The 223,384-nt window shown below is 68.2% G+C and carries 234 protein-coding genes and 1 riboswitch (2 of these 235 only partly in view); of the genes, 128 read left to right on the forward strand and 106 right to left on the reverse strand.

Translation table 11 applies throughout. The annotated features are described in order from the left end of the window. Window positions 1-967, reverse strand: partial view of a metallopeptidase gene (locus ACWEVR_RS01425; protein ID WP_452465375.1) — the 5' portion only. 479 nt of this gene lie to the left of the window's left edge; 967 of the gene's 1,446 nt are visible here — the first part of the coding sequence; its start codon is at window positions 965-967; its stop codon lies off the left edge, out of view. Between the two features lie 107 nt (window positions 968-1,074). On the opposite strand from ACWEVR_RS01425, the gene ACWEVR_RS01430 reads away from it, so the two are divergent. The 6 genes from ACWEVR_RS01430 to ACWEVR_RS01455 all read left to right on the forward strand — a co-directional run bounded on the left by ACWEVR_RS01430 (window position 1,075) and on the right by ACWEVR_RS01455 (window position 8,076). Further along, window positions 1,075-3,612 (forward strand): FHA domain-containing protein, encoded by a 2,538-nt coding sequence (locus ACWEVR_RS01430; RefSeq protein WP_452465376.1) that lies wholly within the window; start codon window positions 1,075-1,077, stop codon window positions 3,610-3,612. 70 nt (window positions 3,613-3,682) lie between these two features. Continuing rightward, window positions 3,683-4,984 (forward strand): hypothetical protein, encoded by a 1,302-nt coding sequence (locus ACWEVR_RS01435; protein WP_452465377.1) that lies wholly within the window; start codon window positions 3,683-3,685, stop codon window positions 4,982-4,984. Between the two features lie 180 nt (window positions 4,985-5,164). Then, window positions 5,165-5,608 carry a 50S ribosomal protein L13 gene (gene rplM, locus ACWEVR_RS01440; RefSeq protein WP_022567307.1) on the forward strand — a complete coding sequence of 148 codons (444 nt, stop codon included), beginning with the start codon at window positions 5,165-5,167 and terminating at the stop codon, window positions 5,606-5,608. Beyond that, the gene (rpsI, locus tag ACWEVR_RS01445; protein WP_357147180.1) at window positions 5,605-6,126 is read left to right on the forward strand and encodes a 30S ribosomal protein S9; all 522 of its coding nucleotides are present in this window, start codon (window positions 5,605-5,607) and stop codon (window positions 6,124-6,126) included. The genes rplM and rpsI overlap by 4 nt, the downstream gene beginning before the upstream one ends. A gap of 139 nt (window positions 6,127-6,265) precedes the next feature. Next, entirely contained in the window at window positions 6,266-7,603 is a 1,338-nt protein-coding gene (gene glmM, locus ACWEVR_RS01450) for a phosphoglucosamine mutase (RefSeq protein ID WP_452465378.1), read from the forward strand. Window positions 7,604-7,734: 131 nt separating this feature from the next. After that, on the forward strand, window positions 7,735-8,076 hold the full coding sequence (locus ACWEVR_RS01455; protein ID WP_067490926.1) for a hypothetical protein: 342 nt from the start codon (window positions 7,735-7,737) through the stop codon (window positions 8,074-8,076). Here the strand turns inward: ACWEVR_RS01455 and ACWEVR_RS01460 are convergent, their stop codons facing one another. Together ACWEVR_RS01460 and ACWEVR_RS01465 are read right to left on the reverse strand one after the other, a co-directional pair. Further along, window positions 8,077-8,496, reverse strand: coding sequence for a hypothetical protein (locus tag ACWEVR_RS01460; RefSeq protein WP_452465379.1), 420 nt, complete (start codon window positions 8,494-8,496; stop codon window positions 8,077-8,079). 8 nt (window positions 8,497-8,504) lie between these two features. Continuing rightward, the gene (locus tag ACWEVR_RS01465; protein ID WP_452465679.1) at window positions 8,505-10,091 is read right to left on the reverse strand and encodes an ABC-F family ATP-binding cassette domain-containing protein; all 1,587 of its coding nucleotides are present in this window, start codon (window positions 10,089-10,091) and stop codon (window positions 8,505-8,507) included. 200 nt (window positions 10,092-10,291) lie between these two features. Here ACWEVR_RS01465 and ACWEVR_RS01470 point away from each other — a divergent pair, with 200 nt between their 5' ends. The 5 genes from ACWEVR_RS01470 to ACWEVR_RS01490 all read left to right on the forward strand — a co-directional run bounded on the left by ACWEVR_RS01470 (window position 10,292) and on the right by ACWEVR_RS01490 (window position 13,509). Then, window positions 10,292-10,483, forward strand: coding sequence for a PspC domain-containing protein (locus ACWEVR_RS01470; protein ID WP_067490919.1), 192 nt, complete (start codon window positions 10,292-10,294; stop codon window positions 10,481-10,483). Between the two features lie 91 nt (window positions 10,484-10,574). Beyond that, entirely contained in the window at window positions 10,575-10,883 is a 309-nt protein-coding gene (locus tag ACWEVR_RS01475; protein WP_357399501.1) for a DUF6802 family protein, read from the forward strand. Between the two features lie 84 nt (window positions 10,884-10,967). Beyond that, window positions 10,968-11,300 (forward strand): hypothetical protein, encoded by a 333-nt coding sequence (locus tag ACWEVR_RS01480; RefSeq protein ID WP_357399500.1) that lies wholly within the window; start codon window positions 10,968-10,970, stop codon window positions 11,298-11,300. 8 nt (window positions 11,301-11,308) lie between these two features. Next, window positions 11,309-13,042 carry a hypothetical protein gene (locus ACWEVR_RS01485; protein ID WP_452465380.1) on the forward strand — a complete coding sequence of 578 codons (1,734 nt, stop codon included), beginning with the start codon at window positions 11,309-11,311 and terminating at the stop codon, window positions 13,040-13,042. 41 nt (window positions 13,043-13,083) lie between these two features. Beyond that, the gene (locus tag ACWEVR_RS01490) at window positions 13,084-13,509 is read left to right on the forward strand and encodes a hypothetical protein (RefSeq protein WP_452465381.1); all 426 of its coding nucleotides are present in this window, start codon (window positions 13,084-13,086) and stop codon (window positions 13,507-13,509) included. A gap of 123 nt (window positions 13,510-13,632) precedes the next feature. On the opposite strand, the gene ACWEVR_RS01495 is transcribed toward ACWEVR_RS01490, so the two are convergent. Further along, on the reverse strand, window positions 13,633-14,487 hold the full coding sequence (locus ACWEVR_RS01495) for a poly(ethylene terephthalate) hydrolase family protein (protein ID WP_452465382.1): 855 nt from the start codon (window positions 14,485-14,487) through the stop codon (window positions 13,633-13,635). Window positions 14,488-14,523: 36 nt separating this feature from the next. Here ACWEVR_RS01495 and glmS point away from each other — a divergent pair, with 36 nt between their 5' ends. Beyond that, the gene (gene glmS / locus ACWEVR_RS01500; RefSeq protein WP_452465383.1) at window positions 14,524-16,401 is read left to right on the forward strand and encodes a glutamine--fructose-6-phosphate transaminase (isomerizing); all 1,878 of its coding nucleotides are present in this window, start codon (window positions 14,524-14,526) and stop codon (window positions 16,399-16,401) included. 3 nt (window positions 16,402-16,404) lie between these two features. On the opposite strand, the gene ACWEVR_RS01505 is transcribed toward glmS, so the two are convergent. Continuing rightward, window positions 16,405-16,824, reverse strand: a complete 420-nt coding sequence (locus ACWEVR_RS01505; protein WP_378668163.1) for a cupredoxin domain-containing protein — start codon at window positions 16,822-16,824, stop codon at window positions 16,405-16,407. Between the two features lie 72 nt (window positions 16,825-16,896). Between ACWEVR_RS01505 and ACWEVR_RS01510 the strand changes: the two genes are divergently transcribed. The 7 genes from ACWEVR_RS01510 (at window position 16,897) to tsaD (ending at window position 23,496) form a co-directional block, all read left to right on the forward strand. Beyond that, window positions 16,897-18,339, forward strand: coding sequence for an NAD(P)H-hydrate dehydratase (locus ACWEVR_RS01510; RefSeq protein ID WP_452465384.1), 1,443 nt, complete (start codon window positions 16,897-16,899; stop codon window positions 18,337-18,339). A 48-nt stretch (window positions 18,340-18,387) separates the two neighbouring features. After that, the gene (gene alr / locus ACWEVR_RS01515; protein WP_452465680.1) at window positions 18,388-19,605 is read left to right on the forward strand and encodes an alanine racemase; all 1,218 of its coding nucleotides are present in this window, start codon (window positions 18,388-18,390) and stop codon (window positions 19,603-19,605) included. Continuing rightward, window positions 19,602-20,672: an alpha/beta fold hydrolase gene (locus ACWEVR_RS01520; RefSeq protein ID WP_452465385.1), complete on the forward strand. Its 1,071-nt coding sequence runs from the start codon at window positions 19,602-19,604 to the stop codon at window positions 20,670-20,672. The genes alr and ACWEVR_RS01520 overlap by 4 nt, the downstream gene beginning before the upstream one ends. Continuing rightward, on the forward strand, window positions 20,665-21,120 hold the full coding sequence (gene tsaE / locus ACWEVR_RS01525; protein WP_452465386.1) for a tRNA (adenosine(37)-N6)-threonylcarbamoyltransferase complex ATPase subunit type 1 TsaE: 456 nt from the start codon (window positions 20,665-20,667) through the stop codon (window positions 21,118-21,120). Before ACWEVR_RS01520 ends, tsaE begins: the two co-directional genes overlap by 8 nt. 66 nt (window positions 21,121-21,186) lie before the next feature. Continuing rightward, on the forward strand, window positions 21,187-21,876 hold the full coding sequence (gene tsaB / locus ACWEVR_RS01530; protein WP_067641277.1) for a tRNA (adenosine(37)-N6)-threonylcarbamoyltransferase complex dimerization subunit type 1 TsaB: 690 nt from the start codon (window positions 21,187-21,189) through the stop codon (window positions 21,874-21,876). Then, complete coding sequence (rimI, locus tag ACWEVR_RS01535; RefSeq protein WP_067490895.1) at window positions 21,873-22,388, forward strand: ribosomal protein S18-alanine N-acetyltransferase; 516 nt, start codon at window positions 21,873-21,875, stop codon at window positions 22,386-22,388. Before tsaB ends, rimI begins: the two co-directional genes overlap by 4 nt. A gap of 64 nt (window positions 22,389-22,452) precedes the next feature. Further along, window positions 22,453-23,496 carry a tRNA (adenosine(37)-N6)-threonylcarbamoyltransferase complex transferase subunit TsaD gene (gene tsaD, locus ACWEVR_RS01540; RefSeq protein ID WP_067490893.1) on the forward strand — a complete coding sequence of 348 codons (1,044 nt, stop codon included), beginning with the start codon at window positions 22,453-22,455 and terminating at the stop codon, window positions 23,494-23,496. Between the two features lie 11 nt (window positions 23,497-23,507). Here the strand turns inward: tsaD and ACWEVR_RS01545 are convergent, their stop codons facing one another. After that, window positions 23,508-25,004, reverse strand: coding sequence for an Hsp70 family protein (locus ACWEVR_RS01545; protein WP_452465387.1), 1,497 nt, complete (start codon window positions 25,002-25,004; stop codon window positions 23,508-23,510). 366 nt (window positions 25,005-25,370) lie between these two features. On the opposite strand from ACWEVR_RS01545, the gene groES reads away from it, so the two are divergent. Beyond that, window positions 25,371-25,670, forward strand: a complete 300-nt coding sequence (groES, locus tag ACWEVR_RS01550; RefSeq protein ID WP_067490891.1) for a co-chaperone GroES — start codon at window positions 25,371-25,373, stop codon at window positions 25,668-25,670. A gap of 78 nt (window positions 25,671-25,748) precedes the next feature. Next, complete coding sequence (gene groL, locus ACWEVR_RS01555) at window positions 25,749-27,359, forward strand: chaperonin GroEL (RefSeq protein WP_452465388.1); 1,611 nt, start codon at window positions 25,749-25,751, stop codon at window positions 27,357-27,359. A 56-nt stretch (window positions 27,360-27,415) separates the two neighbouring features. On the opposite strand, the gene ACWEVR_RS01560 is transcribed toward groL, so the two are convergent. From ACWEVR_RS01560 to ACWEVR_RS01570, 3 genes are all read right to left on the reverse strand, one after another. Continuing rightward, window positions 27,416-27,667, reverse strand: coding sequence for an RskA family anti-sigma factor (locus tag ACWEVR_RS01560; RefSeq protein WP_067490887.1), 252 nt, complete (start codon window positions 27,665-27,667; stop codon window positions 27,416-27,418). 1 nt (window position 27,668) lies between these two features. Next, the gene (locus ACWEVR_RS01565) at window positions 27,669-28,244 is read right to left on the reverse strand and encodes a sigma-70 family RNA polymerase sigma factor (RefSeq protein ID WP_067490885.1); all 576 of its coding nucleotides are present in this window, start codon (window positions 28,242-28,244) and stop codon (window positions 27,669-27,671) included. 179 nt (window positions 28,245-28,423) lie between these two features. After that, window positions 28,424-28,717 carry a WhiB family transcriptional regulator gene (locus tag ACWEVR_RS01570; RefSeq protein ID WP_022567299.1) on the reverse strand — a complete coding sequence of 98 codons (294 nt, stop codon included), beginning with the start codon at window positions 28,715-28,717 and terminating at the stop codon, window positions 28,424-28,426. A 622-nt stretch (window positions 28,718-29,339) separates the two neighbouring features. Here ACWEVR_RS01570 and ACWEVR_RS01575 point away from each other — a divergent pair. The 3 genes from ACWEVR_RS01575 (at window position 29,340) to ACWEVR_RS01585 (ending at window position 31,968) form a co-directional block, all read left to right on the forward strand. Continuing rightward, a complete protein-coding gene (locus ACWEVR_RS01575; RefSeq protein ID WP_452465389.1) occupies window positions 29,340-30,170 on the forward strand; it encodes a hypothetical protein in 831 nt (276 codons plus the stop codon). A gap of 156 nt (window positions 30,171-30,326) precedes the next feature. Further along, window positions 30,327-30,905 (forward strand): sigma-70 family RNA polymerase sigma factor, encoded by a 579-nt coding sequence (locus ACWEVR_RS01580; protein ID WP_067490881.1) that lies wholly within the window; start codon window positions 30,327-30,329, stop codon window positions 30,903-30,905. A 109-nt stretch (window positions 30,906-31,014) separates the two neighbouring features. Beyond that, on the forward strand, window positions 31,015-31,968 hold the full coding sequence (locus ACWEVR_RS01585) for an anti-sigma-D factor RsdA (RefSeq protein ID WP_452465390.1): 954 nt from the start codon (window positions 31,015-31,017) through the stop codon (window positions 31,966-31,968). 128 nt (window positions 31,969-32,096) lie between these two features. On the opposite strand, the gene ACWEVR_RS01590 is transcribed toward ACWEVR_RS01585, so the two are convergent. Next, window positions 32,097-32,510, reverse strand: coding sequence for a DUF5319 domain-containing protein (locus tag ACWEVR_RS01590; RefSeq protein ID WP_022567296.1), 414 nt, complete (start codon window positions 32,508-32,510; stop codon window positions 32,097-32,099). Between the two features lie 214 nt (window positions 32,511-32,724). On the opposite strand from ACWEVR_RS01590, the gene guaB reads away from it, so the two are divergent. After that, complete coding sequence (gene guaB, locus ACWEVR_RS01595) at window positions 32,725-34,269, forward strand: IMP dehydrogenase (RefSeq protein WP_067490877.1); 1,545 nt, start codon at window positions 32,725-32,727, stop codon at window positions 34,267-34,269. A 111-nt stretch (window positions 34,270-34,380) separates the two neighbouring features. Further along, window positions 34,381-35,535 (forward strand): GuaB3 family IMP dehydrogenase-related protein, encoded by a 1,155-nt coding sequence (locus tag ACWEVR_RS01600; protein WP_067490875.1) that lies wholly within the window; start codon window positions 34,381-34,383, stop codon window positions 35,533-35,535. Here the strand turns inward: ACWEVR_RS01600 and ACWEVR_RS01605 are convergent. Beyond that, window positions 35,532-36,332 (reverse strand): alpha/beta fold hydrolase, encoded by an 801-nt coding sequence (locus tag ACWEVR_RS01605; RefSeq protein WP_452465391.1) that lies wholly within the window; start codon window positions 36,330-36,332, stop codon window positions 35,532-35,534. The genes ACWEVR_RS01600 and ACWEVR_RS01605 overlap by 4 nt on opposite strands. A gap of 133 nt (window positions 36,333-36,465) precedes the next feature. On the opposite strand from ACWEVR_RS01605, the gene guaA reads away from it, so the two are divergent. After that, window positions 36,466-38,037: a glutamine-hydrolyzing GMP synthase gene (gene guaA, locus ACWEVR_RS01610; protein WP_452465392.1), complete on the forward strand. Its 1,572-nt coding sequence runs from the start codon at window positions 36,466-36,468 to the stop codon at window positions 38,035-38,037. 210 nt (window positions 38,038-38,247) lie between these two features. On the opposite strand, the gene ACWEVR_RS01615 is transcribed toward guaA, so the two are convergent. The 4 genes from ACWEVR_RS01615 to ACWEVR_RS01630 all read right to left on the reverse strand — a co-directional run bounded on the left by ACWEVR_RS01615 (window position 38,248) and on the right by ACWEVR_RS01630 (window position 44,831). Next, window positions 38,248-38,454 (reverse strand): hypothetical protein, encoded by a 207-nt coding sequence (locus ACWEVR_RS01615; protein WP_452465393.1) that lies wholly within the window; start codon window positions 38,452-38,454, stop codon window positions 38,248-38,250. Beyond that, entirely contained in the window at window positions 38,447-40,216 is a 1,770-nt protein-coding gene (locus ACWEVR_RS01620) for a PspC domain-containing protein (RefSeq protein WP_452465394.1), read from the reverse strand. The genes ACWEVR_RS01615 and ACWEVR_RS01620 overlap by 8 nt, the downstream gene beginning before the upstream one ends. 66 nt (window positions 40,217-40,282) lie before the next feature. After that, complete coding sequence (locus ACWEVR_RS01625; protein WP_452465395.1) at window positions 40,283-44,113, reverse strand: nSTAND1 domain-containing NTPase; 3,831 nt, start codon at window positions 44,111-44,113, stop codon at window positions 40,283-40,285. 88 nt (window positions 44,114-44,201) lie between these two features. After that, on the reverse strand, window positions 44,202-44,831 hold the full coding sequence (locus tag ACWEVR_RS01630) for an MspA family porin (RefSeq protein WP_452465396.1): 630 nt from the start codon (window positions 44,829-44,831) through the stop codon (window positions 44,202-44,204). Window positions 44,832-45,469: 638 nt separating this feature from the next. On the opposite strand from ACWEVR_RS01630, the gene ACWEVR_RS01635 reads away from it, so the two are divergent. After that, window positions 45,470-46,813, forward strand: a complete 1,344-nt coding sequence (locus ACWEVR_RS01635; RefSeq protein ID WP_378668391.1) for an ATP-binding protein — start codon at window positions 45,470-45,472, stop codon at window positions 46,811-46,813. 252 nt (window positions 46,814-47,065) lie between these two features. Continuing rightward, window positions 47,066-47,701, forward strand: coding sequence for a response regulator (locus tag ACWEVR_RS01640; protein WP_067491188.1), 636 nt, complete (start codon window positions 47,066-47,068; stop codon window positions 47,699-47,701). Window positions 47,702-47,724: 23 nt separating this feature from the next. Here the strand turns inward: ACWEVR_RS01640 and ACWEVR_RS01645 are convergent, their stop codons facing one another. After that, on the reverse strand, window positions 47,725-48,858 hold the full coding sequence (locus ACWEVR_RS01645; RefSeq protein WP_356984917.1) for a serine/threonine-protein kinase: 1,134 nt from the start codon (window positions 48,856-48,858) through the stop codon (window positions 47,725-47,727). 188 nt (window positions 48,859-49,046) lie between these two features. Between ACWEVR_RS01645 and ACWEVR_RS01650 the strand changes: the two genes are divergently transcribed. The 3 genes from ACWEVR_RS01650 to ACWEVR_RS01660 all read left to right on the forward strand — a co-directional run bounded on the left by ACWEVR_RS01650 (window position 49,047) and on the right by ACWEVR_RS01660 (window position 52,559). Continuing rightward, window positions 49,047-49,802, forward strand: coding sequence for a hypothetical protein (locus ACWEVR_RS01650; RefSeq protein WP_357147100.1), 756 nt, complete (start codon window positions 49,047-49,049; stop codon window positions 49,800-49,802). A gap of 207 nt (window positions 49,803-50,009) precedes the next feature. After that, window positions 50,010-51,512 (forward strand): DNA polymerase Y family protein, encoded by a 1,503-nt coding sequence (locus tag ACWEVR_RS01655; protein WP_452465681.1) that lies wholly within the window; start codon window positions 50,010-50,012, stop codon window positions 51,510-51,512. Window positions 51,513-51,647: 135 nt separating this feature from the next. Continuing rightward, window positions 51,648-52,559 (forward strand): sucrase ferredoxin, encoded by a 912-nt coding sequence (locus ACWEVR_RS01660; protein WP_452465397.1) that lies wholly within the window; start codon window positions 51,648-51,650, stop codon window positions 52,557-52,559. Between the two features lie 64 nt (window positions 52,560-52,623). Here the strand turns inward: ACWEVR_RS01660 and ACWEVR_RS01665 are convergent, their stop codons facing one another. Further along, complete coding sequence (locus ACWEVR_RS01665; RefSeq protein ID WP_452465398.1) at window positions 52,624-53,574, reverse strand: SDR family NAD(P)-dependent oxidoreductase; 951 nt, start codon at window positions 53,572-53,574, stop codon at window positions 52,624-52,626. A 131-nt stretch (window positions 53,575-53,705) separates the two neighbouring features. Here ACWEVR_RS01665 and ACWEVR_RS01670 point away from each other — a divergent pair, with 131 nt between their 5' ends. From ACWEVR_RS01670 to ACWEVR_RS01685, 4 genes are read left to right on the forward strand one after another with little or no spacing between them, the layout of a single operon-like run. Continuing rightward, complete coding sequence (locus tag ACWEVR_RS01670; protein WP_084457285.1) at window positions 53,706-54,161, forward strand: hypothetical protein; 456 nt, start codon at window positions 53,706-53,708, stop codon at window positions 54,159-54,161. Window positions 54,162-54,211: 50 nt separating this feature from the next. Beyond that, entirely contained in the window at window positions 54,212-57,739 is a 3,528-nt protein-coding gene (locus ACWEVR_RS01675) for an error-prone DNA polymerase (RefSeq protein WP_452465399.1), read from the forward strand. Window positions 57,740-57,783: 44 nt separating this feature from the next. After that, the gene (locus ACWEVR_RS01680) at window positions 57,784-58,698 is read left to right on the forward strand and encodes a DUF4349 domain-containing protein (RefSeq protein WP_452465400.1); all 915 of its coding nucleotides are present in this window, start codon (window positions 57,784-57,786) and stop codon (window positions 58,696-58,698) included. After that, a complete protein-coding gene (locus ACWEVR_RS01685; protein WP_452465401.1) occupies window positions 58,658-58,882 on the forward strand; it encodes a DUF167 domain-containing protein in 225 nt (74 codons plus the stop codon). Before ACWEVR_RS01680 ends, ACWEVR_RS01685 begins: the two co-directional genes overlap by 41 nt. Here the strand turns inward: ACWEVR_RS01685 and ACWEVR_RS01690 are convergent, their stop codons facing one another. Beyond that, window positions 58,883-59,347, reverse strand: coding sequence for a tRNA (cytidine(34)-2'-O)-methyltransferase (locus tag ACWEVR_RS01690; protein WP_067491179.1), 465 nt, complete (start codon window positions 59,345-59,347; stop codon window positions 58,883-58,885). Between the two features lie 61 nt (window positions 59,348-59,408). Here ACWEVR_RS01690 and ACWEVR_RS01695 point away from each other — a divergent pair, with 61 nt between their 5' ends. Continuing rightward, window positions 59,409-59,735: a DUF3017 domain-containing protein gene (locus ACWEVR_RS01695; protein WP_243749857.1), complete on the forward strand. Its 327-nt coding sequence runs from the start codon at window positions 59,409-59,411 to the stop codon at window positions 59,733-59,735. On the opposite strand, the gene ACWEVR_RS01700 is transcribed toward ACWEVR_RS01695, so the two are convergent. Beyond that, window positions 59,728-60,375: a nitroreductase family protein gene (locus ACWEVR_RS01700; protein ID WP_452465402.1), complete on the reverse strand. Its 648-nt coding sequence runs from the start codon at window positions 60,373-60,375 to the stop codon at window positions 59,728-59,730. The genes ACWEVR_RS01695 and ACWEVR_RS01700 overlap by 8 nt on opposite strands. 69 nt (window positions 60,376-60,444) lie before the next feature. Between ACWEVR_RS01700 and ACWEVR_RS01705 the strand changes: the two genes are divergently transcribed. Then, entirely contained in the window at window positions 60,445-60,819 is a 375-nt protein-coding gene (locus tag ACWEVR_RS01705) for a winged helix-turn-helix transcriptional regulator (protein WP_452465403.1), read from the forward strand. Between the two features lie 20 nt (window positions 60,820-60,839). On the opposite strand, the gene ACWEVR_RS01710 is transcribed toward ACWEVR_RS01705, so the two are convergent. Continuing rightward, window positions 60,840-61,799, reverse strand: coding sequence for an oxygenase MpaB family protein (locus tag ACWEVR_RS01710; protein ID WP_452465404.1), 960 nt, complete (start codon window positions 61,797-61,799; stop codon window positions 60,840-60,842). A gap of 151 nt (window positions 61,800-61,950) precedes the next feature. Here ACWEVR_RS01710 and ACWEVR_RS01715 point away from each other — a divergent pair, with 151 nt between their 5' ends. Then, on the forward strand, window positions 61,951-62,586 hold the full coding sequence (locus ACWEVR_RS01715; RefSeq protein ID WP_067641313.1) for a TetR/AcrR family transcriptional regulator: 636 nt from the start codon (window positions 61,951-61,953) through the stop codon (window positions 62,584-62,586). A 6-nt stretch (window positions 62,587-62,592) separates the two neighbouring features. Here the strand turns inward: ACWEVR_RS01715 and metX are convergent, their stop codons facing one another. From metX to ACWEVR_RS01730, 3 genes are all read right to left on the reverse strand, one after another. Further along, window positions 62,593-63,738, reverse strand: coding sequence for a homoserine O-acetyltransferase MetX (gene metX / locus ACWEVR_RS01720; RefSeq protein ID WP_067641315.1), 1,146 nt, complete (start codon window positions 63,736-63,738; stop codon window positions 62,593-62,595). Next, a complete protein-coding gene (locus ACWEVR_RS01725; protein ID WP_067641316.1) occupies window positions 63,735-65,051 on the reverse strand; it encodes a bifunctional o-acetylhomoserine/o-acetylserine sulfhydrylase in 1,317 nt (438 codons plus the stop codon). Before ACWEVR_RS01725 ends, metX begins: the two co-directional genes overlap by 4 nt. A 76-nt stretch (window positions 65,052-65,127) precedes the next feature. Then, a riboswitch (SAM riboswitch) is annotated at window positions 65,128-65,238 on the reverse strand. A gap of 65 nt (window positions 65,239-65,303) precedes the next feature. Then, complete coding sequence (locus ACWEVR_RS01730) at window positions 65,304-66,005, reverse strand: TetR family transcriptional regulator (protein WP_067490846.1); 702 nt, start codon at window positions 66,003-66,005, stop codon at window positions 65,304-65,306. Window positions 66,006-66,139: 134 nt separating this feature from the next. Between ACWEVR_RS01730 and ACWEVR_RS01735 the strand changes: the two genes are divergently transcribed. Then, complete coding sequence (locus ACWEVR_RS01735) at window positions 66,140-67,633, forward strand: MFS transporter (protein ID WP_452465405.1); 1,494 nt, start codon at window positions 66,140-66,142, stop codon at window positions 67,631-67,633. Window positions 67,634-67,919: 286 nt separating this feature from the next. After that, complete coding sequence (locus ACWEVR_RS01740; RefSeq protein ID WP_452465406.1) at window positions 67,920-69,137, forward strand: NADP-dependent isocitrate dehydrogenase; 1,218 nt, start codon at window positions 67,920-67,922, stop codon at window positions 69,135-69,137. A gap of 88 nt (window positions 69,138-69,225) precedes the next feature. On the opposite strand, the gene ACWEVR_RS01745 is transcribed toward ACWEVR_RS01740, so the two are convergent. Continuing rightward, on the reverse strand, window positions 69,226-69,507 hold the full coding sequence (locus tag ACWEVR_RS01745; protein ID WP_452465407.1) for an RICIN domain-containing protein: 282 nt from the start codon (window positions 69,505-69,507) through the stop codon (window positions 69,226-69,228). Window positions 69,508-69,727: 220 nt separating this feature from the next. On the opposite strand from ACWEVR_RS01745, the gene ACWEVR_RS01750 reads away from it, so the two are divergent. From ACWEVR_RS01750 to ACWEVR_RS01760, 3 genes are read left to right on the forward strand one after another with little or no spacing between them, the layout of a single operon-like run. Next, window positions 69,728-70,942 (forward strand): MFS transporter, encoded by a 1,215-nt coding sequence (locus tag ACWEVR_RS01750; RefSeq protein ID WP_452465408.1) that lies wholly within the window; start codon window positions 69,728-69,730, stop codon window positions 70,940-70,942. Between the two features lie 41 nt (window positions 70,943-70,983). Beyond that, window positions 70,984-71,829 (forward strand): hypothetical protein, encoded by an 846-nt coding sequence (locus ACWEVR_RS01755; RefSeq protein ID WP_452465409.1) that lies wholly within the window; start codon window positions 70,984-70,986, stop codon window positions 71,827-71,829. Further along, a complete protein-coding gene (locus ACWEVR_RS01760; protein ID WP_452465410.1) occupies window positions 71,813-72,052 on the forward strand; it encodes a hypothetical protein in 240 nt (79 codons plus the stop codon). The genes ACWEVR_RS01755 and ACWEVR_RS01760 overlap by 17 nt, the downstream gene beginning before the upstream one ends. A gap of 47 nt (window positions 72,053-72,099) precedes the next feature. Here the strand turns inward: ACWEVR_RS01760 and ACWEVR_RS01765 are convergent, their stop codons facing one another. Further along, the gene (locus ACWEVR_RS01765) at window positions 72,100-72,315 is read right to left on the reverse strand and encodes a hypothetical protein (RefSeq protein WP_452465412.1); all 216 of its coding nucleotides are present in this window, start codon (window positions 72,313-72,315) and stop codon (window positions 72,100-72,102) included. Between the two features lie 315 nt (window positions 72,316-72,630). On the opposite strand from ACWEVR_RS01765, the gene ACWEVR_RS01770 reads away from it, so the two are divergent. Together ACWEVR_RS01770 and ACWEVR_RS01775 are read left to right on the forward strand one after the other, a co-directional pair. Next, window positions 72,631-73,152, forward strand: coding sequence for a hypothetical protein (locus tag ACWEVR_RS01770; RefSeq protein ID WP_133733978.1), 522 nt, complete (start codon window positions 72,631-72,633; stop codon window positions 73,150-73,152). 111 nt (window positions 73,153-73,263) lie between these two features. Beyond that, window positions 73,264-74,007: an SDR family oxidoreductase gene (locus ACWEVR_RS01775; protein WP_452465413.1), complete on the forward strand. Its 744-nt coding sequence runs from the start codon at window positions 73,264-73,266 to the stop codon at window positions 74,005-74,007. A gap of 50 nt (window positions 74,008-74,057) precedes the next feature. Here ACWEVR_RS01775 and ACWEVR_RS01780 read toward each other — a convergent pair whose 3' ends face one another. Then, a complete protein-coding gene (locus tag ACWEVR_RS01780) occupies window positions 74,058-75,683 on the reverse strand; it encodes a purine-cytosine permease family protein (protein WP_067641332.1) in 1,626 nt (541 codons plus the stop codon). Window positions 75,684-75,876: 193 nt separating this feature from the next. On the opposite strand from ACWEVR_RS01780, the gene ACWEVR_RS01785 reads away from it, so the two are divergent. Continuing rightward, complete coding sequence (locus ACWEVR_RS01785; RefSeq protein ID WP_452465414.1) at window positions 75,877-77,100, forward strand: acyl-CoA dehydrogenase family protein; 1,224 nt, start codon at window positions 75,877-75,879, stop codon at window positions 77,098-77,100. On the opposite strand, the gene ACWEVR_RS01790 is transcribed toward ACWEVR_RS01785, so the two are convergent. Then, complete coding sequence (locus ACWEVR_RS01790) at window positions 77,101-77,961, reverse strand: alpha/beta fold hydrolase (RefSeq protein ID WP_243749858.1); 861 nt, start codon at window positions 77,959-77,961, stop codon at window positions 77,101-77,103. It abuts the gene before it with no gap. 152 nt (window positions 77,962-78,113) lie between these two features. Here ACWEVR_RS01790 and ACWEVR_RS01795 point away from each other — a divergent pair, with 152 nt between their 5' ends. The 4 genes from ACWEVR_RS01795 to ACWEVR_RS01810 all read left to right on the forward strand — a co-directional run bounded on the left by ACWEVR_RS01795 (window position 78,114) and on the right by ACWEVR_RS01810 (window position 80,325). Then, window positions 78,114-78,893, forward strand: a complete 780-nt coding sequence (locus ACWEVR_RS01795) for an exodeoxyribonuclease III (RefSeq protein ID WP_452465415.1) — start codon at window positions 78,114-78,116, stop codon at window positions 78,891-78,893. Next, entirely contained in the window at window positions 78,890-79,384 is a 495-nt protein-coding gene (locus ACWEVR_RS01800; protein WP_452465416.1) for a ribonuclease domain-containing protein, read from the forward strand. Before ACWEVR_RS01795 ends, ACWEVR_RS01800 begins: the two co-directional genes overlap by 4 nt. Then, window positions 79,384-79,857: a barstar family protein gene (locus ACWEVR_RS01805; protein WP_452465417.1), complete on the forward strand. Its 474-nt coding sequence runs from the start codon at window positions 79,384-79,386 to the stop codon at window positions 79,855-79,857. The genes ACWEVR_RS01800 and ACWEVR_RS01805 overlap by 1 nt, the downstream gene beginning before the upstream one ends. 93 nt (window positions 79,858-79,950) lie before the next feature. After that, the gene (locus tag ACWEVR_RS01810) at window positions 79,951-80,325 is read left to right on the forward strand and encodes a hypothetical protein (RefSeq protein WP_452465418.1); all 375 of its coding nucleotides are present in this window, start codon (window positions 79,951-79,953) and stop codon (window positions 80,323-80,325) included. A 30-nt stretch (window positions 80,326-80,355) separates the two neighbouring features. Here the strand turns inward: ACWEVR_RS01810 and ACWEVR_RS01815 are convergent, their stop codons facing one another. Further along, entirely contained in the window at window positions 80,356-80,994 is a 639-nt protein-coding gene (locus ACWEVR_RS01815) for a TetR/AcrR family transcriptional regulator (RefSeq protein WP_452465419.1), read from the reverse strand. A gap of 102 nt (window positions 80,995-81,096) precedes the next feature. On the opposite strand from ACWEVR_RS01815, the gene ACWEVR_RS01820 reads away from it, so the two are divergent. Genes ACWEVR_RS01820 through yhjD form a run of 3 tightly spaced genes read left to right on the forward strand, consistent with a single transcriptional unit; the run spans window position 81,097 to window position 84,157 of the window. After that, window positions 81,097-82,041, forward strand: a complete 945-nt coding sequence (locus tag ACWEVR_RS01820) for an oxygenase MpaB family protein (protein WP_452465420.1) — start codon at window positions 81,097-81,099, stop codon at window positions 82,039-82,041. A 21-nt stretch (window positions 82,042-82,062) separates the two neighbouring features. Next, the gene (gene trpS / locus ACWEVR_RS01825) at window positions 82,063-83,094 is read left to right on the forward strand and encodes a tryptophan--tRNA ligase (protein ID WP_181697589.1); all 1,032 of its coding nucleotides are present in this window, start codon (window positions 82,063-82,065) and stop codon (window positions 83,092-83,094) included. A 43-nt stretch (window positions 83,095-83,137) separates the two neighbouring features. Then, the gene (yhjD, locus tag ACWEVR_RS01830; RefSeq protein ID WP_452465421.1) at window positions 83,138-84,157 is read left to right on the forward strand and encodes an inner membrane protein YhjD; all 1,020 of its coding nucleotides are present in this window, start codon (window positions 83,138-83,140) and stop codon (window positions 84,155-84,157) included. A gap of 1 nt (window position 84,158) precedes the next feature. Here the strand turns inward: yhjD and ACWEVR_RS01835 are convergent, their stop codons facing one another. Beyond that, window positions 84,159-85,442: a D-alanyl-D-alanine carboxypeptidase family protein gene (locus ACWEVR_RS01835; RefSeq protein WP_452465422.1), complete on the reverse strand. Its 1,284-nt coding sequence runs from the start codon at window positions 85,440-85,442 to the stop codon at window positions 84,159-84,161. A gap of 119 nt (window positions 85,443-85,561) precedes the next feature. On the opposite strand from ACWEVR_RS01835, the gene ACWEVR_RS01840 reads away from it, so the two are divergent. Beyond that, window positions 85,562-87,064 (forward strand): MFS transporter, encoded by a 1,503-nt coding sequence (locus ACWEVR_RS01840; RefSeq protein WP_452465423.1) that lies wholly within the window; start codon window positions 85,562-85,564, stop codon window positions 87,062-87,064. Beyond that, window positions 87,054-87,650, forward strand: coding sequence for a TetR family transcriptional regulator (locus tag ACWEVR_RS01845; RefSeq protein WP_452465424.1), 597 nt, complete (start codon window positions 87,054-87,056; stop codon window positions 87,648-87,650). The genes ACWEVR_RS01840 and ACWEVR_RS01845 overlap by 11 nt, the downstream gene beginning before the upstream one ends. On the opposite strand, the gene ACWEVR_RS01850 is transcribed toward ACWEVR_RS01845, so the two are convergent. Further along, the gene (locus ACWEVR_RS01850) at window positions 87,647-88,330 is read right to left on the reverse strand and encodes an ester cyclase (protein ID WP_225282035.1); all 684 of its coding nucleotides are present in this window, start codon (window positions 88,328-88,330) and stop codon (window positions 87,647-87,649) included. The genes ACWEVR_RS01845 and ACWEVR_RS01850 overlap by 4 nt on opposite strands. 154 nt (window positions 88,331-88,484) lie before the next feature. After that, window positions 88,485-89,381 carry a phenylalanine 4-monooxygenase gene (locus ACWEVR_RS01855; RefSeq protein WP_452465425.1) on the reverse strand — a complete coding sequence of 299 codons (897 nt, stop codon included), beginning with the start codon at window positions 89,379-89,381 and terminating at the stop codon, window positions 88,485-88,487. A gap of 159 nt (window positions 89,382-89,540) precedes the next feature. Here ACWEVR_RS01855 and ACWEVR_RS01860 point away from each other — a divergent pair, with 159 nt between their 5' ends. Then, on the forward strand, window positions 89,541-89,759 hold the full coding sequence (locus ACWEVR_RS01860) for a type II toxin-antitoxin system VapB family antitoxin (protein WP_067641359.1): 219 nt from the start codon (window positions 89,541-89,543) through the stop codon (window positions 89,757-89,759). A 60-nt stretch (window positions 89,760-89,819) separates the two neighbouring features. Further along, window positions 89,820-90,488 (forward strand): JAB domain-containing protein, encoded by a 669-nt coding sequence (locus ACWEVR_RS01865; RefSeq protein WP_067641361.1) that lies wholly within the window; start codon window positions 89,820-89,822, stop codon window positions 90,486-90,488. Between the two features lie 15 nt (window positions 90,489-90,503). On the opposite strand, the gene sph is transcribed toward ACWEVR_RS01865, so the two are convergent. Together sph and ACWEVR_RS01875 are read right to left on the reverse strand one after the other, a co-directional pair. Continuing rightward, window positions 90,504-91,463 (reverse strand): sphingomyelin phosphodiesterase, encoded by a 960-nt coding sequence (sph, locus tag ACWEVR_RS01870; RefSeq protein WP_452465426.1) that lies wholly within the window; start codon window positions 91,461-91,463, stop codon window positions 90,504-90,506. Window positions 91,464-91,583: 120 nt separating this feature from the next. Beyond that, window positions 91,584-92,477, reverse strand: coding sequence for a fructosamine kinase family protein (locus tag ACWEVR_RS01875; RefSeq protein ID WP_452465427.1), 894 nt, complete (start codon window positions 92,475-92,477; stop codon window positions 91,584-91,586). 168 nt (window positions 92,478-92,645) lie between these two features. Between ACWEVR_RS01875 and ACWEVR_RS01880 the strand changes: the two genes are divergently transcribed. Both ACWEVR_RS01880 and ACWEVR_RS01885 read left to right on the forward strand, forming a co-directional pair. Beyond that, a complete protein-coding gene (locus ACWEVR_RS01880; RefSeq protein WP_452465428.1) occupies window positions 92,646-93,875 on the forward strand; it encodes a cytochrome P450 in 1,230 nt (409 codons plus the stop codon). A gap of 28 nt (window positions 93,876-93,903) precedes the next feature. After that, complete coding sequence (locus ACWEVR_RS01885) at window positions 93,904-94,617, forward strand: TetR/AcrR family transcriptional regulator (protein ID WP_452465429.1); 714 nt, start codon at window positions 93,904-93,906, stop codon at window positions 94,615-94,617. Here the strand turns inward: ACWEVR_RS01885 and ACWEVR_RS01890 are convergent, their stop codons facing one another. Then, entirely contained in the window at window positions 94,618-95,115 is a 498-nt protein-coding gene (locus tag ACWEVR_RS01890; RefSeq protein WP_452465431.1) for a DoxX family protein, read from the reverse strand. Between the two features lie 161 nt (window positions 95,116-95,276). Here ACWEVR_RS01890 and ACWEVR_RS01895 point away from each other — a divergent pair, with 161 nt between their 5' ends. Next, the gene (locus tag ACWEVR_RS01895; protein WP_439263147.1) at window positions 95,277-95,885 is read left to right on the forward strand and encodes a dihydrofolate reductase family protein; all 609 of its coding nucleotides are present in this window, start codon (window positions 95,277-95,279) and stop codon (window positions 95,883-95,885) included. A 56-nt stretch (window positions 95,886-95,941) separates the two neighbouring features. Here ACWEVR_RS01895 and ACWEVR_RS01900 read toward each other — a convergent pair whose 3' ends face one another. From ACWEVR_RS01900 to sdhC, 4 genes are read right to left on the reverse strand one after another with little or no spacing between them, the layout of a single operon-like run. Next, entirely contained in the window at window positions 95,942-96,712 is a 771-nt protein-coding gene (locus ACWEVR_RS01900) for a succinate dehydrogenase iron-sulfur subunit (protein WP_067490793.1), read from the reverse strand. Further along, window positions 96,712-98,481, reverse strand: coding sequence for a succinate dehydrogenase flavoprotein subunit (gene sdhA / locus ACWEVR_RS01905; RefSeq protein ID WP_133733979.1), 1,770 nt, complete (start codon window positions 98,479-98,481; stop codon window positions 96,712-96,714). Before sdhA ends, ACWEVR_RS01900 begins: the two co-directional genes overlap by 1 nt. A 16-nt stretch (window positions 98,482-98,497) precedes the next feature. Continuing rightward, entirely contained in the window at window positions 98,498-98,932 is a 435-nt protein-coding gene (locus ACWEVR_RS01910; RefSeq protein WP_452465432.1) for a succinate dehydrogenase hydrophobic membrane anchor subunit, read from the reverse strand. 1 nt (window position 98,933) lies between these two features. Continuing rightward, a complete protein-coding gene (gene sdhC / locus ACWEVR_RS01915) occupies window positions 98,934-99,338 on the reverse strand; it encodes a succinate dehydrogenase, cytochrome b556 subunit (protein ID WP_181697571.1) in 405 nt (134 codons plus the stop codon). Window positions 99,339-99,627: 289 nt separating this feature from the next. Between sdhC and ACWEVR_RS01920 the strand changes: the two genes are divergently transcribed. From ACWEVR_RS01920 to ACWEVR_RS01930, 3 genes are all read left to right on the forward strand, one after another. Beyond that, window positions 99,628-100,029 (forward strand): cytidine deaminase, encoded by a 402-nt coding sequence (locus ACWEVR_RS01920; protein WP_452465433.1) that lies wholly within the window; start codon window positions 99,628-99,630, stop codon window positions 100,027-100,029. A gap of 130 nt (window positions 100,030-100,159) precedes the next feature. Then, the gene (locus ACWEVR_RS01925; protein ID WP_452465434.1) at window positions 100,160-101,446 is read left to right on the forward strand and encodes a thymidine phosphorylase; all 1,287 of its coding nucleotides are present in this window, start codon (window positions 100,160-100,162) and stop codon (window positions 101,444-101,446) included. A gap of 177 nt (window positions 101,447-101,623) precedes the next feature. Next, on the forward strand, window positions 101,624-102,721 hold the full coding sequence (locus tag ACWEVR_RS01930) for an adenosine deaminase (protein ID WP_452465435.1): 1,098 nt from the start codon (window positions 101,624-101,626) through the stop codon (window positions 102,719-102,721). A gap of 43 nt (window positions 102,722-102,764) precedes the next feature. On the opposite strand, the gene ACWEVR_RS01935 is transcribed toward ACWEVR_RS01930, so the two are convergent. From ACWEVR_RS01935 to ACWEVR_RS01955, 5 genes are read right to left on the reverse strand one after another with little or no spacing between them, the layout of a single operon-like run. Continuing rightward, window positions 102,765-103,997, reverse strand: a complete 1,233-nt coding sequence (locus tag ACWEVR_RS01935; protein WP_452465436.1) for a primosomal protein — start codon at window positions 103,995-103,997, stop codon at window positions 102,765-102,767. Window positions 103,998-104,017: 20 nt separating this feature from the next. Further along, window positions 104,018-104,371, reverse strand: a complete 354-nt coding sequence (locus tag ACWEVR_RS01940; protein ID WP_166655760.1) for a YbaB/EbfC family nucleoid-associated protein — start codon at window positions 104,369-104,371, stop codon at window positions 104,018-104,020. After that, window positions 104,368-104,721 (reverse strand): hypothetical protein, encoded by a 354-nt coding sequence (locus tag ACWEVR_RS01945; RefSeq protein ID WP_067490779.1) that lies wholly within the window; start codon window positions 104,719-104,721, stop codon window positions 104,368-104,370. Before ACWEVR_RS01945 ends, ACWEVR_RS01940 begins: the two co-directional genes overlap by 4 nt. Then, on the reverse strand, window positions 104,718-105,845 hold the full coding sequence (locus tag ACWEVR_RS01950; protein ID WP_067490777.1) for a C40 family peptidase: 1,128 nt from the start codon (window positions 105,843-105,845) through the stop codon (window positions 104,718-104,720). The genes ACWEVR_RS01945 and ACWEVR_RS01950 overlap by 4 nt, the downstream gene beginning before the upstream one ends. Further along, window positions 105,842-106,162: a hypothetical protein gene (locus ACWEVR_RS01955; RefSeq protein WP_067490775.1), complete on the reverse strand. Its 321-nt coding sequence runs from the start codon at window positions 106,160-106,162 to the stop codon at window positions 105,842-105,844. Before ACWEVR_RS01955 ends, ACWEVR_RS01950 begins: the two co-directional genes overlap by 4 nt. A gap of 143 nt (window positions 106,163-106,305) precedes the next feature. Between ACWEVR_RS01955 and upp the strand changes: the two genes are divergently transcribed. Then, window positions 106,306-106,929 carry a uracil phosphoribosyltransferase gene (gene upp, locus ACWEVR_RS01960; protein ID WP_067641384.1) on the forward strand — a complete coding sequence of 208 codons (624 nt, stop codon included), beginning with the start codon at window positions 106,306-106,308 and terminating at the stop codon, window positions 106,927-106,929. Between the two features lie 89 nt (window positions 106,930-107,018). Here upp and ACWEVR_RS01965 read toward each other — a convergent pair whose 3' ends face one another. The 4 genes from ACWEVR_RS01965 to ACWEVR_RS01980 all read right to left on the reverse strand — a co-directional run bounded on the left by ACWEVR_RS01965 (window position 107,019) and on the right by ACWEVR_RS01980 (window position 110,749). Next, window positions 107,019-108,521, reverse strand: a complete 1,503-nt coding sequence (locus tag ACWEVR_RS01965) for a phospho-sugar mutase (protein WP_452465437.1) — start codon at window positions 108,519-108,521, stop codon at window positions 107,019-107,021. After that, window positions 108,522-109,301, reverse strand: a complete 780-nt coding sequence (locus tag ACWEVR_RS01970; RefSeq protein WP_357146987.1) for a purine-nucleoside phosphorylase — start codon at window positions 109,299-109,301, stop codon at window positions 108,522-108,524. Window positions 109,302-109,488: 187 nt separating this feature from the next. Further along, window positions 109,489-109,902 (reverse strand): VOC family protein, encoded by a 414-nt coding sequence (locus ACWEVR_RS01975; RefSeq protein ID WP_452465438.1) that lies wholly within the window; start codon window positions 109,900-109,902, stop codon window positions 109,489-109,491. Window positions 109,903-109,906: 4 nt separating this feature from the next. Further along, on the reverse strand, window positions 109,907-110,749 hold the full coding sequence (locus ACWEVR_RS01980; RefSeq protein WP_452465439.1) for a helix-turn-helix domain-containing protein: 843 nt from the start codon (window positions 110,747-110,749) through the stop codon (window positions 109,907-109,909). 431 nt (window positions 110,750-111,180) lie between these two features. Here ACWEVR_RS01980 and ACWEVR_RS01985 point away from each other — a divergent pair, with 431 nt between their 5' ends. The 5 genes from ACWEVR_RS01985 (at window position 111,181) to ACWEVR_RS02005 (ending at window position 115,379) form a co-directional block, all read left to right on the forward strand. Continuing rightward, window positions 111,181-112,092, forward strand: a complete 912-nt coding sequence (locus ACWEVR_RS01985) for a quinone oxidoreductase family protein (protein WP_452465440.1) — start codon at window positions 111,181-111,183, stop codon at window positions 112,090-112,092. A gap of 186 nt (window positions 112,093-112,278) precedes the next feature. Beyond that, window positions 112,279-113,358, forward strand: coding sequence for a redox-regulated ATPase YchF (ychF, locus tag ACWEVR_RS01990; RefSeq protein ID WP_452465441.1), 1,080 nt, complete (start codon window positions 112,279-112,281; stop codon window positions 113,356-113,358). Between the two features lie 330 nt (window positions 113,359-113,688). Further along, window positions 113,689-114,636, forward strand: coding sequence for an alpha/beta fold hydrolase (locus tag ACWEVR_RS01995; RefSeq protein ID WP_452465442.1), 948 nt, complete (start codon window positions 113,689-113,691; stop codon window positions 114,634-114,636). Between the two features lie 392 nt (window positions 114,637-115,028). After that, window positions 115,029-115,151 carry a hypothetical protein gene (locus ACWEVR_RS02000; RefSeq protein ID WP_452465443.1) on the forward strand — a complete coding sequence of 41 codons (123 nt, stop codon included), beginning with the start codon at window positions 115,029-115,031 and terminating at the stop codon, window positions 115,149-115,151. Between the two features lie 39 nt (window positions 115,152-115,190). Beyond that, entirely contained in the window at window positions 115,191-115,379 is a 189-nt protein-coding gene (locus ACWEVR_RS02005) for a DUF1737 domain-containing protein (protein WP_452465444.1), read from the forward strand. Between the two features lie 18 nt (window positions 115,380-115,397). Here ACWEVR_RS02005 and ACWEVR_RS02010 read toward each other — a convergent pair whose 3' ends face one another. Then, window positions 115,398-115,673 (reverse strand): hypothetical protein, encoded by a 276-nt coding sequence (locus ACWEVR_RS02010; RefSeq protein ID WP_452465445.1) that lies wholly within the window; start codon window positions 115,671-115,673, stop codon window positions 115,398-115,400. A 97-nt stretch (window positions 115,674-115,770) separates the two neighbouring features. Continuing rightward, window positions 115,771-116,373: a class I SAM-dependent methyltransferase gene (locus ACWEVR_RS02015; protein ID WP_452465446.1), complete on the reverse strand. Its 603-nt coding sequence runs from the start codon at window positions 116,371-116,373 to the stop codon at window positions 115,771-115,773. Between the two features lie 114 nt (window positions 116,374-116,487). On the opposite strand from ACWEVR_RS02015, the gene ACWEVR_RS02020 reads away from it, so the two are divergent. Both ACWEVR_RS02020 and ACWEVR_RS02025 read left to right on the forward strand, forming a co-directional pair. Next, complete coding sequence (locus ACWEVR_RS02020; protein WP_452465447.1) at window positions 116,488-117,621, forward strand: DoxX family membrane protein; 1,134 nt, start codon at window positions 116,488-116,490, stop codon at window positions 117,619-117,621. Between the two features lie 353 nt (window positions 117,622-117,974). Beyond that, window positions 117,975-118,280, forward strand: coding sequence for a hypothetical protein (locus ACWEVR_RS02025; protein WP_452465448.1), 306 nt, complete (start codon window positions 117,975-117,977; stop codon window positions 118,278-118,280). A 5-nt stretch (window positions 118,281-118,285) separates the two neighbouring features. Here the strand turns inward: ACWEVR_RS02025 and ACWEVR_RS02030 are convergent, their stop codons facing one another. Beyond that, window positions 118,286-118,609, reverse strand: coding sequence for a hypothetical protein (locus ACWEVR_RS02030; protein WP_452465449.1), 324 nt, complete (start codon window positions 118,607-118,609; stop codon window positions 118,286-118,288). Window positions 118,610-118,631: 22 nt separating this feature from the next. Next, on the reverse strand, window positions 118,632-119,393 hold the full coding sequence (locus tag ACWEVR_RS02035; protein WP_452465450.1) for a helix-turn-helix domain-containing protein: 762 nt from the start codon (window positions 119,391-119,393) through the stop codon (window positions 118,632-118,634). A 346-nt stretch (window positions 119,394-119,739) separates the two neighbouring features. Between ACWEVR_RS02035 and ACWEVR_RS02040 the strand changes: the two genes are divergently transcribed. The 3 genes from ACWEVR_RS02040 to ACWEVR_RS02050 all read left to right on the forward strand — a co-directional run bounded on the left by ACWEVR_RS02040 (window position 119,740) and on the right by ACWEVR_RS02050 (window position 122,527). Continuing rightward, window positions 119,740-120,324, forward strand: a complete 585-nt coding sequence (locus tag ACWEVR_RS02040; RefSeq protein WP_452465451.1) for a CHAP domain-containing protein — start codon at window positions 119,740-119,742, stop codon at window positions 120,322-120,324. Window positions 120,325-120,511: 187 nt separating this feature from the next. Beyond that, window positions 120,512-121,660, forward strand: a complete 1,149-nt coding sequence (locus tag ACWEVR_RS02045) for a hypothetical protein (RefSeq protein WP_245655276.1) — start codon at window positions 120,512-120,514, stop codon at window positions 121,658-121,660. 156 nt (window positions 121,661-121,816) lie between these two features. Beyond that, window positions 121,817-122,527 carry a DUF1906 domain-containing protein gene (locus ACWEVR_RS02050; protein ID WP_452465452.1) on the forward strand — a complete coding sequence of 237 codons (711 nt, stop codon included), beginning with the start codon at window positions 121,817-121,819 and terminating at the stop codon, window positions 122,525-122,527. Window positions 122,528-122,592: 65 nt separating this feature from the next. Here ACWEVR_RS02050 and ACWEVR_RS02055 read toward each other — a convergent pair whose 3' ends face one another. Then, window positions 122,593-123,366: an Rv1157c family protein gene (locus ACWEVR_RS02055; protein ID WP_067485726.1), complete on the reverse strand. Its 774-nt coding sequence runs from the start codon at window positions 123,364-123,366 to the stop codon at window positions 122,593-122,595. A 391-nt stretch (window positions 123,367-123,757) separates the two neighbouring features. Here ACWEVR_RS02055 and ACWEVR_RS02060 point away from each other — a divergent pair, with 391 nt between their 5' ends. After that, entirely contained in the window at window positions 123,758-124,975 is a 1,218-nt protein-coding gene (locus ACWEVR_RS02060; protein ID WP_452465453.1) for a mannosyltransferase, read from the forward strand. Window position 124,976: 1 nt separating this feature from the next. Here ACWEVR_RS02060 and ACWEVR_RS02065 read toward each other — a convergent pair whose 3' ends face one another. Both ACWEVR_RS02065 and ACWEVR_RS02070 read right to left on the reverse strand, forming a co-directional pair. After that, a complete protein-coding gene (locus ACWEVR_RS02065; protein ID WP_452465454.1) occupies window positions 124,977-125,267 on the reverse strand; it encodes a 4a-hydroxytetrahydrobiopterin dehydratase in 291 nt (96 codons plus the stop codon). 53 nt (window positions 125,268-125,320) lie between these two features. Next, the gene (locus ACWEVR_RS02070; RefSeq protein WP_166655726.1) at window positions 125,321-125,497 is read right to left on the reverse strand and encodes a hypothetical protein; all 177 of its coding nucleotides are present in this window, start codon (window positions 125,495-125,497) and stop codon (window positions 125,321-125,323) included. 124 nt (window positions 125,498-125,621) lie between these two features. Here ACWEVR_RS02070 and typA point away from each other — a divergent pair, with 124 nt between their 5' ends. The 4 genes from typA to ACWEVR_RS02090 all read left to right on the forward strand — a co-directional run bounded on the left by typA (window position 125,622) and on the right by ACWEVR_RS02090 (window position 130,840). Then, window positions 125,622-127,526, forward strand: a complete 1,905-nt coding sequence (gene typA / locus ACWEVR_RS02075) for a translational GTPase TypA (RefSeq protein WP_452465455.1) — start codon at window positions 125,622-125,624, stop codon at window positions 127,524-127,526. Window positions 127,527-127,778: 252 nt separating this feature from the next. Further along, complete coding sequence (locus tag ACWEVR_RS02080; protein ID WP_452465682.1) at window positions 127,779-129,500, forward strand: ABC transporter family substrate-binding protein; 1,722 nt, start codon at window positions 127,779-127,781, stop codon at window positions 129,498-129,500. Then, a complete protein-coding gene (gene mshB, locus ACWEVR_RS02085) occupies window positions 129,497-130,384 on the forward strand; it encodes an N-acetyl-1-D-myo-inositol-2-amino-2-deoxy-alpha-D-glucopyranoside deacetylase (protein WP_452465456.1) in 888 nt (295 codons plus the stop codon). The genes ACWEVR_RS02080 and mshB overlap by 4 nt, the downstream gene beginning before the upstream one ends. Before the next feature lie 27 nt (window positions 130,385-130,411). Then, window positions 130,412-130,840 (forward strand): hypothetical protein, encoded by a 429-nt coding sequence (locus ACWEVR_RS02090; RefSeq protein WP_439269082.1) that lies wholly within the window; start codon window positions 130,412-130,414, stop codon window positions 130,838-130,840. Here the strand turns inward: ACWEVR_RS02090 and ACWEVR_RS02095 are convergent, their stop codons facing one another. Continuing rightward, the gene (locus tag ACWEVR_RS02095) at window positions 130,841-131,575 is read right to left on the reverse strand and encodes a TetR/AcrR family transcriptional regulator C-terminal domain-containing protein (RefSeq protein WP_452465457.1); all 735 of its coding nucleotides are present in this window, start codon (window positions 131,573-131,575) and stop codon (window positions 130,841-130,843) included. A 160-nt stretch (window positions 131,576-131,735) separates the two neighbouring features. Here ACWEVR_RS02095 and ACWEVR_RS02100 point away from each other — a divergent pair, with 160 nt between their 5' ends. Continuing rightward, window positions 131,736-133,241 (forward strand): MFS transporter, encoded by a 1,506-nt coding sequence (locus ACWEVR_RS02100; protein WP_452465458.1) that lies wholly within the window; start codon window positions 131,736-131,738, stop codon window positions 133,239-133,241. Between the two features lie 214 nt (window positions 133,242-133,455). Here the strand turns inward: ACWEVR_RS02100 and ACWEVR_RS02105 are convergent, their stop codons facing one another. Together ACWEVR_RS02105 and ACWEVR_RS02110 are read right to left on the reverse strand one after the other, a co-directional pair. Beyond that, on the reverse strand, window positions 133,456-134,976 hold the full coding sequence (locus ACWEVR_RS02105) for a PH domain-containing protein (RefSeq protein WP_452465459.1): 1,521 nt from the start codon (window positions 134,974-134,976) through the stop codon (window positions 133,456-133,458). Further along, on the reverse strand, window positions 134,973-135,470 hold the full coding sequence (locus tag ACWEVR_RS02110) for a PH domain-containing protein (RefSeq protein ID WP_452465460.1): 498 nt from the start codon (window positions 135,468-135,470) through the stop codon (window positions 134,973-134,975). Before ACWEVR_RS02110 ends, ACWEVR_RS02105 begins: the two co-directional genes overlap by 4 nt. A gap of 150 nt (window positions 135,471-135,620) precedes the next feature. Between ACWEVR_RS02110 and ACWEVR_RS02115 the strand changes: the two genes are divergently transcribed. Continuing rightward, a complete protein-coding gene (locus ACWEVR_RS02115) occupies window positions 135,621-138,221 on the forward strand; it encodes a bifunctional FO biosynthesis protein CofGH (RefSeq protein ID WP_452465461.1) in 2,601 nt (866 codons plus the stop codon). 2 nt (window positions 138,222-138,223) lie between these two features. Further along, window positions 138,224-138,352, forward strand: coding sequence for a hypothetical protein (locus ACWEVR_RS02120; RefSeq protein WP_452465462.1), 129 nt, complete (start codon window positions 138,224-138,226; stop codon window positions 138,350-138,352). Window positions 138,353-138,365: 13 nt separating this feature from the next. Here the strand turns inward: ACWEVR_RS02120 and ACWEVR_RS02125 are convergent, their stop codons facing one another. Continuing rightward, on the reverse strand, window positions 138,366-138,680 hold the full coding sequence (locus ACWEVR_RS02125) for a ribbon-helix-helix domain-containing protein (protein WP_452465463.1): 315 nt from the start codon (window positions 138,678-138,680) through the stop codon (window positions 138,366-138,368). Between the two features lies 1 nt (window position 138,681). Further along, a complete protein-coding gene (locus ACWEVR_RS02130) occupies window positions 138,682-138,945 on the reverse strand; it encodes a hypothetical protein (protein WP_452465464.1) in 264 nt (87 codons plus the stop codon). A gap of 175 nt (window positions 138,946-139,120) precedes the next feature. Between ACWEVR_RS02130 and fdxA the strand changes: the two genes are divergently transcribed. The 4 genes from fdxA to ACWEVR_RS02150 all read left to right on the forward strand — a co-directional run bounded on the left by fdxA (window position 139,121) and on the right by ACWEVR_RS02150 (window position 144,135). After that, the gene (fdxA, locus tag ACWEVR_RS02135; protein ID WP_022566345.1) at window positions 139,121-139,444 is read left to right on the forward strand and encodes a ferredoxin; all 324 of its coding nucleotides are present in this window, start codon (window positions 139,121-139,123) and stop codon (window positions 139,442-139,444) included. Further along, the gene (dapC, locus tag ACWEVR_RS02140) at window positions 139,441-140,556 is read left to right on the forward strand and encodes a succinyldiaminopimelate transaminase (protein ID WP_452465465.1); all 1,116 of its coding nucleotides are present in this window, start codon (window positions 139,441-139,443) and stop codon (window positions 140,554-140,556) included. Before fdxA ends, dapC begins: the two co-directional genes overlap by 4 nt. A 100-nt stretch (window positions 140,557-140,656) precedes the next feature. Beyond that, the gene (locus ACWEVR_RS02145) at window positions 140,657-142,267 is read left to right on the forward strand and encodes a serine/threonine-protein kinase (protein WP_452465466.1); all 1,611 of its coding nucleotides are present in this window, start codon (window positions 140,657-140,659) and stop codon (window positions 142,265-142,267) included. Window positions 142,268-142,602: 335 nt separating this feature from the next. After that, window positions 142,603-144,135, forward strand: a complete 1,533-nt coding sequence (locus ACWEVR_RS02150; RefSeq protein WP_452465467.1) for a GMC oxidoreductase — start codon at window positions 142,603-142,605, stop codon at window positions 144,133-144,135. Between the two features lie 41 nt (window positions 144,136-144,176). Here the strand turns inward: ACWEVR_RS02150 and ACWEVR_RS02155 are convergent, their stop codons facing one another. After that, window positions 144,177-145,028: an oxygenase MpaB family protein gene (locus tag ACWEVR_RS02155; protein WP_452465468.1), complete on the reverse strand. Its 852-nt coding sequence runs from the start codon at window positions 145,026-145,028 to the stop codon at window positions 144,177-144,179. A gap of 114 nt (window positions 145,029-145,142) precedes the next feature. Here ACWEVR_RS02155 and ACWEVR_RS02160 point away from each other — a divergent pair, with 114 nt between their 5' ends. Beyond that, window positions 145,143-146,570: an acyl-CoA synthetase gene (locus tag ACWEVR_RS02160; RefSeq protein WP_452465469.1), complete on the forward strand. Its 1,428-nt coding sequence runs from the start codon at window positions 145,143-145,145 to the stop codon at window positions 146,568-146,570. Here the strand turns inward: ACWEVR_RS02160 and ACWEVR_RS02165 are convergent. The 3 genes from ACWEVR_RS02165 to dapD form a co-directional block, all read right to left on the reverse strand. Next, the gene (locus ACWEVR_RS02165; RefSeq protein ID WP_452465470.1) at window positions 146,567-147,235 is read right to left on the reverse strand and encodes a molybdopterin-dependent oxidoreductase; all 669 of its coding nucleotides are present in this window, start codon (window positions 147,233-147,235) and stop codon (window positions 146,567-146,569) included. The two genes, ACWEVR_RS02160 and ACWEVR_RS02165, sit on opposite strands and share 4 nt — an antisense overlap. Window positions 147,236-147,377: 142 nt before the next feature. Then, window positions 147,378-147,995, reverse strand: coding sequence for a hypothetical protein (locus ACWEVR_RS02170; RefSeq protein WP_452465471.1), 618 nt, complete (start codon window positions 147,993-147,995; stop codon window positions 147,378-147,380). Between the two features lie 135 nt (window positions 147,996-148,130). Further along, a complete protein-coding gene (dapD, locus tag ACWEVR_RS02175; RefSeq protein WP_067637725.1) occupies window positions 148,131-149,081 on the reverse strand; it encodes a 2,3,4,5-tetrahydropyridine-2,6-dicarboxylate N-succinyltransferase in 951 nt (316 codons plus the stop codon). 118 nt (window positions 149,082-149,199) lie between these two features. On the opposite strand from dapD, the gene dapE reads away from it, so the two are divergent. Genes dapE through ACWEVR_RS02205 form a run of 6 tightly spaced genes read left to right on the forward strand, consistent with a single transcriptional unit; the run spans window position 149,200 to window position 155,242 of the window. Next, a complete protein-coding gene (gene dapE, locus ACWEVR_RS02180) occupies window positions 149,200-150,300 on the forward strand; it encodes a succinyl-diaminopimelate desuccinylase (protein WP_452465472.1) in 1,101 nt (366 codons plus the stop codon). 10 nt (window positions 150,301-150,310) lie between these two features. Continuing rightward, window positions 150,311-151,114, forward strand: coding sequence for an LOG family protein (locus tag ACWEVR_RS02185; RefSeq protein ID WP_067637985.1), 804 nt, complete (start codon window positions 150,311-150,313; stop codon window positions 151,112-151,114). Beyond that, window positions 151,108-151,662, forward strand: coding sequence for an LOG family protein (locus ACWEVR_RS02190; RefSeq protein ID WP_225278779.1), 555 nt, complete (start codon window positions 151,108-151,110; stop codon window positions 151,660-151,662). The genes ACWEVR_RS02185 and ACWEVR_RS02190 overlap by 7 nt, the downstream gene beginning before the upstream one ends. 9 nt (window positions 151,663-151,671) lie before the next feature. Continuing rightward, window positions 151,672-153,438 carry a long-chain-acyl-CoA synthetase gene (locus tag ACWEVR_RS02195; protein WP_452465473.1) on the forward strand — a complete coding sequence of 589 codons (1,767 nt, stop codon included), beginning with the start codon at window positions 151,672-151,674 and terminating at the stop codon, window positions 153,436-153,438. Between the two features lie 2 nt (window positions 153,439-153,440). Next, complete coding sequence (gene folP / locus ACWEVR_RS02200) at window positions 153,441-154,307, forward strand: dihydropteroate synthase (RefSeq protein ID WP_452465474.1); 867 nt, start codon at window positions 153,441-153,443, stop codon at window positions 154,305-154,307. Then, a complete protein-coding gene (locus tag ACWEVR_RS02205; protein WP_067485770.1) occupies window positions 154,304-155,242 on the forward strand; it encodes a glucosyl-3-phosphoglycerate synthase in 939 nt (312 codons plus the stop codon). Before folP ends, ACWEVR_RS02205 begins: the two co-directional genes overlap by 4 nt. Before the next feature lie 271 nt (window positions 155,243-155,513). Here the strand turns inward: ACWEVR_RS02205 and ACWEVR_RS02210 are convergent, their stop codons facing one another. The 7 genes from ACWEVR_RS02210 to sigE form a co-directional block, all read right to left on the reverse strand. Beyond that, window positions 155,514-156,593, reverse strand: a complete 1,080-nt coding sequence (locus ACWEVR_RS02210) for an XdhC family protein (RefSeq protein ID WP_452465475.1) — start codon at window positions 156,591-156,593, stop codon at window positions 155,514-155,516. A gap of 77 nt (window positions 156,594-156,670) precedes the next feature. Further along, the gene (locus tag ACWEVR_RS02215; protein WP_452465476.1) at window positions 156,671-157,243 is read right to left on the reverse strand and encodes a hypothetical protein; all 573 of its coding nucleotides are present in this window, start codon (window positions 157,241-157,243) and stop codon (window positions 156,671-156,673) included. A 116-nt stretch (window positions 157,244-157,359) separates the two neighbouring features. After that, a complete protein-coding gene (locus tag ACWEVR_RS02220) occupies window positions 157,360-158,217 on the reverse strand; it encodes a hypothetical protein (RefSeq protein ID WP_452465477.1) in 858 nt (285 codons plus the stop codon). A gap of 182 nt (window positions 158,218-158,399) precedes the next feature. Next, window positions 158,400-158,822, reverse strand: coding sequence for a Sec-independent protein translocase protein TatB (gene tatB / locus ACWEVR_RS02225; protein WP_067485778.1), 423 nt, complete (start codon window positions 158,820-158,822; stop codon window positions 158,400-158,402). Window positions 158,823-158,855: 33 nt separating this feature from the next. Next, window positions 158,856-160,394: a S1C family serine protease gene (locus ACWEVR_RS02230; protein ID WP_452465478.1), complete on the reverse strand. Its 1,539-nt coding sequence runs from the start codon at window positions 160,392-160,394 to the stop codon at window positions 158,856-158,858. A 10-nt stretch (window positions 160,395-160,404) separates the two neighbouring features. Next, window positions 160,405-160,773, reverse strand: a complete 369-nt coding sequence (locus ACWEVR_RS02235; RefSeq protein WP_452465479.1) for a zf-HC2 domain-containing protein — start codon at window positions 160,771-160,773, stop codon at window positions 160,405-160,407. 62 nt (window positions 160,774-160,835) lie between these two features. Beyond that, window positions 160,836-161,504: an RNA polymerase sigma factor SigE gene (gene sigE / locus ACWEVR_RS02240; RefSeq protein WP_084456750.1), complete on the reverse strand. Its 669-nt coding sequence runs from the start codon at window positions 161,502-161,504 to the stop codon at window positions 160,836-160,838. Window positions 161,505-161,784: 280 nt separating this feature from the next. On the opposite strand from sigE, the gene ACWEVR_RS02245 reads away from it, so the two are divergent. Continuing rightward, window positions 161,785-162,417, forward strand: a complete 633-nt coding sequence (locus ACWEVR_RS02245) for an O-methyltransferase (protein ID WP_452465480.1) — start codon at window positions 161,785-161,787, stop codon at window positions 162,415-162,417. Here the strand turns inward: ACWEVR_RS02245 and glgC are convergent, their stop codons facing one another. Further along, window positions 162,418-163,635, reverse strand: coding sequence for a glucose-1-phosphate adenylyltransferase (gene glgC, locus ACWEVR_RS02250; RefSeq protein WP_067637704.1), 1,218 nt, complete (start codon window positions 163,633-163,635; stop codon window positions 162,418-162,420). A 110-nt stretch (window positions 163,636-163,745) separates the two neighbouring features. On the opposite strand from glgC, the gene glgA reads away from it, so the two are divergent. After that, complete coding sequence (gene glgA, locus ACWEVR_RS02255; RefSeq protein WP_452465683.1) at window positions 163,746-164,912, forward strand: glycogen synthase; 1,167 nt, start codon at window positions 163,746-163,748, stop codon at window positions 164,910-164,912. Between the two features lie 66 nt (window positions 164,913-164,978). Here glgA and ACWEVR_RS02260 read toward each other — a convergent pair whose 3' ends face one another. The 9 genes from ACWEVR_RS02260 to ACWEVR_RS02300 form a co-directional block, all read right to left on the reverse strand. Next, on the reverse strand, window positions 164,979-165,911 hold the full coding sequence (locus ACWEVR_RS02260) for a putative RNA methyltransferase (protein ID WP_452465684.1): 933 nt from the start codon (window positions 165,909-165,911) through the stop codon (window positions 164,979-164,981). Then, the gene (locus ACWEVR_RS02265) at window positions 165,908-166,075 is read right to left on the reverse strand and encodes a DUF3117 domain-containing protein (protein WP_011211259.1); all 168 of its coding nucleotides are present in this window, start codon (window positions 166,073-166,075) and stop codon (window positions 165,908-165,910) included. Before ACWEVR_RS02265 ends, ACWEVR_RS02260 begins: the two co-directional genes overlap by 4 nt. Window positions 166,076-166,157: 82 nt before the next feature. Further along, window positions 166,158-166,790 carry a DNA-3-methyladenine glycosylase I gene (locus ACWEVR_RS02270; RefSeq protein WP_452465481.1) on the reverse strand — a complete coding sequence of 211 codons (633 nt, stop codon included), beginning with the start codon at window positions 166,788-166,790 and terminating at the stop codon, window positions 166,158-166,160. Next, the gene (locus tag ACWEVR_RS02275; RefSeq protein WP_452465482.1) at window positions 166,787-167,107 is read right to left on the reverse strand and encodes a DivIVA domain-containing protein; all 321 of its coding nucleotides are present in this window, start codon (window positions 167,105-167,107) and stop codon (window positions 166,787-166,789) included. Before ACWEVR_RS02275 ends, ACWEVR_RS02270 begins: the two co-directional genes overlap by 4 nt. A 50-nt stretch (window positions 167,108-167,157) precedes the next feature. Beyond that, on the reverse strand, window positions 167,158-168,294 hold the full coding sequence (locus ACWEVR_RS02280; protein ID WP_452465483.1) for an Mrp/NBP35 family ATP-binding protein: 1,137 nt from the start codon (window positions 168,292-168,294) through the stop codon (window positions 167,158-167,160). Between the two features lie 51 nt (window positions 168,295-168,345). After that, on the reverse strand, window positions 168,346-169,206 hold the full coding sequence (locus tag ACWEVR_RS02285; protein ID WP_378669321.1) for a lytic transglycosylase domain-containing protein: 861 nt from the start codon (window positions 169,204-169,206) through the stop codon (window positions 168,346-168,348). Between the two features lie 66 nt (window positions 169,207-169,272). Next, window positions 169,273-170,655: a lytic transglycosylase domain-containing protein gene (locus tag ACWEVR_RS02290; protein WP_452465484.1), complete on the reverse strand. Its 1,383-nt coding sequence runs from the start codon at window positions 170,653-170,655 to the stop codon at window positions 169,273-169,275. A 118-nt stretch (window positions 170,656-170,773) separates the two neighbouring features. After that, window positions 170,774-171,337: a DUF1003 domain-containing protein gene (locus ACWEVR_RS02295; RefSeq protein WP_452465485.1), complete on the reverse strand. Its 564-nt coding sequence runs from the start codon at window positions 171,335-171,337 to the stop codon at window positions 170,774-170,776. A gap of 70 nt (window positions 171,338-171,407) precedes the next feature. Further along, window positions 171,408-172,736 (reverse strand): magnesium transporter MgtE N-terminal domain-containing protein, encoded by a 1,329-nt coding sequence (locus tag ACWEVR_RS02300; protein ID WP_452465486.1) that lies wholly within the window; start codon window positions 172,734-172,736, stop codon window positions 171,408-171,410. Window positions 172,737-172,768: 32 nt separating this feature from the next. Here ACWEVR_RS02300 and ACWEVR_RS02305 point away from each other — a divergent pair, with 32 nt between their 5' ends. From ACWEVR_RS02305 to ACWEVR_RS02315, 3 genes are read left to right on the forward strand one after another with little or no spacing between them, the layout of a single operon-like run. Further along, a complete protein-coding gene (locus tag ACWEVR_RS02305) occupies window positions 172,769-173,725 on the forward strand; it encodes an HpcH/HpaI aldolase/citrate lyase family protein (protein WP_067637676.1) in 957 nt (318 codons plus the stop codon). A 12-nt stretch (window positions 173,726-173,737) separates the two neighbouring features. Then, window positions 173,738-174,232 (forward strand): general stress protein, encoded by a 495-nt coding sequence (locus tag ACWEVR_RS02310; protein ID WP_067486041.1) that lies wholly within the window; start codon window positions 173,738-173,740, stop codon window positions 174,230-174,232. A 4-nt stretch (window positions 174,233-174,236) separates the two neighbouring features. Continuing rightward, window positions 174,237-174,818, forward strand: coding sequence for a suppressor of fused domain protein (locus tag ACWEVR_RS02315; RefSeq protein WP_452465487.1), 582 nt, complete (start codon window positions 174,237-174,239; stop codon window positions 174,816-174,818). On the opposite strand, the gene ACWEVR_RS02320 is transcribed toward ACWEVR_RS02315, so the two are convergent. Beyond that, complete coding sequence (locus ACWEVR_RS02320) at window positions 174,815-175,894, reverse strand: magnesium and cobalt transport protein CorA (protein WP_452465488.1); 1,080 nt, start codon at window positions 175,892-175,894, stop codon at window positions 174,815-174,817. The genes ACWEVR_RS02315 and ACWEVR_RS02320 overlap by 4 nt on opposite strands. A 65-nt stretch (window positions 175,895-175,959) precedes the next feature. Here ACWEVR_RS02320 and ACWEVR_RS02325 point away from each other — a divergent pair, with 65 nt between their 5' ends. The 5 genes from ACWEVR_RS02325 to ACWEVR_RS02345 all read left to right on the forward strand — a co-directional run bounded on the left by ACWEVR_RS02325 (window position 175,960) and on the right by ACWEVR_RS02345 (window position 180,610). Then, window positions 175,960-176,814 (forward strand): PHP domain-containing protein, encoded by an 855-nt coding sequence (locus ACWEVR_RS02325; RefSeq protein WP_452465489.1) that lies wholly within the window; start codon window positions 175,960-175,962, stop codon window positions 176,812-176,814. Continuing rightward, window positions 176,811-177,077, forward strand: a complete 267-nt coding sequence (locus ACWEVR_RS02330; RefSeq protein ID WP_067486049.1) for a hypothetical protein — start codon at window positions 176,811-176,813, stop codon at window positions 177,075-177,077. Before ACWEVR_RS02325 ends, ACWEVR_RS02330 begins: the two co-directional genes overlap by 4 nt. A 51-nt stretch (window positions 177,078-177,128) precedes the next feature. Continuing rightward, complete coding sequence (locus tag ACWEVR_RS02335; protein ID WP_452465490.1) at window positions 177,129-178,667, forward strand: FAD-binding protein; 1,539 nt, start codon at window positions 177,129-177,131, stop codon at window positions 178,665-178,667. Between the two features lie 427 nt (window positions 178,668-179,094). Next, window positions 179,095-180,315 carry an NAD(P)-dependent malic enzyme gene (locus tag ACWEVR_RS02340; protein ID WP_067637664.1) on the forward strand — a complete coding sequence of 407 codons (1,221 nt, stop codon included), beginning with the start codon at window positions 179,095-179,097 and terminating at the stop codon, window positions 180,313-180,315. A gap of 85 nt (window positions 180,316-180,400) precedes the next feature. Further along, window positions 180,401-180,610, forward strand: a complete 210-nt coding sequence (locus tag ACWEVR_RS02345) for a hypothetical protein (protein ID WP_452465491.1) — start codon at window positions 180,401-180,403, stop codon at window positions 180,608-180,610. A 5-nt stretch (window positions 180,611-180,615) separates the two neighbouring features. Here the strand turns inward: ACWEVR_RS02345 and ACWEVR_RS02350 are convergent, their stop codons facing one another. Next, the gene (locus ACWEVR_RS02350; protein WP_452465492.1) at window positions 180,616-181,536 is read right to left on the reverse strand and encodes an ABC transporter substrate-binding protein; all 921 of its coding nucleotides are present in this window, start codon (window positions 181,534-181,536) and stop codon (window positions 180,616-180,618) included. 193 nt (window positions 181,537-181,729) lie between these two features. On the opposite strand from ACWEVR_RS02350, the gene ACWEVR_RS02355 reads away from it, so the two are divergent. The 3 genes from ACWEVR_RS02355 (at window position 181,730) to ACWEVR_RS02365 (ending at window position 184,946) form a co-directional block, all read left to right on the forward strand. Continuing rightward, a complete protein-coding gene (locus ACWEVR_RS02355) occupies window positions 181,730-182,584 on the forward strand; it encodes a glycine betaine ABC transporter substrate-binding protein (RefSeq protein ID WP_452465493.1) in 855 nt (284 codons plus the stop codon). A gap of 87 nt (window positions 182,585-182,671) precedes the next feature. Beyond that, window positions 182,672-184,234, forward strand: a complete 1,563-nt coding sequence (locus tag ACWEVR_RS02360; protein ID WP_452465494.1) for an acyl-CoA carboxylase subunit beta — start codon at window positions 182,672-182,674, stop codon at window positions 184,232-184,234. A gap of 124 nt (window positions 184,235-184,358) precedes the next feature. Next, window positions 184,359-184,946: a hypothetical protein gene (locus ACWEVR_RS02365; RefSeq protein WP_452465495.1), complete on the forward strand. Its 588-nt coding sequence runs from the start codon at window positions 184,359-184,361 to the stop codon at window positions 184,944-184,946. A gap of 11 nt (window positions 184,947-184,957) precedes the next feature. Here the strand turns inward: ACWEVR_RS02365 and ACWEVR_RS02370 are convergent, their stop codons facing one another. Continuing rightward, window positions 184,958-185,644: a DUF4328 domain-containing protein gene (locus tag ACWEVR_RS02370; protein ID WP_452465496.1), complete on the reverse strand. Its 687-nt coding sequence runs from the start codon at window positions 185,642-185,644 to the stop codon at window positions 184,958-184,960. Between the two features lie 182 nt (window positions 185,645-185,826). Here ACWEVR_RS02370 and ACWEVR_RS02375 point away from each other — a divergent pair, with 182 nt between their 5' ends. Then, window positions 185,827-187,293, forward strand: coding sequence for a DHA2 family efflux MFS transporter permease subunit (locus ACWEVR_RS02375; protein ID WP_452465497.1), 1,467 nt, complete (start codon window positions 185,827-185,829; stop codon window positions 187,291-187,293). On the opposite strand, the gene ACWEVR_RS02380 is transcribed toward ACWEVR_RS02375, so the two are convergent. After that, a complete protein-coding gene (locus ACWEVR_RS02380; protein WP_225278805.1) occupies window positions 187,294-187,605 on the reverse strand; it encodes a hypothetical protein in 312 nt (103 codons plus the stop codon). Between the two features lie 469 nt (window positions 187,606-188,074). On the opposite strand from ACWEVR_RS02380, the gene ACWEVR_RS02385 reads away from it, so the two are divergent. Next, on the forward strand, window positions 188,075-188,680 hold the full coding sequence (locus tag ACWEVR_RS02385; RefSeq protein ID WP_133733922.1) for a cutinase family protein: 606 nt from the start codon (window positions 188,075-188,077) through the stop codon (window positions 188,678-188,680). 64 nt (window positions 188,681-188,744) lie between these two features. Here ACWEVR_RS02385 and ACWEVR_RS02390 read toward each other — a convergent pair whose 3' ends face one another. The 4 genes from ACWEVR_RS02390 to ACWEVR_RS02405 form a co-directional block, all read right to left on the reverse strand. Next, window positions 188,745-190,538 carry an AMP-dependent synthetase/ligase gene (locus ACWEVR_RS02390; RefSeq protein WP_452465498.1) on the reverse strand — a complete coding sequence of 598 codons (1,794 nt, stop codon included), beginning with the start codon at window positions 190,536-190,538 and terminating at the stop codon, window positions 188,745-188,747. Between the two features lie 92 nt (window positions 190,539-190,630). After that, the gene (locus tag ACWEVR_RS02395; RefSeq protein ID WP_452465499.1) at window positions 190,631-191,584 is read right to left on the reverse strand and encodes an alpha/beta hydrolase; all 954 of its coding nucleotides are present in this window, start codon (window positions 191,582-191,584) and stop codon (window positions 190,631-190,633) included. A gap of 25 nt (window positions 191,585-191,609) precedes the next feature. Beyond that, window positions 191,610-192,443 (reverse strand): SDR family NAD(P)-dependent oxidoreductase, encoded by an 834-nt coding sequence (locus ACWEVR_RS02400; protein WP_067637640.1) that lies wholly within the window; start codon window positions 192,441-192,443, stop codon window positions 191,610-191,612. Then, complete coding sequence (locus ACWEVR_RS02405) at window positions 192,440-193,993, reverse strand: flavin-containing monooxygenase (protein ID WP_452465500.1); 1,554 nt, start codon at window positions 193,991-193,993, stop codon at window positions 192,440-192,442. The genes ACWEVR_RS02400 and ACWEVR_RS02405 overlap by 4 nt, the downstream gene beginning before the upstream one ends. Window positions 193,994-194,061: 68 nt before the next feature. On the opposite strand from ACWEVR_RS02405, the gene ACWEVR_RS02410 reads away from it, so the two are divergent. Beyond that, window positions 194,062-194,697, forward strand: a complete 636-nt coding sequence (locus ACWEVR_RS02410) for a TetR/AcrR family transcriptional regulator (RefSeq protein WP_378669583.1) — start codon at window positions 194,062-194,064, stop codon at window positions 194,695-194,697. A 3-nt stretch (window positions 194,698-194,700) separates the two neighbouring features. On the opposite strand, the gene ACWEVR_RS02415 is transcribed toward ACWEVR_RS02410, so the two are convergent. Then, window positions 194,701-195,285, reverse strand: coding sequence for a helix-turn-helix domain-containing protein (locus ACWEVR_RS02415; protein WP_378669339.1), 585 nt, complete (start codon window positions 195,283-195,285; stop codon window positions 194,701-194,703). 81 nt (window positions 195,286-195,366) lie between these two features. On the opposite strand from ACWEVR_RS02415, the gene ACWEVR_RS02420 reads away from it, so the two are divergent. Continuing rightward, window positions 195,367-196,392, forward strand: a complete 1,026-nt coding sequence (locus tag ACWEVR_RS02420; RefSeq protein ID WP_452465501.1) for an NAD(P)/FAD-dependent oxidoreductase — start codon at window positions 195,367-195,369, stop codon at window positions 196,390-196,392. 74 nt (window positions 196,393-196,466) lie between these two features. Here ACWEVR_RS02420 and ACWEVR_RS02425 read toward each other — a convergent pair whose 3' ends face one another. From ACWEVR_RS02425 to ACWEVR_RS02435, 3 genes are all read right to left on the reverse strand, one after another. Then, window positions 196,467-196,730 carry a type II toxin-antitoxin system RelE family toxin gene (locus ACWEVR_RS02425; RefSeq protein WP_452465502.1) on the reverse strand — a complete coding sequence of 88 codons (264 nt, stop codon included), beginning with the start codon at window positions 196,728-196,730 and terminating at the stop codon, window positions 196,467-196,469. Next, window positions 196,727-197,005 carry a type II toxin-antitoxin system prevent-host-death family antitoxin gene (locus tag ACWEVR_RS02430; RefSeq protein ID WP_452465503.1) on the reverse strand — a complete coding sequence of 93 codons (279 nt, stop codon included), beginning with the start codon at window positions 197,003-197,005 and terminating at the stop codon, window positions 196,727-196,729. Before ACWEVR_RS02430 ends, ACWEVR_RS02425 begins: the two co-directional genes overlap by 4 nt. Window positions 197,006-197,066: 61 nt before the next feature. After that, complete coding sequence (locus tag ACWEVR_RS02435) at window positions 197,067-197,618, reverse strand: TetR/AcrR family transcriptional regulator (protein WP_452465504.1); 552 nt, start codon at window positions 197,616-197,618, stop codon at window positions 197,067-197,069. 79 nt (window positions 197,619-197,697) lie between these two features. On the opposite strand from ACWEVR_RS02435, the gene ACWEVR_RS02440 reads away from it, so the two are divergent. After that, a complete protein-coding gene (locus tag ACWEVR_RS02440) occupies window positions 197,698-198,309 on the forward strand; it encodes a hypothetical protein (RefSeq protein ID WP_452465505.1) in 612 nt (203 codons plus the stop codon). Here ACWEVR_RS02440 and ACWEVR_RS02445 read toward each other — a convergent pair whose 3' ends face one another. Continuing rightward, window positions 198,310-198,474, reverse strand: a complete 165-nt coding sequence (locus ACWEVR_RS02445) for a hypothetical protein (RefSeq protein ID WP_452465506.1) — start codon at window positions 198,472-198,474, stop codon at window positions 198,310-198,312. A 61-nt stretch (window positions 198,475-198,535) separates the two neighbouring features. On the opposite strand from ACWEVR_RS02445, the gene ACWEVR_RS02450 reads away from it, so the two are divergent. Next, window positions 198,536-198,883: a hypothetical protein gene (locus tag ACWEVR_RS02450; protein ID WP_452465507.1), complete on the forward strand. Its 348-nt coding sequence runs from the start codon at window positions 198,536-198,538 to the stop codon at window positions 198,881-198,883. Window position 198,884: 1 nt separating this feature from the next. Here the strand turns inward: ACWEVR_RS02450 and ACWEVR_RS02455 are convergent, their stop codons facing one another. Together ACWEVR_RS02455 and ACWEVR_RS02460 are read right to left on the reverse strand one after the other, a co-directional pair. Continuing rightward, entirely contained in the window at window positions 198,885-199,205 is a 321-nt protein-coding gene (locus ACWEVR_RS02455) for an ADP-ribosylation/crystallin J1 (RefSeq protein ID WP_452465508.1), read from the reverse strand. Window positions 199,206-199,355: 150 nt separating this feature from the next. After that, a complete protein-coding gene (locus ACWEVR_RS02460; RefSeq protein ID WP_452465509.1) occupies window positions 199,356-200,066 on the reverse strand; it encodes a helix-turn-helix transcriptional regulator in 711 nt (236 codons plus the stop codon). Between the two features lie 498 nt (window positions 200,067-200,564). Here ACWEVR_RS02460 and ACWEVR_RS02465 point away from each other — a divergent pair, with 498 nt between their 5' ends. Continuing rightward, a complete protein-coding gene (locus ACWEVR_RS02465) occupies window positions 200,565-200,906 on the forward strand; it encodes a hypothetical protein (RefSeq protein WP_143875999.1) in 342 nt (113 codons plus the stop codon). Window positions 200,907-201,009: 103 nt separating this feature from the next. Beyond that, window positions 201,010-201,408 (forward strand): hypothetical protein, encoded by a 399-nt coding sequence (locus ACWEVR_RS02470; RefSeq protein ID WP_101465603.1) that lies wholly within the window; start codon window positions 201,010-201,012, stop codon window positions 201,406-201,408. 99 nt (window positions 201,409-201,507) lie between these two features. Here the strand turns inward: ACWEVR_RS02470 and ACWEVR_RS02475 are convergent, their stop codons facing one another. From ACWEVR_RS02475 to ACWEVR_RS02500, 6 genes are all read right to left on the reverse strand, one after another. Beyond that, entirely contained in the window at window positions 201,508-202,362 is an 855-nt protein-coding gene (locus tag ACWEVR_RS02475; protein ID WP_452465510.1) for an SAM-dependent methyltransferase, read from the reverse strand. Window positions 202,363-203,191: 829 nt separating this feature from the next. Next, window positions 203,192-203,761: a Scr1 family TA system antitoxin-like transcriptional regulator gene (locus ACWEVR_RS02480; protein ID WP_101465605.1), complete on the reverse strand. Its 570-nt coding sequence runs from the start codon at window positions 203,759-203,761 to the stop codon at window positions 203,192-203,194. Between the two features lie 32 nt (window positions 203,762-203,793). Continuing rightward, complete coding sequence (locus ACWEVR_RS02485) at window positions 203,794-204,198, reverse strand: hypothetical protein (protein ID WP_211300387.1); 405 nt, start codon at window positions 204,196-204,198, stop codon at window positions 203,794-203,796. Window positions 204,199-204,291: 93 nt separating this feature from the next. Further along, window positions 204,292-205,020 carry a class I SAM-dependent methyltransferase gene (locus ACWEVR_RS02490; protein WP_452465511.1) on the reverse strand — a complete coding sequence of 243 codons (729 nt, stop codon included), beginning with the start codon at window positions 205,018-205,020 and terminating at the stop codon, window positions 204,292-204,294. Continuing rightward, the gene (locus ACWEVR_RS02495) at window positions 205,017-205,697 is read right to left on the reverse strand and encodes a B3/B4 domain-containing protein (protein WP_452465512.1); all 681 of its coding nucleotides are present in this window, start codon (window positions 205,695-205,697) and stop codon (window positions 205,017-205,019) included. The genes ACWEVR_RS02490 and ACWEVR_RS02495 overlap by 4 nt, the downstream gene beginning before the upstream one ends. A 199-nt stretch (window positions 205,698-205,896) precedes the next feature. After that, window positions 205,897-206,121 (reverse strand): hypothetical protein, encoded by a 225-nt coding sequence (locus tag ACWEVR_RS02500; RefSeq protein WP_452465513.1) that lies wholly within the window; start codon window positions 206,119-206,121, stop codon window positions 205,897-205,899. A gap of 235 nt (window positions 206,122-206,356) precedes the next feature. Between ACWEVR_RS02500 and ACWEVR_RS02505 the strand changes: the two genes are divergently transcribed. The 3 genes from ACWEVR_RS02505 to ACWEVR_RS02515 all read left to right on the forward strand — a co-directional run bounded on the left by ACWEVR_RS02505 (window position 206,357) and on the right by ACWEVR_RS02515 (window position 209,863). Next, window positions 206,357-207,592, forward strand: coding sequence for a helix-turn-helix domain-containing protein (locus ACWEVR_RS02505; protein WP_101465609.1), 1,236 nt, complete (start codon window positions 206,357-206,359; stop codon window positions 207,590-207,592). Between the two features lie 8 nt (window positions 207,593-207,600). After that, the gene (locus tag ACWEVR_RS02510) at window positions 207,601-209,109 is read left to right on the forward strand and encodes a bifunctional ADP-dependent NAD(P)H-hydrate dehydratase/NAD(P)H-hydrate epimerase (protein ID WP_211300388.1); all 1,509 of its coding nucleotides are present in this window, start codon (window positions 207,601-207,603) and stop codon (window positions 209,107-209,109) included. Between the two features lie 568 nt (window positions 209,110-209,677). Continuing rightward, the gene (locus ACWEVR_RS02515; protein ID WP_452465514.1) at window positions 209,678-209,863 is read left to right on the forward strand and encodes a hypothetical protein; all 186 of its coding nucleotides are present in this window, start codon (window positions 209,678-209,680) and stop codon (window positions 209,861-209,863) included. On the opposite strand, the gene ACWEVR_RS02520 is transcribed toward ACWEVR_RS02515, so the two are convergent. Then, the gene (locus ACWEVR_RS02520; protein ID WP_143876002.1) at window positions 209,860-210,063 is read right to left on the reverse strand and encodes a hypothetical protein; all 204 of its coding nucleotides are present in this window, start codon (window positions 210,061-210,063) and stop codon (window positions 209,860-209,862) included. The two genes, ACWEVR_RS02515 and ACWEVR_RS02520, sit on opposite strands and share 4 nt — an antisense overlap. An 809-nt stretch (window positions 210,064-210,872) precedes the next feature. Here ACWEVR_RS02520 and ACWEVR_RS02525 point away from each other — a divergent pair. From ACWEVR_RS02525 to ACWEVR_RS02540, 4 genes are all read left to right on the forward strand, one after another. Next, window positions 210,873-211,565 (forward strand): hypothetical protein, encoded by a 693-nt coding sequence (locus tag ACWEVR_RS02525; protein WP_452465515.1) that lies wholly within the window; start codon window positions 210,873-210,875, stop codon window positions 211,563-211,565. A gap of 88 nt (window positions 211,566-211,653) precedes the next feature. Further along, window positions 211,654-212,106 (forward strand): hypothetical protein, encoded by a 453-nt coding sequence (locus ACWEVR_RS02530; RefSeq protein WP_101465613.1) that lies wholly within the window; start codon window positions 211,654-211,656, stop codon window positions 212,104-212,106. 891 nt (window positions 212,107-212,997) lie between these two features. After that, window positions 212,998-214,047, forward strand: coding sequence for an AAA family ATPase (locus ACWEVR_RS02535; protein WP_452465516.1), 1,050 nt, complete (start codon window positions 212,998-213,000; stop codon window positions 214,045-214,047). Beyond that, the gene (locus tag ACWEVR_RS02540; RefSeq protein WP_452465517.1) at window positions 214,026-214,205 is read left to right on the forward strand and encodes a hypothetical protein; all 180 of its coding nucleotides are present in this window, start codon (window positions 214,026-214,028) and stop codon (window positions 214,203-214,205) included. Before ACWEVR_RS02535 ends, ACWEVR_RS02540 begins: the two co-directional genes overlap by 22 nt. Before the next feature lie 675 nt (window positions 214,206-214,880). Here ACWEVR_RS02540 and ACWEVR_RS02545 read toward each other — a convergent pair. Then, entirely contained in the window at window positions 214,881-215,867 is a 987-nt protein-coding gene (locus ACWEVR_RS02545; RefSeq protein WP_452465518.1) for a replication-relaxation family protein, read from the reverse strand. 707 nt (window positions 215,868-216,574) lie between these two features. On the opposite strand from ACWEVR_RS02545, the gene ACWEVR_RS02550 reads away from it, so the two are divergent. Then, window positions 216,575-216,805 (forward strand): hypothetical protein, encoded by a 231-nt coding sequence (locus ACWEVR_RS02550; RefSeq protein ID WP_101465615.1) that lies wholly within the window; start codon window positions 216,575-216,577, stop codon window positions 216,803-216,805. Window positions 216,806-216,814: 9 nt separating this feature from the next. Here the strand turns inward: ACWEVR_RS02550 and ACWEVR_RS02555 are convergent, their stop codons facing one another. Continuing rightward, on the reverse strand, window positions 216,815-218,467 hold the full coding sequence (locus tag ACWEVR_RS02555) for a recombinase family protein (protein WP_452465519.1): 1,653 nt from the start codon (window positions 218,465-218,467) through the stop codon (window positions 216,815-216,817). Window positions 218,468-218,500: 33 nt separating this feature from the next. Next, window positions 218,501-218,647, reverse strand: a complete 147-nt coding sequence (locus ACWEVR_RS02560) for a hypothetical protein (RefSeq protein ID WP_452465520.1) — start codon at window positions 218,645-218,647, stop codon at window positions 218,501-218,503. 100 nt (window positions 218,648-218,747) lie between these two features. On the opposite strand from ACWEVR_RS02560, the gene ACWEVR_RS02565 reads away from it, so the two are divergent. From ACWEVR_RS02565 to ACWEVR_RS02575, 3 genes are read left to right on the forward strand one after another with little or no spacing between them, the layout of a single operon-like run. Continuing rightward, window positions 218,748-219,257, forward strand: coding sequence for an SDR family NAD(P)-dependent oxidoreductase (locus ACWEVR_RS02565; RefSeq protein ID WP_452465521.1), 510 nt, complete (start codon window positions 218,748-218,750; stop codon window positions 219,255-219,257). Then, window positions 219,203-219,463, forward strand: coding sequence for a hypothetical protein (locus ACWEVR_RS02570; protein ID WP_452465522.1), 261 nt, complete (start codon window positions 219,203-219,205; stop codon window positions 219,461-219,463). Before ACWEVR_RS02565 ends, ACWEVR_RS02570 begins: the two co-directional genes overlap by 55 nt. After that, window positions 219,460-219,924: a hypothetical protein gene (locus ACWEVR_RS02575; RefSeq protein WP_452465523.1), complete on the forward strand. Its 465-nt coding sequence runs from the start codon at window positions 219,460-219,462 to the stop codon at window positions 219,922-219,924. Before ACWEVR_RS02570 ends, ACWEVR_RS02575 begins: the two co-directional genes overlap by 4 nt. 37 nt (window positions 219,925-219,961) lie before the next feature. Here ACWEVR_RS02575 and ACWEVR_RS02580 read toward each other — a convergent pair whose 3' ends face one another. After that, window positions 219,962-221,107 carry a hypothetical protein gene (locus tag ACWEVR_RS02580; RefSeq protein ID WP_452465524.1) on the reverse strand — a complete coding sequence of 382 codons (1,146 nt, stop codon included), beginning with the start codon at window positions 221,105-221,107 and terminating at the stop codon, window positions 219,962-219,964. Between the two features lie 165 nt (window positions 221,108-221,272). Between ACWEVR_RS02580 and ACWEVR_RS02585 the strand changes: the two genes are divergently transcribed. Then, window positions 221,273-221,770 carry a hypothetical protein gene (locus ACWEVR_RS02585; protein ID WP_452465525.1) on the forward strand — a complete coding sequence of 166 codons (498 nt, stop codon included), beginning with the start codon at window positions 221,273-221,275 and terminating at the stop codon, window positions 221,768-221,770. A gap of 154 nt (window positions 221,771-221,924) precedes the next feature. Beyond that, window positions 221,925-223,384 carry the 5' portion of a serine/threonine-protein kinase gene (locus ACWEVR_RS02590; protein WP_452465526.1) on the forward strand. 58 nt of this gene lie beyond the right edge of the window, so the window shows 1,460 of its 1,518 coding nt (coding positions 1-1,460); it begins with the start codon at window positions 221,925-221,927; its stop codon lies off the right edge, out of view.

Below are 223,384 nucleotides of genomic sequence, written 5' to 3' on the forward strand. Positions count from 1 at the left end.
CCTGCGATCCCGAATAGTCGTAGGAGGGTGACTGCCGCACCGGCAGGATCGCCTGCAGGGCCTTGCTCAACTCGACCAGATTGCTCTGGGTGATCGGGTACTCGCCGCGTCCCTGGTCGCCGGAGAAACTCTGCGGCAGATTGCCACGGCGCGATTCGATCTCGTCCTCGTCGATGCCCTTGCAACCGCGCGCACCATCGGTGAAACCGATCTGCACCGCCGTGACCCGCTCGAACGCCGAACCGTGCACGCTCTCCGGATCGTCGGGGTCGGAATCGCGAATCGAAACCGTGGCGGCCAGCACGGAATTGAGGCCGTCGGAGGTGTTGATGGTGAAGTGCTTCGACTTGCCCTCGGCGACATGACGCATGAACGCACCGGCGAAACAGTCCGCCTGCTGTTCCTTCACCAGTACCGGGGTCTTCTTGGTGACCATCTCGGCCATGGTCTGGATGGCGTGCCCGTATTCGTGGGCGAGCACCATCACCACCGACATCGGTCCGAAGGTCTCGCTCATCGTCGGCAGCAGCATCGCGCGGTCCCAGCCGATGGAGTTGTCGCTGCGGCAGTAGGCGGCGTTCACCAGGTGGTAGGTGGTTTCCTTGCAGAACTCGACCGCCGAGTTGCGTGGGGCGCGCGCGTCCCAGGAGATGAGGGTGGTGACCGGGTCGAACGTCTCACCACGGAACTCCGTGCCGAACACCGACTCCCAGTAGGTCTGGATGTCCTCGATGGCGTTGAGGGCGAGGGCGTCGACCTCGCCGCCGTCACCGTTGGACGCGGTGAGCGACGAATCCGCGACGCCGGGTCGTGGGCCGTTCGGGCCGCCGGTGGTCGGCAGACCGGCTACCCGGAAGGGGTCGTCGTAGATCGAGACCGCGCGGCCGTCGACCGCCCGTGTGCAGCCCACACTCAGCAGTGCGCATAGCACGGCGGTGATGGCAACGAGCACTTGGCCTTTCGGCATCGGTCCCCCTGGTCGGCCGGATACACGTGCAGGTCGGTCGCCGGATCGGGTGTGAAGCCGTCTCGGGGGCACCGCCGATGTCCGGGCGATGGCATAGTATCCGCTCCATGTCTTCACCGGGGGCGCAGACCATCACCGTGCGCCATGATGGAACCGAACGAGTCTTCGAAGCGAGCCAGCAGATCACCATGGGCCGTGCGCCCGAGGTCACCCTGTTCGTGGACAGTCCGCTGGTCTCGCGCGTGCACGCCACTCTGCGCTTCAGCAACGGCGCCTGGGTACTCGCCGACAACGGCAGTACCAACGGCGTTTTCGTCGACGCACGCAGGCTGAGTCAGCCGGTCTCGATCGACCGGCCGACCCAGGTGCGCCTGGGCGACGCGATCAGCGGGCCGCTGCTGCACCTCGTGCCCGCGGCGCCGGGGGCGGGATCGCGGCACGCGGCGACGATGGTCGCGCCGCCTTCGCAGCAGCAACCGCAGCACCGTCCGCCGCAACGCCCGTCCTTCCAGCCACCGTCACATCCGACTCCTCAACAGCAGCAACCACCTGCCCGGCCGCAGTACGTGCCGACCTCGCAGCTGCCGTCGCAGCCGGTCGCGCCGCAGGACAACATCAATATGACCCGCCGCGCCGACTCCTCGATGCTGCCGCCGGTGCGCAAGGCGGCCTCGACCGAACCGGTGGCGCGCGGTGACCGCATCCCGCCCGGCGGCCTGAGCATCGGCCGTACCTCCGACAACCAGATCGTGGTGAACGACCCGCTGGCCTCGCGCAAGCACGCGCGGCTGGTTTCCTCGCCGGAGGGGCTGGTCGTCGAGGACCTCGGGTCGGCCAACGGCACCTTCGTCAACGGTCACCGCCAGCAGCGCACGGTGCTGCACGAGCGGGACATCGTCACCATCGGCAACATCGACTTCGTCGTCGCGCAGGGTGCGCTGGTGCACCGGCAGAAGCCGGTCGCCGAGCTGGGACTCACGGTGCACGGGGTCGGGTTCACCGTCGAGGGCAACAAGCAGTTGCTCGTCGATGTGAACATGCAGGCCGGGCGCGGCACGCTCACTGCGCTGATCGGCCCCTCGGGCGCGGGCAAGTCGACGCTGTCGAAGCTGATCGCGGGCAATACCCAGCCCTCCGGCGGTGTGGTCACCTTCGAGGGCCGCAACCTGCACGCCGAATACGAGGCGCTGCGTTCGCGTATCGGCATGGTTCCCCAGGACGACGTGCTGCACCGGCAGCTCACCGTCCGCCAGGCCCTCGGTTTCGCCGCCGAGCTGCGGCTGCCGCCCGATACCACCAAGGCCGACCGTCAGCAGGTGATCGACGGTGTGCTGCAAGAGCTTTCGCTCACCCAGCACGCCGATACCCGGGTCGACCGGCTCTCCGGCGGTCAGCGTAAGCGCGCGTCGGTGGCGATGGAGCTGCTCACCGGTCCGTCGCTGCTGATCCTCGACGAGCCGACCTCGGGCCTCGATCCGGCGCTGGACCGCCAGGTCATGCAGATGCTGCGCGAACTGGCCGACGCCGGTCGCGTGGTCATCGTGGTCACCCACTCCGTGGCCTGCCTCGACATGTGTGACCAGGTGGTGCTGCTCGCGCCCGGCGGCAAGACCGCGTTCGCCGGCCACCCCGGTGGCGTCGGCGCGGCGATGGGTACCAGCGACTGGGCCGAGATCTTCGCCAATGTCGCGGCCAACCCGGACCAGGCCTTCGCGGCGTATCGGTCGAGGCAGGCCTATGTGCCGCCGCCACCGCCGCCGCAGCCGTTGCAGCGCGGCAATGCCGGTGCGCCGCCGCAGTCCAGTGGCATGCGGCAGTTCAGCACGTTGGCCCGCAGGCAGTTGCGGTTGATCTTCGCCGACCGCGGTTACCTGGTGTTCCTGGTGGTGCTGCCGTTCATCCTCGGCGCGTTGTCGCTGGTGGTGCCCGGTGAGAACGGCTTCGCCGCGGGGCCGCTCGTCGCCCAGCCCGACGGGTCGTTCGCCAAGTCCGGTGGTAGCGAGACCCAGCAGCTGCTGGTGGTGCTCATCCTCGGCGCGTGCTTCATGGGTGCGACGCTGAGTGTGCGCGACCTGGTCGGTGAGCGGACGATCTTCCACCGCGAACGGGCGGTCGGGCTGTTGCCCTCGGCGTACCTGCTGGCCAAGATCGCGGTGTTCAGCGTGGTCGCGTTCCTGCAGTCCGCGGTGCTGATCGGCATCACCCTGCTCGGTAAGAACCCGCCCGGTGCCGGATCGCTGATTCCGAACGGCAGTATCGAGCTCTACATCGACATCGCCATGACGGCGGTCTGCTGTGTGGTGTTCGGTCTGCTGATGTCGAGCCTGGCCAAGTCCAACGAGCAGGTCATGCCGATGCTCGTGGTGATGATCATGGTGCAGCTCGTGATGGCCGGTGGTCTGATCCCGGTGACCGACCGCGTCGGCCTCGAGCAGGTGTCGTACCTGTTCCCGGCCCGCTGGGGTTACGCCTCGGGGGCGTCGACCGTCGATCTGAAGAATCTGTTCTGGGGTGCGCAGGACGATTCGCTGTGGACGCACTCGGTCGGCATCTGGATCCTCGACATCGTGATGGTGCTCGTGATCACCGCCGCTCTGGCGTTCCTCACCTGGACCCGTCTGCGACTGAAGCGTTCACAGGCATGACCGGGCAGGTAGAAGCCGTTTCGGCGGACACACTGCGCGTGTCGAGCGCCGACCGGGCACACTTGAGCCTGTGACCGTTCGAGTTGGCGCCCTGCATCTGGGGTGGGATGTGGTGTCTGTCGCCGCGGGTGGCGGTGAGACCCCCATCCGCCCGGTTCAGGTGGAGGGCACCTACACCCCGCCCGCCTACCTGCTCGCCGACGCCGCTGGCAGGTTGCACACCGCCGGTGTCGACCGGCAGCGACCCGATCTGGGGATGGCGATCGCCGACGTGCGCGACATCCTCGGGCACCCGCAGATCGTGATCGCCGGCGCCACCTGGCCCGCCGAACTGGTATTTCGGGCCAGGCTCTACAACCCGCTGGCGGCCGTCGGCAAGTATCTGCGCGGTAAGCCGCAGCTGGTGGCGTTGCCGTATCCCGACAGCTGGCCGGAGGAGAAGGTCGAGGTCTACGCCGGGCTGGTCGAACAGCTCGACGTGGTCGTCGAACCGCTGCCGGAGAGCGTCGCGCTGTCGGGATACCTGCGCGCGCTCGGCCTGGTCTCGCCGCCGAGCGAGCGGCACCACACCGGCATCGGCGCCACCGGCATCTACTCCGACGGCCGCACGCTGCTGGTCGTCGCGGTGCACGGTGACGACGAGCAGCCGACCGAATCGGTGGAGATCTCGGTGAACCCGGAGGCGCTGCGCGACGCGCGCACCGCCGACAACGTGGTGATCGAGGCGATGGCCGCGGCCCGTTCCATCGGCGCCGACACCTCGACGGTGCTGCTCGCGGGCAACGTCTGCTTCAACGACGCGCTGCGCCTGGCCTTCCAGAACCACCTCGGACAGCGGCTGCAGGTGGCCGATCACCCGATGCACGCGCTGGTGCTCGGCGCTGCGCATCTGCTGGTCACCGAGCCGTTCGACGAGGACGACTACCCCGAACCGCAGCATCCCGGACAGGCTTATGCCGCCCAGGTCGGCTGGGGTGCGCCGCCCGCCGCGCCGCCCGCCGCCCAGCCGCCGGGGCCCGCCGGTTTCGTGGCCGGACCGCCCGCCCAGTCCGGTGGGCGGCACGCGCTCGACGACGAAGCCGACCAGCGCGGAAAGCTCCTCGGCAAGGTCAAGAAGGGGTTCTTCGGCGCACCCGCCGTGCTCGGTGCGCTCGCGCTCGCCGCCACCGGCTGGCAGACCGACACCACCCTCGCGGCCGACGCCTCGGACTGCGCGTTCACCCCGTACGTCAACACCACGCCGCCCGACGGCATCGCGACCGCGGACGGCAGCGTCGTCGACGGGTGCGCCACCCCCGGCATCGACAACCTGCGCTACCTGATCCCCGGCCCTGCGCGCACCACCGACCCGGGCCCACCGGTGGTCATCTAGTCCGATTGTGGGGGCGTCATACCCGGCTGGTATCGTTGGCCGCTGGCGTGTGGAACGTCGACCCGTTCGCGGTTCGGTGTCTCCGCGATGTCCCGGGTCTCCACCGGCCGCCGGGACAAATCTCGACTCCGGGATCCATGACAGTTGGCCGGCAACACCGACGACAGACAGGGAACGACTGTGCCTACGTACAGCCCCAAGGCAGGTGACGTCACCCGCAAGTGGTACGTCATCGACGCCACTGACGTAGTCCTCGGCCGTCTCGCCGTGCAGGCCGCTGGCCTGCTGCGCGGCAAGGGCAAGCCGACCTACGCACCCCACGTCGATGGTGGCGACTTCGTCATCATCATCAACGCGGACAAGGTTGCCATCTCCGGCAACAAGAAGCAGGACAAGCTGATCCACCACCACAGCGGACACCCGGGCGGCCTCAAGTCGCGCACTGTCGGCGAGGTGTTGGCGACCCGTCCCGATCGTCTCGTGGAGAAGGCCGTCAAGGGCATGATCCCGAAGAACAAGCTGGGTAACGCGATCGCGGGCAAGCTGAAGGTCTACGCAGGCCCGAACCACCCCCACGCCGCGCAGCAGCCGGTTCCGTTCGAGATCAAGCAGGTGGCCCAGTGACCGCTCCTGAAGAGTTCACCCCCGAAGAGTTCGACGCGGTCGACGAGACCGTGGTCGAGGTCGTCGAAGACGGCGAAGGCTACGACGAGGGCGAGACCGTCTACGAGGCGTCCTACGAGCCGATCGTCATCGATCGTCCCGTGCAGACCGTCGGCCGTCGTAAGGAAGCCGTCGTCCGCGTGCGACTGGTTCCGGGCTCCGGCAACTTCACCCTCAACGGCCGCACCATCGAGGATTACTTCCCGAACAAGGTGCACCAGCAGCTGGTGAAGTCCCCGCTGGTGACCGTCGAGCGGACCGAGTCCTTCGACATCGTCGCCCTGCTGCACGGCGGCGGCCCCTCGGGTCAGGCAGGCGCCCTGCGTCTGGCCATCGCCCGCGCGCTGATCGAGGTCACCCCCGAGGATCGTCCGGCGCTCAAGCGTGCCGGCTTCCTGACTCGTGACCCGCGTGCCACCGAGCGCAAGAAGTACGGCCTCAAGAAGGCCCGTAAGGCGCCTCAGTACTCGAAGCGCTGATTTCGGCACTGCCGACCACCGTCTTCGCCTACCTTGGCTGAGGCGGTACGGTCTGCGGAGCACGTGTGCGAGAGCAGGCTTCCAGCACGGCTGGTCGCCTGCTCTCGTGCTGTATATGGACCACCTACAAGGGGCAGGTATGGGACGGCTATTCGGTACGGACGGCGTTCGTGGGCTCGCCAACGAGTCTTTGAGCCCGGAGCTGGCGATGCGGGTCGCGGGTGCGGCGGCGCAGGTGCTCAGCCGGGGCAAGAAGCGTCCGGTCGCGGTTCTCGGCCGTGATCCGCGGGCCAGCGGCGAGATGCTCGAGGCCGCGGTGACCGCGGGCCTGACCGCCACCGGTGTCGACGTGCTGTCCGTCGGTGTGCTGCCCACCCCGGCCGTGGCCTACCTCACCGGCCTCTACGACGCGTGCTTCGGCGTGATGATCTCCGCCTCGCACAACCCCATGCCCGACAACGGCATCAAGATCTTCGCGGCGGGCGGGCACAAGCTCGACGACGCCGTGGAACAGCGGATCGAAGCCCTGATCACCGACGGCACGACCGTGCGCCCGACCGGCGCGGGCATCGGCCGCGTGCGCGGCGACTACACCGTCGAGGGCACCCACGAACGCTATGTCGAGCATCTGCTCGAATCGACCGGGGAGAACCTGTCCGGGCTCACCGTCGTGGTCGACTGCGCGCACGGCGCGGCCGCCGAGGTGGCGCCGCAGGTGTACCGGGAGGCCGGCGCGACGGTGATCGCGATCAACGCCGAACCCAACGGTCTCAACATCAACGACGGCTGCGGCTCCACCCACCTGGACGCGGTCCGCGCCGCGGTGCTCGCCAACCGCGCCGATCTCGGTGTCGCACTCGACGGCGACGCCGACCGGTGCCTCGCGGTCGACGCCGCGGGCGAGGTGGTCGACGGCGACAAGATCATGGCGGTACTCGCGCTGGCCATGCGGGAGTCGGGCGAACTGGTCGAGGACACCCTGGTCGCCACGGTGATGAGTAACCTCGGTCTGCATATCGCCATGCGCGAAGCCGGTATTCGCGTGCTCACCGCCGCTGTCGGTGACCGCTACGTGCTCGAGGAACTGCGTCGCGGCGGGTTCAGTCTCGGCGGCGAACAGTCGGGTCACGTGGTTTTCCCGCGCTACGGCACCACCGGTGACGGTGTGCTCACCGGGCTGCGGTTGATGGCCCGGATGGCCCAGACCGGTCGTGGGCTCGGGGACCTGGCGTCGGTGATGAGCACCGTGCCGCAGGTGCTGGTGAACGTGAAGGTGTCGGACAAGGCCGCGGTCGCCGCTGCCCCCGAGGTGCGCGACGCGGTGGCCGAGGCGGAGCGCATGCTCGGCGAGTCGGGCCGGGTGCTGTTGCGGCCCAGCGGCACCGAGCAGCTGGTTCGGGTGATGGTCGAGGCCACCGATCCGGCGCAGGCGCGTCAGCTGGCCGACGACCTGGCCAAGCAGGTCGCCGCCGTCTGATCCGCTGGCGCGGGGTCGCCGCTGCCTCTACTATCGGCGTACGCCGTAAGGACCTGTGTGCCCGTGGCGCGTGTGCTCGCTCGGCGCACCGGAAAGTTAGGCGCGCAGCATGATTCGAAGGGGGGCCGATCGTGGCGCCGCTGCCTGCCCGCAACTACCAGGATCAGTACTACGAGTACGGCGAGCCACACCGCTGCGGTGGGGCGTGCGGACGGCCTGGGTGTCGTGAAGTGCCGCAGGGGTATTCGCCGACGGTGCCGATCCGCGACGAAGGATACGGTCAGCGCATCGAGGCCGAGTCGTCGCGCAGCGGCGCGGTGGCGGTGCCACGGCCCTCGCCGCGCTCACGGTCGCTGATCGTGGTTGTCGCGATCCTGCTCGCCACGCTCGTCGCCGGGTTGGTCGGGATCAAGTTCGGGTCCGATATCGACCTGTTCGGTGCGGCGGAAACGGCTGTGGTCCAACCGATCTGATCAGAACTGGCCGGCGATGAAACCGGTGAACAACACTAGGAAACCGCCGACCTCACCCACGATCAGCCCGTACATCGACAATTTCAGCGCGCCGGAGATCTCCCCGGCGAACTGGTCGGTGGTGTCGCGGCGCAGGCCGTGCATCACGTAGCTGGCGATCGCCCCGGCGAAGAACGCGAGAACCACCAGGTCGGCGGCCAGGTTCACGAGCGTGGGCCAGGCGCTGAGCTCGGTGAACACGGCAAGCACCAGGCCCGCGAAGGAATACATCAGGGCCGCGCGGTGCGCGATGTCGACGTAGATGTGCGCGGCGCCGTCGATCCGGATGCCGCGATACTTCCAGATCCCGAGCAGCAGGGCGCTCAGGAAGATCAGACCGGTGACGAGCAGCGTGACGCGGGTGTCGATGCCTAATGCCATGGGGTGTCCTATTTCTCGGTGAGCAGCCCGGCGGCCATGTGCCAACGGCGGGTCGCTCGCACAGAATCCAGCATGCGTCGGTCGTGCGTCACCAGAATCAGGGTGCCCGTGAAGGATTCGACCGCCTGCTCGAGCTGTTCGATGGCGGGCAGGTCGAGGTGGTTGGTCGGTTCGTCCAGGACCAGCAGGTTCACCCCGCGCGCCTGGAGCAGGGCGAGGGCCGCGCGGGTGCGTTCACCCGGTGAGAGCGTGTCGCACGCCCGGATCACATGCGGACCGCGCAGCCCGAACTTGGCCAGCAGCGTGCGGACATCGGCGTCGGGCCAGTCCGGCATGGCCGCGCCGAAGGTGTCGACCAGCCGGTCGGTGCCGCGGAACAGGCCACGCGCCTGGTCGACCTCGCCGATGGCGACACCGGAACCCAAAGCGGCAGAACCGGAATCGGGAGCGATCTTGCCCAGCAGTAGCCCGAGCAGAGTGGACTTGCCCGAACCGTTGGCGCCGGTGAGCACGATCCGGTCCGCCCAGTCGATCTGGGTGGTGATCGGTCCGAGCGTGAACTCGCCGCGGGTGACCGTCGCATTGTTGGCGGTGGCAACCACCGCACCACTGCGCGGGGCGGTGGCGATCTCCATCCGCAGCTCCCACTCCTTGCGCGGTTCCTCGACCACCTCGAGCCGTTCGATGCGGCGCTGCGTCTGCCGGGCCTTCGCCGCCTGCTTCTCGGTCGACTCGGCGCGCGTTTTGCGGCCCATCTTGTCCGAGTCGTTCTTGCCTTTGCGCCGGGCATTGCGCACGCCGTGCTCGAGCCAGTTGCGCTGCATCTGGGCGCGCGCCTCCAAACCCGCTTTGGTGTCGGCGAATTCGTCGAACTGCTCGCGGGCGTGTTTGCGGGCGATCTCGCGCTCGGTGAGATACGCCTCGTAGCCACCGTCGTACATGCCGTACTGCTGCTGGGCCAGGTCCAGTTCCAGCACACGATTCACGGTGCGCGCCAAGAACTCCCGGTCGTGACTGATCACCATCAGCGGCACCCGCACGCCGGTGACGAAACGTTCCAGCCGTTCCAGGCCGTCGAGGTCGAGATCGTTGGTCGGTTCGTCGAGCAGCAGAATGTCGAAGCGCGACAACAACACCGATGCCAGCCCGGCACGTGCCGCCTGGCCACCCGACAGGCCCGTCATCGGGGTGTCGAGACCACCGGCCAGACCATCGATGAGGCCGAGTTCGGCCGCAACCTCCTCGGCCCGCTGCTCGAGGTCCGCGCCGCCGAGGGCCAGCCAATGTTCCAGCGCGGGGGAGTAGTCGTCGTCTCCGCCCTCGCCGAGTCGCTCGGCCGCAGCGTCCATCACCCGCTGCGCGTGCGCCACACCCGTTCGGCGGGAGAGGAATTCGAGCACGGTCTCGCCTTCGATGCGCTCGGGTTCCTGCGCCAGGTAGCCGACGGTGGCGTCCGGCGGGCTCAGGGTGATCGTTCCGTCGCCCGCGTCGCGCTCGGCCAGCATCCGCAGCAGCGTCGACTTGCCCGCGCCGTTCACGCCGACCAGCCCGATCACATCGCCCGGGGCGAGGGTGAAGTCGAGGTCGGCGAACAGGGTCCGTTCGGCGTGTCCCGCGGAAAGGCCGCTGGCGTGCAATGTCGTGCTCACCGCTCGAGTCTGCCCGATCTCAGGGTGTGACCCTTAGATGGGGTGGCCCGAAATCAGGGTGCGGATGGGTCCGTCGACCGATGCCGGGGAGTGGCACCCGACGGCACTGTGGAGTCATCACCGCTCGACCAGGAAGGCACACCATCATGACTGCCCCCACCCGCCGCTTCACCCGCTCGACCAGCGACAAATGGATCGCAGGCGTCTGCGGCGGCATCGCCGACTACTTCGGGTGGAGCCCGAGCGTCGTCCGCCTCGCCTTCGTCGCCTCCTGCCTGCTGCCAGGACCCCAGTTCCTGCTCTACCTGATCCTGTGGCTGATCATGCCCAAGAAATAACACCCGACGTGGCCGTGAGCCGCTCGCGGATGACAGGATGGTGGAGTTCCGCCGCGCCGTCATCCGCGAGTTTCCCGTTTGAGGAGGAGCCATGGTCACCTCGGGCGACATCCCCGGCTTCGGCCTACCCGACATCGACGCGCACACACCCCTCGACAGCCTCGGCCCCGTCGAACTCAACTCCCCCTCCCAAGACCTCGACACCGACGGCGTCGCCGACTCCCTCACCCACACCGACCCCAACTCCACCACCATCTGGTCCGACTACGACGAGGACGGTCTGGCCGACCACGTGACGGTGATCGAGGACGACGGTGACTACGCGGCGTGGGAGTACCACCGGCATCCGGACGGGACGTCGGAGTGGCGGCGGACCGATCAGGGGAATCTGGGAAAGTAGATTTCGTGGGAACCGATGGACGGGTTCGCCCGTCGAAGTAGGTAGGGCGTCATCCGGGCGCTGTGTGTTGGGGAGGTGGGGGAGATGGGCGACAAAGCTTCCGGCGGGGTCATCGTCGATCAGGTCGCGATGAAGCAGACCGCCGACACGGTGCGGGACACCGTGACAGCGACCCGTACCTCGGCGAAGGCGGTCGACACCCTGGAATGGGTCGCGGCCGACGCCGGGAGGGCTTACACCGGCAGCGGGCAGAAGATCGATCTGGCGTTGGGTCGGGTGGTCGGCTGGGCCAAGGTCTGGACGAGTGCCTCGGAGGGGCTCGCGGACGCGATCGGTAAGGCGGCCGTCGAGTACACCGATGTCGACGTGAGTACCGCGCGCGGGCTCGACGGCGCCGCCCCCGCTCCGGCGAAGTAGGTGCGGCCGTGACCAAGTCGATCGACAGCCTTCTCGATGACGGTGCTCCCGGCCTGCAGTATTTCGAGCAACTGGGTCCGCGGTATGTTGCCGCCTTCGGCGGAAGCTTCGACTTCTACGAATTGGTGCGACCGTACGACAACGAGCGCCAGATGAACATCACCAAGCTGGACGCCGCGGCCGTCGCGGTGCGCCAGCTGTTGACCACGGCTGACGCCGAAGTCGCTGCCCAACAGTCGGCCGCGCAATCGATGCAGTCCGGATGGCAGGGCGCGGCCGCCGAAGCTGCTGCCGCGCAGCTGGGTCGGGTCGCCACGATGGCAGGCGAGGATCGCGATGCGGTGCGGAATTTCGAAGTGGCGCTGACAGCGGCGGCGGCACAGATCCCAGAGCTGGTGAAAGCCAAGGCCGACACGGTGCTCAAGCTGACGGATGGCTCGGTGGAGAGGTACATCGAGGGGGCGAAGAAGGCGTTGCCGTCGGTCGGTGGATTGAGCCCACACGATATCGACTGCGTCATCTTCGGGTCGAAGAACGGCCGCGGCCTCATGGACGAACAGTTGTCCACGATAACGACCCATCGTAACGCGGCAGGCGTGATCGACGTCCCCGACACCAGAGCAGGACTCGACACGAGTTCGTCAGATTACACGGACGCGATCAAGCAGATCTGTACGCGCTGGCTGTCGATTGTTTTCATGCCGGACTACAACCAAAAGGTGCAGATCTTCAGAGACCAGTGCACCACGACCAGGATCGCCATCGAGGCTCTGTTCACGGCTGTGGAGACAGCGGCGGCCGGTGTTGTCGAGCGCGGCTATCCGTCGGTGTCGGGATCTGGAAACGCGCCTGTCGAGGACAAGAAGACTCAGGAAGACCCGTCGAAGACCGAAGACAAGTCGACGGCGAAGGGTAACGAAGACAACTCCGGTGGCGGCCAGTCGGCCGACGCCGGTGGTCAAACCTCCGCTGCCGCTACCCAGACCGGCGACACCTCTGCTGGATCGACCGCGAAAACAACGACCGAGACGAAAGAAACCACCGAAGACTCGACCACCGACGACTCCGACTCGAGTACGGCCTTGACCAGCATTGCCTCGACGATGAGCAGCCTCGCCACCACCGTGTCGGATGCGCTGACCGGCGACCTCGGGAGCACCCTCACCTCCAGCATCGAATCGGTCGGCACGTCGATCGGTGACGGCATCGAGCAATTGACCGAACAGGCGAGCAGCCTGCTCGCGGAGGGTGGGCAGGCTTCGTTCCAGCTCGGCGACACCGCGGTGAGTATCGAAGCGGGCGCGAACGGGCTGTCGTTGACGACGACCGACGCGAGCGGCGCTACGAGTCAGTACACGTTGTCTTTGAACGAGAACGGGATTCCGGTACTGACACAGGAATCCGATTCGTCGGCGGGCGCTCCCGAGGATGAGTCGAGCGGTGTTCTCGGCTCGGGCACACCGCAGTCCGGCACCGGCGAGGGCGAGGCGGGCGCGGACGCCGGCAGCGAAACGAGTGCCCCCGATGCGACGGGGCCGGACACTCCTGACCTCACCGATGCCCCGGTGACGAGCGAAATCGGTTCGGGTGAAGAATCTTCGGGTTCGGTGGCAGGCGGTGTTCCGGTCGCACCGCGCCCAGCCGGGCAGGAGACCGATGGGGAGCACGTCCCGAGCGTTGATCTACCCGTGAGCGATCCGGGTGACAGCGGAGCTGTCCTCGCCGAGGCGGGCCCACTGTGATGGTTGGCGAAACGTCCTCGATTTCGGGAGGATAGGCGACCGTGGACTACGCGGCAGAGATCGAGCAGATCGCGGCGGAGGCGCGGCGGCGGTCGGCGCTGCTGATGGGTGAGATCGATGAGGTCAACCGGCAGACCGCGATGCGCGCGGAACAACTGGCCGTCGACGCGGCCGCCCGCCTGCGAGAACTGGCCGAGGAGGAATCCGAGGCCGCCGAAACCGTTGAGCCGCAACCTGTTCAGCTGGAGCCGGTCTACGAGCCTCCCGTCCGCATGACTGCGGCCCCCGCACCCGCTCCCTTCGTTCCGGACCCGACCATGACCCCCGAAGAGCAGCGGCAGGCCGAGATTCGGGCGGCCGTCGCCCGGGCACGTGCCGCGCGGCAAGCCAGATCGACGGTCGCGCCCTCTGACGGTGATTACGACCCCGAATCGGAGTATTACCGTCGCTCCACTTGGTTGGACTGATCCGGTAAGACCTCACGCGGTTTCCCGGGCAGCGGTCGCTCCGAACCCGCGAAACAAGCGCGATGTCGAGGCTTGCCGCGCGGATCCGTACCGAGGTGGGCGGAGCTGACCGTGCGCGGCCGGTCAGCCTCGAATGAGTTTGGCGACCGTGCCGAGGGACAGTTTCGGGGCCTCCACCTCGACCTCGGCGTGGGGGTCGATGACGGTGGTATGGGGGATGGTGGCTTCGGGGTCGGCGAACGGCTTGCATTTCTTGTCGCCCTGGACCGTGGCCAACAGGTAGCCGGTGAGCAGGGCTCGGGTGGCCTTGTCGGTTTTGTATTCGTAGCGGCCCGCGCCGAGGGCGGCGAAGAGGCGGCGGCCTTCGATGATGCCGTTGTGGGTGGCGCCGTCGAGGCGGCGCAGGAGGCAGGGGCCCGACCAGGCGGTGGCGAGGGGGCGGGCGTTGGAGTTGATGGAGTCGAGGTCGTCGCCTGCCAGGATCAGGGCGGGGGTGTCGAGGTCGGTGGCGATGTTCTCCGCGGCGGGGGAAGTGGGCGCGGGGAAGAGGGCGGCGACGGTGGCGACGGGGCGCTGGGCGGCGGCGATCACGGCGGCACCCGCGCCCATGCCGTGACCGGCCAGGGCGAGGCGGTCGGGGTGGACGCTGATGGTGCCGTCACCGAGGCGGACCTTGCTCACGATGTCGAGGGTGGTGAGCAGATCGGCGGCGAGGTCGAGGTGTGACGGGATCGGTCCGCGTTCGGTGTCGGGGGCGGCGACCACGAAACCCCACGATGCGATGTGCTCGAGCAGGCCCTTGTAGTTCTCGGCGCTGGTCAGCCAGCTGTGCGCGAACGCGACGGCGGGCAGGTTCAGCCCGGACTCCGGGGTATAGACCACGCCGGGTTGACCGGCGATCCCGAGGTTGCCACGCAGCACCCGGTGAGGACCGCGCATGGACAGGGTGCTCAGGAGCGATTTCACGGAGTCCGACACGGCGTGAAGAGTATCCGATCAGTAGGGTGGTGGACCATGTGCGGAATCGTTGGCTACGTCGGATACCGGGATGCGCTCGGCGTTGTCGTCGACGCGCTGCGTCGCATGGAGTACCGGGGCTACGACTCCGCGGGGGTGGCGATTCTCGACGGAAACGGGGGAATCGCGGTCGAACGCAAGGCGGGGCGGCTGGCGAATCTGGAAGCCGAACTCGACGCCGCCGACGGCGCGAAATTCGCCGGGACCAGCGGAATGGGCCACACCAGGTGGGCCACGCACGGCGCGCCGACCGACCGCAACGCCCACCCGCACCGTGACCCCTCCGGCAAGCTGGCCGTGGTCCACAACGGCATCATCGAGAACTTCGCACCGCTGCGTCGCGAGCTGGAGGACGCCGGGATCGAGCTGCTCAGCGACACCGACACCGAGGTCGCGGTGCATCTGGTGGCGCGCGCGTACGCCGAGGGGCCGACCGCCGGTGACTTCACCGCGAGCGTGCTCGCCGTGCTTCGCCGCCTCGACGGCGCGTTCACGCTGGTGTTCACCCATGCCGACCATCCGGGCACGATCGTCGCGGCGCGGCAGTCGACGCCGCTGGTCGTCGGGGTCGGACAGGGTGAGATGTTCATCGCCTCCGATGTCACCGCGTTCATCGAGCACACCCGCGAAGCCGTGGAGCTCGGCCAGAACCAGGCCGTCGTGATCACCGCCGACAGCTACACCGTCACCGACTTCGACGGCGATTCCGACGTGACGAGCAGGCCGTTCACCATCGACTGGGACCTGGCCGCCGCCGAGAAGGGTGGCCACGACTACTTCATGCTCAAGGAGATCGAGGAGCAGCCGACCGCGGTCGCCGACACTCTGATCGGGCATTTCGTCGTCGACGAGAACGGCGGCCGGATCGTGCTCGACGAGCAGCGCCTCGCCGACCAGGAACTGCGCGAATTCGACAAGGTGTTCGTGGTGGCGTGCGGCAGCTCCTACCATGCGGGTCTGCTGGCCAAGTACGCCATCGAGCACTGGACGCGGGTGCCGGTGGAAGTGGAGCTGGCCAGCGAATTCCGTTACCGCGACCCGGTACTCGACCGGTCGACGCTGGTGGTCGCGATCTCGCAGTCGGGCGAGACCGCCGACACGCTGGAAGCGGTGCGCCACGCCAAGGAGCAGAAGGCGCGCGTGCTCGCGATCTGCAACACCAACGGCGCGCAGATCCCGCGCGAGTCCGACGCGGTGATCTACACCCGCACCGGGCCGGAGATCGGCGTGGCCTCGACCAAGGCGTTCCTGGCGCAGGTGGCCGCCAACTATCTGGTCGGCCTGGCGCTGGCGCAGGCGCGCGGCACGAAGTACCCCGACGAGGTGGCCCGCGAGTTCGCCGAGCTCGAGTCGATGCCGAAGCTGATCGCGCGGGTGCTCGACACCGCGCCGCAGGTGCGTGCCATCGCCCGCGAGCTGGCGCACGTGCCGACGGTGCTGTTCCTCGGCCGCCACGTGGGTTACCCGGTGGCGCTCGAGGGTGCGCTCAAGCTCAAGGAACTGGCCTACATGCACGCCGAGGGTTTCGCGGCGGGCGAGCTCAAGCACGGGCCGATCGCGCTGATCGAAGACGGTCTGCCGGTGATCGTGGTGATGCCGTCGCCGAAGGGCCGCGCGGTGCTGCATTCGAAGCTGCTCAGCAATATTCGCGAGATCCAGGCCCGTGGGGCGCGCACGATCGTGATCGCGGAGGAAGGCGACGACACGGTCCGCCCGTTCGCCGACGACCTCATCGAGATCCCGGTCGCCCCGACCCTGTTCCAGCCGTTGTTGTCGACGGTCCCGTTGCAGATCTTCGCCGCCGAGGTGGCGCAGGCGCGCGGCTACGACGTCGACAAGCCGCGCAACCTGGCGAAGTCCGTCACCGTCGAATAGGACTTATTCGACGGTGATCTGGCCGCGCATCTCGGGGTGCAGGGAGCACAGGTAGCGGTAGGTGCCGGGCTGGGTGAAGGTGTAGGACCATTCGCCCTTGTCGATGATGGGGCTGTTGATGCCCATCGCCTTGTCGCCGATGCCCTGCACGTTGTGTGGGGCCTTGTCGGAGAACTTCCAGGTGACGGTTTGACCGACCTTGACGGTCGCCTGGGCCGGGCTGTACTTCATGTCGCTGACCTCGACCGTGAGGGCGGCGTCCACCTCGACGCTCGGGGTGGTCGTGGTGCTGACCGGGCGGGGTTTGCGGGTTGTTGTGGTGGCGGCGTTGTCCGAATCGCCGGAGCAACCGGCGGCGAGCAGGGCGGCGACCACGGTGAATCCGGCGGCAACCCGTGCGGCGCGGTGACGAACCATCGACATGGTTGTGCAGCGTAGTCTGCGAACGATCGCGGGACGGTCGTGGCCCGCGCGGGCGCAGGTGGGAGGCGAACGATGGTTGCTCGGCGTGACTATTTCACCGTCGATCAGGTGCGGGCGGCCGAGGCGGAACTGTTCACCCGGGTACCCGACGGTGTGCCGATGCGGCGCGCGGCGTTCGGGTTGGCGCGGGTGGTCGCCGATGAATTGCGTTCGCGCACAGGGGGAGTGGTCGGACGTTGCGTTGGTCTGCTGGTCGGATCCGGTGACAACGGTGGTGACGGGCTGTGGGCCGGTGCGATGCTGCGGCGACGAGGGGTGGCGGTGCAGGCGGTGCTGCTGAACCCGGAGCGCGCGCATGCGCAGGGGCTCAGTGCTTTTCGGCAGGCCGGTGGTCGAGTGGTCGATCGACTGGGCGAGGTCGACGTGGTGGTCGACGCCATCGTCGGTATCTCCGGCAAGGGGCCGTTGCGACCTGCTGCTGCGGAAGCGGTTGCCGCCATTGATGTCCCGATCATTTCCGCCGATCTGCCCAGTGGTGTCGACCCGGACACCGGGGCCATCGACGGGCCCGCCGTGCGGGCGGACGTGACGGTGACGTTCGGGTCTTACAAGCCCGTACATGCCCTGGCGCCTGCGAGTTGCGGACGAATCATTCTGGTGCCCATAGGGTTACAGCTTCCATCTCGCACGCTGTCGCAACTCGATCCGGCCGAGATCGGCGCCGGGTGGCCGGTACCCGGGCCGTTCGACGACAAGTACACCCAGGGAGTGACGGGCGTGTGCGCGGGCAGCGCGGAATATCCGGGCGCCGGAGTGCTGTGTACCGGTGCGGCCGTGGCGGCGACCTCGGGAATGGTGCGGTACGCCGGCAGTGACACCGAGGTGGTGAAGCAACTCCCGGAAGTCGTTGCCGCACCGGGCATCCAGGAAACCGGCCGGGTACAGGCCTGGGTCTTCGGGCCTGGTGTCGGCACAGACAGGCGCGACGATCTCGCCCGGCTGCTCGCCACGGATCTCCCGGTGATCGTCGACGCCGACGGCCTCACCATCCTCTCCCACGAACCCGACCTGGTACGCGGTAGGCAAGCCCCGACCGTCCTCACACCGCACGCGGGCGAGTTCGCCCGGCTCACCGGTGCGAGCCCCGACCCGGACCGGGTGGCAGCGGTCCGCGCCCTGTCCGAGCGATGGGACGTGACAGTGCTACTGAAGGGCCGCGCCACCATCATCGCCACCCCCGGCGAAACGACCCTGGTCAACGATGCGGGCGGCTCCTGGGCCGCCACCGCAGGCTCCGGTGACGTCCTCGCCGGCATCATCGGTGCCCTCCTCGCGGCAGGCAAACCCCCCACCTGGGCAGCCGCAGCGGCAGCCCGAACCCACGCCCTGGCCGCCAACCTCGCCGCCCACGCGGGCGAAACCGCGGGCGCCCCCATCTCGGCCGCTCCCCTCCACACCCACATCCGATCCGCCATCCGCCTCCTGAGAGAACTGACCCCGACAGCAACCAACTGATCACGCACGAACATGGGTAACTCACCGGGAACGGGTTACCGCGACCCGATGCTCGGTCTGGCCGCCGACGCAGCTCCCGCCGGACCTAAGTCCGGCCCGAGTTTCGGAGAGGCGGACCAGCCAGGCAGGATCGGGAGGGTGAATGCGCAAGTGGAGACGGTCATCGACCTCGACGCCATTGCTCACAACGTGCGCGTGCTGCGTGGCTTCGCGCAGGGTGCCGCAGTGATGGTCGTGGTCAAGGCCGACGGGTACAACCACGGTGCCGTGCAGGTCGCGCGCGCCGCGCTGGGGGCGGGCGCGCGGGAACTCGGTGTCACCACGGTCGCCGAGGCGCTGGAATTGCGGGCGGCCGGTATCGACGCCCCGATTCTGTGCTGGCTCAACACCATCGACGCCGACTACGGTGCGGCGATCATGGCCGACGTGGAGATCGGGGTGTCCTCGCTCGAGCAGGTGCGGGTGGTCGAGCAGGCCGCGCGCAAGACCGGCCGCACCGCGACGATCTCGCTCAAGGTCGATACCGGACTGAACCGCAACGGCGTATCGGTGACCGAGTATCCGCAGGTCCTGGCCGCCGTGCGGGCCCTCGTCGACGACCGCGTGCTGCGTTTGCGCGGGATCTTCTCCCACCTCGCGCACGCCGACGAACCGGGCAATCCCGCCATCGACCGGCAGCGGGAACGGTTCCTCGAGGCCGTCGCGCTGGCCAAGGAACACGGCCTGGAGCCGGAGCTGATCCACCTGTCGAATTCGGCGGCCACCCTCACCCGCCCCGACCTGCACTTCGACCTGGTCCGGCCGGGTATCGCGGTCTACGGGCTCTCCCCGATCCCGGAGCTCGGCGACTTCGGATTGCGGCCCGCGATGACGCTGCAGGCCCAGGTCACCCTGGTCAAACGGGTGGCTGCCGGGGAAGGCGTGTCCTACGGGCACCGGTGGATCGCGCCACGCGACACCACCGTGGCCCTGGTTCCCGCCGGATACGCCGACGGTGTGTTCCGTTCGCTCAGTGGGCGTTTCGAGGTGTGGCTCGGCGGCGCGCTGCACCGTAATGTCGGAAGAGTGTGCATGGACCAGTTCATGGTCGACCTGGGCGACAACGTCGGCAATGTACGCGCGGGCGACCGGGCGGTGCTGTTCGGTGGCGGCGCGGGACACCCGCATGCCCTGGACTGGGCGCGGCTGCTCGACACCATCGACTACGAGATCGTGTGCTCGCCACGCGGTCGCGCGGTCCGCCGCTACGTGGGGACCGGTCGATGAGGCGCCGTCAGGTGGTGCGCGGCGGGTTCGCCACCGCGGGCGTGCTCGGGGCGCTCGCCCTCGCCCACACGCTGCGCCGCATCGGCGCGCGGGTGCGCTGGCCCGCCGAACGCGACGAGTACCGCGACGAGAACTTCGCCCTGATCGATGAGGACGAGCCAGGTGAGGTCCGCGCCGACGACGGTGTGTCGCTGGCCACCCGCACCTACGGCGACGACACCGCCGAGGTGACACTCGTCTTCGTCCACGGCTTCTGCAACAGCATGGACTCGTTCCACTTCCAGCGCCGCGACCTGGCCCAGCAGTGGGGCCCGCGGATCCGGATGGTGTTCTTCGACCAGCGCGGCCACGGCCGCTCCGGCACGCCGAGCACCGACAGCTGCACCATCTCCCAGCTCGGCCGCGACGTAGCCACCGTGATCCGCACCTGTGTGCCGAAGGGGCCGGTGGTGCTCGTCGGACATTCGCTAGGCGGGATGGCGGTGCTCGCGGCGGCCGCGCAGTTCCCCGAACTGTTCGCCACCAGGGTGGCCGGGGTCGCCCTGCTCAACACCGCCGCTGCCGAGGTCACCTCCACCGGCGTGCTGCAGCTGTTGCGGCATCCGGCGCTGGGCGTTTTCGGGCTGGCGGTGCGGTCGGCGCCCGCGCTGGTGCAGTTCGGGCGCTCGGCGAGCAAGCACGTGGTGACGCCGATCCTGCACGTCAGCTCGTTCCACGGGCCGGTGAGTCCCACGCTGTCGCGATTCACCACCATGATGATCGACCGCACACCCGTCGCCACCGTCGAGAAGTTCCTGAAAACGATTGAGTTGCATGATGAATCGGCCGCGCTGCCGACCCTGAACAAGCTGCCCGTGCTCGTCCTCGGCGGCGCGCACGACATGGTGATCCCGTTCGAGAACTCGCGCCTGCTCGCCGAGGCACTGCCCAACTGCGAGCTGGTGAAGATCGGTGAGGGAGCGCACATGCCGCACCTGCAGTTCCCCCAGGTGACCCTCGACGCACTCGACCGGCTGCTCGCCCGCGCGGGCGCCGAGAGCTTCGGCGGGGAGGCCGTCGGTGGCTGACCCACGCACCCGCGTCCTGCCGTCCGTCGACGACACCGAGGCGCTCGGCCGCGAACTCGCGCAGACACTTCGCCCCGGCGATCTGGTGGTGCTCGACGGCCCACTCGGCGCCGGTAAGACCGCCTTGACCAGGGGCATCGCCGCCGGCCTCGGTGTGCAGGGGCGGGTGAGCTCGCCGACGTTCATCATCGCGCGCGCCCACCGCGCCGGGCAGCGACCCGACGGCTCGCCCGGGGTGCCGATGGTCCACGTCGACGCCTACCGGCTCGCCGGTGACCTCGACGAGCTCGATTCCCTCGACCTCGACACCGACCTGAACCACGCGGTCGTCGTCGTGGAGTGGGGCAAGGGCGTGGTCGAACACCTCGCCGACCGGCACCTGCGCGTGCAATTGGTGAGGGAACCGGAATCCGATGTGCGCACGGCTGTCTGGGAATGGATCGGCTGACGCGCGCGGACCCGATCCACCAGTGCGCGCCGGTCGCGGATACCACCCGGTATTGTTGAGACAATCATGCTCGTACTAGCAGTCGACACCGCGACACCTGCCGTTACAGCGGGATTGGTGCATCTGTCACCGGCCGACGACGCGGACTCCCGACCCGCCGTGGCCACCCTCGCCACCCGGGTGAAGGTCGACGCACGCGCCCACGCCGAGGTCCTCACCCCGCAGATCCTCGAATGTCTCGCCGAAGCCGGGGTGGCCCGCGCCGACCTCGACGCCGTCGTCGTCGGGATCGGGCCAGGCCCGTTCACCGGCCTGCGCGTGGGCATGGCCACCGCGGCCGCCTTCGGTGACGCGCTCGGCCTGCCCGTGCACGGCGTGTGCAGCCTCGACGCCATCGCCGCCGACAGCGCGGACGAACAACGCGAGGCAGGCGAACTGCTGGTGGTCACCGACGCGCGCAGGCGTGAGGTGTACTGGGCGCGCTACCTCGACGGTGCGCGGGTGGCCGGGCCCGAGGTGTGCAAACCCGCCGACGTACCGATGGGCGACGCCGTCGCCATCGCGGGGTCGGCCGCCCACGTCGACGACTTCGACCTGCCGGTCCTGCCGAACGAGACGCCGTCGCCCGCGGGCCTGGTCGCCGTCGCCGCGCCCGCCCTGCTGGCCGGTGCGGTGCCCGAGGCGCTCGTGCCCCTGTACCTGCGTCGGCCCGACGCCGTGGAGAACAGCTTCCGCACCCTGGCGGGCGCCTCGTGACCTACCGCATCGCCCCGATGACCGTGCACGACATCGACCGCTGCGTCGAACTCGAACACCTGCTGTTCCCGGAGGACGATCCCTGGCAGGCGGTGTCGTTCCGGTCCGAGCTGGCCGGGGCGCACAACCGCTACATCACCGCCCGCGACGAGAACGACACCATGGTCGGCTACGCGGGCATCGCGCTGCTCGGCGACAACGCCCATCCCGAGGCCGAGGTGCACACCATCGGGGTCGACCCGGAGTGTCATCGCGGTGGCATCGGCACCCTGCTGCTCGAGGCCCTGCTGGCGACGGCGGCCGAGCGCGGTGGCCCGGTGTTCCTCGAGGTCCGCACCGACAACGCGCCCGCGATCGCGCTATACGCCAAGCACGGCTTCCACATCATCGGTTTGCGCAAGAACTACTACCACCCGAGTGGGGCCGACGCGTACACGATGCGGCGTCCGGAACTCACCGCCGCGGCCGACGAGTGGGCCGCGCGCGGTCGCCAGGACGAGGTGCTGTCGTGAACGGCGCGCGCTGTGCCGCCGTATTCGCCTACCGGATCGGATCGACTGTGAGCGGGGCCGCGGCGTGATCGTCATGGGGATCGAGAGTTCGTGCGACGAAACGGGAGTCGGCATCGTGCGCCGTCATCCCGACGGGTCGGTCGAACTGCTCGCCGACGAGGTGGCCTCGAGTGTCGACCAGCACGCCCGTTTCGGCGGTGTGGTGCCCGAGATCGCCTCGCGCGCACACCTCGAGGCGATCGTGCCCGCCATGCGCCGCGCGCTGGCGGCCGCCGGGATCAGCAAGCCGGACGCGCTCGCCGTCACCATCGGGCCCGGTCTCGCCGGTGCGCTGCTGGTCGGCGTCGCCGCCGCCAAGGCGTATGCGGCGGCCTGGGATGTGCCGTTCTACGCGCTCAATCACCTCGGTGGTCACGTGGCGGTGGATACGCTCGAACACGGCCCGCTGCCACCCGCTGTGGCGCTGCTCGTGTCGGGTGGGCACACGCATCTGCTGCAGGTGAGCGATCTCGGCTCGCCCATCACCGAAATGGGCAGCACCGTCGACGACGCCGCGGGCGAGGCTTTCGACAAGGTTGCCCGACTGCTGGGCCTCGGGTATCCCGGCGGCCCCGCACTGGACGCCATGGCACAGGACGGTGACCCGCGCGCCATCGCCTTCCCGCGCGGCATGACCGGCCCGCGCGACGCCCGCTACGACTTCTCCTTCTCCGGCCTCAAAACCGCCGTCGCCCGCTACGTGGAAGCCGCGCAGCGCCAGGGCATCACGCCCGAACAGCTGCCGATCCCGGATATCGCCGCGTCGTTCCAGGAGGCCGTGGCCGATGTGCTGACGATGAAGGCGGTGCGTGCGGCGACCGATGTGGGTGTCGACACGATCGTGCTCGGCGGCGGTGCCACGGCGAACTCGCGGATCCGCTCGCTGGCCGAGGAGCGCTGTGCCGCGGCCGGATTGACCCTTCGGGTGCCCAAGCCGCGTCTGTGCACGGACAACGGTGTGATGATCGCGGCCCTCGGTGCGCATGTGATCGCGGCGGGCGCCGAACCCGCCGAGCTGACGGTGGCGACGGACCCCGGGCTGCCGGTGTCGGTGAGCGCGCTGCGCTAGATCCGCTGGTTCTAGTCGGCCGGGACGAGCGGGGTTACGCCTGTTGTCGGCGGAACCACGAGGCTGCCGCTGGCCGGTGCCTGGGTGGGTGAGGTGTTCGGAGTCGACGGACGCTGCTGGCCGCGACCGGATCCGCTGTTGATGCCTCCCGGCGATTCGGGGTACGGGATCTGCGGGAGGTTCGGGTCGGGGCGCAGGGTCGGTGCCGTGGTCGTGGGCGACGGGGACGGCGCGGGGGTGGTCGACGGTGTGGACGTCGGCGGTGTCGTGGTGGTCGGCTCCTGGGTGGGAGCGGACGACTCGACGACCGGCGGGGCAACGGTGACCCCGGTGCGGTCGGTGCTCTCTCGATAGGTGGGTGTCGGTGCCTGCGGCACCACGGGTAACGGCGGCTGGCGCACGGTGCTGCTGGTGCCTGCGGGCGTCACATCGGGGGCATCCGGCGAGATGGTCCGCACGCCGTAACCGATCACCAGCCCGACCACGACCACCGCACCGGCCAGCGTGCCGATCACCTTGGCGAAGGTGCCGCTCGGCGCGTCACCGAGGGTGGCCACCTGCAAACCGGAGGGGGCCGCCGCGTCGGCGAGCAGGGCCGCGCCCTTGGCGATCACGGCCTCGGGATCCGGCACCGTGACCACGGGGACGTCCAGGCGCGCGTCGAGGGTGTCGAACACGCTTGGGATGTTCGCGCAGCCGCCGATCACCGCGACCGCCTCGGGATACTTCGGTGCTCTGGTGAACACCGAGGCCGTGAACACCGCGATATTGCGCAGCAGCCCGCCGATGAGCTCCTCGAAATCGGAGCGCGTCAGTTTCAGCGGCTGCCCGGCCACGTGGTCGATGGTGACCGCGGGCGCGACGGTGAGGTGTTCCTTGGCGGCGCGGCCGCGATTGGTGAGGGTCTGGCGGTTGGGCCTGGTCCCGCGCCGGGCGTAGTGCAGGTCGACGAGGTGGTGGTAGATCAGCTCGTCGATGGCGTTGCCGCTGAGGGTGGGGGTGCGTTCGGTGTGCAGGACCGTACCGTCGGCCTGGTCGGCGACGGTGACGGTGAGGCCGGTGGCGCCGAGGTCGACCACGGCCACGGTCGAATACCGGTCGAGCAGACCGGTATTGCGCAGATAGGCGAGTGCGGCGGTGCCTTCGGGGACCAGGCGCAGATCGCGGTGGTGCGAACACGCGGCCCGGATGGCCTGGGCCTGCTCGCGGTTGCGGTAGGCGACGGCCACACTGGTCGGTGGGCGCGAGCGCGTGGCGACGGCACGGCGGTGCGCGCCGGTGGAGTAGCGTCCGAGCGGTTCGCCATCCAGCTCCACGTGCTGCTGGGACACGGGTAACTGGTTGGTCATCAGTTCGATCGACGACGACACGAGGTCGCCGAGGTCGGAGTGGGCGGCGTCGGCGGAGACGACGCGGTAGTCGAAGTTCTGTTCGCCGGATGGAGCGGTGGCGACCAGAGCCGAGCACACCACCTCGTTCCCGGCGGAAATGCCGAGGGATGTTCGCATGTTCACCTCCCTTCGAGCGGATGGTTCCAACGGAGGCCGACCATCTCGAATGGAACGATATGCATACTCTGTCACAGCCTGTTATGCGAACGTTACAGATTCAGTCGGTCGATGTGAAGATCACCATTACGCGCGGGCGTGTCGATATTGCGACATTGGCAGAACCCGACCTTGAGCGCTGGCACTCTCGCGTATAGAGTGCTAGTCGGCACTGTGTAGCTGTGCTTGTGCCATCGACGACTACTGGGCTCGGAGTCCCGGCACCCGCGACGACGGGGCCTGCGCGCAGGGTCGCATGCTGAACCGAACCCGGTCCGGGGCAACAGTTCCGGACAACCGAATTCCCCTGAAAGTGGAGGGCTCAACGTGGCGAGCGTGAACATCAAGCCGCTCGAGGACAAGATCCTCGTCCAGGCCAACGAGGCCGAGACGACGACGGCCTCCGGCCTGGTCATCCCGGACACGGCCAAGGAGAAGCCGCAGGAGGGCACCGTCATCGCCGTCGGCGAGGGCCGGATCACCGAAAAGGGTGACCGCATCCCCGTCGATGTCAAGGAAGGCGACGTCGTCATCTACAGCAAGTACGGCGGCACCGAGATCAAGTACCAGGGCGAGGAATACCTCATCCTCTCGGCGCGCGACATCCTGGCCGTCGTCACCAAGTAAGGCCGACGCCGCACCAGCGTTCCGCCCCGGCGTCTTCATGACCCCGGGGCGGAATGCGTTATTACACAGGAGCTTTTAATGCCCAAGCAGATCCAGTTCGACGAGCAGGCTCGCCGGGCGCTGGAACGCGGTGTGGACAAGCTGGCCGACGCCGTCAAGGTGACCCTCGGCCCGCGCGGCCGCCACGTGGTCCTGGCCAAGGCCTTCGGTGGCCCCACCGTGACCAACGACGGTGTCACCATCGCGCGTGACATCGACCTCGAGGACCCCTTCGAGAACCTCGGCGCCCAGCTCGTCAAGAGCGTCGCCACCAAGACCAACGACGTCGCGGGCGACGGCACCACCACCGCCACCGTGCTGGCCCAGGCGTTCGTGCGCGCAGGCCTGAAGAACGTCGCCGCGGGCGCCAACCCCATCACGCTCGGCCAGGGCATCGCGCTCGCCGCCGAGAAGGTGTCCGAGGTGCTGCTCGCCGCGGCCACCCCGGTCGAGGGTGCCCAGGCCATCGCCCAGGTCGCCACCGTCTCCTCGCGTGACGAGGAGATCGGCGAGATGGTCGGCAAGGCGCTCACCACCGTCGGCAAGGACGGCGTGGTCACCGTCGAGGAGTCCTCGACCACGCAGACCGAACTCGTCGTCACCGAGGGTGTGCAGTTCGACAAGGGCTACCTCTCGCCCTACTTCCAGACCGACCCCGAGACCCAGCAGGCCGTGCTGGAGGACACCTACGTCCTGCTGCACCGCGACAAGATCAGCTCGCTGCCCGACCTGCTCCCGGTGCTCGAGAAGATCGCCGAGTCCGGCAAGGGCGTGCTGATCGTGGCCGAGGACGTCGACGGCGAAGCGCTGTCGACCCTGGTGGTCAACTCGATCCGCAAGACCATCAAGGCCGTCGCGGTGAAGGCGCCGTTCTTCGGTGACCGCCGCAAGGCGTTCCTCGACGACCTCGCCGTCGTCACCGGTGGCACCGTGATCAATCCCGATCTCGGCGTCACCCTGCGCGAGGCCACCCTCGAGCAGCTCGGCCAGGCGCGTCGCGTCGTCGTCACCAAGGACGAGACCGTCCTCATCGACGGTGCGGGCACCGAGGCCGACATCGCGGCCCGCAGCGCGCAGCTGCGCCGCGAGATCGAGGCCACCGACTCCGACTGGGACCGCGAGAAGCTCGAAGAGCGCCTCGCCAAGCTGGCCGGTGGTGTCGCGGTGATCAAGGTCGGCGCGGCCACCGAGACCGCGCTCAAGGAGCGCAAGTACCGTGTCGACGACGCGGTCGCCGCCGCCAAGGCCGCGGTCGAGGAGGGCATCGTCCCCGGTGGTGGTTCGGCGCTGGTCCAGGCCGCCGCCGCCCTCGTTGAGCTGCGTGACTCGCTGACCGGCGACAAGGCCGTCGGCGTCGAGGTGGTCCGTAAGGGCCTCGAGGCGCCGCTGTTCTGGATCGCCACCAACGCGGGCCTCGACGGTGCCGTGGTGGTCAGCAAGGTGGCCGAGGGCAAGGAGGGCTTCAACGCCGCCACCCTCACCTACGGCGACCTGCTCACCGACGGTGTCGTCGACCCGGTCAAGGTCACCCGTTCGGCCGTGGTGAACGCCGCGTCCGTCGCCCGGATGATCCTGACCACCGAGAGCGCCATCGTGGACAAGCCGGCCGAGGAGGCCGACGACCACGGGCACCACGGTCACGCACACTGACCTGACATGACGAAGGCCCCCTGACCTGTCGGGTCCGGGGGCCTTTCGTTGTGCGCCTAGCTGGCTACGGGTGGTTCTTCGGCCTCGATCGCGGCCAGTAGCCGAGCGCGCAGAGACGGGGGTGGTGGGGTGGCGGTGAGTTCCGAGAGTTCGGTGAGAGCCGCGCGGGTGGCGCGGATCTCGTGCAGAAACTCGGTACACAGGGTGGGGTCTTCGGTATCGATGATGGTCTGGATCGCGTGATGGTCTTCGTCGTCGATCAATCCGAGCGCGACGGTGTGCGCGAGATCGATCTGGGCGTCGTTCATCTCACGTCACCCCCAAACTTTTCTTCAGTCGTGTCAATCCGTCCCGAATACGGGACTTAACGGTCGGTAATCCGATGCCGAGGTGCTGAGCTACCTCCGCATAGGTCCGCCCGCCGTAGTAGGCGAGCGAGATCGCCTCGCGCTGGGTCTCGGTCAATGTCGAGAGCCCGCGCCGGACGGCCTGCTGTTCGAGTCTGCGTTCCACCTCCTCCGTGACCTCGTCGAATTCGTGACCGAGTACCCGGATCCCGTACGCGACCTCGCGCTGGGTGTGGGCTTGCTCGGCACGAACCCGGTCGACCGCGCGGCGGTGGGCCAGCGTCATCAGCCAGGTCACCGCCGACCCCTTGGCGGGGTCGAAACTCGTTGCGGTGCGCCAGATCTGAAGGTAGACCTCCTGCGTCGTCTCCTCGGCGTACCCGGGGTCGTGGAGCACCCGCAGGATCAGGCCGAAGACGCGGGCACAGGTCCGGTCGTACAGTTCGGCAAAGGCTTGCTGGTCGGCAAGGCCGCATCGTTCCAACAGTGCAGCTAGCTCGACTCCTTCGGCCGCGCGTGCGGTAACCGCAGAATCCACGCTCGGTGGGAAGGCTTCGCTTCGGAACCCATTCTGTGTCATCGGTCACGAATGTAGCCCGAGGCTATGACACCCCTGCGAGCGGGGTGCCTCGAATCGGGTGCCAGCTGTTTGCTAGGAATTCGGCGCCCCACGCAGGATGGATGGGAACGGATTTGCGGAGGGTTCCGCGAAGGGCTCTAGACCGCCATGCGCCGCCGGTTGCGGCGGGCGTGCATCTCGCGTTCGGTCTCGGACATGCCACCCCAGATGCCGTAGGGCTCGCTGACCTTCAGGGCGTGGGTGCGGCACTGCATGAGCACGGGGCAGGCCCGGCAGATCTCCTTGGCGCGCATCTCGCGGGCGGTGCGGGCGCGGCCACGTTCGCCGTCGGGGTGGAAGAAGACGGCCGAGTCCTGGCCGCGGCACGAGCCACGCATCTGCCAATCCCAGACGTCGGCGTTCGGACCGGGGAGGTGGGTGGGCATGGGCATGGTGAACTCCTTGTGGTGCGAGCTCGTCAGCGTTGTCGAGCGAGTGGTGCGGCAGGTCAACGCGGCCCCTCGGTTGAGTGGCCGGCTCGACGGTGCCTGACGGTGCCGAGTGGATGGTCGCTGCAATTTCGCGCGGCGCCGTTCCCGGCGATGAGCTACGTTAGGGCTCGGCGGGAAATTCCGTCAATAGTTCCGCGCATTGGTTCAGCAAATCATCAACGCTGAAATTTAACCTGCGAACTGTTTACATTTCACTCCCCGTCCGTCCATACTGTTCGGTTGGCTATGGATGGGTCGAGTTGGTCTGCGGAAGCACACGGCTATTTGCCCTGGTGGCAGCACTTTTCGGTGCATTTCGGGGGCTCGATGCCCCGCTCAGCGCGGTGTGCCGGGTCACAGTGGCTCCCTCGACCGTAACCTCGGACATGGCGCGAAGAGGGCCCTCAGGTTAATTGCGAGAAACGCATGTGAATTCGAGACTTTGCACCGGGGGCATCCGGGAGCGGAGATTTACCTGATGGCAACATCGGCCACGGAAAGAAAAGCTGAACGGTTGCTGCCCGGCCGCGGTCGTGACATATCACGAGAAACGACGAGGACCATCGGGAGCTAGAGTCACCGCGTGCATACTGCGGCCTCATCGGCGGATATCGGTTCCGAAATCCTCGCTTCGACAGCATTCGGTCCCACCCCCGGCCGGGCCGCTGCGCAGTTGCCGGAGCCTGCCGACCCGCGCTCGCGCTGGCACCGTGCGGTCGCCCTCGGTGGGCAGGGCCGCTACGCCGCCGCCCGCGCCGACCTGCGGGTACTCGCCCGCACCCGCCTCGATCCCGGCTTGGCCTCGTTGGTCGAGAGCACCACGGGCTCGCTGCTGCGTCAGCTCGGCTGGCACGGTGCCGCCGCCGCCAACGACGGGCGCGCGGCCCGCCTCGCCTGCGCCGCGACCGGAGCCGCCCGCGCCGAGGCCCTGGCCGACGCCTACACCGGTCTGGCCGCCGACGCGCTCGGCACCGGCCGCCTCGCCCTCGCCACCCGGCTGCTCGGCCGGGTGGAACCGCTGCTCGACGAGGCGCCTGCCCGGGCGCGGGTGCGCTGGCACTGGGTCCGCGCCGAAACCGCGCTGGCCCGCGGCGAATTCGCGCTGGACGACGCCACTCGTGCCGCCGCGCTGGCCGATGGCCTTCCCTCGGTGCGGCACCGGGTGAAATCGGCACTGCTCGTCGCGGCCGCCACCGCCGCGGCGGGAGAGCTCGCGGCGGCCGCGCGACTGGCCGAGAAAATCGACTCTGAGTGCCGTGCCAACGCCCTGCTGCCACTGCGCTGGGCGTGCGCGATGCTGCGCGCCGGAGTGGCTGCGGAGCCACCCGCCGCAGCGGCCGCCGCGAGCGAAGCCGCAGATCACGCGGCACGTATCCGTTCCCTCGGGGGAGACTTCCGTTCGCCCCATCGATGAGGCCGCCCGGCGATCTTCCTGAGAGCACCCTCAGAACAACCCGGGGCCGCTGGCGGGTGATCATCGGGTCGCTATTGTTAGTTCCGTTCCGCCACATCGGTGGAAGCTCGGTCACATGTGACCGCGCCACTCGTAACGCCAGGAAAATCTCTGACGATGACGCATATGGGCGAAGAGTTGGACCTCGCCGTCGCTGCGGCTGCGCAGGGCGACAGGACCGCTTTAGCTCAGGTACTGGAACTGGTCCGTCCCTTGGTGGTTCGCTACTGCAGGGCTCGGATCGGTGCCGCGGAGCGCGGGCAGCTCTCCGCGGACGATGTTGCGCAAGAGGTCTGTTTGGCTGTGATGACCGCCCTGCCCCGCTATCAGGATCAGGGTCGGCCCTTCATGGCCTTCGTGTACGGGATCGCCTCGCACAAGGTCGCCGACGCCCACCGCAATGCCGCCCGTAACAAGGCGGAGGCGATGGCCGAAGTACCAGATGTCATATCCACCGACCACGGACCGGAACAGCGAGCTCTCGACTCGGAGACCAGCAGGCAGATGAACACTCTGCTCGCCACGCTCCCCGAGAAACATCGGGAAATCCTGATCTTGCGACTGGTGATGGGTCTGTCAGCAGAGGAAACCGCAGTCGCCGTGGGCAGCACGGCGGGGGCGATACGGGTGGCCCAGCACAGGGCACTCGCAAAACTGAAGTCACAAGTGGCGAGGGCAGGTGAAATGTATGGCTAGGGATGGCGAGCGCGGTCGAGGCGACCGGAAGGTTTGGCGTGGGTCGCACGACAGCGGTCCCTACGCCGCCGAGGGTGCCGGCGATTCCGGTCCGGTCGACATTGCGGCGGTGCGCAGCGACGATGCGCTGATCGACGCGATCGCGAGCGACGGACCGGTGCATACCGACAGCACCGAGGAGTTCCAGCTGGCGTCACTGCTCGCGGATTGGCGGGCCGATCTGTTGGCCGAGCCGATGCCGGCGGGCCCCGATCTCGACACCGTCTTCGCGGCGGTCGATCAGGAGATCGGTGCCAGGCAGGTTCGAACCGGAGCCTCCTCGCGCGGACGTCTGCGTCTGGTCCGGCCCCTGTTGGGGTCCGCCGCGGCACTCGCCGTGGTGTTCGGCGGTATCACGGCGTTCTCCTACAGTGCGGCACCCGGTGATCCGCTGTGGCGGGTCAAGGAAGTCGTGTTCAGCGAACAGGCACAGACCACCGTCGTGGCTCGCGCCGACGACGACCTGGCCGCCGCGCAGAACATGATCGCCGCGGGCAATCCGGAACAGGCTCGCGCCAAGCTGGAGCAGGCCTCGGCGACCGCCGATCAGGTCAGCGACCCGAAGAAGCGCGAGGATCTGCTGGCTCGCTGGAACCTGCTGCGCGATCAGCTGGTGAAGCAGGCACCCGAACTCGGGTCGCTGCTGCCGCCCGCGCCGCTGCCGGGCACCACCGCGCCGTCCTCGTCGCCGTCCGCACCTTCTCCGTCGCCGGCCAAGCCGGGGACCACCGATCCCGCGGCGCCGATCGATCCGGGCAACTCGGGAACGACCGATCCGACCGTGCCGCCGGAGATCATGCTGACGCCTGCTCCGGAGACCGTCGACCCCCGCCCGACCGAGCCGTCCCCACCACCGGTGACCACGGTGCCACCGACTCCGCCGCCGGTCACCGTCGAACCGACCCAGCCCCCGACGACCATCGCAGAACCGCCGCCGACCGCTCCGACGGCGGTTCCGCCGACGCCGCAGGTCCCGACGGCCGTTCCGACCATGACGATTCTGCCGCTGCCCGGCACCCCCTGATCGACACGAAAGAGGCCCCGAACCACAGTGGTTCGGGGCCTCTTTCGTGTTGTCTGTATCGGTAGCCGTCCGGCGCGTGCGCGACTCACGCGGGACCGCACGTGCTCGGTCCGCCGATCAGTGAGCGCTCAGTTGTCGAACCCGTCGAACCCGTCGCCGTGGAAGGCCTCGTTCATCGAGGCGTCCGCGTAGCCGCGGCAGTAGTCCCAGGTGACGTACGCCTCGGGCGTCGGGTCGTAGGCGGGCTCGTGCGGCCGGACGGTGCCGTCGACGAGTAGCTGCAGCAGGTTCGCCCGCAGCATGTCCCAGTCGTGGTAGTGATCTTGCCGACAGTCCTCGCAGCTGACGACGAGCCCGCGGATGCCACGATGGGCGAGCAGGGCTTCGTAGACGGCGAGGTCGGCGAGATCTTCCTCGACCGCGAGGCGCTCATGTGGATCCAGCGGCTCACCGGGCTCGATGGCATCGAGCGCGGCAGACGGGTCGGAGGGGTCTCCGGCGAAGGGATCCGGCGGCAGGCCAGGTGGTAGATGGTCACGCACAACCCCACGGTACGCAGTACTTGGTGGTCTGCGCCAGCGATGCACCTGGCAAGTTTTGCGCGAGGGCTCACTGCACAGCGTGTCATGGCCGCCCGATACCATGGAATGCAGGCGTCGGCGAGCTTGTTCTCACCGACCATCAAGCTTTCCGCTCAGCACCGGCGCGCGTTGTCTCCAGCGTCGGTACTCCGACGACCAGGAGGGGTCGATCCGAATGAGTAATCCCGTGTCGGGCGAACGAATCGCGGTGCGCCCTCCTACGGGTGGCGACGATCCGAACAAGATCGCCATGCTCGGCCTCACGTTCGACGACGTGCTGTTGCTGCCTGCCGCCTCGGATCTCATCCCCAGCTCCGTCGAGACCTCCAGCAGGCTCACGCGTGACATCACGCTGCGCACCCCGCTGGTGAGTTCGGCCATGGACACCGTCACCGAGGCGCGCATGGCGATCGCCATGGCGCGTGCGGGCGGCATGGGTGTGCTGCACCGCAACCTGTCGGCCGCCGATCAGGCTGCCCAGGTGGAGACCGTGAAGCGGTCCGAGGCGGGCATGGTGACCGACCCGGTCACCTGTCGTCCCAACGACACTCTCGCCGACGTGGACGCCATGTGCGCCCGTTTCCGCATCTCGGGCCTGCCCGTGGTGGACGAGACCGGTTCGCTCGTCGGCATCATCACCAACCGCGACATGCGCTTCGAGGTCGATCAGGACCGCCGCGTCGACGAGGTGATGACCAAGGCGCCGCTGATCACCGCCCAGGAGGGTGTCACCGCCGAGGCCGCGCTCGGTCTGCTGCGCCGCCACAAGATCGAGAAGCTGCCCATCGTCGACGGCAACGGCCGCCTGCGCGGGCTCATCACGGTCAAGGACTTCGTCAAGACCGATCAGTACCCCAACGCCACCAAGGACCGCGACGGCCGCCTGCTCGTCGGTGCGGCGATCGGTGTGGGTGAGGACTCCTGGTCGCGCGCGATGACCCTGGCCGACGCGGGCGTCGACGTGCTGATCGTCGACACCGCGCACGGGCACCAGTCGCAGGTGCTGCAGATGGTCGCCAAGGTGAAGGCCGAAGTGGGCGACCGCATCCAGGTCGTCGGCGGCAACGTCGCCACCCGGGCCGGTGCCGCCGCGCTCGTCGAGGCGGGCGTCGACGCTGTCAAGGTGGGTGTCGGTCCCGGCTCCATCTGCACCACCCGCGTGGTGGCCGGTGTCGGTGCGCCGCAGATCACCGCGATCCTCGAGGCCGTCGCCGCGTGCAAGCCCGCCGGTGTCCCGGTGATCGCCGACGGTGGCGTGCAGTACTCCGGCGATGTGGCCAAGGCCATCGCCGCCGGTGCGTCGACGGTGATGCTCGGTTCGCTGCTCGCGGGCACCGCCGAGTCGCCCGGCGATCTGATCCTGGTGAACGGCAAGCAGTTCAAGAGCTACCGAGGCATGGGTTCGCTGGGCGCGATGCAGGGCCGCGGCCAGGCCAAGTCCTACTCCAAGGACCGCTACTTCCAGGACGACGTGCTCGCCGAGGACAAGCTGGTCCCCGAGGGCATCGAGGGCCGCGTCCCGTTCCGTGGCCCGGTGAACCAGGTGATCCACCAGCTCGTCGGCGGCCTGCGCGCCGCGATGGGCTACACCGGTTCGCAGAACATCGAGCACCTCCAGGGCGCCCAGTTCGTGCAGATCACCGCCGCGGGCCTCAAGGAGAGCCACCCGCACGACATCACCATGACCGTCGAGGCCCCGAACTACACCGGCCGCGGCTGAGTACAATAGATGCGTTTGTGCGCCGGGGGGTACGCTCCCGGCGCACAGCCATGCAAGCCGTCAGGTTTGTGAAAACGCGCGCACACGCGCGCCCGGACACAGGGAGCAACTGTGCGTGACATGGTGGAAATCGGGATGGGTCGGGTCGCTCGGCGGACCTACGAGCTGGACGACGTGGACATCGTGCCCTCGCGGCGGACGCGGTCGTCGAAGCAGGTCTCGCTGGCCTGGCAGCTCGACGCCTACCGCTTCGAGATCCCCGTGCTCGCGCACCCCACCGATGCGCTGGTCTCGCCGGAGTTCGCGATCGAGCTCGGGCGCCGTGGTGGCCTCGGTGTCATCAACGGTGAGGGTCTGTGGGCTCGGCACGCCGATGTGCAGGCCAAGATCGATCAGCTCATCGATCTGGTCGACAAGGGGGGTTACGAACGCGCGATCTCCTTACTCCAGGAACTGCACGCCGCCCCGATGCAGCCCGACCTGCTCGCCGCCGCCGTGGCCCAGGTGCGCGCCGCCGGGGTGACCACCGCCGTGCGGGTGAGCCCGCAGAACGCCCGCGCGCTCACCCCCGCGCTGGTGCAGGCCGGTGTCGAGCTGCTGGTCGTGCAGGGCACCATCATCTCCGCCGAGCACGTCGGTGACGGCGAACCGCTCAACCTCAAGACCTTCATCGCCGAACTCGATGTGCCGGTCGTGGCCGGTGGCGTGAGCGATCACCGCACCGCCCTGCACCTGATGCGCACGGGTGCGGCGGGCGTCATCGTCGGATACGGCTCCTTCCCGGGTGCGACCACCACCGGCGAGGTGCTCGGTATCGGTGTGCCGATGGCCACGGCCATCGCCGACGCCGCCGCCGCGCGCCGCGACTACCTCGACGAGACCGGCGGCCGGTACGTGCACGTGATCGCCGACGGTGACGTGGCCACCTCCGGCCAGCTGGCCAAGGCCATCGCCTGCGGCGCCGACGCCGTGATGCTCGGTGTGCCGCTGTCGGTGTCGGCCGAGGCTCCGGGGCACGGCTGGTACTGGCCCTCGGCCACCGCGCACCCCTCGGTGCCGCGCGGTTCGTTCCTGCCGGTCGACGAGTCGTGGCTCGACGGCCCCGACGGCGCCACCGACCGCCCCAGCCTCGAGCGCGTCCTCTACGGCCCCTCCGACGACCCGTTCGGTTCGCTGAACCTGGTCGGTGGTCTGCGCCGCTCGATGGCCAAGGCCGGTTACTCCGACCTCAAGGAATTCCAGAAGGTCGGGCTCAGCGTCCGCTAACGGACGTGGGCCAGTGACACTCGTTCGCGCAGGAACCGGCCGATGGCGGCATTGACCGGTTCCGCGTGGGTCATCGTGACACCGAGGCGGGCGCCGTCGATCTCCACGTAGGTGGAGGCGGTGAGGCCGTCGGCGAGCATGCGGGCCCTTTTCCCGGCGATACCGCTGTGGGTGGCGTGGATGACCAGCGCCGGGCAGGTGATCTCGGACAGCCGTTCGAGCACCGAGTCGCGCCCCAGCAGGCAGCCGACGGCGGCGTCGAGCCCGTTGTGCGCGTCGCCGACCCAGCGGCGGGTCCAGATCTCGCGGTAGTGGTTGTCGTCGCCGATGAGCCAGTCGGCGAGCTGGGTGGCGGCTTCCTCGCGGGAACCCCGGTCGTGCCATTCGTCGAGGAAACGCTGTGTGGCGGTGGACTGTTCACGGGTGGGCCCGTGGGCTTCGGTGCTGATGAGGATGAGCGCGGCCACCCGTTCGGGGGCGACGAGCGCGGTGCGTAACGCGGTGAACCCGCCCTGGGCGGTGCCGCCGACGATCGCGCGTTCGACGCCGAGCGCGTCGAGCACGGTCAGCGCGTCGCGGGCGGCGGTCCAGTAGGTGAACGGCAGTCGCTGGTCCCTGGTGCGGCCGTGGCCGCGCGCGTCCCACGCGACGACCCGGAATTCGGGGGCGAGTGCCGCCTGCTGTGCCTCGAACATGGTGCGGTCCATGAAGAATTCGTGGGCGAGCAACACCACCGGACCCGTGCCACCGCTGTCCTCGTAGTAGATGTCGGCATCGATCGCGCGGGCGAATGGCACGAGCACGAGGATAGCCAGCACCACCCGGCCCCGCGCAAGGAATCACGGTGCGTCGTGGTCTGTCACAGCGTGGCGCGACACGGGCATAGATGCCCCGTGCTCGGCCGTCTGTCACCCTCACTAAACTGGGCAGGTGGCAGAAACTCAGAGACCGGTCCTCGTCGTCGACTTCGGCGCACAGTACGCACAGCTGATCGCCCGCCGGGTGCGTGAGGCCAGGGTGTTCTCCGAGGTCATTCCGCACACCATGACGGTCGAGGAGATCGCCGAGAAGCAGCCGCTCGCGGTGATCCTGTCCGGCGGCCCGTCCAGCGTGTACGCCGAGGGCGCCCCGCAGCTCGACGCGCGGCTGTTCGACCTCGACGTGCCCGTGTTCGGCATCTGCTACGGCTTCCAGGCCATGGCCCAGGCCCTCGGCGGCACCGTCGCGCACACCGGCACCCGCGAATACGGCCGCACCGAGCTCAATATCGACGGTGGTGTGCTGCACGGCGGCCTGCCGACGATCCAGCCGGTGTGGATGAGCCACGGCGACGCCGTGACCGACGCGCCCGAGGGGTTCGAGGTCACCGGCACCACCGCGGGTGCGCCGGTCGCCGCGTTCGAGGACCGCGCGCGCAAGCTCGCCGGTGTGCAGTACCACCCCGAGGTGCTGCATTCCCCGCACGGCCAGCAGGTACTGAGCCGCTTCCTGCACGAGCTGGCGGGCATTCCCGCGGCGTGGACCCCGGCCAATATCGCCGAGGCCCTGATCGAGGACGTGCGCGCCCAGATCGGTGACGGCCACGCCATCTGCGGGCTGTCCGGCGGTGTCGACTCCGCCGTCGCCGCCGCGCTGGTGCAGCGTGCCATCGGCGACCGGCTCACCTGTGTGTTCGTCGACCACGGTCTGTTGCGCGCGGGCGAGCGCGAGCAGGTGCAGCACGATTTCGTCGCCGCGACCGGGGCCAAGCTGGTCACCGTCGACGCGGTCGACAAGTTCCTCGGTGAACTGAAGGGCGTCTCCGACCCGGAGGAGAAGCGCAAGATCATCGGCCGCGAGTTCATCCGGTCCTTCGAGGACGCGGTGGCAGGCATCGTCGCCGAACAGGGTGGCGACGGGACGGCACCGAAGGTCGAGTTCCTGGTGCAGGGCACGCTGTACCCGGATGTGGTCGAGTCCGGTGGGGGCGCCGGCACCGCCAACATCAAGAGCCACCACAATGTCGGCGGCTTGCCCGACGATCTCGAGTTCGAGCTGGTCGAGCCGCTGCGGTTGCTGTTCAAGGACGAGGTCCGCGCGGTGGGTCGTGAACTCGGCCTGCCCGAGGAAATCGTCGCGCGCCAGCCGTTCCCCGGCCCCGGCCTGGCCATCCGCATCGTCGGCGAGGTGACCGCCGACCGGCTCGACCTGCTGCGTCAGGCCGACGCCATCGCCCGCGAGGAGCTCACCGCCGCCGGCTTGGACAAGCAGATCTGGCAGTGCCCGGTGGTGCTGCTCGCCGATGTCCGCTCGGTGGGTGTGCAGGGTGACGGCCGCACCTACGGTCATCCGATCGTGTTGCGCCCGGTGTCGAGCGAGGACGCGATGACCGCGGACTGGACCCGCCTGCCCTACGACGTGCTCGAACGCATCTCCACCCGCATCACCAACGAGGTGGCCGAGGTGAACCGCGTAGTGCTCGACGTGACGAGCAAGCCGCCGGGCACCATCGAGTGGGAGTGAGTCAGGCCGGTCGCGGTCGCGGCACCGCCTGGGTGAGCAGCAGCCTGCCCAGGAGGTAGCCACCGTTCTGCGGTCGGTGGGTGATCGGTGGCAGTGCTTTCGCCACGGGAGTAGCCTGCCGGTCTGCGGAATTCGCCATAGCCGTTGCCCTTCAACAGAAATGGCCCGTCTGATGACGGGCCATTTCTCGTTCCGATGTCGTTGTTCTCGTCAGTGTCGTTTGCGGCGGGGGGAGAGGACGAGCAGCAGGCCGACGATGCTGGCCACGATCACCACGCCCCAGCCCATCGGTACGATGCCGCCGCCGTCGGGAGTCGGTGCGCCGAGCAGGGCCCACACGCTCACCGCCAGGGCGAGCAGACCGGTGACGAGCAGGGAAAAGGCCGGGCGGCGTTCGGTTTTCGTCGAGTCAGCCACGGGTCACCTCCACGTCGCCGAGGTGCATCGTGATGTGCAGGTCGAGGACCGGTGCGCCGGGGGTGTTGGGTCCGCTCAGGCCCTCGTCGCACGGGTTGTCGGCGACGCGGATGTCGCAGGTGGTGTTCACCGTCATCCCTTCTGGCAGCATGATTTTCGTATCGCCGATGTTCACCGCGACTTCGACGCTTCGTGATTCGGTGAGGGTGAGGCCGCGCAGATCCAATGTGCCCGAACCGATGTCGAGGGCGTAGCGGGGCTGCAGTTCCTGCACGGAGGTGGGTGCCCACACGCGGTCGCCCACATTGCCGCTGTTCTCGAAGTCGATCGGCCCGATCAGCGAGGCCAGCAGGACGAAGCCGGCCAGCGGTGCGGTGAGGACGAGCAGTCCGTAGCCGCGCCGCAGGAACGCGCCTGCGACGAGGCCGAGGCCGACGACGGCCAGGGCGAAGGCGGCGATGCGGGCGGGGGTCATCCATTCGACGCCCGACGCGGCGGCCGCACCCGCTGCCGCGGCGGCGAGGATGGCCAGGCCGATGGTGATCGGCGTCAGCCGGGAGCGCGGACGTTTCGGTGGTGGCGGGGCGACCGGGGCGAAGGTGGGGACGGCTTCGGGGAGTTCCCAGGCCAGCGGGGCCACGGCCAGGGGATCCCAGCCGGGTGGCACCTGGGCGCGTAGGTGGGGGCTGCCCGGGGTTTTGGGCAGGATCGCGGTGTCGCCGATCGTCGACAGGCCGGTCGGTTCAGCGTGTGCGGCCGGCTCGGGTTTCGCGAGATCGACGATTGATCGGTCGTCGCCGGACTCGTGCCCTGCGGTCGGTGTTGTGTCCGCCGTCGGCGCCGGTCGGAGGCGGGCGTCTGCTGCCTCTCGGTTGTCCACGACCGCTCCCGAGGCCTCCTGGAGGCCGGCGTCTGTTGTCGGCGTCGCCCCGAATTCGTCAGGTTTCGGTGCGTCCGCGAGTTCTGCGTCGATGGGCGCGGAAGGGCGAGCATCGGTGTGCTCGGAAGGGGCAGTGCTGCCGGTGGATTCGGCATCTTCCGTGGCGGGCACGGTTTCGCCGACGGTGGTCGACGACTGTGGTGGCACAGCGTCGCTGTGCTTGTGCAGTGCTACCGTCTCGGCCTCGTCGACCCGGAGCAACGGCATGGATTCCGCTGTCGCCGCGCGGTTTTCCGTGCGGGGGAGCACGGTCGTGGCCGGATCCGGGACGTAGGCGTCGGGGAGTTTGGTGTACGGCGTGTACATCCCCTCGGCGGTGTACGGGTACATCGCATTCGGGTAGCCTGCGCCCGGGTAACCGGTGGTGCCGAGCGGGGCGGGACGGCTGTCGAAGCCGGCGGGCAACTCGGGATGACGCAGATAGAGCATCCACCACCCGGCCAGCATCAGACCCATGCTGATCACGCCGCCACCGCCGAGCCCCAACCCCATCGGGCCCATGGTCGACACCGCGATGGCCAGCGCCACGATCAACACGATCGTCTTCGTCTGCGAATGCGACCCACGCCCGCTGAGCGACTCGGCCGCCGACGCTTCGTTGCCCGCGGAGCCGAGCACCAGCCACGCCAGCAGATACAGGATGATCCCCGCCCCGCCGAAAATGGTCGACACCACGAACGCCACCCGCAACAGCACCGGATCCACGCCGTAGCGCAACCCGAACCCGGCGGCCACACCGGCGATCGGCCCCTGCCGGGGCAGCCGGACGGGCCGCGTGTGCCACATCTGCTGAACCTGATCGCCGAAGCTCGTTCTGCTCATGGGTTCCATGGTGTGCTGCGCGACCCCTCGCCCGCATCGGGGGGAACCCTGAAAAATGCCCGGGGTTCAGGAACAGGGTGCGCGGTAGGGGCCGTTGGTGACATGCGTGCGCCAGACCGCGTGGGTGAGTATGCCGGTGCTCGCGCAGATGCGGGTGGCGACGGCTTCGGGGTCGAGGTCCCAAACGCCGAGCTGTCCGTCGTCGGTGAGGAGCACGAGCTGTTCGCCGCGTGGGTGCAGGACGACCACTCGGCGGCGGCCGTCGGCAGGACCGATCGGGCCGGTGCGGTGGCGTGGCGTGCGTGGGTCGGCGATGTCCCACAGGTTGGTGGTCCCGGTTCTGCTCGACACGGCCAGTCCGGTACCGCCCGCGGTACCGGAGATCCACGTGATCGGGGCGATCTCGGTACGCGCCGCGTCGACGAGCGGGGTGAACGATTCCAGGTGATCGGTATCCCACAGGCCGAACTGGTCACCTCGGGTAATGGTGAGGACTCGGCGACCGGGGACGAATTCGGACGGCCAGAAGGACTCGTTCAGGTCCACCTCGGTGTCGACGACGAGCTGTGGGTGTGCCGGATCATCCAGATTCCAGATTTGGCGGAAGACGCGGAATTTCTCCTGGCGTCCATCTCCTTGGAGTAGCCGCACCGTCAGCCGGCTGCCGTCGGTGCTGAAACTGGCGTCGGCGAGTTCTCTCTCCCCTGCGGTGATCGGTGGTCCGAGGGGTGTGGGCGCGGTGCGGTCGGCGACGTCCCACACCTGGCCCGTCGTGCGATCGTCGACCAGCATCCGGTTTCCCTCGACCACCGAGAATTCACCTTGGCCGAGCGGCCACGCGGGCAGCATGCGCGGGTGACGTGGGTCTTCGAGATCGAACACGACGCGCCGCCTGCCCTGCCGGTCGTGCGCTGTCAGGGTCCGACCGTCCGGGCTCAGCGCGGGTTCGGTCAGCCCCGGTATCGCGGGAATGGTCGCCGTTCTGACCGGCTGCCGGATGTCGGTGGTATCCCAGACGGTAATCTCGCCGCCCCGGGTGAGTACGGCCATGCGGTTGCCGGAGCGGTCGAAGACAGGGGCTGTCGGCTCCGGTGCCTTCGCCGGGATATCGATGGTCGAGCGGGGCAATGTCCAGACGCGCAGCAGACCGTCGTCACCGGCGCCGATCAGTATCGGTTCGCCGGGGAGGAAAAGCATGGTGCTGGGGCCTCCGCCGCACGGGGAGTACCACACTCGGGGGCACGCGGTCGGGCTCACGGCGAGCGGGCGCCCGGTTTGGGTGGGTTGGGTCGGATCGGCGATATTCCACAGCCGCGCGGCTTCCTCGGAGCCCGTGGCGAGAAGGTTTCCGCCGGGATGGAAGGCGAGGGAAGTCAGGTCGTCGTTCGCCACCCTGGTGGACGCACCGAAGGCGCGCGGACGGGCCGACTCGGTGGTATCGAAGAGCTGCAACTGGCTCGACGGCGCACTGTCTGTGCCGCCCACTCTGTGTGTGCCGACAGCCAGCCGGGTTCCGTCCGGGCTGAGTGCGACGGCCTTCAGATACTCCCCAGCCTGGGTGGATATCGGTTCACCGAGGGGCTGGGCGGTCGCGGTATCCCACATCTGCACGGTGTCCGGGACGGCGATGCCCATGGTTTGGGTGCCCAGCGCGAATGTTGTTCCACCGGCCCCGAATTCGACGGTGTGGTTGTCTCCGGACAGCGCTCTGGTCGCGGTGCGCACGGGATGTGACCGATCGCGCACGTCCCACAGACTCAACGTCGAGGCGGTGATCTGCGCGAGTCTGGTTCCGGTCGGGTCGACAGCGATCTGCTGGGCGCGGGCGGGGTCGAGCGTGTGGACAAGTCGGGGGGCTTCGGGGTCGGCGATATCCCACAGCTGGGTACCGGAGCCGCCGAGGGTGACCGCGTCCGTGCTGCCCGGAACGAAGACGAGCTCATCGAAGTCAGTGCCGAGTGCAGTGGGCAGGCGCCGAGGTCGCGCGGGATCGTTCAGGTTCCAGAAGGCCGCCTCGCCGCGGTAGTCGATCGAGACGAGCAGTGCGTCGGCCCGACGGAAGGCGAGCGTATCGACCAACTCGGTATGCGCGGGCACCGCGACAGCGAGCGGCGAGTCCTGGCTGTTCAGCAGCAGATTGCGGGTCATGTCGTCGGGTCGGAGCCGGTACGCGGCCAGCAGGAATTGGGACGAGAGAGACGGGTCGGTGGTTCCGGTGCGTTGGGCGGCGGCGACCAGCTCGGCATAGTCGCGGTCGAGTGCCCGTTGGTCGGCGAGCCGGGTGCGGTCGAAGGCGATCACACCGGTCGCGAGCAGAGCGAACACCACCATGATCGCCACGATCCGCCGTCGGTTGCCATTGCGCGCCGCCCGCCGTGAGGCTTGTAGAAAGGCGCGGACCTGTGGGTTGTCGCGCGTGCGCCCGACGTGTTCGCGCGCCCGGTCGAGCCTGGTACCCCGATACAGCAGCGCCGGATCCTGTCTGGCGACTGTCCATTCGGTCGCGTCGCGCTCGAGCCGTTGGCGGACCGCGTGCCCGACCCGGTCGGCATCGATCCAGCCGCGCAATCGTGGCCAGGCCGTGAGCACGATTTCGTGGGTGAGCTGTACGGAGCTGGCGTCGACGGTGACGATTCGGCTGGCGGCGAGCACGTCGAGCGCTTGTGCAGCCGCCTCGGAATTTCCACTGCGACCGAGCAATTCGACGCGGTCGACGGTGCGGCGGGTGTCGCGGGTGTCCTGCCCGACGGTCACCAGTGCCCCGAGCAGTTCCTGGGCGGCGAGCTGCTGTGCCCCGGTCAGTTCGCTCCACGCGAGTTCGGCGGTCTCGGCGACCGACCCCGCGACCCCACCGGCCTTGCGGTAACCGGCTACGGTGAGCTTGCGCCCCTCCCGCTGCTGCCAGGTCGCGGCCATCACGTGTGACAGCAGCGGCAGTGCGCCGGGGTCGTAGCCATCGGAATGCTCACCGAGCCCGCGCAATTCAGCCAGGACCAGTTCGGCCAATCCCGGTTCGAGGGTGAGTCCGGCGGCGTCGGCGGGGCCGGTGATCGCGCGCGACACCTCGTCCATCGACATGGCGCCGAGGAGATAACTGGTGTGCTGCAAGCTGTTCCGCAGCACCGGATAGTGCAGGCACTGTTCGTAGAAGTCGGCGCGCAGTGCCACGACGACGGTGCGTGGTCCGGTGCCGCCGAGTTCGGCGAGCGAGGTGAGGAACGCGGAGCGCTCGGCGTCGTCGGAGCAGAGGGTGAACAGCTCCTCGAACTGGTCGACGATCAGCACCGCCGGGTCTTCGCGCAGCGCCGTGGCGAGGGCGGTGGCCGGTGTCGCGCCCGGTGTCATGGTGACGGCTGCCAGGTCGATGGCCGGGCGCAGACCCGCGGCGAGCAGCGAGGACTTGCCCGCCCCCGACGCCCCGATCAGCACGACGATGCCCGTGGTGTCGCGGACCAGCGCGGCGAAATCGGCGGTGGCCTGCTCGCGTCCGAAGAACAAGGTGTGCTCCTCGGGTCGGTAGGCGCGCAGGCCGGGGTACGGGCAGGTGTGGTCGTCGCCCGCCGTCGCCGTCCAGGTGACCGATTCCTGCCACAGCCGTCGCCATTCGTGCGGGTCGGCCAGTGTTCTCGGCAGGTCGCGCTGTGCCTTCTCGGTCATCTCGACGAGCGTGAGGACCACGGGCAGCAGGGATTCGAAACGGGCGGGAACATTGCGACCGGCTTTCCAGTCGCTGATCCGCTGCGCCGACGGCGTGCCCGACTGGGCGCCGCGCATGCGCCGCTCGGTGGCCGCGGCGACCCGGCGCAGGGTCGGATTGCCCGCCGCGGCGTAGAGCTCGCCGAATCGCTGGGCGAAAAGCGCACGTGGCGACGAGATCTCGCTGTCGACGACAGTCAACGAACCCCCCGTTCGATGAAGAGTTGACCACCGCGATGATATTCGCCCGGCTCGGGAACCCGGCGCGGGTGCCGGGTTCCCGGTTCGGTTACAGGAACATGGTGTCGCCGAAGACCGAGTTCGTGGCCTCGACCTGACCGGTTCCGGCGGTGACCGTTGCCCAGGAGTAGACATTGAGCGGACCGCCGCAGTTGCCGACCATCAGGTGGAAGTCGCGGTTCACCAGGTAGGTGGTGCCCGAGCTCAACGGCATCGATCCCATGTCGATCTTCTTGATCTCGCCGGGGGCCATCGACAGGCTCAGGTCAAGACCCGCCGAGATCGACGGACCGATATCGACCGAGCCGTCGGGACCCGACGAGCCGAATCCGACGCTCGCCCCCGCATCCACCGAGATCCCGCCGTCGAGGCCGACCGACAATTCCAGGTCGACGGCACAGGCCACGAGGTAACCGGAGCTGAGGTCACCGGTCGCGCCGGGCGGTGCGGTGACGTAGGCGGTGTTGTTCAGGAACACCTCGCGGTTGGTCGGCATGGCGTTGAGCGGGGGGACCAGCCGGTAGGACTGGTCGGTGTGGCCGATGGTGAGCTGGAAGCCCTCGGGGCCGTGGTAGGTCGATTCGTGCGGTGCCATCGGCGTGGCCGAGGCGATCGGTGTCATCCCGAGAGTGCTCAGTCCGATGGTCGCGGCACCCAGCACGGTGGTGATGATGTTCACGTGTTCCTCCCCTGAAGCGGCGGCCGTGGTTCCGGCCTGCCATCAACGTAGGAAGATCATCTGTGTCCGGGCTTTCGAAATACCGGTGTGATCGCTGAAAGCCCTGCTGGGGGCGGCACTTTCGGTTTTCCGGTCCGGCATCCGCCGCCGGTTCTGCCCGGCCGCACCGGTTTGCGGATAGCCGCAGGCCATCGGTGATTTTTGTCCGGACCGGACAGGGTGCGCCGCAGGTCGGCACGGAATCGGGGACATCGGGGCACAGATCAGGGTCTTTCCTGATGTCGGCTACCGCTCGCGCGTGCCAGTATCGAAGTATGGATCCGTCTGTTCCCACCCGCACCGCCGCCCAGGGGCTACCCGGGCCCGGCTTCGCCCCCGGGATCAACGGCTCCGCGCGCATGCCGGGGCCCGTGGCGCCTCGGCCGAGTGGCAGGCGGTATCGCGAAGCTGTCCGGCAGTACCGCCGAGCGCAGCAGTTCGGTGCCGGCCCGGAGTACGGCGGGGCTCAGCAGTACGGTGTCGCCCCGCAGTACCGTCCTGGCGTGCAGTACCCCTCGCCACCGCCGTACCGTCCGGCCGTCGGCTACTCGCCGGTCCCTCCGCAGGGTTACGGCGTGCCGCGCGGGTATCTCCCCGGTGTGCTTCCGGTTCCCGCGTCCGAACCCGGCGACCCGGCGTCGCCGACGACTCCCCGGCTGGTCCGGCGGACCGGTGGCCGGGTGATCGGTGGCGTCGCGGGCGGCCTGGCCGATCACCTGGGCGTCGACGTGTTCAAGGTGCGGCTGGCGTTCGTGCTGCTGTCCGCGCTGGTCGGTGCGGGCCTGGTGGCCTACGGCCTGCTGTGGATCTTCACCCCGGCCGGTGGCGACGCGACCGCACCCACCGGCGACGAGCGCAGGCAGGCGATCGGGCTCGCGCTGCTCGGGATGGTGCTCGCGGTCACCGTCGGCTGGTTGTTCCAGGGCACGGCGGCGAAGGTGATCGTGCCGGTCGTCGTCGTCGCGGTCGGCGCCGCCCTGGTGTGGCGTGAATACGATGTGGCCGCACCGGGACCCCGGGCGCTGTTCGGGTTGCCCGCGCGACCATCGGTGGTCACCTGGTCGCGCATCGTAGCCGGGGCGACGCTGATCGTGTTCGGCCTCGGCGTCGTCGTGCTGGCCCGAATCGACCTGAGTTCGCTCGGTTCGGCCTTGATCGCGGTGGCGGTCACCCTGGTCGGCGCCGGCCTGCTCACGGTGCCGCTGTGGCTGCGCATGGTCCGCGCGCTCAATGCCGAACGCGGCGCCCGCATCCGCAACGAGGAGCGCGAGGAGATCGCCTCCCACCTGCACGACTCGGTGCTGCAAACCCTCGCGCTGATCCAGCGGCAAGCCGAAGATCCCCAGGAAGTGTTGCGCCTGGCCCGCAGCCAGGAACGCGAACTGCGCAAATGGCTCTTCGACGATGCCGCGCCCGCGCATTCGAGCCTGTCTGCCGCCCTGCGCACCATCGCAGGCGAGGTGGAGGACCAGCACGGCGTGAAGGTCACCCCCGTCACCGTCGGCGATGTCGCGATGGACCCCGGTGACACCGGCGCCGGGCTGCCCAAGGAGCACTTCACGGCCCTGCTCGGCGCTACCCGCGAGGCACTGGTCAACGCGGCCAAGCACGCCGACGTGCCCGAGATCGACCTGTTCGCCGAAACCGAACCGCACCAGGTGAGCATCTTCGTGCGCGACCGCGGTGCCGGTTTCGACGTGTCGTCGGTGCCCGCCGACCGGCGCGGGATCGCCAAGTCGATCTGCGCGCGCGTCGAGCGGCGCGGCGGTACCGCCGAGATCGACTCGACCGTCGGGCGCGGTACCGAGGTGCGGATCGTCATGCCGCGCACCGACTCCGGTTCCTCCGAGCCGAGCGACGAGGAACAGCCGACCGACGCCGATTCGCCGACCGTCGCTCTGCGTCTGGACCAGGCGCACCGTGATCATCCGGTCGACCGCTGACGGCCGGGTTGCACGGCTCGGACATGGTGGTGGCGGTGGGAGGGCACCGTCGCGCCGCTCGGATGTCGTGATGTGGCCGTGGAGGGTCCGGTTGCGGACGCGCGGATGTCGTGGTGTGACCGCTGATGGTCCGGTTGCGTCGCGCGGACATCATGATGGGGGCGCTGATGGCCCGATCGCGTCGCCCGGACATCGTGGTGTGGTACCGATGAGCATCAGGTTCGCGGTTCGAATGAGGAGTCTCGAGTGAGTGTGCGGGTGTTTCTGGTCGACGATCACGCGGTCTTCCGGTCGGGGGTGCGAGCGGAGCTGAGCCGGGAAGCCGACATGGAGGTGGTCGGTGAGGCCGGGGCCGTGGCGGAGGCCGTCGCCGGGATCGATGCCGCGAAACCGGATGTGGTGCTGCTCGATGTGCACATGCCCGACGGCGGCGGTGTCGCGGTGCTGAGCGGAATCGCCTCGGGCCCGGTCTGTTTGGCGCTGAGCGTGTCGGACGCGGCCGAGGACGTGATCGCGGTGATCCGGGCGGGCGCGCGCGGGTATGTCACCAAGACTATCTCCGGCGCCGAGCTGGCCGACGGCATCCGCCGCGTCGCGGGCGGTGACGCGGTGTTCAGTCCACGGCTGGCCGGTTTCGTCCTCGACTCGTTCACCGGTCGCTCCCCGGTCCCCGAGCCCCCGCTCGACCCCGAATTGGACTCACTGACCCCACGCGAACTGGAAGTCCTGCGTCTGCTCGCCCGCGGATACACCTACCGCGAGATCGCCGAAAGCCTGTTCATCTCGGTGAAAACCGTGGAGACCCATGCCTCGAACGTGCTGCGCAAAACCCAGCAGTCCAACCGCAACGCACTGACCAGATGGGCCCATCGCCGCCGCATCGAATGAGCGGCCCCCGGGCGAGGCAGCGCCTACATCACCGCGATGATGAGGGCGATGAGGATGACCAGGCCGATCAGCACGCCTGCGCCGATCGCCAAGGGCGCACCGTTGGGCAGGTCGTCGAAGAAGCTGCCGGTGCGTTGGGGGCGCGCGGTCTGCGCGGCGGCAAGGGGTGCGCGGTGCGGGCGGGGCAGCGGCTGGGCGTTGGGGCTGCGCACGCCGCTGGCGCCGCTGCGCGACGCCCAGGCCGGGATGGTGCCGTCCTCGGTGCGCAGCGGGACACCGAGAATGTAGGCGCCGGTGCCGGGACCGAAAGCGGCCGTGAGGATCTCGTCGCGGGCCTCGGCCATGGTCGGGCGGCGCTGCGGCGCGGGCTCGAGCATGTGCAGCAGCGGCTGGGTGAGGATGCCGCTGCGGGTGGGCGGGATGATGCGGCCCATCGCGGCGCGGGTGACCACGTCGTTCTCGTCGTCGTCGAAACCGAAGGGCGGTTGACCCTCGAGCGCGGTGTAGAGGGTGGCGCCGAGGGAGAACACGTCGCTGGCCTCGGTGGGCTGGGCGCCACGCGCCACCTCGGGCGGCAGGTAGGCGGGGGTGCCGGTGATCACGCCGTCGGGTTCGTCACCGTGCGGGTCGCCCGCGCCACGGGAGATGCCGAAGTCGCTGAGTTTCGCCTTGCCCAGGTCGGGGCCGCGGTCGGCGACGAGGATGTTGCCCGGTTTGATATCGCGGTGCACGATGCCCGCGGCGTGGGCGGCGGCGAGCGCGTCGGCCACCTGCGCGCCGATCTGGGCGACCTCCACCGCGGGCAGTGCGTCCACCAGCGCGAGCGCCTTGGCCACACTGCGCGAGGGTAAGTACTCCATGACGAGCCACGGCTCGCCCGCTTCGATCACCACGTCGTAGACGGCGATGGCGTGCTCGTGCGACAGCTTGGCCGCCACCCGGCCCTCGTGCACGATGCTGTTGCGCACCCGCTCGGCCTCGGCCTCGCTCAGGCCGGCGGTGGTGAGCACCTGCTTGATCGCGACTTCCCGGTTGAGCAGCCGATCGGTGGCCAGCCAGACCGCGCCCATGCCACCCCCGCCCAGCTTCGACTGCAGGCGGTAGCGGCCCGCGACCAGGTAGTCGGGGCCGATATGGGGGCGAGCACGTTCGGTCACGGGTGCGAGGGTAGCCGAATCTGCCGCTGACTGGCCGGGATCTTCCCTGTGGACAGGGACAGGGGCGCCTGTCACGCTGGTCGCGATCGAACGTATATTCGAATACGATCGATAGCTGGAACGGTGCTGTCGTTTCGGTGACGAGCGGTTCGCCGCTCGCGGGTCCATCGTGGAAGTAGGTGGTGTTGATGGGTTCGAACGGTTTGCCGCCCGAGCCGGGTACGCGCGAGCACACGCTCGACGAGTTGCGCAGGCGGATGGCCTCGGTGCCGGGGCGCGGTGCGTCGGTAGCCGCGCATATACCCCGTGAACAGCCACTTCGCCGCGATCTGCTGCCCGTTCCCGCGCCGTTGGCCGACCTGCTTCCCGACGGCGGACTGCCGAAGGGGTCGGTGGTCGCCTACTCCGGTGCGCACTCGCTGCTCACCGGTCTGCTCGCCGCGGTCACCGCGGGCGGTGGCCACGCGGCCGTGGTCGGGCTGCCGCGGCTCGGTTTGCTGGCCGCCGCCGAGATGGGTGCGCAGCTGTCGCGGCTCGCCGTCGTCCCCGACCCGGGTCCCGACCCCGCCGAGGTGGCCGCGGTCCTGCTCGACGGCCTGGACCTGGTGGTCCTCGGCCTGCACGGCCTCGCCGTCCCCCCGGCTCGCTGCCGCGTGCTCGCCGCTCGCGCCCGCAACCGTGGCACCACTCTCGTCGTCGCGGGCGGTGAGTGGACCAACCCGGCGCTGCGCCTGGACACCCGCGTCGCCGGTTACGACGGCCTGGGCCCCGGTCGCGGGCGCCTGCGCTCGGTCTGCCTCGACGTGCGCGTCAGCGCCAAGGCGGGCCCACCCCGCCAGGGCCGCATGGACCTGTGCGCCCGTGCGGGCCGCACCGAATGGCTGGCCCGCGAGAACGTCGCCCGCCCAACCGAAGTGACCGCCTTACGCGAGGCCGTGTCGTGACCCCGCGTCCGTTGCCCACCTTCGCGCGATGGGCATGAACATCTCCGTCGCGCACCCCGCACCCCTCGACCGGGCGCGATCGACCGCCGTCCGCGGGGACCGTGGTGTGGGGCGGGACCGTGTGGTCGGGGTGTTGTCGTGAGGCGCGCTGACCGGGTGGTCGCGGTGTGGTGCCCGGATTGGCCTGCCGTGGCTGCGGCGGCCGGGATGGGGGTGGCGGCGCAGCGGCCGATCGCGGTGTTGCGGGGGAACCGGGTTGTCGCGTGTTCGGCGATCGCGCGGGCCGAGGGGGTGCGGCGTGGGATGCGCAGGCGGGATGCGCAAGGCTGCTGTCCGGAACTCGTTGTGGCCCAGGATGATCCGGATCGGGATGCGCGGCTGTTCGAGCCGGTGGTCGCGGCTGTCGATGCCACCGTGCCGGGGGTCGAGGTGTTGCGGCCGGGGCTGATCGTGCTCGGGGCGCGGGGTGCCACACGGTATTTCGGGTCCGAGGAGGCGGCGGCGGAACGGTTGATCGATGCGGTCGCGGTGGCGGGCGCCGAAGCCCAGATCGGGATCGCCGATGCCATGTCGACGGCGGTCGTCGCGGCCAGGCGCGGCGCGATCGTCGAGCCGGGGGAGGGTGCGCGCTACCTCGCGTCGCTGCCCGTGTCCGAGCTCGCGGCCGAACCGAGCCTGGCCGCACCGGACCGCGCCGACCTCACGGACCTGTTGCACCGCTTGGGGTTACGCCGCATCGGCGACTTCGCCCGGCTCGCGCCGGCCGAGGTGACGTCCCGGTTCGGTGCCGACGCCGCGCACGCCCATCGCATGGCGCGCGCCCTCCCGGAGCGCCCGCCTTCGGCGCGCAGAGCTGCCCCGGAACTGACCGTCGAGCTGGCCTGCGACCCACCCATCGACCGGGTCGACGCGGCCGCCTTCGCGGGCAGGCAGCTGTCCACCCGCCTGCACGCGGCCCTGTCGGCGGCGGGGGTGTCGTGCACCCGGCTCGCCGTCACCGCCCGCACCGAGACCGGCGAGGAACTCACCAGGATCTGGCGGTGCGCGCGCCCGCTCACCCCACCCGACACCGCCGACCGGGTCCGCTGGCAACTCGACGGCTGGCTCACCCATCGCGCCCGCCCGACCGGTCCCATCGTCGCGCTCACCCTGGAACCGGTCGAGGTGGTCGCCTCGGGCGCGTTGCAGCTGGGTCTGTGGGGCGGTGAGGGGGAACAGACCGAACGCGCCAGGCGCGCGCTGGTGCGAGTGCAGGGTCTGCTCGGTGGTGAAGCGGTGCGCATCGGTGTGCTCAGCGGCGGTCGTGGCCCCGCCGAACGCATCACCATGATCGCCCTCGGTGACGAACTCACCCCGAGCGCCGACCCCGCCCACCCGTGGCCCGGCCGCCTCCCCGAACCGGCCCCCACCCTGCTCCTGCTGCACCGCCCCACCGTCCACCTGACCGCCGCCGACGGCACCGAGGTCGGCGTCACCGACCGAGGCCTGTTCACCGCCGACCCCGCGATCCTGCGCTGGGGCCGCAAACAGTGGTCCCTGCTCGGCTGGGCAGGACCCTGGCCGGTCGTGGAACGCTGGTGGTCCGCCGCCGAACACGCGACCACGGCCGTCCGCGTCCAGGTCCAGCTCGACGCCCGCCCCACCGAGATCCGCGCGGTCCTGCTCGTCCACGACGAGCAGAACTGGCATGCCGAGGGGGTCTACGAGTAGCACCGCGCGATCCCCTCGGCCGTGGGCTTCGCTGTCACCGCTGCTCAGCGAGGGTGTGAACCGTGCACTGCCGGGCGCCTCTACAGTGAACTCCGGTCAGGGACCGACCCGGCGAGCGAGGAAGGAGGCGCGGTGATGAATCCGTTCGAGGGCATGGTGTGTTCGGCGGCCGCCGCCGACCTTCCGCTGCTCGGTACGGCGGTGCACGCCACGGGGTGGCTGTGTATCGAGCATCCCGGGGCGTGGGGGCGCGATGTGCTGGGTGACGAGGTGCTCGGGCCGGAGATCACCGCCGAACTGGCCGCGCGCACGTCGGCGGCGAAGGTGCGCCCCACCTTGATCCGCCGTCCCGGACGCTACGAGTTCACCGGCACGCGCACGGTGCTGCTGGCCAGTGCGCGGCCCGAGGGCTCGTGGTGTGTGCGGTTCGAGATCACCGACCTGCGTGAGCTTTTCGATATCGATCTGCACCTGGTGGACGGGCCTGCACCGGAAATCGGTGTGCCGGTCGACGATCCGATCGTCCTGGTCTGCGCCCACGGCAAACGCGACCAGTGCTGCGCCCGCCTCGGCCGCCCGATCGCCGCCGCCTTGGCCGCCGAACAGCCCGGCCGCGTCTGGGAGGCGTCCCACACCGGCGGCCACCGGTTCGCCCCCGCCGTCGTCCTGCTCCCGTCGGGCCTCACCTACGGCCGCGTCGACATCCCCGCCGCCCGCGACCTGCTCGCCGCCGCCGACACCGGCGAGGTCTCCCTCACCGGCCTGCGCGGCCGCAGCTGCTACCCGCCGATCGCCCAGCTCGCCGAAGTCGCTGTCCGCGAACAGGTCCAGGCCCCCGCCGACGCCCTCACGGTCACCCTCGACCCCACCCCCACGCACGACCCGACCCTCGCGGGCGCCGCCGTCGTCACCCACCGCGACGGCCGCCGCTGGCGCGTGACCACCCGCTCCGCCTCCGCCCCACCCCGCCAGGCCAGCTGCAACGCCAAACCCAAACCCGCCGGCTACCTCGAACCGGTATCCATCGAACAACTCCCCACCCTCTGACTCACGCGCACCGAGGTCCTTTCTCGGGAAACGCCGCCACCAGAGCGTGGTGCTCTCGAAACGGCTACCAGTGGGTCCCGGGGACCCAGCGGGCGGCACGGCGGACGGCGGCGCCCGCGGCGGTGCGGACGGGGGATTTCCTCGGCTCCGGCTCCGGCTGCGGTGCCGGGGGTGCGGGGTCGGGATCGGGGGTGCTCGCCTCGCCCTTGGCCGCGGGGGAATCCGGGATGGCACGGTAGTAGCGGTGCAGGATGCGGTCGCGGAGTTTCGGGGTGAACAGGGCGCCGTACTCGGCGAGGGTGCCGAGGGGGACGTCGATGCGTTTGGGGCGTTCGGTGAGGGCGCGGACGATGGTGGCCGCGGCCCATTCCGGTGATTCGACGGGACCCTGTTCACCGGTCGGGGCGATCATGGGTGTGCGCACGAGCGGCATGTGGATGGTGGTGAAAGTGACCCCGTCGGCGAGGGTCTCGACGGCCGCCACCTCGGTGAACTTGTCCAGCGCCGCCTTGCTGGCCAGGTAGGCGGAGAAGCGCGGCGTCGCCACCTGCACGCCCGCGCTGGAGATGTTGACGATGTGGCCGAAGCCGCGTTCGCGCATCTGCGGCAGCAACGCCATGGTCATCCGCAGCGCGCCGAAGTAGTTGACCGCCATGGTGCGCTCGTAGTCGTGCAGGCGGTCGGTGGAACGGTGGATGGCGCGGCGGATGGACCGGCCGGCGTTGTTGACCAGCATGTCGACGTGATCGTGCTGGTCGAGGATGGTCTTCACGGTCGATTCGACGGATTCGGCATCGGTCACATCGCACTGGTAACCGTGCGCCTGCCCGCCCGCCGCGCGGATCTCGTCGACCACCTGGGCCAGCTCGTCGCCGCGGCGCGCCAGCAGCACGACGACGGCGCCTTTGTCGGCCACGGCGAGGGCGGCGGCCCGTCCGATGCCGGAGGACGCGCCGGTGATCACCACGTGCCTTCCGGTGAGATCGCGCCGGTTCTTCGGGGAAACCTGGGACATCACTGCTCCTTTGCAGCTCGCTCCCTCTAACTTACTTCAAAGTAAGTTACGCGACCAGGGCCTGTGAAAAACTCGAAAATATGTTCGAACGCCTCTGGTGGATATTCGAACGTATGTGCGATACTGGGGGCATGGCGGACGATCGGATGGCGGACATCTATGCCGCGGTGCGGCTCGGCGGATTCGACCCGGCGGCGGCGCGCGCGGCGCTGACCCGGCTCTGGGACGAACTAGGGGAGGGCGGCGACCCGTTGCATCGCTGCGTGGTGGCACATCACCTTGCCGATGTGCAGGAACTACCCGAGGGCGCCTTGCTGTGGGACCAGCGGGCCCTGGCCGCGGTGTTCGGGCCGGGCATCCCGCTGGACGAGGGGCTGCGCGGATTCCTGCCCTCGCTGTACCTGAATCTGGCCGACAGTCACCGCCGGGTAGGCGATTTCGACATGGCGCGTATGCAGCTGACCATCGCCCGTGGCCACCTGGACGTGCTCGCCAACGATGCCTACGGCGCGGTGATCCGGGCGGGTCTGGCCCATGTGGAGGCGGCGCTGGAGTCGCAGTCGATGGAGCGGTTGCCTGCGAATTGAGGTGTCGGGCAGGGCAATCGAGGTGAGGGGGTAGGGAGAGGAGCGGGTGCGTGGGTTGGAGCAACGGGCCGCCGACCTGGTCGGAGCTGGAACGGGTGCTCTCGGGCAAACCGAGTGCCCGCCCGGCCGAGGAGATGCACCCGGGCGATGGGGGCGACAGCCCGGCCTGGTCGCGCAAACGCGGCGAATACCGTGCTCCCGAACTGGAACTCCCGGCGGGCCCGGCGGTGCCCTACGCCGAGCTGCACGCCCACTCGGCCTACAGCTTCCTCGACGGCGCGAGCCCGCCCGAGGAGCTGGTGGAGGAGGCGGTGCGGCTCGGCCTCGAGGCGCTCGCGCTCACCGACCACAACGGTTTCTACGGGACCGTCCGGTTCGCCGAGGCGGCCAGGGAATGGGGAATGCCAACGGTTTTCGGTGCCGAACTGTCACTGGGAACCGATGCGGAGGCGGCGCCGGGCCGAGGGGATGCGGTCCGGCGCCGTACTGTTCCGCGCGGCGGTTTACGCGAGATCGGCGATTCGCGCGACGCGTCGTCAGGCCGCCGGAATCGCCGCCCCGGGCACGTGGCTGCCCCGAATTCGATGCCACGCACCGGTTTTCCCGACCCGGCGGGCCCGCACCTGCTGGTGCTGGCCCGGGGTCAGGAGGGTTACCGTCGCCTATCCCGCGAGATGGCCGCGGCGCATATGGCGGCGGGGGAGAAGGGTGTCCTGCGATACGACCTGGACACGCTCACCGCCGCGGCGGGCGGCCACTGGCACATCCTCACCGGTTGTCGCAAAGGTCACCTGCGCACCGCCCTCGAACAAGACCTGCTCGCGGGCGACACCGACCTGCCCAAAGCCGAAGTGGCGCTGCGTGATCTGGTCGAACGGTTCGGTGCCGACCGCGTGAGCGTGGAACTCACCCACCACGGCATCGCCACCGACGACGAACGCAACGGCTACCTGGTAGCCCTCGCCGACCGGCTCGGGCTGTCCGTGTTGGCCACCACCGGTGCGCATTTCGCCGCGCCCGCCCAGCGTCGGCGTGCCATGGCTCTTGCCGCGATCCGCGCCCGCAGCAGCCTCGACGAGATGGCCGGCTGGCTGGCACCCACCGGCGGTGCCCACCTGCGCTCGGGCGCGGAGATGGCGCGGCTGTTCACGGCGTACCCGCACGCGGTGACCAACGCGGCGGCGCTGGCCCGCGAATGCGCCTTCGATCTCGGCTTGATCGCGCCGAAACTGCCACCGTTCGAGGTGCCACCGGGCCACGACGAGAACTCCTGGTTGCGTGAGCTCACCTACCGCGGCGCCGCCGAACGATACGGATCTCCTGAACGCAACCCCGAGGCGTACGAGCAGATCGAGCACGAACTCGCGGTGATCCGGCAACTGGAGTTCCCCGGCTACTTCCTCGTCGTGCACGACATCGTCGAGTTCTGCAAGCACAACGACATCCTGTGCCAGGGCCGTGGGTCCGCGGCCAATTCCGCGGTCTGCTTCGCCATCGGCATCACCAATGTCGATCCGGTCGCCAACAATCTGCTGTTCGAGCGGTTCCTCTCACCCGAACGCGACGGCCCGCCCGATATCGACGTCGACATCGAATCCGACCGGCGGGAAGAGGCCATTCAGCACGTCTACGCCAAATACGGCCGTGACTACGCGGCTCAGGTGGCGAACGTGATCACTTATCGCGGCAAGTCGGCCGTGCGCGATGCCGCCCGGGCGCTCGGCTTTTCGCCCGGTCAGCAGGATGCGTGGAGCAAGCAGGTGAGCCGCTGGTCCGGGGTGAGCCAGGAGACCGGTACCGATATCCCCGATGCCGTGCTCGAGCTCGCAGGCGAACTCGACGGTCTGCCACGGCATCTGGGCATCCACTCCGGCGGCATGGTGATCTGCGATCGCCCCATCGCCGATGTGTGTCCGGTGGAATGGGCGCGCATGGCGGGCCGCAGCGTGCTGCAGTGGGACAAGGACGACTGTGCGGCGGTCGGCCTGGTGAAGTTCGACCTGCTCGGCCTCGGCATGCTCTCGGCCCTGCACTACATGATCGACCTGGTGCGTGAGCACAAGGGCGAGCAGGTGGAACTGCACGCCCTCGACCTCACCGAACCGGCCGTATACGAGATGCTGCAGCGCGCCGATTCGATCGGGGTGTTCCAGGTGGAATCGCGTGCGCAGATGGCGACCCTGCCACGGCTCAAGCCGCGAAAGTTCTACGACCTGGTGGTCGAAGTGGCGCTGATCCGGCCGGGGCCTATTCAAGGTGGCTCGGTGCATCCCTACATCCGCAGACGCAACGGCAAGGAGCCACCGGTCTGCGACCACCCGGCGCTGGAGAACTCGCTGTCGCGCACCCTCGGCATCCCCCTGTTCCAGGAGCAGCTGATGCAGATGGCCATCGATGTCGCCGGTTTCAGCGCCGCCGAAGCCGACCAGCTGCGCCGCGCCATGGGGTCCAAACGCTCACCGGAGAAGATGGAACGGCTCAAGAGCCGTCTCTACCAGGGCATGCGCGAGCTGCACGGCATCACCGGCGACCTCGCCGACCGCATCTACGAAAAGCTCTACGCCTTCGCCAATTTCGGTTTCCCCGAAAGTCATTCGCAGAGCTTCGCCGCGCTGGTGTTCTATTCGTCGTGGTTCAAGCTGCACCACCCGGCCGCGTTCTGCGCCGGGCTGCTGCGCGCCCAGCCGATGGGGTTCTACTCACCGCAGTCGCTGGTCGCCGATGCCCGCCGCCACGGCGTGCTCGTGCACGGTCCCGACATCAACGCCAGCCGCGCCGAACCCACCCTGGAGAACGCTGGCACCGAGGTGCGCCTCGGTCTGGCCGCCGTCCGCCACATCGGCGACGACCTCGCCGAACGCCTCGTCACCGAACGCACCGAGCACGGCCCCTACACCTCGATGCTCGACCTCACCGCGCGAGTGGGATTGACTGTCGCCCAAGCGGAATCCCTCGCCACCGCAGGCGCCCTCGACATGCTGGTCGACACCCATCCGTCGTCGGCTGCGAGTGGGGCCGTGGTGGACGGCGGCGGGTCGGTGCGGGGTACGCGGGGCAGCAGTGTGCGGCGGGCCGCGTTGTGGGCGGCGGGTGCGGCGGCGGGGGAGCGGCCCGATCTGCTGCCCGGGACCGGGGCGGTGACGCAGGCTCCGTCGCTGCCCGGGATGAGCGCGCTCGAGCTGGCCGCCGCCGACGTGTGGGCGACCGGTATCTCGCCCGGTACCTATCCCACCGAATTCCTTCGCGCCCATCTGAATTCGCTCGGTGTGGTGCCCGCCGCCGACCTGCTGCTCGTCGAGGACGGTTCGCGCATCCTCGTCGCGGGTGCGGTCACCCACCGGCAGCGTCCGGCCACCGCCGCCGGTGTCACCTTCCTGAATCTCGAGGACGAGACCGGCATGATCAATGTCGTCTGCTCGGTCGGGCTGTGGACCCGCTACCGGCGCCTGGCCCAGAGCGCGACCGCCCTGCTCATCCGTGGCCGCATCCAGAACGCCGAGGGGGTGGCGAGCCTGGTCGCCGAGCATCTGGAACACCTCGACCTGCGCATCGTCGCCCGGTCCCGCGACTTCCGCTGAGCACTCGCCCCCGTTCGGCGCCCACAACGCATTACGCTGCGACCATGCGCAAGCTTGCCGTGGTGATGATCGCGTTGCTCGGACTGGTGTTCCTGGTCGGGTGCGGAGACGATGAAGCAGGCGTTCGAAGTCCCGAACCCGGGGCTCTCGACGCGTCCGCTCCCGCGGTAGCACCCGGTTTCAGGGAGGGCGCGCCGTCGAAAGAAAGTCCCGCGCCGTCGGATTCGTCGACTCGCAAAGAGGTGATCACCGGCTCGGTCGACATCACCGCCGACGACCCGATCGCCGCCGCGGGCACCGTCGTCGATCGGGTGACGGCGCTGAACGGACGCGTCGACAGCCGCACCGAACAGCCCGGCACCGACAAGCGGGTCGCGCGCGCCGTGCTGAGCGTGCGGGTGCCCGCCGACAAGACCGACGCCTTCATCACCGACCTCGGCGACGCGGGCACGGTCACCGAGATCAGCACCAACCGCGACGACGTCACCATGCAGTGGCAGGACCTCGACGCCCGCATCAATGCCCTGCGCGCCTCCGTCGACCGGCTCAAAGCGCTGATCGCGGGCGCGAACAACACCGCTGACCTGATCGCCGCCGAGGAGGCGCTGTCGAGCAGGCAGGGCGAACTCGACAGCCTCACCGCCCAGAAACGCAGCCTCGACGACCAGGTGGCCCTGTCGACCCTCACGATCACCCTCACCGCCGAGAAGAAGCAGGCGCCGGGCGAGCCCGACTCGTTCTGGGACGGCATCGTCTCCGGCTGGAACTCGCTGGTCGACTGGCTGCACGACGCGGTCGTCTTCGCGGGCAAGGCGGTGCCGTGGCTGGGCCTGTTCGCCCTGCTCGGCGGCGTGCTCTACGCAGTCCTGCGCGTTGTCCGCCGGAAACCGCGATCCCACACCGCGAAGGAGACCCCCGGTGCCCACAGTGCGGGCGACGATCAAACCGAACAGCCGTAAAGGCCCGTTGGTCGAAACCGCCGCCGACGGCACCCTCACCCTCTACGTCCGCGCCCCCGCGACCGAGGGCAAGGCCAACAAGGCCGCCATCGAACTGCTCGCCGACCATTTCGGCGTCCCCAAGTCCACCGTCCACCTCACCGCGGGTGCCACCTCCCGCTACAAACGCTTCGAGATCGACTGATCAGACCGCGTCCGGAAACCCGTGCTGCCGCCACGCCTCGTACACCGCGACGGCGGCGGTGTTCGACAGGTTCATCGAGCGGCGGCCGGGCAGCATCGGGACGCGCACCTGGTCGGTGATGTGCGGATCGGTGAGAACCTCCGGCGGCAGGCCCGTCGGTTCCGTGCCGAACAGCAGGATGTCGCCGGGCTGGTAGGCGATGTCGGTGTAGCGGGTGGTGGCCTGGGTGGTGAACGCGAAGACCCGCTGGGGACCGATTGCTGCCCAGGCCGTTTCGAGGTCGGGGTGCACGGTGACCGAGGCCAGATCGTGGTAGTCCAGCCCCGCGCGGCGCAGTTTCGATTCCGACAGATCGAACCCGAGGGGCTCGATCAGGTGCAGCGTGCATCCGGTGCCCGCGACCAACCGGATCGCGTTACCGGTGTTCGGCGGGATCACCGGCTGATGGAACATCACATTGAACACCCGCAGCAGGGTAGCGGGCCCCTGTGTGCGGACAGCGCGCCGCACTGCGACAATCGGCATCGTGAACGAGGCGCAGACCACCGGCAAGCATCGCGTCGTGCGGCTGAGCGCGTGGCAGCAGTACCTGCGCAGCCACCTGCCGATGACCGTGGTGAGCGTGCTGATCGTGATCGCGATCGCCTTCGTCGCCTGGGACCGCTGGCGCCGCGGCGCCCTCATCTTCGGCAGCGCGGCTCTGGTGGCCGCCGCGTTCCGCTTGTGCCTGCCGACCGTGCAGGTCGGCCTGCTCGCGGTTCGCAGCAAGCCCTTCGACGTCGCCTGGCTCACCGCTCTCGGCAGCGCCATCGTCTTCCTCGCGGCCACCATCAACACCCTCGGCGTCAGCTGAGCGTCGGGTAGCGCTCCGCGAACACCGTCTGCGGACGGGTCCTGCGCCCGGGATGCGGCGGGGTCCCGGCGCCGTATCCGACGGTCACCAGCACGGCGATCGCCAGGTCCGACTCCGGGTCGATGTCGATAGCGCGTTTCACCGCCGCCTCGTCCCACCCGTTCATCGGTGCCGACGCCAAGCCGAGCCCGGTCGCGGCGAGCATGACGTAGGTGGCCGCGATCATCGCGTTCTTCACCGCGTTCTCGCGCAGCAACCCCCGCTCGCTCAGCGAGTGGTATTCCGCGCGCCCGTCGAACATCGCCCGGAACTCCTCGTTCCACGCCCCATTGGCGACGGCTCGCTCCGCGATATCGTCCTGGGCGCCACGCCAAGCGTGCGGGTCGGCGACGAATACCAGCACCGCGGGCGCCTCCAACGGCTGCGGCTGCCCGAATGCGGCCTCCGACAGGGCTCGTCGACCCTGCTCGCTGCGTACCAGGACGATCGACCGGTCCTGCATGTTCCATGCGCTCGGCGCCTCCACGACCAGGTCGAGCAGCTCGTCGAGGACGGTGGGCGGGATCGGGTCGGGCCGGTAATGGCGAACCGTGCGGCGAGTGCGGATGGCGTCGGTGACCGAAAGTGTCTGCGTGATCATGTTTCTAACTATCGGAGAGTTACATCCGATAGGGAAGTAGGCACCTGAAAGTGCGTTAAGCTCGATCAGGTGGCCACCATTCACGAACTCAGCGGACTACCGGCCGACGTGTACTCGGCGAAATGCCCGACGCGCGAGGTACTCGACACCATCGCGGGGAAATGGACCGTGCTGCTCGTCGACGCGCTCGCCGAGGGCACCCTGCGCTACACCGATCTGCGCCGCCGCATCGACGGCATCTCCCAGAAGATGCTCACCCAGACCCTGCGCCAGCTGGAGACGGACGGGTTCGTCGAACGCACCGTGTATCCGACGGTTCCGCCGCGCGTCGAGTACACCCTCACCGATCTCGGCCGCAGCCTGCGCGAACCCATCACGGCCCTGCGCGAATGGATCGAGACGAACATCAATCGCATCGAGGACGCCAGGCGCCGCACGGCGTAGTCATCCAATCAGCTTGCTGATCAGGCGGTTTCGCTCACTCGAGACTCCGCCCACAGGCTCGCGTCGCCCTTGCTGCCGTAGAGCTTCCTGGCTCGCTGCGGCGTGATCGTCGCCGGCGTTTCCGGCGGTGCGGACGAGGCATGCGCGGCCAGGATCTGTCCCGACATCGGCGCGATATACGGCGCGGCCTTGATCATCGCCCAGTTGTCGCGCCGCGCGGCGGTCCAGGCGATCGCCTTCGCCGGAATCCGCACCAGCGGGTCGACCACCGGCGGAACGGCGAACCGGCCGAGGGTCCGCATCCACCGCGGCAGGCTCGGGATGCTCGCCAGCGAGAGCAGTCTGCTGCCGATCGCGAAGTGCCGGCCTTTGCTCGGCGGCGTCCACAGCAGGTAGTGCATGCCCTCGACGGCCCGCTCGGTGACACACAGCCGCGGTCGCACCCGGTCGAAATAGGCGCGAACCTCGGCGCGATTGCGCGGCACATCGGCCGGCTTGCAGGTCTGCAGCTCGGCGGCGACCGCGCACTCGGCCCAGTAGCGGTCCTCCTCGTCGGGGCTCAGTGGTCCCGGGCCGTACATCTCGTAGGCCTTGAGAACGGAATGCCAGCCGGTGATGTGGATCCACAGCTGGGAGTCGGGGCTGTTGGCGCTGTAGCGCTTGCCGCTCACGGGTTCGATACCCGTCATCGGCGCGTGCACCCGCATCAGATGCTCGGCGGCCTGGACGGCGGTGCGTCCGTCACCCACCGCGACCAGCAGGAAGTAGGCGAGGGTGTGGTCGAGGCGGGTGGCCGGATTGTCGTAGATGCCGTGCGAGTCGGCCACGGCGGCGGTCAGGAACGGGTCGAAGTGTTCGAGGGTGACCGCGCGCTGGAAACCGATCAGCGCGGTCGGTGCCGCCCAGACCTTCCAGCTGGGGGAGCCCGGCCCGAAGAATCCGTAGTCGTCGCGGCGCAGGGTGGTCGGATCGAAGGCCATGGCACGTGCTCCTTTGCACAGCTGAGGCGAACCTCGCAATGAATACAACGCAACCGTAGCAATTGCTCGTATCGAATGCAACGGTTGCGTAGGATTTCTGTGCCCGGCAGGCGAGGTATCGTCGTCCGGACGGAGAGGCAGGTGAGAACCGATGACCGCCACGCGCGATCAACGACCGCGCCGCCGCTATGCCCCGCGCCTGCCGCCGGAACAACGCCGCGCGCAACTGCTCGACGCGGCGTTCACCGTGCTCGGCCGGATGGAACTGCACGAACTGAGCATGGAAGCCGTCGCGCAGGAGGCCGGTGTCGGAAAACCGGTGCTGTACACGGTGTTCAAGACACGTGCCGAACTCGTCGAGGCCCTGCTCGAGCGGGAACGTGAACGCGGGCTCGAGCAGATCGCCGACACCCTGCCGCAAGACCTGCTCGGAGTCGATCCGGTGGCGGCCGCCTCGGCGACGGTCGAGGCGTTCGTCGATGTGGCACTGGCGAATCCGACCCGCTGGCGACTGATCCTCGCCACCCCGGCCAGCGCGCCCGCCGAATACCGTGCCGCGCTGCGCGATTCCCGGGCCGACATCCTCGACCGGGCGCAATCGCTTGTCCGCGTGGGGATCTCGCTGTCGCCACGCTGGTCGGGCATGGATGCCGAACTGCTGGCGAACTCCACGCTCACCGTCGCCGAGATGCTCGGCAGGCTGGCGGTGAGCTCGCCGCAGGAATACCCGCGCGAACGCCTCCAGGCCTACGTGCGGTCGATCGTCGCGTTGCTCACCGCGTCCTGAACGCGCTCAGCGGTTTTCGCGGGCCAATCGCATCGTCTCGGTGAGCAGTTTGGATACCGCCGCCGCCTCGGTGAGGAAGCCGTCGTGCCCGTCACGGGAGTGCACGATCTCCAAACCCGCACAGCCGGGCAGACCTTCGGCCAGCTCGGCCTGAGTGTGCAACGGGTACAGGCGATCCGAGTCGACACCGCCGACCACACACGGAACGGGGGTGGACGCGAGCGCGGCGGCCACACCACCGCGGCCGCGACCCACGTCGTGCCGGTTCATGGCCTCGCTGAGCAGCACATAGGTGGCCGGGTCGAAGCGCTGGCCGAGCTTGTCGGCCTGGTGCTCGAGATAGCTCTGCACCGCGTACCGGCCGCCCGCCCACGGGTCCTCGTCACCCTGCGCGTGATTGGCGAAGCGGTGCTCGAGTTCGCCCTCGGTGCGGTAGGTGAGGTGGGCGATGCGCCGGGCCAGGCCCATGCCCGTCATCGGCGCGCGCCCGGTGCCGTGATAGTTGCCGTCCTGCCAGTCCGGGTCGGCGGTGATGATGGCCATCTGGGTGGTCTGGGTGCCGATCTGATCGGCGGTGGCGCGTGCACCGACGGCGAGCACCAGTGCCGCCGACACCCGCTGTGGATGCCCGATGATCCACTCGAGCACGCGCATGCCACCCATCGACCCGCCGACGACGGCACCGAGCCGCTCGATGCCGAGCAGGTCGAGCAACTGTGCCTCGGCGGTCACCTGATCGCGAATGGTCACCCAGGGAAACCGTGCGCCCCAAGGCTTTCCGTCGGGTGCGAGGGACGACGGGCCCGTGCTGCCCTTACAGCCGCCGAGCACATTGGTGGCGATCACACACCATTCGTCGGTGTCGATCGGCGCGCCGGGCCCGACCATGCCCTCCCACCAGCCGGGCGCCCCGTCGGGCCCACCGACGACATGGGAGTCGCCGGTGAGCGCGTGTTCGACGAGCACCACGTTGTCGAGCGTGGGGGAGAGCTCACCCCACCGTTGCACCGCCAGCCGCACATCGGGGACGACGGCGCCGTTCTCCAGCGTCACGTCCCCGATGGCGACCACGCCGAGTCGCCCGTCCGGTGGTGGCAGCAGGGCCACCCCGGTGCCGGGACGGGTGATCGGCGATTCGGTGCTCACAGTCACGTCGTCGCCGCCGCGAAACCGGCCCGCAGATCGGCCAGGATGTCGTCGATTCCCTCGATACCCACCGCGAGCCGGACCAGGCCGGGAGTGACGCCTGCGGCCAGCTGCTCCTCCGGTGTCAACTGCGAGTGCGTGGTCGACGCCGGGTGGATCACGAGAGAACGCACATCACCGATGTTAGCCACATGGCTGTGCAGGCTGAGCGCGTCCACGAACTTCTTGCCCGCGTCGACACCGCCTGCCAGCTCGAACGACACGATCGCGCCCGCACCCTTGGGCGCCAGCTGCTTGGCCCGCTCGTGCCAGGGCGAGGACTCGAGTCCCGCGTAGTGCACCGCGTCGACACCGGGCTGCGCGGCGACGAACTTCGCCACCTCCACCGCGTTGCTCACGTGCCGTTCCACCCGCAGGCTCAGCGTCTCGATGCCCTGGGCGATGAGGAAGGCGTTGAACGGTGACACCGCCGCGCCGAGGTCGCGCAGCAACTGCACGCGGGCCTTGAGCGCGAACGCCGGTGCGCCGAGATCGGCGAAGACCGCGCCGTGGTAGCTCGGATCGGGCTCGGTGAAGCCGGGGAACCGGGCGTTGCCCTCGGCGTCACGCACGGTCCAGTCGAAGGTGCCGCCGTCGACGATCACGCCCGCCACCGCCGCGCCGTGGCCACCGAGGTACTTCGTGGCCGAGTGCACCACGATGTCGGCGCCGTGGGCGAGCGGCTGGATCAGGTACGGCGTGGCGACGGTGTTGTCGACGATCAGCGGCAGCCCGTTCTCATGAGCGACACCGGCGATACCCGGGATGTCGAACACCGCGCTGCTCGGGTTGGCGATGGTCTCGCCGTAGAACGCCTTGGTGTTGGGGCGGATGGCGGCCTGCCACTGCGCGAGGTCGTCGGGATCCTCGACGAACGACACCTCGATGCCGAGCTTGGGCAGCGAGTAGTGGAAGAGGTTGTAGGTGCCGCCGTAGAGGTGCGGGCTGGACACGATGTGGTCACCGGCGCCTGCCAGATTCAGGATGGCGTAGGTCTCGGCCGCCTGGCCCGAGGCCACCAGCAGCGCCGCGACGCCGCCTTCGAGGGCGGCGACTCGCTGCTCCACCGCGTCCTGGGTGGGGTTCATGATCCGGGTGTAGATGTTGCCCGGTTCGGCGAGCCCGAACAGCGCGGCGGCGTGTTCGGTGTCGCGGAAGGTGTAAGAGGTGGTCTGGTAGATCGGCAGTGCCCGCGCGTTGGTGGTCGCGTCGGGGGCCTGGCCCGCGTGGATCTGCTTGGTCTCGAACGACCAGTTCTCGGGCAGGGCGGCGTCGGTCATGGTCAATGCTCCAGGGTTGTGCGTCAGGGTTCAGCTGGGGCGGATCGACGGACAACAACACATGGGGGCCTCCTGAAATGCGCGCTTGCTCCCGACCTTCGGGAGCCCGGTCATCACCCGGAGCACCCCACCGCAGCTGGAGGGTTGCCGACCAGCGAGCCGGGGCTTCGCGCTGGTACTCATGACCTTGGACGACATGTTAACCGGACATCACGCCGGTGGGGAAACTTCCCCCGCGTTTCCTGCCTCACATCACCGTGCCGCCGGTGCGGCGAACCCTGGTGTGTCGTCGGCCGGTGCGCCGCAGACCTGCCGCAATCCGTGATAGGCGCGCAGGATCGCTTCGCGGGTGACCCGCACCGCCGCCTCCGGTGAGGTGGGCAGTACGTGCTCGGTGTCGGCGACCGCGAGGTGACACAGCGTCTGCCACGTGCCCGCGACCAGCTTCACCAGAAAGTCGTCGGGTGTGGTTCCCATCCGGCGGGCCAGTTCCTCGCACACCGCGACGTTCTTCTTCTCCGCGTATTCCAGGGCCCGCGCGTTGACCGCCTGGCTGGCCCGCATGATCCGCTGCGTCTGCAGGAACTGGTGCAGGAACCGCAGGCCGTCGGCATCGGCCTCGGACTCGACCACCTGGAGGTAGGCGCCGCACAGGGCTCGCAGTTCGTTGCCGGTATCGGGCTGGCCGCGCAGCGCGACGGCGACGGCGTGGCCGAAGTCGTCGATCGGGGCGAGCACGATGTCCTCTTTGAGCGCGAAGTACCGGTTGACGGTGCGGGGGGATACGTCGGCTCCGGCGGCGATCTGCTCGACGGTTGTCGCGTCGAAGCCCTGTGTATCGCACAGGTCGAGCCCGATCGCGACGATCGCGGCCCTGGTCTGCGCCTTCTTACGCTCGCGCAGGCTCGGCGGTGCCGGCCGGTCGGAGGCGGTCGGAGTGGTCGAGTCGAGCATTTCGCCAGCTTAGCGTCTCCGCGCGATCACCTGTCGCACCCCGCCAAGTGGCGCGTTCAGACAAATTTCTCTTGACGCCAATTGTCGCACGGTGCCAGGATTGGCCGACGCATGCCGAGCGATGAGGAGCCCAGGTGACCGGCACCGAACTGAAACCCGAAGATGCTGCAGCCCCGGCGAATTCGATGCGATGGTGGGCGCTCGTCGTGCTCTCCGCCGCGCAGCTGATGGTGGTGCTCGACGCCACCGTCATCACCATCGCGCTGCCGTACGCCCAGCGCGACCTCGCCATCACCGACGGCGACAAACAGTGGGCCATCACCGCCTACACGCTCATTTTCGGCGGGTTGCTGCTGCTCGGCGGGCGGATGGCCGACTACCTCGGCCGCCGCCGCATCTTCCTGGTCGGCCTCGTCGGCTTCGCCGTCGCCTCGGCGCTGGCGGGCCTGGCGCAGAACACCGTGCAGTTGTTCCTCGGCCGTGGGCTCCAGGGCGCGTTCGCCGCCCTGCTCGCGCCCGCGGCGCTGTCGCTGCTGTCGGTGATCTTCACCGACGTGCGCGAACGGGCGCGCGCGTTCGCGGTGTTCGCCGGGATCACCGCCGGTGGGGTGGCGTTCGGGCTGATCGTCGGCGGCGCGCTCACCGAGTTCGCGTCCTGGCGGTGGACGTTGCTGATCAACACCCCGATCGCCCTGGTCGCGGTGGCCGGTGCGCTCGCCGTGATCGCCCGCGACATCCCCGCACCGCGCACCGGCGGCTACGACCTGCCCGGTGCCGTCACCGTGACTCTCGGCCTGGTCGCGATCGTCTACGGATTCAGCCGGGCCGCCGAGCACGGCTGGCTGGCGCCGAGCACGCTCGGACTGCTCGGTGCCGGTTCCGCGTTGCTCCTTATCTTCGTCGTCATCGAGGCGCGATCGACGAATCCGCTTCTTCCCCTGCGCATTCCCGGGGAGATCAACCGCGGTGGTGCTTTGCTCACCGCGCTGCTGATCCCCATCGCGATGTTCGCCATGTTCCTGTTCCTCAGCTTCTACTACCAGAACACCCTGGGATATTCGCCGCTCGAGGCAGGCATCGCCTTCCTGCCGTTCCCCATCGGCATCGGCATCGCGGCGGGCATCACCAGTTCGCTGCTGCCCAAGTTCGGCCCGCGCCCGGTGATGGTGGTCGGCGCCCTGCTCGGTGTGATCGGTCTGGTCTGGCTGGCGCAGCTGAGCTACGGCGACGGTTACGCCCTGAGCGTGCTGCCCGCCCAGGTGGTGATGGCCTTCGGCATGGGCCCGCTGTTCGTCGGTATGCAGGCCGTCGCGCTGCACCAGGTGCGCGCCGAGGATTCCGGTGTGGCCAGTGCCCTGCTCAATGCCGCCCAGCAGGTCGGCGGCGCGGTGGGGACCGCACTGCTCACCACGCTGTCGGTGCAGGCCGCCGAGCATTACATCGCCGAGCACCCCACCGTCGACCATCTCGTCGAACGCGCCTCGATCTACAGCTACGACGTCGCCTTCTACGTCGGGGCGGGCTTCTTCCTCGCCGCGGCCGTGGTGATCGCCCTGATGATCAAGGACAAGCCGGAAAACCTGATCGAAGGCGACGAGCGCGCGACGGCCGCGCCGATTGTCGTCTGACCAGGGACGGGCAGGTCCGCGAGGCCCTCACCGGGGTTACCGCCCGGTAACCGATCGAACGCGGATGGGGTACGGGTGCGCGGAGTAGTTTCGAGGTGTGCCGCACAGCGGGACCTCCCGTCGCGGTGAGGTCCCGGGCAGCAGTACGCTCGTCATGTTTGCACCTACACGTCCCGCAGACAACGCGGGGCATATACGTTGTCTGTTGGAACTGCTGGGGTCCGCTCACAAGCGTGTTCGCCCGGCCGTGCAATGAGGGCACCCACCGAGGAGGACACGAAGATCCATGTCCAAGATCAAGGTTGAAGGCACCGTCGTAGAACTCGACGGCGACGAGATGACCCGGATCATCTGGCAGTTCATCAAGGACAAGCTGATCCATCCCTATCTCGACGTGAATCTCGAGTACTACGACCTCGGTATCGAGTACCGCGACAAGACAGACGACCAGGTCACCATCGACGCGGCGAACGCCATCAAGAAGCACGGCGTCGGCGTGAAGTGTGCCACCATCACCCCCGACGAAGCGCGGGTGAAGGAATTCGGTCTCAAGAAGATGTGGCGCTCGCCCAACGGCACCATCCGAAACATTCTGGGTGGCACCATCTTCCGCGCGCCGATCATCATCTCCAACGTGCCGCGCCTGGTGCCCGGCTGGACCAAGCCGATCATCATCGGCCGCCACGCGTTCGGCGACCAGTACCGCGCCACCGACTTCAAGGTCTACGAGGCGGGCACCGTCACGCTGACCTTCACCCCGGAGGACGGCAGCGAGCCGATCGTGCACGAGGTCGTGAAGATGCCCGAGGACGGCGGCGTCGTCATGGGTATGTACAACTTCAAGAAGTCCATCGAGGACTTCGCGCGGGCCTCGTTCAACTACGGCCTGCAGCAGAACTACCCGGTGTACCTCTCCACGAAGAACACCATCCTCAAGGCCTACGACGGCATGTTCAAGGACACCTTCCAGGAAGTCTTCGACGCCGAGTTCAAGGCCGAGTTCGACGCCGCGGGCCTCACCTACGAGCACCGCCTCATCGACGACATGGTCGCCTCCTCCATGAAGTGGGAGGGCGGTTACGTGTGGGCCTGTAAGAACTACGACGGCGACGTGCAGTCCGACACCGTCGCCCAGGGCTTCGGTTCGCTGGGCCTGATGACCTCGGTGCTGCTCACCCCGGACGGCAAGACCTGCGAGGCCGAGGCCGCGCACGGCACCGTCACCCGGCACTACCGCCAGTACCAGCAGGGCAAGCCGACCTCGACCAACCCGATCGCGTCGATCTTCGCCTGGACCCGTGGTCTCGAGCACCGCGGCAAGCTGGACAACACCCCCGAGGTGATCGGCTTCGCGCAGGCGCTCGAGGACGTGGTCATCAAGACCGTCGAGGGCGGGCAGATGACCAAGGACCTGGCACTGCTCGTCGGCGGCGATCAGGGCTACCTGAGCACCGAGGAATTCCTCGGCGCGCTGGACGCCAACCTGGCTCGCACACTGAAGTGAACTCGTGCGGGTTCGCGCAGCGACCCCGCACAGCTGTGAAACGCTCGCATCGAACGCCTGATGCGAGCGTTTCTGTTTCAGCAGGCCGTCACCATTGCTGCTGCGCGCCGCCGTTGCATACCCACACCTGTGCCCGGGCGTCTTGGGCCACCGTGTGCCCGTCGAGGGTCAGCGCGTCCAGGCAGACGCGCTCGTTCAGGCCGTTCGGCATCGTGATGCCTGCCGCGGCCGAACTCGCGGGTGCGACGGCGAGCATCGCCACGGCGGCCATGACTGCCCCGGTGCTGAGCGAGCCGACGAGTCGCCTGGCCGATCGTCCGGGCCCTTTGCGTTCCGCGCGGCTGACCTCGGCAGTCAGTTGATCCTTCATCACAATTCCCCTCCAGCGTGCGTAGGTGGATTCGAATTACCTTGCTGCTGTGGCTGTTTCGAACCTGTTGACCAAAATGTAGCGAGGGTGGGCTGCGGGAACCTTAATGAACGCTTTCGCAGGCCCGATCCGTGTTGTCGTCGACCGAAGCCGTCGCGGGTGGGATAACTCACGGCTGTCTCGGGATGCGGTGGGATGTTCGGGCCCGTTGCATAGAAGCGTGACTTCTTCCCTCGCGACCTCCGAACGCCTCGACGCGCCACGCACCAGCTGGCATGTCCCGGCGATGCTCGCGTTGGCGCTGGGAGGGTTCGGTATCGGCACCACCGAGTTCGTGACCATGGGCCTGCTGCCCGATATCGCCGCGGCCTTCGGCATCTCCGAGCCGTCGGCCGGGCACGCGGTGTCGGCGTACGCGCTCGGCGTCGTGGTGGGCGCGCCGTTGATCGCGGCGCTGTGCGCGCGGGTACCGCGCAAGAAACTGCTCATCGTGCTGATGGCCGCGTTCACCCTCGGCAACGCGGCGACGGTGCTCGCGCCGACCTTCGGGACGCTGGTGGCGGCGCGGTTCGTGTCCGGTCTGCCGCACGGCGCCTACTTCGGTGTGGCCTCCCTCGCCGCCGCGACACTCGCGCCCGTCGGGCAGCGGGCCAAGGCGGTGGCGGCGGTGATGCTCGGGCTCAGCGTGGCGAATGTGGTCGGTGTCCCCGGCGCGACCTGGCTCGGACAGCACTTCGGCTGGCGCGACGCCTACGTCGTCGTCACCTTCATCGGCGTGGCGACCGTGGCCGCGCTGTGGCGCTACCTGCCCGCCCTGAGCGACATGAAGATCACCAACCCGATGACCGAACTCGGCGCCCTGCGCCGCCCCCAGGTGCTGCTCACCCTCGCGGTCGGCGCCATCGGCTTCGGCGGCATGTTCGCCGTGTACACCTATATCGCCACCACCATGACCGACGTCGCGGGCATGCCGATCGGTGCCGTGCCGATCGTGCTCGCCCTGTTCGGCCTCGGCATGATCGCGGGCAACATCATCGGCGGCATCCTCGCCGACCGCGGCGTCGACCGGTCGATCTTCGCCGCGATGATCGCGATGGTGGTGATCCTGGCCGGCTTCGTCCTCGCCGCCCACAACCCGATCACCGCCGCCATCGGCGCCTTCCTCGTCGGCGCCTCCGGCGCGGCCCTGGCCCCCGGCCTGCAAACCCGCCTCATGGACGTCGCCGCCGACGCCCAAACCCTCGCCGCCGCCCTCAACCACGCCGCCCTCAACATCGCCAACGCCGCAGGCGCCTGGCTCGGCGGCCTCGTCATCGCCGCGGGCTTCGGCTACACCGCCCCGGCCCTGGTCGGCGCCCTCCTGGCCGTCGCAGGCGTCGCCCTCTTCACCGTCACCGTCCTCCTGGCCCGCCGCTCCACCCCCAACACGCCGTAACCGATTCCACGCGGAATACCTTGCGGCATAAGGTGCTCCGCATGCCGAGCTACCTCCACGAGGGTTTGCTTGATCTGTTCCGCACCGATGCTCTGCTGGCGCCGACGCTGCTGGCAGAGGAGTTCGGCATCCCGCTACCCGGCCTGTCCCGAATGCGGGCCGAGTCGTGCGACTTCACCGATATCGGGCCGAAGGAGTTCCGCGGCGATCTCGCACTCAGCACACACGACGATCGCGATCTGCCGGTGCTCGGGGTCTGTGTCGAGGTCCAGTTGGCGGCTGACGATGTTCGGCGCTGGAAGTGGCCGGTCTACCTGACCACATTGCGGTCCAGATTGTGCTGCCCCGTGGTGCTGTTGGTGGTGACGCCGAACAGGAAGGTGGCGAAGTGGGCAGAACAGCCGATCGAGCTCGACAATGTCGGATCCGTCGTCCAGCCGCTGGTGCTAGGTCCCGACCGCTTCCCGGTAGTGACCGACCCCGACGAAGCCCGACGCCGTCCAGAGCGCGCGACATTGTCGGCTATCGCCCACGGTGCGGGGCCGCATATGGAGGAGGTCCTCGCCGCCTTCCTCGCCGGCCTGATGAAAACCGACGACGAACATGCGAAAATGTATCTTGATCTGGTCGACGACGCGTTGACCCTCGCGGCAAGCCGACGCCTGGAGGACCTCATGAAAAGCACTCCCGAGTACCGCGGCCGCATCGCCACCAAGTACGTGGCAAGCGAACGTGCGCACGCTGTGCTCACCGTGCTGACTGCCCGAGGACTCGAGCTTTCAGCGGCGCAACGCGCCCAGCTCGCCGCGTGCACGGATTTGGAACAGCTCGACGCTTGGTTGACCGAGGCTGCCACCGCGACGCGCACCGATGAACTTTTCAGCTGAGGAGTGCCCGTTCGAAGAAGCCGATGAGTACCGGGCTGAGAGACGTGCGCAAGGGCGGATTATCCAAGCTGCGCAGAACGTGCTGACGGTGCTTACCGCGCGGCGGCTGGAGTTGTCGGCGCAGCAGAGCGAGCAGCTTGCCGCATGCACCGATCTCGATCAGCTGGAAGCCTGGCTGTTGCAGGCCGTCACAGCAACCAGCGCAGACGAATTCTTCGGCTGAACTCGGATCTGCCCGGGCGGAGTCGAGGCCGCCCGGGCGGGTGGGAATCAGGCGGGGCAGACGGCGGCGGAGCCGCACTGGAGCTGGCGGAAGAGTTCGGCGAAGTCATCGAGGATGGCGCTGCCGGAGGATGCTCCGCCCGGGGCGGGCTCGCCGGGGGCGACCACGGGGGCGAGGGGAGCCGCGGTGGCGGGGCCTGCGGTGAGGACTGCGCCGAATGCCAGTGCGGTGATGCCCGCGGTGACCAGCTTGGTGAACGACATGGTGGATCCTGTTCGGTTCTCGATGGTGGATAGCGGTTCGCAGTCTCGCATATTTGACCGATCAGTCTCAATAGATCGAGACGTAAACCATTGCAGCCAAGAAATTTTCGACAGAACCGGAACGAGCAGTCTGCTATGACGACTCACGATCGCAGGTCGGCGACGGCAACTCCGGCACGGAAATCGCAGGTGGGGCAGGGTCGTTGGGTGCCGGGCAGGTGAGCGGACGGTTCGCGCTGTATATGATCCACTCGCTGTGCTCGGGGGGAAGATCTCATGGAGACCCCGCGCGTCTTTCAACAGGAGGGGTTGTCCGTGCGAAACCGAATTGCGCTGTGCGCCACCGTCGTGGCCACGGGAATGCTGCTGGCCGGATGCCAGGAGGAACTGCCGAGCGGCAAGCCCGCCACGCCGTCGTCCACCACGACGAGCGCCCAGGCGCCTGCCACGCCGAACGCCGATGGCGTGCTGAACCCGGGCGACACGGGCAAGCTCGAATCCGGTGTCGAGCTGTCGATCCTGAAGGTCGAGGCCGACGAGGTGGAGCGCGAGGGCACCGTGTCGGTGTTCACCTTCCAGCTCAACAACACGGGAAAGACCACGCTCGACAACTGGTCGCGCCCCACCCTGGTGTACGGCGCCGACGGCACCGCCGCCGAATACGTGCTGTCGCTGGACAAGAAGTACCAGTACGGCATGGAGGGCAAGCTGCCGCCCGGCTCCAAGCAGACCATCAAGATCGCCTACGCGGTGCCGGTCGACAAGCTGAACCCCGCGGTCATCACCTCCGAAGAGCTGATCTGGCGCGGCGACTTCAGCAAGTACAACAAGGGCTGACCACCTCCCGCCGACCGGATCGACAGATCCGGTCGGCGTCGCCGCCCCCACTGGCTAGCGTGGGTGGATGGAATCGCACTACGAAACGTGCCCGTCGACAGGGCAGCCGTCATGAGCACCGTCCTCATCACCGGTGCCAGCTCGGGGCTCGGCGCGGAGATGGCCCGCCAGTTCGCGGCCCTCGGCTACGACCTCGGCCTGTGCGCACGGCGCACCGAGCGCCTCGACGAGCTGCGCACCGAGATCCTCGCCGAAAATCCCGACCGGGTGGTCTCGGTGAAACAGCTCGATGTCACCGACGACACTGCTGTGTTCACCGTCTTCGACGAGTTCGCCGACGAGTTCGGCACCCTCGACCGGGTGATCGTCAACGCGGGACTCGGCAAGGGCGCACCGCTGGGTACCGGTAAGCATGCGGCCAACCGTGAAACCGCCGTGGTGAATTTCCTTGCGGCGCTGGCCCAAACCGAGGCGGCCATGAAGATCTTCCGCGCTCAGGGCCGGGGCCACCTGGTGATGATCTCCTCGATCTCCGGCCTGCGTGGAATGCCGAAAACCCTCACCACCTATGCCGCGACCAAGGCCGGAGTCGCCGCACTCGCCGAGGGACTACGCGCCGAAGCTGTTCCCGGCGTGGATGTCTCGGTGATCTACCCCGGCTATATCCGCTCGGAGATGAACGACCGCATCAAACACGAGCCGAAGTTCATGGTCGACACCGAAACCGGCGTACGCGCCATGGTCGCGGCGATCGAGAAGCGCCGCGCCAAGGCGTATGTCCCCAGTTGGCCGTGGGTGCCCCTGGGCTACGCCCTACGCGTCCTGCCATCGCGTGTCGTGCGCAAAATGCTGTGAATACCACGAAGGCCGTGCGGGCAGAAGCCCGCACGGCCTTCGACGACGGATCAGTGCTGGCGAGGCAGCAGGTGCACGCCGTGCTTGTCCGTCGACAGGGCCAGCGAGGAGATGTACTGGATTTCTCCCTCGGGCCCGGGGACGGCCGAGGCGATCATGTCGGGGCGCTCGAACTCCAGGCCGGTGACGTGGCAGGGGAGTAGTTCGCCCGAGGGGTTGCCGTGTTCGTCGAACATCGGAGTCTCGATGCCGTCGTCGGAGCGGCGCAGGTAGTACTTGCCCTTGGTCGCCAGCGCGGTGAGCGGGGTGGCGATGAACGACACGAGGACCGCGACCAGCGGGGAGTACGGCTTCAGCAGCTCACCGAACAGGCCGAAGAAGGTCATGATCGACAGCAGCGCCGACAACCCGAAACCGACCAGGCCCACGGGGTTGAAGTCGTAGAGCATGCCGCGCCGGAACTCCGGCACCTTCGGCGAGATCTTCAGCAGGTACTTGTTGACCGCGATATCGGTGGCGACGGTGACGATCCAGGCGATGCCGCAATTGGCGTAGAAGCCGAGGATGCTGTTGAGGAAGTCGAACATGTTGGCTTCCATCAGGATCAGCGCGACGACCAGGTTCACCACGAGGAACACCAGGCGACCGGGGTAGGTCTTGGTGACGCGGGTGTAGGAGTTGGTCCAGGCCAACGAACCGGAGTAGGCGTTGGTGACATTGATCTTCACCTGGCTGATGACCACGAGCACCACCGCGAGCGTCATGGCGAGCCAGCCGGGAACCATGTCGCGGTAGATCTCCAGGAACTGGTGCACCGGCTGGTTCGCGATCGACTGCGCCGCGGGCAGATTCGCGATCAGATACACCGCGAGGAACAGGCCGACCACCTGCTTGGCCGCACCGAACAGCACCCAGCCGGGCCCGGCCAGCAGCATCCAGCCCCACCATTTGGCCCGGTTCTCCGGGGTGCGCGGCGGCATGAAGCGCAGGTAGTCGATCTGCTCGGCGATCTGGGCGATCAGCGACAGGCACACACCGGCGGCCAGCAGCGCGCCGGACACGCTCACACCCTGGCCGTCCTTACCGCCGTAGGCGAAGAACGAACCGACCGATTCGGGGTGGCGAACCAGCAGGAACCCGAACGGCGCGACCATCAGCAACAGCCACAGCGGCGTGGTCCACACCTGCAATTTGGCCAGGGTGTTCATGCCGTAGATGACCAGCGGGAAGATGATCACCGTCGAGGCGAGATACCCCAGCCACAACGGAATTCCGAGCCCTAATTCCAGGCCCTGCGCCATGATCGAACCTTCGAGCGCGAAGAAGATGAAGGTGAACGAGGCGAACACGATATTGGTGATCACCGACCCGTAGTAACCGAATCCGCTACCGCGCGTGATCAGGTCGAGATCGATGTTGTAGCGCGCCGCGTAATAGGCGAGCGGAAAACCGGTGAGCATCACGACGACGGCGAAGATACCGATGCCGATCAGGGCGTTTCCGGTGCCGTGCGCGATGCCGATATTGGCACCGATCGCGAAATCGGCCAGATACGCGATGCCGCCGAGCGCGGAGATGCCGACGACCGCCGGACTCCATTTTCGGTAGCTCCGGGGGGCGAAGCGCAGCGTGTAGTCCTCGAGTGTTTCTTTGGCGGCGGTATCTACTCCGGCCATTTACCTCTCTCCTTCATCCGCTGCCGCTCGAATTCGGCGACTCACCGACGGTCGTGCACGGATGTAGACGGGTATTTTCCGATTCGTTACGCCGCTGTTACGTACCGTGAGGGTGACCGGGGTCACCGAAACCGTCCACGCCGAAACAAGCACGGATGTATGTTTCGCAGAGGACGAACGTCAGGAGCGAACAGTGTTCGAGTGGTCCGAAACCGATCTGATGATCCGCGATGCCGTGCGGACCTTCATCGACAAGGAGGTCCGCCCACACCTCGACGCCCTCGACAGCGGCGAGATGCTGCCGTACCCGATTCTGCGAAAGCTGTTCAGCCAGTTCGGCATCGACACGATGGCCGAGGACATGGTCACCAAGATGCTCGCCAAGGAGGAGGGCGGGGAGGGTGGCGGGAGCAAGCGCGGCCCGTTCGGTGATCAGCAGTCGATGATGGCCGTGCTCATCAGCGAATTGTCCGGCGTGTGTATGGGTTTGGTGTCCGCGCTCGGGGTGAGCATCGGACTGGGTGCCACCACCATCATGTCGCGTGGCACGCTCGCGCAGAAGCAGCGCTGGCTCGCCGACATCGTGACTCTGCGCAAGGTGGCCTCCTGGGCGATCACCGAACCCGACTCCGGGTCGGACGCGTTCGGCGGCATGAAGACGCGTGTCGAACGCGACGGTGAGGACTACATCCTCAACGGCCAGAAGACCTTCATCACCAACGGCCCGTGTGCCGACGTGATCATCGTCTACGCCAAGCTCGACGAGGGCGACGGTGCCGACAAGCGTGATCGCAAGGTGCTCACCTTCGTGCTCGACAAGGGCATGGAGGGCCTCACCCAGGGCAAACCGTTCAAGAAGATGGGCCTGCACTCCTCACCCACCGGCGAGCTGTTCTTCGACAACGTCCGGCTCGGTAAGGACCGGCTGCTCGGCGAGACCGAGGACCACCGCGGTGGCGACGGAAGAGAAAGCGCCCGAGCGAGTTTCACCGCCGAGCGGATCGGCGTGGGTTTCATGGCGCTCGGCGTGATCGAGGAATGCCACCGGCTGTGTGTGGACTACGCGCGCAACCGCACCCTGTGGGGTCAGGAGATCGGGCGCTTCCAGCTGATCCAGCTCAAGCTGGCCAAGATGGAAGTCGCGCGGATCAATGTGCGCAACATGGTGTTCAACGTCCTCGAGCGCAGCAGGGCCGGTAAGCCGCCGAGCCTGGCCGAGGCCTCGGCGATGAAGCTGTACTGCTCCGAGGCCGCGACCGAGGTGGCGATGGAGGCCGTGCAGCTGTTCGGCGGCAACGGGTACATGAGCGAATACCGCGTCGAACAGCTCGCCCGCGACGCCAAGTCGCTGATGATCTACGCGGGCAGCAACGAGATCCAGGTGACCCACATCGCCAAGGGCCTGCTCGCGCGCTGATCACACCGCGCGCAGATGCCCCCGGCTGGCGTAGATGTGCTCGGCGATGAGCGTCGCGATCCGGTCGGGGGCCTCCAGCATCGGTACGTGCCCCACCCCGTGTACCAGGATGCGATCCGCCGACGCGGGCAGTTCGCGCAGGTAGTGGGTGGCGTAGACGCTGTTGGGGATGATCCGGTCGTACTCGGCGAGCAGCATGCGGATGGGTGTTTCCAGTTCGGCGAGGTCGTCCATGCCGGGCGCGCGCAGGCTGCCGAGGATCAACGGCACGATCACGTCGCAGTGCAGTGCGGCGATGAGCGTGGTGACCAGTTCGTGGCGTGGCACGGCTCCGGTGCGTTTGGTCAGCAGCAGCGCCGTGGCGTGCTGCACCAGCCGGTTGTTGAGCGCGACGTCACCGAGACGCCTGCCGACCGCGATGAACGGCAGCAGCGACGCGAACTTGACGCCGATCCTGATCTGGGTGATCGAGGGCGAGGCCCACCCACCCGCCGCCGCGATGGTGGTGAGGGTGCGGGCCCGGCCGCGTCGCGCGAGCTCGAGACCCACCCAGCCGCCGAGCGAATTCCCCGCGATATGGCAGGTGCGCCACCCCAGTTCGTCGAGCTGGTCCTCGATCTGGTCGGCCAGGGCGTACACGTCGAGCGTCCAGCCCTCGACTTTCGGTCCACCCCAGTGCCCGGCGAACGCGGGCGCGTACACCTCGCAGTGGGCGGCCATGCGGTGGGCGACCTGCTCCCAGCAGTGTGGCGACAACATGAATCCGTGCAACAGCAGCACCGGGTCGCCGGACCCGAGATGCAGGGCCGCGATCGGCTCCGGGCGGGCGGGGGACTTGGCGGTGCGTGACGTCATCGTCATCACCCCTTCCTGGACGACAGTGTCCTGTTACCCGAGGTTACGCGGGGGAACCGCCGAGCGCGGGCTGTTGCCGTGCCGGCGATCACAACGTTCGCGCCGCCGGGTTGTTCCCCTACACGTTCGGGAATACCCGCCGATGTACCGTCCTACGCGTGGCAATCATTCTCTCGACCGTGAACGTCAACGGCGTCCGCGCGGCGGCGACCAAAGGCATGCTCGCCTGGCTCGACGCCACCGAAGCCGACATCGTCTGCTTGCAGGAGACCAGGGCCACCGACGCGCAAACCGCCGCCGCGCTGGCTCCCGCACTCGCGGCCGGGTGGGTGCTCACCCATGCCGAACCGGAGTCGAAGGGCCGCGCCGGTGTCGGCATCCTGTCGCGGCGCGCGCCCGATTCGGTGCGGATCGGTTTCGGCAGCACCGAGTTCGCCGCGTCGGGGCGCTACCTCGAGGCCGACTTCGGCGAGCTCACCGTGGCGAGTGTGTACGTCCATTCGGGCGAGGAGAACACCCCCAAGCAGGACGAGAAGTACCGCTTCATGGCCGAACTCGGCGCCTACCTGAAGGCCAGGACCGGCGAGTTCGTGGTGAGCGGTGACTGGAACATCGCCCCCGCCGAGGTGGACCTGAAGAACTGGAAGGGCAACCAGAAGTCGGCGGGCTTCCTGCCCGAGGAACGCGCCTGGATCGCCGAACTGCTCGCCGCGGGCTACGTCGACGTGGTCCGCGCCCTGCACCCCGATGTCGCGGGCCCGTACAGCTGGTGGTCCTACCGCGGCCGCGCCTTCGACAACGACTCCGGGTGGCGCATCGACTACCAGCTCGCCCGAGGTGAACTCACCGGCCGCGCCAAGCAGGCCGTCGTCGAACGCGCCGCCGCCTACGACCAGCGCTGGTCCGACCACTCGCCGGTTACTGTGCAATACCGATGAACATCTCACGGAGAACTCTCGGTCTGCTCGGCGGACTCGTCCTTGTCCTCGCCGCGCTCGGTCTGACGCTGTTCGGTGGTCGTGGTTCGGATACGACTACGGCGGCGACCACCACCCGCGCGGTCGCGTCGTCGACCGTGCCGAAACCCGCGGCACCTGCGGCGAAACCGTCGGCGAATCCGTCTGCGGCGCCGGTCACGAAGGTGGCGGGGGTGCCGGATCGGGCCTATGCCACGCTCGTCGAGATCGATGCGGGGCGCTGGCCGGATTCGGCGAACGCGCCCGGCACCAAGGGTGGTGAGCAGTTCATGAACCGGGGAACCAAACTGCCGCCCAAGGATTCGGCGGGCAATCCGGTGAAGTATCAGGAATGGGATGTGAATCCCAAGCAGCGCAACCGTGGTCGCGACGCGGAACGCATCGTCACCGGCAGCGACGGCAGCGCCTGGTACACCGGTGACCACTACGAAACGTTCACGAGGATGCGCTGATGCCACGGACGCTGTCGCAGTTCCTTGCCCGTCCACCCGCCGACGCGCCCGCCGCGGCCGACGCACCGGTGCTCGGCGCCATGGCGGTGGATGCCAACCAGTTCAGCGCCATCCGATACGACGCCCCCGCCGACTATCGCGTGCGCGAACTGCGCGGCACCAAGATGCGCGATGTCACCACCCTGTTCGACGAGTTCGCGGCCGCCTTCCAGTTCCCGTACTACTTCGGCGCGAACAAGGACGCCTTCGACGAATGCCTGCGCGACCTCGACGATTTCGTCGGCGACGCACCCGGTTACGTCGCGGTGGTCCGCACCGCCGACGACCTGCTGGCCGACGAACCGACCGAACGCGCCTGGTTCGAGGCGGCCATGCGCGATTGCGCCGCCTACTGGTCGCGCCGCGACGTGGTGTTCCGGGTTGTCCTGCAAGGCGACCCGGTTACCTTCGGTGCGGTAGCGCTCGTCGAGTGATGCCGAGGGAATTGGCGTCTCCCGCCCGCTGATCGGCCCGCCTAGCGTTTGCGCCGGTGCGGCCGATTCGAGGCCGCCGGTGAGGAGAACACGATGAAGCGAGTACTGGCGGGTGTCGGCGTTTTCGCCGCGATCATGGCGGCGGGCCCCGGAATCGCGGCGGCCGGGGCGGCGGTGGCGCCGGTAGCGGGCCCCGCAGTCGGTTCCACCGAGGATTTCCCCGGCGTCGCCCTGCTCCAGGCACTCGGACTCGGGTCCTCGCAGCCGTGCGACGGCATCATGCTCGACACGTGCGTGCCGACCGGGCCCGCGAGCGCCCAACAGGCCATCGCGCAACCGGTCGCCGACAGCGGATCGGGACTGCTGAATCAGGACACCAACTCGGTATTGGGCTATGTGATCGGCTGGCTGGCCAACGGATCGTCGGAGCCGTGCTACAGCTTCGGCCCGAACTGCGCTTGGGAATGAAGCGCGGCGCGTGAACCCGGTCGACGGGTCCTAGCGATAGCGCCCGGCCAAGTCGTCGCCGAGTAGGACGAAGACGTCGGTGATCTGGTCGATCATTTCCGCGCGGGTCAGGTCGAGATCACCCGCCAACCATGTCGTGAGGGTTTGGGTGAGGCCGCCGACCAAATAGATCGCCCGGAAATCGACCAGGTTCTGCGGTACGTCGCCGCCGTAGAAGCCGGTGCCCTCGGCGGCGACGAGCCGGGCGAACGCGCGAACCGTTCGTGCGGTGCGCGCACGGAGTTCGGGCGTGGCCATGCCGGCGATGAGCGCGGCGCGGGCCTTGCGTGGGTCGTCGAGCAGGACCGCCACGCCCGCCTCGATCGCCGCGTGCGCCTGCGCGCGGCTGTCGGGCGGCGCACCGGCCAGGGCCGCCATGATGGCGGCGGCCAATTCCTCGGCGATGCGATCGAGCAGTGCTTCCAGCACGCTCTCGCGTCGTTCGAAATTCTCGTAGTAGTAGCGCTCGTTGAGGCCGGCGCGGGCGCACAGCCCGGCGACGGTGAGTTTGGCCTGCCCGTCCTCGGCGAGGATGTCGAGCGCCGCGTCCAGCAGCGCTGTGCGGCGCTGCGCCTGGCGTTGTTCGGCGGAGACGCCTCCGTATGTCCGTTGTGCAGCCACGGGCTCCATTGTGCTGCCACCGTCCGTTCGCGGTGTTTTGGTAGAGACTCTTGCCAGATTATCAATTCTGGAGGATTGTATTGCCAGATGCACTCGACGAGGAGGCGCGACATGGCCGCACGGCAGGGCGAACCCGGATATTTCGCCGACGATTCGATGATTCGCAGGGTGATGAGCAAGCGCGCGGTCGGCGTCACCTACGGCCTGCGCGCCCTGGTCATCGGCGCGGTCCACCCGCTGCTGTTCGTCGGGACCAGCGAGCACACGGCCCACCGGGCGACCCCCTACACGCGGCTGGCTGTCACCGGCGCCCTGTTCGAATCGGTCTTCCTCGGCAGCAAGGCCGAGGCCGACCGGGCGCTCGCCTTCACCCGGCGCAAGCACGAGCGGGTGGTCGGCGCGCTGCCCGAGGACGCGGGTCCGCACCACCGGGCGGGCACTGCCTACGCGGCCCTCGACCCGCACCTGATGTTCATGACCATGGCCTTCACCTTCGATTCCGCCGAGGTGATGTACGACCGGCTGGTCCGCGAACTCACCCCGACCGAACGTGCGGACCTCTACCAGGACTACGTGCGCTGGGGCGAGCTGTTCGGCATGCCACGCGACGCGGCCCCCGCCGACTATCCGGCCTTCCGCCGCTACTTCGACGACTACCTCGATTCGGCCGAACCGTTCCTCACCGACGAAGCCGAGCTGGTGGGCTCCTACCTGGCCGGTCATCGGAAGGCCTACCGGTTGCGCCCACCCGTCGAACAGGTCGGCAGCGCGCTGTATCTGCTGGTCCAGGGCAGTCTGCCCCCGCGTATCCGGCGGATGTACGGCATCGAGTGGGACATCGCCGACGAGCTCGCCCACCGCGCCCTGTGCCGCAGCATCCGCACCGCGCACCTCGCACCGCCGCTGGCACCCCGCATGCTCGCCGGTGCGCTCGCCGGCCGGAGCACCCCGTCCTATCAGCTGCTCGCCCGCCGCGAGCAGCACATGATCCGGCAGGGGAAGCCGAGCATGCCGGGTGTCGATCCGCGCAACTGGGTGCAGCGAAATTCCGCTTGAGCGGCGTGGAAAGATTGGGGCATGTCCAGTCCTGCCCCGGCCGCGACGGCCGAACGTAAGCAGCGGGTGCTGTCGGGCATCCAGCCCACCAGCGACTCCTTCCACCTCGGCAACTACCTGGGTGCGCTGCAGTACTGGGTGACGATGCAGGACGACTACGACGCGCTGTACTTCATCCCCGACCTGCACGCCATCACCGTCAGCCAGGATCCGAAGGCGCTGCGCGCGCGGACCAAAGCCGCTGTCGCCCAGCTGCTCGCCCTCGGTATCGACCCCGAGAAGTCGACTCTGTTCGTGCAGAGCCAGGTGCCCGAGCATGCCGAACTGTCGTGGGTGCTCAGCTGCATCACCGGTTTCGGCGAGGCCGGCCGGATGACGCAGTTCAAGGACAAGTCCGCCAAGCAGGGCGCCGAGAACGCGACCGTCGGCCTGTTCACCTACCCGGTGCTGATGGCTGCCGACATCCTGCTCTACCGCCCGCATCAGGTGCCCGTCGGCGAGGATCAGCGCCAGCACCTCGAGCTCACCCGAAACCTGGCCCAGCGCTTCAACACTCGCTTCAAGAAGACCTTCGTCGTGCCCGAGCCGCACATCGTGAAGGGCACCGCCAAGATCTACGACCTGCAGGATCCGACCGCGAAGATGAGCAAGTCCGCGGCCAGCGACGCCGGGCTCGTCAATCTGCTCGACGATCCGAAGGTCACCGCGAAGAAGGTGCGCTCGGCCGTCACCGACACCGGCCGCGAGATCGTCTACGACCCCGACACCAAGCCGGGCGTGAGCAACCTGCTGGTGATCCTCAGTTCGCTCACCGAAACCCCGATCGTCAGCTTGGAACAGAATTTCGCGGGTAAAGGCTACGGTGAGCTCAAGGCCGAAGTGGCCGACGCGCTGGTCGAATTCGTGACGCCCGTGCAGAAGAAGGTGAAGGACTATCTGTCGGATCAGGCAGAGCTGGACCGGATCCTGGCTTCCGGGGCCGAGCGGGCGCGTGAGATCGCAGGCAACACACTTGCCCAGGTGTACGACCGGGTCGGCTTCCTCGCTCGCTGACCCGGTGCGCACCTGAGGTTTCGGCTGAAGAGGGGCGCGTGTCATGCAGTTGATCGACAACATCTCGGCCACTGTCGAGAAGCAGGTCAAGAGCAGGCCTTGGCTGGATCATCTGGTCCGGGCCGGTGGGCGGTTCCAGCGTCAGCGCGGTGACTACTTCGCCGCGGGCATCACGTATTTCACTGTGCTTTCGCTGTTTCCGCTGTTGATGGTGGCGTTCTCGATCGCGGGCTTCATTCTCGCCGGGCAACCCGACCTGCTGAACGAATTGCAGGGCAAGGTTATCGAGAAGGTCCCCGGTGCCTTCGGTGAGCAGATCAACGACCTCATCAAGCAGGCGGTCGATTCGCGCGGCACGGTCGGTGTGCTCGGTCTGCTGACCGGTCTCTACACCGGTCTCGGCTGGATCGCGAACCTGCGCGCGGCGCTCACCGAGCAGTGGGAGACCCAGACTCCCGACAAGCCGTGGTGGCGGGAGAAGCTGTCCGATCTCGGCGCGCTGTTCGGCCTGTTCCTCGCCCTCGTCGTGTCGCTCGGTCTGTCGACGGTCGCCAACAGCGGACTCACCGCGAAGCTGCTGAAATCCGTTGGTCTCGACGGTGTCCCCGGCGCCTCGGTGGTGTTGTCGATCGTGTCCATCGCGCTGGGGATGCTCGCCTCCTGGGCGGTATTCGCCTGGGTGATCGCCCGGCTGCCGCGCGAACCGGTGTCGCTGCGCAGCGCGGCGAAGGCGGCGGCCATCGCCGCGGTGGCATTCGAGATCTTCAAGTTCGTCGGTGCCATCTACCTGCGGATGGTGCTGTCGAGCCCGGCGGGTGCCACCTTCGGTTCGATCATCGGTCTGATGGTCTTCAGCTACATCACCTTCCGCATCCTGCTGTTCGCCACCGCGTGGGCGGCGACCTCGTCGGACAACGACCACACCGAGATCGCCCCGCCCGCCCCGGTCGTCATCCAGCCGCGCGTGGTCGACAAGAACCTGTCCACCGGTGCCGGTGCGGCCGCCTTCGGCGCGGGCGCGCTCGCCGCCCTGGCTCTCGTCGTGTTCGGGCGCCGCCGGTAGCTCAGCGACTGCGCCAGGCGCGGCGGGCCAGGAGCAGCAGGGTGAGGATCAGGACCGGGGCCGCGACGAGCGCGGCGATGCGCGCCCCTTCATGGGCGGACCGCGAGACCTCCGGCCTGCTGCCGTCGGCGCGTGGCGGGGGTGAGGCGAGCGGGACGCTCGGCTGGATCATGTCGTCGCCCACTTCGGGGAGCTTGCCGATGCGCGCGTCGGAGTCGAGGGCGAAGCCGTAGTCGAGCAGGCGTGCGGCCTGTTCCCAGGGGCGGATGGGGCGCACGTCGGCCTGCAACAGGGTGACCACGAGGCGGTGTCCGTCGCGTTCGGCGGCGGCCACGAAGGTCTGGCGGGCGTCGTCGGTGAAGCCGGTCTTGCCGCCGATGGCGCCGGGGTAGTTGTAGAGCAGCTGGTTGTCGTTGCCGATGGGGAAGCCGGGGTGGTCCTCGTCGCCGGGGATCTTCGGGTCGGCGGGGTAGCCGGGGAAGTCGACCTGTTCGGTGTGGATGAACTCGGCGAACAGCGGGATCGACATCGCCTCCCGGAACAACACCGACAGGTCGTAGGCGGAGGTGCTCATCCCGGGGCCGTCGAGGCCCGACGGCGTGGCCGCGCGAGTGTCCATGGCGCGCAAGGACTTCGCGAGGTCGTTCATCTTCGCCACCGCCGCCTTGTCGCCACCGAGCTGGGTGGCGATGGCGTGCGCGGCGTCGTTACCGGAGCACATGATGAGGGCCTGCATGAGCTGACGGTTGGTGTAGCGGCCGCCCGGCCCGATGCCGACGCGGGTGCCGTCCACATCGGCGTCGGCCTGGGTGCCGACCACCACCTTGTCCAGATCGAGGGTGCGCAGGGCGACGACGGCCAGGGCCACCTTGATCGTGCTGGCCGGTCGATAGCGGCCGTGCGGGTCCTTGGCGGCCAGCACCCGTCCGGTGTCGAGGTCCGACACCATCCACGCGGTCGCCGAGATGTCGGCGGGCAGCGGTGGGGCGCCGACCGGCAGCACCACGCCGCATTCGCCGAGCCGGTCGCCGCCGATCGGTTTGTCGGGAACCGGCAGTTCGGTGGGTGCCGATTCGCCCGGCGCGGGGACCTCCGAGGAGTCGATCGGGGCCGGTGGCCTGGTCTTCTGCGGGCAGCCGTCGGTGTTCGGCGTGGTGAACGGGGTGGTGGTGGTCGAGCCGGTGGGGCCGGGCTGGGCCTGTGCCGGACCGAATGTGAGAGCGGCCGCGGTGGCGGCGGCGCCGAGGATGCAGGCGGCGCGCACGCCGTGTTCGCGGATCTTCATCAGCGCAGAGCCTAGCGAGCCGACACGCCGATTTCCCGTCGACTCCGTCCACCTATTGACACCCACCCCTAAATGAGAGTTACTAGCAAATGACAGTAGCTCTCATTAGTGGAGGAGATATGCGAACCGACGACACCCGCCGCTGGCTGGCGCTCGGAGCGCTCGCCATCGCGATGCTCACCATCGGACTCGACGTCACCGTGCTGACGGTGGCCATTCCCACCCTCGCCGTCGACCTCGACGCGAATACCGCTGCGCTGCAATGGTTCAGCAGCGCCTACACGCTGGCCCTCGCCGCGTTGATGCTGCCCGCGGGCGCGCTTGGCGACCGCTACGGGCGCAAGAAGGTCCTGCTGTGCGCGCTCGTGCTGTTCGGCCTCGCCTCGCTGGGCTGTGCCTTCGCGACCACCGCCGGGCAACTCATCGCCGCGCGCGTGGTGCTCGGTGTCGCCGCGGCGGCGATGATGCCGCTGTCGATGGCGGTGATCCCGGTGCTGTTCAGCGACCAGGGGCAACGCCAGCGCGCGCTCACGGTGTGGGTCACCTCGACCGCCCTCGGGTTGCCGCTCGGCCCCGTCGTCGGTGGCTGGCTGCTGCGCAACTACTGGTGGGGTTCGGTCTTCCTCATCAATGTGCCGCTGGTGATCCTCGGCACGCTCGCCGTCATCTTTCTGGTGCCGGAATCGCGCGGCGACAAGGCCTTTCGCATCGACCTGCCCGGTGCCGTGCTGGCGGCGCTCGGAATGCTCGGGCTCACCTACGGTTTCATCCGGATCGGTGAATACGGATGGGGTGAAGGGGCGGCCTGGGCGATGATCGTCGTGGGCCTCGGTGCGCTCGCCGCGTTCGGGTGGTGGCAGCGGAGGGCCGCGCATCCGCTGATCGATACGGCGCTGTTCGCGTCGTCCGGATTCCGCTGGGGCACAGCTATTTCGCTGATGGTCAGCTTCGCCATGTTCGGCATGTTCTTCACCGTGCCGCAGTACTTCCAGGCAGTCCTCGGCGTCGACGCGCTCGGCAGCGGACTGCGGTTGCTGCCGATGATCGGCGGGCTGGTGATCGGCAGCAGGCTGGTGGATCTGCTGTTGCCTCGCTGGGGTATCCGGGCGGTGCTCGTCGCCGGGTTCCTTGTGCTCGCGGCCGGCATCGGTCTCGGCGCGCTCACCCGCGTCGACAGCGGTTACGGACTCACCGCCACGTGGACGACGATCCTCGGCGCGGGCATGGGAATGGTGATGCCCGCGGCCATGGGGTTGGCGATGAGCGAGCTCGACACCGCGCGATCCGGCTCGGGTTCGGCTCTGCTGCAGGCACTTCGGCAGGCGGGCGGCACGATCGGCGTCGCCGTGCTCGGCACCGTACTCGCCACCGTCTACCGCGCCGATCTCGGCGAGCTGAACCGGCCGCCGATCTCCGACGGTGTCAATGCGGGAGTCACCGCGACCGCACACGACCCCATCGCGCTGCGGGAGGTGCGGCACGCCTTCGTGCTCGGCATGGACACCATGCTCGGTGTGTGCGCGGTGGGATGCCTGCTCGCGGCTGTCCTGGTGGCGCTGGCCTTCGGGCGGCGCCACACCGTGACAGCCGACGATGCGGCAGAATCGCTGCATGTCGGTTGAGACGTCGTTGCGCGCGCGGAAGAAGGAGCGGACCCGTCGAACCATCCGGCTCGAGGCGTTCCGCCTGTTCCGGGAGCAGGGCTACACCGAGACGACCGTCGAACAGATCGCCGCGGCCGCCGAGGTCTCCCCGAGCACCTTCTTCCGCTACTTCCCGACCAAGGAACAGCTCGTCATGGCCGATGACCAGGACGCGCTGATGATCGAGGCGCTGGCGGCGCAACCACGGGGCCAGAACCCGCTCACCGCGGTCCGCCGGGCCACCGAGGCGGTGTACGCCTCGATGTCGGCCGAGGATGCCGCCTTCGAACAACAACGGCAGAAACTGCTCTACCACCTGCCGGAACTGCGCTCGGCGATCGGCCTGGAATTCCAGCGAAGCATCGAGCTGGCCGCCCAGCTGCTCGCCGACTACACCGGTCGCCCGGTCGACGACTTCGAGGTGCGAGTCGCGGCGGGGGCGATGGTCGGTGCGATGCTCGGCATCGTCACCACCGGACCGGTCGACGCGACCAAGGTCGGCCACGCCCTCGACCTGCTCGAGGCGGGCCTGCCGTTCGACGACGACAGGCCCACGAGCTCCTAGTCGGCCTTGCCGTGCTGCACGGGGCAGCCGTGCGCCAGCGGGCCGAGCAGCTGGTTGTTGTCGTAGAAGTGCTCGAGCTCGACGATGCGCAGGTCCTCGGTGACGCGGGCGATGGTCACGCCGTACATCTCGATCTGCTCACCGGTGGGCTGGTGGCCCTTGTACTCGCCGTCGTACTTGCCCCAGTGCCGCCAGCGGAAGCTCACGGTCGGCGGACCCGACAGCACCTCGAGCACCTCCCAGAAGAAGCCACCGGGGAACGCGGTGTGGAAGATCTTGTGCGAGGACTCGAAGGTCTCGTTCGCCGACTCGTAGTACGGGTTGTCGCCGATCAGGATGTTGTAGCTGCCGATCCGCGCGAATTCCTCCGCGTCCTGCCACACACCGCCGTTGACCCGGCCGCGGTACTGCTCCGCGACCACCGACAGCCAGGTGGCGGGGTCGGCCTTGTGCGAGACCTCCATCTCGAAGACCTTCACCAGGTCCTCGACGATGGCCTCGAGCGAACCGGGCGCGTGCTGGGCGACGCGCTCGCGGGGGATCACCTCGTGGCTCAGTTCGTAGTCGGGAACGTTACCGCGCCACTGGTCGGGGGTCGCCGCGGCGATCACCGCCTCGCGGCCCTGCAGCCACAGCGGGGCCTCCGGCTCGGGATTCTGATCGTCGCGCGTATCAGTCACGTCCACAGTCATATTCGGTCTACCCGACCCTTTCGCAAAGCTTGAAGAACGGGTCGAACCTACCGCCGCGACTTTGCCCGCGCGCACCGTGGTCCCATTATGTGAGACGCATCGGAATTGCCAAGTATATTCTGCGCCAACGGTTTACAGCCGACTACGCGGCAGGGTGGGCACGTCCGCCGAGCCGGGCCGGGGTGTCGTCGTCCATGGTCGCGAAGAATTCGCCGAGCACGTCCACGAGCTGATCCACCGAATCGGCACAGAACAGCACCGGCTGGTAATGGGTGATGTCGTAGCTGATGGTGCCCATCTGCGCCACGTCGAGCGGGCGCAGCGTCGCCTGGCGGAATTCGTCGATCTCACCGTAGGACGACAGCAAACCCGCACCGTAACAACGGATCTGTCCGTCTTCGCGAACCACGCCGAATTCCAGCGAGAACCAGAACACGTCGGCGAGGAACTTCAGCGCGACATCGGTCTCCAGCCGTCCGACCGCCGCGCCGACGGTCTCGTACAGACTCGCGAAGCGCGGACTCGCCAGCTGATTGGCGTGCCCGATGATCTCGTGGATCGCATCGGGTTCCGGCGTGTACAGCGGGGCCGAATGGTGGCGGATGTACTGGGTGGAGTGGAAGGTGCGGTCCGCGAACGAACCGAAGAACTCGCGCAGCGGGACGAGCCCGGCGGCGGGAACGTACCGGAAGCCGGTGAGTGGATGCAGCAGCCGTGAGACGTCGTCGAGCTGGGGGATGTGGTCGCGCGGCAGGGCGAGCTGAGCGGCCGCTTCGCGCACCTCGCGGCAGGCGTACACCTGGTGCTTGCGGGCGAGCTCGGCCGAGGCGATCCGCCAGACCTGCTGCTCGTCGTCGGTGTAGTCGATGCGCGGGACGGGGTTGCCCGGCCGGTAGTCGAGGGCGAGTGCGGCGATGGCATTGCGCCTGGTGCGGTAGTGCTCGTCGTCGACGCCGGGGTGGTCGTCACTCAGGTGCACAGTGACGTCGCCGTCGCGCTCGCGCGTCACCGGCGAATACAGCTGGGCCTCGGTGAACATGCCTCAAGGCAAGCACCGCTGGCGCGTCGCGACAACACACCGGTGCGCAACTACGCAAACTGCACAGTTCGCCCGCCCGAATTCGGTAACGACGCGGTGAAACGGCGGACGCGCCGAGCGCGTATCGCGCAAGATTGCGTTTGTACCCGAGGAGGATGCTTGCGAAGCCTGCGGATAGATCTCGATCAAGAACTGCTGGATGCCGCCGCCGAGATCATGGGCACGGCCGACAGCAACACCACCGTCAACGAGGCATTGCGGCGGATCGTCGTGCACGAGCGCCAGCTGCGCAACCTCGAACGGCTGATGGCCGACTCGGTGTTCAGTCCGGAACCGCACGATATCGACACGGATTCGCCCGCGGTGGCTGAACGGTAGCCGAACCTGTCGGTGCCCTCTGCGAGTATCGGTCTCGTCACCGATGACGTAGGGGGGAATGTGTCGGTACCGATCGCGAATCTGCCCGTCGCCCAGCGCCCGCGTGAGCGTTTGCTCGCGCTCGGCCCACACGTGCTCACCGATACCGAATTGCTCGCGCTGCTGCTCGGCCAGGGCACTCGCGGGCAATCCGCACTCGAACTCGCCGCCCACCTGCTCGCCGAATACGGCGGCCTGGCCGAACTCGCCGCCGCCCGCCCCGAGGAGCTGGCATCGCAGGCCGGGATCGGCCCGGCCAAGGCCGCCGCCGTGATCGCCGCGTTCCACCTCGGCACCCGTTCCCGAACCAGCGAACCGGTACCGAGGCTCACCGCACCCGACGACATCGCCCACGCCGCCGCCCCGCTGTTCGCGGGCGCCCGCGTGGAACGCCTGCTCGTCCTGATCTGCGACACCCAGAACCGCCTGCGCCACCGGGTTTTCGTCGCCGAGGGCGCCATCGACCACGTCGCGGTCCCCGTCCGCGAAATCCTCAACACCGTCCTGCGCCACGACGGCCGAGCCTTCGCCGTCGTCCACAACCACCCCTCCGGCGACCCCACTCCCAGCCCCGACGACCGCCGAGCCAGCACCCTCCTCTACCAGGCCGCCGCCACAGTCGGCCTCCGCTACCTCGACCACGTCGTCATAGCGGGCGAGAACTGGGCAACGGCCGCACCGTATCCGTGACAGTCCTTTGCCGCGTCAGCCGGTGTAGCCGAAGACCGGGTAGTGGTCGCTGTAGTCGGTGTAGGTGTAGGTGGTGCCGTCGGCGGTGACGCTCCAGCTCGGGCTCTTGGCTCGGCGGGTTTCGTTGACATAGCGGTCGGGCACCGGGTGGCCCTTGATGGGGAGCACGTAATCGAGGTGCTCCGAGGCGTATTCGGGGCCGTACTGGTCGCGGCAGACGGAGTTGTCCGCGCAGTCCCAGGAGAACGCGTGACCGGTGTGCTGGGGGCCTACGGCAGCGAGGTCGGCCAGCATGGCGCCGTATTCGGGACTGGATTCGATCACGTTCATATCGCCCGCCACATACACCGGCTCATCGGCCGGAATCCGTTCCGCCGCGAGGAAGGCCTTGATCTGTGCGCGCTGTTTCGCCCGCACCTGACCGGGCTGGCCGGAGCTGCACCCGTCGTCCTCGGACTGCATGTGCGTGCCGATCACGTGCACCGGACCGCCGGGCGCGGCGAGCTTCACATACGCGAAACCCTTGTTGGAGAACCAGTCCGCGCCACACGCGTCCTTGTACACGAACTGCACCTTGCGGCTGATCGGCCACCGGCTCGCGATCGCGACACCGCCGTCCTCGGGTGTGGTTGCGGAGTACGAGCCCTGGGTGGCGTCCCAGCCGGAGCGGGTTCGGCCGACCACCGGAGTCTGATTCGGGAAGTCCCGCTTCAGATTGTTCAGCAACTGGTCGCCCGCCTCGTTGTGGAACAGCTCTTGGAGAACCACGACGTCCTGTCCCGCGAGGACGTTCTGCTGCGCGATGAGGTCGGCGCGCTGCTCCTGCCCCCAGTTCGGGTAGAGGGCCTCGGCGAGCATGAAGACGTTGTAGGAGGCGATCTTCGGATCGGACTTCGGCGCCGCATCCGCGGGGACGGCGACGGGCAGGAGGGCGGCTGCGCCGCAGACCACGGCGAGCGTCAATCGTTTGAACATGAGGCAGTTTGGTCACATGACCAGTTCTGCGACGACCGCTCGAGCGTCCCGACATCGAATCGTTACACGGAACGTAAATTTGTAAGCCCTGGTTCAGGAGCCGTTGGTGCCGAATGTGGCCTACCGATACCGGGCGGCCGCGTCGAGGACGGCGGCGCGATAGGAGCGGCCGAACAGGACCGCGTGAACCAACAGCAGGGGAAGCTGATGGAGTGGGATGCGCTCCTGCCAGCCCGGCTCGAGCTGATGGATGTCGTTGTAAGCGGCGATGATTCGGGAGAGATGGGGTGCGCCGCCGAACAGGAAGAGTGTGGCCACGTCGGTTTCGCGGTGGCCACCGTGCGCGGCGGGATCGATCAGCCATGGGGTGTCCGACGGGCCCCAGAGAATGTTGCCGGGCCACAGGTCACCGTGGATCCGGGACGGCGGTTCGGCGGGGGCTTCGACGTGGATCGACTCGACGGCAGTGGCGTCGGCCGGATCGAGTGCGCCCCCATCGACGGCGAGCCGCAGGAACGGAAGGATTCGGCGCTCCCGGAACCAGGTCGGCCAGTCGTGGCCGGGGGTGTTGTCCTGCGGCAGGCTGCCGAGGAAACCGTCGACGGGAGCGCCGAATTCGGCCGCGCCGGCGTTGTGGAGCAGAGCCAACTCCGCGCCGAATCGTTCGGCGGCGGCCGGGGAGGGTTCGGCATGGTCGACCCATTCCATGAGCAGCAGGTCGTCGGAGACGGCGTAGACCTCGGGGATCGCGACACCGCCCGCCTCCCGTAGCCAGCGCAGACCCTGTGCTTCGGCTGCGAAGAATCCCGGCGGTGCGGCAGCCGGGGCGCCGTCGGTGGGCGCGGCCGAGATCCCGCCGGGCCAGGTTTTGAGGAACAGCTGGGTGCCGTCGTCGAGGCCGATGCGCTCGGCCACCGCGATCGACCCACCGCCGACCGGGGTGGTGCGCAGGCGCTGATGCGCGAGGAAGGTCGGCAGCAGGTGCGGGTTGGCTCGCAGGTACGGCAAGTCCACGCCGCCATCTTGCCCAGCGGAGTCGGCGAGCGCACGAATTCACGCCATCTCGCCGACCAGGTTTCATAAACAGGTATTACTAAAACCTGTTCACAAATGGGTGCGGCGTGGTTTCATCGATTCGAACGTGTTCTACATCACGTTCTGGAGTCAGCCGAAGGAGACACCGTGACCAGCACCGATATCCCCGCGGGATTCGATTTCACCGATCCCGACCTGCTCGCGCAGCGCCTGCCGATCGAGGAGTTCGCGCAACTGCGGCGCACGGCGCCGGTCTGGTGGTGCGCGCAGTCCGACCGCGCCAGCGGCTTCGACGACGGCGGCTACTGGGTGGTGTCGACGCTGGCCGACATCAAGGAGATCTCGAAGAACCCCGAGGACTTCTCCTCGCACGAGAACACCGCCATCATCCGGTTCAACGAGGAAACCACCCGTGAGCAGATCGACATGCTCGCCAACATGCTCATGCTGAACCTGGATCCGCCGCAGCACACCAAGATCCGGCGCATCGTGTCCAAGGGATTCACCCCTCGTGCGGTGGAGAATCTGCGCGCCGCGCTCACCGAACGGGCCGAACGCATCGTTTGGGAGGCCAAGAAGTCCGGTCGGGGCGATTTCGTGCAGCAGGTCGCGTGCGAGCTGCCCCTGCAGGCCATCGCCGAACTGCTCGGCGTGCCGCAGGAGGACCGGATGAAGCTGTTCGACTGGACCAACCAGATGATCTCCTACGACGATCCGGAGTTCGAGGGCAATCACCACACCGCCACCGCCGAGGTGATGGGCTACGCCTGGAACATGGCCGAGCAGCGGCGTGGCTGTCCGGCCTCCGACATCGTGACCCAGCTGGTGAACGCCGATGTCGACGGCGAGCACCTCGGCTCCGACGAGTTCGCCTTCTTCGTCATCCTGTTGGCGGTGGCAGGCAACGAAACCACCCGCAACTCGATCACCCACGGCATGAAGGCCTTCGTCGACAACCCCGAGCAGTGGGAGATCTACAAGGATCAGCGGCCACGCACCGCCCCCGACGAGATCGTGCGCTGGGCCACCCCCGTGACGGCCTTTCAGCGCACCGCCACCCGCGACCTGGAACTGGGCGGACAGCAGATCAAGAAGGGTCAACGGCTCGGATTGTTCTACAGCTCCGCCAATTTCGACGAGACCGCCTTCACCGACCCGTTCCGGTTCGACGTGCTGCGCAATCCCAATCCGCACGTCGGGTTCGGTGGCACCGGAACCCACTACTGTGTCGGCGCGAATCTCGCCCGCCTGGAGATCGACCTGATGTTCAATGCCATTGCCGACGCGATGCCGAACCTGCGTCAGGTCGCCGAACCGGTGCGCTTGCGCAGCGGCTGGCTCAACGGCATCAAACGGTGGGAAGTCGAATACTCTTGAGCCCGAACAGCAGCGAGGGGGTGAGCGGTTGACGGGCAAGGCACGCGGCCGGGCGCCCGTCGTGGCCGACGCCGATATCCGGCGGGTCGCGCGGGCGCTGCTGGCCGAGCACGGCCCCGACGCGGTCACCCTGCGGGCCATCGCGCGCGAACTCGGCGTCACCGCCCCCGCGCTGTATCGGCACTACGACTCCCGCGACGAGTTGATCGAACGGTTGCGGGTGGAATTCTGTGCCGACCTCGCCGACAACCTGTCGGCGGGCATCGCGGACCTGCCCGACGACGGCGCCGTGCAGTTCCTCGCGATCTGCCGCGGCTTCCGGCGGTGGGCGCTGGCCAACCCCAGGGAATTCACCCTGGTATTCGCCTCGCCCACCTCCAGTCGTGCCATGCTGCGCCGCTTCGACGAGCCCTTCGGCCGGATCTTCCTCGCCGCGGCGGGCAGGCTGCTCGCCAGTTTCGAGATCGCCACCCCGCCAGGCGAATCCATCCCTGTCGAACTGCGCGACGATCTGATCGAATTCCAGACCGAACTGCTCGCCATGCTCTCGGATTCGGGGCAGAAGTTCCCCGCCGAGAAACTGGATCTCGGCGTCACCTACGTGATGGTGCAGACCTGGGTTCGCCTGTTCGGCCACGTCACCCTCGAGGTGTTCGGCAACTACCCGATTCCCCTCACCGACCCCGAAGTCATGTTCGACACCATGCTCGCCGATCTCGCCCGCACCACCGGTTTCGCGTGATCACCGCTGAGCGGGCACGCGATCCCGCGTGGCCGGAGTGAGGGAACCCGTCGCCCAGATCGCGAAGCCGATGTACAGCAGCTGTTCCGGGATGCGCTGCCACAGGGGAGACGCGGGTTCGCCCGCGAAGGTGACGTTTTCGACGGCCGCGTAGATATTGGCGGGCAGCAGCAGCACGAACAGCGGCACCAGCGCCCAGCCCGCGATCCGGCGCGTCCGGGTGAGGATCAGGCCGACGGCCGCGAGCAGTTCCAGCACGCCGGTGAACAGCACCATGAATCCGGGGAACGGCACGAACGACGGCACCATCGCCACCAGGTCGTCGTAATTGGGCATCACGGTGACGCTCGACGGCATGAAGTGGGCGGAACCGGTCATCATCAGCATGACCGCGAGTGCGTGCGCGGCAGCCGCCGACCAGGTGGCGAACCGGCTGATGCCGAGTGCTCCCAGTGTGCGGAAGCTCAGGAGCGAGACGAGAAGAACGATGACGATCACGGCGACTCCGTAGTAGATAGTGACACTGTCTATTATAGATAGTAGAACTATCCAGTAGTTCGTCAAGTCCGTCCGACCAACCTGCTGTACCGCGATTAGTTCGGTAGCCGCGCACCGTCGTAGTAATCGACACACTCACCGTTCACCGAGGAGAAGTACCGATGAGGAAGATCACCGCCGGTCTGTTCATGTCTCTCGACGGCGTGATCGCCGACCCGCAGGACTGGCATTTCCCCTACTTCGACGACGCCATGGGCGCCGCGGTCGACGCCCAGCTCGGCAGCGCCGACACGCTGCTGCTCGGCCGCGTGACCTACGACAGCTTCGCCGGCGCCTGGCCCGGCCGCGAAGCCGAAGGCGGACCGGACGCGGCGTTCGCGAAGAAGCTCGGCGACGCACGCAAACTGGTGGTGACCCACGAGGACCGCGATTTCCCATGGCGCAACTCCGAGCGCCTCGACGGCGACCTGACCGCGTCCGCGGCCGAGCTGAGGAAGGGGTCGGGCGGCGATATCGCCATCAGCGGGTCGGTATCGGTGGTGCGCCAACTCCTGGCCGCGGGACTGCTGGACGAACTGCACCTGCTGGTGCACCCGATCGTGGTCGGCAAAGGGGAGCGGCTGTTCGAGGACGGGACGACGATCCCCCTGCGCCTGCTCTCCTCGGAAACCTTCGGCACCGGCGTACTGCACCTGGTCTACACCAAGGACGACACCGCCCCGAGCGGGTCCTACGAGGACGCCAAAACCCATCTCGCACAGGAAGAGTGACGGCAAAGGCCGCCTTCATCGAAAAATGAAGGCGGCCTTTGTGGGGACCGGGGAGGTCAGCGGGCGAAGAGCAACGCGCGCTTGACTTCCTGGATGGCCTTGGTGACCTCGATGCCACGGGGGCACGCGTCGGTGCAGTTGAAGGTGGTGCGGCAGCGCCACACGCCTTCGACGTCGTTGAGGATGTCGAGACGCTCGCGGGCGCCTTCGTCACGGCTGTCGAAGATGAAGCGGTGGGCGTTCACGATCGCGGCCGGGCCGAAGTAGCTGCCGTCGCTCCAGTACACGGGGCAGGAGGTGGTGCAGCAGGCGCACAGGATGCACTTGGTCGTGTCGTCGAAGCGGGCGCGGTCGTGCTGGGACTGGATGCGCTCGCGGGTGGGCTCGTTACCCGAGGTGATCAGGTACGGCTTCACGGCACGGAACGCGTCGAAGAACGGTTCCATGTCGACGACGAGGTCCTTCTCCACCGGCAGGCCGCGGATCGGCTCGACGGTCATGGTGAGGGTCTTGTCGCCCTTGGGCAGCATGTCCTTCATCAGGACCTTGCAGGCCAGCCGGTTGACACCGTTGATCCGCATCGCGTCGGAACCGCACACACCGTGGGCGCAGGAACGCCGGAAGGTGAGGGTGCCGTCCAGGTAGGACTTGATGTAGATCAGCACGTTGAGGAAGCGGTCGGTCGGCAGGACCGGCACCTGGAACGAATCCCAGTACGCGCCCTTGTCGTTCTCGGTGCTGAACCGGGCCACCTTCACGGTGACCATGACCGAGCCCTCGGGGACGGGCGCGGGCTTCTGCGTGGTGGGTTCTGCTACAGCAGTCATCAGTACTTACGCTCCATCGGCTCGTAGCGGGTCTGCACCACCGGCTTGAAGTCGAGGCGGATCTCGGAGATGAGCTCCGGGCCCTCCTTGTACGCCATGGTGTGCCGCATGAAGTTCACGTCGTCGCGGTCCGGGTAGTCCTCGCGGGCGTGCCCACCACGCGATTCCTTGCGGTTGAGCGCGCCGACGACGGTGACCTCGGCCAGCTCCAGCAGGAAGCCCAGCTCGACGGCCTCGAGCAGGTCGCTGTTGTAGCGCTTGCCCTTGTCCTGCACCGTGATCCGGGTGTAGCGCTCCTTGAGCGCGTGGATGTCGGTCAGGGCCTGCTTGAGGGTGTCCTCGGTGCGGAACACGGCGGCGTTCATGTCCATCGTGTACTGCAGCTCGGTGCGGATGTCGGCCACGCGCTCGTTGCCGTGGTCGGACAGGATCAGCGCCAGCCAGTCCTGCACCATCTGCGCCGGGTTCTCCGGCATCTCGACGAACTCGGTGCGCTGGGCGTACTCGGCGGCCGCGATGCCGGCGCGACGGCCGAACACGTTGATGTCGAGCAGCGAGTTGGTGCCGAGACGGTTCGCGCCGTGCACCGACACGCAGGCGCATTCACCGGCGGCGTAGAGGCCGGGGACCACGTCGGTGTTGTTGCGCAGCACCTCGCCACGGATGCGGGTGGGGATACCGCCCATCACGTAGTGGCAGGTCGGCATGACCGGCACGAGCTCCTTGACCGGGTCCACACCCAGGTAGGTGCGCGCGAACTCGGTGATGTCGGGCAGCTTCTCCTCGAGCACGTCCTCGCCGAGGTGGGTCACGTCGATGTAGACGTAGTCCTTGTTCGGCCCGGCGCCACGGCCTTCCAGCACCTCGAGCACCATCGAGCGGGCGACGATGTCGCGCGGCGCGAGGTCCTTGATCGTGGGGGCGTAGCGCTCCATGAAGCGCTCGCCGGAGGCGTTGCGCAGGATGCCACCCTCACCACGAACAGCCTCGGAGATGAGGATGCCCAGGCCCGCGAGGCCTGTCGGGTGGAACTGGTGGAACTCCATGTCCTCGAGCGGCAGACCCTTGCGGAACACGATCGCCATGCCGTCACCGGTCAGCGTGTGCGCGTTCGAGGTGGTCTTGTACATACGGCCCGAGCCGCCCGTGGCGAACACGATCGACTTCGCGTGGAAGACGTGGATCTCGCCGGTGGCCAGCTCGTAGGCGACGACGCCGGTGGCGACGGGGCCACGGTCGGACTCGGTCATCACCAGGTCGAGCACGTAGAACTCGTTGAAGAACTCGACGTCGTGCTTGACGCAGTTCTGGTACAGCGTCTGCAGGATCATGTGACCGGTGCGGTCGGCGGCGTAGCACGCGCGACGCACGGGCGCCTTGCCGTGGTCACGGGTGTGGCCACCGAAACGACGCTGGTCGATCTTGCCCTCGGGCGTGCGGTTGAACGGCAGGCCCATCTTCTCCAGGTCCATGACCGCGTCGATGGCCTCCTTGGCCATGATCTCCGCGGCGTCCTGGTCGACCAGGTAGTCACCACCCTTGACGGTGTCGAAGGTGTGCCATTCCCAGTTGTCTTCTTCGACGTTGGCCAGCGCGGCGCACATGCCGCCCTGAGCCGCGCCGGTGTGGCTGCGCGTGGGGTAGAGCTTGGTCAGGACCGCGGTACGAGCCCGGGGACCGGCCTCGATCGCCGCGCGCATGCCCGCGCCACCGGCGCCGACGATGACCACGTCGTAGCGATGTTCCTGAATCGGACGGGATTCACTCATGCGAGGTGGCCTGTTCCTAACCGGTGATGTTGGGGTCGAAGGTGAAGATGACGTAGGTGCCCACGCTCATCACCAGGATCATCGAGACCACGAGGATGGTCTTGAGCCAGAACCGGGTGGAGTCCTTGCGGGAGTAGTCATCGATGACGGTGCGCAGACCGTTGCCGCCGTGCAGCTGAGCCAGCCACAGCATGGACAGGTCCCAGAACTGCCAGAACGGGCTGGACCAGCGACCGGCCACGAACGCGAAGTTCAGCCGGTTCACGCCGCCGTCGATCATCAGCATGATGAACATGTGGCCGATGACCAGCACGATCAGGAACAGGCCCGAGATGCGCATGAACAGCCATGCGTACTTCTCGAAGTTGCCGTTGGCCTTGCCGCGCGGTGCGCGCGGGGCGTCGAGGCTGGCGGGGCGGTCGTAGGACTTGCCGAGGACAGGTGCAGACATATCAGTGCTCCGTCAGCAGGTAGAAGAACTGGCGGCCGACGCCCGCGGCGGAGACCAGGATCCAGATGGTCAGCACGACCCACAGCATCTGCTTCTGGAAGCGCGGACCCTGCGACCAGAAGTCGACGAGGATGACGCGGACGCCGTTGAGCGCGTGGAACAGGACGCAGACGACAAGGCCCATCTCCATGAGCGCGACCAGCGGGTTCTTGTAGAGCTCGATGGCTTCGTCATAGGTGTTCGGGTTCACCCGAACCAGTGCCGTGTCCAGCACGTGCACGAAGAGGAAGAAGAAGATCGTGACACCGGTGATCCGGTGCAGCGCCCAGGACCACATGCCGGGGTCGCCGCGGTACAGCGTCTTCCGCTTCGGCTGGGCCGGAGCCGGAGCTTCTATCGTGGTCATAGAGTGCGGTGCCTCCAACGTCGTTGATGGACCCGGTCACAGATCCGACGCCGGCTGCGTGGAGAGGCAAATGCCCAGGTGGCTGCGCTGTATTCTCGAGCGCTGGCCCGCCGCCGGGAACCTGAACCGATCTTCGGCTGACTCTAATCCTCTCTGTTTCGCGGAACTAATTCGGCGTGCCGTGCGTTGTGCACGAATCGGCCGAGTTAGGTTTACCTTTCTCGATGCCGAATACTGGTGTCCGAGCCCCCGCGCGGACATGTTCGGCGGTATCGGCTGGAGGTTCGCGATGTCCGAAATCGACTGGAATACCTTGCGCGACATGGCAATTCGCGCAATGGGTAGCGCGTATGCCCCGTACTCGGGTTTCCCGGTCGGTGCTGCGGCTCTCACGACGGACGGTCGAATTGTGAGCGGTTGCAATGTGGAAAATGTCTCATATGGACTAACCCTGTGTGCCGAATGCGTACTCGTCGGTAACTTATTCGGGTCGGGTGGGGGCCGCCTTCTGGCGGTATCGGTGAGCGATTCCCGTGGCGAAATCCTGATGCCGTGTGGGCGGTGTAGGCAGCTGCTGTTCGAGCACGGCGGGGGCGAGCTGCTCGTGGACCATGCCGAGGGGCCCAAACCACTGAGCGAGCTGTTGCCGTATGCGTTCGGGCCCGATGATCTGGCGGCCGGGCAGCGCTGATCGCGCCGGTCGACCGATGACCGACCCGAACGAGGATGATCGGGTCCTGTTCCGAGCCGACGGAGGTCCGGCAGGGGGCTCGCTCGGCGCGAGGAGTGCCGCGGCCGATGTTGCGTGCCAGACTGGCCGCATGACGGCACTGGACGCGGTATCGATCATTCGGGCCAAACGGGACGGCGGTGAGCTGTCCGACGAGCAGATCGACTGGGTGGTCGACGCGTTCACGCGGGGGGTCGTGGCCGACGAACAGATGTCCGCCCTCGCGATGGCCATCCTGCTGCGTGGCATGAACCGGCGCGAGATCGCTCGGTGGACGGCGGCGATGATCGGGTCGGGGAGCCGGATGAACTTCACCGACCTGCCGCGGCCCACCGTCGACAAGCATTCGACCGGTGGCGTCGGCGACAAGATCACGCTGCCGCTGGCGCCCCTGGTGGCGGCCTGCGGCGCGGCGGTGCCGCAGCTGTCGGGACGGGGCCTCGGCCACACCGGCGGCACCCTGGACAAGCTCGAGTCGATCCCCGGCTGGCAGGCCGACGTGACCGTGCCGCGGATGCGCGAGATCCTGGCCGACCCGGCGATCGGTGCGGTGATCTGCGCGGCGGGCGCCGACCTCGCCCCCGCCGACAAACGGCTGTACGCGCTGCGTGATGTGACCGGGACGGTCGAGTCGATTCCGCTGATCGCCAGTTCGATCATGAGCAAGAAGATCGCCGAGGGTACGTCCGCGCTGGTCCTCGACGTGAAAGTCGGGACCGGTGCGTTTTTGAAGACCCTCGACGAGGCGCGCGAGTTGGCGACCGTGATGGTCGAGCTGGGGCGCGATGCCGGGGTGAAGACGGTGGCATTGCTGACCGCGATGGATACGCCGTTGGGGCGGACCGCCGGTAACGCGCTCGAGGTGGCGGAGTCGGTCGAGGTGCTCGCCGGTGGTGGGCCCGCCGATGTCGTCGAGCTCACGCTGACGCTTGCCCGCGAGATGGTCGCGCAGGCCGGTTTGCATGTGGATCCGGCGCAGGTGCTGGCCGACGGCCGGGCCATGGACCACTGGCGTTCGATGATCGAGGCGCAGGGCGGTGATCCCGATGCCGCCCTGCCCACGGCTCGGCACACCGAGGTGGTGCGTGCCGAGTCGGCAGGGGTCTTGACGCGGTTGGATGCGATGGGGGTGGGGATCGCGGCGTGGCAGCTGGGGGCCGGGCGTGCGAGGCAGGGGGAGAAGGTTCAGGCGGGGGCGGGGGTGGAGATGCATGCGAAGCCGGGGGATTGGGTGACGGTCGGTCAGCCGCTGTTCACGCTGCATACGGATACGCCCGATGCTTTCGGTGCTGCGTTGGAGTCGCTGTCGGGGGCGGTGAGTGTCGAGAGTGCGCCGGAAGAGAAGCCGGGGGAGTTGGTGCTCGGGAGAGTTGGCTGAGGACGCCTGAGGTATTGCGCCGGCCGGGCCGCTGCGCCGCTTCGCGGCGGACCCTCCTCGAGGTCGGGTCGTGCGGGGTCGGGAGTGCGGTCATTGGCGGACTGGGGGTTCTCTCCGGAAATGTGGTGTCGGTGGAAGTCCGCTGCCGGGGCGGGCTGGTCCCGCTAACGTTTGGGCATGACTGGACCGGCGCCCCTTGACCTAGCTTCGATCCGACGTGCACCGAAAGCTCTGCTGCATGACCACCTCGATGGTGGGCTGCGGCCTGCGACGGTGCTAGAGCTCGCCGCTGATTGCGGTTACGACCAACTACCCGCCCACGACGCCGAGAGTTTGGGGGCGTGGTTTCGGGACGCGGCCGACAGTGGGTCGCTCGAGTTGTATCTCGAGACGTTCGCGCACACCGTCGCGGTGATGCAGACCCCGGAGGGGTTGCGGCGGGTGGCTCGCGAATGTGCCATCGACCTGGCCGCCGACGGGGTGGTGTATGCCGAGGTGCGGTTCGCGCCGGAGCAGCATCTCGGGCAGGGCCTCACGCTCGGCGAGGTGGTCGAACACACCCTCGCGGGGTTCCGGGAGGGGGAGGCGATCGCGGCCGAGCAGGGCAACACCATCCGGGTGACATGTCTGCTCACGGCGATGCGGCACGCGGCGCGCTCGCGCGAGATCGCCGAGCTCACGGTGCGGTTCCGTGACGCGGGCGTCGGCGGGTTCGACATCGCGGGGGCCGAGGCGGGCTTCCCGCCCACCCGGCACCTCGATGCGTTCGAATATCTGCGAGTCAACCACGCGCACTTCACGATTCACGCGGGGGAGGCGTTCGGGTTGCCGTCGATCCACGAGGCGCTCGCCTTCTGCGGGTGCGACCGTCTCGGCCACGGTGTGCGCATCACCGACGACATCAGCGTGCCGGGCGCCATCGAGGACGCCCAGCTCGGGATCGTCGCCAACTATGTGCGGGACATGCGGGTGCCGCTGGAACTGTGCCCGTCGTCGAACGTGCAGACCGGTGCGGTGCCCTCGCTCGACAAGCACCCCTTCGACCTGCTGGCCCGGCTGCGGTTCCGGGTCACCGTCAACACCGACAACCGGCTGATGAGCGACACCACCATGAGCCAGGAGATGCTCAAACTGGTGGAAACCTTCGGCTACGGCTGGAGCGACCTCGAACGCTTCACCATCAACGCCATGAAGTCGGCGTTCATCCCGTTCCCCGATCGCCTGAAGATCATCGACGAGATCATCAAACCGCGCTACGCGGTCCTGGTCGGATGACGAAGAAGGGTGGCACCTCCTCGGTGCCACCCTGCTCGGCTTGCTACTCGCTGACCAGCCGTGCTTCGAACGCGCGTTGCAGTTCGCGGAACTGCTGGGCCTCGGCCGTGAACGGCGGGTTCGGGGCCAGCCGGTTCGGGTCCGGGTTGAGCAGGTAGGAGACGTACCAACCCAGCGGGTTCGACGCGGCAAGCGCCTGTTCCACGCTGTCGTCGTCGGCGTAATCGGCTGCGTCGGTGAACAATTCGACAGCCAGGTCGAGCTGTTCGATGTCGACGGCCTCCGGCCCCTCGGCCAGGTCCTCAACGAGGCCGGTGAGCACGTAGACGTTCTCGTCGCTCACCTCCACCTCGAGTGAGCCGTCGACCGCGGCGGTCTGCACGTCGCCGAAGGTCGACACCCGGGCCAGCTCGTGCTCGTGGTCGTCGGCCAGGTAGCGGGCCAGCGCGCGCTCGGAACCGAACACCGTGATGGTGCGGCCGTTGCCGAGGAAGATCGGCTCGTCGTCGAGGTAGCAGCGCAGGGTGAAGTGCTCACCGTCGGAGGTGACGATCTTGACCGGGTCGATGCCGACCTCGTGCCAGAAGGTCTCGTCCTCGTCGTCGGCGGTGAGGTCGACGCTTTCGAACTCCTCGTCCTCCTCGACCACGTCGTCGGCGTCGACCACGTTCTCCTCGGCGGCCAGCAGCTCGGCCTCGGCGACCTCGACCGCCGCGGCATCCACCTCGGGGGTGGTGACGATGCTGTCGATCGCGTCGAGCACGTCGTCCCAGCCCTTGACGATGGCGGCACCGACCTGGTCCCACAGCTCCTCGCCGTCGCGCCCGGTGAAGGTGCCGACGCCGTTGGCGAGCACACCGAGTACCGGGTTGTCGTCGAAGAACGCCGTCACCACGTCGAGCTCGCACACGTCGCCGATGTTGCGAACCATGGCCAGGGTGTCCTCGAGCTCGCCGACCACCTCGCCGTCGGGTTCGCCCGCGGCCAGCTCGGGCACGGAGACCAGATCGAAGGTGAAGTTTTCCTCCGGCTCCAGTTCGGCGGCCGACAGACCGGCGACCACCGCCCACGACGGATGCTCGACGAGATCGTTGTCGGTGTCGGTGCGGATGAACGCCGCCAACTCCGCAACGGACTCGAAACCGTAGAGGTCGTCCTCGTGTCCGAGGAACGCCATGTACTCGTCGTCACCGTCACGCCAGCGCGGTGCCCACAGGGTGACGAGATCGCCATCGGTCAGACCGAGCTCGATCGGGACGATGTCTCCAGAAGCCATGACGCGAAGCCTATCGAGCTTCAGCGCCGCGCACTATCCGGCCCGGGTGCTAATTCCCCCGGCGGGTGTGCAGTGCCGCCGGTGAGCGATTCGTTCAGTGTCGCAATGATGTTGGAGCGTGCTTCGCCCGCGGTCTCGGTGGCCTGTCTGCACGCCGACAGGATCAGCTGCGCGGCCTCCGCCGGCGGCAGGGCGGTGATGCCCTCGTCCAGGCGCAGATCGACCAGCGCGCCGTCGCTGTTCACCTCGGCGGTGACCAGCCCGTCCTCGGTGGTGAACTTGCCGTTGACCTGCTTCAACCCGTACAGCGCCGCCTCGAGAGCCTCGAGTTTCTCGGTCACGCCCGCGACGAGGGCGTCCATTTCCGCGCTCACAGGGGCCTCATCCAGCTCGTCTGACCGGTGTCGGCGTCGTCGATGCGGTCGAGCTCGTCGACGGCCTGACGCCGGGTCGGCAGGTTCATCTTGTCGAGCAGGGCATCGGGAATGCCTGCCTGCTCGCTGTACACCTCGCGCAGGCGCGCGGCGGCTGCGATGGTCGAACGCCTGGTCAGGCGAAGGATCTCATCGGCCAGGGCCTGCGCGCCGTACTGGTATTCGCTGCGCTCGAACTTGAGCGCGATCGGCAGCCCCATGCTGGTCGCACGCACCGAGATGGTGCCCGACCGGTTGGTGCTGACCGCGGTCTCCACATTGGGAACCTCGGGGATCGGGGTTTCGCTCATGAGGTAGGCCTGTAGAAGCCGTAGAACTCCATGCCACTGTTCTCCGTTCGGATCGAACTGATCGAGACCGGGTCGCCCGCCTCGACGAGCTGCCCGTTGCCGACGACCATGGCGACGTGGCCGTCCCATACGGCCAGGTCACCGGGCATCAGGTCACCGGGTGACACCTGTGGGTGTCCGATGTGCTGTTCCTGGGCGAGGCGGGGCAGCTCCACCCCGGCCTCGCCGTAGGCGTACTTGGTGAGCCCACTGCAGTCGATGCCCGAGCCCGGGTCGTTGCCGCCCCACACGTACGGGGTGCCGACCGCGCCGATGGCCGAGCGCACGGCCGTGGCGGCCTCCTCGTTGGGGGCTTCGACCACGCTGCCGTCGGGCAGGGTGACCTTGACGCCGGTGCCGGTGGAGCCCGTGGACGAGCCGGTGGGGGTGGAGGTCTTGCCGTTGTTGGTCGAGTTGCCCGTGCTCGTCCCGCCCGAACTGCTCGAGTCGCCGCCGCCCATGGCCGTCGACAGGCCCGACGACACCGCGCTCAGCATCGAACCGCCCGCGCTCGTCGCGGTGGACAGCAGCGTGGAAGCGGCCGACGTCGACAGGTTGGCGGTGTTGGCGAGGGGCGTGCTCGACGGTGCCGGGGTGAGTTCCTTGATGGCGGCGGTCTGGGTGCCGAGTTCGTCCTGCACCCGCCCGACCACGCCCATGCCCTGGCCGATGTGGTCGATCGCCGAGGCGACGACGGCGGTGAGGCCCGCCGGGGTGGCCAGTACCGGGCTGAGCGCGGAGACCTCGGTGAGGAAGGAGTTGACGATCCCGTCGAGTTCCTTCTGCCCGGTCTGCACATACGCGGCGGCCTGGTCGACCACGGTGGCCATCTCGTTGCCGGTGTCGGACAGGGTGGCCGAGGAGGTCTGCACGCGCAGCGCCTTCGAGGTGACCGCGTCGACGGCCAGACCGTCCCAGGCGGTGTTCACCGCATTGATGCCGGTGCGGCCGAGCTGGTAGATCTGGTCGATCTCGGCGGAGGTGCTGCGCAGGCCGTCGGACGCGCCGCCGGTACCGAGGACACCGCTACCGAAGCTGGACAGCAGGTCGTACAGGGGTTGAGCCAGTCCGCTGAGGTCGATCATGCGAGTTCGCCCGCTGCCGATTCGATGGCGGCGGCATTGCCCGTGTCGGTGTCGACGAGGGTGGTGGCGGCGCCTGCCGTTGCGGTGCCCATGCTGGCCATCACGGCCGAGAGCTGGGCGATCGCGGCGACGTGACCGGCCTGGGCGGCGGCGTAGGCGGTGACGAAATCGCCGCCGATGAGTCCCATCACCGGGCCGAGCAGAGCCGGGTTCGATGCCACCGATGCGGCCGCCGCCGTGGCGAATTCGGTGGACATGGTTCCGGCGGTCGCACTATAGGCGACGATGCCCTCGGCATCGGCCGACATCTTTACCATCGAACTTCCCCCAATCCTCGAGTTCCCGGGCAGAGTACGTCATTCACCTGATTCGACGCACCGGCTCCGCGTTCGGTTCCCTCTTCCGCGAAATTTCCCCAGCGGACGCACCGGAAGCGCGTTGGTGACCCTATCGTTTTTTCATGCGCACCGACACCGTCGACCATCCGCTCGCCGCCACTCTGCTGAGCACGATGCGAGACGCCCGCACCGACAACGCCACCTTCCGCAACGCATTGGCCGACCTCACGGGCATTTTGATGTACGAGGCCCTGCGTGACGCGCCCGTCGTCCGCGAACCGATCAACACGCCGGTCGCCGTCACCGACGGTGTCCGCCTGGCCGCCCCACCGCTGCTCGTCCCGGTCCTGCGCGCGGGACTCGGCATGGTCTACGCCGCCGCCGATCTCGTGCCACAGGCCCGCGTCGGTTTCGTCGGCATCGCCCGCGACGAGGAAACCCACCAGCCCGTCCCGTACCTGGAATCCCTGCCGACCGACCTGACCGACCTCCCCGTCTTCGTCCTCGACCCCATGCTCGCCACCGGCGGCTCGATGATCCACACCCTGGAACTCCTCGTCGCCCGCGGCGCCACCGACATCACCGCCGTCTGCGTCGTAGCCGCCCCCGAAGGCGTTGCCGCCCTGTCCGACTCGGGCCTTCCCGTCCGCCTCGTCACCGCCGTCGTCGACGAGAAACTCAACGAACACGCCTACATCGTCCCCGGCCTCGGCGACGCGGGCGACCGCCAATTCGGCCCCCGCTGAATCGGCTTACCACCGACCGGATTTCGTGGGCATCAGGACAGTGCGGCGCTGCCTGTCGCAGATGTCGGAAGCTCGAAGCGATTCGATGTTCAAGCAGGACTGAGCGCTCGGCAGAAGTGGGCGAGTTCGTCGAGACGGATTCTGGCGGCGGCGCGGGCTGTCGGCAGGGCCGCCGGGTCGGGGACAGGGGCGAAGACTTCCAGGTAGCACTTGAGTTTGGGTTCGGTACCCGACGGCCGGACGACGATGCGGAAGTCGTCGGCCTCGAAGATCAGGGCGTCGGTGCGCATTCGGCCGCGGACCTGGGCCTGATCGGTGAATTTCACCGGTGTGCCCGCGATCTCGACGGGTGGGTTCGTGCGCAGGGCGGCGGCGAGGGTTGTTGCCGCGGCCTGGTCGGGTAGGCGCAGCGACACTTGATCGCCTGCGTGGAGGCCGAATTCGACCGCGTAGGAATCGAGTTCGTCGAGGAGGGTGCGGTTCTGCGCCTTCGACAGGGCGACCAGGTCCGCGGCGGCCACCGCGGCGGAGATACCGTCCTTGTCGCGGACCTTCGACGGGTCGACGCAGTGGCCGATGGCTTCCTCGTAGGCGTACACGAGGCCGTCACCCGCCCTGGCCAGCCATTTGAAGCCGGTGAGGGTCTCGGCGTAGCGGGCCGAACGGGCGGCCGCCAGCTTCGAGAGCAGGCGCGAGGAAACGATTGTCGTGGCGACCAGCGGGTCGTCGGAAGCGGTGCGCAGCACGTAATCGGCCAGCAGCACACCGGTTTCGTCACCGCGCAGCATGCGCCAGCCGTCCGGCCCCGGCACGCCGGCGGCGCACCGGTCGGCGTCGGGATCCAGGGCGATCGCCACGTCGGCGCCGACCCGCTCGGCCAGCGCGAGCAGCAGATCGGACGCTCCGGGCTCCTCGGGATTGGGAAAGGCGACGGTGGGGAAGTCGGGGTCGGGGGCGAACTGTTCGTCCACCACGTGCACGTCGGTGAAACCCGCGGCGTGCAGCGCCCGCACGGCGAGGTCGCCGCCCACACCGTGCATGGCCGTCAAAGCGATCCGCACCTCGGCCCGCTCCCCAGGGCCGCCCAGCACACGAGGCAGTTCGGCGACGCGCGCCAGGTACCGGTCGACCAGCTCAGCCCCGGACGGTGAAACAGGCGCCCGCTCAACGGGTTCGACGACCTTCTCGATGTACTGCTCGATCTCGGTATCGGCCGGTGCGATGAGCTGCGAGCCACCGTCGAGATACACCTTGTACCCGTTGTCGGCGGGGGGATTGTGTGAGGCGGTGATCTGCACGCCCGCCACCGCACCCAGCTCACGCACCGCGAACGCCACCACCGGCGTCGGCACGGGCTCGGGCAAGAGGGTCACGGGAAAGCCCGCGGCCGTGAAGATCTCGGCTGTCGCGGTCGCGAATTCGGCGGAACCGTGCCTCGCGTCGCGCCCTACCACCACCGCACCACCGCCGAGACACCGCGCCCGCAACCAGTCGGCCAGGCCCGCGGTCGCCCGCGACACGGTGGTCACGTTCATCCCGTCCGGTCCCTCACGCAACGGGCCACGCAGGCCCGCGGTCCCGAAGCGCAGCATCTACACCCGCTCCAGGATGCCGCGCAGCAGTTTGCCGAGCCGGGGCGCGGCGGCCTGCCCCTCGGCCAGCACCTCGGCATGCGACAGATGTTGACCGGTGACCCCGGCGGCCAGGTTGGTGACCAGCGAGATGCCGAGCACGCGCGCCCCGCGTGAGCGGGCTTCGATGGCCTCGAGCACCGTCGACATTCCGACCAGGTCGGCGCCGAGGGTGGCAAGCATGCGGATCTCGGCGGGTGTCTCGTACTGCGGCCCGAGCAGTCCGGCGTACACCCCTTCACCGAGCGAGGGGTCGAGTTCCTTTGCCAGCGTGCGCAATTCGGGATCCCAAGCGTCGACCAGGTCGACGAACCGTGCCCCCTCCAGCGGGGTGCGGGCGGTGAGGTTCAGGTGGTCGGCGATGAGGACCGGTTCGCCCACCCGCAGCCCGCCCCTGATCCCGCCCGCGGCATTGGTGAGCAGCACGATCTCCGCACCGGCCGCGATCGCCGCCGACACCGGGTGCACCACCTGCTGAGGCGTGTAGCCCTCGTACAGGTGCTGACGGCCCATCAGCAGCAGCACATTGTTGTCGTTGACGGTGACCGAGTGCACCATCCCGCCGTGCCCCTGCGCGCTCGGCCTGCCGAAGCCGGGCAGCTCCGGCATGGCGATCGAGGCGTGCGGCGCACCGATCTCGGCCGCGGCCTGCTGCCACCCCGATCCGAGCACCACGGCCACGCGATGACGCGGCACTCCCGTACGTTCGGCGATAGCCTCGGCGGCCTTTTCGGCAAGCATGGGGATAGCTTATGTCCCTGGAGCGCTGGCGCGCTCGAGTCGGCGGCCCCGCAAGTCCCGACGATCAGGCACCGTTGCTTGCTCCTTCGTCGCCTACGCAACGGCACCTGATCGTCGGGACGGCCGCCGACCGCCGCTGCGCGGCGGACCCTCCTCGAGGTCGGGTCGTGCGGGTTAGGGAGCGGATTTACTCACCGCTGTAGGTGCCGAAACTCCAGAGGTTGCCTTCGGGGTCTTGGGCGCTGAAGCCTCGGGAGCCGTAGTCCTCGTCGCGGAGTCCGCGGATGATGGTCGCTCCCGCGGTGGTGGCGCGGGTGTGGAGGGCGTCGGGGTTGTCGGTGACGAGGTAGATGTTGGCGACGCCGGGTGGTCGGGTGCAGAAGGGGGAGTCGTCGTCGCGGCCGGTGGAGCCGAACATGATGCCGCCGCCTTCGGGCCAGCGCAGTTCGCCGTGTTCGACGATCGACGGGTCGTCGTCGCGGGCGTAGACGGCGGTCGCCTCGAAACCGAAGGCGGTGGTGAGGAATTCGATCATGGCGCGGGCGTCGGTGAAGGCCAGACACGGCCAGATCGTGCTGCGGGTGTCGGTGGAAGTAGTCATGTCCTCAGCCTCGCGCTTCGGCCGCCCCCGGGTCTTGGACGGATGGAATCTCCTCGGCCAGCCATGCTGTCGGCGCCACACCCGCCAGTTCGGCGAAGTCGCGATTCAGGTGCGCCTGGTCGTAGTAGCCGCAAGTGGCCGCGATCTGGGCGATCGAGACATACGACGGCGTGTTGGCGAGCATGCGGCTGGCGCGTTCGAATCGGATGATCCGCGCGGCCAGTTTCGGGCTCGCGCCGAATTCGGCGGTGAACTTGCGGGTGAGGTGTTGTCTGCTCCAGCCGATGCGTTCGGCGAGGGGGTTGATCGGGCAGGTGCCGCCCGTGCCGACGAGAGTGCGCCAGGCCCAGGTCAATTCGGCGCCGGGGACCGATTCGGTGCGGGCCGCCGCTGTGAGCGCCCGGTCGCAGGCGGCGAACCTGCTCGGCCAATCATCGTGCGCGTGCACAGCATCGGCGAGCTGATCGCCCAAAGACCTTCGCGCTTGCGAACATTCGATCGTCACATCCCACATCTCACTCGCGGGCATCCCGAACAGCACACGACTGCCGAGCGGGGTGAGCTCGATGGCCACACCTTCCTGGAAACCGGTGTGCGCGATCATCGCCGGGGCGGCTTGTAGTCCGCTCAGGACGCAGCGGTAACTGCCGGGTGATTGACGCCGATCGGTCTGTTCGACGACTTCGATCGGTGGGCCCGCGGCCACGATGAACGTCATGTGTCGCGAGGGCAGACCGCGGTGCAATCCCGGTTCGTAGCCCGTCATGCGGTAGCCCACGTACCGGTCGATGAACGCGGCCAGAACCGGCGCGGGGGCTGCGGTCACCACCTCCGTGGTCGCCTCCATGCCAGTCACGCTACGCCGGGGCTGAAGTGGCGGCCAGAACGATCGACGTCGGGATCGCCCCGATGGCGCCCGCGATCTCGAGTTCGCCTCGGCGAGCCGCATCCGCCGCCGCCGACGGACGAGGACCTGCTCGGGCCGTGCGTCCACGGGCGGCGAAGCAGAATGCCGGACCTGGTGACCGCGGGGCCGGTCGACAGATGGTGCGCTCGAATCAGCGGCGGCAAAGGTGGGATGCGAGGCCTGCGCTTCGCCTCGCGGAGTGTGTTGTTGAGCACGCGTCTGAGTGCTCTGGGTGGGGTAACCGAATCGAGAAGGTGCTCTCCGTGTCTCGGCGTGTGCGGTGAGATATCGCACTCGGTGATTCCGGGCGTGTGGAAACACGAGGTCAGCCGGTTAATCTTGCGCCTTCGTCCAATTCTGTAGGAGGTGTCATGCGGCGGGTTCAGTACGAGCGCAGCAGTGGTCCGGAGGTGCTCGAGGTCGTCGCGGCCGAGGTGCCGGTGCCCGGTGCCGGTGAGCTGCTGGTCCGGGTGGAGGCGATCGGGGTCACCCTGTCGGCGATCCGGCGGATCAGCGTGGCGCAGCCGTTGCGGGCCGAAGTGGCCGGTGAGGTCGTCGCCGTCGGTGACGGGGTCGACGGGTACAGCGACGGCTATCGCGTGGTCGGCGTCTGTGACGCCGACGCCTACGCCGAATACGTGCTCCTCTCGGTCGACCAGGCCTCCGCGATCCCCGACGGCGCCTCCGCCGTCGACGCCGTCGCCCTGATGCGCAGCGGGCTCGTCGCCCTCGGCGCACTCGACACCGTCGCCCCGCGCGAAGGCGAGACCGCACTGGTCACCGCCGCCGCGGGCGGAGTCGGCCACCTCGCGGTGCAGCTGGCCCGTGTGCGCGGCGCGAGCTGGGTGGTCGCCGCGGTCTCCGACGAGAGCAAAGCCGGCTTCGTCCGTGAACTCGGCGCCGACGAGGTCTACACCTACGACCAGCTGCACTGTGGCAAGCAGGCCGACTACGCCCTCGACGGTGTCGGCGGCAGCGACCTCGGCAACACTCTCACCGGCCTCGCCGAGGGCGGCCGTGCCGTCACCTACGGCAGCAGCGGCGCGATCGACACCGAAGACCTGCTCGCGGGCGGCAAGACCCTCACCGGTTTCCGCATCGGCCGCCTCGCCCAGCGCGACCCCGCCCGCTACGAGGACCTGCGCCAGGAGGTCTGGCAGCACTACGCGTCCGGTCTGCTGCACCCCGTCGTGCACGCCGAGTTCGCCCTCGACGACGCGGCCGCCGCCCACGCCGTCATCGAGCAGCGCACCAACCTGGGCAAGGTCGTCCTCGTTCCCTGAGCTGGTCGCTGTTCCGCCTCCCCGCGACGCTGGCCTGATCCAGGTGCGTGGAGATTGTCCTCGGCGGCCGGCGGCAGCGGATGAGGCGAGTGAGCCCGTACCCGGCGAGTTACCCATGTCCGTGCGAGACAAGGTCTGCCGGGGCGGGGTCGCGGCGTAGGGGCAGACCCGTAGACTCTGATCCTTGTGAGCCTCACCCTCGGAATCGTCGGCCTGCCCAATGTCGGAAAGTCGACCCTGTTCAACGCGCTGACCAAGAACGACGTGCTGGCCGCGAACTACCCGTTCGCGACCATCGAACCCAACGTCGGCGTGGTCCCGTTGCCGGACAAGCGGCTCGACAAGCTTGCCGAGATCTTCGGCTCCGAGCGGATCGTGCCCGCCGTCGTGTCGTTCGTCGACATCGCGGGCATCGTGAAGGGCGCCTCCGAAGGCGCGGGCCTGGGCAACAAGTTCCTCGCCAACATCCGTGAGGCCGACGCCATCTGCCAGGTGGTCCGCGTATTCGCCGACGACGACGTGATCCACGTCGACGGCCGGGTCGACGCCGCCGCCGACATCGAGGTCATCGAGACCGAGCTCATCCTCGCCGACCTGCAGACCCTCGAGAAGGCCATCCCGCGCCTCGAGAAGGAAGCCCGCGTCAAGAAGGACCGCAAGCCCCTGCTCGACGCCGCCAAGGTGGCCGAGGGATTCCTCAACGAGGGCACCACCCTGTTCGCGGCGGGCAAGAAGATCGACGCCGAGCTGCTGCGTGAGCTGTCGCTGCTCACCGTCAAGCCCTTCCTCTACGTCTTCAACGCCGACGAATCCGTCCTCACCGACGAGGCCAAGGTCGCCGAACTGAAGGCCGCCGTTGCCCCCGCCGACGCCGTCTTCCTCGACGCCAAGGTCGAAGCCGAACTCCTCGAACTCGACGACGAATCCGCCCTCGAGCTCCTGGAATCCATCGGCCAGACCGAACCCGGCCTGCACGCCCTCGCCCGCGCCGGCTTCCACACCCTCGGCCTGCAGACCTACCTCACCGCAGGCCCCAAGGAAGCCCGAGCCTGGACCATCCACCAGGGCGACACAGCCCCCAAGGCCGCAGGCGTCATCCACACCGACTTCGAACGCGGCTTCATCAAAGCCGAAATCGTCGCCTTCGACGACCTGGTCGAAGCAGGCTCCATGGCCGCCGCCAAAGCCGCGGGCAAGGTCCGCATGGAAGGCAAGGACTACATCATGGCCGACGGCGACGTCGTCGAGTTCCGCTTCAACGTGTGATCCGGACCGAGGTCGACCGGTCGTCAGCAACGCCGCACCGATCAATGCCAGGTCGCTATCGGTCACATCCCTTTGCTCCGATACGGGGTCGAGAAGAGTAGGGAGTCGTTCGTCGGGCGAGTCGTGTCCCATAGTGTGGCCGCCGGTCGGTTGGGCGAGCCACCGACGGCGGCGTATTGGAATTCCGCTTGGGCCCTGCCGATAGGGGGTGCCCACCATGGTGGGGATCGGTTCACCCTCGGGGGAGCGGGCTCAGCACTCGGGGCACTGATGATCGGGGCCGCGGCGGCGCAGAGTTGATGGTGTCACTGACGTGGACCGGAGGCTTGGATGTCGAACATCAGCTTGAACAGCAGCTCGGTGGAGCGGTGTGGGACGGTGTCGGCCGGGGACGGTGTGGGGCTCGCGGTTCACGAGTACGGGCGGCCCGGTGCCGAGTTGACGATCGTGCTGGTGCACGGGCATTGCCTGCGCAGCGAGTCGTGGACCGATGTCCGGGATGCGCTGGTGCGCGAGCACCCGCGGGCTCGCGTCGTGTGCTACGACCACCGGGGGCACGGTGATTCCGGTGTGGCGCCGCGGCACACCTACAACCTCGAACAGCTCGGTGACGACCTCCACGACGTGCTCGAAGCCGTCGCCCCGACCGGCCCTGTGGTGCTGGTCGGCCATTCGATGGGCGGGATGACCGTGCTGACCTACGTGAGCCGGTATCGCGAGGAGATCGGCACGCGGATCGTCGGTGTGGGGCTCATCGCGACCGCGGCGCGCGGACTGGCCGATGCCGGTTTCGGCCGTCTCCTGCGCAACCCGCTCATCGCGGTGTTCCAGGCCTCGGTTCGGCGCGCACCGCGACTCATGCAGCGGGCGAAACTGCTGGCCTGCAAGGTTTTCGCACCGATCGTGCGGGCTGCGGAATTCGGTGACCGAACGGTCGACCCGCGCGTGCTCACCCTGGCTCGAGCCATGCACAACGCGACCCCGATCGTGACGATGGCGAGTTTCCTCGGCGCCTTCAAGGCCTTCGACCGCACCGACGCGCTCGCCGTCCTGTCGGGTATCCCGACCTTCGTGCTGTGCGGATCCGCCGACCTGATGACCCCGCCGTCGCATTCGATCGCGATGGCCGCCGCCGTCGACTACTCGGATCTGGTGCTGATCGACGGTGCGGGGCACTCGGTGATCCTCGAGCAACCCGGCCAGGTAGCCGCCGCGATCGGCAGACTGGCCGCTCGCGCGTTCGACGCTGAAAGCGCCCCGTTCGCGTCGGCCGCATAGTGCTCGCCCGCCGCCGCGCGAACCAGTTCAGTCCGCCGTTCCACCTCGTCTACCACGGCGAGCGCGAGGTCCGGCGCGACGATGCGGGAGGCCCCGGTCTCGTCGGTGAACAAGGTGGTGGTGCCGCGTCGATAGCGGCCGGTGCCCTCGCCGGGTTCGAGGAGAGCAGGCGGGCTGAGATAGACCCACCCCGCGTAGGGGTGCTGCAGGCAGCGCGTGAACTGGTCGAGGCTGGCGCGCGCGATCGTCTGCCACTCGGCTAGTACGAAGGTGTGATCATCGATCAGGAGCCGGTCGGGGTGGTTCGGTGAACGCAATGGCGCCGCGCCGCCGGCCGCCGCGACCGGTCTGGTCTGCGGTGCACTGACCATCGGCGTGATCCCGGGCCCAACGTGCTCCCCGTCCCCGGAACCACGACCATCGGGCATCTCGAGGAGAACCTCGCCGCACTCGATCTGAACCTGACCGCCGATGAACCGGCACCGCTGTCCGCCCGGGCAACAGCAGCGGTGTAGCCGTGGAATTCCGGTTCGACATCCAGCGTTGCCAGGGCTGTGGAACGCTTACCTCGTTATCGCTTGCTGACCGGCCCGGACGACGCGACTTTCTGTCAGCGAGTCAGTGACGCGCTGGATATGGGCTACGAGCTCTACGGTGGGCCGGCCGCCACCTTCAACGGTGAACGGGTGATCGTGGCTCAGGCCATTCTGTGGACCAGGGACGAGCCGACGCCGGCCGCGTAGTCATAGCGTTCTGGACGATCAGCCCACTGCACCGCCGGGCGGAACCGCCGGGACGATCGTCCTCACCGGGAGTTTGACCCGGGTCGAGCCCTGCCAGTACCCGACCCTCGCCTGTCCGGTGCCGGGATCGAGGAAGGTGCAGTTCACGTTGCCGTAGGCGGTGCTGCCCGCAGGGGCTGCGGTTTGGAAGGAGTCGCTGACCCAGCGGCCCTGATAGTTGGGTGAGCCGCCGATCGCCGTGTAGTCGAATTCGCGGTAGGTGCCGCTGGTATCGGCGCTGTTCTCGACGGACATGTCGCAGGCGGCGGTCCGGCCGGCGGGGATGAGACCTGCCAGCTGAGGGTGACGGTGCCGGAGACGGGGCTTTGGCGCTGTACACGGGGGTCCGCGTTCACCACCTAGGTGTGACCGCCAGGGCTCCATAGGGGCGCGAGGTGTCGGAAGCAGGTGGGGTGAGGCGGTCGAGTTCGGCGAACCCTGCCGCGGACAGGGCTGCGGCGAAGGTGTCGACGGGCCAGCGGTAGGCGGTTGTCACCTTGTGCGGAAACGGTTCGACAGCGGTTTCGTCGGTGAAGAAGCCGACGACGAGCCGACCCCCGGGGCGAAGGATTCGCCGGAGTTCCGCCAGCACGCCAGGGATTTCGTCCGGCGGCAGGTGGATGAGGGAAAACCACGAGAGCAAGCCGGCCACGGATTCGTCCGGCGCGTCCACGGCGCGAATCGAGCCGACCTCGAACGGAATCCCGGGGTAGGTCGCGCGGGCATGCTCGATGAATTCGGGGACCATGTCGAGGCCCTCGGCCGCGATACCCGCCTCGGTGAGGATGTGTGTGAAATGCCCCGGCCCGCAGCCGAGGTCGAGGACGGGGCCCTCGGTGAGGTGGCGGAGGACGAAGGCGGAGTCCTCGGGATCGACGGCGGCGGGAAAGCCGCAGACCTCGATGTAGAGCTCGTGCAAGTCGCTGTAGGCCGTGCGGACGGTGTCATCAACCACGATGCGACCGTACCAACGCGAAACAGGGCGGCCGGTCTGTTGTTCGTTTGTGCGGCGGGGGACAGGGTAAGGCGGGAAGCGAGGAACCGACAAGCCAGACGAAGGGACCCGACCATGCCGATCAGGCCTGTCCGCCGCATTGCCCGCACACTGCTGGGGACGACGTTCATCGCCACCGGAGTGAACGGTTTGATGAATCCGAAGCCGCGTGCCGAGGCGGCCGCCGCCCTTGCCGACAAGGGGCGCGACAGCCTGCCCGACGCGCTGGCCGCCAAGGTCCCCGACGACCCCGGCAAGATGGTGCAGATCAACGCGATGGTGCAGGTGGCCGGTGGTCTGCTGCTGGCGAGCGGTCGCGCACCCCGGCCCGCCGCCTTCCTGCTCGCCGCGACCGTCGTCCCGGGCACCGTCACCGAACAGGACTTCTGGTCCGAGTCCGACCCCGATCGCAAGGCGGTGAAGCGGGCGGGGTTCCTGAAGGACCTCGGCCTGCTCGGCGGCCTGATGATCGCGGCGGCCGACACCGAGGGCAAGCCGTCGCTGGGCTGGCGGGGTCGCCGTGCCGCGCACAAGCTGATGGATCGCAGCCCTAGCCTGGCCGAGCAGGTGCGCGACGAAGGAGTGGTTGTCCTCGACGCCGCCAAGACGCGCGGATCGCAGCTTGCCGAGGTCGCCAAGGAACGTGGCCCCCAGCTGGCGGAGCTGGCTCGCGCCCGCAGCGAGCAATTGGCCGAGCTGGCCAGGGAACGCGGCCCGCAGATCGCCGAAGCCGCCCGCGAACGTGGTGCGCACCTCGCGGAGGTCGCCCGCGACCGGGGGCCGGAGGTGGCCGACGAGGCGCGCGGTCGAAGCTCGCACCTGGTCGAGATCGCCAAAGAGCGCGGGGCGCAGTTGGCCGAGGTCGCCAGGGAACGGGCCGAGATCGCGCGCGAACGTGGCGCGGAGGCGGCCGAAGTCGCCCGGGAACGTGGCGAGGAAGCCAAGGTGCGCGGCAAGCGCGCCGCCAAGCTCGCGCGCAAAGAGGCCAAGATCCGCGGTAAGTACGCCGCCGAGGTTGCCCGTGAACGCGGTGAAGAAGCCAAGATCCGTGGCAAGCACGCCGCCGAACTAGCCCGCGAACGCGGTTCGGAGCTGACCAACGGCAAGCGCCGCCCGCTTCCCTCCGCAGCCGCCGACCTCGCCGACCTCGTCGAAAAGACCACCGCCACAACGGCATCCGCCGTCCGCGAGCGCTCCGCCCGCCGTTAGAATCCGGCGAAGGCCGTAGCGGCGACGGCTGGCTGCCGCTCGACTACCGCACCGCAGCACCCAACCGCCGCACCGCCCTGAGCCGGTGCGGCGGTTGTGTGTTGCCAGCTGTTGAAGACCGAACCCGCGTGGCAGTTGGTTGCACCCCGATCCGACCGCCTTGCCGCCGTGAACCTTTGGGACAACGCACAACGATCTGCCCCGATATCCGTGGTCTGTCAGACCCGCGCCGCATGACGGAGTATGGGAACTCGCGCGGGAGATCGGGTAATCCCGGCGAATCGGGTTTGATGCCGCGCTCAGGTGTGAATACTGGGCTTTCGCAGTTGTTTTCGGAGAGTGGGATTCATCAGATGTTGTCCGGTCGTGAAACGTCCAAGCCCTATGCCGTTCGAGTCGCGTTGGTCGCGGCGGCGGTGACGATCGGGGTGCTCGGTTCGGCGGGCCAGGCGGCCGCGCTACCGGGCTCGGGTTCGGCGAGCGGGTCGGCCGATCTGGCGACCGGGTCGGCCACCGGCTCGGCGAACCTGGCGACGGGTTCGGCGGCGGGCTCCTCGGATACCGGTGCCGCGGGCGGCTACTTCGCCTGGCAGTCGTCGCAGTTCTTGAACAACGCCCTGCGGTTCCTGCTGTCGCTGCCGCAGGGAAACCTGCGGTAGGCCACCTACTTCCAGGCCTTTTCCCAGCGTTCGGCGGCCCAGTCGCGCACATCGGGGCTCACCAGGATCGCGGGTAGCAGCAGGGCGAAACCGATCACGAGCACCGCGAGCCGCACCCACACGCTGAGTTCGGCGATCGCGCGCAACAACGCGGGCAGCACGCACAGTCCCGCGAGGACGACCAGGATGATCGCGGCGAGGTTGCGGCCGGGGCCGGCGATCAGCGCCGCGCAGGTACCGAAGCACAGTCCGAGTACCAGCCCGACGACGCCGACGAAGTAGTTGTCCCAGGCCAACCAGCCTGGGCGCGCTGTCCGTTGCGTGGCCACGGCCGCAGCTTAACTCGAGCAGCTACTGGTTTGCGGCGTCTCGGGCGGAGCCGTCGAGAAGCGGGCAGAAGGTGACGAGCGACCATTCCCGCCGGGGCACGATCGAGTCGTGCACCTGCATGGTCATCGCTACGGCAGCGCCGGTCTCGGGGTGCCGGAACCGCTGCACCGGCCGGTCGAGGTGGGAGGGCACGTCGGGCTCGGTGGTCCAGAACCGTTCCCATTCCTCGGCGACCGCACAGGCCGCGAAGAGCCGGTCGATCCGCTCCTTGGGCACGACGCCGGGACTCATCACCCGGAATCCGTAGACGCACAGGTGAACCTGCTTGTCCCAGTCGAGCATCACCTCGCGGGAACGCGGGTCGAGCAGCATCCATTCCAGCAGCGTGGTGCTGGTGTCGAGGCCGGGAAAGTACCGATTCCAGGCCGAATTCGTGGCGACCACATCGTAGGTCGTGTACATCTGCAGGCTGGCCGGATACGAGATCGAGTCGAGCAGCACGAGATCGGCGGTGGGGATGTCGCTCGGGATGTCGGCCGCCGGGCTGCCGTAGCGGTCGGCCAGCGACAGCGACACCAGGTGATCGCGGAAAAGGGCGGGCACGTCGAGCGCGTCGAACAGCGCGGTGAGCGCCTCGAGGGTCGGTGTGCGCGAACCCTGTTCGATCTTCTGGATCAGGGCGGGGGAGATGCCGGCCCGCGCGCTGAGTGCGACGCGGGTGAGGCCGGCCGCCTCGCGACGTTCGCGCAGGTACCTGGCGATCGCCAGGTGCGGGTCTTCCACGTCGCGGTCCTCTTTCCTGCGGTGGGACAAACTGGGACAGTCGTCTAGCTTGACCGACCGTACGGCGTTCGCGAAAATTCTCACAGCCGGGCGGGGCAGCGCCGGGCTGCCCATCAGTAGTTCCGGAGCGGAACGGTCGCCGGAGGGGACGGCACGCGTGGTTCTCGCGCGCGCCGAGAGCGCCGTCGACTCTCGAGGCGTCGATACCCGGGTGGCGCAGGGGTCCACCCGGTGATCACGACCCGCGTCCGCTCCGGGACCACGCCGCGAGATTCTTCCGTATACAGGGAACCGTCGGCCCTCGCGATTCGTCTAATGAAGCAGAGACCGATGAAAGCGGGGGGCGATGACGCAGCTGCAGACCGAGCGGACCGGGCGCGGTTCCAGATGGATCCTGGGTATCTCCGGCGTGCTCGCGGCCACGGCGGTGCTGGTCGCCGGGCTGGTGTGGTGGCAGCACGACTGGGGTGAGCCGTTCCCGGCCCTGGACAGCGAACACCTCGACGAACAGCAGATCGCGCTGGTAGACGTGTTGCGCCGCGAATACGAGAAGCCAGGTGACGGACCCAAGTACGCCGAGGGTGTGAAGGAGGCGTGGTGCGCCGACTTCGTCAGCTGGACCATGCGCGAAGCGGGCAGGCCCCTGAGCAATCCGAACTCCGGTTCCTGGCGTATCCCGGGGGTGTACACGCTGCAGGAGTACTACGAGACCGTCGGCCGGTTCACCCGTCCCGACGTGGGTTACCGGCCGCGCATGGGCGACGTGGTGCTCTACGGCCCCGACAGCCCGCTCGGTCAGCACACCAACATCGTGTTGAAGGCCGAGGGCGACGCGATCACCACCATCGGTGGCAACGAGATGGGCACCATCCGGATCCGCACCATCAAGGTGAGCGAAACGCCCGACCTCGTGGGGTACGGACGATTCTGAAAGTTACTGTCGCGCAAGGTAACCGACCCCACCGACGCGGCACGACCGGGCCGGTGCACGTACGATGGACCACGCGGCGCCCGGCAGCGTCGCAGCCGACCCCTCCGTCCTGCTTCCCCCTCATCGGCAGGACGGGGGAGTTGCGCCGACACCTGACCGCGCACTCCGATCACGTACCGTGTTCGATGTGCGTGTGAAGGTGACCGGAGAAGCACGTCGTGACCCGAAGCGGATCGAGTACGCCGATTTCGGCGAGCGATTCGTCAGGTACGCGGTGACCGAGGACCGGATCGCCGCCGCCGTCGCGGGCATGACCGGGCGTGGTGTGCAGATCGGTCCGTTCTCCCTCGGACCGGCGGGATTGGCCGGTTTCGCCGCCGAAGGCACCCTCGGCACCCCGGTGGTCACCCGCAATCCCGGCGACGCGCTCACCTTCGGTGTGAAGGTCCCCCTGAAACTCGCGGTGAACCTGATTCTCGGTGGCCGCAAACTCGGCGTGGCCGCCCTCGTCGAGATCGCCCTCACCCTGCACGCACGCACCGCCGCACCATTGCTCCTCGTCATGGACGTCGGCACGGTGACGGCCAAGGACGTGAGTTTCACCCTGCGTGCCGAGGCCATCGACACCGCATGGGAAATGCTGCTCGACCCCATCGCGGGCCTCGTTCAGCGCGAGGTCGCGGGCCGGGTCAACGCCATCATCAGCGATCCCAAGGCACGAGCCGAGCGCGTGTTCGACATCGAGGCCATCCTCGACGGTTACCGCTCCCCGCACCGCAACGACACCGTGTTCGACTGGATCGACCACCGCGAATTCGGTCTGCGCTTCTTCACCCAGATCGTCACCCGCGACCGCGTGCACAGCGTGGTCGCTCAGATGGCGGGCGGGGAGATCGCGATCGGACCGCTGTCGGAGGGCCCGCGCGGCGCGGCGACGGTGACCGTGCGTGGCGCGATCGAGCAGCCGCGGGTGGTCGAGCGCGGCGCGGCCGTGCCCGGCGAGCTGCGGGTGTTCGACATGACCCTGCCGGTCGGCCTCGACATCACCGTCGACGTGCTCAAGGCCAACCACTACCGCGCCGACCTCGAGATTCCCCTGGTCCTCACGGCGCGCGCCGCCGAACCGCTGCAGATCGTGATCGAGGTGCCGCCGCCCGCCATCGAGGACATCTCGATGGAATTCACCGCCAAGGGTTTGCGCGCCGCGACGCTCGCCCGGCTGGCAGGCATCAAGAAACAGGTGATGGCCCAGGTCGTCGCGGTGGTGAGCACCGAGCTCGCCGACCCGTCGGGCCGGACCATCGACGTCGGCGCCGCTATCGACGGCGCCACCTGAGCTGTGACCGATGGTGCTGCTGTGATTACTGGGTCTAGCGGTGCCGGTGTTAGCTGTGGTGAAATGAGTCGCACGTTCTAGGCTCCCGGCGCGTACGGGGTTGACGCGCCGGGCTCGCTTGCCGGTTGTGGTCGGGTTGCGCGAAGGAGTCCTGTCATGCGTTCTGTTCCGGTCACCCGGCGAGAGTTCTTCGGATTCGCCGCCGCCGCGACAACTCTCGGCCTCGGACTGGCTGCCACGCCTGCCGCGGCACAGTCCTACGGCACCCTGGTCGACTACGCGGCGGGCGTCCCCTCGGCCGCGGCGATCAAGGCCGCGGGCCACATCGGCGTGATCCGCTACGTCTCCGACCGCAGGCCGGGTGCGGAGTGGATGGCGGGCAAACCGTTGCTGCCCGGTGAGGTGGAAGACCTGTGGGCGCACGGGTTGTCGATCGTGTCGAACTATCAGTTCGGCAAGGGCCCGACCGCCGATTGGCGCGGTGGCCTCGAAGCGGGCAAGCAACATGCCGAACGCGGCTGGGAACTGCACTCGGCCGCAGGCGGCCCGGACACCGCCCCGATCTACGCCTCGATCGACGACAACCCCTCCGAGCAGGAGTTCGACGAGATGATCGCGCCCTACATCGAGGGCTGGCAGTCGGTGCTCGGCCCCGACCTGGTCGGCATCTATGCCAACACACCGACCATCGACCGCGCCCTCGCCGCGGGTCTCGGTTCCTGGTTCTGGCAGCACAATTGGGGCACCCCGAGAGGTTTCGTGCACGACAACGCCCATCTGCACCAGTTCGAGATCGACAAGCGCGCCATCGACGGCGTGGGCGTCGACGTGAACACCGTGCTGGCCTCGGACTACGGCCAGTGGTGACCCCCTGAAACAACTCGAGCCCGGCGCCGTTCGCGAGAACGGGACCGGGCTCGAGCTCTGCCTACCTACACGGTGAAGAACCCGAGGGTCGGCATGAAGTTGCAGGTGCGCGGGGCGGCGCCTTCGGCGGCGGTGGTCAGCGACCCGGAGATCACCGCGACCACCCGGCCGTGACCGGTGTTGGCGATGGTCGACAGCGTGGCGGGCCCACCGGGGTTGATCTTCGCCTCGTCGGTGAGCGTCTGCACGCCCGACTGACGGGTATCGAGATTGAGCCACTGCACCGTCATCGGCGGGTTCTGTTCGGCGGTCGGCGCCTTGGTGCCGAGCGCGGTGAACACGAAACCGGCCTGGCCGGCGGCGGGGCCGGGCGGGGGCAGCTGCGCCGGACCGGGGACCGCGAGCGCGGTGCCGACCGAGTCGGCACCGTCACCGATGCACGCCTTGCCGATGGTCGGGTACAGGAACTGCGCGATGACCGGGCCGTTCTCGGGGATGTCGGGGCCACCGCCGCCGCTGCCGTCGAGGAAGGTGATGATCCGCTCCAGCGTCGCCTTGATGGCGGGCGGCAGATTCATGGTCGCCAGCAGGACCCGCGCCTGATCCAGCAGGGCGGTCTGCGGGCTCGCGACATCGGCGGGACCGGCGATCAGGCCGGTCACAGCGGGCGCGAAAGCGGCGAGCGCGTCGACCGGGACGCCCTCGGGCACCATCGGCACGCTGACCGGGGCCGCCTGCGCGGCGGGCGCGGCCGTTGTCGACGCGGGCACGGCGAGCATGGCGCCTGCCGCGAGGGCGAGAGCGGTCGTTGCGATCCGCGATGCTCGGCTACGAAGCACTTGTCCAGCCGTCCTTACCTCGGTGTTGCGATGGGCGAGGGTTGTCGGTCCCCATGACGGGGTCACTCTAAGGACAACGCTGCCGTGTTGTACAGCCGCCGGGCCCGTACACGCATCCCGGCCGAAAATACTCTGCATCGAAGCTAGCCCTGTGAAGTGTTACACGTGGGGATGTTGATGCAACTGTGACCAGCGGTGTCGCGCAGGAGCGTCACTGGATCCGGTTTTCGGCCCGCCTCGATTCTGGAGCGACGGAGCGAAGGAGCGAAGCGACTGAGCGGAGGAGTGAAGAATCGAGGCCCGCCAGGGCCGAAAACCTGCGGCGCCAGCCGCCAAACTATTGTGATCTGGCACCGCGTACGCGCCATTTCATACGACCGAAAGCACGGCCTTGAACCGACACCTCCGATGGGCTCTCGCGCTGCTCGGACTGTCCGTGCTCGCCCGGCTGGCCTGGATGCTGTTCGCGCCCAACGGGCTCAACGTCGTCGACCTGCACGTGTACGTCGATGGTTCGGCTTCGCTGCTCACCGATCGTCTCTACGACTTCACCTACGCGGAGAAGACACCCGACTTCCCGCTCCCGTTCACGTATCCGCCGTTCGCCGCGCTGGTCTTCTTCCCCCTGCACTACCTGCCGTTCCCGGTGGTCGCGGTCGGCTGGATGCTGGCGACTGTCGCCGCGCTCTACGGCGTGATCGCGATCAGTTTCGAACTGCTGCTCGGTAAGGAGACGGCGCGGGAAACGAAGTGGGTCACCGCCGCGGTCGGCTGGACCGCGCTCGGGGTGTGGCTCGAGCCGGTGCGCACCACCATCGACTACGGCCAGGTGAATGTGTTCCTGGTGTTCGGCGCGATGCTCGCGGTGCGCAGCTCGCGGTGGTGGGTCTCCGGTGGGCTCGTCGGTGTGATCGCGGGGATCAAATTGACGCCCGCGATCACCGGCCTCTATTTCGTGGCGCGGCGTCGGTGGGCGACGGTGGTGTGGTCGGCGGCGGCGTTCGGCCTCACGGTCGCTGTGAGTTTTCTCATCAATGCGCACGAGGCGAAGCGCTATTTCGGCACGCTCCTCGGTGACGCCGACCGGATCGGCCCGGTGGGTTCGGTCTGGAATCAGTCGTTGCGTGGCGCGTTGAGCCGCATCCTCGGCTACGACGTGGGTTCGGGTCCGTGGTGGATCGCGGGCGTGCTCGTCACCGCCGTACTGGCGTTCCTGGCGTGGCGCACCCTCGGCCCCGACGACCGGCTCGGCACCCTGGTGCTCGTGCAGCTGTTCGGCCTGATGATCTCGCCGATCTCCTGGTCGCACCACTGGGTGTGGCTGATCCCCACTGTGTTGTGGCTGCTCTACGGCCCGCTGAAGGCCGAGCGGATGGCGCGCGTGCTCGTGGGCTTCTGGGTGCTGACGATGCTGGTCGGCGTGCCGTGGGTGCTGTCGTTCGCGCAGCCGACGATCTGGGAGATCCCGCGTCCGTGGGTGCTGGCCTGGCTCGGCGCGGTGGATGTGATCGGGGTGTTCGTGCTGCTCGGCTGGCTGGTGTGGCACGGGCGCGACACGCTCGCCGCGCAGGTGCGTGGCCGTCGTGCGGTGGAGGTTCGGGCGGGCTGACTCAGCCCGCGACGATGTCGTCGATCACGTGCGCCATCGCGGTGTCCTGCCCGGTGAGCCCGCCCGCCGAATGTGTGCTGAGCGTGAAACGGATTGTGCGCCAACGGATATCGATGTCGGGATGATGATCGGCCTGCTCGGCCGCGGTGGCGACCTTGCGGACGAGTTCGATGCCGTCGAGGAAACTCGGGGCTTTCACCGTCCGGGTGATGGAGTCGCCTTCGCGCGACCAGTCCGGCAGTGTGGCCAGGGCGATGGTGATCTCGGGGTCGGAGAGCAGCGGATTACCCATAACTGCAGTTCTACGCCTCATCCGGGCAGGGCGCATCGCCCGTCGTCGGCTGCTCAGGCGGCGCGCGCCTGTTTCAGGGCCTTTTTGAGATCTTTACCGCTCAGACCGGCGGCTTCGGCCTTCTTCATACGCATGATGACGACGGGGCATTTGAAGCAGCGCGTCTTCTTCCGGCAGCACTTTTTCTTCGGCTTGAGGCTCGAAACCTTCTTCGCCTTTACCTTGCCCACGCGGGTTAGCTTACCCTAAGTACAAAGGCTGACACGTGCCCGCCACTTCGGTACCGGTAGTCTGGAACAGGCCGCGAGCAAGATTCATGCGTGCCAAATACATCAACAGCAGGAGGATCCAGGCGTGTCGTCTACACGCGATTTCCGCAACGTCGCCATCGTGGCCCACGTCGACCACGGCAAGACGACCCTGGTCGACGCCATGCTTCGTCAGTCGGGCGCGTTCGCTGAGCGGGCCGAACTGGTCGACCGAGTCATGGACTCCGGTGACCTCGAGCGCGAGAAGGGCATCACCATTCTCGCGAAGAACACCGCCGTCCATCGGCACCACCCCGACGGTTCCGTCACCGTCATCAATGTCATCGATACCCCGGGCCACGCCGACTTCGGTGGTGAGGTCGAACGCGGCCTCTCCATGGTCGACGGTGTCGTCCTGCTCGTCGACGCGTCCGAGGGTCCGCTCCCGCAGACCCGTTTCGTGCTGCGCAAGGCGCTCGCGGCCAAGCTGCCGGTGATCCTGGTCGTCAACAAGACCGACCGCCCCGACGCCCGCATCGCCGAGGTCGTCGAGGAGTCGCACGATCTACTGCTCGACCTGGCCTCGGACCTCGACGACGAGGCCGCCGAAGCCGCCGAGCTCGCGCTCGACCTGCCGGTGCTCTACGCCTCGGGTCGTGAGGGCAAGGCGTCCAAGGAGCAGCCGGAGAACGGTCAGGCGCCCGCCGCCGAGAACCTCGACGCGCTGTTCGACGTGCTCATGGAGTACATCCCGGCGCCCAAGGGCGACCCGGAAGGCCCGCTGCAGGCCCACGTCACCAACCTCGACGCGTCGGCGTTCCTCGGCCGTCTCGCGCTGGTTCGCATCTTCAGCGGTGAGCTGCGCAAGGGCCAGAACGTGGCCTGGATCAACGCCGACGGTGTGAAGACCGTCAAGATCACCGAGCTGCTGCAGACCGTCGGTGTGGAGCGCCAGCCCGGTGAGGTCGCCGTGGCCGGTGACATCGTCGCCATCGCGGGCATCTCCGACATCATGATCGGCGACACCCTCGCCGACGTGGAGAACCCGGCCGCGCTGCCGCGCATCTCGGTCGACGAGCCCGCCATCTCGGTGGTCATCGGCACCAACACCTCGCCGCTGGTCGGCCGGGTGCAGGGTCACAAGCTCACCGCCCGCATGGTGAAGGCGCGTCTGGATCAGGAACTGATCGGCAACGTGTCGCTGCGCGTGCTCGACATCGGCCGTCCCGACGCCTGGGAGGTGCAGGGCCGTGGTGAGCTGGCGCTGGCCATCCTGGTGGAGCAGATGCGCCGCGAGGGCTTCGAGCTCACCGTCGGCAAGCCGCAGGTGGTCACCAAGCAGGTCGACGGCAAGGTGCACGAGCCGTTCGAAGAGCTGACCATCGACTGCCCCGACGAGTACCTGGGTGCCATCACCCAGCTGCTGGCCGCCCGCAAGGGCAAGATGGTGCAGATGAGCAACCACGCCGCCGGCTGGGTGCGCATGGAGTTCATCGTCCCGTCGCGTGGCCTGATCGGCTTCCGCACCGTGTTCCTCACCGAGACCCGCGGCACCGGCATCGCCAACGCCGTCTCCCACGGGTACGCGCCGTGGGCCGGTGAGATCCGCGCCCGCCACACCGGTTCGCTGGTGTCGGACCGCGCGGGCACCGTCACCCCGTTCGCGATGATCCAGCTGGCCGACCGTGGTCAGTTCTTCGTCGAACCGGGCGCGGAGACCTACGAGGGCCACGTGGTCGGCATCAACCCGCGTGCCGAGGATCTCGATATCAATGTGACCCGCGAGAAGAAGCTGACCAACATGCGCAGCGCGACCGCGGACACCTTCGAGACCATGGCCAAGCCCTTGCAGCTCGATCTCGAGCTGGCGATGGAGTTCTGTGCCGGCGACGAGTGCGTCGAGGTCACCCCCGAGGTGGTCCGCGTGCGCAAGGTCGTGCTCGGTGCCAACGAGCGGGCGCGTGACCTGTCGCGTCGCAAGGCCCGCGACAAGGCCGCCGCAGGATCATAAGCGGCTGGCGCCGCGGGGTTCGGGCCTAAACCCTCACCTCTTCCCTCCCTCCGGGCACTCCTTCGCCGCACCCTCCGGTCAGTCCAGAGGCGAGGGACGGCCCGAACCCAAGGCGGTTGGATGGTACTCAGTACCGTCCGACCGCCTTTTTCGTGCTCGAATCCGGCGGCGCCGACCGAAGCGCAATCCCGTAGAGTGCGGGGCGTGGTGAGTCCGGGGTGGTGCGCAAAGTGGCGCGTGTCGGTGCTGGCGATGATCGCCTCGACGGTGGTCGTGGCCGGGTGCACCGCGAATCCGCCGCCACCGATCGAGAGCACCGATTCGCCCAAGACCACCCAGGCCAAGCCGGGCAAGAACACCGTCGTCGTCGCCATCGACGACATCGGGATCGGATTCAATCCGCATCTGCGTTCGGATCAGTCGCCCGCGACCAACGCGGTGAGTTCGATGGTGTTGCCGAGCCCGTTCCGGCCGGTGCCCAATCCCGCGCACCCCGGTGTGGTGGATTTCGTGCCCGACTCGGCGCTGATCGTGTCGGCCGATGTGACCTCGCAGGAACCGTTCACCATCACCTATACCCTGCGCAATCAGGCGAATTGGTCCGACGGCGCGCCGATCGCCGCCGAGGACTTCCGGTTCCTGTGGCAGCAGATGATCTCCCAGCCCGGCGTGGTCGATCCGGCGGGTTACCGGCTGATCTCCGACGTGGCGTCCTCGGGTGGGGGCAAAACGGTCACTGTGACGCTGACCCAGCCGTACCCGGCATGGCGTGAGCTGTTCGCGAACCTGCTTCCCTCGCACCTGGTGAAGGACTCCCCGGGTGGGTTCACCAGCGGACTCGTGGACCGGATTCCGGTGTCGGGCGGCAACTTCACGATCAAGTCCGTGGATCGCGGACGCGACGAGATCCTGCTCGAACGCAACGACCGATTCTGGGGCACGCCTGCCGCACCCGATCAGATCCTGTTGCGGCGCGGCGGATCTCCCTCCCAGCTCGCCGAATCCCTGCGCACCGGCGACGCGCAGATGGCGCTGGTGCACGGCGGTGTCGCCACCCAGGCGCAACTCGCCGCCATCCCGTCGGTGCGTACGACGATCATGCCGCAGGCGCGGGAACTGCAGCTCACCCTCAACGGCCGCTCCGGCGACCTGGTCGACGTGCGGGTGCGCAAAGCGCTGCTCGCCCTGCTCGATCCCGCCCTGCTCGCCACCGTCGGGGCGCAGAGCGGTGGCTGGGTGGAACCCGCTCGCGCCCAGGTACTTCCACCGTCGAGCCCCGGCTATCTGCCGACCGCCCCGCCCCGGCTCAGCGCCGACGAGGCGTTCGCCCTGCTGGCCGAGGCCGGTTTCGGGCGGGCACCGGAGACGCCGCAGACGAGTTCGCCCACCTCGCCCGCACCGCAGCCACGTTCGGTGGCGCGCAACGGCAAGGGCTTGTCGGTGCGCATCGGCGCGGTCGCCGAGGACGAGGCGGCACTGGCCGTCGCCAACACCGCCGCCGACCAATTGCGCAGTGCCGGAATCGATGCCACCGTGCGCGGCATCCCCGCCGACGAACTGTACGGTCGCGAACTCACCGAGTCGTCGGTCGACGCGATCGTCGGGTGGGAACTCGCGGGCGGTGATCCGGCGACGGTGCTCGCCTCCCGGTACGGATGTCCGCCGGTGGAGCCGCCGGGTGCCGACGGCCCGGTGCTTGCCGCGGCCGAGGCCTACCGGCAGGCCCCGAGCAATGTCGGCGGCGTCTGCGATCCGGGCTTGCAACCGTCGATCGACGAGGCGCTGCGCGGAATCGACGTGGGCCGGATCGTCGCCGAGGCCGAGCCCAGACTGTGGGAGCTGTCGACGGTGCTGCCGATCGTGCAGGACAACGTCGTCGCGGCGGCGGGCCCTCGTGTGGACGGTGCGTCCCTGTCGGGCGCCATCCAGGTCGGCATCTTCGGTGACACAGCACAGTGGCGGAGGATCCCATGACGCGCGAGACCGGCGGCCTGCTCCTGGTGCACGCCCACCCCGACGACGAAACCCTCACCACCGGTGGCACTATCGCGCACTACCGCCGTCGTGGTGTGCCGGTGACAGTGGTGACCTGCACGCTCGGTGAGGAAGGTGAGGTCATCGGCGAACGCTGGGCGCGCCTGATCGCCGCCGAGGCCGACCAGCTCGGCGGCTACCGCATCAGCGAACTCACCGCCGCCCTCGCCGCGCTCGACGCGGGCGAACCGCTGTTCCTCGGTGGGCCGGGTCGCTGGCGTGATTCCGGGATGGCGGGCACGCCGTCGGCCGAGCATCCGCGCGCGTTCGTGAACTCCGGTGACGCGGCGGTCGACGAACTCGTCGCGGTGCTGCTGGAACTGCGCCCGCGCGTGGTCGTCACCTACGACCCGCGCGGCGGCTACGGCCATCCCGACCACATCCGGGCACACCACGTCACCACCGCCGCCGTGGCCGCGGCCGCCGAACAGGGCTACGACGTGCCCAAGTTCTACTGGACGGTGACCGACGCCGACCTGCTGCGTCAGCACACCGCCGCCCTCGCCCGCCGCACCGTCGACGCGCTGCCCGGTGCGCTGCCGGAAGGGTGGCGGTTGCCCGTGGAGGCGGAGCTGGCGGCGATGTCGACCACCGCCGGGGTGAGCACCGTGGTCGACGTGTCGGACGTGCTCGCCGCCAAGCGTGCGGCCATGCGCGCGCACGCCACCCAGGTGACCCTCGCGCCGAGCGGCCGGGAGTTCGCGCTGTCGAACAACATCGCCCTGCCGGTGCTGCCGGAGGAACATTTCACCCTGGTGCGTGGCACCCGTGGGCCGGTCGGCGACGACGGGTTCGAGCACGACCTGTTCGCCGGCCTCGAATGAGCCGATCGGCCGAATAGACTCGCCCGCATGGTGACCTCCGACCAGTCCACCGCGCGCCGTGGCGTGCGTCTGCCCGCACCGCCCGATCCCCTCGTCGCCGGGCTCATCGTCGTGTTGCTCATGGTCGACGCGCTCATCACCCTCGCGCTCGAGGTGCTGTTCCTGCCGCTGTACATCGGGTCGGTGCCGCTGCCGATCGCGGCGCTGGTGGCCGGAGTGGTGAATGTCGGTCTGGTGTACGGGATGGCGAGCGTCACCGATCGGCTCGGTTTCGTCTTCGCGCCGATCGTGTTGTGGCTCTTCGGTTTCCTGCTGTGCGCTTCGCGGGGTCCGGGTGGTGACGTGATGCTCGGCAACGACGGTCGCACCCTGCTGCTGCTGGCCTGCGGGGTGCTCGCGCCCATGGGTTACTTGTATTCCCGGGCGAATTCGGCCCGCGCCCGCCCAGCGGGCTGATCACGCTCGACGGGTCTCGATTCCGTCGAGGATGAGGTCCAGTTCGCGGGTGAACTTGTCGAAGACGGCCGGATCGGGCTTGTCGCGCAACCGCGCGAGCTGGTCGGTGTAGCGCTGGTGCAGGCGGGGGAACGGGCGGGCGGCGGCCTCGCTGGCGGCCAGCACCTGGGTGGCCCACTGTTCGCTGGACAGGCCGCTCTGCGCGATCGTCATCAGCATGGCGGCCTCGCCGCCGCAGGAGCCGACGACGAACTGGAAGACGGCGTTGCCAGCGATGTCGACCACGTCGTCGGGCAGGCCCGCGGCGTCGAGGATCGCGATCATCGAGTCGGTGAGCCGCATCATGTTGGGGCCGAGGTACATCAGCGCGGCGGTGCTGAGGACGACGGTGATCCACGGGTGCGCGAGCAGTGTCTTACGCACTCCGGCGGCTTGTTCGTGCATCACCTCGCGCCAGCGTTCGCCGTCGGGGGTCGGGACGGGAACCTCACCGATCACCTGGTCGACGACCAGTTCCAGTAGCTCGTCCTTGTTGGCGACGTGGGTGTAGAGCGAGGTCGCGCCCGCGCCGAGCCGGGCACCGAGTTTGCGCATGCTCAGGGCGTCGAAACCCTCCTCGTCGAGCAGGCGGATCGCCTCCGCCACGATCTGGTCGCGGCTCAGCGCGGGTTGGTCGCGGCGTTCGCGGGGCGGCCTGGTCCACACCGACGGGATCCCGGTCGGGCTCGCTGCCATCGCTGCCTCCTCTTCTGTGGCGGGTTCCGTCCAGCATAGCCGGTTCATGAACAGTGTTCGGTTGCCGTACAACGTTCCCCTTGCGCACATCGTTCTCTCGACCGTACAGTGTTCGTATTGGCCGCACAGTGTGCGGATAGCTTCGGAAAGGGGAGCAGAGATGTCAACGCTCACGAAGGTGCGCGATCCGCGCCGGTGGCTGATCCTGATCGTGCTGTGTCTGAGCAGCCTGGTGCTGGTCGTGGACAACATGGTGCTCACGGTCGCGATCCCGCAGATCGCCACCGACCTCGGCGCGAGCGCCCAGCAGATCCAATGGATCATCGACGCCTACCTGCTGGTCTTCGCGGGCCTGCTGCTCACCTCCGGCAGCCTCTCCGACCGGTACGGCCGCAAACTGGTGATGATCATCGGGCTGGTGATCTTCGGCGCGGCCTCCCTGCTCGCGGCCTATGCGGGCAGTCCGGAACTGCTGATCGCCGGGCGCGCGCTGATGGGCATCGGCGGGGTACTCATCATGCCGAGCACGCTGTCGATCCTGATCACCGTCTTCGACGACGACGAGCGACCCAAGGCCATCGGCGCGTGGAGTGCCGTGGCGACCGTCGGCCTGGTCGGCGGCCCCGTGGTGGGTGGTGTGTTGCTCGAACACTTCTGGTGGGGTTCGGTTTTCGTCATGAACGTGCCGATCGTCGTGGTCGCTCTCGTCGCCGCGCTCGTGCTCATGCCCGAATCGAAGGGCCCGTGGCGCACCCCCGACTTCCCCGGCATGCTCACCTCCATCATCGGCATGACGGCGCTGGTCTGGACGATCATCTCGGTGCCGCACGAGGGCTGGACCGATTCCGGTGTGCTCGTCGGCTTCGCTGTGACGGTCGTTGCCCTCGCCGCCTTCGTCGTGCGTGAACTGCGCACCGACTCGCCGATGGTTCCGCTGCACTTGTTCCGCGACCGCACCTTCACCGGGTCGAGCTTCTCGCTGGTGCTGGTGACCTTCGCCAACGGCGGGCTCGTGCTCGTGCTCACCCAGTACCTGCAGTTCGTGCTCGGCTACACCCCGATGCGCACCGCGCTCGCCTTCACCCCGATGGCGGTGACGCTGCTGCTCGCCAACGGGATCGGTGCGGTGCTGGTCGGCAAGCTGGGAGCGCGGATCGTCACCATCGCCGGACTGGTGGTGGTCGCCGCCGGTTTCGCCGTCCTCGCCACTCTCGACGCCGGAGCGAGCTTCACCCTGCCCGCCGTGGCGATGGCGCTGCTCGGTGCCGGTGGTGGTCTGGCCATGCCCGCCGCGATCGGCGCGCTGATGAGTGCGGTTCCCGAGGACCACGCGGGGGTGGGTTCGGCGCTCAACGACACCATCCAGCAGGCGGGCGCCGCGCTCGGCGTCGCGGTGCTCGGCGCCATCCTGGCGGGCACCTTCGCGGGCGCCATGCCGGACTCCGCGCCGGACGCGGCGCGGGAGTCCATCGCGGGAGCTCTCGGCACCGGTGATACCGGGCTGATCGCCGTGGCCCGCGACGCCTTCTGTACCGCCATGCAAGTCACCTTCGGCGTGGGTGCGCTCGCCTCGGTCGCCGCGGCCGTGCTGGCGGTGGCTTTGATGCGTGATATGAAAAAGCCCGCTGCCGAGGCGGATTCAGCGGATGAGGCGGTAGCTGTCTGACATCGAGCACTGGCGCATCGCTTGCGGCGTGCCTGGGTGGACGACGACACCACACGGCCGGGAGTTTCCGCTCCCGGCCGCTGTCGTGTCACCAGAGCCGGGTAGGCGGGCTGTGGCCGCTGGCGTCGCACTCCCGAAGAGCCGGTGCCCGTGCAGGGCGGGAGTACTTGCGACTCCGGCCGCCTTCCGAGACGGCTGCACAGCATCACAAGGTTCAGCGGCTGCCTTGAAGGCCGGGGGTGACGGCGTCGATCAGGGCGACCGCGTCCTCGTGGGGGATGTCGACCACCAGGTAGGCCTTCTTGCCCGCGGCCGTCGCGGCGACCACCGTGGCCAAGCCGGCGCGGCGCTGCCAGAAGGTCTGGCGGATGGTCCAGCCGATGATGCCGGGGGCTTCGAGGCAGTCGCGATTGCGGTCGAGGCTGCCGCGGCGGGTGATGAGCCAGGTGGGGCCGGTGTCGGCGGGCAGGACGCGGTGACCGAGACTGCGGTACCTGTCCTCGGCCAGCGCCGCCATCAGCACGGCGAACACCACGGGGACGACCCAGATCCACACGGGCAGTGGGCCTTCGACCAGCGCGAGCGCGATCATGGCGACCAGCAAGATGCCCACCGGCCAGGCCGCCCGCACATACCGACGCCGACGCGCCGCGCGACCGTGCGAAATCAAGTCGACCGTTCCCAGCATGGTTCCGGAAATGCCTTGCGACACAGCAGAGTCCGGCTTGGTGAGCTGTGGCCGTCGATGGGTGCGCAGGAGTTCGTCGAGGGTGCGTTCGACGGCCGCGCGCGGCGCCTGGGGGAGCACCTTCTGACGCGGATTCTCCCCGGTCATGATCATTTCCAGCTGGGCGGCGCGGGCCGCACGCAACAGCAGCGGCTCGTTGAGCGTGGCGCCGCGGAAGCGGGCCAGGTCGAGGGTGATCTGGCGGGTGGTGAAGAGCCCGTGTCGCAGGTGCAGCGTCGAACCGTTGTCGAGGACACGCAGTCCGTACCAGGTGGCCAGGTACTGCCCGCAGGCGGCGAGGCTCACCAGCAGCAGGGTGAGGACGACCATCGCGGCGATCACGAGGGCGACCACGGCGACGCTGTCGTGCCCGATCTCCTGTGCCGGAGCGGATTTCACGATCCACTCGAGCACCCCGTACTGCGCCGCCAACCCGGCGATCGGGGCGACGATGGCCAGCCCGGTCAGCGACAACGGCGCGTACCGAACCCACGCGGGTCGCCAATGCCCGATCTCGACACCGGATTCGTGGACGGGTGTGGCTTCGTCGGCCGACCGTTGTTCGGATCGCCCTGTGTGTGCGAGCAATTCGGTACGCAAGGTGGGAATCCGGCTCGTGTCGAGCGCGTCGAGCTTGAATTCCTCGTCCTTGGCGGTATCGGTCCCGGTGCCGATGGTCAGCACCGCAAGACCCAGAACCCGGTGCAGCAGATCGGCTTCCACGTCCACCGAGCGGATCCGCGGCCGTGGCACCGACAGCGTCCGGCGGCCGACGACCCCGGTGCGCAACTGCACGTGATCGGCGTCGATGCGATAGGTCGTGGTGAACCACCGCAAGACACCGAACGCGGCGACGAGCAGCACCGGGATCAGGCTCCACAGCGGATTGCCGCTGGTGGTACCGACGATCACCGAACCGAGCAGGACCGGAATGTATTTCACGATCTCGGTGACCGGATACACCAGCAGCATGCGTGGATCGAGCCGCTGCCACGGTGTCTCGCTCATGTGGCGTCTCCGCGATGCCGGGCGGCGATGGCGGTCAACCGAAGCACCGTCTGCTCGGCGACGGGCAAGTCGAGCGCGCTGATCTTGACCGCCCCGGCCGACGACGCCGTGGTGACCGTCACCGTCGCCAGCCCGAGTATCCGCTCGAGCGGGCCGCGCTCGGTGTCCACCGTCTGCACCCGCGAGATCGGCGCCACCCGGGACTCCTGATCCAGCCAGCCCACCCGCGTGTACACGGCCTCGTCGGTGACCTCCCACCGGTGCACCGCGAACCGCCACAGCGGAACCACGACCAGCCCGAGCACCGCGAGCGCGACCAGCGCCAGCCCGGCGACCAGTTGCCAGCCGCGCCGGTCGTCGAGGAACATCCACACCCCGAGTGCCACCGCGAGCACCACGATGCCGACGGCGTTCTCCAGCGCCCACAGCAGTTTCGCCTTGGGGCTGGGCCGCCAGGCCGGGTCGGCGAGGATGGTCGAACGCGGCAACGACATGCTGACATCGTGGCACGAGGGTGCGACGAGTTCGCCCGGCTCGGGAATATGTGCCCGCGCGGGCGAGGTTGTGGCCGAGGAAGACGACCCTCGCGCGCCCGCAACGGGCGGCGTGACCAGCCCACCACACGTTCGGGAGAGAAGTAGCGCATGATCGACGGGGTGAGCGACCTTCCACTGCCGAGCGTTCCGCCGAACCCGCCGAGTGCCTCGGCCATGCGCCGGGCGCTGCGACGGGCCCGCGACGGCGTCACGTTGAACGTCGACGAGGCAACCGTCCTGCTGCACGCCACCGGCGACGACTTGGCCGATCTGTGCGCCAGCGCCGCCCGGGTGCGCGACGCCGGGCTCGAATCCGCGGGCAGACCACGCACCATCACCTACTCGCGCAATGTGTTCATCCCGCTCACCCGCCTGTGTCGCGACAAGTGTCACTACTGCACCTTCGTGACCGTGCCGGGCAAGCTGCGGGCCGAGGGCAAGGGGATGTTCCTCGAACCCGACGAGGTACTCGAGATCGCCAGGCAAGGCGCGGCGCTCGGCTGCAAGGAGGCCCTGTTCACCCTGGGCGACCGCCCCGAGGACCGCTGGCCCGAGGCCGCGCAGTGGCTCGACGAACGCGGCTACGACTCCACGCTCGACTACCTGCGCGCGGTGTCGATCCTCGTGCTCGAGGAGACCGGGTTGCTGCCGCACCTGAACCCCGGCGTGATGAGCTGGAACGAGATCGCGCGGCTCAAGCCGGTCGCCCAGTCGATGGGCATGATGCTCGAGACCACCGCCACCCGGTTGTTCACCGAGAAGGGCGCCTGCCATTTCGGCAGCCCCGACAAGGACCCGGCGGTGCGGTTGCGCGCCATCACCGACGCGGGCAGGCTCTCGGTGCCGTACACGACCGGCATCCTGGTCGGTATCGGTGAGACGCTCGCCGAACGCGCCGACTCGATCATGGCGATCCGCAAGCTGCACCGCGAGTTCGGGCACATCCAGGAAGTGATCGTGCAGAACTTCCGGGCCAAGTCCGACACCGCCATGCGCGACGCGCCCGATGCCGATGTGGCCGAGTTCCTCGCCACGGTCGCGGTGACCAGGCTGCTGCTCGGCCCGGATGTCCCGGTGCAGGCGCCGCCGAACCTGGTGTCGCACAGCGACTGCCGCGCCCTGATCGATGCGGGTATCGACGACTGGGGCGGTGTGTCGCCGTTGACGGTCGACCACGTGAACCCCGAACGTCCGTGGCCCAATCTCGACACGCTGCGCGAGATCACCGAGGCGGCCGGGTTCACCCTCGCCGAACGCACCTCCGCGCATCCGAAGTATGTGCGCGCCGGCCATCCGTGGATCGATCCGCGCATCGGCGCGCACGTCGCGGCGCTCACCGATCCGGCCACCGGGCTGGCCAGGTCCGAGGCGCTGCCCGTGGGGCTCGCCTGGCAGGAACCCGACGAGTCGTGGGACTCGGCGGGCCGGGTGGACCTCAACACCGCCATCGACTCCGAGGGCCGCATCACCGACAGCCGCAGCGACTCCGGCCTCGGCCAGGAGGTGGTCGGCGCGTTCGGCGACTGGGAGACCATTCGCGAACACGCCCGCGACCTGGCCGTCACCGCACCCGAACGGCTCGATTCGGAGGTGCTCGACGCGCTGCGTGCCGCCGAGAACGACCCGGCGGGCCTGACCGACGACCAGTACCTCGCGCTCGCCACCGCCGACGGTGTGGCGCTGGATGCCGTTGCGGCTCTTGCCGATCAGCTGCGGCGCGAGGTGTCCGGTGACGAGGTCACCTACGTGGTGAACCGCAATATCAACTTCACCAACATCTGCTACACCGGCTGCCGATTCTGCGCGTTCGCCCAGCGCAAGGGTGATGCCGACGCCTTCACCCTGAGCACCGACGAGGTGGCCGACCGCGCCTGGGAAGCCCATGTCGACGGCGCCACCGAGATCTGCATGCAGGGCGGCATCGACCCCGAGCTGCCCGTCACCGGGTACGCCGACCTGGTGCGTGCCATCAAGGCCCGCGTCCCGTCGATGCACGTGCACGCCTTCAGCCCGATGGAGATCGTCAACGGTGCCTCTCGTGGTGGGCAGAGCATCCGCGACTGGCTCGCGGCGCTGAAGGAGGCCGGGCTCGGCTCGATTCCCGGCACCGCCGCCGAGATCCTCGACGACGAGGTGCGCTGGGTGCTCACCAAGGGCAAGCTGCCGACCTCGGCCTGGATCGAGGTGATCACCACCGCTCACGAACTGGGCATCCCGTCGAGTTCGACCATGATGTACGGGCACGTCGACAACCCGAAGCACTGGGTCGGTCACCTGCGGGTGCTGCGCGAAATCCAGGACCGCACCGGTGGTTTCACCGAGTTCGTGCCGCTGCCGTTCGTCCACCAGAGCGCCCCGCTGTACCTGGCGGGCGCCGCGCGTCCCGGCCCGACCAACCGCGACAACCGCGCCGTCCACGCCCTCGCGCGCATCATGCTGCACGGCCGCATCCACAACATCCAGACGAGTTGGGTGAAGCTGGGCACGGTCGGCACCCAGATGATGCTCTCGGGCGGCGCCAACGACCTCGGCGGAACGCTGATGGAGGAAACCATCTCCCGTATGGCGGGCTCCCAGCACGGCTCGGCCAAGACCGTCGCCGAACTCACCGAGATCGCGGCGGGCATCGACCGCCCGGTCCGCGAACGAACCACCACCTACGGGATAGTCGACCGCACGCCCCGCGCCCTCCCACTGACGGTGAGCTGACTGTGCCGCCGGAGGTGGAGGTCGGGTCGTTGCTCGCGGGCATCGGCAGGGAAGCGACCCTGACCGACGACGAAATCGACCAGCTCGCCGAACGGGACAGAACTCCGGCCGCCCCGCTGGAGCTCGGATGATTCCTGTCTACGGTCAGGCGGCGTGGCCTTTCTCGGCGAGGAACGCCAGCAACTCGTTCACATCCACCACGCGGGGGGTGCTGGTGTCGGACTCGGTGACCGCGGCCTCGACTACCTGTCGAATCCATTCGCCGGTGGACAGCCCGCGATCGGCCGCGAGGGCGCGCACCCGCTCGAGAACCTCAGCGGGCAGGCGCACACTGAACCCGGACATGCGTTCGCCGGTAGGGCGCGCATCCTCGGGCTCCCAGTGGCCGGTGACCGGGTCCATCTGTGTCTCGTTGTTGTCGTAGTAATCCCGAAGCTCGTTCAGCTTGTCCTGGTTCATCTCACTTCGCATTCTTGTTGAAAACTTTGCGCTGGTTCGGTGTCATGTCGTAGGCCGTGACGACGTACCAGCGGCCGTCCATCGATTCGGTCAACACCACGAACAAGTACCGCCCGGCAGTCGTGCGGCCGAACAGCAGCGTGGTCTGTTCCCGGCCCGGCTGTAGATACCGTGGTCGTGTTGTCGCCTGCTCGACTTCACCAGGTGCAACCCCATGCGCGGCAATGTGGGCCTCGCTGTCATCGGTCCAGAGGATCTCGAGCACCAACTCAGTGTAGTACACCGTGTACTACACTGAGCGTGACTGGTCGGCGACAACTGGGTAGCGGGGTTCGCTCGTCGAGTTAGGGCAGGCTGACCTGGGGGTAGCGTGTAGTTCGGGATAGGGTTCGGGGGGCGGAGTTGGCCCCCGCAGCTGTGGACAGACTAGGAGAACGGCAGTGCCGTACATCATCGCTGAACCGTGCGTTGACGTGAAGGACAAGGCGTGCATCGAGGAATGCCCCGTGGATTGCATCTACGAGGGTGGCCGCATGCTCTACATCCAACCCGACGAGTGCGTTGACTGTGGTGCGTGTGAGCCGGTCTGCCCCGTGGAGGCGATCTTCTACGAGGACGACACCCCGGACCAGTGGAGCGGCTACATCAACGCCAACGTCGACTTCTTCGACGAACTCGGGTCGCCCGGCGGCGCGACCAAGGTGGGCAAGGTCGACTACGACCCGGCCTTCATCAAGGCGCTGCCCCCCATGGCCGAAGAATGAGCGCAGGGGTGCCGACCCGTGGCCGGGTGAGCAGCCTGCTGCCCGACTTCCCGTGGGACACCATCGCCGCGGTCAAACAGAAAGCCGCCGCGCATCCCGGTGGGCTGGTCGACCTGTCCGTCGGCACACCGGTCGACCCGGTCGACCCGCTCATCCAGGCCGCACTCGGCTCCGTCGCGGCCGTCCCCGGGTACCCGACCACGCACGGCACCCCTGAACTGCGCGCCGCGGCCGTCGCCGCGCTGGCGCGCCGGTTCGGGATCACCGGTGTCGACCCGGCGGCCGTGCTGCCGGTGATCGGCACCAAAGAGCTCATCGCCGGACTGCCGCGCCTGCTCGGCATCGGCGCCGACGACCTCGTCGTCATCCCCGAGATCGCCTACCCCACTTACGAAGTGGGTGCCCTGCTGGCCGGTGCGAAGCCGTGGCGTGCCGACGGCCTCACCCAGATCGGCCCGCAGAACCCGGCGCTGATCTTCGTGAACTCCCCGTCCAACCCCACCGGCAAGGTGCTGCCCGTCGAGCATCTGCGCAAGGTGGTTGCCTTCGCCCGCGAACGCGGCGCGGTCGTCGCCTCCGACGAGTGCTACCTGGGCCTGGTCTGGGAGGGCGAGGCGGTCTCCATCCTCGACCCGCGCGTCTGCGACGGCGACCACACCGGCCTGCTGGCCATCCACTCCCTGTCGAAGACCTCGAACCTGGCCGGCTACCGCGCCGGTTTCGTCGCGGGCGACCCCGAACTGGTCGCCGAACTGCTCGAGGTGCGCAAACACTCCGGCATGATGCTGCCCTTCCCCATCCAGGCCGCCATGACCGCCGCTCTCGCCGACGACGCCCACGAGGCGGCGCAGCGCGAGCGGTACCGCGCCCGCCGCGACATCCTGCGAAAAGCCTTGGAGCAGGCCGGTTTCCGCATCGACTTCTCCGAGGCCGGCCTCTACCTGTGGGCTACCCGCGGTGAAGCGTGCCGGGTCACCCTCGACTGGCTCGCCGACCGCGGCATCCTCGCCGCCCCCGGCGACTTCTACGGACCACGCTCCCCGGAGCACGTCCGGATCGCCCTCACCGCCACCGACGAACGCATCGCCGAAGCGGCCGCCCGGCTCTCCTGAGACGTCCGGTCCGGTTGCCGCGCATCCTGTCTCGCGCGCGAATCGGTTAGTGTCCGCACAGTCGACATCGGCGCGAACAGGATCGAAAGGCTCGCAACACATGCACGGGGTGGATTTGGTCGCGGGCACGGTGTTCGCCGGATATCGGATCGAGCGGGTGCTCGGGCGCGGCGGAATGGGCACCGTGTACCTGGCCGCACACCCACGCCTGCCACGACGGGTCGCACTGAAACTGCTGAATCGCGACCTGTATTCGGACCAGGAGGTGCGGGCCCGGTTCGAGCGTGAGGCCGACGTATCGGCCCGCCTCGACCATCCCGGCATCGTGTCGGTGCTCGATCGCGGTGTCGAGGACGGGCTGATGTGGATTTCCATGCAGTACGTGGACGGCACCGATGCCTCGGTGTTCCGTGGTCGCCCGCTGGACCCCGCCCGTGCGGTCGACATCATCGCCCAGACCGCCGAAGCGCTCGACTACGCCCACGACCGCGACGTGCTGCACCGAGACGTGAAACCCGCCAACATCCTGCTCTCCGCAGGCCGGGGCCGGGATCGCGTGCTGCTCACCGACTTCGGGATCGCCCGCCTGCGCGGCGACGCCCGCCAGCTCACCCGCACCGGCGACTTCCTCGCCACCCTCGCCTACGCCTCGCCCGAACAATTGTCCGGTGCGACTGTGGATCACCGATCCGACCAGTACTCGCTCGGTTGTTCCCTGTACACGCTGCTCACCGGCGAAAGCCCGTTTCCCGCAGACAATCCCGGTGCCGTCGTCGCCGCACATCTGACCAAGCCCGTGCCGCGGGCCTCGGACCGGGTAAGCGGTCTGGCGCCCGGCCTGGACGCGGTGATCGGTCGTGCCATGGCCAAGGATCCGGCTGACAGATTCGGTAGCTGTGCCGAATTCGGTCAGGCTGCGGCTGCGGCATCGACTGTCGCTCCAGCGCTGATCGGCACCCCGCAGCGCACCGGACCGGCGCTGTCGCCCGGCGAAACGCGGCGCTACCCGGCCATGAGCGCTTCCGCCGCACCGTCGAGTGCTCCCACCGGAACTTCTACCACTCCAGCCGACCTGCCAACGGTTGCCGCGGCTCATCCGGGTGCTCGCGCGGCGCGTCCGCGTGCGACCGAGGTTCCGGGTAAAGCGGTCTCGTCTCGATGGCGGGTGTTGGCCGTGGGTCTGCTCGTACTCGCGATGATCGCCGGTGTCGGCGTTGTCGGTGCGGGTGCGGTCTACTGGAAATTCGTTCGGCCGCAGCGTGTTGCACCGCCGCCGACCTGGGGCGAACACTCTTCGATCGCCACGGCGTTCCCGAGCTTGATCGCCTCGAATCCGGCCGGTCGTGGCTGGCGCGATGCCGCCTGTTCGCCGACGTCCACGTTCGTGGTCGCCCCCGGCGACCCGGCGCCCCTTCGCCAGATCTCGTGCACCGACGCCGACGGCGTCATCACCTGGTTCACCGCGTACCCGTCCGCCGCCGACGTCGAGAACTATTTCTCCCGGCACACCGTCGTCCACGACGTCCGGACCCACCCGGCGCGAAATTCGGCCGTCGCCGTCGCCCGCCCGAGCGACCCGGGCGCCCCCTTCACCCTCGCGGTGCGGGAACGCGATCACGGCGCCACAGCCGACATTCTCGTCGAGGTCTCCTGGCCCGGCCACACCTTCGACGAGACCTACGCATCCTGGTTCGAACAAGCCCCATTCTGAGTCGGCGGATCAACTCGGGGGACCAGCCGTACCCGTACATCTGAAACGTGCGTTGGTCAATGCCCCTCAACGTGGAACGGCGGTCCCGTAAGCGGCGAACCTGGAGCGATGGCGTTTCCGGTGGCGAAGCGGTCGGCGGGGCGACGGCGGGGTGCGGCGTTCTGCGATCACCCGGGTGAGTGGCTCGGTATAACAGGTTCTCATTTGCAGTCTCGATGAGGAGCCGCACAGTGCGTGAATTCTTGTATGAAAACCCAGGTCGAACCCGATACGCGGGAGGGTTCACGCGACGGCGGTTCCTAGCTGCAACAGGTGTCACTTTGGCGGTGGCGACCGTGGGGAGTCGGGCGCTCGCCTCCGCCGCACCGCTGGCCGACGGGGATACGGTTCCCGCATTGGTGATCGGCAGCGGGTACGGCGGGGCCGTCGCCGCGTTGCGATTGGCGCAGGCGGGCGTGGACGTGGCGATCGTCGAGATGGGGATGTCGTGGGATGCGCCGGGCCCCGATGGGCGGGTGTTCTGTCCGGTGCTGAAACCGGACGGGCGGTCGTATTGGTTGCGCGAGCGCACCGATCAGCCGGTCGGGTATTTCATGGGCGGCTCGTACAACAAGGACATCGACAGGTACACAGGCGTTCTCGACTCCGAGGACTTCGGCGGGATCCGGGTGTACCAGGGGCGCGGGGTCGGCGGCGGATCGCTGGTGAACGGTGGGATGGCGGTGACGCCGAAACGAGAGAATTTCGCCGCGATCCTGCCGTCGGTGAATGCCGAGGAAATGTATTCCACCTATTACCCGCGCGCGAATACCGCGCTCGGCGTCAATCACATCGACAAGACCTGGTTCGAATCGGCGGAGTGCTACCAATTCGCGCGCGTGGGCCGCAAGCATGCCGAAAGATCCGGCTTCGGTTGGACTTTCGTACCCAATGTCTACGACTTCGAGTACATGAAAAAGGAGCAGGCGGGCACGGCGACCCGCTCGGCCCTGGCGGGTGAGGTGATCTACGGCAACAACTACGGCAAACGCTCGCTCGACCGCACCTACCTCGGTGCGGCCGCCGCCACCGGCAAGGTGCGGATCAGTCCGCTGCACAAGGTCACCACGGTCACGCCCGGCGCGGGCGGGTACCGGGTGGAGATGGCCCAGCTCGATTCGAGCGGCCAGACGGTCGCCGTCAAGAACGTGACGGCCCAACGGGTCTTCTTCGCGGCGGGCAGTGTCGGCACGAGCAAATTGCTGGTGGCGATGCGGGCGACGGGCAAACTGCCCGACCTCCCGGGCGCGGTCGGTCAGAAGTGGGGCAACAACGGCAATGTGATGGTCGGCCGTGCCAACCACATGTGGGACGGCACCGGCAGCCTGCAGTCCTCCATGCCCTGCCTCGGCATCGACAACTGGGCGGACCCGGGCGGGGGAGCCTTCGCCGAAGTCGCGCCGTTCCCGGCCGGCCTGGAGACCTACGTGAGCCTGTACCTGGCGATCACCAAGAACCCGAACCGTGCGGCGTTCAGCTTCGACTCCGGCACCGGAAAGGTGAACCTGAACTGGCAGAAGTCGTGGAATCAGTCGTCGATCAACGCGGCGAAACGCATCTTCGACAAGATCAATGCCAAGGAAGGCACCATCTACCGGACCGACCTGTTCGGTGTCACCAAGACCTGGGGTGACGACTTCACCTACCACCCGCTCGGCGGGTGTGTGCTGAACGAGGCCACCGACAACTACGGCCGCCTGCACGGGTATCCGGGTCTCTACGTCGTCGACGGTGCCCTGATCCCCGGCAATACCAGCGTGAACCCGTTCGTCACCATCACCGCGCTCGCCGAACGCAATATCGAACGGATCATCGCCGACGACCTCTGAGCCCGCGCGAGCTGCCCGGCACCGGGCAGCTCGCGATGCCCTCAGATCAGCGGCTTGCCCCGGCGCCGCCTGCGCCGCATGTCGGCGAGGGTGGCGTTGAAGGGGAAGCTGCGGATGGGGCGCGGCATGCGGCCCCAGACCGCGCCGGTGGTCCGCAGCAGGCGGGCCAGGCGGCGTTCGTCGCGCTCGGTCCAGGTGAGTCCGAGTTCATCGCGCAGGTGCTCGGGGAGCAGGCCGGTGGTGAACCAGCGATGGAAACGGGCGAAGACCACGCGCAGCGGCGGATAGAGCATCCGCAGGTCGAGCAGGCCGTCGAAGTAGGCCTTGATGGTGTCGTCGACGCTGGTCTCGGCCAGGTTCTCCGTCCAGTACGCCTCGAAGGCCGCTCGGTCGGCGGGCCACATTTCGCGCGGCACCTGCAGGGTGGTGCCGAAGCGGTGGGCGTACTCGTAGAAGGAGTCGGCGGTGTCGTCGTCGATGGGGCCGTGCAGGCGCTCCATCAGGTCGACCGAGCCCCAGTACAGGCAGGCGGCCACCCACATCTGCAGGTTCTTGTCGAAGGCGTTGTACTTCACCGGGCTCTCGGGCGTGGAGTGCACGTGCCGGTGCGCGCCGTTGATCGCGGTGCGGTAGGCGGCGCGGTCCTCGTCGGTGCCCATCATCGCCACCGACAGATAGGTGATGGTGGTCCTGGTTCGCTTGAAGGGGTGGAGCATGATGCTTCCGCTGTGCACGCGCGATTCCGCGACGCCGTAGCCGACCGGGGCCAGGCTGAGCTGCATGATCACATTCGCCGTTGCGCCGAAGAAGACGGCGGCGCCGTCGACGTGATCCCGGATGTCGAAGTCCGCGGGTCCGGTGTGGCTGGACCGCGAATGCGCGAGGCTGGTCATCGTTGACCCCAATTCGTCGGTGAGAGAGTTGTAGCTTGAATGTCTCATTCTGTCGTCGGGGTGTCAACGGGCGGTGGCGCGTGCCGCCGGAACACGCCGGGCTAGCGTGGACGGATGTCCTACGGTCCGCCGCTGCTGCTCGCCTCGTTGAATCCGCTCGCCGTCGCCGCCGGGGACGACCTTCCCGATGCCGTCACCATCGATGATGCCACCGTCTCGCGCAGTGATCTGCTGGGTGCGGCCACCTCGGTCGCCGAACGGATCGGGCGCGCCGAACGGGTCGCGGTGCTGGCCGAGCCGACCCTGCGGACCGTGCTCGCCGTGGTCGGCTGCCTGATCGCCGGGGTGACGGTCGTCCCCGTCCCGCCCGACGCGGGAACCGCTGAGCGTGAACACATCCTGCGTGATTCCGGCGCCCAGGCCTGGCTCGGAGCCGCGCCGGCGGACACCGATCTGCCGGTGGTTCCGGTGCGACTGCACGCCCGGTCCTGGCACACCTACCCCGAGCCCGACCCGTCGGCCATCGCCTTCATCCTCTACACCTCGGGCACCACCGGCGCCCCCAAGGGCGTGATGCTCAGCCGGGGCGCCATCGCCGCCGGCCTCGACGCGCTCGCCGACGCCTGGGACTGGACGCGCAAAGACACACTCGTGCACGGACTTCCGCTGTTCCACGTGCACGGCCTGATCCTCGGCCTGCTCGGACCCCTGCGTTTCGGCAGCCGCTTGATCCACACCGGCAAGCCGACCCCCGAGGCCTACGCCAGCGCCGAGGGAACGCTGTACTTCGGGGTGCCGACGGTGTGGTCGCGCATCGCCGAAAAGTCGGAAGCCGCCAAGGAATTGAGCCGGGCGCGGCTGCTGGTGTCGGGCAGCGCGCCGCTGCCGGTTCCGGTCTTCGAGAAGCTGGCCGAACTCACCGGACACGCGCCGGTGGAGCGGTACGGCATGAGCGAAACCATGATCACCCTGTCGACCAGGGCCGATGGTGAACGCAGGCCGGGCTGGGTGGGTACGCCGGTGCGCGGCGTCGAGACCCGGTTGCGCGACGAAGCGGGCAATCCCGTCCCGCACGACGGCGTGAGCATCGGCGGCCTGCAGGTTCGCGGCCCGATGCTGTTCGACGGCTATCTCGGCCGCCCCGACGCCACGGCCCGTGACTGGACCGAGGACGGCTGGTTCCGCACCGGCGACGTCGCCGTCATCGACGCCGACGGTTTCCACCGCATCGTCGGCCGCGAGTCCATCGACCTGATCAAGTCCGGTGGGTACCGGATCGGCGCGGGCGAGATCGAAACCGCGTTGCTCGGGCATCCGGCGGTCGCCGAGGTCGCGGTGGTCGGGCTGCCCGACGACGATCTCGGACAGCGGATCGTCGCCTTCGTCGTCGCCCGCGACAGCGGCTCCGACGACCTCGCGACCGAACTGATCGCGCATGTGGGCGACCAGCTTTCGGCCCACAAACGGCCGCGCGAGATCCGCTTCGTCGACGCGCTGCCGCGCAATGCGATGGGCAAGGTGCAGAAGAAGTCGCTGACCTAGCGGTTCGTGCTGCCCCGCGCGCTCAGCCGGCGGATCGGCCCGATCAGGGCGTGATACACCGGACGAACCACGCGCCCCGGCAGATACCGGTGCCGTTCCTCGGCCCACACCCGTGCCCTGGCGTGTGACGCCAGTGGCGACCACTTGTCCGGGTCCGGCGGGGCGGCGGTGTGAACTTCGATGCGGCACAGGTGTTTCGTGTTGACGAACCCGTACTGCTTCGGGCTCACCAGCCGGATCGGGGCGCCGTGGTCGCTGTCGAGGGGTTCGCCGTCGAGCCGGTCGGCGAGGAGGACGTCGTCGGCGAGGGCGTCGTCCAGCTGCACGACCGAGCGGAACTCGTCCAGGCCCTCGAAGCTGAGGTGGGTGATCGTCGCCCCCGGTGCGAGCGCGGGCTCGATCACCAGCCGGTAGAAGTCACGGAACGGTGTGCCCTCCCAGAGCAGGTCGGTCGCCGTCCACCCTGCGACGCAATGGAAGTCGGCCTTCTGCTCGCGCCGGGGCAGCTGTGCCAGTTCGGTGAGCGCGATGGTGACGGGCTCGACCACGGCCCCGCAGACCTCGATCGCGGGGTGCTCGGGAACCGGCGGCGGGGGGTGATGCAGATGCGTACCGAAGCGGGGGAACCCTGCGACGGCGCGTTGGCCCGGGGGAAGAAGTGCCATGCCGATCCTCCTGTTATACGACTCCGTATAACAGCTGAAACTACTCCGTGCCGGTGGCCGCGTCGAGTATCGGCTTCGTCACCCCGGGGCAACGAAAAAGCCCCGCACTCGGGCGAGTGCGGGGCCTTTTCGGTTCAGCGGATCAGGGCTGGCCGGTCGCGAACGCGATCACCGCGTCCAGGAACTCCTGGCCACCCATCACGTAACCACCGATCAGCATCCCGGCGGGGATGGTGAACAGCCACAGGAACGGGAAGAACGCGCCGATGATGCCACCGATCGCGATGCCCGGCAGGTTCTTGTTGACCTGGGCCATCAGGCGGTCGTAGGAGCTGATGTCCTTCAGTTCGGCGATGTCGCCGAGCTTCGCGGTGTCCTCCGGCGTCATCGAGGCGGCCAGCTTCACGCTACGGCCGTCCTCGGCGATCTGCGGGGTCACCGAGATCGGCAGACCCGCGACCTCCGAGCGCAGCGCCGTCTGGTCGACGGTGACGCCCTCGGCATTGCGCAGCAGCACGGCCGAGCCGTCGGCGGCCAGCTCGAAGCGGCCGTTGTCGACCGCCCAGGTGATGGTCTTGTCGGTGGGCGACACCGCGGTGGTGTAGCCGATCCCGTTGCTCACACCCGAAGTCACGCCCCCCGCAGCCACCACCGCGGGCTGTTCGGTCGCCACGGCGGGCTGACCGTTGGCGGTGGCCGCGGTAATCCCCACCGCGACAACCGACATCACAACAGCAGTAGTGAACTTTCCGAACTTCATACTTGAATCCCTCCACATTCGAAAGCCCCCCGACCGGGTGGGCGAATTCAAGCTAGCGGACCCGAAAAGCCTTGCCGCACCGGGATACCCGTCGTCAACAAACCGCAATAAATGCGATATTGCCGAATGTGGGATTCAGTCGTTGGCGTGCAGCGCGGCATTGAGCTCGATACCGGTGCCCTTGCGGGGCACCACTTCCACCGCGCCGGTGGTCGAATTGCGGCGGAACAGCAGATTGTTCTGCCCGGCCAGGGTGGCGGCCTTGACGACGGTGCCGTCGGGCGCGGTGACCTTGGTTCCGGCCGTCAGGTACAGGCCCGCCTCGAGCACGCAGTCGTTGCCGAGCGGAATGCCGAGACCCGCGTTGGCGCCGAGCAGGCTGCGCTCACCGACCGAGATGACGGTGGTTCCGCCGCCCGACAGCGTGCCCATCGTCGACGCGCCACCACCGATATCGGAGCCGTCGCCCACCACGACACCGGCCGAGATACGGCCCTCGACCATCGAGTTGCCGAGGGTGCCCGCGTTGAAGTTCACGAAGCCCTCGTGCATGACGGTGGTGCCCGAGGCCAGGTGCGCACCGAGGCGGACGCGGTCGGCGTCGCCGATGCGCACACCCGAGGGCACCACGTAGTCGACCATGCGGGGGAACTTGTCGATGCTGTACACGGTCACCGGGCCGCGGGCGCGCAGCTTGATCCGGGTCTGCTCGAAACCCTCCACCGCGCACGGGCCGTGGTTGGTCCACACCACATTGCTGAGCAGGCCGAACTGGCCGTCCAGGCTCAGGCCGTGCGGCTGGACCAGGCGGTGCGAGAGCAGGTGCAGGCGCAGATACACGTCGTGGGCGTCGGTGGGGGCGGCCGACAGGTCGGCGATGGTCGTACGCACCGCGACCACCTCCACGCCGCGCGCCTTGTCGGGGCCGAGCAGGTCGGCGAACTCCGGCGCGTCGGCCGCGTCGAGGCGCTGGGAGCCGGTCTCGGTGAACTCGCCCAGCTCCGGGCTCGGGTACCAGGTGTCGAGGACGGTGCCGTCCGAGGTGATGGTGGCGATACCGACTGCGCTTGCTCCTTGAGTGCTCACGGGACCACATTTTGCCGCCTCGATCCAGGTCGAGGTGGCGCGGGGGCTGTGCGATGGACCACCCGGTCCGATTCCCGCACCCGGACACGGCGTCGTACGCGCGTACTACTGTCGAGATGTGACTCTCGATTTGCGCGCCGACCCCGTCCAGTTGACCGCCGCCCTGGTCGATGTGCCGAGCGTTTCCCGCGACGAGGCCGCCATCGCGGACCTGGTCGAGCAGGCGCTGCGCGATCAGACCACCGGTTTCGAGATCAAGCGGCACGGCAATGTGGTGCTGGCGCGCACGAACCTCGGCCTGCCCACCCGGGTGATCCTGGCCGGGCACCTGGACACGGTGCCCATCGCCGACAACGTGCCGAGCAGGCCCGCCGAGGTGGACGGGGAGCCGGTGCTGTTCGGCTGCGGCACCGTCGACATGAAGTCCGGCGACGCGGTATTCCTGCACCTGGCCGCCACCATCACCGACCCGGCCCATGACCTGACGCTCATCTTCTACGACGGCGAGGAGATCGCCGCCGAGTTCAACGGCCTCAACCACATCGAACGCGACATGCCCGAGTGGCTCGACGGCGACCTCGCCGTGCTCGGCGAACCCTCCGGAGGCTGGATCGAGGCCGGCTGCCAGGGCACCCTGCGGGTGCGGTTGAGCACCTCGGGTGTGCGCGCGCATTCGGCCCGGGCCTGGTTGGGGGAGAACGCGATTCACGCGCTGGCGCCGGTGCTGGAGCGGCTGGCCGCCTACCAGGCGCGCCAGGTCGACATCGACGGCTGCGTGTACCGCGAAGGGCTCTCGGCGGTGCGCGTGTCCGGTGGCGTCGCGGGCAATGTGGTGCCCGACGTGGCCGAGGTGGACGTGAACTTCCGCTACGCCCCCGACCGCACGGTCGAGCAGGCCATCGCCCACGTGCGCGAGGTCTTCGACGGGCTCGACGTGGGTTTCCTGGTCACCGATTCCTCGCCCGGCGCTCTGCCCGGTCTCACCGCACCGGCCGCGCGCAGCCTCATCGACTCGGTCAACGCCCACGGCGGCGGCGGAGTGCGCGCCAAGTACGGCTGGACCGACGTCTCACGCTTCGCCGCCCGTGGCATTCCCGCCGTGAACTTCGGCCCCGGCGACCCCAATCTTGCTCACAAGCGCGACGAACACGTCCCGCTCAGCCAGATCACCGCCGTCACCGCCATGCTGCGCACCTACCTCACCGCGGGTGCCCAGTAGCGTGGAGGACATGTCGAGCGAATCCGTGGATGAACAGGTGGGGAAGGCCAAACCGAAGTTCCGTGGGCCGGTGATGTTCCGACGCGAACGCAAGCCGGGAGCACGGACCGCGGACCGCAATCTCCTCGACACCCGTCAGGACAGCGAGTGGGTGCACACGGACCCGTGGCGGGTGCTGCGGATCCAGGCCGAGTTCGTCGAGGGCTTCGGCGCGCTGGCCGAGGTGCCGCCCGCCGTCACGGTGTTCGGCTCGGCGCGTACGCCGGTCGACCACCCGGAGTACGCGGCGGCACGGGCGATCGGGTCCGCGCTCACCGACGCCGGATTCGCGATCATCACCGGCGGCGGACCGGGGGCCATGGAGGCGGCCAACCGCGGGTCGTCGGAGGCGGGCGGCTACTCGATCGGCCTCGGTATCGAGCTGCCGTTCGAACAGGGGCTCAACGACTGGGTGGACCTGGGGATCAACTTCCGCTACTTCTTCGTCCGCAAGACGATGTTTGTGAAGTACTCGCAGGCCTTCGTCTGCCTGCCCGGCGGTTTCGGCACCCTCGACGAACTGTTCGAGGCGCTCACCCTGGTGCAGACCCGCAAGATCACCCGTTTCCCGATCATCCTGTTCGGCACGGCCTACTGGTCCGGGCTGGTGGAGTGGATGCGTAATTCGCTGGCCGGGTCGGGCAAGATCTCGCCGGAGGATCTCGACCTCATCCAGGTCACCGACAGCGTCGAAGACGTGGTGCGCATCGTCAAGGAGGCGACCGGCGGACGCGGCGGCGACATCGAACGGCTCGGCACCGAGGACCAGTGGTGAGCTACTCGATCTGCGTCTACTGCTCGGCGAGTACCACCGAACCGGAACTGATCGACCTGGCCTCCCAGGTGGGCACCGAAATCGCCCGTCGTGGTTGGCAACTGGTGTCCGGCGGCGGCCGGGTGTCGATGATGGGCGCGGTCGCGGCGGCCGCGCGAGCGGGCGGCGCGCACACCGTCGGGGTGATCCCCAAGCACCTGGTGCACCGCGAGGTCGCCGATACCGCCGCCGACGAACTGCTCGTCACCGACACCATGCGCCAGCGCAAACAGCTGATGGAGGAACGCGCCGACGCCTTCCTCACCCTGCCCGGCGGCGTCGGGACGCTCGAGGAATTCTTCGAAACCTGGACCGGCGGTTACCTGGGCGAACACACCAAACCCGTGGTCGTGCTCGACGCCGACGGTTTCTACCGCGGGCTGTTCGGCTGGTTGGACGAGCTGTTCGAGCGCAAGATTGTCACACAGCAGGCGCGCGACCGCATCGTCGTGGCCGCCGACCTGCCAGCCGCGTTCGCCGCGTTGACACCGGCCGCGGCCCGAGGGTAGGAGATCGACGTGAGCAACGACGCCCGCGACACCGTCAGCGTGTTCGACCTGGCCAAGAAGCTGCCCGGCATGGCCATGGACGCACCGCGCATGCTGCGCAACGCACCGGGAATGCTGGTGGGGCCCAAGGACAAAGCCTCCATCGGCAAGTACTTCCAGCGGCTCGCCCACCGGCGGCCCGACCGGGTGTTCCTGCGTTTCGAAGGCCGTTCCTACACCTACCGCGCCGCCAACAGCGAGGTGAACCGGTACGCCGCAGTGCTTTCCGCGCGCGGAGTCGATCGCGGCGACGTGGTCGGCGTGCTCATGACCAACCGTCCCGAGACGCTGTTCACGGTGCTCGCGGTGCTCAAACTCGGCGCCACCGTCGGGTTGCTCAACTACAACCAGCGCGATCAGGTGCTGGCCCACAGCATCGGTCTGCTCGACAGCGTGCTGGTCGTGGTCGGCGAGGAATGCCTGGAAGCACTCGATTCGCTGCCCGAGGCACCGGCGAACGTGCTGATGTCCGAGGAACTCGCCGAATCGGCGCGTGGCGCAACGGCTTCCGATCCGGCGGTCTGTGAGCAGGTGACGGCGGGCGAACGCGCGTTCCTGATCTTCACCTCCGGCACCACCGGTATGCCGAAGGCCAGCGTGATGACCCATCTGCGCTGGACCAAGAGCATGGCCGGGCTCGGCGGGCTCGGCGTGCGGTTGCGCGGCGACGACGCCCTGTACTGCTGCCTGCCGCTGTACCACAACAACGCGCTCACGGTGGCGCTGTCGGCGGTGCTGGCCGGTGAGTCGACCTATGTGCTCGCGCGCAAGTTCTCCGCCTCCGGCTTCTGGGCCGAGATCGCCCGCGAAGGGGCGACGGCGTTCATCTACATCGGTGAGCTGTGCCGCTACCTGGTCAACCAGCCCGTACGGCCAGGCGAGGAGAACAACCGGGTACGGCTCGTCGTCGGCAACGGGCTGCGGCCGGAACTGTGGGACGAGTTCCGGCGCCGCTTCGGCATCGACCGGGTGGTGGAGTTCTACGGGTCGAGCGAGGCGCCGCTCGCCTTCGTCAACGCCTTCGGTGTCGACCGCACGGCCGGGCTGTGCCCGCTGCCGTACGCGGTGGTCGAATACGACGACGAGACCGGTAAGCCGCGCCGCGGATCGGACGGAAAACTGCGCAAGGTGCGTTCCGGCGGCGTCGGACTGCTCCCGGCGAAGGTGAACAACCGTCAGCCCTTCGACGGTTACACCGATGCGAAGGCCTCCGAATCCAAGCTGGTCCGCGACGGGTTCAAGAAGGGCGACTGCTGGTTCGACACCGGCGACCTGGTGCGCGACCAGCACTTCTGGCACATCGCGTTCGTCGACCGGCTCGGTGACACCTTCCGCTGGAAGGGCGAGAACGTCGCCACCACCGAGGTGGAGGGCGCGCTCGATCAACACCCGAGCGTCGAGCAGGCGGTGGTGTTCGGGGTGGACATTCCCGGCACCGACGGCAAGGCGGGCATGGCCGCGATCACCCTGCACCCCGATGCCGAATTCGACGGCAAGGGGCTGGCCGCTACCGTCTACGAGCGGCTGCCGCTCTACGCGGTCCCGCTGTTCGTCCGGGTGGTCGCCGAACTCGAGCAGACCTCCACCTTCAAGAGCCGCAAGGTGGAACTGCGCAAGCAGGGCTACGCCGCCGACGCCGAGGGGCAGCTGTACGTGCTCAGCGGACCGACCGAGGGCTACGTCCCGGCCTACGACGGCTACGCCGACGATGTCGCCGCGGGTAGAGCTCCGCGATAGCGATGCCTGAACCCACCTTCTGTGGTCGGCCCGTGCCGACCGATCGCGCGCTGGTGATGGCGATCGTGAACCGCACCCCCGACTCGTTCTACGACCGGGGCGCCACCTTCACCGACCGGGCCGCGATGGACCGGGTGACGCGGGCCGTCGACGAAGGCGCCGACCTGGTCGACATCGGCGGGGTGAAGGCCGGGCCGGGCGACACGGTCGACGCGACCGAGGAAACGCGACGGGTGGTTCCGTTCGTCGCGGCGATCCGGGAGAAGTACCCGGAGCTGTTGATCAGTGTGGACACCTGGCGCGGCAAGGTCGCCGGGGACGCCGTGGCCGCCGGGGCCGATCTGGTCAACGACACCTGGGCAGGGGCGGACCCCGAGCTCGTGCACGTCGCCGCCGACCTGGGTGCCGGGATCGTCTGCAGCCACACCGGTGGCGCCGTGCCGCGTACCCGTCCGCACCGGGTCCGCTACGCCGATGTGGTCGCCGAAGTGACCGCCACCGTGGCCGCCGCGGCCGAACGCGCGGCCGCCGCCGGTGTGCGGCGCGACGGAATCGTGATCGATCCCACTCACGATTTCGGAAAAAACACCTATCACGGGCTCGAGTTGTTGCGTGGAATCGACAGTCTCGTAAAAACCGGGTGGCCAGTGCTGATGGCCCTGAGTAACAAGGACTTTATCGGGGAGACTCTAGGTGTCGGTCTGACCGAGAGGGTCGAGGGCACACTGGCGGCAACCGCGTGGGCGGCCGCCGCGGGCGCTCGGGTCTTCCGGGTTCACGAAGTCGCCGAAACCCGGCGGGTCGTGGACATGATCGCCGCAATCCAGGGCATCCGGCCCCCCGCACGAACTCTGCGAGGTCTGGCATGAAAATCCAACACCGCGAGCCCGCCTGGGCCACTACCCACACCTGGGACACCCCTGACTGGACGGTCGGCGACCTCGTCGCCGCCAAAGCGGGTCGCACCGTTTCGGTGGTGCTGCCCGCCCTGGACGAACAGGACACCGTCGCCGACGTGGTGGCCAGTATCCGGCCGCTGCTCGGCACCCTCGTCGACGAACTGATCGTGCTCGACTCCGGGTCCACCGATGCCACCGCCGAACGTGCGCGGCGCGCGGGTGCCGAGGTGGTGACCCGTGAGGAGGCCGTGCCCGAGCTCGAGCCGGTCGCGGGCAAGGGCGAGGCGCTGTGGCGGTCGTTGGCCTGCACCTCCGGTGACCTCATCGCCTTCGTCGACTCCGACCTCATCGATCCCGACCCGGCGTTCGTGCCCAAGCTGCTCGGCCCGCTGCTGACCATGCCCGGTACCCACCTGTCCAAGGCCTACTACCGGCGCCCGCTGCGCCAAGGCGAGTCCGTCGACGCCAACGGCGGTGGCCGGGTCACCGAACTGGTCGCCCGCCCCCTGCTGGCGGCGCTGCGCCCCGAACTGGTCCAGGTGTTGCAACCGCTCGGCGGTGAATACGCGGGTACCCGCGAACTGCTCACCGCCGTCCCCTTCGCCCCCGGCTACGGCGTGGAGATCGGCCTGCTGCTCGACACCTACGACCGCCTGGGCCTCGACGCCATCACCCAGGTGAACCTCGGCGTCCGCACCCACCGCAACCGCCCCCTCTCCGACCTCGGCGTGATGAGCCGCCAGATCCTCGGCACCGCCCTGCGCCGCAGCGGCGTCCCCGACTCCGGCGCCCCCCTCACCCAATTCCCCCTCATCGCAGGCGAATTCATCCCCCACACCACCGAGGTCTCCCTCGAAGACCGCCCCCCGATGAAAACCCTCCGCCCCGAACAGGTCGCCGCCTGACACCTCTCCTCGACCGCCTCGTCGTCGCGACGACGAGGCGGTCATCGGCGCGCCCACCCCTTGCCGCGTGGCTCGACTGTGTGGGCTGCCGACGACGCTGTCCGTCCACTCCCAGCGAGTGCTCGTTGTGCGTATCGGTCCACGTAACCGAGTGGGCGCGGTCGACCTTTCCCGCGCGACCGACGCCGAACTCGACGACCTATGTACCGATCGGCCGCGGCGCGGTTATCGGAAGCGAAGACGGTCCGCGCGGGGATCAGTGTCGGGGGGCTCAGGGTGTTCGGGGGTGGATGGGGCCGGTCAGGGTGGTGAGGGGGCGGGCCGTGGTGTTGGTTCGGGTGGCGAGGATCTGGGCGAGGATGGAGACGGCGGTTTCCTCGGGGGTGTGGGCGCCCAGGTCGAGGCCGAGAGGGCTGTGGATGCGGGCGATGGTGGTGGGGGAGAGGCCGTGGTCGCGGAGGCGGGTGGTGCGGTCGCGGTGGGCTCGGCGGGAACCGAGGGCGCCGATGAAGGCGACTGCAGGCAGGTCGAGGGCGGTGGCAAGCATGGGGACGTCGAATTTGGGGTCGTGGGTGAGGACGCAGACGACCGTGCGGTCGTCGATGCGGTCTGCCGCGGCTTCGGCGGCCAGGTAGCGGTGGGGCCAGTCGACGACCACTTCGTCGGCGGTGGGGAAAAGTGCCGGGGTGGTGAAGGTTTCGCGGGCGTCGACGACGGTGACGCGGTAGCCGAGCTGAGTGGCGGCCGTGGTGAGGGCGCGGGTGTAGTCGTTGGCCCCTGCCAGGATCATGCGCGCGGGGGAGCGGAACACCTGGACGAAGGTGCGGGGGCGGGTCGCGACGGCAGGCGTGCAATCCTGGGCGCCGACCATGCCGTTGTGGCCCGCGGTGAGCAGTGCGGCCGCGTCCTGGTCGAGGCCGCGCCACGGCGTGACCTGCCCGGGCCGCAGCAGCCGGCGATCCGGGGTGGATTCGAGAGTCGTGGCGTAGGCGATGGGCTGGTGCGCGGTGAGCGCGGCACGCAGCTCGCGCAGCAGTGGAAGATCGGCGTGGCCGAGCCGTTCGACGAAGACCTCGATCTCCCCGCCACACGGCAGTCCGACGGTGAGCTCGTCGGCTGCCGCGAACCGCTCCACGCATGCCGAGCCGTCGGCGAGCACCTGCTGGGCCGTCACCAGTAGCGCCGCCTCGACGCATCCACCCGAGAGCGAACCGACGACCCGACCATCCGGGGTGAACACCATCGCGGCCCCGGTATCGCGCGGCCCCGCCCCGATCCGGGCGACGATCCGGGCCAGCGCCACCGGCCCCTCGGCGAGTAGATCGACCACCTGCCCGAGCAGATCGCGCATCGCCCACCGGCCTCTCCACCGACTGTGACCTTTCGGTCCAGCCTAGCTAACCGCGAGCATCCCGGCGCGGGGAAAGCTCAGTCGAGGATCTCGCGGTGCTGGAGACCGGCGGGCACGGCGCCCTGATGGAAGAACTCGTGGAAGATCTGCGCCGCGTACTCGGCGGTGAAGACCTCCTCCGGGTAGACGTAGGTGTCGTCGTCGCCGTGCGGCACGTACACCGTGGGCAGTCCGAGGCGGCTGCCGGGGAACCCGAGGGTGTAGCGGCGCGGCAGATGATCGACCGTCGTGCGTAGCTGCAGCGTCATCGCGTCGGCGGAGCCGGTGCAGCGCAGCGCCAGATCGCCGCGAGCCGCGCTCACCGACGCCGTCACCTCGGTGGCGGGCATGGGCTCGGGTAGCACCGTCAGATCGAGCGCGAAGCGCTGATGGCCGTCCATCCGCCGCAGCGGGCGCAGGAAGCTGTCCACGTCCTCGTGCGGGCCGATGAAGACCTTCAAACGGTCGCTGTAGGTCACGCGGTGGGTCGTCACGACCACCTCACCGCCGACGGAGTCGATGTCGGACGCGGGAACAGGCCGGGGGCCCGCGGCGCCGGCCGCGCGCACGGGCAGGACCCGGCAGGCATTGGCCTCGGGAGACGAGAACATGTGAAGCTCACCTACTCACACTCGGTTACTCGCTAGCAATCTAACCATCGGGCTCGGGTTGTGATCTATAACATTACCGTGATGCAGATCACAAAGTGTCCGTTGTTTAGATGCAGTTATGGGCGAGTCCGGTTCGCAGCGGACTTTTGGTCGGTTTCGTGCCGATAAACCGGGGTGAGTAGGTCCGCATCGACCGGTTCGCCGGTCGTGCGGTCGTACCGCACAGCGATGAGAACCGAGAACAAATGCGTGCTCGCCCGCTCGTGCAGCGTCGCCAGCCGGGTGGCCAGCAACCGGATCGCACCCAGGGAACCCGGCGGGTGCAGTCCGTCGATGAGCATCACGGTGCCGCGCCGGTCGGGGCGGGGCAGCCTGGCCAGGTAGGCGATGTCGTGTGGTTCGGTGCCGCCGGGCCGGTAGACGCGGCGCGCGGCCCGGTCCTCGATGCCGCGCCGGGTGTCGCCCGCGCGGGTGACGGTGCGCCGCAGTCGTGGATCGGCCGCCACCAGCTGTCGCAGGCTCGGCGACAGCTCGGGCCCGCCGAGGACCACCAGGCCGTCGCGATTGAGATCGATGGGTCTGCCCGGCAGGAACGTCTCGACCGTCGCCACGAAACCGAGCTGGCGCAGCAGCTCGGCCAGCCGTTGCGCGGCAGCCGGATCGGGTGCGCCGAGCAGCCTGCCCGCGCGGACCTCCGGGGCGAGCACGGTGAGCGTGCCGTGTCCGAAGAACAGCCCTTCGGGCACCGGACCCTGGGTGCTCACCTGGTGGATGCGCGCCCGCGACAAGCCCGCTGCGGCGCCGATGCGGGCGAACGTCCAGCCCTCGGCATGGAGTTCGCGGATCACGGCGCGGCGGATCCTGGTGAGTTCGTTGATGGTCTGCTGGGCAGCCGCCACCCCGTCGGTGGCTGCTTTGAGTCTCTCGACCTTGTCTTCGATCGCGAAGACTCGTGCCACGTCATCGGCCGACATGTGCGAAGTCTAGACAGCTGGACGGCGATTCGTGTCTATAACGATTGACATCGAATGTCTTGGCGCACAACGCCGATCGAGGTATGACTGTCGGCAACCACAAAGACGGCGAGGTCGGCACGGACATCGGCGGTACGCGCGATCGGGTGGCAAATGACGACCGTGTGGTCTGTTCGCCGGTGTCAGGTGGCGTCGGAGTCGATCGGCGGGCGCTCGTTGTGCTCCAACGGCTTCGGCGCCTTCGACAACGAAGGCCCACTGCCGGGCATTCCGCTGCTGGTGCCGAACAACTCCTTGCGGTCCGGCACGGCCTTCTCCAGATCGCGCAGCACCGAGTCGTCGCCGCCCAGCAGGTGCTTGGTGACCGCGGCACGCGGTGTCATGCCGCGCAGCTCGTTGAGTTCGGCGAGCGGTTTGCGCAGCTCGTCGAACTCCGGGCCGAGTTCCTGCTTGAGCGTGGAGGTGGCCCCGCTGGCGTAGTCGCGTACCTGACGCAGCGACGACGTGGTCCAGCGGATCGCCCCGGGCAGGCGCTCCGGGCCGAGGATCACGAGGGCGGCGACGAGCAGGATCATCATCTCGCTCCACCCGATGTTGCTGAACACGATCCCAGGTTACCCGGCGCGCGTCGTCGCAGCTCAGTCGGATTCGAGGGTGACGGGCACGTCCACCTGCCTGCCATCGCGGATCAACTGCACGTTCACCCGCTCGCCGATCTTGTGCGACTGCACCGCGACGACCAGTTCGTCGGGGCCCTCGACGATGCGGTCACCGACCTTGACGATCACGTCGCCCTCAACGATGCCGGCCTTGGCCGCAGGTCCGCCCGCCACCACGTCGGCCACGGCGGCGCCGCTGCGCAACTCGTTGGCGACGGCCTTGGTGCGCGCGCTGAGCCCGAGCTGCGGGTGGTTGACCTTGCCGTCGCGGATCAGGGTCTGCGCGATGGAGGTGACCACATCGATCGGGATGGCGAACCCGAGACCCACCGAGTTACCGGTGTTGCTCTTGATAGCGGTGTTGACGCCGATCAGCCTGCCGTCCATGTCGACGAGGGCGCCGCCGGAGTTACCGGGGTTGATCGAGGCGTCGGTCTGCACCGCATCGATCACGGCATTGGTGTCGGTGCCCTCGCCACCGAGGCTCACCGGACGGTGCAGCGCGCTGACGATGCCGGAGGTGACGGTTTTCTCCAGGCCGAGCGGCGAACCGATGGCGAGCACGTCGTCACCCACCTGCACGTCGTCGGAGCGGCCGAGGTTCGCCTCGGTGAGGTTGTCGGCGTCGACCTTGAGCACCGCGAGGTCGGTCTTGGGATCGCGCCCGACGATCTGGGCAGGCACCCGGGTGTTGTCGGAGAATTCGATCTGGATCTTGGCGTTGCCGGACTTGTCGGTGGCCGCCGCCGAGATCACGTGGTTGTTGGTGACGATGTAGCCCTGCTCGGCGTCGAGCACGACACCCGAGCCGGACGGCCCGCCGTCACCGATGATGACCTGAATCGAGACCACCGACGGCAGCACCGCGTCGGCGACGGCCGCGATCTTGCCGTGTGGGGAATCGGAGCTTTCGCTCTGCTGGAGGGTGACCTTGCGCGAGGTGAGGGTGGACGCGGTCTCGGCAGTGATCCGCCCGACCAGCCCACCGACGACGGCGATACCGAGCGCGATCACGGCGAGCAGGGCCAGCGCTTTCGGCGCGACACGGGAGCCGAACAGCACCTCGCGGGCCGACAATTTGGAAGCGACAGGCAGTGGGGCGGGTTCGGGTGTCTCGATCGCCGGGGCGCCGAGGCGCGCGCCCGCGGCCGGGTCACGCCACGGGTCGACCGGACCCGCGACGACGATCTTGCGTTCGCCGGAATCGGGTTCGCGCTGCAACAGTTCGTCGGAGCCCTCGGGGCGGGCGAACGCCTCGGCGAGCACACCGTCCGGCGGTCGGCGATCGACCAGCTCGCCGTCGTCGGAACGTTTGCCATCGCGCATCGGGTCGTGCGGGGCGAACGAACCCGTCTGGCCGTTCGGGCGGCGGAACGCGTGCGCGGTATGGCTGTCGATGTGCGGCCGGTACACCGGACGCGGGCCGAGGGTCGGCGCGTCGGAGGGCCGCAGATTCCCCCGTGACGCCGCCGAATCCGAGTTGTCGGTCGATCCGGGATTCGTCGATTCGCCTGTCACGCCCGTGACTCTACTTGCGCCGCCACGTAGTCCACCGGGCTGCGGGGAACGAATCGGTCAGGAATCCGAGAAATGCCTCGTTACGGCGGGGAGGCTCGGGTGCGGCGGCGGGCAGTTCGGCCAGCGGGATGCGGCTGAGGCTGTCGTGCAGGCTGCGCGGAACGGCGACTTCACCCGCCCGGCGCAGCGCGATCCGCGCCTGCTGCTGGGCGTCGACCTCGGCGGCGCATTCGGGGCACACCGAGAGATGCTGGGCGGCACGCAGATAAGCGTTCATGCGCAGCTCACCGTCGACGTAGGCCGCGATCGCCTCGCTGGCCAGATGCTCGGTGGGCTGAAAGCGCGGTGTGCGACCTGAGGATGCTGGATCCACGCTCATGCGGAGTTCTTCCTTCCGACCGACATCAACCCGACCAGGCCGGGTGTGACCGCTCGCGGCCGTCACCCTGCGTAGGTGTCAGCGGAGTATCGCTGCTCTATTCCATTATGCGCAAGGTAGTCGCGCAGTGCCTGGCGCCCGCGGTGGATGCGGCTGCGCACAGTGCCCAGTTTGACGCCGAGCGTGGCGCCGATCTCCTCGTAGGACAGGCCCTCGATGTCACACAGCACCACGGCCGCGCGGAACTCCGGTGCGAGGGCGTCGAGCGCCTTCTGCAGGTCCGGGTCGAGGCGGGAGTCGTGATAGGCGTCCTCGGGCGTCGGTCCCTCGGCGGGCACCCGGTCGTAGTCCTCGGGTAAGGCCTCCATGCGGATGCGATTGCGCCTGCGGACCATGTCGAGGAACAGGTTCGTGGTGATGCGGTGCAACCAGCCTTCGAACGTGCCCGGCTGGTAGCTCTGCAGGGATCGGAACACCCGGATGAAGGTTTCCTGGGTGAGGTCCTCGGCGTCCTGGGCGTCGCCGGACAGCCGGTAGGCGAGGCGGTAGACCCGGTCGGCGTGCTCGCGGACCAGTTCGTCCCACGACGGCATCACCGTGCGGTCACCGGTGGCGTCGAAAGCCGCGGTGCCGGTGAGTTCGGCATCGAGATCGTCCTCGACGGACGGCGGAAAGTCGGTGGGAAGGGTCTGGGCGGGCAGTGTGGCGTCGGAACGCGCCGTGTCTACCATCGGGATGGGACACCTCCTACTCGGGACCGCCGGCACGAAACCGAACCGGTCCGGGTCAGCGGACCTTGTCTTGTCAGGAACAACCGCCGGATGTCTGCGGTTGTTCCCGCGCCTCGTACCCGCCGCGATCGGCTGGTGTGGCAACTATTTCCTGTCGCGATATGGGGCACGTGTGGAGACCCTGAGTGGCACCTGAGAATCCTGATCTGCCCCGACACTCACCCCGCGTGGGCGCCTTCGCTGAATACACAGACCCGGTCGGTGACATAGCCTCTTAGCTGTGGCATCGAACGTGGAGCGGAACCTGGCCTATGTGGAGGAGTCCGTCGTCGAGGACGAAGTCCTCCTCGACGCGCGCGAGCGGGCCACCGAATTGGGCGCCGCGCCCGTGCCCGCCTCGGTCGGCGCGCTGCTGAGCATGTACGCGCAGATGCTCGGCGCCCGCTCGGTCGTCGAGGTGGGCACCGGCGCGGGTGTGAGCGGATTGTGGCTGCTCGACGGCATGCGTGAGGACGGAACCCTCACCACCATCGACTCCGAACCCGAGCATCAGCGGGCCGCCAAGGAGGCCTTCCGCACTGCCGAGATCGCGCCCGCGCGCACCCGGCTCATCAACGGTCGCGCCCTCGATGTGCTGCCGCGCCTGGCCGACGGTGCCTACGACCTGGTCTTCGTCGACGCCTCGCCCATGGAACACCCGCTCTACGTGGAGCAGGGTGTGCGATTACTGCGCGAGGGCGGGGCGTTCATCCTGAACAACGCGCTGCTCGGCGGGCGCGTCCCCGACCAGGCCCAGCGCGACCCGGCCACCCAGGCGGTGCGTGCCGCGACCAGGGCGATCGCGGAGAATCCTGAGCTCACCAGCGTCCTGATCCCGATCGGGGACGGGCTGCTCTGCGCGTCGCGCGGGTAGTCAGCCCACCCAGATGCCCTTGCCGACGGTGACGACCCCACCGTTGCTCACGGCGAATCGTTCCCGGTCGCGGTCCAGGTCCACGCCGATGATCTCGCCCTCGCCGACCACCACGTTCTTGTCGAGAATGGCGTGGCGGACCACCGCGCCACGCCCGATGCGCACACCGGGCATCAGCACGCTGCCCTCCACGGTCGCGCCGTCGTCGATCATCACGTTGGAACTGAGGACCGAGTTGCGTACGGTGGCGGCCGACAGGATCGAGCCCGCGCCGACGATGGACTCCTGAGCGAGGCCGCCGCGCGCGAACTTGGCGGGCGGCAGGTTCTCGGCGGCGCCGCGGATGGGCCAGTGCTTGTTGTAGAGGTTGAACACCGGGTGCACCGAGACCAGGTCCATGTGCGCCTCGTAGAAGGCGTCGATGGTGCCGACATCGCGCCAGTAGCCCCGGTCGCGATCGGTGGCGCCCGGTACGTCGTTGTCGGCGAAGTCGTAGACGGCGGCCTGCCCGGCCGCGACCAGCGACGGGATGATGTCGCCGCCCATGTCGTGATCGGAATCGGAGTTCTCCGCGTCGGCGCGGATCGCGTCGACGAGCACGCGGGTGGTGAACACGTAGTTGCCCATCGACGCGAAGGTCATGTTCGGGTCGTCCGGGGTGCCGGGCGGATGGGCGGGCTTCTCCAGGAACTGGGTGATGCGCCCGGACTCGTCGGAATCGATGCACCCGAACGCGCTCGCCTCGCTACGCGGCACCCGGATCCCCGCGACGGTCACGCCCGCGCCCGAGGCGATATGGCTGGCCACCATCTGTTCCGGATCCATCCGGTACACGTGATCGGCCCCGAAAACCACGATGTAGTCGGGGTCCTCGTCGTAGATCAGGTTGAGCGACTGCATGATCGCGTCGGCGCTGCCGGTGTACCAGCGCGGCCCGAGCCGCTGCTGCGCGGGCACCGGGGTGATGTACTCCCCGGTGAAACCCGACAGCCGCCAGGTCTGGGAGATGTGGCGGTCCAGCGAATGCGATTTGTACTGGGTGAGGACGCACAGGCGCAGATATCCCGCGTTGACCAGGTTGCTGAGCACGAAATCGATCAGCCGGTAGGCCCCACCGAACGGAACCGCGGGCTTGGCGCGGTCGGCCGTGAGCGGAAACAGTCGTTTGCCCTCGCCACCGGCGAGCACGATCCCGAGTACGTGCGGCTGGCTCCTCACCCTGTCAAAGTACAGGTCCCGGGCCCACCCGGTGGCCCATGTCGACCCGAGCGTCTAATTTGGACCGCGTGAGTGATGGCACCGACGGAAAACGAGCGATCGCGGATCCGTTGCGGGTGGCCATGCTGACCCGGGAGTATCCGCCCGAGGTGTACGGCGGTGCGGGCGTGCACGTCACCGAGCTCACCGCCCGGCTGCGCGCGCTGTGCGAGGTGACCGTGCACTGCATGGGCGCGCCGCGCACGGGCGCGGTGGTGCACCGGCCCGATCCCGAGCTGTACGCCGCCAACGCCGCGTTGCAGATGATGTCGGCGCAGCTGCGGATGGCCGACGCCGTCGGCGCGGTGGACGTGGTGCATTCGCACACCTGGTACGCGGGCCTGGCCGGCCATCTCGCCGGTGCGCTGTACGGCATCCCACACGTACTCACCGCGCATTCGCTCGAACCGCGCAGGCCGTGGAAGGCCGAACAGCTCGGCGGCGGGTACCGCCTGTCGTCGTGGTCGGAACGCAACGCCATGGAACAGGCCGACGCCGTGATCGCGGTGAGCGAAGGCATGGCCCACGACGTCCTCGACGCCTATCCCGCCATCGACCCCGGCCGGGTCCACGTGGTGCACAACGGCATCGACGCGGGCGTATGGCATCCGGGCGAGCCGGCCGGCTCCGAACAGCCGGTGCTCGAGCGGCTCGGGGTACGCGCCGACCTCCCGATCGTCTCGTTCGTCGGCCGCATCACCCGGCAGAAGGGCGTGGGCCATCTGCTGGCCGCCGCAGCCGACTTCGACCCCGACATCCAGCTCGTGCTGTGCGCAGGCGCGGCCGATACCACCGAACTCGAGCTCGAGGTGGCCGCCGCGGTCGACGAGTTGCAGCGGCGGCGGGGGAATGTGTTCTGGGTGAAAGAGATGCTCCCCACCGAACAGGTCCGCCAAATCCTCACGGCCGCAACGGTGTTCGTATGCCCGTCGGTCTACGAGCCGCTGGGCATCGTGAACCTGGAGGCCATGGCCTGCGCAACCGCCGTCGTCGCCTCGGACGTGGGCGGAATCCCCGAGGTCGTCGCCGACGGCGTCACAGGACGATTGGTCCACTACGACCCCGTCGCCGCCGGGGACTACGAACGCGCCCTCGCCGATGCGGTGAACGAGGTCGCCGGCGATGCGGAACTGGCGCAACGCTACGGCCAGGCCGGCCGGGCGCGAGCCATCGCGGAGTTCGATTGGGCGAGGATTGCGGAGCAGACTGTGGAGGTCTACCGCGGCGTCATCCGTTAGAGGTTTCGTCCGGGGCGACTGCAACCGGCGCTGCTCGTCGCACGTCCCGTCGAATACGGCCGGCGTTCAGCCGAGCGGTGCGTAGGTGGCGACGGTGACCGAGGCCGTGACCTCGGTGATGTCGGCGAGGGCGGCTATCCGTGGGTCGTCGGCGGCGGTGGTGTGGAAGGCGGACGGGCCCATGGCGACCACATTGGTGACGTCGGCACGTGACAGCTTCATGGGAAATTCGACCACGGTGTGATCGGTGCGGGTGAAAGTCCCCGACAGCGCGTCGTCGAGCCGACGCTCCTTGTCGGGGTCGACGCGGACCATGCCCAGCGGTTCGATCAACTCGCCCAGATGCCGTGAGGTGGGCGTGACGACGACGAACCGTCCGCCGGGCGCGAGCACCCGCGCGACTTCGCCGGGATTGCGCGGCGCGAAGACCGACAAGACCCCGGTGAGAGCGCCATCGCGGATCGGCAGCCCACGCCAGGCGTCGGCCAGGATCGACGCGAGCCGGGGATGCGCGCGAGCCGCGCGACGAGCAGCAGGCTTCGCGACATCGAGCGCGATACCGAGGAGACCCGGATGCGCGTCGAGGACCTCGCCCAGGTAGTACCCGGTACCGGCCCCGATCTCCAGCACCGCACCCCCCGGCGATCCGGCGTCGGCCGACGATGCGGGGTCGTTCGACGATGCGTGGCGGTACGGCGGTCCGGCGTCGGCCGCGGACGGCGTGTGTCCAGCCGGGTGCGTGGAGCGGAAAGCTTGGGCGACGGCATGCGCGATGGGCGCGAAGTGGCCCGCACTCTGGAAAGCCGCGCGGGCGTCGAGCATGGCGGCGGTGTCGCCGGTCATTTTCGTCGAAGCGCCGGTGAGCAGGCCGACGTAACCCTGGCGGGCGATGTCGAAGCTGTGCCGGTTGCCGCACCGCAGTGCGCCTGCGCCGGGCTGCAGGGTGTCGCCGCACTCCGGGCAGGCCAGGAGTGCGGCGACCTCGGTCAGGGCTGTCAGCTGGTGACGCTCTTCAGTTCGTCACCGAGGGCCGCTGCCTCGTCCGGTGTGAGTTCGACGACCAAACGCCCGCCACCCTCGAGTGGAACCCGCATGACGATTCCACGACCTTCCTTGGTTGCCTCGAGGGGACCGTCCCCGGTACGGGGCTTCATGGCCGCCATCCTCTGCTCCCTCCAGATCTGCGCGGTGGAGTGCGCACTACTGTTCTCTGGTCCGCCGGGTGTTCGGCGGGCCACACCGGTCCTATTCTTCCCTATTGCCGACTCGGGCGGACACCTGAGTAGCAAATCTGACTCCGGGGTCGGTTCCTTTCGGTACGGCTTGCACCCAGCAAACAGCCAGGTGATCGTCCACCATGCCGGTCGCCTGCATCAGTGCGTAGGCCGTGGTCGGGCCGACGAAAGCGAAGCCACGGCGCTTCAATTCCTTTGCCAGAGCAATGGATTCGGGTGTGGTGGCGGGCACATCAGCGATGGTCGCGGGCCTCGGGCGTGGCTCGGGTGCGAACGACCACACCAGCTCGTCGAGGCCGATCGGCAGGTCGCGAGCAACCCGGGCGTTCGCGATGGCCGCGTCGATTTTCGCGCGGTTGCGGACGATCCCGGCGTCGGCGAGCAGCCGGGCCCGGTCGGTGTCGTCGAATTCGGCGACCTTGGCGATCTCGAAGCCCGCGAAGGCGGCGCGGAAGGCCGGGCGCTTGCGGAGGATCGTGATCCAGGCCAGGCCCGATTGGAACGCCTCGAGGCACAGCCGCTCGAACATGGCATCGTCGCCGTGGAGGGCCTTGCCCCATTCGTGGTCGTGGTAATCGCGGTAGAGCTGGGAGCCGGTCGCCCAGTCGCAGCGGACCAGACCGTCGTCGACGAACTCGCTCACCGGTGCTCCTGGCCCGCTGCCACCTGCGCCTGCCACTGCCGCATCTGCGCCAACTCGAACTCGAGTTCGTCGATGCGCTCGGCCAGCCGCCCCAACGCCCAGTCGACCTCACCGGCCTTGTAGCCGCGCACGACCTGCTGAAACCGTAACGCCCGCACATCCGCCCCCGTGACGCCCTCGGCGGGCAGCACGGTCGCGGTGGTCCCCTGCGGCAACGGTCCGAGCTCCTCCGACCGGCCGAACACCGCACTGGCGACGAGAAACAACATCGCCGCGACCAACCCGACGATGAGCACATACAGAAGCAGCGTCAGCATGCCCCCAGACTAGGCAAACCCACCGACAAGTCCCGCATCAGCGGGAGCGGTCAGAGGTGGCGCGTGGTGTCGATGCCGAGCGACATCCCCGCCAGGCCGCGCTTGCGGACGGCGAGCTTGTCGGCGACGCCGCGCAGGGCGACGGCGGCCGGATTCTCCGGATCGGCGAGCACGATCGGGGTACCCGCGTCGCCACCTTCGCGCAGGGCCTGCTCGATGGGAATCTGGCCGAGCAGCGGGACGGTCGAGCCGACGGCACGGGTGAGGCGGTCGGCGACCACCTGGCCGCCGCCGGAACCGTAGAGCTCCATGCGCGAACCGTCGGGCAGGTCGAGCCAGGACATGTTCTCGACGACGCCCGCGATCCGCTGACGGGTCTGCAGGGCGATGGCACCCGCGCGTTCGGCCACCTCGGCGGCGGCGATCTGCGGGGTGGTGACGACCAGGATCTCGGCGCTCGGGATCAGCTGGGCGATGGATATGGCCACGTCGCCGGTGCCGGGCGGCAGGTCCAGCAGCAGCACGTCCAGATCGCCCCAGAACACGTCGGCCAAGAACTGCTGCAGCGCGCGGTGCAGCATCGGACCGCGCCACACCACGGGCGTGTTGCCCTGGGTGAACTGCGCGATCGAGATCATCTTCACGTCGTGGGCGATGGGCGGCATGATCATCCGCTCCACCTGGGTGGGCTTCGCGTCGGTGCCGAGCATGCGCGGGATGGAGTGACCGTAGATGTCGGCGTCGAGCACACCGACCGACAGCCCGCGCTCCGCGAGGGCGACGGCCAGGTTGGCGGTGACGCTGGACTTGCCGACGCCACCCTTGCCCGAGGCCACCGCGTACACGCGGGTGAGCGAACCAGGCTGGGCGAACGGGATCACCGGCTCGGCGGAGTCGCCGCGCAGCGATTTGCGCAGCTCGGTGCGCTGTTCGTCGCTCATCACGTCGAGGTCGACGGTCACCGCGCCCGCACCCGGCACGTCGGCGACGGCCTTGGTGACACGCTGGATGATCTCGGTGCGCAGCGGGCAGCCCGAGGTGGTGAGGTACACCTCCACGTGCACGTCGCCGGTGTCGGCGATGGCGATGCTCTTGACCATGCCGAGCTCGGTGATCGGCTTGCGGATCTCCGGATCGTCGACCTTCGCGAGCGCCGCCCGCACATCCGCTTCCGTAATCACTGCCATATGTCCGATATTAGGCTGCACCGGTTTCCCGGCCGGGTGTGGGGCGCGTGCTCAGTGGATGCGCGGGAGGTCCTGCGGTTTGGGGGCGAGGCCGCTGGAGTAGGAGCCCGACCATGCCATCACGTTGGCGACGTAGGCCATGGAGTTGTTGTAGCGCAGGATCGCCTTGGACTGCTGGGACAGGTCGCGCATGTTCAGGCCGCCGTCGCAGAGGTACTTGCCCGCGGTGAGGGCGGCGTCGTAGAGGTTCTGCGGGTCGGCGATGCCGTCGGCGTTGCCGTCGGCGGCGTAGCGCTCCCAGGTTTCGGGCAGGAACTGCATGGGGCCGATGGCGCGGTCGTAGCCGCCGATGCCGTCGAGGGCGCCGCCGTCGCTGTCGTGGATGACGTTGTTGCCCGACAGGCTGCCGTCGAGGACGGGACCGTAGACGGCCTTGATCGGGTTGCCGTCGGCGTCGGCTTTGCCGAAGGCGTGGGTGGATTCGACGCGGCCGATGCCCGCCAGCAGCGACCACGACATGCCGCAGTGCGGATTCTCCACGGCCAGTTGCTGTTCGGCGTTCTGGTAGGCGGCCACCGCGATGCCGGGGATGCCGAGCGGCCCGGCGGGCAGGTCGGAGGCGACCCGATCGCCGGACAGCGCAACGGTTTTCACCTCGGGGGTGGCCGACCGCGACTGCTTGGCCTCGGCGTGGACGACCTCGGCGACCTCGGCCTGCGGTGCGGCGGCGAATTCGGGGCCGGTCTCGGTGTCGAGTTCGGGCAGATCGTGCTCCACGGCCGCCATTTCGGCGGTGGTCGTGTCGGTGGCGGCGGCGGTGACGGCCACGAGTCCGGCCGGAACCAAGCCGGTGAGCGCGATGATCGAACTACGTCGAACCGTCGTTGCAGGCTGTTTACGATGACGACCCATGAGCCGAGATTACCGCACCCGAGACCTTTTTGTTACCCCTCCGTGATCTGAATTTCGGTTTGATTTCTAGGGGGCCGGCGGGGCGGGCGGCAGCGGGACAACGATGTTGAACGGCAACGTGATTGCGGGCTGTGGCGCCGGTGCCGGAGCGGCGGGCGGCGCGGGCTCCTCGGTGGGGGCGATACCTGGTTCCGGAGTCTTCTCCAGAGTAGGTGCAGGTGCAGGTGCCTCGGCGGGCGCGGGCTGTTCGGCGGGGGTGCACACCGCCTGCTCGGTGCGCTCACCGGGCTGCGGGGGAGCGGCGGCCGGATCCTGCGGTGCCGGATTCTGTTGCGCCTGCGCACCGAACGTCTGCGGTGCGGGCGCGATGGGGTTGGGCATCTGCGCGGGCAGCGGCTCGTTCACACACCCCTCGGGGGCGGGTGCGACGGGCGCGGGGCAGAAGATGCCGCAGGGGATCGGCGGCAAGCCGGGCAGTGTGATCATCACCTGGGTCGGCGTTGTGACCTTCGGTGTGTTGGGCGGCAATTGGTTCGTCGTCGACGGCGGCGCCGCCGTGACGGGTGTGTCGGCCGCGAGCACGTTCGGCGCGACGGTCGGCGCGCTGCCGGGCGGCACGATGTCGGGCGAGATCGACACCTGGCTCGGCGCGCCGCCGGTGCGGTAGGCCGCCGACCAGCTGAGCACATTGGCCGCGTACGACATCGAGTTGTTGTAGCGCAGGACGGCACGCAGTTCCTGGGCCGCGTCGCGCAGGTTCAGCCCGCCGGAGCACAGGTACTTGGCCGCGCCGAGGGCGGCGTCGAAGACATTGTGCGGGTCGGCTGTGCCGTCGCCGTTGCCGTCGGCCGAGTAGTGCGCCCAGGTGCTCGGCAGGAACTGCATGGGTCCGACGGCGCGGACGAAGCCGCCGTCGGCCTCCTTGATGATCTCGTTACCCGGCAGGGTGCCGTCGAGCGCGGGTCCGAAGATGGGTGTGGTCGTGGTGCCCGCGGCGTCGGTTCGCCCGCTGCTGGCGTGCCCGGATTCGATGCGGCCGATGCCCGCCAGCAGGTTCCAGGTGAGCCCACAGCCGGGCTGGGCGGTCTGCATGGCCAGTTCGGCATTGCGGTAGGCGGCGAGCACGATCTCGGGGATGCCGAGCGTGCCGCTGCCGGGTGGTAGTGAAATCGATTGCAGCGGTACGGTTCCGGCGAAGGGGGCCAGGCTGTTGGCCGAGGGGCTCAGCGCGCGCAGTTTGCGCGGCGCCTCCTGGGTCACCGGTAGCAGGCCGACGATTTCGGACGGATCGCTCTCGGGTGTGTGGTCGGTGGTGCTCTTGTTCGCGGCGAGCAAGGCCTCCGGCGCGCTCGGCGCGGTGCTCGGGTTCGACGAGTGCGCGGCCGATCCCGACGCGACGAGTCCCGCGACGACAAGGGCCGACATAGTTATCGGAGCAGAGATTCGCATTGCGGCCACACCAACCCTTTACGTCGAAGCAGCGGCGCCGCAGAGTCCCCCCTCCGGCCCGCCCGGAACAACGTGATCCAGGTTACCCATCGGTCAGGTACTTACAGAGCATTTCCGGTTACTCATCTGGACCACCAGGCGAAACCGGGGGCGGAGACGGCGTTTGACCGGAGGTTTTCTTGCGGGCGCCTTTTCGCTTCGTCTCCGCCTTCGGCGCGCCGTCGAGCATTTCCTTGATCTCTTCCAATTCGCGCCGGAGGTAGTCGCGGGTGGCGACATCGCCGACGGCCAGGCGAAGCGCCGCCAGCTCACGGGCGAGGAACTCGGTGTCGGCCTTGGTCTGCGCGGCCCGGGTGCGGTCCTCCTCGAGCGAGACCTTGTCGCGGTTGTCCTGCCGGTTCTGGGCGAGCAGGATCAGCGGCGCCGCGTAGGCCGCCTGGGTGGAGAAGGCCAGGTTGAGCAGGATGAACGGGTACGGGTCCCAGCGCAGCGCCACCACGAAGACATTGAGCAGGATCCAGACGATGACGATGATGGTCTGGATCGCCAGATAACGCCCGGTGCCCAGGAACCGGGCGACCTTCTCGCTGCTGCGCGCGAATGCCTCGGAATCCCAGTCGAACCGCAACCGCGACCCGACCGGGGTTTCCAGCCGCTGCCTGGCCGGGTTTTTCTCACTCACGCTGATTCCTTTCCGCGTGCTCGGGCGCCCTGCGTGGTGACGCGAGCTGCCTCCTCCGGGCGCTGTCCTCTCACGCGGTGTCCTTCCGCCCGGTGATGCCCTCGGTATCCATCGGCATCGGCTCGGTCTGTTCCAGCGGGGGTGTTTCCTCCTCGCGCCAGTCCTCGGGCAGCAGATGGTCGAGCACGTCGTCGACGGTGACCGCCCCGAGCAGGTGGTTCTCGTCGTCGATCACCGGCCCGCAGACCAGGTTGTAGGTGGCGAAGTAACGGGTGACGGCCGAGAGCGGTAGCTCCGGGGTCAGGGCGGCCAGGTCGGTGTCGACCATGCCGCCGACCAGGTGTGCGGGTGGCTCGCGCAACAGGTGCTGGATGTGCACGCAGCCCAGATATGGGCCGGTCGGGGTGGCCGTGGGCGGGCGGACGACGAAGACCATCGAGGCCAGGGCCGGGGTGAGATCGGGATCGCGGACGCGGGCCAGCGCCTCGGCGACCGTGGTCGACGGACTGAGTACGACCGGTTTGGTGGTCATCAGGCCACCCGCGGTGTCGGGGGAGTGGGCGAGCAACCGGCGCACCGGTTCGGACTCCTCCGGGTCCATCAGGGCCAGCAGCGATTCGGCTTCGCTCTCGGGCAGTTCGCCGAGCAGGTCGGCCGCGTCGTCGGGGTCCATGGCCTCGAGCACGTCGGCGGCCCGCCGGACCTCGAGGTGGCCGAGCAGGTCGACCTGGTCGTCGTCGGGCAGTTCCTGCACCACATCGGCGAGGCGTTCGTCATCGAGGGCGATCGCCACTTCCACGCGGCGCTTCTCGGGCAGCTCGCGCAACCGGTTGGCCACGTCGGCGGCGCGCAGTCCCTCGAATTGGGCGAGCAGCGCGGTGACATCCTGGCCCGGCCTGCCGACGGCGGCCGGTGTCAGGCCGCTCACCGACGACCAGTCGACCACGTGCACCGTCCGCCTGCGCCCGATGCGCCGGTGTCCGCGCACCGCGATCCGGCCGACCACCCAGTCCCTGGTGCGGGTCTGCTCGATGCCGAGATCGGCGACGAACACGTCGACATCCTCGAGATCGGGCAGGTCCGGGTCGTGCACGTGCACCCGGGTGTCGACGATCTGGGCCAGCGCGAGCAATTCGCCCGCGCGCTGGGCGAACCGGCGCAGGCTCACGGTTCCGGTATTGAGCGTCACCACGCCCGGCTCGATCGCGGTGACCCGCAGCATCGGCACGAAAATCCTTCGGCGCGTGGGCAACTCGACGACCAGACCGTGCACGCGCGGCGGTTGCCGCCCGAACCGGACGGCGACGACCACGTCCCGGACCCGGCCGATAGACTCCCCGTCCGGACCCAGCACTGTCAGGCCGGCGAGCCGGGCGACGTACACCCTGGTGGTTGCCATGACCTCAGGCTAGTAGTAAGGAGCGTGCTCCCATGAAGCCCCGCCGTTCGGTGCTCGCCGTGCCAGGCAGTAGCCAGAAGATGATCCACAAGGCGATGGGACTGCCGGTCGACGAGGTCTTCCTCGATCTGGAGGACGCGGTCGCGCCCGAGGCGAAGGTGTCGGCGCGCGCCAATATCGTGGCCGCCCTGCACGAACCGGGCTGGGGTGAGCAGCTGCGAGTGGTCCGGGTCAACGACTGGACGACCGAATGGACCTACGCCGACGTCATCACGGTGGTGGAGGGCGCGGGCCGCGAACTCGACGCGATCCTGCTGCCCAAGGTCACCGACGCGGGCCAGGTGCGCGCGCTGGATCTGCTGCTGACCCAGCTGGAGAAGGTGTGCGGGCTCGAGGTCGGGCGCATCGGCATCGAACCGCAGCTCGAAAACGCCATGGGGTTGCGCAATATCGACGAGATCGCCACCGCAAGCCCCCGTGTGCAGGCCCTGGTCTTCGGTCCCGCCGATTTCATGGCGAGCCTGAATATGCGCACCCTCGTCGTCGGCGAACAGCCGCCCGGCTACGACACCGGCGATGCCTACCACCACATCCTGATGACCATCCTGCTCACCGCCCGCGCCCACGGCCTGCAGGCCATCGACGGCCCCTACCTGCAGGTTCGCGATGTCGACGGCTTCCGCCGGGCCGCCGCGCGCACCGCCGCGCTCGGCTTCGACGGCAAATGGGTGCTGCACCCGGACCAGATCGACGCGGCCAACGAGATCTTCAGCCCGCGCCAGGAGGACTACGACCGCGCCGAGTTGATCCTCGAGGCCTATGCCTTCCACACCTCGGCCGCCGGCGGTGCTCGTGGCGCGGTGATGCTCGGCAATGAGATGATCGACGAGGCCTCCGCCAAGATGGCACAGGTCATAGCCGAGAAGGGCCGCGCCGCCGGAATGAGCAGGACCACCCGTTTCACTCCGCCACAACCCGGCCAGGAATAGCAGAATGGGACTATGACGAATCCCTTGGGCAACTCGAACCGCGGGCGGCAGGCGTTGCCGACGCCGCCGTCGGGCTGGCCGGTCGGGTCGTATCCGACCTACGCCGAGGCGCAGCGCGCGGTCGATTACCTGGCCGACAACCAGTTCCCGGTGCAGGACGTGACCATCGTCGGCGTCGACCTGATGCAGGTGGAGCGGGTGCTGTACCGGCTCACCTGGGGCAAGGTCATCGGCGGTGGTGTGGTGTCGGGCGCCTGGCTCGGCCTGTTCCTCGGCCTGCTGCTGAGCCTGTTCACCACCACCGGTGGGGCGCTCGGTCCGCTGGTCGTCGGTCTGCTCGGCGGCATCGTGTTCGGTGTCATCACCACGTCCATTCCCTACGCGGCGACCAAGGGGCAGCGCGACTTCGCGTCGACCATGCAGTTGGTCGCCGGTCGCTACGACGTGCTGTGCGACCCGAAGACCGCCGAACGCGCCCGCGACATGCTGGCCCGATTGGCGCTGTGACGCAATGGATGTGGTGAATTCGGTCCGCACCGCGGTGCTGGACCACTTCGAGGTCGAGCGCGCCGGTGTGGATTCCGCGTCGGTGACGTTCCTCGGGCTGGAACCGATCGAGATCCTGCGCATCCCCGGTGACGGTGTGGTGCACTACGCGACGCTCGGCGGCTCGCGTCATCCCATGGGCGACCCGGCCGACCTGCTCGCCGATCCGGTCCGTGGCCCCCGCGCCGAACTCGTGCTCACCCTGCTGGCCGCTGCCGGGCCGCAGGCGGGCCTGGTTCGTTCACTCGGCGTGCTCGTCGCCACGCCGTCGGTGGAAGGCGTTGTGCTGCAAGCCGACGCGCTGCTCGATCTCGGTGAACCGTTGTGGCACAACGGGCCTTTCACCGCGGTGCTGCTCGGCGAGAGCGAGGTGCCCGAGATCGTGCTGCCCGAACCGGCCGAACCGGTGCGCTACCTCAGCGTCACCCCGGTGACCGCCACCGAGGCCGCCTGGGTGCGGGTGCGTGGCGCGCAGGCTTTGCGGGACGCGTGGGCGGAGGCGGGTATCGACGTGCGCGATCCCGGTCGCGGTGCGGTGAACCTCTAGAGCCACTTGTTGCGGCGGAAACTGCGGAACAGCAACGCGCACAGGACCGCCATCAACGCGACCACCGCCGGATAAGCCCACCGCTGGTGCAGTTCCCACATGTAGTCGAAGTTCATGCCGTAGACACCCGCGATCATGGTCGGCACCGCCGCCATGGCCGCATACGCCGAGATCTTGCGCATATCGGTGTTCTGCTGAACGCTGATCTTGGCGAGCGCGGCGTTGACCAGGCTGCTCAGCGCCTCGTCGAAGTAGGCGATCTGTTCGTTGACGCTGACATGGTGGTCGGCCACATCGCGCATATAGCGCCGGAACTCGGTCGGTACCGGCAGGTCCTGGTTGTTCACCAACCGCTCCAGCGGAACGCCGAGCGGCGACACCGCCCGGCGCAGCTCGACGACCTCGCGTTTGAGCTGGTAGATCGATTCGATGCCCACCTTGGAGTTCGGCGTGAACACCGCCTCCTCCATCTCGTTGACATCCTCCTCGATGGATTCGGTTGTCTCCACATAGGAATCGACCACGTGATCGGCCACAGCGTGCAACACCGAGGGCGGACCCATCCGTAGCTGATCGGGATGACCCTCCAGTTCCCTTCGCACCCCCGACAGGCCGGTGTGCTCCCCGTGGCGAACGGTGATCGCGAAATGCGGACCGGTGAAGACCATGATGTCGCCGGTCTCCACGATCTCGCTGATGGCGTGCATATCGTGTTCCACGTAACTGACCGTGCGCATCACCAGGAACAGCGTGTCGTCGTAGCGTTCCAGCTTGGGGCGCTGACGCCCGACCACGGCGTCCTCGACCGCCAGCGGATGCAGCCCGAAAATCTGGGCGATGTCGTTCATCTGCGTCTCGTCGGGATCGTGCAGACCGACCCAGACGAAACCCGAGTCGGTACCGCGCGCCTCCGCCAGCGCCTGCTGCGGGGTGAAACGGCCGGGTAACCGCTCGCCGTCGACGTAGACACCGCAGTCGACGATGGTGCGTGCGGTCGGCACCGGCACCCGTGGCCGCGCGGTCGCCGCGGCACGACCCGTCTTGTGAAAGTTCGGCAGGGACGGGAAGGAAGGCACATCCGGATGTTACGGGCAGGTCGACGGCCGCACACCGGCCGACACCGCACTGTAAGACTGAGTGTGTGCGCATCGACCTGCATACCCATTCCACCGCCTCCGACGGCACCGACACCCCGGCCGAACTGGTTCGCCACGCCGCCGCGGCCGGGCTCGACGTCGTCGCGATCACCGACCACGACACCACCGGCGGGTGGGCCGAGGCCGAAGCGGCGCGTCCGCCGGGACTCACACTGGTTCGCGGGATGGAGATGTCGTGTACCGGCATGGGGGAGGACGGTTTTCCTGTTCCGGTGCACCTGCTGGCCTACCTGTTCGACCCGGCCGACCGCGGTTTCGCCGAGGAACGTGAACGATTGCGGGCCGAGCGCATCGCGCGGGTGCGTGCCATGGCGGAGTTGATGGTGGCCGACGGTCTGCCGATCGATCCCGAGGCCGTGCTGGCCGGTGCCGGGCCGGCCGCGGGGCGTCCGCATCTGGCGCGGGCACTGGTCGCGGCGGGTGTGGTGGCCAGTGTCGACGCCGCGTTCGTCGACCTGCTCGCCCCGCACGGGCCGTACTACGCGGAGAAGGTGGATACGCCGTTGCCGCGCGCGGTGCAGCTGATCGCCGACGCGGGCGGGGTGAGCGTGCTCGCCCACGTGCGGGCCCGCAAACGCGGCAGGCTGCTCGCGCTCGACGAGATCAGGAACCTGGCCGGGCTCGGTCTCACCGGCCTCGAGATCGACCATCCCGATCACAGCGACGCCGATCGGGCGGTACTCACCGAGCTGTCCGGCGAGCTCGGCCTGGTGCGCACCGGGTCGTCGGACTACCACGGCAGCAACAAGACCATCGAGATCGGCGCCTGCCGCACCGATCCGGAACAGTTCGAGGCACTGATCGGCAAGGCGAGCGGGGTTCCGGTGATCTCCTCGTGACGGCGGTCCGGGCGCTGAGCGGTGTGGTGGCGGGCGGTGTGGTCGCGCTGCTGTGTGTGGTCGTCGGTGCCGCGCTGATCGGTGCGCGCCGCGACTTTCCCGGGCCGGGAGGCGAATCCTTGACGTGGCATGTCCTCGTGACGGTGGTCGTCGTCGGGGCGCAGATCGTCGCGGATCGGCGGCGTGGGGCGGCGGCTCTGGCCGGGTCGGCCGTCGTGTTCGTGATGACCGGCGCCCTGCTGTGGACACAGTGGTGGGGATGACAGTCCGCTAATGGTTGCGGAAGGGTGAACTGTGCCCGAATATCTCTCAGTATGGGCAACCTGGAGACGGATGTTCTGATTCTCGGCGGCGGACCCGCCGGACTCTGGGCCGCCGTCTCCGCGGCCGCGCACGGGGCGCGGGTGATGCTGGTCGACAAGGGCCGGTGCGGTTCGAGCGGGCCGGGTGTCTACGGCGCGACGACGGTGTGGGACATTCCGCCGGGTCAGGCGCGGGCCGAAGCCGTGGAGCGTGCGCTGGTGCGCGGCGGCGGTCTGGGTGATCCGGCCTGGCTGCACCGCGTCATCGACGAGGCGCACGAGCGGCTGCGGAATTGGTCGGGCAGGCAGGTCGCCGACCCGCGACGGATCCGGTTCGACGGAGCGAGTTACCTGCGCCGACTGCGTCGCGGCGCGCTCGAGGCCGGTGTGCGCATCCTCGATCACCACCCCGCCCTGCACCTGCTCGTCGATCGCTCGGGACGGGTGGTCGGCGCCGCAGGGGTGCGGCGGCACAACAACTTTCAGCGTTGGACGATTCGCGCGGGCGCGGTGGTCGTGGCCACCGGCGGCTGTGCGTTCGGGTCCGGCGGCGCGGGCACCGAGGTGAACACCGGCGACGGTCTGCTGATGGCGGCGGAGGCCGGGGCCGAGCTGACGGGCATGGAATTCTCCAGCGCCTACGTCCTGGCCCCGGTGCTCGCCCGGGTGCACCCGCATCGGACGATCGCCAGTGGGCTCGCGGTGCGCTTCGCCGCGTTCTACGACGAATCCGGGGCCGAGCTACCTGGGCGCACGTCCGCGGCGCTGGCCGCCATCGCCGACGGCAGGCGGATCTTCGCCGCGCTCGACGACGTGCCAGAGGTGGTCGGACACTGGCTGCGCAGGCAAGGCGCGGTCGACGCGGCGGGCCGGGTGCCGGTGCGCGCGGTGCTCGACGGCACCGTGCGCGGCTGCGGCGGACTGGCCCTCACCGGCGCCGACTGCGCGACCACCGTGCCCGGGCTCTTCGCCGCGGGCGGCGTCGCCGGTCGTGAGGTCGTCGCCGGGGCAGCAGGGTGCTCGGACGGGTTGCGTGGTGCCTGGGCGCTCGCCTCGGGTAGCTGGGCGGGGGAGGGGGCCGCCCGCGTGGCCACCGTCTTCCGTGACGATGCCGCCCTGCCGCCCGCGCCCGGGGCCGGACTCGGTCCACACGCCCACATCGACCCGCGCTCGGTGATCGGGCTCGTCCAGGAACACACCTTGCCGTTGCGCCGCAGCTTCCGGCGCAGCGCCGACAGCCTCACCGACAGCATCGCCGAACTCGACGCCATGTGGCCCGGCGCCCGGTTCGAGCTCGGGGGCACCGGTGCCGAGCAGTTGCGCGCCCGCGAGGCCGCCGCCCTGCTCGCCGTCGCGCGGTGGGCCGGGCACAGCGCCCTCGCCCGCACCGAGAGCCGTGGCATCCACCGGCGCATCGACCACCCCGATGTGCTGGCCGAGTGGCGGCTCAGACTGCGCTGTGGTGGGCTCGACGAGGTCTGGGTGCGCCCGGAGCAGCGGCCCGATCCGCGCGGCGGTGAGCTCACCGCGAACACCACCGTCACGGTGTGACTGTTCACCGGCGACCGCACCGGTGCTGCGAGTTTTCGCTAACTCTACGGCAATTCGACACGGCTACGCTCGACGGATGACGCCCAGCTCGTTGACACGCCGCACCGGTTTGGCAACCGCGCGGCCGGGCTGGCAGAATGGTGCGAATTCCCTTCCCTTGCCACCGCCGGGTTCGGGGATTTTGGAGACCGTCCGCCTCGCGACGCACCGTCGTGGCCGAAGGTCGACCCGTTTGCTCGCCCGGACCACCCGTCCGGCTCCGCTCCGCGGTTCAGTGTCGCGCCCCGCATCCGGTTCCGTCCGGAAACGCGGGCGGCCGCGCACCCGATGAGCGTCATGTATCCCGTATTCCAGATAAACCCGGCTTTCAGAAAAACCCGGCGGTAACCGTCCCCCGGTTGAGCCCGACTCGAGCAGGAGTGAAATCGTGTCACCTGTGACTGACGCACCGAATGCCACCGCGGCGCCCCAGGCCGATGACGCAGCCAGCCTCGCTGCTATCACCAACGAGGAGATCTTCGCCGGTCACCTCGGCGGCAAACTGTCGGTCGAGCTCAGCGCGCCGCTCGAGACCCAGCGCGACCTGTCGATCGCCTACACCCCCGGCGTCGCCCAGGTGAGCCGCGCGATCGCCGAGGACCCCGCCCTCACCAAGACCTACACCTGGACCGATCGCCTCGTCGTTGTCGTCAGCGACGGCACCGCCGTGCTCGGCCTCGGCGACATCGGTCCGCGCGCCTCGCTGCCCGTGATGGAGGGCAAGGCCGCGCTGTTCAAGAAGTTCGCGGGCCTCAACTCGATCCCGCTGGTGCTCGACACCACCGATCCCGACGAGATCGTCGAGACCCTGATCCGCCTGCGACCCAGCTTCGGTGCGGTGAACCTGGAAGACATCTCGGCGCCGCGCTGCTTCGAGATCGAGCGCCGTGTCATCGAGGCGCTCGACTGCCCCGTCATGCACGACGACCAGCACGGCACCGCCATCGTGGTGCTCGCCGCGCTCAAGGGTGCCGCCGCGCAGCAGGGCCGCGACATGTCGGCGCTCAAGGTCGTCGTCTCCGGCGCCGGCGCCGCGGGTGTGGCGTGTGCCAACATCCTGCTGGCCGCGGGCGTTCCCGATGTGGTCGTGCTCGACTCCAAGGGCATCGTGAGCATCGGTCGTGACGGCCTCAACGGCGTGAAGGCCGACCTGGCCGCCCGCAGCAACCCGCGCGGCCTGACCGGTGGCGCCGCCGACGCGCTGGCCGGCGCGGATGTGTTCCTCGGCCTGTCCGCGGGCACCATCCCCGAGGAGCTCATCGCCTCGATGGCCCCCGAGTCGATCGTGTTCGCCATGTCGAACCCCGACCCGGAGATCCACCCCGAGGTGGCCGCCAAGTACGCCGCCATCGTGGCCACCGGCCGCAGCGACTTTCCGAACCAGATCAACAACGTCCTCGCCTTCCCCGGCGTCTTCAAGGGCGCGTTGGACGCGGGCGCTCGCCGCATCACCGAGGGCATGAAGGTCGCCGCCGCCGACGCCATCTTCAACGTCGTCGCCGACGAACTGGCCGTCGACCGCATCATCCCGAGCCCGCTCGACCCGCGCGTGGCTCCCGCCGTCGCCGAGGCCGTGGCCGAGGCCGCGCGCCGCGAGGGTGTCGCCTGATCGGCAACGCACAACCGACAGCGGCCCCGCTCCCTTAGGAGCGGGGCCGCCGTCGTCTACCGATGCACGATGGGATCATGAGGTGATGAAGACGATCACCGTGCAGCTCCCCGACGAGGTCGAAGCCCAGCTGGCCGACGCGGCCGAGGCCGACGGCATCCCGGTGAACGTGGCCGTCGTACAGGCGGTGCAGGACTGGATTCACGCCCAGGCCCAGCGGACTCGTGAACGCGCGCGGATGCGGGAGGTGCTCGCCGACGATCCGCATCTGCGTGCGCTGCTCGGCGACGACTGAATGGCCTAGGCGATCGGGGTGTCGAGGCCGCGGGCGGTGAGCCAGGCGAGGGCGGCGGCCTTGGGTTCGATCTTGGCGGCGCCGGAGACGGCGGTGTTGAGGGAAATCAGTTCCGCGGTGGTGAGTTCGGCCGACACCGCGTCGAGGACCGCGACGGCTTTGTCGGTCTTCTTGGCGGCGTGGAAGAGGGGCACCACATTCTGGGCGGCGAAATTGTTCTTGGGATCGGTGAGGACCACGAGGTCGTTCTGGATGATCGCCGGTGAGGTCGTGTAGATATCGGCGGCAGTGACCCGGCCGTCGGTCAGGGCACGGACGGTCTCCGGTTCGTCGGCGATGGCGACGAAATTCTGGGCGCTGATATCGAGGCCGTAGTTCTTGCGTAAGCCCGGTAGGCCGCCGGGGCGGTCGGCGAATTCGGGTTTGGCGGCAAAGGTCGTCTCGGCCGAATGGGGTGCGAGGTCGGCGATGGTGGTGAGATTCCAGCGCTGCGCGGTCGCGCGGGTGACGACGACCGCGTCGGAATTCTGGCCGGGGGCGGGGGTGGCGATGGCGAGGTCTTCGCCGAGCGCGCTGCTCAGCGCGGTGTCCACCTCGGCCGGGGTGGTCGCGGTCGCGTCTTTGTTCAAGTACCGCAGCAGGTTTCCGGTGTATTCGGGGACCAGGGAGATGACACATCGGCGGACGGCGGGCAGATAGGCCTCGCGATTTCCGAAATCGAATTTCGTCGCCACCTTGAAACCGTTGATCCGCAACACCTCGGTGTAGATGGTCGCCACGGTCTCGGACTCGGGGAAATCGGCCGAGCCGATGATCAATTCGTCGCTGGCGCAATCGCCGTGGGCCATCTGCTGCTCGGAGTCGGCGCACGAGGCCACCACCATGGCGGCGGCCAGTGCCACCGCGGCGGCCAGAATCCGGCCCATCCGCACCACCATGCGGTGTGCCGGTCGACATTGTCGGTGTGCAGAGGTTCTCACTGGAGTCCTTCCGGCAAAGGCGGGCAGTGCGCTGTGCGTGCGGCGCGGACGCCGCAGGTACATTCTGGGTGTTCATATTGCCCCGCGTCGCGGCGAATTGCGGGGGTTGACGGCAAAGACAGGAAGTTGGTGTCGGCGGATGATCTCGGGCGCCCTGCGGCGGAGCGCGGCCGTGTTGGTGGCCACCACCTGTGTTTTCGCCCTCGCGTCCTGTGCCGGTGACGAACTGGGCCCGGTGGTGACGGTCGGCGCCGACGGTTCGGCCGAAGCGAGGGTGCTCGCCGAGATCTACGCCCAGGCCCTGGCTCGCACGGGCATGGAAACGGCCGTCGCCGCCGAGTCCGCCGCGCCCGTGGCGGATCTGGACGCCGGGCGGATCGCCGTCCTGCCCGCGCGCAACGGCGCCCTGCTCGATCGATGGAATCCGTCGTCGTCGGCCCGCACGCCCGACGACGTCGGTGCGGCCGTGAATGCGGCACTGCCGCAGGGACTGTCGCTGTCGGATGCCGCCGACGGCACCGACCTGCGCGCGCGATTGCTGGTCACCCAGGAGACCGCCCGCGACAACGTGCGCACCATCGACGCATTGACGTGCGCGAACGCCACGGCGGGCTTCGTCGAGGTGCCCGGGTTCGCGCCAACCGAACCCCCACGCATCGAGGGCTGTTCCTTCGCCGCGACGGTGCGTTATCCGTCCTCGGCGCAACTGTTCGAAGCTTTGCGTCACGGGGACGTCCAGGTTGCCGTGCTGTCGGGTCCGGTCGCGGCGACCGAGGGTCTCGTGGTCCTCGACGACAAGAATTTCGACCTGCGCGCGCAGAACGTCCTCGCGCTGTTCCGTTCGGGCATCTTCGACCGTGTGCGGCTGAAGAAGCTCAATTACGTGGCGGGCGAGCTGACCACCGAGGGTCTGGTCGAGTTGCTCGGACGGGTCGAGGGTGGAACAGCGCCCGCCGACGCCGCGCGCGAATGGTTGAACGCGCACGGTCTCTGAGCCGATCGGCTATTGGCACTGGGCCAAAAACGCTAGGGTCGTCACCGACGCGGCAACGAGCGATGCCGTCGTGGTGAAAGGTGTGCCGTGACAGATCCCCAGGTGGACCCGCTGATCGAACGGGTGCGCGAGGCCTATGCCGCGGTCACCGACGAGGCGCGCGCCGACAAGGTCGCCAAACAGCACGCCCGCGGCAAGCTGACCGCGCGTGAACGGGTCGCGCTGCTCGCCAACGGCGGCTTCTACGAATTCGGCGCGCTCGCCGGGCCCGGGCCAGCCCAGGCCGGTGCCGCGCCGTTGGTCGCGCCCGGTGACGGCGTGGTCACCGGCATCGCCTACGTCGACGGCCGCCCGCTCGCCCTGGCCGCGTTCGACTTCACCGTGCTCGGCGGCAGCAACGGCGCCACCGGCATGGCCAAACTCGACCGCTGCGTGGAACGCGCACTGCTGGACAAGATTCCGCTCGTCATGCTGATGGACGGCGGCGGGCACCGCATGCAGGAGGCGCTCGATTCGCGACTGGCCGCGCCGGGCTCGCGGCTGCTGATGCGGCTGGCCGATCTGTCGGGGTACGTCCCGATCGTGGCGGCCATGATGGGACCCGGTTTCGGCGCGCCCGCCAACCTCGCCGCCTGCTGTGACTTCGTCACCATCGTGCGGGGGATCGGCACCATCGGGATGTCGTCGGCGCCGCTCGTGCAGGCCGCGACGGGGGAAACCCTGACCAACGACGAGATCGGCGGCGCCGACATCCAGGCCGAACGCGGCGTCGTCGACGTGGTCACCGACGACGAGCACGAGGCCGTCGACGCCATCCGGCTCTACCTGTCCTACCTGCCGCCGTCGGCCGACGGCGCTCCCGTGCTCGGCACGGCTCCCTTCACACCCGGCGATCGAGCAGGCGAGATCGACGCACTCGTGCCCGCCTCGTTGCGTGCGGGCTACGACGTGCGCGAGGTGATCGAGGCCCTGGCCGACCGCGACACGCTCTTCGAACTCAAACGCACCAACGCGCCGAATGTGGTGACCGCGTTCGTGCGCATCGGCGGCCGCCCGGTCGGTGTGGTGGCCAATCAGCCGCTGCACCTGGCGGGTGCGCTCGACAGCGCGGCGTGTGAGAAGGCCGCCCATTTCGTGGCCGTCTGCGACGCGTTCGGCCTGCCGCTGCTGATCCTCATCGACCTGCCCGGCTTCCTGGTCGGTACCGCCGCCGAGGAAACCGGCCTGGTCCGGCGCAGCGCGCGCCTTGGCTACGAACTCGCCAACGCGACGGTGCCCCGCTTCGTCATCGTCACCCGCAAGGCCTACGGCGCCGCCTACATCGTGATGGGCGGCGGGCGAAGCGTCGACGCGGATCTGTCGCTGGCCTGGCCGACCGCCGAGATCTGCGCCATCCCCATCGACAGCGCCGTCGACGTGGCCTTCCGCGCCGACTACGAATCCGCCCCCGACCCCGCCGAGCGCCGCACCCAGCTCATCAAGCTCTTCCAGGCCAATATCGACCCACTACTGGCCGCCGACGGGTTCGGCATCGACGACGTGGTCCTGCCGTCGCGCACGCGCGAGCTGCTGCTAGAGGCGCTCGGCCGCGTCCAGCCCCGCCGCCCCGACCGGGTGCCGGGCAAGCGGCGGACGATCTCGCCGATCTAGATCACAGCGGGCCCGGTCCGCGCGGCGCGTAACACGAGCCGGCCCGCCTCGGACGCCATACTCGAAACATGCCGATCAGAGCCGCCGCATCGACCCCGACCCCCTTCCGGCGGGACCGGCGACTATGACCGACTCGCCCGCCCGCGCGCTCATCACCCCGCTGACCCGCGTCCAGAACTGGGTGGAGTCGACACTGGCCCCCGTGGCGACCGGCGACGACGATCCCACCGACGTCTCGCACGGCTGGTGGGAGCGGATCCCCGCCGACCTCGCCGTCCTGTTCAACCACGTCGACCACTTCCCGCCCCGCCTCCTCCCCGACCACGACCTGCTCACCCTGTCCGGCGCCCACCGCGTCTGGACTTTGTGGCTGGAGATCATCGACGACCAGCGAAACCGGATCCCCGAGTACGCCGCCGCTTACGACCCGGCAACCTTCAGCGCCGAACCCGCGGGTTCACCCAGCGAACTGTTCCTCCCCGAATTCATCCCCTTCGCCGACCTCGACGGCTCAACCCTGTTCCTCGACACCCGCCCCGGCGACCGCTCCGGCTGCATCGGCGAATACAGCGCCACCGGTGCCTCGGAGGGCGAATTATGGCCGTCTCTCACCCACCTGTTCACCACCCTCGCCGACAGCCTGGAATCCGGCACACCATTCGCCGGCCACCACCCCACCGTCACCGAAGCCACACTGCATTGGCACAGATGACCCTCGGCCACCTAAAGGCGTGTCGGAGTCCAGTGGGATTGGGTGCGGGTGATTTTCAGGACGGTGGTCGACAGGAGGATGCCTGCGGAGATGAAGAGGAGGGCGGCGAGGGTGCGGAGGAGGCTGAAGGTGAACAGGGAGTCGACCTCGGCGTCGCGCAGGGTTTGGATGGTGTCGTGGTCGTCGGAGATGCCGGACGCGGTGAGGATGGTTCCGGCCCAGAAGGTGAGCCAGGCGGCGATCCAGGTGATCCACCAGAGGGGTACGAGTGGGGTGCCGCGCTGCTGGGAGCTCGATGCTTTCGCGATGTCGTGCAGGAACAGGGGAGGGAACCACAGGGAGACGACGGGGACGACCCACCCCCAGAACGCCCACGGTGTGGACAGGTGATGCGGTGACGGGGAGACCATCTGGGCGTTGCCGCGCGCCCGCAGCAGCCAGACGACCAGGACGATCCATGCGACGAACATCAGGAGCAACGACAGCAGCCACAGGCCGACCTCGAGCGGCATCATGATGTCGCGGCTCGCGTTGTACTCGGCACTGCTCACGGTGCCCGCGTAGCGTCCGGAGACCGAGAGGTAGCCGAGCCATCGCACCACGACCACCGCTGATTCGAGCACCACGACCACGCAGATCAGCGTGACCAGGGCCGTCGCGAGCCCACGCACGGCACGAAAAGCTATGGGATGACTCAATTTCCACTCCCCCTGTCGAGATTCCCCAACGGTACCGCAGCCGTGACCAGCCAGAAGGGCTAATCCGGGGGCACAGCCGATGCTCGCCGGGCTTCGTGTCGGTGCCCGGGCCTAGGCTCGGCAGTGCGACGATCATGAACGGCCGGATCGTCACCCGATCAATCCCTCGATAGGACGTATCGATGACCACCGAACGCAATCCATGGCTGGCCCTGTTCGCGCTGGTGGTCGGGTTCTTCATGATCCTGCTGGACATGACGATCGTCGCCGTCGCCAATCCGGCGATCATGAGCGCGTTCCACACCGACATCACCGATGTCATCTGGGTGACCAGCGCCTACCTGCTCACCTACGCGGTGCCCCTGCTGGTCACCGGGCGATTAGGGGACAGATTCGGGCCGAAGAACATCTACCTGATCGGGTTGGCGGTGTTCACCGGTGCGTCGCTGTGGTGCGGATTGTCGGGCAGCATCGGCATGCTGATCGCGGCGCGCGCCGCCCAGGGGATCGGTGCCGCGCTGATGACACCGCAGACGATGGCGGTGATCACCCGGACCTTCCCACCGGACCGGCGCGGTGCGGCGATGGGCCTGTGGGGTGCGGTGGCCGGTCTGGCGACGCTGATCGGCCCGATTCTCGGCGGCGTCCTGGTCGACGAGCTCGGCTGGGAATGGATCTTCTTCGTGAACCTGCCGGTGGGTGTCATCGCGTTCGGTCTGGCGATGTGGTTGGTGCCCGCCTTGCCGACCAGCGACCACAAGTTCGACTTCGTCGGCGTGCTGCTCAGCGGCGTCGGCATGCTCGCCCTGGTGTTCGGTATCCAGGAGGGCAATGCGCAGGATTGGGCGCCGTGGATCTGGGCGTTGATCGCGTTCGGTGTGGTGATGCTCGTTCTGTTCGTCGTGAATCAGGCGCGTAATACCGGCGAACCGCTCGTGCCGTTGAGTCTGTTCGCTGATCGCAATTTCGCCCTGTCGAATCTGGCGATCGCCGCGATGGGCGCCGCCGTCACGTCGATGATGGTGCCCGCCTATTTCTATCTGCAGGGCGTGCGGGAGATGTCTCCGACGGAGTCGGCGCTGATGTTCGCGCCGATGGCGATCATCACCGGTATCGCGGCGCCGTTCATCGGTAAATTCGCCGACCGCTTACCGCCTCGCCTGATCCCGACCGCGGGCTTCTCCCTGTTCGCCGCCTCCATCGTCGGTTTCGCCGTGCTGATGAAGCCGGATTCGTCGATCGTGGCGTTCCTGATCGTCGGCGGTCTCGCCGGTCTGGCCAACGCCTGCATCTGGGCTCCGCTCGCCTCGACCGCCACCCACAACCTGCCGGTCACCCAGGCCGGTGCGGGCGCCGGTGTCTACAACACCACCCGCCAGGTCGGTTCGGTCCTCGGCAGCGCCGCCATCGGCGCCCTCATCGCCGCCCGGCTGAGCGCCAACGGCCTCAGCGGCGACGCCCCGATCGGTGAGGGCGCGAGCACCGGCCCCCTCCCACCCCACGTCATCGACGAATTCAGTACCTCGCTGGCCCAGTCCATGCTGCTGCCCGCCGCGATCCTGCTCGTGGGCGTGCTCGCCTCGGCTCTGTTCGTCGGCCACGCGAAATCGGCGGCGGCGAAACCGGAAGTCGCCACACAGAGTTCCTGATCAAGAAGCCTTTCGGTGGCGGTATTCCTCGGCCGCTGCCAAGAGCACTGAGATCGGAACCGATTCCTCGTCTTCGCGGTTTCGCGAAATCATGGCTTCGATCGCTTCTCGCAGCCACGCACCGGTCGTGATTCCGCGACCTTTCGCGATCTTGCGGGCTTCCTCCAGTACGGCGGCGGGCATGCGCACGCTGTATGAGGCCATTGCGCTACCGGGCTCGTTACCCGCGTGTGCTGTCAGGTTCGCCTTTTCGATCTCGTCCGCGATATCGACGTTGTCGTAGTAGTCGCGGGCCTTGTCCACATCACCCATTTTCATCTCGCTTTCCGGGTGTAAACACGCCGCTCATTGTTGGTCATGTCGCGATCCGTGGCGACATAGGCGCGGCCGTCCTGGGCGGATGCGAACACGACCAGCAGGTACCGGCCGTGTTACGTACGGCCGAGGAGCAGAGTGGTGCTCTCGCGGCCTGGCATCGTGTGGAAAGGTCGCTCGGTAGCCTCCCTGACCTCGTGCGGCTCGACTTGGTGTCGGGCGATGTGCGCTTCCGACTCGGGTGTCCACAGGATGTCATCGAACACGACTCAGCGTACCACGATCGTAATACGACACATTCGGTCGGCGAGTCGGTGCGGAAAGGGGCTGGTCAGCGCCGCCGGTAGGTAGTCTGCGCGGCATGACAGCACGTTCTCTTCGTCGATTCGTGTCTGCAGTGTTCCTGGCAGCCGCGATTCCAGTGGTATCGCCCATCCAGTCCGCTTACGCGGCGCCGTGTTCCGATGTGGAAGTGGTGTTCGCGCGGGGGACCGCGGAGCCGGGTGGGGTGGTCGGGGTGACCGGGATGTCCTTTGTCGAGGCGCTACGGGCGAATGCCGGTGGGCGGTCGGTGGGGGTTTACGGGGTCGACTATCCGGCCAGTAGTGATTTCGCGGATCGGCTCGGGTTCGCGCAGTCGGTGGTGCGCGGGATCGACGACGCGCAGCGGCGGGTGGAGTTCGTCGCGGCGAATTGTCCCGGTACGCGGATCGTGCTCGGCGGGTATTCGCAGGGTGCGGCGCTGGCCGGGTTCGCGACGGGTGCCGGTGTGCCCGAGGGGGTTCCGCCGGAATACGAGCAGTACCTGCCCGAGCCGATGCGGGCCGAGGTGGCTGAGCACGTCGCCGCCGTCGTACTGTTCGGCAAACCCTCCGAACGGTTCCTGCGTGACGCGGCGGCCCCCGCGCTGTCGATCGGCGCGTCCTACCGGAACAAGACCATCGACCTGTGCATCGACGGCGACAACATCTGCGACGGTTCCCCGCTGGCCTACCCCAATGCCCTGCACACCCTCTACAGCGTCAACGGAATGACCGTCACCGCGGCCCAATTCGCGGCCCAGCGGTTCTGAAACGTATCGAGAACAACGAAAAGGCCGGTTGCGCAAAGCAACCGGCCTTTTCTGATCAGCTACGTCAGCTGTAGATCTTGTCGACCTCACCGGCGTACTGCTTCATGACGACGGCGCGCTTGAGCGACATCTTCGGGGTGAGCTCGCCCGTCTCCTGGGTCCAGTCGACCGGGAGGATACGGATCTTCTTGATGGCCTCGGCCTTGGAGACCTTCTTGTTGGTCTCGTCGACGGCGGCCTGGATCTCGGAGACCAGCGCCTCGTTCTCGATCAGCTTCTCGATCGCGGTATCGGCGGCGACACCGTTGCGGTCCTTCCAGCCCGGCAGGGCCTCGGGATCGAGGGTGATCAGGGCACCGATGAACGGCTGACCGTCACCGACGACCATCACCTGGCTGATCAGCGGGTGCGCGCGCAGGGAGTCCTCGAGCACGGCGGGGGAGACGTTCTTGCCGCCTGCGGTGACCAGGATTTCCTTCTTGCGGCCCGTGATGGTGATGAAGCCGTCGGCGTCGATGGCGCCCAGGTCGCCGGTCTTGAACCAGCCGTCCTCGAACGCCTCGGCGGTGGCTTCGTCGTTCTTCCAGTAGCCGCCGAACACGACCGAACCCTTGAGCAGCAGCTCGCCGTCCTCGGCGATCTTGGCGGCGTGGCCCTGGATCGGGCGACCCACCGAACCGACCCGGATGTGGGTGGGGGTGTTCACGCTGAACGCGGCGGTGGTCTCGGTCAGGCCGTAGCCCTCGTAGATGGTGACGCCGACGCCACGGAAGAAGTGGCCCAGGCGAGCGCCCAGGGGGCCACCACCGGACACGGCGGCCAGGCACTGCCCACCGAGGGCGGCGCGCAGCTTGCTGTAGACCAGCTTGTCGAAGACGAAGTGCTTGAGCTTGAGCAGCAGGTCGGGGCCGCCCTTCTCGAGCGCCTCGCTGTAGGCGATGGCCGTCTCGGCGGCGGCGTCGAAGATCTTGCCCTTGCCGCCGTCGTGCGCCTTCTGCTTGGCCGAGTTGTAGACCTTCTCGAACACGCGCGGCACCGAGAGGATGAAGTCCGGCTTGAACTCACCGAACTGCTCGACCAGGGTCGTCCAGTCCGAGGAGTGGCGGATGGTCACCTTGGAATCGAAGGCGATCAGCGCGACCGCGCGGGCGAACACGTGCGCCAGCGGCAGGAACAGCAGGGTCTTCTGGCCCTCGGCGACGAACGCGCTGAGCTCGATGCCACCCGAGCGCGACTCGGCCCACAGGTTGGCGTGGGTGAGCTGCACGCCCTTGGGCTTGCCGGTGGTGCCCGAGGTGTAGATCAGGGTGGCGGGGGAGGCCGCGCCGACCTGCTTGCGGCGCTCGTGCACCACGGCGTCGTCGAGGTCGGCACCACGCTCGGTGAGGGTGTCGACGGCGCCCTTGTCGATCTGCAGGGTCTCGGCGAGAGCGGGCAGCGACGCGGCGTCGATCTCGTCGATGGTGGCCTTGTGCTTGTCGTTCTCGACGACCAGCAGCTTGGTCTCGGAATCCTGCAGGATCCACTTGGCCTGCTCGGCGGCCGAGCTGTCGTAGATCGCGACGGTCACGCCACCGGCGGCCCAGATCGCGAAGTCGAGCAGCGTCCACTCGTATCGCGTGGCCGCCATGATCGCGACCCGGTCGCCCAGTTCGACGCCGGAGGCGATCAGGCCCTTGGCGACGCCGGTGACGGCTTTCGCGAATTGTGCCGCCGTGACGTCATTCCAGCCGCCGCTGCCGTTCGGAACGTTGAACAACACCGCGTTCGGCGTCTCCTCGCCGAAGCGGAAGACGTTGTCGGAATTGTTCGCATCGTCCGGGATGGTGTAGGAAGCCGGAACTTCGAACTCTCGCATCAGTGCCCTTCCAGTGGGTTCTACTCGCCAGTAATCTACGACACGTTCGGCCCGGTTGCGATATCGCCGCCCGAAATGCCCGTCACCTGGCTTTATCGTAAGTCGTCTATCGATACGGGCTGGATTGCTTCCCGCAGGAAGTCCGCGAGTTCGCGCAGCGCGAGCGCGGCCTCGGCGACCAGCGCGGCCTGCAGTTGCGCGACGTGCCAAAGGCCGCGGGTTTCGGTGAAACGGACGTGCACGCCCGCTCCACGCAGGGCCGAGACGAGCGTGCGGCACTGGTCGTGCAGAAGTTCGCTCACATCGACCTGCACATAGGTGGGTGGCAGGCCGATCAGGTTGCCCGACAGCGGGGCGTAACCCGCTGTGGTGGCGTCGCCGTCGCCCAGGTAGTGCGCGGCGCACAGACGCGACCACGCCCGGTTGATCACCAGGTCACGGTCGCGGCTCGGCGGGTCGGTCGGGTCGGTCCACGGTGCGATGAGCCCGAGCGCGGCCGGGGTCATCTTGTGGCGTTCGATCAGCCGCTGGGCCAGCGCGAGCGCGAGTCCACCGCCCGCCGAATCACCGGCCAGACAGATCTGATCCGGCTGGTAGCCGACATTGTTCACCAGATCGAGGAACGCGGCCTCGGCGTCGTCGAGGCCGGCCGGGAAGGGGTGCTCGGGCGCCAGCCGGTAGTCCAGCGAGTACACCGCACAGCAACTCTCCAGCGCCAGCCTGGCGACCAGGGAGCGGTGGGTGGCCAGCGAACCGACCACGTAACCGCCGCCGTGCAGGTAAAGGATCGCGCCCGCCGCGCGCTCCGGCGGGACGGCCCGGGTACGCGAACCCGGGATCGCGATCTCGGCGATCACCCGCTCGGCGGGCCGCCCACCCAGCTGCAATTGCTGCACGACGGCGCCGTCGGGCATGAATTGCAGCCGGGAGGTCACGTCGAGCAGGGTGCGCTGCACGGCGACGGGCAGTCGCGCGTGCAGCGTCACCCGGAAGACCGGATCGAGCAGCGCGCGAACCACCGGCAGCGGAATCTTGAACTCGCGCATGGCGTTTTCCTGGATCTCGAGAGGGTCAGTGCGGCATGAAGCGGCCGTTGACAGCGGCCGAGATCCGGTTGTAGCCCGAAGCGAGGAAGCGCACGCTCACGTCGAGCAGCTTGGCCTCCCAGCCGATCAGCACGCGCGCGTGACCCTTGCGCACACCCTCGGTGATGGTCTGTGCGGCCATCTCCGGGCTGTGGATCGCCAGGTACTTGTCGAACAGCGAGGCGGTGTTGGCGCCGTCGATGCCCTCGGCGTAGGTGGCGTTGCGGGCCACGGCGGTCTTGATGCCGCCGGGGTGCACGCAGGTGACCTGCACGGGCGTCTTCGAGATCTTCATCTCCTGGTACAGCGCCTCGGTGAAGCCGCGCACCGCGAACTTGGCCGAGTTGTAGGCCGCCTGGCCCGGCACGGTGACCAGACCGAACAGGCTCGACACGTTGACCACGTGGCCGTCACCGGACTCGATCAGCATCGGCAGGAACGCCTTGGTGCCGTTGACGACACCCCAGAAGTCCACGTCCATGATGCGTTCGATGTCTTTGAACTCGGTCTTCACCACGTCGCCGTGGTAGGCGATGCCCGCGTTGTTGTACACCTGGTGCACCACGCCGAAGTGCTGCTTCACCGAGTCGGCGTAGACCAGGAAGGCCTCGCGCTCGGCGACGTTGAGCCGGTCGGACTTCACCTGCGCGCCCAGTGCCTCGCATCGGCGGACGGTCTCGGCCAGGCCCTCGGTGTCGATATCGCTCAGTGCCAGCTTGGCGCCGCGCTTGGCCAGGTTCTCGGCCAGCGCGCGCCCGATGCCGGAGCCGGCACCGGTGATCACACAGACCTTGTTCGTGAAGTAAGCGTCTTTGCTCACTGTGCTGCCACCACTTTCAGATCGGCGCCGGGGGCGTCTGCGGTTGTCGTATTGTAGGCGGAAACGTCGAAATGCTTTGTGATCCTGCGGAATTCGAACGTGAAGTCCGGCCACAGGGTGGTGTTGTTGCCGTGCTTGTCGAGGTACCAGCTGGCGCAGCCGCCGGTATTCCAGACCGACTTGGCGAGCTTGTTCTGCAAGCCGGTGTTGTACTCGCGCAGAATGTCCGTACGCACCTCGACAGTTTTCAGGCCGAGTTTGTCGATGGTAGCCAGGGCATCGCTGACGTAATTGATCTGCGATTCGATCATGTACACCATCGAGGTGTGGCCCAGGCCCACATTCGGGCCGACCAGGAAGAACATATTCGGGAAGTTCGCGATCGCCGAACCCTTGTAGGCCTGCTGACCGATCTCGTCGAACACCTCCGACAGGGTGCGCCCGTCGCGGCCGACGATGTTGTTGTAGGTGGGCGAATCGGTGACGTGGAAGCCGGTGGCCACGATCAGGGCGTCGATCTCGCGCTCGGTGCCGTCCTTGGTGACGATCGAGCCCGGCTTCACCTCGGCGATGCCGTCGGTGATCACGTCGACGTTGTCGCGATCGAGCGCCGGGTAGTACTCGTTGGAGATCAGCATGCGCTTGCAGCCGATCCGGTAGTTCGGGGTGACCTTCTTGCGCAGTTCGGGGTCGCGGATCTCGAGCTGCAGCTTGGCGCGCGAGAGGGCTTCGAAGCCCTTCATCAGCGCCGGGAACTTGGCCAGGCCGACGACCTGGGTCTCGCGCGCGGCGTAGATGGCGGCGCGGCTGAGGCGCTGCACGCCCGGGATGTGCTTGAACGCCAGGCGCTCGGGCAGCAGGTAGGGGCGGTCCATCCGCGGCAGCAGCCAGGGGGCGGTGCGCTGGTAGACGTCGAGGGTGGCGACCTTGTCGGCGATGGCGGGCACGATCTGGATCGCCGAGGCACCGGTGCCGATCACGGCGACGCGCTTGCCGGTGAGGTCGGCGTCGTGGTTCCACTGCGCGGAGTGGAAGATCTCGCCCTCGAACTCGTTGATGCCCTTGATGTCGGGCAGCGCGGGCTCGCAGAGGGCGCCGACCGCGCTGACGACGGTGTCGGCGGTGAATTCGCCCTGCGTGGAGCTGATCTCCCAGCGGCTGGTCTCGTTGTTCCAGTGCACGCGGCGCACGTCGCAGTCGAAGACGTGCCGGTCGAGCACGTCGTAGCGCTCCGCGACGCTCTTGATGTAGGCCTGGATCTCGCCCTGGCGCGAGAACGAGCGGGTCCAGTCCGGGTTCAGTGCGAAGGAGTACGAGTACAGGTGCGATGGCACGTCGCAGGCGGCGCCCGGATAGGTGTTGTCACGCCAGGTGCCGCCGACCTCGCTGCCTCGCTCGAGCACGACGAAGTCCTCGCGACCCTGCTGGGACAGGCGGATGGCCAGGCCGAGGCCGGCGAAACCGCTGCCGATGATGATCGTCTTCACGTGGCGGGCGCGGTTGTCGACGGTTCGGGGTTCGACAACGTTGTCTGTAACCTTGCGACTCATGTAACGTAGACTACGTCGCTATTGAGCCGGAGTCAACAGCTATTGAGCATAGTTCAGTAGTGGCTAGGATGGTCGATGTGAGTAGCAGAAGTTCGGGAGCGACCAAGCGTGTCCGGCTCGGCCCGGAGGAGCGGCGACTGCAGCTGATCCACCTCGGTGCCGAGATGCTGGCCGATCGACCGCTCGAGGACATCTCGGTCGACGACATCGCCAAGCAGGCGGGCATCTCGCGGGGTCTGCTGTTCCACTACTTCGCCTCCAAGCAGGAGTTCCACGAGGCGATCGCGCGGCATGTGAGCACCGAGTTCTATGCCGCCGTCATGCCCGACCGCGAGTTGTCGCTGTTCGACATGCTGCGCGATTCGATCGAACGCTTCGTCGACTACGCCATCGGCCATTCCGCGGCCTACCACTCGGTGTTGCGCGGGCCCGCCAGCCGCACCCCGGACATGACCGACTACGTCAACGAGACCCGCGGCGCCATCGCCGATCTCATCGTCAGCGAACTGCCGCTGCCGCCCGATGATCCCGACCTGGCGCGGCTCACCCTCGCGATCCGCGGCTGGATCGCGTTCGTGGAGGAGACGATTCTGACCTGGATGGTCGAAAAGCCGATCAGCCGTGCGGCGTTGGTCGATCTGCTGGTCGAATCGCTACCAGCGCTCGCGCTCAGCCCTGCGTTGATCTCCGCGTTACGGGACTGAGCGTCAACCGTTTTCGCGTGGTTTGGCGCGGAAGTGGGCGCGTTCACCCTGCTTGCCGAACAGGCTGAGGAATTCGACGGGCTGGTTGTCGGCCGCGCCGAACCAGTGCGGGACATGGGTGTCGAATTCGGCTGCCTCACCGGGGGTGAGGACGATATCGTGGTCGCCGAGGATCAGGCGTAGACGGCCGTTGAGAACGTAGAGCCATTCGTAGCCCTCGTGCGTTTGGGGTGTGTCGGGCCGGTCGCGCGCACCCGGGGGGATGATGATCTTGTAGGCCTGGATACCGCCGGCGCGTTTGGTGAGCGGAAGCATTGTCATGCCGTGCCTGGTCACCGGGCGTAGGTGGATGCGTGGGTCGCCGGTGGGTGGGGCGTCGACGAGTTCGTCGAGGGTTACGCCGTGCGCCTTTGCCAGGGGGAGCAGCAGTTCCAGGGTTGGCTTGCGGTCGCCCGATTCCAAGCGCGACAGGGTGCTCACCGAGATCCCGGTCGCGGTGGACAGGTCGGCGAGGGTGGTCTGGCGCTGTTTGCGCAGGGCGCGCAGGCGGGGGCCGACCGAGTCGAGGGTCTGTTCGAGGTCGTCCATGTTCACCAGTTTGCCATAGCGGCAAACATGCTTGCCAGTTTTTCGTCCGTTGGTGCACTGTGAATTCCGAAGGAGGTCGACATGACAGAGCTGAACGAGTCCTACGACGTGGTGGTGATCGGCGGGGGTGCCGCCGGGCTGAACGGTGCGCTGATGCTGGTGCGGCAGCGGCGATCGGTGCTGGTGATCGATGCCGGTGCGCCGCGCAACGCGCCCGCCGACGGGGTGCACGGGCTACTGGGGCGGGAGGGGATGCCGCCGCTGGAGCTGGTCGCGCTCGGGCGCGAGGAGGTGCGCGGGTACGGCGGTCATGTGGTGACCGGCGAGGTGGTCGCTGTCGACCCTGTCGGTGACTCCGCCACCGGGGCGGGTCATTCCTCCGATACGCCCGGAAACGATGACGCCTCCCACGAATTCCGGGTGGAGTTGGCGGACGGCCGGTCCGTCTTCGCGCGGCGCATCCTCGTCACCACCGGGCTCGCCGACGAATTGCCGCCCATCGCCGGTCTCCGCGAACGCTGGGGGCACGACGTGCTGCACTGCCCGTACTGCCACGGCTGGGAGGTGCGCGACCAGCGGATCGCGGTCCTGGCGACCGGCCCGATGGCGGTCCATCAGGCACTGCTGTTCACCCAGTTGACCGACGACATCGTGTTCCTGTCGCACACGGCTCCGGCGACTGACGAAGACGCGGAAAAGCTTGCGGCACGGGGTGTTCGCGTGGCCGACGGTGAGGTGGTCGAGGTGCTCGCCGACGACGGAAAGCTGAGCGGCGTCCGACTCGCCGACGGCACCGTCATCGACCGGGACGCGCTGGTCGTCGGCCCCCGCTTCAGCACCCGCGCCACCTTCCTCACCGACCTCGGCCTCACCCCCGAACCCCACCCGAGCGGGGTCGGCGACCACATCCCGGCCGACTCGTTCGGCCGCACCTCGGCCCCCGGTGTATGGATCGCGGGCAATGCCACCGATCCGATGGCACAGGTCGGCGCGGCTGCGGCGGCCGGTGCGATGGCGGGCGCTCAGATCAACGCGGAGCTGGTGATGGCCGATACCGCCGCCGCGGTCGATCGGCGCCGAGCATCACAGGCCGCCGCTGCTCGCTGAGCTGGGCCCGGTGCGTCTGTGCGGGCGCACCGGGCCAGCTGTCGACGTATCCTTCGCGATGCCGACTTCGCCGTCTATTCGTAGATGTCTCGACGATGTCCGGCGGTGACGACCAGAATGACCAGCTTGCCGTCATCGACTTCGTAGACCAGTCGATAGTTGCCGACCCGGAGACGGAAGCCGGGGCGGCCGGAGAGCGCTTTGACGTCGACACCATCGCGACGGTAGGGGTCGTCACCGAGGAGGGTCAGCGCCGTCAGCAGTCGGATGGCATCGTGCTGCGGGATCGCGCGCAGTGCCCGGCGGGCCGCAGCCGTCCAGCAGAACTCGTACTTCACGCGGCGCCTTCGTGCCCGTGACTGAGAATGTCGTCCATCATCTGCCCGAGCGTGATGTTGGCGGGCTCGCCACCCTCGGCCAGCGCCTCATCGGCCATCCGTTCGAGTTGCTGGTCTTCCCATTCTTCGAGTTTGGCCAGCATGAACAGTGGAATGACCGCAGCGGCAGGCTCGCCGGCGCGAGTGATGACAGTGACGTGACCGTCCTGGGCTGCCGCGCTGACAACGGCGGGAAGCTGAGCTCGGGCCTCCCGAATGCTGAGCTGATCGTCCATAATCTCAGCGTACACCGATCGGTGTACACCGCGGCAGGTCTCGTAGCTCCCTGGCGCAACGTCACGAGCGGGCGAGTGCGGCGTCTATGGCAGTGCTCAGTAGTGTGCGGGCGTCGTCGGCAGGGAGTTGGCCGAGGGTGACGTGTAGGGCCAGGCCGTCCAAGAGGGCGAGCAGGGTGTTGGCGGCCGTGACGGGGTCGGGGTGACGGGGGAGTAGTGATGCGATGTGGTCGCGGAAGGCTCGGCCGTTGGTCGCGAGGGTCGCCGCGATGTCAGGGCGGACGGAGGCGAATGCGAGGTAGCCGATCAGGGTTCGGGTGTCGGCGGCGGATTGGGGGTCGGTGGGGAGCAGGGCCGTCAGAATCTGGTGCAGGTCGGGGTCGGGGCCCGCGGCGGTGATGCGATCGGCGATCCGGGCGCCGATCGTGGTGGCCGCGAACTCCATCATCGCGTCCTTGGTGGGGAAGTAGTGCTGCACCTGACCTGCGGAAACGCCCGCCTCGGCGGCCACGTGGCGCAGGCTGACCGACTCGAGGCCGTCGCGGGCGAGCAGCCGCATCACGGCGTCGCTGATCTCGGAGCGGCGGGAATCGTGGTCCACCCGTTTCGGCATCCGGACATTCTTTCACGATGCACTTGTATTGCCATGATGCGGCTCTTTACAATGCAATTGTATTGCAAAGGAGGCCGTGATGCGCTCTGTCGTGCGGCTCATACGCCGTTTCTTCCGGTTCGAAATGGATCTGTGGGTGAGCCTCGCCCGCGCGATCGCCCGCAGACCCGACATCGCGGACGGCACACCGATCCGCTACGCGGGTGCCATGTCGGCCATCCTCTGGGCGTTCGTCGTGGTGAGCGCGGTGGAGATTCCCGCTGTGCACCTCATCATTCCGTGGGTTCCGGTCCGCTTCGCCGCGCTGGCACTGGGCATCTGGGGACTGTTGTGGATGCTCGGTCTACTCGCCGCCCACCACGTCTACCCGCACGTCCTTACCGCTGATCGCCTGCGGGTGCGCTACCTGCGTCGCACCGAACTCGCGATTTCCCTCGCCGCCGTGCGTGCGGTGCGTCCCGACATCCGTGGTTACGACGAGTCGAAAACGTTGCACCGCACCGCGAACGGAACCATCGCCCTCCCGGTCGGCAGTTCGACCAACATCCGCCTGGAGCTGGCGACTGTCCACACCTTCCCCACCCGACAAGGCGACTTGACCTCGTCGACCATCGCTTTCTGGGCAGACGACCCACAGACCGCGATCAGCGCGATCAAGGCAGCGATCCCGAAGCAGCACTCGGAAGCCTGATCAGCCCGGTATCGGCGCATCGTCGGGGAACCGGCGCACCACCTCGATCGTGCCGACGATATTGCGGTTGAGGTCCGCGAGATCCGCCCGAGTGCCGGATTCGGCGACCAGCGCCAACTCGGCGGGCCCTGTCGGTCGCCACAGTGTCGTCGTCGGCGTACTCATCATCGCTGTCGTCGGAGCAAGCACTCTGTCCCGGGGCCGGGTCCAGAACTACTCTGCTGCCATGGAGTTCGACAAGGGGGGATGGCGGCGGGGAGTCGACCTGGCCGCCGGGGTGGTACTGCTGGCGGTGGTGTTCTTCCTCGGCATGACCGTGACGTTGATGATCGGGTTCGTCGGCGCGCCTGGGGGACAGTCCAGCGAATGCGTTGGCCGGTGTCGTACCCACGTCGACATCGGCGCCTGGCTGATGACCTTCACGACATTCGTCGGCGCGTTCGTCGTTGTGACGCTGATGGTCCGGAGTTGGTGGCAGCGGCGTCTGGTGTCGGTGTGGCCGCTGTGGTGGATCCTGGTGACGATCGTGATGACGATCGTCAGTTTCGGGATCGCCATTTACGGCGCGGCGTGAGTCACCCCGGCATCGGCGCATTCTCGGGAAACCGCCGCACCACCTCGATCGTGCCCACGATATTGCTGTTGAACTCGGCGAGATCCTCTGCCGGGATCCAGTATTCGAGGATCTCGCGTCCACCGGCCTGCTGAACCTGGTAGTTGTCGAGGAAGTCCGTGCGAACCTCGAACCGCGTCAGGTATCCCGCGCCGGAGGCCGGAACATTCCAGTCCCGCGCGATGAGCACCGCGTATGCCTCGTTGAGAACCGGGTAGAAGATCGGCTGATCCGGCAGCCTGGGAGGCCAGGCTCGCCAGCCGGATTCGGCGACCAGCGTCAACTCAGCCGGCCCTGTCGGTCGCCACAGCGTCGTTGTCCTCGGCGCGCTCATCGTTCCTCCCTCATCGAAGCACGCACCATATCCCGAGCGCATGCGCTGGGGCACTCCATATTCGGCAGGGCGGATCCGTCGCCGTGTCGAGAGTGTCAGCTATCTGGGGCCGAAGGTTTCGAGGCCGGTTACTCGGAGGAGGTCGAGGGCTGTGGCGGTGGGGGTGTTGGGGGGTGCGGAGTAGATGACGATGGTTTGGTCGGTGTGGGGGACGTGCATGGCGTCGCAGTCGAGGGTGAGGATGCCCAGGTCGGGGTGGGCGATGGTTTTGGTGAGGCTGTGCATGGTGCTGGAACGGCCGGCTTGCCAGTGGGACTCGAATTCCTCGCTGCCCGTGCGTAGTTCGGTGAGCAGGCGGGTGAGGTCGGGGTCGTCGGGGTAGGTGGCCTTGACGGCGCGTAGGCAGCCGACGCAGGCGGCGGCGTTGCTGTCGGCCTCCTCCGGTGTCATGACGACGCGGCTCATGCCGGTGCCGAGGAAACGCTGCCACATAATGTTCCGCTGCTCGGGCGGGATGGCGGAGAAGTCGCCAAGCAGCGCGGCCGACAGCGGATTCCAGGCGAGGACATCGGATTTCGCGGACAGGACCAGCACCGGCAAATCGGTGAGCCGGTCCAGCAGCCGCTGGACGCTCGGCCGGATGACCATCGGAATCCGCCCGGCCTGCGGTGGTTCGGAACCGGCGAGCCGGTAGACCAGATCCCGGTCGACATCGGTGAGCCGCAGTGCCCTGGTGAGGGCGCCGAGTACCTGATCGGACGGCTTGGGCCCACGTCCTTGCTCGAGGCGCACGATGTAGTCGACACTCACGCCAGCTGACGTGTTATTAGTGCATACTATCTGACTTGCGGGAATGCTGCAATCGGGGTTGGTTCGGATTCAGCTGGGACGCTTCCCCATTGTGATGCAGCGTGGAGGGACCCCAGTTGGCCTGCGCTCGGGACTCCGCCTCTCTGGTGGTCCGGGCTATGGGCGGCCTACCCAGTCCACTGGCGTCGGGTATGCGTCCGGTCTCTGTTCTGCTCCGGCTCTTGCTTCTTTGGAAAGGTCTTTTTGCTCTATTTGCTTCCTATTAACTGTGTTGGGATTGTGGTCCCGTCAAATGCTCCACAGCGCAGGATGTGAGGTGGTCAGATGATCAATTCCACACAAAATCCCGATGTTTGCGAAACAAACGAATCCGCAGTGGATGGCCAGTCCGTTCGGATGAGGTCGAGGACTCCGAGCCGATCTTGCGCGCAGCGCAATCTCGGGAGCAAGTGTCTACATTCCAGCTGTCCAGACGATCCCGGTGCAGCGTGCTCGGGCATGGGTAGTCGGTCCGGGGCTGTAGCTCCTGCCGCTTCTTCCGGCGGGTCCCGCAGTGAATTCCATGTCATCGCCCGTCTCGACGCCGGTGACACTGTCGCCGATGTATTCAGCAGCGATATCGTCGATGTGGCAAGTGGTATTCGCCACACCGCTGATTGGCCGCAGTCGTTGCCGGTGCGGCCGCGCAAGGCGGTCGGTCTGGACGAGCTCGATCACGCGCTGGCCGACGCCGGGTATCAGCGCTCCAGTAGCTGGCGCAAGCGGGTTACCAACAGCGGTGTCGTGCGCTACTTCGCCTATGCGACCACTCCCTTCTGCAACCGTGGGCAGAATCGTTAGCCCCTCGCAAAGGCGCCTCGCCTTGCGCGGTTTCTCGGACGCCGCCCTCCCTCCCGCCCTTGCTGTGCGCGCGCATGGCACAAGACCAAAGGTAAGAGACCTAATGGACGTACAGATCTCGGATTCGGCAGGTGCGCAGTTGTTCACTCGTGCCGCAGCATGCGCCGGGTTCGCCCGTCGACCTCGACACGCGGCCGCCAGCACGGCCATCGGCTATGTGCGTACCGACTTGCCCGGTCCTGGCCAGTCACAGTGTGAATCGCTGATCCGCACCGCCGCTGCCGATCTTGGCTATGACCTGCTCGGGACCCTGGTGTTCGCGGCGACCCCGCTGGACCGGCTGCAGGCCTTGGTCGCAGAGGTCGCCGTCGATGCGGTGTTGTGTCCCTCATTCGCCCACCTCGATGGACAGGTGCCCACCGAACTGCTGACGGTTACCGATGTGATCGTTGTGGACCCGCCCATCACCTACTGCCGCTGGGATCCCCAGTTTCTGGACTGAGCATTTCCGAGGCGAATCGCGGTCGTGCAGTCGTTCTCGCACCCCATGCATCCACCGTTGCCGATCACCGGCGGCGGGTCGGTCCCTTCGCGCACCATGTCACCGGCCACCACGCACCCCCACGGGTCTCAGCTGGCCGATGGCGGCGTAAGCGCTCAGGTTCCACGCCGCCCGATGGCGGGGTGCGATAGCCGACAACCGCCGAACTCCCTCCCCGTCGCCGTCGTCGTCGCGGTTCGGATTGGGTGCCCACCGATGCGGGGCGACCAGACCGGGTGCGAGCAGCTCGTATCCGGCGAGCATGGCCGTGATCTCGTCTCGTCCGCGTGGGTGGTAAGGAATGCCGACGCAGGCCAGGCTGTCAGCGGCTGCCTGGATGTGCTGGGGGTAGAACTCGTCGGTGACGTGGGTGAGCACGAGCCATGTCCCGACCGGGAGTCGTTCGGTCAATTCGGCGAGCACAGTGGGGGCGTCGGCGATCAATTCCGCGGTGCCCGACACACACACCGCCGCCGGTGCCGTCATGTCCATCACCGTGGTGATGTCGCGCATGATCGCGTCGGTGTCGGTGATGTCGGTATCGGTGAAGAACCGTCTAGGCGGTTCGTGCAGCATCGCCCGCCCGTGAGTGGCCGCGAGGATGTCGGTGTCGACGTACAACGTCCGCGCGGTGCTGTTGTGTTGTCCGGCGAGGTCGTGGATTTCGGGGGCGTGGGGCAGACCACACCCCAGCTCTACGAACTGGGACACCCCGTGATGGTCGGACAGGTATTCGACCGCGCGTCGGGTGAAGCGACGGGATTCGGTGAGTGCGGGTCTGTGGATGCTGCTTGACAGAGCGTCGGCTAGCGCCTTGTCGGTTTCGTAGTGGTCTTTCCCGCGCAGGAACACGTTGTGCAGGCGTGCGGGTGTGGGCTGGTATGGGTCGATCACGTGGGGTGGGCGGGTGGTCACGGTGGGGGCTCCTGCCGCGTCGTGTGCGACGGAAGGCCCCCGACCGACCCCGGGTGTCCGTGGCGAGGGCGCACGGTGTGGGGGTGTTGGTCCGGGCCTTCCGGTGTTATCGGTCAGTGGGTGGTGTGGGTGCTCCCGGAGGTCGTTTGGGTAGCCTCCGGGAGCGTTTCCCCACCCTCGAACCGGCGGCTCGGGGGGTCGCCGGTGTGGTTCGAGGTATTAGGTGGTCTTGTGGCGTCGCGGCTGTGCCGGTGCCGGGCGGTCGCTTTTGTGGGGAGTGGATCGACAAGGTTTGGTGGGCGCCGGACATCGCGACTTCGCCGGTTACGTGTCCCGGGCCCGCCTTGGCGCGCCGTGGTGAGGGTATCTCGGGTCCTCACCGGGCGCGAAGGCCATTCAGTCGGTCGGGAGTTGCGGGCTGATGACACAGGTCCGGGCAGTAAATCGGTCGCTCGTTGGGAATCAGGTGGTTTGTGGTGTGCGGTGGCGGGTGTGGGCCGTCAGGGCAACAGATAGAGCCGCTCAGTCGGCAAGCGCGGCAACCCTGCGCACATCCCGGACACGACCGCGACGGTGCACGGTCGGCGCGCACCGACCTCCTGAACGAACACGAGCGCAGCCGTCAGGCACGCCGCGAATTCGATACGGACAGTAGCGAATTGGACGAGAAGCCGGATGTCGGGTTCCTCGGGGCACGGCGACGCAGGTGGGGGTGTCATCGGGGAAGTGCTCGCTCGGCGGTGGTGAGACTGTGGCGTACCGCAGTCGAGTCCGATGGTGCCCGATCGGGTGTGGTGCACGGTGCCCCCTGGGTTGCCGGTGTGGGTGGCTAGTTGGTGGCGTGGGTGGACAGGGCGCGGTGCAGGATCGCGCGAGCGTCTTCGCCATAGGCGGCTTGGGTGGTGAGCAGTTCAAAGTTGCGTTCGGCGTTTTCGATGTCGCCGCGCCTGTGCGACACCGATATGCCGAAGAGTTCTTCGGTATCGACCCAGATTCCTTCCCCTTCCACGCCCCAGATTCTGAAATGCCTTACGGGAGTGAGAAATCGGGCGCTGAGTGGAATGATCCCGATCTTGATGTGGCTTCTGGTGGCCAAGGCCGCAAGTAGCGTGTGAATCTGTTCGGTCATCACATCGGCGCTGTCCACGGTGCGCAGTAGCGCGGGTTCGCCGATGAGCCAGTGGTACCGGCTGCCGAGGGAGTCGAGTGTGTCTTGATGTTCGATGCTTTCGGCAAGGGTTGCCTCGATGTCGGGGTCGTCCACCCCCATGGCGTGTGTGCTGGCGACGATGTAGGCGCGCAAGTAGCCGGGTGTGCGTAGCGGGTCCGGCACGATATCGGGGTGGTAGGCGCGCTCGATGCGCGTCACTTCGCGCGGGTTGTCGTCGCGGGCGGGCATGGTTTCCTTTCGGCGATCAGTTCCGGGCGAGGTCAGTAGGGGCCGTGGTTGCGCGGCTTGGCCGCGTCCAAGACGTGGCGCACGCAGGCCAAGACCGCGGACCCGGACGGCCGGAACGGTGTGGTCGCGGGGACTATCCAGGTTCGGTGGGTGTGGTGGTCTGGGCTCGGGGTCGGCAACACGATGTTGCCGTCGCGGATCACGACCACGTGCGCGCGCCAGAGTTCAGCGAGTGCGGCGGGGTCACCGATCGGGCGCATGTCGGCGGTGCGGACGAGGTAGGACCATGCTCGCGCGCGGGGGTGGCCGATGGTCGGGCATGGTCCGACGTTGCGGCGTTGCAACTCGACTTTGACTCGTTGGGCGAGGTCAGTCGGCATCATGACCGCGCCGGTCGATCCGGCCGTCATCATGATCTGCCCCGTCACGGTGTCCACGAACGTCGGTAGGCTACAGATCCGCCGGTAGAACATGCTGCGCGTGAGCGGCGAATCTTGCATGGAGGCAGCGCTTTTCGCGTACGTCATTGCCTACCCCTCGGGTGGGGCGTGGCCTGGGGTCGCGGTGGCGATAGCGACGATGCGGTGGATGTCGGTGACCTCGCATCCGAACCCGGCGGCCTCGAGGAGGTCGGTGAGTTCGCCGACCGTGAGCGGCCATTCGCCGTAGGTTGAGAGCAGCCCGACCGCCTCGGCGTGGGGTAGGTGCGGGTAGAACGTTTCGGCCACTGCCGCGCGCATCGCCTCGACAGACAGAGGCGGGTCGGGCTGGACCTGGTCGGCCAAAATCAACATGCCGTCTTCCCCGAGCACGCGTCGCAATTCGCGCAGCACCGCCAACTGTTGGGTGGGTGGTACGTGGTGGAGGGTGAACGTCGACACGACCAGATCGAACCCGCCGTCATCGAACGGCAAAGCACACAGGTCGGCGTAGACGAACGACAACGACCCGCGAGCTTTGTGGGGTGCGTGGACTCTGGCTTGGTGCAGCATCGCCGGTGACAGGTCGCAACCGACGATGTCGGACTCAGGGTGCAGTCCCTGGATCAGCCGTGCCATGGTCCGTCCGCTGCCGGTGCCTGCGTCCAATGCGGTACAGGGCTCGGTGGGCAACTGCCGCGATATCTGGTCCAACACTTGTTCGCGCACGGGGGCTTGGGTGAAGTCGGTGTCGAACCCGTTCGCGCGGCGGCCCCAGTGGGCCTCGCGCGCTTCGATCCCCGGATCGGCGGTCGGGGTGGTGTCGTATTCGGTACTCATGCCTGGGCCTCGAGATCGATCGGTGGCTGTGCGCCGAGGTGTTCGGCCAGCAAGTCCGCGAGTCGGTCCTTAGCGGTGGCGAGGTCGGCACTGTCGCGGCCGGGGCTTGCGTGAATGATGAACAGGGCGTCGTTGGTCTGCGGGGTGGTTTTGGACTTCTCGCACTGGCGGACTTCGAGGCGGCACAGCACGTCGTCGTGGTCGAGGTAGGCGTATTCCCCTGCGGGCACCGGTACGGGGTCGGTGGCACCGAGGGGGACGAATCGTTCATGGCCGGTCGTTATCGCCAACTGCACATCACCGGCGATCGATGCCAGATCGTGTGCGCCGAACGCGAACCGGGTTTCTGCCGAGACCAGGTTGTAGATATCGACGAGCGGATTGATGCGAGGCAACCGTCCGGCGCGGTGCAGCAACCGCAACAGTGTTTCCGGTGCCGCGATTTCGCTTTTCGCGGCCTTGCCGACCTGGGCGTGTACTGCCCGGAAGGCTTTGAACTCGGGTTCGGTCTTGAGGGTCTTCGGGTCCGTCGCGGCGAGTATGGACTTCTCCGAGGTCTCGATCTCGTGGTTGAGTGCCGGGCTGGTCTCCGCTGGCACGGTGATTCCGGGCACGACGAAAGCGATGGCTTGGATACCGAGATCGCTGACCTGTTGATCGATGCTGAACGACTTCACTTCGTCTCCTCATTGGTTGGATGAAATGCGTTGCGGGCGTGGGGCAATCGTTGATCGCGTGACGCGGTCGCATCGTCTGTGGGTGTGGCGGGCGCTGTTGTTAGCCACCCGGCTTCGCGCATTCCCTCGAGCGTTCGGACGAAATCGGTAAGCGATCGGCGGAACTTGAGTGCGTCGCCGGGATGATTGGTCTCTTGAGTCATGGGGCGGCGCTCCACTGCCCGCGCCGGTTTGCCCACGCGAGGTTCTTCGCCCGCAGCGAGTTAGTGGCGCGACGAACTTCGCGCACCTGGCGACCGGTACGGCGCGCAAGGGCGTCGAGGGTGAGCAACCCGCCCGGTGCAAGGATCTCGAGCACCGAACGCTCAACTGTGGTCAGGTCGTAGTTCTGTTGCGGCTCAATACAATTCGAAGGGTCTCGCACGACGTCTCCCCGTGTGTGTGCACCCCCGCGCTGGTACCGGCTGCCGGACCATCGCGTCTGGGTTACGTTTGGCACCCGCCCAGCCGACCTCCCGTGGCCGCCGAATTTCGGCGGGCGGTAGGCATTTCAGACGACTGACCCGAACCACTCGGCTAGGTGCGTAAACCAAACATTAAGTACCAGCGCGCTATCACACTGATAGAAAACTATCAGTGTTGGCCTGTACCGTTGTGGTATGAACCCAGATATTCCGCCGCTCCTGATCGAGGGCATCGGTGACCGCATCAAGATCTACCGCGAGGCCGCTGGGCTGTACCAAACGCAGCTCGCGGCGCTGATCGGCAAGTCGACCCCGTGGGTGTCGCAGGTCGAGCGCGGCATCCAGGCGGCCGAACGGCTCCCGGACCTGATCAACATCGCCAACGCCTGCCGATGCACGCTGACCGACCTGCTCGGCGGTCCGCTTGACTCGCTCACCCGCAGTCCATCGCCACGCGGAGCTCAGGTCGCGAAGGTGCGCGAGGTCATCATGCGAACAGCGCTGCCGATCTTGGCACCCTCGTCAACACCGCCTACTCCACCCGAGCTACTCGGCCGACGGGTCGCGCAGGCGTGGCAGACCTGGCACAGTTCCCCGACCGCGCACGATGCCGTTGGGCGCGTATTGCCTGATCTGATCGCTGACGTGAACGCCGCGTACCTCACCGCCGACGACAAACGTGGCGCTGCTCGCCTTCTGTCGGGCACCTACCAAATCGCCCGTATTTGGTTGCACCACCTGCCCGAGCCCGAGCTCGCCTGGGTGACCGCGGAACGCTCGGTATCGACAGCGCGCGAAGCTGACGACCCGCGTTTACTCGCACTCGCCGCGTGGGCGATGTCGGCAAGTTACCGCCGTGCCGGTCAGCAAGAGGAAGCCACGCGGGTATGCCTGGCAGCAGCCGACGACCTGAAACGCCTACTCGCGGTCGATTCCTCGAACGACCTTCTCGCCGCGTTCGGGATGCTCAACTTGGCCGCCGCCATCTCCTCTGCGCAATCGGACCAGTCCGGTCGGGCGTGGGCCCTACATCAAGCGGCCGAAGAGGCGGCCCGAGCGCTGGGCAACACCTACGATCCGTGGACCATGTTCGGCGTCGGCAACGTTGATGTTCACGGCTTGGCGATCTCGGCCGAATTGGGCGACCACGACGCGGTTGTAGATCGCATCTCGCGACTGAACACCGACCGGATTCCCTCGGTCGAACGCCGCTCTCGGCCGCTGATCGACGCGGCACGTGGATATGTGCAGCGCAAAGAGGACTACGCGGCTGTCATGTCGCTGCTCGAGGCCGAGAAGATCTCTTCCGACGAAGTGCACGACTCCGGTCTCGTGCGCGAACTCGTGCGTGAAATCCTTGTCCGCGACCACGCACAGGCCCGACCACACACACGCGCCCTCGCCAGGCGTTGCCATCTACTCATCGACTGATCGGCAGTGTGTCTGATGGAATCTTCACCGTGACCGCGAAATGGGATGCCTACCGTGCCGCTGATCTGCTCGCGACTGTAGCGGCAGAGCTGGATCGACAAGGACCGCCCGATCGCCTGCTGCGCCGCGCCGCAGCAGGATTGGCGAATATCTGTGCCGAAGAGCTCGACCAACGCACTGGTGGCATCTACGGACGCCGGGTGGCGATGTTGGTCGGCACCGGCAACAACGGCGCTGACGCGCTCCTGGCGGGCGTCCGCTTACAGCGCCGAGGCGTGCATGTCGACGCAATACTCGTCGGCGACACCGCCTACGAACCCGGCATACGCGCCCTCGGCCGTGTCATCGGCGTGGACAATATCGAAGCCGCCGACGAAGCGATCAGCCGAGCCGACCTTATCGTCGACGGCATCATCGGTGAGAGTGGAGTCGGCCCGCTACGTGGCCGCGCTGCTGAACTCGTCGCCGCAATACCGACCCTGACACCGGTGATCGCCGTCGACCTGCCCTCAGGTGTTGACCCAGACACCGGCGAGGTCAACGGTCCCCACGTCAAAGCCGATGTCACCGTGACGTTCTCGGCCGCGAAGGGCTGCGTGCTGATGCCGCCCGGAGCTTATGCCGTTGGTTCGTTGCGGATGGTCGACGTGGGTCTGCCACCGGTCACGGGTGATCCGATCGCGTGCCGCCTCGGTGACGCCGAGATCGCGGCGCGCTGGCCGGTACCGCAACGCACCTCGCACAAGTACACACGCGGTGTCCTCGGTGTTGTCGCGGGATCTGATGCCTACCCCGGTGCCGCAGTCCTCGCGGTCATGGGCGCGGTGCAGTCCGGCGTCGCAGGCATCACCCGATTCGTCGGCCCGCCCGCAGTAACCGCGCAGGTCCTGTCCGCTGTGCCTGAAGCCGTGCCCGGTATCGGACGTGTGCAAGCCTGGCTGCTGGGTAGTGGTGTCGAAGATGACGACGAACAAGACCACGCCATCGACACCGCCCTCGCCTCTGGGCTGCCGTGCGTAGTGGACGCCGGCGCCCTCGAAGCATTGGTAGCCCATCGCAAGGCAGGCAATCGCACAGCCTCCGCTGACCAGGTACTGCTCACCCCGCACGCGGGCGAGATGGCTCGCATCATGGGATGGCTCGGCAAAGAGGTTCCCCGAGCCGAGGTCGAAGCCCGCCCACGGCACTACGGTGTCGAGATCGCACGCGCGTTCGAAGTGACGGTACTGGTCAAGGGAGCGACGACGCTGATCGCGCGACCGGACGGCCTGGTCGCGAGCCAAGCCGAGGCCCCGCCATGGCTGGCGACCGCAGGAGCCGGTGATGTGTTGGCCGGAATTGCCGGTGCGCTCCTGGCCGCTGGACTCGACGCATTCGATGCGGGGGAGATGGCGGCATTCATACACGGCCGCGCCGCAGCGCTCGCGCACCAACGCCGAGGAGGAGGCCCGCTCACCGCGACGGCGGTCGCTGACGCCACACCCGAAGCGATCGGCCAACTTCTCGAGGCTAGATGAAGATGGATAACACCGAGTCGAGGGAGCACGGCGTGTACCGGGATGCCCCGGCCGACATGAGGTGTGGGCTTAGGAACGCAAGGAGCGGGCCTTCACGCGCAGGCAGTCCCACGCGGAGCTCAAAAGCGTTTGTAGCGGCGTAGTTTGGTGGGCTGTCGGGGGGTGCGGTGTCGCTCGTCTGGACCTAGAGTCGAGTCATGACGAATTTGGAGGGGGAGCTCCAGTGCCTTTTGGCGGCGCAGTATCCCGAGCACACGCCTATCAGCTCGATCCTCGCGAGCGTCGATCATTGGCTTCAGGCCGACTATCACTTGACGAGCAGCGTCCACGCTGCGCTCGAACACGGGACGACACCACAACAGGTCCGGGTGGCGCTCGAGGGTACAGCGTTGGCCGGGGAGATCGATCGACTTCTGGAGGGCCAGCAGGCTCGTCAGAGAGTCGAGCAGGTGCTGATCGAGGGGGGTATACGGCTGCGCGGACCCGATGATCAGGTGGAGCTCTTTGTGGATGTACTCAGCCTGCTGCTGCGGGGGGTGTCGATCTGTCAAATAGATGGTGGAGATCGGTGCAGCCACTGGACTTCGAGTTCATGCGTGAGGTCGCCGAAGCCGCTGTGCCAGTCCTCTACGATGCCGGGTACCAGCTGGCTAGGATCGACGGCGACCGGATCACCCCGCTCGACCGTGCCAGGGCAGTGGCCGAGCTGGCGGTATCGACAGCCAATTTCGGTGTCCTCAAGCTGCCCGGTTAGTAGCAGTCCGCACGATGAACCTCCTCGTCCTCCTCCTGGTTGCGGGTAGCGGCGGCGTCGGCGCGATCGGCGAATCCTGAGGTCGCGGTCGATGAGTCAGGGTCGCGGTCCGCTGCGGCGATAATGCGGTCGGCGGACTCGCGGTCCATGTCCTTGCCCATGACGATCACCTTCCAGATACGGGTTGCGGATGTGCCCACGTCCGGGAGCGTCATTGGTGAGGTTTCGGCCCCAGGCATGGGTGTACTGGTGGCGGTCTGCTCGGCCTGGAGTCGAGGGTGCACGGCGTGTACCGGGAAAGCCTCGGTCGCCGTGATAACTGCCGTCGATGCGCCGACTCGCATCTTCGGGCAGTCGATCAACGTAGTGCCGCCACGTTTCGAGGTGCGCCGACCGCCTGAGCGCACCTTGCCCGAGAAACGAAACCGTTGACGCCCGGCGGAAGGGCAGCGTCAACATCCCGTCCGTCCAGTATCCGCCGTGCACCTCGGGCTCGCTAGTGCCCGCGTCGACGATGGACTTCGTCGTGTGTAGCGCTCAGCTCGGCCCCGAGCCGGGAGCCGAGGAACCGCGTATCGACCTCGTACGCCTGGCGGCGTGAGCGGTGCAGTGCACTCTCTCGGGGTACGAGGCCGCACCGGGCACAACCACGCGCGAGGCATGGCTCAGTAGAGCGGCGCTCTGCGCGCACTTTCGCCTGGTGGGCTCGCGGCGGTGTGGTTGCCCGCGGCGAGAACGCTTCACTTCGCAGACATGGTGTGCGGAGGGTGGCCGAAATAGCGGTGTGAGTCGAATTCATCTCGCGCTGTTCGCATTCCGGAAGCTGACGAGCGGGATGCCGGCGTAGGAATTTGTTTTCACGTTCCGCTTGACATCGGCCCTGGTATCGAGCGTCCATGGAAACGGGAACGACACGCCCCCGGGGATTTCGCCCCCGGTCGGTGTGGTTTCCGTCCCAACCGGGACGTCACCCGATTTCACCCGAACCCCATTGTTGGAGGGACCTGTCATGTCCAAAAGGAAGAACACCGCCACCGCGCGCCCGGCATCTGCCGGACCCGCCCCGGATACCGCTCCTGCCGCCCCGGACGGCGGTTCGGGGGCGGCGGGTGTGCCCGTACTGCGCACCGACAACGACCGGGCGTTGTGGGCGGCGCTGGGCACCCATCCCGGCGGTGCCACCGCCGTGTTGGCAGCTGCGGCGGGGGTCAGTTTGTCGACCGCGCGGCGCGTGCTGTTGGGGTGGAAAACCGCTGGGGCCGTGCGGTCCCACAGCGATGCAGCATCGCCCCGGGCCACCAAAACCTGGACCGCCGTCGAATCGGCCGCGCCCGTACCCGCCGGGCAGGAACCGGCCACCCCGGACCCGACCCCGGCCGATCCCGCCGCACCGGATGTGGCGGTCGTTGCCTCCACGGGCGACGATCCCGCCGATCCGGCCCCGGTGACCCCGGCCCCGGACGATGACGCGGTAGCGGCCGAGCAGGAGTCGGTGGTGCGGTTGCCCGCCGGTGCGTTGCGGGGACAGGTCGAGGACTTCCTGCGCGATCACCCCGATGACGAGTACTCGCCGCATCAGATCGGCAAAGCGCTCGACCGTTCGGGCGGCGCGGTCCACAACGCCCTGCTCACCGTGACCAAGGCCGGGACCGCTCGCCAGACCAGCACGGCCCCTAAGCGATTCACCCTCGCCTCGGCCTGACTGGGCGATGCCGGTATCCCCGGAGTACCTAGCTCCGGGGAGCCCGGCACCGCTCCCACAATCTATCTCTTTCGAAAGGTGCTCGACCATGTTCATCACCCCTTCCCCTTCGGCTGTCATCGCAGCGGAGCTACACCGTGTGTTCGTCAGTTCTCCCCATGCCGCCGACAGCCTCGAGCTGTGGCTGGCGGTCGCGGCCGAGGCCGAACGCGCGCTCGGTGTGTTCGTCCCTCCGGCGTTGGTGCCGTGGGTGCCGATTTTCGTGCGCTACCGGCTGTTGCGTACCGAGGGCGAGTTCTTCCCGTTCACCGGTTCGACCCGGATCATGACCGGACCACTCGCGGGCACTACCTACACCAGCCTCGACCACGCCGCCCACGCGGTCGTCGGCGCGACCCCGGTCGCGTTGCCACCCTTTGCTCGGCGCGATGAGGTGACCGACACGACCGACGTGCGTAGGCCGTTGCCGTCGTGGCGGTTCCGGGCCACCGGTACCCAGGCCGCGAAAACACCGCGCACTGTGCCCCCGCTCCTCTCCTGACCCGCCTACACGCTGACACGGCCGGTGTGGCCGAGTGATTGCCATTCGCTCGGCCACACCGGCCATTGCTTTGTGCGTGGGCGGTGCGGGGCTATAGGGTGCCGTCGATGGCAGTCCCCGAGCCGGTCCGCGCAATTCATTTGAGGCCGCTATTTGCCTTTCTGGAAATTCCTACCGGCCGGGGACAACGTTCTCTTTATGCCAATAAGAGGCAGGGTGGAATTGCCGCCACCTCGTGTGGATATATTCGACCCTTTTCACTCGCGAGACCTTTTTCGCAAGTGCCGGTTTCGGATATTGGCGAGCGCCGTGATCGTGCTTTCGGGATTTCGCCGAACGGTGCCGGTTTGCCGTCTCCGGCGTGGTCAATTGGTGGGGCATCGCATGGGGATACTGGTGGGGTTACGTGTGGACCGGTCAAAAGGCCCCACCTCGGCGCGGCGTATCCGCAGGCCAGGGGGCATATATCCGCGCGGATATCACCCGGGATTATCTATACATCAAAGTGTATAGACATAGGTTGGCGGGGGTGTGCTGGCTGTCCTGGCAGGTCGGCGGGTGCCTGTTCCGGTGTCCCGGTCTGGTGTGTCCGGTCGTGTTCTCGTTCCGGTCTGTCGGATGTCTATCTTTTTACTGCCGGGCCTGGTTGCGTGTTTGCCGGTGCCGGAGTCGATGTTTGTGCGCGTTTCATTCATTCTTGCGTTGTCGAATGCGTGGGCTCGCGGACGGATTTATTGGAATTGGCGCATTTTCGGGGTTGTGAGCCTGTGGTGAGTCGAGCTAGCGTCGAGTCGTTCCCGAATTCGATCGGGGACATTCACCGAATTCCCGTTAACGCCGTTGATGGCGTGAGCCCTATGCGAATGGGCTCGAATGTTCGAGGAGATCGAAATGACTGTTACTGCCACTGCTGCCGCTTCCACTGCCGCGCCTCGTCTGGGAAACGGGGAATTGCGGAGCATGGTCGCGGAAGTCCTCGCCGGGGACCCGGCGGCGGAGTTCGGGCCGCGTGATGTCGCGAAAATCCTGGGCCGGTCCTCCGGCGCTGTCGGCAACGCGCTGAAAGCTCTCGCCGCTGCCGGGCTGGCCGAACAGTGCGGCGACAAGCCGTTGCGGTTCCGGGCCACCGCCGACACCGCCACCGCAACCGACGCCTCCGGTACCGCGACCCCCGCCCCCGCCCCGGCTACCGGTGCCCCGCGCCGCCGCGCAGCATCCAAACCCGCCCCGGCCACCGCGCCCACGGCGGCCCCGACCGCTGCCACGCGCGCGCCGCGCCGCCGGGGAGCCCCGGCCCCGGTACCCATGCCGGTTCCGGCGGCCCCGAAGGTGCGGGCGGGCGGGCAGGAGTACCGGGTGCGTGAGCTGGGTGGGCGTGCCGATGTCGAGGTGCTGGCCGCGATGCGTGAGGCCGGGCTGGCGGTGCTGCTCTACGGACCTCGCGGTGCCGGTCGATCGGCGTTGGTGCGGGCCGCTCACGGCGAGGTGGTGACGGTGCACGGCGCAGAGGCCCTCACGGTCGCGCAGGTGGTGGGCGAGGCGGTGCCCGACCCGGACGGCACCGTGGTTTTCGCCGAGGGACCTTTGGTGCGGGCGATGCGCGAGGGCGCGGTGTTGTTCGTCGATGACGTGGCCGGGCTGTCGGGGGCGGTGCTGGAGGTGGTGGTGGCCGCGATGGAAGGCCGCCGCGAGATCGTGGTGCCCGGCAACGGTGGTGAGGTGGTCAAAGCCGCGCCGGGGTTCGCGGTGGTGGCCGGGCTCGACGCCACGGTCCTGCCGGAAGCACTCGCCGCCCGGTTCGCGTTGCGGGTGGTGGTGGGCTCCGATGACGAGCTCGCCGAAGCGCTCGGGCTGATCCGGGTGTGGTGCGGGTGGCGCGGGAGCTGGCCTCGCGCCGCGACGCGGGCGAGGCGGGGTGGGTGCCGCCGCTGCGGGAACTGATGAACTTCGCGGTGATCGCCGCCGCGACCGACACCGCCACCGCTGCGGTGAATCTGATCGGTGCCGCCCCGGTAGCCGAGCGCGCGCTCGTGGCCGAGGTGGTAGGCAGCGTGTTCGGCACCGGCGGCGCGGTGCTGGCGCTGGGCGGCTGCCTGTGACTCCGACGACTCCGACACTGGGGTGAACATAGTTCGGGCTCGCCGCGACACATTGTCGCGGTGAGCCCGAAGTGGTTTCCCGTTCCCGGTTAAACCCCCGCTACGGATTCGACTCGAACCAGCGGCGGTCGTCGTCCGACGCCCGCTCCACCTATGCGCGTCGGCGCATTCGAATCGGGTGGCCCGATGAGTTCACTGAGTCGTGCCCGGCCAGGTGCCGGATCGATGTGTCGGTCGAGGAGGTCAAGGGCGGTGTTCGTCTTCGGAATGTGGTGGGAATTGTTCCGCTGCTGCCCGGGTGCGACGAGTTGACCGAGGTGCAGATCAGCGATTCGGTGCGCACACATGTCGAGGACCGGCGGGCCGTGGGTTTGCCGGATCTGGTAGCGGATGAGATTCGTGCTCAGATGGTGGGGGACTCCGATATGGAGGGCATGTACTCGGCGATTTACGAGCTGTCGACACGGGGCCGATGGCTTTGGGTTGTGCTGCTCGAGTGCGGTAGTTGCCGTCATGGCGGCAGACGGACTCGCCCGCGCACCGCGATTGCCAGGTCGGTCGCGGGACGTGCCCCACGTGGGGCACGTGGGGCACGTAGCGGCTGGCCTGTCGGCGGGCGCGGGGCCGTACCGCACCCGGACACGGCCGTGTGTGGCTGTGTTCGGTGGCGGATGTCTACCAGTCGGTGGGCGGCTGAGGGGGTGGCGCGGCCAGCAGGGTGGCCCGCCGCGAGGGCATGGCCTGCTGGTCCGGGTCGGTGGTGAGCATGGCACGCGGCCACCCCGCGGCGAGGCGATGCAGCGGGAGACGGGTGGCGGTGGAGGTGTGCAGCGGTAGCCAGACCGGTGCGGCGGGGCCGGGCGGTGTGAGCCCGGGCAGGAGCTCGGCGGTGGCGGTGGCCAGGGGCGCCGCCTCGGGATCGGGCAGGCTCTGCCAAGCCTGCGCGAGGACGGCGCGCACGCGTGCCTCGCGGGCGCTGGTCGGTTCCCACCACAGGACCGGGGTGACGGTACCGGTGGTGCGAGCGAGTTCGGCGTACCCGTGCAGCATGGTTGCGACCCGGGCCGCTGTGGTGGGGGGCTCGTAGACGAGGAAGAAGTCCAGACTCGCCTCGGGGTGGGTGTATCGGCCGAAGGCGTCGGGGTCGGCGAGGTCTCCCCACAGGCGCTGGCAACGCGACCTGGACCACCACCGCGACACGTGTGCTCCGTGGCCGGGTTCGGTGATCAGGGCGGTGAACCAGCCGTTCACCGCGACCGTGCGGTTCAGGTGCAGGGCGTGGGCGACCGTGAGGGTGTGTTGATGGTTGTAGCCGAGCTCACGTGACCTCACGCCGGCCTCGGCCGCGAGGATCGAGGCTCCGTTCGGGGCGAGGGTCCAGTGGTGTGGGGCGCTGCCTCGCTGACGCAGGGGACGGAACCGTTCCAGGACCCGGTACTCGTAGAGGATCGCCAGGCGGCGGCGGGCGATCTTGACGGTCGGGAACGCCAACGCGGCGAGCTGGTCGGTGGTCAGCACCCGGTGCTCGTGGACCATCCGCAGTATCCAGCGGTCACGCCCGGTCAACGGTGGCACCGCCGAAACCGGGACCCGAGCCCGCGACGGTGGCTTGTTCGGGCGCGGGGCGCGGGAGTCGGCTTGCCGGTCAGGACGCGAAATCATCGAGGACACCAACCTTTCACGGGAACAGGCGAACCCTCCAGGACAGCGCACACCCACACCCGAACCGCCTCCACACCACACCCGCATCGCCTCCGGACCACACCCAGACCACCTCCGCGCCCGTGTCCGCTACCTCACGGCAATCAGGGCAGGGCTGCCTCGTGGCTTCGGCCGGTCCACTCGCACGCCGAAAACTGCTGTCGGTGAGCTGGGAGGATAGGTCGCGGATAGGTTTTGGATAGAGTCCGGATAGACCCAGGATATGAACCGGATATGTTCCAGATATGGTGCGACAGAGACGAATCCGACCCGAGCAAACCCACCGGAACACTGGGAGTGAGGTTTTCGTCACACGAGGCGCTCGGTGCCGTCGATCGGTATGAAATCGTGTCCTGATTTGGTGTCCAGAAACGGCGTTTTTTCCGGAAGTAAGCGAGTGCAGGACCGAACTCGCTCACACCACTTTCGGAAAGGCCCGCCGTGCCCGACACCCCCACACCATCGCCCCTGGATCGTGAGCGCCCCTGTGGTGCCGCTGGACCCCGAACGCATCGACGCGACTCACACCGTTGACGCGGCCCGCCACTGCCGTGCTCGCGCGCCCGGTGTGACGAACTCCCATGCGGGACCGGTGTCCCGAAATCGCGGTTTCGTCGCCAGTAGACAAGTACACCCGTTCTCTGCCCGACCGTCAGGAGCCACCCGCCATGACTGGACGCAACACCGAACCCGACCCGCCCGCCCGCGAGGGTGACCGGCCCGTCGTCGTGCCGTTGGATCCGGAACGGATCGAGCACTGGCGTGGAGTCGTCGCCGACTGGGAACCCCTCGATCGCACCCAGCTCGACGGGATCGCCGCGATCCTGGACCGGGTCCGGGCACGGAAACGGGCCGCCACCGACCGTGACGACCCGCACCAGTACCCCCACGCCGCCTAGCGGCCCTCCTCAGGCCACAGACCGCCCGTCCCCGGCCCTGGTGCCCGCGTCACCCATGACGCGGGCACCGGGGCCGTCCTGTGCGCCCGCGCCCGCGCCCGCGCCCGTGCCGGTGCCGGTGCCGGTGCCCGTGCCGGGCGGTGTCGGGTTCTTATCCACGATGCGGATACGGGACGCGTCGAACACCGGCCCCGCCTTGGTCGCCGGGCCGATCTCGAGGCGCTTGCCGCGTAGCGCGCGTTTGATCATGGCGCGCTTGTCGGCCGTGCCCGCGTCCTGCCAGTGCGTTTTCCATGCCTGTACGGACTCGGTCCGTGCCGCCACCGAGTCATCGATGTCGTATTCGGCGTCGAGGGCGTCGAGGTCGGCCTCGAGCTTGGTGATGCGGGCATCGACTCCGGCCATGACCGTGTCGTAGCGCTCCAGGCTGATCTCGCCGTTGCCCAACCGCGCCGACATCACCGTCGCGGTCTCACGCGCCTCGGCCAGCGCATCCGCGATCGGGCGACGCCGCCGCGCCAGATCACCCACAGCGGCAGCGAGAGCATCGGCGTGGCGAGGATCGGACAAGATCGCCACCACCAACGCACCCACCTCACGATCCAACGTCCGCACATCGACCGAGATCCGGTTGCACCCACCCCCGGTCTGGCGTTTCTGACAGTAGTACCGGCGGCGCTTTTCCCCCTCGGGATAGTTACGCCCGTATTGCAACCGTCCGGTCAAACCCCGCCCGCACAACCCACAATGCACCAGGCCCGAGCACACATAGTCCGCTGTCGCGGGCCGCCCGACCCGGGTGCTGTCGCGCAGCACACACAGTCGCTCCCACTGCTGCGGGGTGATCAACGGATTCGCCCCCACCATCACTGTGACGATTTCGCCGTGATGGGTCACGAATCCGGCATAACGCGGGTTCAGGACCAACCGTTTGATCTTCTCCCCGCTCCAGGCGACGCCGGTGCGGGTCTTGATGCCGCGCCGGTTCAGGTCCACCGCGATCGCCTTGTATCCGATCGCGTCCTCTTTCGTGTCCTGTTCTCCCGCTTCAACTTTGGCTTGGTTCTGGGCGTGCTTGTCCAACACGCGGGCCACGACTTCGCGCACGATCGCGGCTTCGGACTCGCGCACGGTGATCCCGTCTTTCTCGTACCCGAACGGGCGGTGTGAATGGTTCGATTCCCCGCGCGCGACCTTTACTCGTTTGCCGCGTTTCACCCTCGAGGACAAACGGTCCGATTCATAGGCCGCCGCGTTGAGCTGATCACGAAACGCCTTGCGGCCGTTCGCTGTTTCGAGGTCGTATTCGCCCTCGCTGTCGAGCACGACCAGGCCCCGTTCAGCGGCCACGATCAACCGCTCACCCTCGATCGGGCGGCGGGAGAAACGGGCCATGTCGAACACCACCACCCCACCGGTCTCCCCGCCCTCGAGGCGCGCCATCAGCCGATCCCACTTGGGCCGCTTCACATTCGGGTTCCACGCCGACCGCCCGTCATCGACATGCACCTCCCCGACCGCCGCGTCCAGATCCTGGACCCGCACTGTGCAGTCATCGACCTGCCCGCCGGTGGACCGCTGCCGCTCATCACCGACCCGCGACACCCGCGCGTAGATGTCCAACACCAAACCATTACCGGCCGCTACCTGCGGTTTTGCCATGACGTTCACTCCCAAACGGTCAGGGGCTACTAATCACATGCTAGCCCCGGCCAGGCTCGCCACCTCTTCGCGCCGCAACCCGGGTACTTGTCGGCGGGCTCCGGCGGGCAGGCCGACGTCGACGGGCGAGAGCCGGGCGCGCGCACCGCGCAGTACCGTCGCCAATTCCGCTCTGTCCACGTTTCCATGGTGCCGCAGGTCGGTGGTGGCGAGGTGGTACCGCCCGTCCTATGCCTCTCCGGCACTGGAGCGTGGCTCGCTGTGGCGTGAATCTGGAGGCATGACACAGACGATCGCCCTGGTGACCGGGGCAAACAAGGGACTCGGCCGCGAAACGGTTCGCCGGCTGGCGGGCCGGGGCTGGCAGGTGTTCCTCGCCGCCCGCGACACCGGGCGCGGTACGGCGGCGGCCGCCGAACTCGCCGCGACCGGTGCCGACGTCAGGTTCGTCGCGCTGGACGTGACCTTCGACGACTCCGTCATGGCCGCCGCGGACACCGTGAAATCCGAAGCCGGCCGCCTCGATGTCCTGATCAACAACGCGGGCATCGGTGGCCCACGCACCGCGCCGAGCGAGACCAGGCCCGAAGACCTGCGCGAGGTGTTCGAGACCAATGTCTTCGGCCCCATTCGGGTGACCAACGCGTTCCTGCCGCTGCTGCGCCTGTCCGGGCATCCACGCATCGTGATGGTCTCGAGCGGCATCGGCTCGATCGCCACCATCACCGACCCGAAGTGGCGGGCCTGCTGCCACCGGCCCTCGGCTATCCGAGCACCAAGGCCGCGCTGAACATGCTCACCGTCATGTACGCGAGCGAACTCGACACCATGAAGGTCAATGCCGTCGATCCCGGCTATACGGCGACCGACCTCAACGGGCACAGTGGTTTCCAGACCGTCACCGAAGGCACCGACGCGATCGTGGCCATGGCGACGATCGGCCCGGACGGACCCACCGGCGCATTCGTCGACCGCACCGGCACCGCGCCGTGGTGAAATTCGGCGCCGTGCTCGCGGCCGGGCTGCTGGCGGTCGCCGCCTATCTGATGACAACGGAGGACGCAGTGGCAGAACAGAAATCCGACACCGTGCTCTCGATCGGCCTGCACCCCAGCGCCGTCGACTACAGCCGCTACCCGCAGATCGACGAAGCCACACTCACCGCCCGTATCGCGGCGGGCGAGACGGCCCTGCGCGAGGCAGGCTTCGACGTCGTCACCTGTCAGGTCCCGGCCGACCCCGACGCCGCCGAGGCGACGCTGCGCGACTGCGCGGCGGGCGGACGGTTCGGGGTCGCGATGATCGGCGCCGGGGTGCGGATGGCGCCCGAGCACACCTTGCTGTTCGAACGTCTGATCAATATCGCGACCGAGATCGCGCCGGGAATCCGGTTCTGTTTCAACACTTCTCCGGAGACGACCATCGACGCGCTGCGCCGCGGGTTGCGAGCCCGCTGACTATCGGCAGTCGAGACGCGCCCGCCGGGAAGCCGTCCTACTTGTGGCCGCCACCGTGGTCGTGGCCGCCGCAGGTGTCGGTGCGTCGACCGTCGGTGGCCGCTTGTCCGGCACCGTGACCTTCCAGCGCCGCGAACGGGCCGCATTCGTGCGGGGCGATCCACACGTGCACCATCGGATTGCCGGCGCCGGGGTTGATCGAGTTCGGCGGGCAGTTGCCCTGCTCGTCGGTCACGCCTGCGACCTGGGGACCGTTGTCGCCTGCCTTCCAGCACAGGTTGTCGTGCACGTGCCACTGCATCAGCGAGCCCGCGTACTCGGTGAGGGCCGGGTCGTCGATCTTCTTGCCCTTGGCCATGTACATGGCCGAGACCAGGGTGCGGTTCTGGCCGTCGACCCGGTAGACGAGCGATTCCGGTCGCGTGGGGTCGAGGAAGCTGTCGTCGCGGATGTAGCCGGTGTTGATCCAGTGCTCGTAGCCGGTGGCGGCATCGCCGATCGAGCGGAAGCCGAGTGCGCCGATGGTGGTGACGTCGGCGAAGGCGGGCAGTTTGTCGAGGGTGTTCTGGATCAGGGCCGTCGCGCGTTGCTCCTGTTCGGCGGTGACGCCCGGGACGCCGGAGATATCGAGCGGCTTGTCCGGGTCGAATGCCCGGGGCCAGGAGTCGCCGGTGTCACCGTGGTCCTCGCCCGCCGCGTGTGCGTGATCATCGCCGTCGCCGTGACTGTGCACATGCCCGACACCGTTGAGCATGGCCGCCAGCGCCAGCACACCGACGGCGGCGGCCGCGAACCCGGACCGCAGGGGCGGCAGCGTCGCACCTGGCCGCAGCAGTGCGACGGCCGCGCCGAGGACAGCGAGCGCACCCAGCACGGCGCAGACGGTATCGGCGACGCCCGGTGCCTCGGCGGTCAGCCCGGTGACCCAGGGGATATCGGCGAACCGGGTGAACGCCCACACCGCCACCGCGAAAGCGTTCACCGCGGCCAGTGCGGAGACGACGATCTTGCGATCGGTCAGCAGCACCGCCACTCCGGTGGCGCATTGGAGCGCGGCGAGCACGACCATCAGCCGCGCCAGTGTGGCGTGGTCGGTGTGCATTCCGGCGGCCAGGAAATGCACCGCCCCCGCCCCGACCGACGAGATCCCGCCGAGCAGCAGAAATCCGTTGCGTCCGCTCACCTGTCGTCTCCCATCCGATAGTTCGCCGCGGACATTACTGGGAAACAGTGAGTGGGGAGTGCCGCATGTCTGAGGAAAGTCTGTGACCCAGGTCTCCGGCGCCGTTGTCACATCGAGACCATTACGGTGGTTAACGATCTCCGCGCGAGTCGCGAATTTCGAAGCATGAGTCTGAAAAGCAAGCAAGGTCAACGGGTTTCGGTTCAGGTCGGGGTGGCCGCCGCAGCGGCCGTTACCGCGCTCGTCGGGTTCAGTGGTCCGGCGGCGGCATTGCCGTCGGATCAGGTCGTCCGATTCGTACCGACACTCGTCCGAGTGCCGGGCGGATGCTCGGCCATCGTCAACGCGGAAACCGTGCCCCAGCCACAGGCCGGGCACCTCGGTGTTCGCGTGAAGATCATTCAGGACGGACAGAACTGCCAGCCCTACCGGATCTCGGTGCGGTGGAAGAACCTCGACACCGGCCGTGAGAACAGTCAGTCCCATCGGGTCGATGCCAACGGTGTCATCGAACAGGCGCCCGATGGCGTGATCACCGGCTTCGGCATGGGCCCCGGCCCCGGCCGCGTCGAGGCGAAGATCGTCGCCACCTCCGACACCTACCCCCAGCACTACGACCTGGAACAGCTTTCGGGTCAGGCCTGGATCACCCTCAACCAGTAGCGAAACGGCGGCAGGGGCGGCCCGGCCGGGTCCGCCTCTGCTGTCGCGTGCCGGTGGCTTGCTCGTCCGGAGGGCTGCCCTTAGATTCATCCGTGATCGGGGTGGGCCCATAGTTCCGCTCGAGCGTCGGCGGGCGAAGCGGAGGTGGGTCGGGGTGGCGGTGGAATCCGGGACGGTGTTCGCCGGATACGTGATCGAACGGCTGCTCGGCGCGGGCGGGATGGGGTCGGTGTATCTCGCGCAGCATCCGCGGCTGCGTCGGCGGGTCGCGCTGAAGGTGCTCGGCGACGGGATATCCACCGATGCCAAGGCGCGCACCGCGTTCGACCGTGAGGCGACACTGGCCGCGCGGCTCGAACACCCGAACATCGTCGCCGTGTACGACCGCAGCGGGCCCGATGACCCGGTGCTGTGGTTGTCGATGAAATACGTCGACGGTGGCGACGCGATCGGCCTGCTGCACGCGAATCCCACCGGTCTGGCACCGGATCGAGCCCTGCGGCTGATCCAGGGTGCCGCCGCCGGACTGGATTTCGCGCACGCACACGGGGTGCTGCACCGCGACGTGAAACCGGCCAACCTGCTGATCGAACGCGACGCGGCGGGCCGCGAAACCGCGCTGCTCACCGACTTCGGCATCGCCCGCAGCCTCAACGACACGGTGACGCTGTCGGCGATGGCCGCCACCTTCGCCTACGCCGCGCCCGAACGATTCCACGGGCACAGGGTGGATCATCGCGCCGACATCTACTCCCTCGGCTGCACGCTGTATCAGCTACTCACCGGCCGGACGCCGTTTCCACGTGGTGACCAGGCGGCGGTGATCGCCGCGCATCTGGGCGCGCCACCGCCCCGGCCCACCGAGCTACGACCGGAGCTGCCGAAGGCCATCGACGCGGTCGTGGCGACCGCGATGGCGAAACGGCCGGAGGACCGATTCGCCCGCTGCGCCGACCTCGCCGCGGCGGCGAGCAGAGCGTTCGACACCGGGGCGCCGGTCCGCACGCCTTCCCCGAGCCCGTCGCCGACCGATCCGGTCACGGCCGGTGTTCCCGCCGCCCGGCCAGGTCGACGGCGGACCCGCGCCGCGCGAACGCTCCTGCCCTCGGTGCTCACCGCGGTGCTGACGACCGCCACGGTCGCATTGCTCGTCGTCATGACGACCACCGATCTGGTCCGTGGCCGGCCGACCCGGGTCTACACCACACAGAGTGTCGCGAACGCCTGTGACCTGCTCGATCTGCCCGCGCTCGAACAGTTCGGTGGGGCGTCGCCCGATTCGCCCATCCATTCCGAATCCGTTGACTCCGAGCCATATTCGTCCCACCACTGCTCGGTCTCCTACCGGGGGTTGGCAGCCACTGTGCTTGCCAAGGTCGTGAACGATGGACACGGCGCCGAGACCTTCTTCCGCGACGACTTGGAGCTGGTTCGGCTGGGCACGACCGACACGATCCGGGCGGACCACTGGCTCGAGCTCGCTGACGATTCCTACCTCTACGTGCGCCGACTGCCGTACATGTACGGCCCGACCTGCGAGCTCGGTCTCTTCGACGACAACGTGGTCGTCGCGATGACGTTGAGCACGCCCGCGGAGTCGACGGTGGACGATTC

The organism is Nocardia sp. NPDC003979 (assembly GCF_053605015.1).

Bases quoted from the DNA above. Each gene is read 5' to 3' on its own strand.
- ACWEVR_RS01430 (WP_452465376.1), top strand. From the start codon at position 1,075: ATGTCTTCACCGGGGGCGCAGACCATCACCGTGCGCCATGATGGAACC.
- glmM (WP_452465378.1), top strand. From the start codon at position 6,266: ATGGGACGGCTATTCGGTACGGACGGCGTTCGTGGGCTCGCCAACGAG.
- ACWEVR_RS01460 (WP_452465379.1), bottom strand. From the start codon at position 8,496: ATGGCATTAGGCATCGACACCCGCGTCACGCTGCTCGTCACCGGTCTG.
- ACWEVR_RS01470 (WP_067490919.1), top strand. From the start codon at position 10,292: ATGACTGCCCCCACCCGCCGCTTCACCCGCTCGACCAGCGACAAATGG.
- ACWEVR_RS01475 (WP_357399501.1), top strand. From the start codon at position 10,575: ATGGTCACCTCGGGCGACATCCCCGGCTTCGGCCTACCCGACATCGAC.
- ACWEVR_RS01480 (WP_357399500.1), top strand. From the start codon at position 10,968: ATGGGCGACAAAGCTTCCGGCGGGGTCATCGTCGATCAGGTCGCGATG.
- glmS (WP_452465383.1), top strand. From the start codon at position 14,524: ATGTGCGGAATCGTTGGCTACGTCGGATACCGGGATGCGCTCGGCGTT.
- ACWEVR_RS01505 (WP_378668163.1), bottom strand. From the start codon at position 16,824: ATGTCGATGGTTCGTCACCGCGCCGCACGGGTTGCCGCCGGATTCACC.
- ACWEVR_RS01510 (WP_452465384.1), top strand. From the start codon at position 16,897: ATGGTTGCTCGGCGTGACTATTTCACCGTCGATCAGGTGCGGGCGGCC.
- alr (WP_452465680.1), top strand. From the start codon at position 18,388: ATGCTCGGTCTGGCCGCCGACGCAGCTCCCGCCGGACCTAAGTCCGGC.
- ACWEVR_RS01520 (WP_452465385.1), top strand. From the start codon at position 19,602: ATGAGGCGCCGTCAGGTGGTGCGCGGCGGGTTCGCCACCGCGGGCGTG.
- tsaB (WP_067641277.1), top strand. From the start codon at position 21,187: ATGCTCGTACTAGCAGTCGACACCGCGACACCTGCCGTTACAGCGGGA.
- ACWEVR_RS01545 (WP_452465387.1), bottom strand. From the start codon at position 25,004: ATGCGAACATCCCTCGGCATTTCCGCCGGGAACGAGGTGGTGTGCTCG.
- groL (WP_452465388.1), top strand. From the start codon at position 25,749: ATGCCCAAGCAGATCCAGTTCGACGAGCAGGCTCGCCGGGCGCTGGAA.
- ACWEVR_RS01560 (WP_067490887.1), bottom strand. From the start codon at position 27,667: ATGAACGACGCCCAGATCGATCTCGCGCACACCGTCGCGCTCGGATTG.
- ACWEVR_RS01570 (WP_022567299.1), bottom strand. From the start codon at position 28,717: ATGCCCATGCCCACCCACCTCCCCGGTCCGAACGCCGACGTCTGGGAT.
- ACWEVR_RS01580 (WP_067490881.1), top strand. From the start codon at position 30,327: ATGACGCATATGGGCGAAGAGTTGGACCTCGCCGTCGCTGCGGCTGCG.
- guaB (WP_067490877.1), top strand. From the start codon at position 32,725: ATGAGTAATCCCGTGTCGGGCGAACGAATCGCGGTGCGCCCTCCTACG.
- ACWEVR_RS01620 (WP_452465394.1), bottom strand. From the start codon at position 40,216: ATGAGCAGAACGAGCTTCGGCGATCAGGTTCAGCAGATGTGGCACACG.
- ACWEVR_RS01650 (WP_357147100.1), top strand. From the start codon at position 49,047: ATGGGTTCGAACGGTTTGCCGCCCGAGCCGGGTACGCGCGAGCACACG.
- ACWEVR_RS01655 (WP_452465681.1), top strand. From the start codon at position 50,010: ATGGGGGTGGCGGCGCAGCGGCCGATCGCGGTGTTGCGGGGGAACCGG.
- ACWEVR_RS01660 (WP_452465397.1), top strand. From the start codon at position 51,648: ATGAATCCGTTCGAGGGCATGGTGTGTTCGGCGGCCGCCGCCGACCTT.
- ACWEVR_RS01665 (WP_452465398.1), bottom strand. From the start codon at position 53,574: ATGTCCCAGGTTTCCCCGAAGAACCGGCGCGATCTCACCGGAAGGCAC.
- ACWEVR_RS01670 (WP_084457285.1), top strand. From the start codon at position 53,706: ATGGCGGACGATCGGATGGCGGACATCTATGCCGCGGTGCGGCTCGGC.
- ACWEVR_RS01680 (WP_452465400.1), top strand. From the start codon at position 57,784: ATGCGCAAGCTTGCCGTGGTGATGATCGCGTTGCTCGGACTGGTGTTC.
- ACWEVR_RS01700 (WP_452465402.1), bottom strand. From the start codon at position 60,375: ATGATCACGCAGACACTTTCGGTCACCGACGCCATCCGCACTCGCCGC.
- ACWEVR_RS01710 (WP_452465404.1), bottom strand. From the start codon at position 61,799: ATGGCCTTCGATCCGACCACCCTGCGCCGCGACGACTACGGATTCTTC.
- ACWEVR_RS01715 (WP_067641313.1), top strand. From the start codon at position 61,951: ATGACCGCCACGCGCGATCAACGACCGCGCCGCCGCTATGCCCCGCGC.
- ACWEVR_RS01725 (WP_067641316.1), bottom strand. From the start codon at position 65,051: ATGACCGACGCCGCCCTGCCCGAGAACTGGTCGTTCGAGACCAAGCAG.
- ACWEVR_RS01730 (WP_067490846.1), bottom strand. From the start codon at position 66,005: ATGCTCGACTCGACCACTCCGACCGCCTCCGACCGGCCGGCACCGCCG.
- ACWEVR_RS01740 (WP_452465406.1), top strand. From the start codon at position 67,920: ATGTCCAAGATCAAGGTTGAAGGCACCGTCGTAGAACTCGACGGCGAC.
- ACWEVR_RS01745 (WP_452465407.1), bottom strand. From the start codon at position 69,507: ATGAAGGATCAACTGACTGCCGAGGTCAGCCGCGCGGAACGCAAAGGG.
- ACWEVR_RS01755 (WP_452465409.1), top strand. From the start codon at position 70,984: ATGCCGAGCTACCTCCACGAGGGTTTGCTTGATCTGTTCCGCACCGAT.
- ACWEVR_RS01760 (WP_452465410.1), top strand. From the start codon at position 71,813: ATGAACTTTTCAGCTGAGGAGTGCCCGTTCGAAGAAGCCGATGAGTAC.
- ACWEVR_RS01765 (WP_452465412.1), bottom strand. From the start codon at position 72,315: ATGTCGTTCACCAAGCTGGTCACCGCGGGCATCACCGCACTGGCATTC.
- ACWEVR_RS01775 (WP_452465413.1), top strand. From the start codon at position 73,264: ATGAGCACCGTCCTCATCACCGGTGCCAGCTCGGGGCTCGGCGCGGAG.
- ACWEVR_RS01780 (WP_067641332.1), bottom strand. From the start codon at position 75,683: ATGGCCGGAGTAGATACCGCCGCCAAAGAAACACTCGAGGACTACACG.
- ACWEVR_RS01790 (WP_243749858.1), bottom strand. From the start codon at position 77,961: ATGACGATGACGTCACGCACCGCCAAGTCCCCCGCCCGCCCGGAGCCG.
- ACWEVR_RS01800 (WP_452465416.1), top strand. From the start codon at position 78,890: ATGAACATCTCACGGAGAACTCTCGGTCTGCTCGGCGGACTCGTCCTT.
- ACWEVR_RS01805 (WP_452465417.1), top strand. From the start codon at position 79,384: ATGCCACGGACGCTGTCGCAGTTCCTTGCCCGTCCACCCGCCGACGCG.
- ACWEVR_RS01810 (WP_452465418.1), top strand. From the start codon at position 79,951: ATGAAGCGAGTACTGGCGGGTGTCGGCGTTTTCGCCGCGATCATGGCG.
- ACWEVR_RS01815 (WP_452465419.1), bottom strand. From the start codon at position 80,994: ATGGAGCCCGTGGCTGCACAACGGACATACGGAGGCGTCTCCGCCGAA.
- ACWEVR_RS01820 (WP_452465420.1), top strand. From the start codon at position 81,097: ATGGCCGCACGGCAGGGCGAACCCGGATATTTCGCCGACGATTCGATG.
- trpS (WP_181697589.1), top strand. From the start codon at position 82,063: ATGTCCAGTCCTGCCCCGGCCGCGACGGCCGAACGTAAGCAGCGGGTG.
- yhjD (WP_452465421.1), top strand. From the start codon at position 83,138: ATGCAGTTGATCGACAACATCTCGGCCACTGTCGAGAAGCAGGTCAAG.
- ACWEVR_RS01835 (WP_452465422.1), bottom strand. From the start codon at position 85,442: ATGAAGATCCGCGAACACGGCGTGCGCGCCGCCTGCATCCTCGGCGCC.
- ACWEVR_RS01840 (WP_452465423.1), top strand. From the start codon at position 85,562: ATGCGAACCGACGACACCCGCCGCTGGCTGGCGCTCGGAGCGCTCGCC.
- ACWEVR_RS01845 (WP_452465424.1), top strand. From the start codon at position 87,054: ATGTCGGTTGAGACGTCGTTGCGCGCGCGGAAGAAGGAGCGGACCCGT.
- ACWEVR_RS01855 (WP_452465425.1), bottom strand. From the start codon at position 89,381: ATGTTCACCGAGGCCCAGCTGTATTCGCCGGTGACGCGCGAGCGCGAC.
- sph (WP_452465426.1), bottom strand. From the start codon at position 91,463: ATGTTCAAACGATTGACGCTCGCCGTGGTCTGCGGCGCAGCCGCCCTC.
- ACWEVR_RS01895 (WP_439263147.1), top strand. From the start codon at position 95,277: ATGAGGAAGATCACCGCCGGTCTGTTCATGTCTCTCGACGGCGTGATC.
- ACWEVR_RS01900 (WP_067490793.1), bottom strand. From the start codon at position 96,712: ATGACTGCTGTAGCAGAACCCACCACGCAGAAGCCCGCGCCCGTCCCC.
- sdhA (WP_133733979.1), bottom strand. From the start codon at position 98,481: ATGAGTGAATCCCGTCCGATTCAGGAACATCGCTACGACGTGGTCATC.
- ACWEVR_RS01910 (WP_452465432.1), bottom strand. From the start codon at position 98,932: ATGTCTGCACCTGTCCTCGGCAAGTCCTACGACCGCCCCGCCAGCCTC.
- sdhC (WP_181697571.1), bottom strand. From the start codon at position 99,338: ATGACCACGATAGAAGCTCCGGCTCCGGCCCAGCCGAAGCGGAAGACG.
- ACWEVR_RS01920 (WP_452465433.1), top strand. From the start codon at position 99,628: ATGTCCGAAATCGACTGGAATACCTTGCGCGACATGGCAATTCGCGCA.
- ACWEVR_RS01925 (WP_452465434.1), top strand. From the start codon at position 100,160: ATGACGGCACTGGACGCGGTATCGATCATTCGGGCCAAACGGGACGGC.
- ACWEVR_RS01930 (WP_452465435.1), top strand. From the start codon at position 101,624: ATGACTGGACCGGCGCCCCTTGACCTAGCTTCGATCCGACGTGCACCG.
- ACWEVR_RS01935 (WP_452465436.1), bottom strand. From the start codon at position 103,997: ATGGCTTCTGGAGACATCGTCCCGATCGAGCTCGGTCTGACCGATGGC.
- ACWEVR_RS01945 (WP_067490779.1), bottom strand. From the start codon at position 104,721: ATGAGCGAAACCCCGATCCCCGAGGTTCCCAATGTGGAGACCGCGGTC.
- ACWEVR_RS01950 (WP_067490777.1), bottom strand. From the start codon at position 105,845: ATGATCGACCTCAGCGGACTGGCTCAACCCCTGTACGACCTGCTGTCC.
- ACWEVR_RS01955 (WP_067490775.1), bottom strand. From the start codon at position 106,162: ATGGTAAAGATGTCGGCCGATGCCGAGGGCATCGTCGCCTATAGTGCG.
- upp (WP_067641384.1), top strand. From the start codon at position 106,306: ATGCGCACCGACACCGTCGACCATCCGCTCGCCGCCACTCTGCTGAGC.
- ACWEVR_RS01965 (WP_452465437.1), bottom strand. From the start codon at position 108,521: ATGCTGCGCTTCGGGACCGCGGGCCTGCGTGGCCCGTTGCGTGAGGGA.
- ACWEVR_RS01970 (WP_357146987.1), bottom strand. From the start codon at position 109,301: ATGCTTGCCGAAAAGGCCGCCGAGGCTATCGCCGAACGTACGGGAGTG.
- ACWEVR_RS01975 (WP_452465438.1), bottom strand. From the start codon at position 109,902: ATGACTACTTCCACCGACACCCGCAGCACGATCTGGCCGTGTCTGGCC.
- ACWEVR_RS01980 (WP_452465439.1), bottom strand. From the start codon at position 110,749: ATGGAGGCGACCACGGAGGTGGTGACCGCAGCCCCCGCGCCGGTTCTG.
- ACWEVR_RS01985 (WP_452465440.1), top strand. From the start codon at position 111,181: ATGCGGCGGGTTCAGTACGAGCGCAGCAGTGGTCCGGAGGTGCTCGAG.
- ACWEVR_RS01995 (WP_452465442.1), top strand. From the start codon at position 113,689: ATGTCGAACATCAGCTTGAACAGCAGCTCGGTGGAGCGGTGTGGGACG.
- ACWEVR_RS02010 (WP_452465445.1), bottom strand. From the start codon at position 115,673: ATGTCCGTCGAGAACAGCGCCGATACCAGCGGCACCTACCGCGAATTC.
- ACWEVR_RS02020 (WP_452465447.1), top strand. From the start codon at position 116,488: ATGCCGATCAGGCCTGTCCGCCGCATTGCCCGCACACTGCTGGGGACG.
- ACWEVR_RS02025 (WP_452465448.1), top strand. From the start codon at position 117,975: ATGTTGTCCGGTCGTGAAACGTCCAAGCCCTATGCCGTTCGAGTCGCG.
- ACWEVR_RS02040 (WP_452465451.1), top strand. From the start codon at position 119,740: ATGACGCAGCTGCAGACCGAGCGGACCGGGCGCGGTTCCAGATGGATC.
- ACWEVR_RS02050 (WP_452465452.1), top strand. From the start codon at position 121,817: ATGCGTTCTGTTCCGGTCACCCGGCGAGAGTTCTTCGGATTCGCCGCC.
- ACWEVR_RS02065 (WP_452465454.1), bottom strand. From the start codon at position 125,267: ATGGGTAATCCGCTGCTCTCCGACCCCGAGATCACCATCGCCCTGGCC.
- ACWEVR_RS02080 (WP_452465682.1), top strand. From the start codon at position 127,779: ATGATCGCCTCGACGGTGGTCGTGGCCGGGTGCACCGCGAATCCGCCG.
- mshB (WP_452465456.1), top strand. From the start codon at position 129,497: ATGACGCGCGAGACCGGCGGCCTGCTCCTGGTGCACGCCCACCCCGAC.
- ACWEVR_RS02090 (WP_439269082.1), top strand. From the start codon at position 130,412: ATGGTGACCTCCGACCAGTCCACCGCGCGCCGTGGCGTGCGTCTGCCC.
- ACWEVR_RS02095 (WP_452465457.1), bottom strand. From the start codon at position 131,575: ATGGCAGCGAGCCCGACCGGGATCCCGTCGGTGTGGACCAGGCCGCCC.
- ACWEVR_RS02100 (WP_452465458.1), top strand. From the start codon at position 131,736: ATGTCAACGCTCACGAAGGTGCGCGATCCGCGCCGGTGGCTGATCCTG.
- ACWEVR_RS02105 (WP_452465459.1), bottom strand. From the start codon at position 134,976: ATGAGCGAGACACCGTGGCAGCGGCTCGATCCACGCATGCTGCTGGTG.
- ACWEVR_RS02110 (WP_452465460.1), bottom strand. From the start codon at position 135,470: ATGTCGTTGCCGCGTTCGACCATCCTCGCCGACCCGGCCTGGCGGCCC.
- ACWEVR_RS02115 (WP_452465461.1), top strand. From the start codon at position 135,621: ATGATCGACGGGGTGAGCGACCTTCCACTGCCGAGCGTTCCGCCGAAC.
- ACWEVR_RS02125 (WP_452465463.1), bottom strand. From the start codon at position 138,680: ATGAACCAGGACAAGCTGAACGAGCTTCGGGATTACTACGACAACAAC.
- dapC (WP_452465465.1), top strand. From the start codon at position 139,441: ATGAGCGCAGGGGTGCCGACCCGTGGCCGGGTGAGCAGCCTGCTGCCC.
- ACWEVR_RS02145 (WP_452465466.1), top strand. From the start codon at position 140,657: ATGCACGGGGTGGATTTGGTCGCGGGCACGGTGTTCGCCGGATATCGG.
- ACWEVR_RS02155 (WP_452465468.1), bottom strand. From the start codon at position 145,028: ATGACCAGCCTCGCGCATTCGCGGTCCAGCCACACCGGACCCGCGGAC.
- ACWEVR_RS02160 (WP_452465469.1), top strand. From the start codon at position 145,143: ATGTCCTACGGTCCGCCGCTGCTGCTCGCCTCGTTGAATCCGCTCGCC.
- ACWEVR_RS02165 (WP_452465470.1), bottom strand. From the start codon at position 147,235: ATGGCACTTCTTCCCCCGGGCCAACGCGCCGTCGCAGGGTTCCCCCGC.
- ACWEVR_RS02170 (WP_452465471.1), bottom strand. From the start codon at position 147,995: ATGAAGTTCGGAAAGTTCACTACTGCTGTTGTGATGTCGGTTGTCGCG.
- ACWEVR_RS02185 (WP_067637985.1), top strand. From the start codon at position 150,311: ATGTCGAGCGAATCCGTGGATGAACAGGTGGGGAAGGCCAAACCGAAG.
- folP (WP_452465474.1), top strand. From the start codon at position 153,441: ATGCCTGAACCCACCTTCTGTGGTCGGCCCGTGCCGACCGATCGCGCG.
- ACWEVR_RS02205 (WP_067485770.1), top strand. From the start codon at position 154,304: ATGAAAATCCAACACCGCGAGCCCGCCTGGGCCACTACCCACACCTGG.
- ACWEVR_RS02210 (WP_452465475.1), bottom strand. From the start codon at position 156,593: ATGCGCGATCTGCTCGGGCAGGTGGTCGATCTACTCGCCGAGGGGCCG.
- ACWEVR_RS02215 (WP_452465476.1), bottom strand. From the start codon at position 157,243: ATGTTCTCGTCTCCCGAGGCCAATGCCTGCCGGGTCCTGCCCGTGCGC.
- ACWEVR_RS02220 (WP_452465477.1), bottom strand. From the start codon at position 158,217: ATGTCGGCCGATGACGTGGCACGAGTCTTCGCGATCGAAGACAAGGTC.
- ACWEVR_RS02235 (WP_452465479.1), bottom strand. From the start codon at position 160,773: ATGAGCGTGGATCCAGCATCCTCAGGTCGCACACCGCGCTTTCAGCCC.
- sigE (WP_084456750.1), bottom strand. From the start codon at position 161,504: ATGGTAGACACGGCGCGTTCCGACGCCACACTGCCCGCCCAGACCCTT.
- ACWEVR_RS02265 (WP_011211259.1), bottom strand. From the start codon at position 166,075: ATGGCGGCCATGAAGCCCCGTACCGGGGACGGTCCCCTCGAGGCAACC.
- ACWEVR_RS02275 (WP_452465482.1), bottom strand. From the start codon at position 167,107: ATGCTGACGCTGCTTCTGTATGTGCTCATCGTCGGGTTGGTCGCGGCG.
- ACWEVR_RS02280 (WP_452465483.1), bottom strand. From the start codon at position 168,294: ATGGCAGTGATTACGGAAGCGGATGTGCGGGCGGCGCTCGCGAAGGTC.
- ACWEVR_RS02285 (WP_378669321.1), bottom strand. From the start codon at position 169,206: ATGGGTCGTCATCGTAAACAGCCTGCAACGACGGTTCGACGTAGTTCG.
- ACWEVR_RS02290 (WP_452465484.1), bottom strand. From the start codon at position 170,655: ATGCGAATCTCTGCTCCGATAACTATGTCGGCCCTTGTCGTCGCGGGA.
- ACWEVR_RS02300 (WP_452465486.1), bottom strand. From the start codon at position 172,736: ATGGCAACCACCAGGGTGTACGTCGCCCGGCTCGCCGGCCTGACAGTG.
- ACWEVR_RS02305 (WP_067637676.1), top strand. From the start codon at position 172,769: ATGAAGCCCCGCCGTTCGGTGCTCGCCGTGCCAGGCAGTAGCCAGAAG.
- ACWEVR_RS02310 (WP_067486041.1), top strand. From the start codon at position 173,738: ATGACGAATCCCTTGGGCAACTCGAACCGCGGGCGGCAGGCGTTGCCG.
- ACWEVR_RS02315 (WP_452465487.1), top strand. From the start codon at position 174,237: ATGGATGTGGTGAATTCGGTCCGCACCGCGGTGCTGGACCACTTCGAG.
- ACWEVR_RS02335 (WP_452465490.1), top strand. From the start codon at position 177,129: ATGGGCAACCTGGAGACGGATGTTCTGATTCTCGGCGGCGGACCCGCC.
- ACWEVR_RS02345 (WP_452465491.1), top strand. From the start codon at position 180,401: ATGAAGACGATCACCGTGCAGCTCCCCGACGAGGTCGAAGCCCAGCTG.
- ACWEVR_RS02350 (WP_452465492.1), bottom strand. From the start codon at position 181,536: ATGGGCCGGATTCTGGCCGCCGCGGTGGCACTGGCCGCCGCCATGGTG.
- ACWEVR_RS02355 (WP_452465493.1), top strand. From the start codon at position 181,730: ATGATCTCGGGCGCCCTGCGGCGGAGCGCGGCCGTGTTGGTGGCCACC.
- ACWEVR_RS02365 (WP_452465495.1), top strand. From the start codon at position 184,359: ATGACCGACTCGCCCGCCCGCGCGCTCATCACCCCGCTGACCCGCGTC.
- ACWEVR_RS02375 (WP_452465497.1), top strand. From the start codon at position 185,827: ATGACCACCGAACGCAATCCATGGCTGGCCCTGTTCGCGCTGGTGGTC.
- ACWEVR_RS02380 (WP_225278805.1), bottom strand. From the start codon at position 187,605: ATGGGTGATGTGGACAAGGCCCGCGACTACTACGACAACGTCGATATC.
- ACWEVR_RS02390 (WP_452465498.1), bottom strand. From the start codon at position 190,538: ATGCGAGAGTTCGAAGTTCCGGCTTCCTACACCATCCCGGACGATGCG.
- ACWEVR_RS02395 (WP_452465499.1), bottom strand. From the start codon at position 191,584: ATGCGCGAGTTCAAGATTCCGCTGCCGGTGGTTCGCGCGCTGCTCGAT.
- ACWEVR_RS02405 (WP_452465500.1), bottom strand. From the start codon at position 193,993: ATGAGTCGCAAGGTTACAGACAACGTTGTCGAACCCCGAACCGTCGAC.
- ACWEVR_RS02410 (WP_378669583.1), top strand. From the start codon at position 194,062: ATGGTCGATGTGAGTAGCAGAAGTTCGGGAGCGACCAAGCGTGTCCGG.
- ACWEVR_RS02415 (WP_378669339.1), bottom strand. From the start codon at position 195,285: ATGGACGACCTCGAACAGACCCTCGACTCGGTCGGCCCCCGCCTGCGC.
- ACWEVR_RS02420 (WP_452465501.1), top strand. From the start codon at position 195,367: ATGACAGAGCTGAACGAGTCCTACGACGTGGTGGTGATCGGCGGGGGT.
- ACWEVR_RS02430 (WP_452465503.1), bottom strand. From the start codon at position 197,005: ATGGACGATCAGCTCAGCATTCGGGAGGCCCGAGCTCAGCTTCCCGCC.
- ACWEVR_RS02435 (WP_452465504.1), bottom strand. From the start codon at position 197,618: ATGCCGAAACGGGTGGACCACGATTCCCGCCGCTCCGAGATCAGCGAC.
- ACWEVR_RS02440 (WP_452465505.1), top strand. From the start codon at position 197,698: ATGCGCTCTGTCGTGCGGCTCATACGCCGTTTCTTCCGGTTCGAAATG.
- ACWEVR_RS02445 (WP_452465506.1), bottom strand. From the start codon at position 198,474: ATGAGTACGCCGACGACGACACTGTGGCGACCGACAGGGCCCGCCGAG.
- ACWEVR_RS02450 (WP_452465507.1), top strand. From the start codon at position 198,536: ATGGAGTTCGACAAGGGGGGATGGCGGCGGGGAGTCGACCTGGCCGCC.
- ACWEVR_RS02465 (WP_143875999.1), top strand. From the start codon at position 200,565: ATGGGTAGTCGGTCCGGGGCTGTAGCTCCTGCCGCTTCTTCCGGCGGG.
- ACWEVR_RS02470 (WP_101465603.1), top strand. From the start codon at position 201,010: ATGGACGTACAGATCTCGGATTCGGCAGGTGCGCAGTTGTTCACTCGT.
- ACWEVR_RS02480 (WP_101465605.1), bottom strand. From the start codon at position 203,761: ATGCCCGCCCGCGACGACAACCCGCGCGAAGTGACGCGCATCGAGCGC.
- ACWEVR_RS02490 (WP_452465511.1), bottom strand. From the start codon at position 205,020: ATGAGTACCGAATACGACACCACCCCGACCGCCGATCCGGGGATCGAA.
- ACWEVR_RS02505 (WP_101465609.1), top strand. From the start codon at position 206,357: ATGAACCCAGATATTCCGCCGCTCCTGATCGAGGGCATCGGTGACCGC.
- ACWEVR_RS02525 (WP_452465515.1), top strand. From the start codon at position 210,873: ATGTCCAAAAGGAAGAACACCGCCACCGCGCGCCCGGCATCTGCCGGA.
- ACWEVR_RS02530 (WP_101465613.1), top strand. From the start codon at position 211,654: ATGTTCATCACCCCTTCCCCTTCGGCTGTCATCGCAGCGGAGCTACAC.
- ACWEVR_RS02535 (WP_452465516.1), top strand. From the start codon at position 212,998: ATGACTGTTACTGCCACTGCTGCCGCTTCCACTGCCGCGCCTCGTCTG.
- ACWEVR_RS02545 (WP_452465518.1), bottom strand. From the start codon at position 215,867: ATGATTTCGCGTCCTGACCGGCAAGCCGACTCCCGCGCCCCGCGCCCG.
- ACWEVR_RS02550 (WP_101465615.1), top strand. From the start codon at position 216,575: ATGACTGGACGCAACACCGAACCCGACCCGCCCGCCCGCGAGGGTGAC.
- ACWEVR_RS02555 (WP_452465519.1), bottom strand. From the start codon at position 218,467: ATGGCAAAACCGCAGGTAGCGGCCGGTAATGGTTTGGTGTTGGACATC.
- ACWEVR_RS02565 (WP_452465521.1), top strand. From the start codon at position 218,748: ATGACACAGACGATCGCCCTGGTGACCGGGGCAAACAAGGGACTCGGC.
- ACWEVR_RS02585 (WP_452465525.1), top strand. From the start codon at position 221,273: ATGAGTCTGAAAAGCAAGCAAGGTCAACGGGTTTCGGTTCAGGTCGGG.